This is a genomic window from Corynebacterium sp. LaCa_70 (assembly GCF_058182015.1).
This window is the reverse complement of record NZ_CP190914.1, coordinates 1-230,686: the sequence shown is the minus strand read 5'-3', so window position 1 is coordinate 230,686 and position 230,686 is coordinate 1. Positions and strand designations below refer to the sequence as shown.

The 230,686-nt window shown below is 57.5% G+C and carries 194 protein-coding genes, 8 tRNA genes and 4 pseudogenes (1 of these 206 cut by a window edge); 87 read left to right on the top strand and 119 right to left on the bottom strand.

Annotated elements, in window-relative coordinates:
* The 7 genes from gluQRS to ACP8MI_RS01000 form a co-directional block, all read right to left on the bottom strand.
* Positions 1-568, bottom strand: the 5' portion of a protein-coding gene (gluQRS, locus tag ACP8MI_RS01030; protein ID WP_284589399.1) for a tRNA glutamyl-Q(34) synthetase GluQRS. Its footprint begins 407 nt before the window's first position; 568 of the gene's 975 nt are visible here — the first part of the coding sequence; the start codon lies at positions 566-568; its stop codon lies off the left edge, out of view.
* Positions 552-1,802 (bottom strand): tRNA guanosine(34) transglycosylase Tgt, encoded by a 1,251-nt coding sequence (gene tgt, locus ACP8MI_RS01025; RefSeq protein WP_284589398.1) that lies wholly within the window; start codon positions 1,800-1,802, stop codon positions 552-554. The genes gluQRS and tgt overlap by 17 nt, the downstream gene beginning before the upstream one ends.
* A gap of 5 nt (positions 1,803-1,807) precedes the next feature.
* Entirely contained in the window at positions 1,808-4,285 is a 2,478-nt protein-coding gene (locus ACP8MI_RS01020; protein ID WP_126843919.1) for an MMPL family transporter, read from the bottom strand.
* Positions 4,286-4,388: 103 nt separating this feature from the next.
* Positions 4,389-4,479: transfer RNA gene (locus ACP8MI_RS01015), tRNA-Ser, on the bottom strand.
* Positions 4,480-4,859: 380 nt separating this feature from the next.
* Positions 4,860-5,084 carry a hypothetical protein gene (locus tag ACP8MI_RS01010; RefSeq protein ID WP_049149552.1) on the bottom strand — a complete coding sequence of 75 codons (225 nt, stop codon included), beginning with the start codon at positions 5,082-5,084 and terminating at the stop codon, positions 4,860-4,862.
* A 57-nt stretch (positions 5,085-5,141) separates the two neighbouring features.
* The gene (locus ACP8MI_RS01005; protein ID WP_164497612.1) at positions 5,142-5,573 is read right to left on the bottom strand and encodes a nucleoside deaminase; all 432 of its coding nucleotides are present in this window, start codon (positions 5,571-5,573) and stop codon (positions 5,142-5,144) included.
* Between the two features lie 108 nt (positions 5,574-5,681).
* Positions 5,682-6,176, bottom strand: a complete 495-nt coding sequence (locus tag ACP8MI_RS01000) for a tRNA adenosine deaminase-associated protein (RefSeq protein ID WP_049149555.1) — start codon at positions 6,174-6,176, stop codon at positions 5,682-5,684.
* Between the two features lie 39 nt (positions 6,177-6,215).
* Here ACP8MI_RS01000 and ACP8MI_RS00995 point away from each other — a divergent pair, with 39 nt between their 5' ends.
* Both ACP8MI_RS00995 and ACP8MI_RS00990 read left to right on the top strand, forming a co-directional pair.
* The gene (locus ACP8MI_RS00995; protein WP_049149557.1) at positions 6,216-7,244 is read left to right on the top strand and encodes a prephenate dehydrogenase; all 1,029 of its coding nucleotides are present in this window, start codon (positions 6,216-6,218) and stop codon (positions 7,242-7,244) included.
* Positions 7,245-7,317: 73 nt separating this feature from the next.
* The gene (locus ACP8MI_RS00990) at positions 7,318-7,470 is read left to right on the top strand and encodes a hypothetical protein (RefSeq protein WP_153246877.1); all 153 of its coding nucleotides are present in this window, start codon (positions 7,318-7,320) and stop codon (positions 7,468-7,470) included.
* Between the two features lie 170 nt (positions 7,471-7,640).
* On the opposite strand, the gene ACP8MI_RS00985 is transcribed toward ACP8MI_RS00990, so the two are convergent.
* Together ACP8MI_RS00985 and ACP8MI_RS00980 are read right to left on the bottom strand one after the other, a co-directional pair.
* The gene (locus ACP8MI_RS00985; RefSeq protein ID WP_284607266.1) at positions 7,641-9,755 is read right to left on the bottom strand and encodes an acyl-CoA dehydrogenase family protein; all 2,115 of its coding nucleotides are present in this window, start codon (positions 9,753-9,755) and stop codon (positions 7,641-7,643) included.
* Positions 9,756-9,853: 98 nt separating this feature from the next.
* Positions 9,854-11,149 (bottom strand): acetyl-CoA C-acetyltransferase, encoded by a 1,296-nt coding sequence (locus ACP8MI_RS00980; protein WP_147579076.1) that lies wholly within the window; start codon positions 11,147-11,149, stop codon positions 9,854-9,856.
* 160 nt (positions 11,150-11,309) lie between these two features.
* Here ACP8MI_RS00980 and ACP8MI_RS00975 point away from each other — a divergent pair, with 160 nt between their 5' ends.
* The 5 genes from ACP8MI_RS00975 (at position 11,310) to ACP8MI_RS00955 (ending at position 17,137) form a co-directional block, all read left to right on the top strand.
* On the top strand, positions 11,310-12,626 hold the full coding sequence (locus ACP8MI_RS00975; RefSeq protein ID WP_147579075.1) for a 3-oxoacyl-ACP reductase: 1,317 nt from the start codon (positions 11,310-11,312) through the stop codon (positions 12,624-12,626).
* Between the two features lie 22 nt (positions 12,627-12,648).
* Entirely contained in the window at positions 12,649-13,608 is a 960-nt protein-coding gene (locus ACP8MI_RS00970; protein ID WP_147579074.1) for a MaoC/PaaZ C-terminal domain-containing protein, read from the top strand.
* A gap of 154 nt (positions 13,609-13,762) precedes the next feature.
* A complete protein-coding gene (locus ACP8MI_RS00965) occupies positions 13,763-14,962 on the top strand; it encodes a M24 family metallopeptidase (RefSeq protein ID WP_147579073.1) in 1,200 nt (399 codons plus the stop codon).
* Positions 14,963-15,053: 91 nt separating this feature from the next.
* On the top strand, positions 15,054-16,373 hold the full coding sequence (locus ACP8MI_RS00960) for a DUF2254 domain-containing protein (protein ID WP_187114728.1): 1,320 nt from the start codon (positions 15,054-15,056) through the stop codon (positions 16,371-16,373).
* A gap of 272 nt (positions 16,374-16,645) precedes the next feature.
* On the top strand, positions 16,646-17,137 hold the full coding sequence (locus ACP8MI_RS00955) for a helix-turn-helix domain-containing protein (protein ID WP_147579071.1): 492 nt from the start codon (positions 16,646-16,648) through the stop codon (positions 17,135-17,137).
* Between the two features lie 397 nt (positions 17,138-17,534).
* Here ACP8MI_RS00955 and ACP8MI_RS00950 read toward each other — a convergent pair whose 3' ends face one another.
* Genes ACP8MI_RS00950 through ACP8MI_RS00940 form a run of 3 tightly spaced genes read right to left on the bottom strand, consistent with a single transcriptional unit; the run spans position 17,535 to position 19,335 of the window.
* Positions 17,535-18,173, bottom strand: a complete 639-nt coding sequence (locus ACP8MI_RS00950) for a PIN domain-containing protein (protein ID WP_147579070.1) — start codon at positions 18,171-18,173, stop codon at positions 17,535-17,537.
* Positions 18,173-18,997, bottom strand: coding sequence for an ImmA/IrrE family metallo-endopeptidase (locus tag ACP8MI_RS00945; RefSeq protein ID WP_147579069.1), 825 nt, complete (start codon positions 18,995-18,997; stop codon positions 18,173-18,175). The genes ACP8MI_RS00950 and ACP8MI_RS00945 overlap by 1 nt, the downstream gene beginning before the upstream one ends.
* On the bottom strand, positions 18,994-19,335 hold the full coding sequence (locus ACP8MI_RS00940) for a helix-turn-helix domain-containing protein (RefSeq protein ID WP_147579068.1): 342 nt from the start codon (positions 19,333-19,335) through the stop codon (positions 18,994-18,996). Before ACP8MI_RS00940 ends, ACP8MI_RS00945 begins: the two co-directional genes overlap by 4 nt.
* Positions 19,336-19,356: 21 nt before the next feature.
* On the opposite strand from ACP8MI_RS00940, the gene ACP8MI_RS00935 reads away from it, so the two are divergent.
* From ACP8MI_RS00935 to ACP8MI_RS00925, 3 genes and pseudogenes are all read left to right on the top strand, one after another.
* The gene (locus ACP8MI_RS00935) at positions 19,357-19,533 is read left to right on the top strand and encodes a hypothetical protein (protein WP_187114727.1); all 177 of its coding nucleotides are present in this window, start codon (positions 19,357-19,359) and stop codon (positions 19,531-19,533) included.
* A 47-nt stretch (positions 19,534-19,580) separates the two neighbouring features.
* On the top strand, positions 19,581-22,436 hold the full coding sequence (locus ACP8MI_RS00930) for a DNA methyltransferase (RefSeq protein WP_147579067.1): 2,856 nt from the start codon (positions 19,581-19,583) through the stop codon (positions 22,434-22,436).
* Between the two features lie 18 nt (positions 22,437-22,454).
* Positions 22,455-22,770, top strand: a pseudogene (locus ACP8MI_RS00925) (transposase); the annotation flags it as partial.
* A gap of 331 nt (positions 22,771-23,101) precedes the next feature.
* Here ACP8MI_RS00925 and ACP8MI_RS00920 read toward each other — a convergent pair.
* Positions 23,102-23,428, bottom strand: a complete 327-nt coding sequence (locus tag ACP8MI_RS00920; protein ID WP_147579066.1) for a type II toxin-antitoxin system HicB family antitoxin — start codon at positions 23,426-23,428, stop codon at positions 23,102-23,104.
* Between the two features lie 14 nt (positions 23,429-23,442).
* Positions 23,443-23,643 (bottom strand): toxin HicA, encoded by a 201-nt coding sequence (locus ACP8MI_RS00915; RefSeq protein ID WP_315968753.1) that lies wholly within the window; start codon positions 23,641-23,643, stop codon positions 23,443-23,445.
* Positions 23,644-23,957: 314 nt separating this feature from the next.
* Between ACP8MI_RS00915 and ACP8MI_RS00910 the strand changes: the two genes are divergently transcribed.
* Positions 23,958-26,381: a DUF262 domain-containing protein gene (locus ACP8MI_RS00910; RefSeq protein ID WP_126843937.1), complete on the top strand. Its 2,424-nt coding sequence runs from the start codon at positions 23,958-23,960 to the stop codon at positions 26,379-26,381.
* A gap of 1,052 nt (positions 26,382-27,433) precedes the next feature.
* Here ACP8MI_RS00910 and ACP8MI_RS00905 read toward each other — a convergent pair.
* The gene (locus ACP8MI_RS00905; RefSeq protein WP_049149576.1) at positions 27,434-27,739 is read right to left on the bottom strand and encodes a ribbon-helix-helix domain-containing protein; all 306 of its coding nucleotides are present in this window, start codon (positions 27,737-27,739) and stop codon (positions 27,434-27,436) included.
* A gap of 312 nt (positions 27,740-28,051) precedes the next feature.
* Between ACP8MI_RS00905 and ACP8MI_RS00900 the strand changes: the two genes are divergently transcribed.
* Entirely contained in the window at positions 28,052-28,354 is a 303-nt protein-coding gene (locus ACP8MI_RS00900; protein ID WP_018120192.1) for a PolC-type DNA polymerase III domain-containing protein, read from the top strand.
* Between the two features lie 108 nt (positions 28,355-28,462).
* Positions 28,463-31,720: a DEAD/DEAH box helicase gene (locus ACP8MI_RS00895; protein WP_018120193.1), complete on the top strand. Its 3,258-nt coding sequence runs from the start codon at positions 28,463-28,465 to the stop codon at positions 31,718-31,720.
* A gap of 197 nt (positions 31,721-31,917) precedes the next feature.
* Here ACP8MI_RS00895 and ACP8MI_RS00890 read toward each other — a convergent pair whose 3' ends face one another.
* The 4 genes from ACP8MI_RS00890 to ACP8MI_RS00875 form a co-directional block, all read right to left on the bottom strand.
* Complete coding sequence (locus ACP8MI_RS00890) at positions 31,918-32,949, bottom strand: ATP-binding protein (RefSeq protein WP_284796198.1); 1,032 nt, start codon at positions 32,947-32,949, stop codon at positions 31,918-31,920.
* Positions 32,950-33,044: 95 nt separating this feature from the next.
* Entirely contained in the window at positions 33,045-34,931 is a 1,887-nt protein-coding gene (gene selB, locus ACP8MI_RS00885; protein WP_018120195.1) for a selenocysteine-specific translation elongation factor, read from the bottom strand.
* Positions 34,932-36,347: an L-seryl-tRNA(Sec) selenium transferase gene (gene selA, locus ACP8MI_RS00880; RefSeq protein ID WP_259816285.1), complete on the bottom strand. Its 1,416-nt coding sequence runs from the start codon at positions 36,345-36,347 to the stop codon at positions 34,932-34,934. It lies immediately after the preceding gene.
* Between the two features lie 70 nt (positions 36,348-36,417).
* Positions 36,418-36,513 (bottom strand) — tRNA-Sec (locus ACP8MI_RS00875).
* Positions 36,514-36,559: 46 nt separating this feature from the next.
* On the opposite strand from ACP8MI_RS00875, the gene selD reads away from it, so the two are divergent.
* Entirely contained in the window at positions 36,560-37,609 is a 1,050-nt protein-coding gene (gene selD / locus ACP8MI_RS00870) for a selenide, water dikinase SelD (RefSeq protein ID WP_018120197.1), read from the top strand.
* On the opposite strand, the gene nrfD is transcribed toward selD, so the two are convergent.
* Genes nrfD through fdnG form a run of 3 tightly spaced genes read right to left on the bottom strand, consistent with a single transcriptional unit; the run spans position 37,606 to position 43,122 of the window.
* Positions 37,606-38,724 (bottom strand): NrfD/PsrC family molybdoenzyme membrane anchor subunit, encoded by a 1,119-nt coding sequence (gene nrfD, locus ACP8MI_RS00865; RefSeq protein WP_018120198.1) that lies wholly within the window; start codon positions 38,722-38,724, stop codon positions 37,606-37,608. The two genes, selD and nrfD, sit on opposite strands and share 4 nt — an antisense overlap.
* Positions 38,721-39,851: a 4Fe-4S dicluster domain-containing protein gene (locus tag ACP8MI_RS00860; RefSeq protein ID WP_284589393.1), complete on the bottom strand. Its 1,131-nt coding sequence runs from the start codon at positions 39,849-39,851 to the stop codon at positions 38,721-38,723. Before ACP8MI_RS00860 ends, nrfD begins: the two co-directional genes overlap by 4 nt.
* Before the next feature lie 4 nt (positions 39,852-39,855).
* Positions 39,856-43,122: a formate dehydrogenase-N subunit alpha gene (gene fdnG, locus ACP8MI_RS00855; RefSeq protein ID WP_284589392.1), complete on the bottom strand. Its 3,267-nt coding sequence runs from the start codon at positions 43,120-43,122 to the stop codon at positions 39,856-39,858.
* Between the two features lie 266 nt (positions 43,123-43,388).
* Here fdnG and ACP8MI_RS00850 point away from each other — a divergent pair, with 266 nt between their 5' ends.
* Positions 43,389-44,936: a dicarboxylate/amino acid:cation symporter gene (locus ACP8MI_RS00850; RefSeq protein ID WP_284589391.1), complete on the top strand. Its 1,548-nt coding sequence runs from the start codon at positions 43,389-43,391 to the stop codon at positions 44,934-44,936.
* On the opposite strand, the gene ACP8MI_RS00845 is transcribed toward ACP8MI_RS00850, so the two are convergent.
* Positions 44,882-46,129 carry an ATP-binding protein gene (locus ACP8MI_RS00845; protein WP_284589390.1) on the bottom strand — a complete coding sequence of 416 codons (1,248 nt, stop codon included), beginning with the start codon at positions 46,127-46,129 and terminating at the stop codon, positions 44,882-44,884. The genes ACP8MI_RS00850 and ACP8MI_RS00845 overlap by 55 nt on opposite strands.
* A 432-nt stretch (positions 46,130-46,561) precedes the next feature.
* Here ACP8MI_RS00845 and ACP8MI_RS00840 point away from each other — a divergent pair, with 432 nt between their 5' ends.
* The 3 genes from ACP8MI_RS00840 to ACP8MI_RS00830 all read left to right on the top strand — a co-directional run bounded on the left by ACP8MI_RS00840 (position 46,562) and on the right by ACP8MI_RS00830 (position 48,299).
* The gene (locus tag ACP8MI_RS00840) at positions 46,562-47,065 is read left to right on the top strand and encodes a Panacea domain-containing protein (protein ID WP_337891685.1); all 504 of its coding nucleotides are present in this window, start codon (positions 46,562-46,564) and stop codon (positions 47,063-47,065) included.
* A 21-nt stretch (positions 47,066-47,086) separates the two neighbouring features.
* Positions 47,087-47,467: a Fic family protein gene (locus ACP8MI_RS00835; RefSeq protein WP_126843947.1), complete on the top strand. Its 381-nt coding sequence runs from the start codon at positions 47,087-47,089 to the stop codon at positions 47,465-47,467.
* A 64-nt stretch (positions 47,468-47,531) separates the two neighbouring features.
* Entirely contained in the window at positions 47,532-48,299 is a 768-nt protein-coding gene (locus ACP8MI_RS00830; protein ID WP_249606269.1) for a DUF542 domain-containing protein, read from the top strand.
* Between the two features lie 40 nt (positions 48,300-48,339).
* Here the strand turns inward: ACP8MI_RS00830 and ACP8MI_RS00825 are convergent, their stop codons facing one another.
* From ACP8MI_RS00825 to cynS, 4 genes are all read right to left on the bottom strand, one after another.
* Positions 48,340-49,605: an arginine deiminase gene (locus ACP8MI_RS00825; RefSeq protein ID WP_049167986.1), complete on the bottom strand. Its 1,266-nt coding sequence runs from the start codon at positions 49,603-49,605 to the stop codon at positions 48,340-48,342.
* An 11-nt stretch (positions 49,606-49,616) separates the two neighbouring features.
* Positions 49,617-50,318, bottom strand: coding sequence for a lysoplasmalogenase family protein (locus ACP8MI_RS00820; RefSeq protein WP_284589388.1), 702 nt, complete (start codon positions 50,316-50,318; stop codon positions 49,617-49,619).
* A gap of 27 nt (positions 50,319-50,345) precedes the next feature.
* Entirely contained in the window at positions 50,346-50,972 is a 627-nt protein-coding gene (locus ACP8MI_RS00815; protein ID WP_049167988.1) for a class I SAM-dependent methyltransferase, read from the bottom strand.
* A 111-nt stretch (positions 50,973-51,083) separates the two neighbouring features.
* Positions 51,084-51,542, bottom strand: a complete 459-nt coding sequence (gene cynS / locus ACP8MI_RS00810) for a cyanase (protein WP_018120210.1) — start codon at positions 51,540-51,542, stop codon at positions 51,084-51,086.
* A 140-nt stretch (positions 51,543-51,682) separates the two neighbouring features.
* On the opposite strand from cynS, the gene ACP8MI_RS00805 reads away from it, so the two are divergent.
* Positions 51,683-52,324, top strand: a complete 642-nt coding sequence (locus tag ACP8MI_RS00805; RefSeq protein WP_049168024.1) for a Fic family protein — start codon at positions 51,683-51,685, stop codon at positions 52,322-52,324.
* A gap of 68 nt (positions 52,325-52,392) precedes the next feature.
* On the opposite strand, the gene ACP8MI_RS00800 is transcribed toward ACP8MI_RS00805, so the two are convergent.
* The 6 genes from ACP8MI_RS00800 to ACP8MI_RS00775 form a co-directional block, all read right to left on the bottom strand.
* Positions 52,393-52,468 (bottom strand) — tRNA-Arg (locus ACP8MI_RS00800).
* A 137-nt stretch (positions 52,469-52,605) separates the two neighbouring features.
* Positions 52,606-54,189, bottom strand: a complete 1,584-nt coding sequence (locus ACP8MI_RS00795) for an SLC13 family permease (protein ID WP_049167989.1) — start codon at positions 54,187-54,189, stop codon at positions 52,606-52,608.
* 67 nt (positions 54,190-54,256) lie between these two features.
* On the bottom strand, positions 54,257-55,621 hold the full coding sequence (mgtE, locus tag ACP8MI_RS00790) for a magnesium transporter (RefSeq protein ID WP_018120213.1): 1,365 nt from the start codon (positions 55,619-55,621) through the stop codon (positions 54,257-54,259).
* A 220-nt stretch (positions 55,622-55,841) separates the two neighbouring features.
* On the bottom strand, positions 55,842-56,576 hold the full coding sequence (locus tag ACP8MI_RS00785) for a type 1 periplasmic-binding domain-containing protein (RefSeq protein WP_049167990.1): 735 nt from the start codon (positions 56,574-56,576) through the stop codon (positions 55,842-55,844).
* 29 nt (positions 56,577-56,605) lie between these two features.
* Positions 56,606-57,967: a heparan-alpha-glucosaminide N-acetyltransferase domain-containing protein gene (locus ACP8MI_RS00780; protein ID WP_284589386.1), complete on the bottom strand. Its 1,362-nt coding sequence runs from the start codon at positions 57,965-57,967 to the stop codon at positions 56,606-56,608.
* 141 nt (positions 57,968-58,108) lie between these two features.
* A tRNA-Ser gene (locus ACP8MI_RS00775) sits at positions 58,109-58,197 on the bottom strand.
* A gap of 64 nt (positions 58,198-58,261) precedes the next feature.
* On the opposite strand from ACP8MI_RS00775, the gene hisC reads away from it, so the two are divergent.
* Positions 58,262-59,296, top strand: a complete 1,035-nt coding sequence (gene hisC, locus ACP8MI_RS00770; protein ID WP_284589385.1) for a histidinol-phosphate transaminase — start codon at positions 58,262-58,264, stop codon at positions 59,294-59,296.
* Positions 59,296-59,715, top strand: coding sequence for a phage holin family protein (locus ACP8MI_RS00765; protein WP_049167992.1), 420 nt, complete (start codon positions 59,296-59,298; stop codon positions 59,713-59,715). Before hisC ends, ACP8MI_RS00765 begins: the two co-directional genes overlap by 1 nt.
* A 175-nt stretch (positions 59,716-59,890) precedes the next feature.
* Here ACP8MI_RS00765 and ACP8MI_RS00760 read toward each other — a convergent pair whose 3' ends face one another.
* Complete coding sequence (locus ACP8MI_RS00760; protein WP_049167993.1) at positions 59,891-61,021, bottom strand: LLM class flavin-dependent oxidoreductase; 1,131 nt, start codon at positions 61,019-61,021, stop codon at positions 59,891-59,893.
* Between the two features lie 388 nt (positions 61,022-61,409).
* Between ACP8MI_RS00760 and ACP8MI_RS00755 the strand changes: the two genes are divergently transcribed.
* Positions 61,410-61,586, top strand: coding sequence for a hypothetical protein (locus ACP8MI_RS00755; protein ID WP_490290682.1), 177 nt, complete (start codon positions 61,410-61,412; stop codon positions 61,584-61,586).
* 179 nt (positions 61,587-61,765) lie between these two features.
* Here ACP8MI_RS00755 and ACP8MI_RS00750 read toward each other — a convergent pair.
* Positions 61,766-61,853: transfer RNA gene (locus tag ACP8MI_RS00750), tRNA-Ser, on the bottom strand.
* A 105-nt stretch (positions 61,854-61,958) separates the two neighbouring features.
* Here ACP8MI_RS00750 and ACP8MI_RS00745 point away from each other — a divergent pair.
* Positions 61,959-62,921: an NAD(P)H-quinone oxidoreductase gene (locus tag ACP8MI_RS00745; protein ID WP_049168026.1), complete on the top strand. Its 963-nt coding sequence runs from the start codon at positions 61,959-61,961 to the stop codon at positions 62,919-62,921.
* A 173-nt stretch (positions 62,922-63,094) separates the two neighbouring features.
* Here the strand turns inward: ACP8MI_RS00745 and ACP8MI_RS00740 are convergent, their stop codons facing one another.
* Complete coding sequence (locus tag ACP8MI_RS00740; RefSeq protein WP_018120220.1) at positions 63,095-64,330, bottom strand: aminotransferase class V-fold PLP-dependent enzyme; 1,236 nt, start codon at positions 64,328-64,330, stop codon at positions 63,095-63,097.
* 180 nt (positions 64,331-64,510) lie between these two features.
* Between ACP8MI_RS00740 and wzm the strand changes: the two genes are divergently transcribed.
* From wzm to glfT1, 3 genes are read left to right on the top strand one after another with little or no spacing between them, the layout of a single operon-like run.
* Positions 64,511-65,404 carry a galactan export ABC transporter permease subunit Wzm/RfbD gene (gene wzm / locus ACP8MI_RS00735; protein ID WP_249606267.1) on the top strand — a complete coding sequence of 298 codons (894 nt, stop codon included), beginning with the start codon at positions 64,511-64,513 and terminating at the stop codon, positions 65,402-65,404.
* Between the two features lie 45 nt (positions 65,405-65,449).
* Positions 65,450-66,235 (top strand): galactan export ABC transporter ATP-binding subunit Wzt/RfbE, encoded by a 786-nt coding sequence (gene wzt, locus ACP8MI_RS00730; RefSeq protein WP_021353164.1) that lies wholly within the window; start codon positions 65,450-65,452, stop codon positions 66,233-66,235.
* Positions 66,236-66,279: 44 nt separating this feature from the next.
* The gene (gene glfT1, locus ACP8MI_RS00725; RefSeq protein ID WP_284589384.1) at positions 66,280-67,224 is read left to right on the top strand and encodes a galactofuranosyltransferase GlfT1; all 945 of its coding nucleotides are present in this window, start codon (positions 66,280-66,282) and stop codon (positions 67,222-67,224) included.
* A gap of 98 nt (positions 67,225-67,322) precedes the next feature.
* Here glfT1 and ACP8MI_RS00720 read toward each other — a convergent pair whose 3' ends face one another.
* Positions 67,323-67,790 (bottom strand): GtrA family protein, encoded by a 468-nt coding sequence (locus tag ACP8MI_RS00720; protein WP_023018545.1) that lies wholly within the window; start codon positions 67,788-67,790, stop codon positions 67,323-67,325.
* An 83-nt stretch (positions 67,791-67,873) separates the two neighbouring features.
* A complete protein-coding gene (locus tag ACP8MI_RS00715) occupies positions 67,874-68,752 on the bottom strand; it encodes a hypothetical protein (protein WP_337891660.1) in 879 nt (292 codons plus the stop codon).
* A 45-nt stretch (positions 68,753-68,797) separates the two neighbouring features.
* Between ACP8MI_RS00715 and ACP8MI_RS00710 the strand changes: the two genes are divergently transcribed.
* The 7 genes from ACP8MI_RS00710 to ACP8MI_RS00680 all read left to right on the top strand — a co-directional run bounded on the left by ACP8MI_RS00710 (position 68,798) and on the right by ACP8MI_RS00680 (position 79,609).
* The gene (locus ACP8MI_RS00710) at positions 68,798-69,046 is read left to right on the top strand and encodes a hypothetical protein (RefSeq protein WP_049149605.1); all 249 of its coding nucleotides are present in this window, start codon (positions 68,798-68,800) and stop codon (positions 69,044-69,046) included.
* 8 nt (positions 69,047-69,054) lie between these two features.
* A complete protein-coding gene (gene dprE1 / locus ACP8MI_RS00705; RefSeq protein WP_049167995.1) occupies positions 69,055-70,470 on the top strand; it encodes a decaprenylphosphoryl-beta-D-ribose oxidase in 1,416 nt (471 codons plus the stop codon).
* A 29-nt stretch (positions 70,471-70,499) separates the two neighbouring features.
* The gene (gene dprE2 / locus ACP8MI_RS00700) at positions 70,500-71,261 is read left to right on the top strand and encodes a decaprenylphospho-beta-D-erythro-pentofuranosid-2-ulose 2-reductase (protein ID WP_018120229.1); all 762 of its coding nucleotides are present in this window, start codon (positions 70,500-70,502) and stop codon (positions 71,259-71,261) included.
* A 30-nt stretch (positions 71,262-71,291) separates the two neighbouring features.
* Positions 71,292-73,190, top strand: coding sequence for a galactan 5-O-arabinofuranosyltransferase (locus ACP8MI_RS00695; protein WP_147579046.1), 1,899 nt, complete (start codon positions 71,292-71,294; stop codon positions 73,188-73,190).
* A 113-nt stretch (positions 73,191-73,303) separates the two neighbouring features.
* Entirely contained in the window at positions 73,304-76,639 is a 3,336-nt protein-coding gene (locus tag ACP8MI_RS00690) for an arabinosyltransferase domain-containing protein (RefSeq protein WP_187114724.1), read from the top strand.
* Between the two features lie 3 nt (positions 76,640-76,642).
* A complete protein-coding gene (locus ACP8MI_RS00685) occupies positions 76,643-78,652 on the top strand; it encodes a DUF6541 family protein (RefSeq protein WP_049167997.1) in 2,010 nt (669 codons plus the stop codon).
* 24 nt (positions 78,653-78,676) lie between these two features.
* On the top strand, positions 78,677-79,609 hold the full coding sequence (locus ACP8MI_RS00680) for an NAD-dependent epimerase/dehydratase family protein (RefSeq protein ID WP_249606265.1): 933 nt from the start codon (positions 78,677-78,679) through the stop codon (positions 79,607-79,609).
* Here the strand turns inward: ACP8MI_RS00680 and ACP8MI_RS00675 are convergent.
* From ACP8MI_RS00675 to ACP8MI_RS00655, 5 genes are read right to left on the bottom strand one after another with little or no spacing between them, the layout of a single operon-like run.
* Complete coding sequence (locus ACP8MI_RS00675; RefSeq protein ID WP_249606264.1) at positions 79,581-79,994, bottom strand: DUF2304 domain-containing protein; 414 nt, start codon at positions 79,992-79,994, stop codon at positions 79,581-79,583. The genes ACP8MI_RS00680 and ACP8MI_RS00675 overlap by 29 nt on opposite strands.
* Complete coding sequence (gene ppgS / locus ACP8MI_RS00670) at positions 79,995-80,687, bottom strand: polyprenyl-phospho-N-acetylgalactosaminyl synthase PpgS (protein WP_018120235.1); 693 nt, start codon at positions 80,685-80,687, stop codon at positions 79,995-79,997.
* A 16-nt stretch (positions 80,688-80,703) separates the two neighbouring features.
* On the bottom strand, positions 80,704-82,002 hold the full coding sequence (locus ACP8MI_RS00665; protein ID WP_147579042.1) for a polysaccharide biosynthesis protein: 1,299 nt from the start codon (positions 82,000-82,002) through the stop codon (positions 80,704-80,706).
* A gap of 12 nt (positions 82,003-82,014) precedes the next feature.
* The gene (locus ACP8MI_RS00660) at positions 82,015-82,872 is read right to left on the bottom strand and encodes a glycosyltransferase (RefSeq protein ID WP_147579041.1); all 858 of its coding nucleotides are present in this window, start codon (positions 82,870-82,872) and stop codon (positions 82,015-82,017) included.
* The gene (locus ACP8MI_RS00655) at positions 82,872-83,753 is read right to left on the bottom strand and encodes an alpha/beta hydrolase family protein (RefSeq protein WP_147579040.1); all 882 of its coding nucleotides are present in this window, start codon (positions 83,751-83,753) and stop codon (positions 82,872-82,874) included. The genes ACP8MI_RS00660 and ACP8MI_RS00655 overlap by 1 nt, the downstream gene beginning before the upstream one ends.
* Positions 83,754-83,872: 119 nt before the next feature.
* Between ACP8MI_RS00655 and ACP8MI_RS00650 the strand changes: the two genes are divergently transcribed.
* The gene (locus ACP8MI_RS00650; RefSeq protein WP_147579039.1) at positions 83,873-84,487 is read left to right on the top strand and encodes a CG0192 family protein; all 615 of its coding nucleotides are present in this window, start codon (positions 83,873-83,875) and stop codon (positions 84,485-84,487) included.
* 24 nt (positions 84,488-84,511) lie between these two features.
* On the opposite strand, the gene ACP8MI_RS00645 is transcribed toward ACP8MI_RS00650, so the two are convergent.
* Positions 84,512-86,503: a M13 family metallopeptidase gene (locus tag ACP8MI_RS00645; protein ID WP_284589382.1), complete on the bottom strand. Its 1,992-nt coding sequence runs from the start codon at positions 86,501-86,503 to the stop codon at positions 84,512-84,514.
* Between the two features lie 28 nt (positions 86,504-86,531).
* On the opposite strand from ACP8MI_RS00645, the gene ACP8MI_RS00640 reads away from it, so the two are divergent.
* A complete protein-coding gene (locus ACP8MI_RS00640; protein WP_284589381.1) occupies positions 86,532-87,251 on the top strand; it encodes a hypothetical protein in 720 nt (239 codons plus the stop codon).
* A gap of 2 nt (positions 87,252-87,253) precedes the next feature.
* The gene (locus tag ACP8MI_RS00635; RefSeq protein WP_284589380.1) at positions 87,254-88,117 is read left to right on the top strand and encodes a PrsW family intramembrane metalloprotease; all 864 of its coding nucleotides are present in this window, start codon (positions 87,254-87,256) and stop codon (positions 88,115-88,117) included.
* Here the strand turns inward: ACP8MI_RS00635 and ACP8MI_RS00630 are convergent.
* From ACP8MI_RS00630 to ACP8MI_RS00620, 3 genes are all read right to left on the bottom strand, one after another.
* The gene (locus ACP8MI_RS00630; RefSeq protein WP_018120243.1) at positions 88,086-89,684 is read right to left on the bottom strand and encodes an aldehyde dehydrogenase family protein; all 1,599 of its coding nucleotides are present in this window, start codon (positions 89,682-89,684) and stop codon (positions 88,086-88,088) included. The two genes, ACP8MI_RS00635 and ACP8MI_RS00630, sit on opposite strands and share 32 nt — an antisense overlap.
* Positions 89,685-89,802: 118 nt before the next feature.
* Positions 89,803-90,573 carry a trypsin-like serine protease gene (locus ACP8MI_RS00625; RefSeq protein WP_284589379.1) on the bottom strand — a complete coding sequence of 257 codons (771 nt, stop codon included), beginning with the start codon at positions 90,571-90,573 and terminating at the stop codon, positions 89,803-89,805.
* A gap of 180 nt (positions 90,574-90,753) precedes the next feature.
* Positions 90,754-91,689 carry a trypsin-like serine protease gene (locus ACP8MI_RS00620; protein ID WP_236658147.1) on the bottom strand — a complete coding sequence of 312 codons (936 nt, stop codon included), beginning with the start codon at positions 91,687-91,689 and terminating at the stop codon, positions 90,754-90,756.
* Between the two features lie 238 nt (positions 91,690-91,927).
* Between ACP8MI_RS00620 and ACP8MI_RS00615 the strand changes: the two genes are divergently transcribed.
* Complete coding sequence (locus ACP8MI_RS00615; protein WP_023018560.1) at positions 91,928-92,101, top strand: hypothetical protein; 174 nt, start codon at positions 91,928-91,930, stop codon at positions 92,099-92,101.
* Positions 92,102-92,201: 100 nt separating this feature from the next.
* On the opposite strand, the gene betT is transcribed toward ACP8MI_RS00615, so the two are convergent.
* Positions 92,202-94,391 (bottom strand): choline BCCT transporter BetT, encoded by a 2,190-nt coding sequence (betT, locus tag ACP8MI_RS00610; RefSeq protein WP_144737492.1) that lies wholly within the window; start codon positions 94,389-94,391, stop codon positions 92,202-92,204.
* 213 nt (positions 94,392-94,604) lie between these two features.
* Here betT and betA point away from each other — a divergent pair, with 213 nt between their 5' ends.
* Entirely contained in the window at positions 94,605-96,377 is a 1,773-nt protein-coding gene (betA, locus tag ACP8MI_RS00605; protein ID WP_284589441.1) for a choline dehydrogenase, read from the top strand.
* Between the two features lie 16 nt (positions 96,378-96,393).
* On the opposite strand, the gene ACP8MI_RS00600 is transcribed toward betA, so the two are convergent.
* Positions 96,394-97,977: a PepSY-associated TM helix domain-containing protein gene (locus ACP8MI_RS00600; protein WP_337891659.1), complete on the bottom strand. Its 1,584-nt coding sequence runs from the start codon at positions 97,975-97,977 to the stop codon at positions 96,394-96,396.
* A gap of 298 nt (positions 97,978-98,275) precedes the next feature.
* Here ACP8MI_RS00600 and ACP8MI_RS00595 point away from each other — a divergent pair, with 298 nt between their 5' ends.
* From ACP8MI_RS00595 to galK, 5 genes are all read left to right on the top strand, one after another.
* Entirely contained in the window at positions 98,276-99,220 is a 945-nt protein-coding gene (locus ACP8MI_RS00595) for an aldose epimerase family protein (RefSeq protein ID WP_284589378.1), read from the top strand.
* Positions 99,221-99,419: 199 nt separating this feature from the next.
* On the top strand, positions 99,420-101,075 hold the full coding sequence (locus ACP8MI_RS00590; RefSeq protein WP_284589440.1) for a sodium:solute symporter family protein: 1,656 nt from the start codon (positions 99,420-99,422) through the stop codon (positions 101,073-101,075).
* Positions 101,076-101,094: 19 nt separating this feature from the next.
* Entirely contained in the window at positions 101,095-101,421 is a 327-nt protein-coding gene (locus ACP8MI_RS00585; RefSeq protein WP_284589377.1) for a hypothetical protein, read from the top strand.
* 14 nt (positions 101,422-101,435) lie between these two features.
* Positions 101,436-102,632: a galactose-1-phosphate uridylyltransferase gene (galT, locus tag ACP8MI_RS00580; RefSeq protein WP_284589376.1), complete on the top strand. Its 1,197-nt coding sequence runs from the start codon at positions 101,436-101,438 to the stop codon at positions 102,630-102,632.
* Complete coding sequence (gene galK / locus ACP8MI_RS00575) at positions 102,625-103,851, top strand: galactokinase (RefSeq protein ID WP_284589375.1); 1,227 nt, start codon at positions 102,625-102,627, stop codon at positions 103,849-103,851. The genes galT and galK overlap by 8 nt, the downstream gene beginning before the upstream one ends.
* Before the next feature lie 14 nt (positions 103,852-103,865).
* Here the strand turns inward: galK and ACP8MI_RS00570 are convergent, their stop codons facing one another.
* Complete coding sequence (locus ACP8MI_RS00570; protein ID WP_204369556.1) at positions 103,866-105,191, bottom strand: ATP-binding protein; 1,326 nt, start codon at positions 105,189-105,191, stop codon at positions 103,866-103,868.
* Positions 105,192-105,350: 159 nt separating this feature from the next.
* On the opposite strand from ACP8MI_RS00570, the gene panD reads away from it, so the two are divergent.
* Entirely contained in the window at positions 105,351-105,767 is a 417-nt protein-coding gene (gene panD / locus ACP8MI_RS00565) for an aspartate 1-decarboxylase (RefSeq protein ID WP_018120255.1), read from the top strand.
* 135 nt (positions 105,768-105,902) lie between these two features.
* Positions 105,903-107,396: an anion permease gene (locus ACP8MI_RS00560; RefSeq protein ID WP_144737502.1), complete on the top strand. Its 1,494-nt coding sequence runs from the start codon at positions 105,903-105,905 to the stop codon at positions 107,394-107,396.
* 17 nt (positions 107,397-107,413) lie between these two features.
* Here the strand turns inward: ACP8MI_RS00560 and ACP8MI_RS00555 are convergent, their stop codons facing one another.
* Positions 107,414-108,721, bottom strand: a complete 1,308-nt coding sequence (locus ACP8MI_RS00555; protein WP_284589439.1) for an anaerobic C4-dicarboxylate transporter — start codon at positions 108,719-108,721, stop codon at positions 107,414-107,416.
* Between the two features lie 577 nt (positions 108,722-109,298).
* Here ACP8MI_RS00555 and ACP8MI_RS00550 point away from each other — a divergent pair.
* Positions 109,299-110,903 carry an HNH endonuclease signature motif containing protein gene (locus tag ACP8MI_RS00550; RefSeq protein ID WP_284607305.1) on the top strand — a complete coding sequence of 535 codons (1,605 nt, stop codon included), beginning with the start codon at positions 109,299-109,301 and terminating at the stop codon, positions 110,901-110,903.
* Positions 110,904-110,927: 24 nt separating this feature from the next.
* On the opposite strand, the gene paaZ is transcribed toward ACP8MI_RS00550, so the two are convergent.
* On the bottom strand, positions 110,928-113,042 hold the full coding sequence (gene paaZ / locus ACP8MI_RS00545; RefSeq protein WP_284607306.1) for a phenylacetic acid degradation bifunctional protein PaaZ: 2,115 nt from the start codon (positions 113,040-113,042) through the stop codon (positions 110,928-110,930).
* 94 nt (positions 113,043-113,136) lie between these two features.
* Here paaZ and ACP8MI_RS00540 point away from each other — a divergent pair, with 94 nt between their 5' ends.
* Entirely contained in the window at positions 113,137-113,544 is a 408-nt protein-coding gene (locus ACP8MI_RS00540; RefSeq protein WP_144737509.1) for a PaaI family thioesterase, read from the top strand.
* On the opposite strand, the gene ACP8MI_RS00535 is transcribed toward ACP8MI_RS00540, so the two are convergent.
* From ACP8MI_RS00535 to paaI, 10 genes are all read right to left on the bottom strand, one after another.
* Positions 113,541-114,425: a 3-hydroxyacyl-CoA dehydrogenase family protein gene (locus ACP8MI_RS00535; protein ID WP_144737511.1), complete on the bottom strand. Its 885-nt coding sequence runs from the start codon at positions 114,423-114,425 to the stop codon at positions 113,541-113,543. The genes ACP8MI_RS00540 and ACP8MI_RS00535 overlap by 4 nt on opposite strands.
* A 24-nt stretch (positions 114,426-114,449) precedes the next feature.
* Positions 114,450-115,226 (bottom strand): enoyl-CoA hydratase/isomerase family protein, encoded by a 777-nt coding sequence (locus tag ACP8MI_RS00530; RefSeq protein ID WP_239211459.1) that lies wholly within the window; start codon positions 115,224-115,226, stop codon positions 114,450-114,452.
* Positions 115,227-115,268: 42 nt separating this feature from the next.
* Positions 115,269-116,474, bottom strand: coding sequence for an acetyl-CoA C-acyltransferase (locus ACP8MI_RS00525; RefSeq protein ID WP_490290679.1), 1,206 nt, complete (start codon positions 116,472-116,474; stop codon positions 115,269-115,271).
* Positions 116,475-116,538: 64 nt separating this feature from the next.
* Positions 116,539-117,315 carry an enoyl-CoA hydratase/isomerase family protein gene (locus ACP8MI_RS00520; RefSeq protein ID WP_049168015.1) on the bottom strand — a complete coding sequence of 259 codons (777 nt, stop codon included), beginning with the start codon at positions 117,313-117,315 and terminating at the stop codon, positions 116,539-116,541.
* An 83-nt stretch (positions 117,316-117,398) separates the two neighbouring features.
* On the bottom strand, positions 117,399-118,568 hold the full coding sequence (gene paaE / locus ACP8MI_RS00515) for a 1,2-phenylacetyl-CoA epoxidase subunit PaaE (RefSeq protein ID WP_049168016.1): 1,170 nt from the start codon (positions 118,566-118,568) through the stop codon (positions 117,399-117,401).
* A 2-nt stretch (positions 118,569-118,570) separates the two neighbouring features.
* Positions 118,571-119,110 (bottom strand): 1,2-phenylacetyl-CoA epoxidase subunit PaaD, encoded by a 540-nt coding sequence (gene paaD / locus ACP8MI_RS00510; RefSeq protein ID WP_049149681.1) that lies wholly within the window; start codon positions 119,108-119,110, stop codon positions 118,571-118,573.
* Positions 119,111-119,144: 34 nt separating this feature from the next.
* Positions 119,145-119,978 carry a 1,2-phenylacetyl-CoA epoxidase subunit PaaC gene (gene paaC, locus ACP8MI_RS00505; protein WP_284589371.1) on the bottom strand — a complete coding sequence of 278 codons (834 nt, stop codon included), beginning with the start codon at positions 119,976-119,978 and terminating at the stop codon, positions 119,145-119,147.
* On the bottom strand, positions 119,975-120,274 hold the full coding sequence (gene paaB / locus ACP8MI_RS00500; protein WP_049168018.1) for a 1,2-phenylacetyl-CoA epoxidase subunit PaaB: 300 nt from the start codon (positions 120,272-120,274) through the stop codon (positions 119,975-119,977). The genes paaC and paaB overlap by 4 nt, the downstream gene beginning before the upstream one ends.
* 60 nt (positions 120,275-120,334) lie before the next feature.
* Positions 120,335-121,318, bottom strand: a complete 984-nt coding sequence (gene paaA, locus ACP8MI_RS00495; protein WP_337891658.1) for a 1,2-phenylacetyl-CoA epoxidase subunit PaaA — start codon at positions 121,316-121,318, stop codon at positions 120,335-120,337.
* Between the two features lie 205 nt (positions 121,319-121,523).
* The gene (paaI, locus tag ACP8MI_RS00490; protein ID WP_337891657.1) at positions 121,524-121,970 is read right to left on the bottom strand and encodes a hydroxyphenylacetyl-CoA thioesterase PaaI; all 447 of its coding nucleotides are present in this window, start codon (positions 121,968-121,970) and stop codon (positions 121,524-121,526) included.
* A gap of 190 nt (positions 121,971-122,160) precedes the next feature.
* On the opposite strand from paaI, the gene ACP8MI_RS00485 reads away from it, so the two are divergent.
* The 3 genes from ACP8MI_RS00485 (at position 122,161) to ACP8MI_RS00475 (ending at position 125,706) form a co-directional block, all read left to right on the top strand.
* Complete coding sequence (locus ACP8MI_RS00485) at positions 122,161-122,805, top strand: TetR/AcrR family transcriptional regulator (RefSeq protein WP_201809631.1); 645 nt, start codon at positions 122,161-122,163, stop codon at positions 122,803-122,805.
* A gap of 217 nt (positions 122,806-123,022) precedes the next feature.
* Positions 123,023-124,333 (top strand): AMP-binding protein, encoded by a 1,311-nt coding sequence (locus tag ACP8MI_RS00480; RefSeq protein ID WP_490290676.1) that lies wholly within the window; start codon positions 123,023-123,025, stop codon positions 124,331-124,333.
* Positions 124,334-124,386: 53 nt separating this feature from the next.
* The gene (locus tag ACP8MI_RS00475; protein WP_284589369.1) at positions 124,387-125,706 is read left to right on the top strand and encodes an MFS transporter; all 1,320 of its coding nucleotides are present in this window, start codon (positions 124,387-124,389) and stop codon (positions 125,704-125,706) included.
* A gap of 116 nt (positions 125,707-125,822) precedes the next feature.
* Here the strand turns inward: ACP8MI_RS00475 and ACP8MI_RS00470 are convergent, their stop codons facing one another.
* Entirely contained in the window at positions 125,823-126,527 is a 705-nt protein-coding gene (locus ACP8MI_RS00470) for an ATP-binding protein (RefSeq protein WP_152671660.1), read from the bottom strand.
* Between the two features lie 247 nt (positions 126,528-126,774).
* Between ACP8MI_RS00470 and ACP8MI_RS00465 the strand changes: the two genes are divergently transcribed.
* Both ACP8MI_RS00465 and ACP8MI_RS00460 read left to right on the top strand, forming a co-directional pair.
* On the top strand, positions 126,775-128,166 hold the full coding sequence (locus tag ACP8MI_RS00465) for an aldehyde dehydrogenase family protein (protein WP_490290747.1): 1,392 nt from the start codon (positions 126,775-126,777) through the stop codon (positions 128,164-128,166).
* A 56-nt stretch (positions 128,167-128,222) separates the two neighbouring features.
* Complete coding sequence (locus tag ACP8MI_RS00460; RefSeq protein WP_284589368.1) at positions 128,223-128,888, top strand: MOSC domain-containing protein; 666 nt, start codon at positions 128,223-128,225, stop codon at positions 128,886-128,888.
* A 13-nt stretch (positions 128,889-128,901) separates the two neighbouring features.
* Here the strand turns inward: ACP8MI_RS00460 and ACP8MI_RS00455 are convergent, their stop codons facing one another.
* From ACP8MI_RS00455 to ACP8MI_RS00430, 6 genes are all read right to left on the bottom strand, one after another.
* Positions 128,902-129,681: an HpcH/HpaI aldolase family protein gene (locus ACP8MI_RS00455; protein ID WP_018120277.1), complete on the bottom strand. Its 780-nt coding sequence runs from the start codon at positions 129,679-129,681 to the stop codon at positions 128,902-128,904.
* Positions 129,666-130,451 carry a 2-oxo-hept-4-ene-1,7-dioate hydratase gene (gene hpaH / locus ACP8MI_RS00450; protein WP_027018359.1) on the bottom strand — a complete coding sequence of 262 codons (786 nt, stop codon included), beginning with the start codon at positions 130,449-130,451 and terminating at the stop codon, positions 129,666-129,668. The genes ACP8MI_RS00455 and hpaH overlap by 16 nt, the downstream gene beginning before the upstream one ends.
* Before the next feature lie 35 nt (positions 130,452-130,486).
* The gene (gene hpaD, locus ACP8MI_RS00445) at positions 130,487-131,581 is read right to left on the bottom strand and encodes a 3,4-dihydroxyphenylacetate 2,3-dioxygenase (protein ID WP_018120279.1); all 1,095 of its coding nucleotides are present in this window, start codon (positions 131,579-131,581) and stop codon (positions 130,487-130,489) included.
* A 91-nt stretch (positions 131,582-131,672) separates the two neighbouring features.
* Positions 131,673-133,190, bottom strand: a complete 1,518-nt coding sequence (gene hpaE / locus ACP8MI_RS00440; RefSeq protein ID WP_284589366.1) for a 5-carboxymethyl-2-hydroxymuconate semialdehyde dehydrogenase — start codon at positions 133,188-133,190, stop codon at positions 131,673-131,675.
* A 12-nt stretch (positions 133,191-133,202) separates the two neighbouring features.
* Positions 133,203-133,898 (bottom strand): GntR family transcriptional regulator, encoded by a 696-nt coding sequence (locus ACP8MI_RS00435; protein ID WP_144737530.1) that lies wholly within the window; start codon positions 133,896-133,898, stop codon positions 133,203-133,205.
* On the bottom strand, positions 133,895-135,403 hold the full coding sequence (locus ACP8MI_RS00430; RefSeq protein ID WP_049168073.1) for a fumarylacetoacetate hydrolase family protein: 1,509 nt from the start codon (positions 135,401-135,403) through the stop codon (positions 133,895-133,897). Before ACP8MI_RS00430 ends, ACP8MI_RS00435 begins: the two co-directional genes overlap by 4 nt.
* 222 nt (positions 135,404-135,625) lie before the next feature.
* On the opposite strand from ACP8MI_RS00430, the gene ACP8MI_RS00425 reads away from it, so the two are divergent.
* Together ACP8MI_RS00425 and ACP8MI_RS00420 are read left to right on the top strand one after the other, a co-directional pair.
* Positions 135,626-136,990, top strand: a complete 1,365-nt coding sequence (locus ACP8MI_RS00425; protein WP_049168074.1) for an MFS transporter — start codon at positions 135,626-135,628, stop codon at positions 136,988-136,990.
* A 241-nt stretch (positions 136,991-137,231) separates the two neighbouring features.
* Positions 137,232-139,088, top strand: a complete 1,857-nt coding sequence (locus ACP8MI_RS00420; protein ID WP_147579024.1) for an FAD-dependent monooxygenase — start codon at positions 137,232-137,234, stop codon at positions 139,086-139,088.
* 9 nt (positions 139,089-139,097) lie between these two features.
* On the opposite strand, the gene ACP8MI_RS00415 is transcribed toward ACP8MI_RS00420, so the two are convergent.
* The 4 genes from ACP8MI_RS00415 to ACP8MI_RS00400 all read right to left on the bottom strand — a co-directional run bounded on the left by ACP8MI_RS00415 (position 139,098) and on the right by ACP8MI_RS00400 (position 142,378).
* Positions 139,098-140,348 (bottom strand): ATP-binding protein, encoded by a 1,251-nt coding sequence (locus ACP8MI_RS00415; protein ID WP_284589365.1) that lies wholly within the window; start codon positions 140,346-140,348, stop codon positions 139,098-139,100.
* Between the two features lie 129 nt (positions 140,349-140,477).
* The gene (locus ACP8MI_RS00410; RefSeq protein WP_490290675.1) at positions 140,478-141,308 is read right to left on the bottom strand and encodes a VOC family protein; all 831 of its coding nucleotides are present in this window, start codon (positions 141,306-141,308) and stop codon (positions 140,478-140,480) included.
* Complete coding sequence (locus ACP8MI_RS00405) at positions 141,308-141,616, bottom strand: RNA-binding S4 domain-containing protein (RefSeq protein ID WP_284572186.1); 309 nt, start codon at positions 141,614-141,616, stop codon at positions 141,308-141,310. Before ACP8MI_RS00405 ends, ACP8MI_RS00410 begins: the two co-directional genes overlap by 1 nt.
* A 33-nt stretch (positions 141,617-141,649) precedes the next feature.
* Positions 141,650-142,378: an SDR family oxidoreductase gene (locus tag ACP8MI_RS00400; RefSeq protein WP_284589364.1), complete on the bottom strand. Its 729-nt coding sequence runs from the start codon at positions 142,376-142,378 to the stop codon at positions 141,650-141,652.
* 45 nt (positions 142,379-142,423) lie between these two features.
* Between ACP8MI_RS00400 and ACP8MI_RS00395 the strand changes: the two genes are divergently transcribed.
* Positions 142,424-143,491, top strand: a complete 1,068-nt coding sequence (locus ACP8MI_RS00395; RefSeq protein WP_147579020.1) for an AbrB family transcriptional regulator — start codon at positions 142,424-142,426, stop codon at positions 143,489-143,491.
* A gap of 671 nt (positions 143,492-144,162) precedes the next feature.
* Here ACP8MI_RS00395 and ACP8MI_RS00390 read toward each other — a convergent pair.
* The gene (locus tag ACP8MI_RS00390) at positions 144,163-144,894 is read right to left on the bottom strand and encodes a hypothetical protein (protein WP_249606253.1); all 732 of its coding nucleotides are present in this window, start codon (positions 144,892-144,894) and stop codon (positions 144,163-144,165) included.
* 104 nt (positions 144,895-144,998) lie between these two features.
* Positions 144,999-145,325, bottom strand: coding sequence for a 3'-5' exonuclease (locus ACP8MI_RS00385; protein WP_239211472.1), 327 nt, complete (start codon positions 145,323-145,325; stop codon positions 144,999-145,001).
* On the opposite strand from ACP8MI_RS00385, the gene ACP8MI_RS00380 reads away from it, so the two are divergent.
* Complete coding sequence (locus ACP8MI_RS00380; protein WP_239211473.1) at positions 145,314-145,604, top strand: IS3 family transposase; 291 nt, start codon at positions 145,314-145,316, stop codon at positions 145,602-145,604. The genes ACP8MI_RS00385 and ACP8MI_RS00380 overlap by 12 nt on opposite strands.
* Before the next feature lie 231 nt (positions 145,605-145,835).
* Here the strand turns inward: ACP8MI_RS00380 and ACP8MI_RS00375 are convergent, their stop codons facing one another.
* Positions 145,836-147,551, bottom strand: a complete 1,716-nt coding sequence (locus ACP8MI_RS00375; RefSeq protein WP_187114722.1) for a DUF885 domain-containing protein — start codon at positions 147,549-147,551, stop codon at positions 145,836-145,838.
* 169 nt (positions 147,552-147,720) lie between these two features.
* Here ACP8MI_RS00375 and ACP8MI_RS00370 point away from each other — a divergent pair, with 169 nt between their 5' ends.
* A complete protein-coding gene (locus ACP8MI_RS00370) occupies positions 147,721-148,959 on the top strand; it encodes an ROK family transcriptional regulator (protein WP_284589363.1) in 1,239 nt (412 codons plus the stop codon).
* A gap of 17 nt (positions 148,960-148,976) precedes the next feature.
* On the opposite strand, the gene ACP8MI_RS00365 is transcribed toward ACP8MI_RS00370, so the two are convergent.
* From ACP8MI_RS00365 to ACP8MI_RS00330, 8 genes are all read right to left on the bottom strand, one after another.
* Complete coding sequence (locus ACP8MI_RS00365; RefSeq protein WP_147579017.1) at positions 148,977-149,534, bottom strand: gamma carbonic anhydrase family protein; 558 nt, start codon at positions 149,532-149,534, stop codon at positions 148,977-148,979.
* An 82-nt stretch (positions 149,535-149,616) separates the two neighbouring features.
* Positions 149,617-150,237, bottom strand: a complete 621-nt coding sequence (locus tag ACP8MI_RS00360) for an HAD family hydrolase (RefSeq protein ID WP_147579016.1) — start codon at positions 150,235-150,237, stop codon at positions 149,617-149,619.
* A 107-nt stretch (positions 150,238-150,344) separates the two neighbouring features.
* A complete protein-coding gene (locus tag ACP8MI_RS00355) occupies positions 150,345-152,564 on the bottom strand; it encodes a leucine-rich repeat domain-containing protein (RefSeq protein WP_147579015.1) in 2,220 nt (739 codons plus the stop codon).
* Positions 152,565-152,725: 161 nt separating this feature from the next.
* Positions 152,726-153,040 (bottom strand): hypothetical protein, encoded by a 315-nt coding sequence (locus ACP8MI_RS00350; RefSeq protein ID WP_126843993.1) that lies wholly within the window; start codon positions 153,038-153,040, stop codon positions 152,726-152,728.
* Positions 153,041-153,153: 113 nt separating this feature from the next.
* Positions 153,154-154,011 carry a heme ABC transporter ATP-binding protein gene (locus tag ACP8MI_RS00345; protein WP_147579013.1) on the bottom strand — a complete coding sequence of 286 codons (858 nt, stop codon included), beginning with the start codon at positions 154,009-154,011 and terminating at the stop codon, positions 153,154-153,156.
* Positions 154,008-155,093, bottom strand: a complete 1,086-nt coding sequence (locus ACP8MI_RS00340; protein WP_126843995.1) for a FecCD family ABC transporter permease — start codon at positions 155,091-155,093, stop codon at positions 154,008-154,010. The genes ACP8MI_RS00345 and ACP8MI_RS00340 overlap by 4 nt, the downstream gene beginning before the upstream one ends.
* Positions 155,047-156,141 (bottom strand): ABC transporter substrate-binding protein, encoded by a 1,095-nt coding sequence (locus tag ACP8MI_RS00335; protein ID WP_126843996.1) that lies wholly within the window; start codon positions 156,139-156,141, stop codon positions 155,047-155,049. The genes ACP8MI_RS00340 and ACP8MI_RS00335 overlap by 47 nt, the downstream gene beginning before the upstream one ends.
* Positions 156,142-156,249: 108 nt before the next feature.
* Positions 156,250-158,157, bottom strand: coding sequence for an HtaA domain-containing protein (locus tag ACP8MI_RS00330; RefSeq protein WP_239211475.1), 1,908 nt, complete (start codon positions 158,155-158,157; stop codon positions 156,250-156,252).
* Positions 158,158-158,318: 161 nt separating this feature from the next.
* Here ACP8MI_RS00330 and ACP8MI_RS00325 point away from each other — a divergent pair, with 161 nt between their 5' ends.
* Positions 158,319-158,903 carry a hypothetical protein gene (locus ACP8MI_RS00325; protein ID WP_147579012.1) on the top strand — a complete coding sequence of 195 codons (585 nt, stop codon included), beginning with the start codon at positions 158,319-158,321 and terminating at the stop codon, positions 158,901-158,903.
* Between the two features lie 218 nt (positions 158,904-159,121).
* Here ACP8MI_RS00325 and ACP8MI_RS00320 read toward each other — a convergent pair whose 3' ends face one another.
* The 5 genes from ACP8MI_RS00320 to nrdI all read right to left on the bottom strand — a co-directional run bounded on the left by ACP8MI_RS00320 (position 159,122) and on the right by nrdI (position 167,279).
* The gene (locus ACP8MI_RS00320) at positions 159,122-161,863 is read right to left on the bottom strand and encodes an HtaA domain-containing protein (RefSeq protein ID WP_284589360.1); all 2,742 of its coding nucleotides are present in this window, start codon (positions 161,861-161,863) and stop codon (positions 159,122-159,124) included.
* 129 nt (positions 161,864-161,992) lie between these two features.
* Positions 161,993-162,958, bottom strand: coding sequence for an HtaA domain-containing protein (locus tag ACP8MI_RS00315; protein WP_284589359.1), 966 nt, complete (start codon positions 162,956-162,958; stop codon positions 161,993-161,995).
* Between the two features lie 451 nt (positions 162,959-163,409).
* Entirely contained in the window at positions 163,410-165,617 is a 2,208-nt protein-coding gene (locus tag ACP8MI_RS00310; RefSeq protein ID WP_284589358.1) for an HtaA domain-containing protein, read from the bottom strand.
* A gap of 195 nt (positions 165,618-165,812) precedes the next feature.
* A complete protein-coding gene (nrdF, locus tag ACP8MI_RS00305) occupies positions 165,813-166,817 on the bottom strand; it encodes a class 1b ribonucleoside-diphosphate reductase subunit beta (protein ID WP_284589357.1) in 1,005 nt (334 codons plus the stop codon).
* A gap of 3 nt (positions 166,818-166,820) precedes the next feature.
* Positions 166,821-167,279 (bottom strand): class Ib ribonucleoside-diphosphate reductase assembly flavoprotein NrdI, encoded by a 459-nt coding sequence (gene nrdI / locus ACP8MI_RS00300; protein ID WP_049149826.1) that lies wholly within the window; start codon positions 167,277-167,279, stop codon positions 166,821-166,823.
* Positions 167,280-167,547: 268 nt separating this feature from the next.
* Here nrdI and ACP8MI_RS00295 point away from each other — a divergent pair, with 268 nt between their 5' ends.
* A complete protein-coding gene (locus ACP8MI_RS00295) occupies positions 167,548-168,747 on the top strand; it encodes an IS1249 family transposase (RefSeq protein ID WP_284573195.1) in 1,200 nt (399 codons plus the stop codon).
* 472 nt (positions 168,748-169,219) lie between these two features.
* The gene (locus tag ACP8MI_RS00290) at positions 169,220-170,335 is read left to right on the top strand and encodes an esterase/lipase family protein (protein ID WP_284590051.1); all 1,116 of its coding nucleotides are present in this window, start codon (positions 169,220-169,222) and stop codon (positions 170,333-170,335) included.
* On the opposite strand, the gene ACP8MI_RS00285 is transcribed toward ACP8MI_RS00290, so the two are convergent.
* From ACP8MI_RS00285 to bioB, 3 genes are all read right to left on the bottom strand, one after another.
* Positions 170,332-171,297: a Sir2 family NAD-dependent protein deacetylase gene (locus ACP8MI_RS00285; protein ID WP_284572532.1), complete on the bottom strand. Its 966-nt coding sequence runs from the start codon at positions 171,295-171,297 to the stop codon at positions 170,332-170,334. The two genes, ACP8MI_RS00290 and ACP8MI_RS00285, sit on opposite strands and share 4 nt — an antisense overlap.
* Positions 171,298-171,390: 93 nt before the next feature.
* Positions 171,391-171,639 (bottom strand): biotin synthase auxiliary protein BsaP, encoded by a 249-nt coding sequence (gene bsaP, locus ACP8MI_RS00280; RefSeq protein ID WP_126844033.1) that lies wholly within the window; start codon positions 171,637-171,639, stop codon positions 171,391-171,393.
* A 64-nt stretch (positions 171,640-171,703) separates the two neighbouring features.
* The gene (bioB, locus tag ACP8MI_RS00275) at positions 171,704-172,684 is read right to left on the bottom strand and encodes a biotin synthase BioB (RefSeq protein ID WP_018120313.1); all 981 of its coding nucleotides are present in this window, start codon (positions 172,682-172,684) and stop codon (positions 171,704-171,706) included.
* A 120-nt stretch (positions 172,685-172,804) separates the two neighbouring features.
* Between bioB and ACP8MI_RS00270 the strand changes: the two genes are divergently transcribed.
* Together ACP8MI_RS00270 and ACP8MI_RS00265 are read left to right on the top strand one after the other, a co-directional pair.
* The gene (locus ACP8MI_RS00270; protein ID WP_049168088.1) at positions 172,805-173,584 is read left to right on the top strand and encodes a PaaI family thioesterase; all 780 of its coding nucleotides are present in this window, start codon (positions 172,805-172,807) and stop codon (positions 173,582-173,584) included.
* Between the two features lie 24 nt (positions 173,585-173,608).
* A complete protein-coding gene (locus ACP8MI_RS00265; RefSeq protein ID WP_284572534.1) occupies positions 173,609-174,943 on the top strand; it encodes a M20/M25/M40 family metallo-hydrolase in 1,335 nt (444 codons plus the stop codon).
* 38 nt (positions 174,944-174,981) lie between these two features.
* Here ACP8MI_RS00265 and ACP8MI_RS00260 read toward each other — a convergent pair whose 3' ends face one another.
* From ACP8MI_RS00260 to ACP8MI_RS00250, 3 genes are read right to left on the bottom strand one after another with little or no spacing between them, the layout of a single operon-like run.
* Positions 174,982-176,028 carry a FecCD family ABC transporter permease gene (locus tag ACP8MI_RS00260; protein WP_284590052.1) on the bottom strand — a complete coding sequence of 349 codons (1,047 nt, stop codon included), beginning with the start codon at positions 176,026-176,028 and terminating at the stop codon, positions 174,982-174,984.
* A 2-nt stretch (positions 176,029-176,030) separates the two neighbouring features.
* Entirely contained in the window at positions 176,031-177,176 is a 1,146-nt protein-coding gene (locus tag ACP8MI_RS00255) for a heme/hemin ABC transporter substrate-binding protein (RefSeq protein ID WP_337891839.1), read from the bottom strand.
* 1 nt (position 177,177) lies between these two features.
* Positions 177,178-177,873: a biliverdin-producing heme oxygenase gene (locus ACP8MI_RS00250; protein ID WP_018120318.1), complete on the bottom strand. Its 696-nt coding sequence runs from the start codon at positions 177,871-177,873 to the stop codon at positions 177,178-177,180.
* 667 nt (positions 177,874-178,540) lie between these two features.
* Here ACP8MI_RS00250 and ACP8MI_RS00245 point away from each other — a divergent pair.
* Positions 178,541-179,740, top strand: a complete 1,200-nt coding sequence (locus ACP8MI_RS00245; protein ID WP_284573195.1) for an IS1249 family transposase — start codon at positions 178,541-178,543, stop codon at positions 179,738-179,740.
* Between the two features lie 170 nt (positions 179,741-179,910).
* Here the strand turns inward: ACP8MI_RS00245 and ACP8MI_RS00240 are convergent.
* Positions 179,911-179,995 (bottom strand) — tRNA-Leu (locus tag ACP8MI_RS00240).
* 295 nt (positions 179,996-180,290) lie between these two features.
* Here ACP8MI_RS00240 and ACP8MI_RS00235 point away from each other — a divergent pair.
* The 11 genes from ACP8MI_RS00235 to ACP8MI_RS00185 all read left to right on the top strand — a co-directional run bounded on the left by ACP8MI_RS00235 (position 180,291) and on the right by ACP8MI_RS00185 (position 192,665).
* Complete coding sequence (locus ACP8MI_RS00235) at positions 180,291-181,202, top strand: FHA domain-containing protein (RefSeq protein ID WP_018120319.1); 912 nt, start codon at positions 180,291-180,293, stop codon at positions 181,200-181,202.
* Between the two features lie 28 nt (positions 181,203-181,230).
* Complete coding sequence (locus ACP8MI_RS00230) at positions 181,231-181,698, top strand: FHA domain-containing protein FhaB/FipA (RefSeq protein ID WP_018120320.1); 468 nt, start codon at positions 181,231-181,233, stop codon at positions 181,696-181,698.
* The gene (locus ACP8MI_RS00225) at positions 181,699-183,147 is read left to right on the top strand and encodes a PP2C family protein-serine/threonine phosphatase (RefSeq protein ID WP_126844265.1); all 1,449 of its coding nucleotides are present in this window, start codon (positions 181,699-181,701) and stop codon (positions 183,145-183,147) included. It abuts the gene before it with no gap.
* Complete coding sequence (locus tag ACP8MI_RS00220) at positions 183,148-184,596, top strand: FtsW/RodA/SpoVE family cell cycle protein (RefSeq protein WP_284589729.1); 1,449 nt, start codon at positions 183,148-183,150, stop codon at positions 184,594-184,596.
* On the top strand, positions 184,593-186,020 hold the full coding sequence (locus tag ACP8MI_RS00215) for a penicillin-binding transpeptidase domain-containing protein (protein WP_126844261.1): 1,428 nt from the start codon (positions 184,593-184,595) through the stop codon (positions 186,018-186,020). The genes ACP8MI_RS00220 and ACP8MI_RS00215 overlap by 4 nt, the downstream gene beginning before the upstream one ends.
* Before the next feature lie 3 nt (positions 186,021-186,023).
* Positions 186,024-187,859: a serine/threonine-protein kinase gene (locus tag ACP8MI_RS00210; protein WP_337891835.1), complete on the top strand. Its 1,836-nt coding sequence runs from the start codon at positions 186,024-186,026 to the stop codon at positions 187,857-187,859.
* A gap of 2 nt (positions 187,860-187,861) precedes the next feature.
* Positions 187,862-189,925, top strand: coding sequence for a Stk1 family PASTA domain-containing Ser/Thr kinase (gene pknB, locus ACP8MI_RS00205; protein WP_126844259.1), 2,064 nt, complete (start codon positions 187,862-187,864; stop codon positions 189,923-189,925).
* A gap of 154 nt (positions 189,926-190,079) precedes the next feature.
* On the top strand, positions 190,080-190,352 hold the full coding sequence (crgA, locus tag ACP8MI_RS00200; protein ID WP_027018170.1) for a cell division protein CrgA: 273 nt from the start codon (positions 190,080-190,082) through the stop codon (positions 190,350-190,352).
* A 135-nt stretch (positions 190,353-190,487) separates the two neighbouring features.
* On the top strand, positions 190,488-190,871 hold the full coding sequence (locus ACP8MI_RS00195; protein WP_018120329.1) for a hypothetical protein: 384 nt from the start codon (positions 190,488-190,490) through the stop codon (positions 190,869-190,871).
* A gap of 67 nt (positions 190,872-190,938) precedes the next feature.
* Positions 190,939-191,463: an RNA polymerase sigma factor gene (locus ACP8MI_RS00190; protein WP_284589731.1), complete on the top strand. Its 525-nt coding sequence runs from the start codon at positions 190,939-190,941 to the stop codon at positions 191,461-191,463.
* Complete coding sequence (locus ACP8MI_RS00185) at positions 191,463-192,665, top strand: hypothetical protein (RefSeq protein ID WP_337891834.1); 1,203 nt, start codon at positions 191,463-191,465, stop codon at positions 192,663-192,665. The genes ACP8MI_RS00190 and ACP8MI_RS00185 overlap by 1 nt, the downstream gene beginning before the upstream one ends.
* A gap of 638 nt (positions 192,666-193,303) precedes the next feature.
* Here the strand turns inward: ACP8MI_RS00185 and ACP8MI_RS00180 are convergent.
* Entirely contained in the window at positions 193,304-193,834 is a 531-nt protein-coding gene (locus ACP8MI_RS00180; protein ID WP_049168121.1) for a peptidylprolyl isomerase, read from the bottom strand.
* Positions 193,835-193,963: 129 nt separating this feature from the next.
* Here ACP8MI_RS00180 and ACP8MI_RS00175 point away from each other — a divergent pair, with 129 nt between their 5' ends.
* On the top strand, positions 193,964-195,058 hold the full coding sequence (locus ACP8MI_RS00175; RefSeq protein ID WP_284589733.1) for a YihY/virulence factor BrkB family protein: 1,095 nt from the start codon (positions 193,964-193,966) through the stop codon (positions 195,056-195,058).
* A 54-nt stretch (positions 195,059-195,112) separates the two neighbouring features.
* On the opposite strand, the gene metE is transcribed toward ACP8MI_RS00175, so the two are convergent.
* From metE to ACP8MI_RS00160, 3 genes are all read right to left on the bottom strand, one after another.
* Positions 195,113-197,425: a 5-methyltetrahydropteroyltriglutamate--homocysteine S-methyltransferase gene (gene metE / locus ACP8MI_RS00170; protein ID WP_284589734.1), complete on the bottom strand. Its 2,313-nt coding sequence runs from the start codon at positions 197,423-197,425 to the stop codon at positions 195,113-195,115.
* 77 nt (positions 197,426-197,502) lie between these two features.
* Complete coding sequence (locus ACP8MI_RS00165) at positions 197,503-198,450, bottom strand: methylenetetrahydrofolate reductase (RefSeq protein ID WP_018120335.1); 948 nt, start codon at positions 198,448-198,450, stop codon at positions 197,503-197,505.
* Between the two features lie 124 nt (positions 198,451-198,574).
* Positions 198,575-198,736, bottom strand: coding sequence for a hypothetical protein (locus ACP8MI_RS00160; RefSeq protein WP_018120336.1), 162 nt, complete (start codon positions 198,734-198,736; stop codon positions 198,575-198,577).
* 61 nt (positions 198,737-198,797) lie between these two features.
* On the opposite strand from ACP8MI_RS00160, the gene ACP8MI_RS00155 reads away from it, so the two are divergent.
* The 3 genes from ACP8MI_RS00155 to ACP8MI_RS00145 all read left to right on the top strand — a co-directional run bounded on the left by ACP8MI_RS00155 (position 198,798) and on the right by ACP8MI_RS00145 (position 201,483).
* Positions 198,798-199,922 (top strand): hypothetical protein, encoded by a 1,125-nt coding sequence (locus tag ACP8MI_RS00155; RefSeq protein WP_284589736.1) that lies wholly within the window; start codon positions 198,798-198,800, stop codon positions 199,920-199,922.
* Between the two features lie 196 nt (positions 199,923-200,118).
* Positions 200,119-200,331, top strand: a complete 213-nt coding sequence (locus ACP8MI_RS00150) for a hypothetical protein (protein WP_018120338.1) — start codon at positions 200,119-200,121, stop codon at positions 200,329-200,331.
* A gap of 9 nt (positions 200,332-200,340) precedes the next feature.
* Positions 200,341-201,483, top strand: a complete 1,143-nt coding sequence (locus ACP8MI_RS00145; RefSeq protein WP_049168105.1) for a glycosyltransferase family 4 protein — start codon at positions 200,341-200,343, stop codon at positions 201,481-201,483.
* A 35-nt stretch (positions 201,484-201,518) separates the two neighbouring features.
* Here ACP8MI_RS00145 and ACP8MI_RS00140 read toward each other — a convergent pair whose 3' ends face one another.
* The 8 genes and pseudogenes from ACP8MI_RS00140 to ACP8MI_RS00105 all read right to left on the bottom strand — a co-directional run bounded on the left by ACP8MI_RS00140 (position 201,519) and on the right by ACP8MI_RS00105 (position 209,637).
* Positions 201,519-202,745: an ATP-binding protein gene (locus tag ACP8MI_RS00140; RefSeq protein ID WP_238635830.1), complete on the bottom strand. Its 1,227-nt coding sequence runs from the start codon at positions 202,743-202,745 to the stop codon at positions 201,519-201,521.
* Positions 202,746-203,554: 809 nt separating this feature from the next.
* Positions 203,555-203,860, bottom strand: coding sequence for a hypothetical protein (locus tag ACP8MI_RS00135; RefSeq protein ID WP_049168107.1), 306 nt, complete (start codon positions 203,858-203,860; stop codon positions 203,555-203,557).
* Positions 203,861-204,026: 166 nt separating this feature from the next.
* Positions 204,027-204,179 (bottom strand): annotated as a pseudogene (locus ACP8MI_RS00130) (IS6 family transposase); the annotation flags it as partial.
* 267 nt (positions 204,180-204,446) lie between these two features.
* Positions 204,447-205,061 carry a YdhK family protein gene (locus ACP8MI_RS00125; RefSeq protein WP_049168108.1) on the bottom strand — a complete coding sequence of 205 codons (615 nt, stop codon included), beginning with the start codon at positions 205,059-205,061 and terminating at the stop codon, positions 204,447-204,449.
* Between the two features lie 47 nt (positions 205,062-205,108).
* Positions 205,109-207,298, bottom strand: a complete 2,190-nt coding sequence (locus tag ACP8MI_RS00120) for a copper-translocating P-type ATPase (RefSeq protein WP_284589737.1) — start codon at positions 207,296-207,298, stop codon at positions 205,109-205,111.
* Between the two features lie 51 nt (positions 207,299-207,349).
* Positions 207,350-207,676, bottom strand: coding sequence for a heavy-metal-associated domain-containing protein (locus tag ACP8MI_RS00115; RefSeq protein ID WP_147578992.1), 327 nt, complete (start codon positions 207,674-207,676; stop codon positions 207,350-207,352).
* 114 nt (positions 207,677-207,790) lie between these two features.
* Positions 207,791-208,918 carry a sensor histidine kinase gene (locus tag ACP8MI_RS00110; protein WP_284589738.1) on the bottom strand — a complete coding sequence of 376 codons (1,128 nt, stop codon included), beginning with the start codon at positions 208,916-208,918 and terminating at the stop codon, positions 207,791-207,793.
* A complete protein-coding gene (locus ACP8MI_RS00105; RefSeq protein ID WP_021352496.1) occupies positions 208,915-209,637 on the bottom strand; it encodes a response regulator transcription factor in 723 nt (240 codons plus the stop codon). The genes ACP8MI_RS00110 and ACP8MI_RS00105 overlap by 4 nt, the downstream gene beginning before the upstream one ends.
* A 403-nt stretch (positions 209,638-210,040) precedes the next feature.
* Between ACP8MI_RS00105 and ACP8MI_RS00100 the strand changes: the two genes are divergently transcribed.
* The 8 genes and pseudogenes from ACP8MI_RS00100 (at position 210,041) to ACP8MI_RS00065 (ending at position 215,828) form a co-directional block, all read left to right on the top strand.
* Positions 210,041-210,616 (top strand): CueP family metal-binding protein, encoded by a 576-nt coding sequence (locus tag ACP8MI_RS00100; protein WP_147578990.1) that lies wholly within the window; start codon positions 210,041-210,043, stop codon positions 210,614-210,616.
* A gap of 71 nt (positions 210,617-210,687) precedes the next feature.
* Positions 210,688-212,169 carry a multicopper oxidase family protein gene (locus tag ACP8MI_RS00095; protein ID WP_337891832.1) on the top strand — a complete coding sequence of 494 codons (1,482 nt, stop codon included), beginning with the start codon at positions 210,688-210,690 and terminating at the stop codon, positions 212,167-212,169.
* Positions 212,170-212,233: 64 nt separating this feature from the next.
* Positions 212,234-212,449, top strand: a pseudogene (locus ACP8MI_RS00090) (hypothetical protein).
* Positions 212,391-212,930, top strand: a complete 540-nt coding sequence (locus ACP8MI_RS00085) for a DDE-type integrase/transposase/recombinase (protein ID WP_490290674.1) — start codon at positions 212,391-212,393, stop codon at positions 212,928-212,930. The pseudogene ACP8MI_RS00090 and the gene ACP8MI_RS00085 overlap by 59 nt, the downstream one beginning before the upstream one ends.
* A gap of 54 nt (positions 212,931-212,984) precedes the next feature.
* Complete coding sequence (locus ACP8MI_RS00080) at positions 212,985-214,388, top strand: IS30 family transposase (protein ID WP_049168789.1); 1,404 nt, start codon at positions 212,985-212,987, stop codon at positions 214,386-214,388.
* Between the two features lie 134 nt (positions 214,389-214,522).
* The gene (locus ACP8MI_RS00075; RefSeq protein ID WP_420361722.1) at positions 214,523-214,708 is read left to right on the top strand and encodes an integrase core domain-containing protein; all 186 of its coding nucleotides are present in this window, start codon (positions 214,523-214,525) and stop codon (positions 214,706-214,708) included.
* 163 nt (positions 214,709-214,871) lie between these two features.
* Positions 214,872-215,231 carry a Cd(II)/Pb(II)-sensing metalloregulatory transcriptional regulator CmtR gene (gene cmtR / locus ACP8MI_RS00070; RefSeq protein ID WP_239211762.1) on the top strand — a complete coding sequence of 120 codons (360 nt, stop codon included), beginning with the start codon at positions 214,872-214,874 and terminating at the stop codon, positions 215,229-215,231.
* Positions 215,232-215,828 (top strand): cadmium resistance transporter, encoded by a 597-nt coding sequence (locus ACP8MI_RS00065; protein ID WP_147579140.1) that lies wholly within the window; start codon positions 215,232-215,234, stop codon positions 215,826-215,828.
* A gap of 443 nt (positions 215,829-216,271) precedes the next feature.
* On the opposite strand, the gene ACP8MI_RS00060 is transcribed toward ACP8MI_RS00065, so the two are convergent.
* Positions 216,272-216,418 (bottom strand): hypothetical protein, encoded by a 147-nt coding sequence (locus ACP8MI_RS00060; protein WP_187114739.1) that lies wholly within the window; start codon positions 216,416-216,418, stop codon positions 216,272-216,274.
* A gap of 387 nt (positions 216,419-216,805) precedes the next feature.
* On the opposite strand from ACP8MI_RS00060, the pseudogene ACP8MI_RS00055 reads away from it, so the two are divergent.
* Positions 216,806-217,984, top strand: a pseudogene (locus ACP8MI_RS00055) (IS1249 family transposase).
* A 123-nt stretch (positions 217,985-218,107) separates the two neighbouring features.
* On the opposite strand, the gene ACP8MI_RS00050 reads toward ACP8MI_RS00055, so the two are convergent.
* The 10 genes from ACP8MI_RS00050 to dnaA form a co-directional block, all read right to left on the bottom strand.
* Positions 218,108-218,180, bottom strand: a tRNA-Ala gene (locus ACP8MI_RS00050).
* A gap of 11 nt (positions 218,181-218,191) precedes the next feature.
* Positions 218,192-218,268, bottom strand: a tRNA-Ile gene (locus tag ACP8MI_RS00045).
* A gap of 79 nt (positions 218,269-218,347) precedes the next feature.
* On the bottom strand, positions 218,348-218,698 hold the full coding sequence (locus ACP8MI_RS00040) for a DUF3566 domain-containing protein (RefSeq protein WP_147579141.1): 351 nt from the start codon (positions 218,696-218,698) through the stop codon (positions 218,348-218,350).
* Between the two features lie 8 nt (positions 218,699-218,706).
* Positions 218,707-221,325: a DNA gyrase subunit A gene (gyrA, locus tag ACP8MI_RS00035; protein ID WP_284571965.1), complete on the bottom strand. Its 2,619-nt coding sequence runs from the start codon at positions 221,323-221,325 to the stop codon at positions 218,707-218,709.
* A gap of 451 nt (positions 221,326-221,776) precedes the next feature.
* Complete coding sequence (pdxS, locus tag ACP8MI_RS00030) at positions 221,777-222,667, bottom strand: pyridoxal 5'-phosphate synthase lyase subunit PdxS (protein WP_284589739.1); 891 nt, start codon at positions 222,665-222,667, stop codon at positions 221,777-221,779.
* An 87-nt stretch (positions 222,668-222,754) separates the two neighbouring features.
* Positions 222,755-224,782 (bottom strand): DNA topoisomerase (ATP-hydrolyzing) subunit B, encoded by a 2,028-nt coding sequence (gene gyrB, locus ACP8MI_RS00025; protein WP_018120675.1) that lies wholly within the window; start codon positions 224,780-224,782, stop codon positions 222,755-222,757.
* A gap of 180 nt (positions 224,783-224,962) precedes the next feature.
* Positions 224,963-225,661, bottom strand: a complete 699-nt coding sequence (locus ACP8MI_RS00020) for a DciA family protein (RefSeq protein WP_049149930.1) — start codon at positions 225,659-225,661, stop codon at positions 224,963-224,965.
* Between the two features lie 2 nt (positions 225,662-225,663).
* Positions 225,664-226,947 (bottom strand): DNA replication/repair protein RecF, encoded by a 1,284-nt coding sequence (gene recF, locus ACP8MI_RS00015; RefSeq protein ID WP_018120673.1) that lies wholly within the window; start codon positions 226,945-226,947, stop codon positions 225,664-225,666.
* Positions 226,947-228,134, bottom strand: coding sequence for a DNA polymerase III subunit beta (gene dnaN, locus ACP8MI_RS00010; RefSeq protein WP_018120672.1), 1,188 nt, complete (start codon positions 228,132-228,134; stop codon positions 226,947-226,949). Before dnaN ends, recF begins: the two co-directional genes overlap by 1 nt.
* 770 nt (positions 228,135-228,904) lie before the next feature.
* Positions 228,905-230,542: a chromosomal replication initiator protein DnaA gene (gene dnaA, locus ACP8MI_RS00005; RefSeq protein WP_407927004.1), complete on the bottom strand. Its 1,638-nt coding sequence runs from the start codon at positions 230,540-230,542 to the stop codon at positions 228,905-228,907.
* Positions 230,543-230,686: the final 144 nt, after the last annotated feature.

Genomic DNA, 230,686 nt, shown 5'->3' with positions numbered 1-230,686 from the left:
ACTCGCCGTGCAACCGATCGGTGATGCTGAACTCGCTGCACCCCGCACGCAGCCGCAACGCCGGAACCCGCCCCTGCCCAGCAAGTTCCTCGCGTTTCTTCCCGCGCTGCGCCTCGCTCAAATCCCGGCACGTACCCGGATACTCGCCCGGAAGCTGATGCGGCGCCGACGCCGCCTGCTGGATCTCCTTGCGCGAGCAATAACACTCATACACCAACCCTTGGCCTGCCAGCTTGTCGACGGCTGTGGCATAAGCCGCCTCCCGATCCGACTGTCGCAACTCTGCACCGCGATCATCCCAGTCCAGGCCAATCGCCTGCAGGTCCGTCAACTGACTGTCGATGAAGTGTTCCCGGCACCGCTGCGAATCTAAATCATCGACGCGCACCACAAAGCCCAGCCCGTCGGCACGCGCGAACAACCACGCCGCCACCGCGGTGCGCAGATTGCCAAAGTGCAGGTCCCCAGTCGGCGACGGCGCGTAGCGGCCGACGCCCCCGGTGCCAGCAGCGTTAGCTGTAGCACCAGCAGCAACGCTAGCCCCTGCAGCGCTATTTGGTGTGTGCATAGTACCGGCCCAAGAACTCATCGCGGTACTCGCGGTAATAACCGCCGTCGATCGATTGCCGGATGTTATCAACCAGGCGAATCATGAATTCCAGGTTGTGGATCGTGCACAACGTGCCGGCCAGAAATTCCTTGGCCTTGAGCAAGTGCCGGATATACGCGCGCGAGTAATTCTGCGAAACATAGCCGCCGAATTCCTCATCGACACCAGAAAAGTCCCGCTCGAAGCGCTTGTTCTTCAGGTTCATTCGGCCATCCAGCGTGTAGACACCACCGCGGCGGCCCAGGCGCGTCGGCGAGACGCAATCGAAGGTATCCGCACCGTTTTCAATCGCCCAGAACACGTCGTCCGGTTCGGAAATGCCCAGCAGGTGGCGAGGTTTATCGTCGGGAAGCTCCTCGCACACCCAGCCGACGATCGTGCCCAGCATCCCCTTATCCAACGCGCCACCAATGCCATAGCCACCGAAACCACGCCGACCGGCAGCCTCAGCCTCCTGCGATAACGACACCAGCCCCCGGGTGGCCTGCCTGCGCAGATCCTCATGCTGTGCACCCTGGATCACGCCCCACAGCGACTGCTTCGGCCGGTGCGCACGCTCCCGCGTCAACCGGTCGTGCTCTAGCAGGCAGCGCTCCGCCCACCGATGCGTGCGCGCCACCGATTCTTCCTGGTACGCGCGGGTATCGACCAGCGTGGTCAGCTCGTCGAACGCAAACATGATATCCGCACCCAAACCATGCTGAATCTGCAGCGACTTCTCCGGAGTAAACCGGTGCCGCGAACCGTCCAACACACTGCGGAAATTCACGCCGTCCTCGTCGACAATCGCCAACGAATCCTTGTTCACCTTCCGCGGGGTGTACTCAGCCATCTCCTGCTCATAGTCCATCTTGATGGTCTTTTTATGCCCCACGCCCAGGCTCATCACCTGAAAACCACCAGAATCGGTGTAGGTAGGCCCATGCCAGCTTTCAAACTTGGCGACGCCGCCGGCCTCATCGACAATGTCATGGCCGGGCTGCAAATACAGGTGGTACGCGTTGGACAGGATCGCCTGCGCACCGGTGAGCCGAATTTGTTCCGGGCTCAGCGTTTTCACCGTCGCCTTGGTCGCTACCGGGATAAACGCCGGGGTATTAATCGGGCCATGCGGGGTGGTGATCGTGCCCGTCCGGCCCTGCATTCCCGGCAGATCCAGGTGGGTATTGACGGTGAAACTCAGATCAGTCATAGCGGTCAGTTTATCGTGCGATGCTTGCTGGGTTGCTCATTACGCAGGGCATGCTCGTTTTGCCGTTCTTCCCGATCCAGCGCGGGCACCTCGTCGTCATCTTCCAAGCTGGTGCCTTCCACATCCAGGTGCGGGATCACCTTGTCCAGCCAGCGTGGCCACCACCAGTTGCCGCGCCCCATCAAAAACATCGCGGCGGGCACAAACGTCATGCGGATGAAGAAGGCGTCGAAAAGCACCGCCACACCCAGCGCAAAACCGAAAATACTGATAAACGGCAACGGCTGGCCAATGAAGCCAACGAACACCGCGATCATAATGACAGCTGCGGCCGTGACGACGCGCGCGCCCTGGCTAAACCCAGCAATGGTGGAATAATCGATCCGGTTGTAATCCCGCGCATCCGGGTCATGCCGGGCGAATTTCTGCAGACCATCCCCGTGCGTCGCGGCAAAAGCCTCCCGCATGCGGGTGACCAAAAAGATCTGATAATCCATGGCCAGCCCGAAAGTCAGGCCAATGAGGAAGATCGGCATAAACGAGATCAACGGCCCCGGAGCATCGACGAAGCCGCCCAAGCCTTCCTGCCAAAACAGCACCGTGACGCCGAAAGCCGCGCCCACCGAAAGCAAGAACCCGACCCCGGCGACCAGCGGAACCAGCAGGGAGCGGAAGACCATGATCAACAAGAGCACGGCCACGCCGACGACTACCGCCAGATACAGCGGCATGACCTGGGCCAGGCGCTCAGTGATATCCACCTGCACCGCCGTCAGGCCGGTCAGGCCGACGCTGACACCCGTAGCACGTTCGACCTCCGCGTTGACGCGGTTCAGGTTTTCCACCAGGTCGACGGTGGCGGGATCAGCCGGGCCGGTTTTCGGGGTGACCAGGATCTGGGCGGCGCGGCCGTCGTCGGCAAGATCCACCAACTGGGCATGCTCAACGGCGGACAACGTGTTGATCTGGTTGACGGTGTACAGAAAACTCGCGCGGGCAGCTTTATCCTCGCGGGTGAGATCTTCAGCCTCGCCCTGCAGCTCAATCATCGCCTGCAGCGCGGCGGCGTCCTCATTAACAGTGTGGGCGTCGACAAGCGTCAACAGCGGGCCATTCGTGCCCGGACCAAAACCCTCGGCCTTCAAATCCGCGGCCTTGCGCTGAGTGGTGTCCGGGCTGCCCGTGGTGTCATTCGGCAACGCGAGCTCCAGGCGCGTCAACGGCGTGGCAGCCGCACCCAACCCGAGCACAACCAGCAACAACAGCACAGCCGGGAAACGCTGCACGAGGCCCACCCAGCGCCGACCCAGCGTCGGGCCCTGCTTCACCGTGCCGTTGCGACGCGGGCGGCCTGCGATACCGGGGAGTGCGAAACCGAAGGCGCGATCGCCAAGCAAGCCCAAAATCGCAGGCAGCAGGGTCAGCGGGACGACGGTAGCCAGCGCGACGGTCGCTGCCGCGGCCAGACCCATCGCGGTCAGGAACTCGATCTGCGCAACCCAAAGCATGGCCAGCGCGATGAAGTTGGTAAGCCCTGCGAAAACCACCGACGAGCCCGCCGTACCGCAGGCCAGGGCGATGGCTTTGTCATTCGGCAGGCGCTGCTGCTCGCTGCGGTAACGCGACATCACAAACAGCGCATAGTCAATGCCGACAGCCAGGCCGACCATGAGCGCCAGCACCGGGGTCATGTCGTTTAACTCTGCAAAACCGGTGGCGGTGATGACCCACAATGCACCAATCGCCACGGCCACGATCGCGGTGACGATCGGTAAAATCGCCGCGATCAACGAGCCGAAGGTCACCACCAACACCAGGAACGCGATGGATAGGCCAATCCATTCGTTGGACAGCTCGATCGCGATCGGATCACCGAATCCCTCGCCCGAGGCTTCCACCGTCAACCCCGCAGCGCGACCGATATCCATGGCTTCATGCACTGCCGCGTATTGTTCCGGCTGCACCTCGTAGGCGTTCGGGGCATCGAAACGGAAGGTGGTCCAGCCGATGGTTTCGTCGTCGTTGAGCAGGCGCAGATGCTCCGCGTCCAAGCGGGCGGTTTCTTCCGGAAGTCCCTGCTCGACGCCCATGCGCTCGACGGTGTCCACCAGCTCCGGCGACAGCGTGACCGGGTTACCGAAACGCAGCTCATCCTCGATGACCAGGTCTTCTTCCAGGCTGGCGATGACGTCGTCGATCGCGGCGGTGTTGTCCGGGTCGCTGAGTTTTTCGCCCTCCGGGGCTTGGAAGACCAGGTTCACCGTGGCCGCGGCGGCCGGGTTTCCGCCTTCGGGGAACAGCTCGACGACGCGCTTGGTGGTGTCGATCGTCGGGGTGTCGTCGATTTCGAAGTCGCCGGTGAACGAGCCGGACAGGCTCAACGCCGCGCCGACGGATGCCGCCAGGATGACGACCCAGGCGATGATCACGCTCCAGCTATGGCGAAACGAGAATAATCCCAGCCGGTACAAAAACTTTGCCACGTTGTTCGCCTTACTCTCGCCACTGCTGCTAGCCAGCGCTGTTAGCTAACACTGTTGTCGATATTAAAAAAGCAGACCCTTGGTATAAGGATCTGCTCGAAAATGGCGGTGGCGGCGGGATTCGAACCCGCGGTTGGGGGTTACCCAACAAACGCTTTCGAGGCGTTCACCTTCGGCCGCTCGGACACGCCACCGCCGATAAGAATAGAACAGACCGCGGGCTGTGTCCAAATCCGGGGCGGGTTGGCGGTCGGGTTGCCGGGGCGGTTGGCGGGTTGCAGGTTTGACGGCCGGGGTGTGGGCCGGGGTGCCAGGGTGAGTTGGAATCTTGGTGCATTTTTACAAATAGTGGTCGGTTTGGGGCCTGTTTGGGGCCACTATTTGTAAAAATGCACCAAATAGGCACCAAATCCGGGCATGAGCCGGGCATCCCGCACCGCCAAGTACGGCCCAGCCGCAAAACCACCCCACCCCACACGCAAAACCGCCCGCCGCATGCAGTGCGCAATGCACCCCACGCGAGCGGGCGGAAACCCCGGCCAGCACAGCTAACCGGGTGTTTTAAGCAGACAATTTACTTGTCGTCGGTCAGCTTGCCGAGGGTCTCGGAAGCCTTGTCCTTCAGGTCGTCAGCCTTGTCTTCGACCTTGTCCTTAGCGTCGTTGGCTGCGCCCTTAGCCTCGGCAGCGGCGGCCTCGCCCTTGCCTTCGTTCTTCATCTCGTCGTTGTCGAGAACCTCTCCAACGATCTCTTTGCCTTTAGCCTTAGCCTTGTCCAGGAAGCTTTCTGCATCAGCCATAATCTTTTCCCTCCTAGGAAACGTTTGTGAAGCTAACAGGAACCACTCTACCGGAGATCACCGCCGCAAGTCTGAAAAGAAACTGTGAATTAGCCGCTGACTTTCGTACTCTGCCACCCCACCGCGGACTTCCGGCACGTACAACGCTCCGGGCGCACGCACCGCATCCACGTATGACCCGCACGCGCCGGTTTTCGGTTCCCACGCACCAAACACGATGCTGCCCACCCGCGCAGCCACCGCCGCCCCCGCGCACATCACGCAGGGTTCCAGGGTGACCACGAGCTCGCAGTCCTCCAGCCGCCAACGCCCGAGTTTTTCTGCCGCCGCCCGCAGTGCCAGCACTTCGGCGTGCGCGGTGGGGTCATTGTCCGCTTGCCGACGGTTGGTGGCCGCCGCGACCGGCTCCCCGTCCGGGCCAAACACGACTGCCCCGACGGGGATGTCCCCGGCCGGGGCGGTATGCGCTACTGCGAGGGCGTGGTCCATGCGGGAACGCGCGCGCGTGAGCGCAGATTGCTCTGGGAGCGCTGGGTGCGGTGCTGCGTGGGCGACTCCCCGGCGCGGCGATGCGTCGTCAAGCACGAAACGGCCCCTCTAATCCAGCCCAGTGACGTCCAGGAATTCTTCGTCGAAACCGAGCTCTTCGGCGATGCGCACCAGCTGGTCGCTGGGGGATTCGTCGAGGTTGTCGGCCATCACCTCCAGCATCTGTTCGGAAACGCCCAAGTCTGCGAGAATGTCGAAATCGCCGTCGGCCCAGCCTTCGATCTCGTCGAGTTCGTCGACGTCGATATCCGGAACGTCGATGTCCAGCCGGTCCAGCACGGAGGCGGCAAAGTCGTCGTCAACGGCCATGGTGGCGTCGGAAAGCAGCAGGCGCACCCCGCCGGGAGTGGGGCGGACCAGCACGAAGTAGTCGTCGTCAATGCAAAGCATCGCGAAAGCGGCCGATTCCGAACGCAGGTTGCGCACCTGGGTGATGGACGTGTCGATGTCGTCGAAATCATCCGCGTAGCTGCGCACAGTCCAGGCGCCATCGACGGTGGTGACGACGACGGAGAAGCTCGGGCCAAAATCTTGCTGGTTCATACCTCGTGAGACTAGTCGCATTCTGGCAAAATTGATACCGTGCTATCCTCCAGAATTTCGCGTCCAGTGTGTTTAGTCGGTCTCGGGCTGATCGGAGGTTCTTTGCTGCGCGATTTAGTCGCAGCTGGCGATACCGCCTATGGCTATAACCGCTCGACGTCCGGCGCGCGTAAGGCTGTGTCGGAAGGTTATGACGTTTCCGACGATTTGCCGCGTGTGCTGCGTCGGGCCGAGGAAGACAATGCGCTGATCGTCGTCGCGGTGCCCATGTTTGCGGTGGGTGCGGTGTTGGATCAGATCGCGGAATACGCTCCCAGCTGCGGCATCAGTGATGTCGTGAGTGTGAAGTGGGAGGTGTATGCGGAGATTCGCAAGCGGGGCATGGAGGCGCGCTATGTCGGCGGGCACCCAATGGCGGGAACCTCGGAGTCGGGGTGGAATGCCTCACGCAAGGGTTTGTTTGAGCGCGCCACCTGGGCAATTACTTATGATTATGCTGACCAGCAGCAAGAAAAAGGCCAGCCCATTGATGCGGGCTGGATTGAGCTGTTTACCGACGTCGTGCGCATGGCCAGCGCTACTGGTGCGGAGGCGATCCCGGCGCGGGTGGTCAATCACGATCACGCTGTCGCCCGGGTTTCGCATTTGCCGCATTTGATGGCGTTGGCGTTGTCGGTGACCGGCGATAATGGCGGAATTTTGGCGCAGTCGCTGGCTGCGGGTTCGTTTAAAGACGCCACGCGCGTGGCGGGCACGAACCCGGAGTTGATTCAGGCGATGTGCGAAACGAACTCCGTGGCACTGAGCGAAGCGCTGGAAGAAGCGATCGAGTTATTAGCCGAAGCCCACGACACGCTGTCACAGGATCCGCCATCGATTCGTGAGCTCGCTGTGGCGGGTAACCGGGCGCGGCGGCGGTTGGAGGCACGCACTGGCGCGCGCCGTGAATCGGTTTCACCGGTGAAGATTTCTTCCCGCCCGGTGCTGCGGTTCCACCCGGGTTCGCCGGGCTGGGTGAACCAGCTCCGGCAAACGGAATCGACCGGCGGCCGGATGGAGATTTTTTAGGCCTCGCACTACTAAATGGAGTAACTACGCGTGCATTAATATCACGCCTTAGTACGCTTTAGGATGTGACATCATGAGCATTGCACAAGCACTGTTAGCTGCTATCCCTATCGTTGCGATTCTCGCCGTCGTTTTGTTGCTCATAATTCTGTTCAACAAAATGAACAGAATAGAGAAAAAGCTCGAAAAATTACTCGAAGAGCAATCAAATTCGAGCCTTCAGTAGGTCCAAGCTGTTTGGTTGTGGACCTTCTCGGTTGCAAAGCTTCCCGCCCGGTGCTGCGGTTCCATCCGGGTTCACCGGGCTGGGTGAACCAGCTCCGGCCCGGTCAAGCAGCCCGTTACGGGCGGGAAGAAGGGCCCAAGCTTTTTTAAACCGCGCTGGCCCAAGACTCTTTAAGCCGAAACGCTGTTGTCGCCGCCGTCGACGCCACCGTCGTTCAGCATTGGCACATTCCATGCGCTCTTCGGGGTGGCGAACGCTTCAGCCAGCACCTGTGACCATGGGCCAAGCGAGTCAACCAGGTCGTTGATGGCGGCGCGGGCGGCTTTCACGCGGCCGGATGGCAACATGTTGTGCTCCTGGTACCAACCGGCGTGCTTGATCAGCAGGTCGAAGAAGAACAAGCTGCGGACCTGCTCGAATACCTGACGCTCGGCGGAGCCTTCTGGCAACTCCAGTTCGGCTTCGACCATGGTGCGCATCAGCAGCGAGTCGACGTGCGCCCAGGACACGGCGATCAGGTGATCCTGGGTCTTGTCGATGATCTCGGCGGCCTCGGCGCGGTCTGCCTTGCGGGCTGGGGCGATACGGCGCACCAGCGAACGCAGCACGGCCTGCTCACGGTCTTCGATGAGCTTGACCTGGTAACCGGCGTCGAACAGCGAGTCCTCGTCGCGGTTGGAGACCAAGTCGAAGACAGACTGCACGCCGGAGCGGATACCGGTGCGGCGACGGACGGTATCGGCAGCGGTTTCCACGCCGTATTTGACCATGTCCCATGGGGAAAGGTCCTGCATATCGCGGCCGAAGGCGGTCAGCAGGTGCTTGCCGACCATCTGGATCAGCACCGTGTTATCACCTTCGAAGGTGGAGTAGATGTCGGCGTCGGCACGCAAGGTGGTCAGCAGGTTTTCCGACATGTATCCGGCACCACCGCAGGCTTCGCGCATTTCTTGCAGCGTCTTGTTCGCGTGCTCGGTGGATGCGGCTTTGACGGCGGCAGCCAGCGATTCCATCTCGCGGGAGGCAAACAGCTGCTCTTCGGTGGGGTCGGTGACCGACCACTGGCCGCTGGCTTGCTTGGACAGCATGTCGTCGTAGCGTTCCAGGATGCGGTTTTGCAGCAGCGTCAGCGCGTAGGTGCGCGCCAGCGGGATGAGCAGGCGGCGGCGGTGCTGACGGTAATCAATCAGGCGCTTTTCGACGCCCTTTTCGCCGCCTTCGAACTGGCGACGGCCGTTGGCGTAGCGGATGGCGATGTCGCTGGCGGTGCGGGTGGCTGCCAGACCGGCACCGCCGACGGTGATGCGGCCGCGGATCAGCGTCCCCAGCATGGTGAAGAAACGGCGGTTGCGTGAGTCGATCGGCGAGACGTAGGTGCCGTCTTCTTCGACGTCGCCGAATCGGTTCAGCAGGTTCTCGCGTGGCACGCGCACGTTGTTGAACAACAGGGTGCCGTTGTCGACGCCCAGCAGGCCGCCCTTGCGGCCGTGATCGCCGATTTCAACGCCGTCGAGTGGGTTGCCGTCCTCATCACGGATCGGCACGATCAGGCAGTGCACGCCGTGGGATTCTTTTTCGCCCGGGGTGTAGAGCTGCGCGAATACGGCTGCCATGCGGCCGTCGCGGCCGGCGTTGCCGATATAGACCTTGCGGGCCGAATCAGTTGGGCTGTTGATGATGAATTCGTGGGTGTCTGGATCATAGGTCGCGGTGGTTTCCAGCTCTTGTACGTTGGAGCCGTGGCCGCGTTCGGTCATGGCGTAGCAGCCGAGTAGTTCCGCGTTTTGGATCTTTTCGATGTAGTGGCGGTGGCGCTCACTACCCAGGTTGTCGACAGCACCGCCCCACAGGCCCCACTGCACACCCGATTTGATGGTCAGCGATGGGTTGATCGAACCAATGGTTTCGATACCAGAAACTGCGGCCAGAGCGTTACCGGAACCGCCGTTTTCTTTGGAGAACGAGTGGCGGGATTCTCCGGATTCCACCAGGAACTTGATGTGGTCGTACATGCGGTCGCGTACGGCATCAATGCCGCCGTCCAGGCTCAGCTTGAGGTCTTGTTCTTCCAGGACCTCACGCACGGCCTTGCGGTATGGGGCGGCCTTACCGTCGAGCAGTTTCTGCAGGCCCGCTGCGGCGGAATGGTCTGGTTCTTTCGGCAGGGTGCGTGGCGACGATGGCTCTGGCGTGCCCTTGGCCGAGGTGGTTTCCAGGTCAGTTCCTTGCACGCCGTTGTCCGAATCTTTGCCCAGGTTCTTGGCAAATTCTGCGATGCGGTTCATGGGGGTTCTCCTTCCAGGAGGGTCTTGCTCAGGTTGTTCTCACGCTGGTTTAGCGCTCAGCATTCAACGCTCAGCATTCAGCGTCTAGCGCTCAGCGTCTAGCGCTCAACGATCGCGGTAATGCCCTGTCCACCAGCGGCGCAGACGGATACGAGTGCGCGGCCGCCACCGTTTTCTTCCAGGGTCTTGGCGACGGTTGCCAGGATGCGTGCACCGGTGGCTGCGAATGGGTGTCCGGCTGCCAATGAGGATCCTTTGACGTTGAGTTTGTCGCGATCAATAGCGCCCAGTGGCTGGTCCAAACCGAGTTTTTCGCGGCAGTAGTCTTCGTCTTCCCAAGCTGCCAGGGTGGCCAGGACCTGGGAGGCGAAGGCTTCGTGGATTTCGTAGAAGTCGAAGTCCTTCAGGCTCAAGCCGTTGCGCTCCAGCAGGCGGGGCACGGCGTAGGTCGGTGCCATGAGCAGGCCGTCGTCGCCATGCACGAAGTCCACACCGGCTACTTCGGAGTCCACCAGGTATGCGCGGACGGGGATGTTGTGTTCTTGCGCCCATTCTTCGCTGGAGAGCAGGGCGACGGAGGCACCGTCGGTCAGTGTGGTGGAGTTACCGGCTGTCATCGTGGCCTGGGCGCCGTGGCGCTCGGCGTCTTTTTTGCCGAATACTGGCTTGAGTGTGGACAGCTTGTCGACGGTGGAATCTGGGCGCAGGTTGGTATCGCGGGTGACACCCAAAAATGGGGTGATGAGGTCGTCGAAGAAGCCTTCGTCGTAGGCCTTCGCCAGCTTCTGGTGCGATTCCACGGCCAGCTGGTCTTGTGCCTGGCGGGAAATGCCGAATTTCCGGGCGGTGATTGCAGCGTGCTCACCCATCGACAGCCCGGTGCGTGGCTCGGAGTTCCGTGGGGTTTCTGGTGCCAGGTCTTTCGGACGGATGGAGCCAATTAGCTTCAGGCGCTGGCTGGCGGTCTTGGCGCGGGACAGTTCCAGCAGGGTGCGGCGCAGGCGGTCACCGACGGCCAGTGGTGCGTCGGACGTGGTATCGACACCACCGGCGATGCCGGATTCGATGCGCCCGGCCGCGATGGCGTCGGCCACATGTACAGCTGCTGCGATGCCCGTGCCGCAGGCCATCTGGATATCCGTGCCTGGGGTCTGCGAATCAAGCGGCGAGCCTAATACGCATTCGCGTGTCAGGCTGAAGTCCCGGGAGTGTTTCAGGACGGCGCCTGCGGTGACTTGACCGACCCGCTCATCCTGCAGCCCATAGCGTGCTACCAGGCCATTGAGGGCTGCGGTGAGCATGTCTTGGTTGGATGCGGAGGAGTATTCTTTGTTCGAGCGGGCGAACGGGATGCGGTTGCCGCCCAAGATCGCGACTTTTCGGCGCTGGGTCATAATTTTCTCCCTTGTTTTGTCTCAGAAAACAGTCTGCTTGCTGCAGTTTTTCCGTGACCCTAGGATAGGGTGCCAGGATTCACTTTACACAATTTCGTGTAACCTTAATCACGCATAACCATTCGTACAATTCGTCTCTACCCCCTACAGGAGGCCCATTATGGCGAAAAAATCCATGTTGGAACGCGTCATTAACTCAGACTTTGGCGCAAAACTCGGCATCCCCCAGGGCACCAAGCTCCGCCGCTACACCCCTGGCGAGCCCTTCCTGGATGGCCCCGTGGTGGTAGGTGGCGGCGATCTTGCCGACGACATCCGTTCCCTACTCAAGGTGGACTACCAGCTTCTCGACGCCGAGGCAGATTCCAAGCGCGCCGCCATCGTCTTCGACGCCACCGGCATCACTCGCCCGGAACAGCTGCACGAACTCTACGATTTCTTCCACCCACAGATGCGCAAGCTCGGCGCTTCGGGGCGCGTCGTCGTGATCGGTAATAACCCGGATGACCTGGAAGGTGACGCCCGCATCGTCGCGCGCTCCCTGGAAGGTTTTTCTCGTTCCATTTCTAAGGAGCTGCGCAAAGGCGCTACCGGCCAGCTGGTCTATGTGGAACCTGGCGCACCGATTTCTGCGGTGGAATCCACGCTGCGTTTTTTGCTTTCCGGCAAATCCGCATTCGTGTCCGGCCAGGTTATTCGCGTTTCTGCCACCGAGAACGAGAACGTCGACTGGGAACGCCCGCTGGCTGGCCAGCTGGCCGTGGTGACAGGTGCCGCCCGCGGTATCGGTGCCACCATCGCCGAGGTGCTGGGCCGCGATGGCGCTGATGTCATCTGCATCGACATCCCGCCGGCAGGCGAGGCGTTGGCCGAGGTTGCCAACAAGGTCAAAGGCACTGCCCTGCCACTGGATGTCACCGCTGACAACGCCGCCGAGGCCATCACCGAGCACGCGCAGGAGCGTTACGGCAAGGCCGTGGACATCATCGTGCACAACGCTGGTGTTACCCGCGATAAGCTGCTGGCGAACATGAACGAAGGCCAGTGGCAGATGGTGCAAAACATCAACCTGGTGGCCCCGGTGCGCATCACCGAGCAGATGCTAGAAAACGGCGGCCTGGCAGCAAATGCCAATATCGTCGGAATTTCGTCGATGGCTGGTATTTCTGGTAACCGTGGCCAGACCAACTACGCCACCACCAAGGCCGGCATGATCGGTCTTGTCGACGCCTTGGCCGAGAAAATGGCAGCCGCTGGCGGCACCGTCAACGCCGTGGCCCCGGGCTTTATCGAAACCGCGATGACTGCCGCCATGCCTACCGGCCCACGGGAAATCGGCCGTCGTATCAGCTCGCTGAACCAGGGTGGTCTACCAGTCGATGTTGCAGAAACCGTCGCGTTTTTCGCTAGCTCTGGTTCCCGCGCGGTCAACGGCAATGCCATGCGCGTGTGTGGCCAGAACATGATGGGCGCGTAAAGCGCGTAAAGGAGTTATACGCATGACTGCACAAAATTCCCGCAATTACACCAAGCTGGCGGAAGTCCCGGACATGTCGAAGCTGCTGCGCGGCGTCGTCAAGGACACTCTGCCGGTGTTGGGTACCAAGCGTTCGGCTATTGGCGACCCGCAGGCGGCGTTTGAGGTCGCGAATTTCAGCGTCGACCGCGAGCACCTGGCCGCCTATACCCGCGCGACTGGCCTGCGCTATAGCAACGAGCTGCCGATCACCTACCCGTTCGTGCTGTCGTTCCCGCTGTTTATGCAGGTGATGCTGGCGCCGGACTTCCCGTGCCGCGCGGCAGGTATGGTGCACCTGACCAACGAGATTGAACAGACCCGCCCGCTGCGCATCGACGACGAGCTGACCCTGCGCGTGCACGCAGAAAACCTGCGCCCGCACCGCAAGGGTTTGTTGGTGGATTTCATCAGTGAGATCTGCGTCGACGGCGAGCTGGTGTGGCGCCAGACGTCGGCGTTTTTGGGCATGGGCGCGAAGTTTTCTGCCCAGACGCCGAACGAGGTGCGCACCCGCGGCGAGGATTCCGGCTCCCTGCTGGAGCGGCTGGACGTTGCCGACGAGACCGCCACGGTGAGTTGGAAGGTTGACCGCGACATCATCGACGATTACGCGGACGCCTCCGGTGATAAGAACCCGCTGCACGTGTCCAAGATCGGCGCGAAGGCTTTCGGGTTCCCGGCTCCGATTGCCCACGGCATGTGGACGGCCGCGAAGATGGTCGCTGGTTTGGAAGGCGAGCTGCCCGGCGCGCTGCGCTACACGGTGGAATTCCAGAAGCCAGTGATCTTGCCTGCCCGCATCGCGTATTACACGTTCCGCGGCGAAGGCGCCCAACCAGGGCCCGCTACCAACGCCCCAGCTACCTGGAACACACAGGTAACTAAGGGTTCAGACCCGAAGAAGGTGCACGCCGTCGGCAAGTTCGAAGCTCTCAGCTAGCGCACGACTAGCGCTCAACTGACGCTCGACTGGCACCTGCCGGGAGTTTTATACTCCTCACACACCAAAAACCTAGGCCCGATTCGCTGTTATTCTGGCGGGAAAACCCGTTCATAGATAACGAGAAAACACCACGAATCGAAAGGCCTAGGTTTTGTCGTCTCACAATAATTCCACCGCCGCTGACGCTACTGCCAACGCTGCCGCTAATTCTTCTGCTAACAGCACTTATATCCCCGTCACCGCGGATCATTTCCGCGCCCGCTTAGCCAAAGCGGAAAAAATCGTCGCCGAGCAGAACCTGGCGGGTTTCCTAGTCAGCCCGGGCCCAGAGTTTCAGTACCTGACCGGCTCCACATTTAGTTCGCATGAGCGCGCCACCTTCCTGGTGCTGCGCGCGGGCAAAGATCCGGTAGCTGTGTGCCCGGAGACCGACGTGCTGACGCTAAAGCAAGAAAACCTGGACGAGCTCGGCTTCCTCTTCGAGGCATGGCGCGATGGGCAGTCGCCGTATGAGATCACCCGCAGGCTGTTGGAAGAAAACAGCGAGCACAAGGCCGTAGCGGTGGCTAATGCGATGACGGCTGATCACGTTCTGCGCCTGGATGCTGCGTTGCCGAACCACAGCATCGAATTGGGTTCAGATGCGATGAGCCAGTTGCTATTGGCCAAGGGCGAGGAAGAAATCTCGCAGTTGGCGGCCGCAGCGGCAGCGATTGACCGCGTGCACGAGCAAGTTCCGGCGTTGCTGCGCGATGGCGTCACCGAGCGCGAAGTAGCCAATAAGCTGCATGATCTGATCTTGCAGGAGCACCACAGCATTGATTTCATCATCGTCGGTTGTGGTGAAAACGGCGCGAACCCGCACCATTCGTTCTCGGATCGTGTACTGCACACAGGCGAGCCGGTGGTCGTCGACCTGGGTGGCGCGTTTGGCGATGGCTACCGCTCGGATTCCACCCGCACGTATGTGGTCGATGGTGCCGTCGACAAGGCCCCGCAGGAATTCCGCGATGCCTATGAGGTTGTTACCCGCGCGTTCCATGCTGCCCGCGAGGCTGCGAAGCCGGGTGCGACGGCGGAGTCGATTGATCGTGCTGCCCGGGAGATCATCACGGAGGCCGGTTATGGCGAGAACTTCAGCCACCGCTTAGGCCACGGCATTGGCTTGTCGACGCACGAGGACCCGTTCTATTTGGATGGTAATAAGCAGCAGGTGCAGGAAGGTTTCACGTTTTCGATCGAGCCCGGCATTTATGTTGCGGGCAAGTGGGGCATGCGCTTGGAAGATATTGTGGTGCTGGAAGCGGATGGACCGCGTCACCTGAACCAGCAGCCCCGCGAGCTGCGGTAATCCCCACCCCGCAGCAACACCCCGGTACCCCGCGCGTGTACCCTTCCTCCCCCGAACCCCAGACCACAACCAAAGAAAAGGCCTTTCACGAGTGGGTAAATTACTGGCATTTGCACGCGCGCTACCGGAGCAGTTTTGGTTCGTCCCAGCCTTGTTTGTCACGGCGGCCATTGTTCTGTCGCAGGCGCTCGTCGGCCTGGATCATATCGACTACGAGCTGCCAGCCTTCCTGCATAATCTGCTGTTCGCCACGGGTGCCGACGGCGCGCGTTCGTTGCTGTCGGCGATCTCCGCGTTTCTGGGGGTAGCGGGCACGGCGTTTTCCATCACCATTTCGGTGATTAGCACGGCCTCAACGACGTATGGCCCGCGCCTGGTGCGCAATTTCATGCGCAACCGCAATAACCAGATTGTGCTGGGCGTGCTCACCGCCACCTTCGTCTATACCCTGCTGGTGTTGCGCACGATCAAATCGGGCGACGACGGCGATGGCGAAGCCTTCATCCCGCACCTGGCGGTGAATGCCGCGATTGTTTTCGGCGTCATCGATGTGTTTGTTTTCGTGTGGTTCATCCACCACATCGCCAGTTCGGTGCAGATTGAAACCATCAGTAACCAGGCGTGTAAGGATTTTGAGCGCACGATTAAAAGCACGTGGCATGATCCGGACGACGACGACGGCGTCGAGTGTTTCCCCGCGCCGACGGAGGGCGGCGGGCTGGTTCCGGCGCACCGGAGTGGTTTCCTGACTCGCATCGACTATGACATGTTGCGTCGCGATGCCGAAAGCTGCAATGTCAACGTCAGCCTGTTGGCACGCCCGGGCGATCATGTGGTGGAGGGTGCGCCGCTGGCCCAGGTGTGGCCGGAGCAGCGTGCCGACGCCGTCGCCAAGGCTTTGCGCGATCACCTGCACATTAATGTTTCCCGCACCACGGAGCAGGATTTGCGTTTTGCGCAGCAGCAGTTGGTGGAATTGGCTTTGCGCGCGATGGCGGGTGGCACGGATGATCCTTATACCGCGATTACTGTGGTACAGCAGTTGACGCCCGGCATTGTTACGGCGGTTAGCCGGAGTGAGGATGCGAATGTGCTGCTTGACGACGCCGGCGCGCCGCGCGTGTACCTGCGCCCGGTGCTGATCCGCGAGATCGTGGATATGCCGTTTGACCATGTGCGCCCGCATGCCCTGGGCTTCCGTATTGTGTTGGAGGCTTTTGTGGATCTTGCCCACCACATCCGCGTCAATGCGCAAGACCCGGAGATTGCCAAGCGCGCGGAACGGCACGTCGTCACCATCCTGGACGAAGCCCAAGACCGGCTGAAAGAGCGCGACCAGAAGCTGTTGCGCGACTACGCACAAGCCAATTTTTACGACGCGCTAGGCCCTAACCGTTCACAGCACACCTAACCTGCGCTGAACCTGCGCCACATCCACTACGCAACGCTTGGAACACTCAACCACCCGCCACAATCTTTCGCAGTTTGTGGTGCGCTGGCGAGAACGGATCGCCATCTACAGCTTCGATTGGAAACGCTGGAGCCCGAGCCTTCCAGAAGCTAAGGGGATGGAGTACTACGTGTGTGAAGAGAACATGGACGAACCAAAGATTGGGTTTACAGCCGTCTAAATGCACAGACTAAACTAAAAGGAAAAGACTAAAATAAGGAACCCGAAAAGGCATGAGCATCATAGACCCAGCAACAGTCAGGTACTGCCTTGCACAAGGCATGACCCAAACAGAGCTGGCGCGCGAGTACGGGGTGACCCGGCAGTACATTCACAAGCTAGCCAAGCAGGCTGGTCACGAACCGTTGAGGACGATTGTTACCGAGAATTTTCCGTGGCCGATCAAGCCAGAGTTTTCGCAGAACAACCTTTACCAAGCTCTGAGGGTTGTCGGTCTGTGGAATATGGATCCCAACGCTGTGAAACCCAACACGCTACAGAAATTACGGGGCGTTCTCCGCAAGCTGCAAAACTTCAACACCGTTCTCGACTATGACGCAGGCTATCCAGCCGTGCCGGGTCTAACGAACACACCAGGGTTCGCCTACGTACCACGAACAGAAAGCGATGAAGGGTTTATCGTCAAAATCAAACCCGAAACAAGAATCACGCCTATCGGCAGGAAACTTTGGCGCATGCCAGAGGGAGTGCCGGGAATAGATTAAAGGTTCGGCTGATCGCCCCGAATTTTGTTCCGTCTGAGTCGACGGGAAAATCTTCGAACTTGCCCAAGAAAATTGCCCAGGATGCCAAGGATTAAGTGGTCTGTCTCGTAGAAGACCGTTCTGACAGAGAACCTTTCGATGCACCCGGCGTGCCAAGCTGCGGCACCGAAGCTGGGCGTGTCGGGGCATATTGCTCGACAATGCACCCAGCTCGCCCAGCATGAAGAAGGACTGGTTGCGCAACTCGGAAGGCACGAGTCGAACTCATAGCGTTTCGATTCCACTTGGTGCTGCATTGCGATATTGCGCTGACTGCGTGAGCCGGTCTTGGGGATCAGCGACGGTGGCCCGCTGCAATGTCAACAAACTGCCGGTCACCCCACGAAAGTCTTTACCACTAGCGCTTCGCGTCCGGCGGCCATGGTGGGCTTTTGGTGAGCCCCACCTTCTTCGCAGTAAGCGGCATTGATGAATCCAAGGCAGCCATCGCCTTGTACTTGGTTAGAAATTGCTCGCGGCTGCCGTTGAAGCCGCCGCCCTCGATTGCCCACCACAGCAGCTGGATCGTGTCAGCGTGCTGAATGCTCCCGCCGGGCGAAAACTGACCTCTGCGTTGCGCCTGGGTGAGCACCTTTGCCTGTTTCTTGATGACATTGGTACCGGCTATCTCGTCGCACACGAGGATGACTTGTTCACCCGCACGAGCGCGGAGGACGCCGTGGAGGATCGCCATGTGTTCTCCACGATCCTTGGGTTCAGCGTACATTTCCTCGAACTCCATTCCCAGGACAGCTTGACAGCACTGTCTCAGTTCGTCGGTAGCGTCGTCCGGGATAATCTCCCTGAAGCGATCTGGGATCCGGCGCCAGACCTCGCGTGCACGCTCGAACTGCCTATGCCGGTTAGGAGTGTCCAATATCTCCAGCTCTACTGCCTTAGGCACGTGAATCTTGTTATGGCCCAGAGCGCAAAGCAACTCGGGAACGCAGTCGGTGGTAAGGAACTTGAAAATCGGTCCAGTGTCAAGGATGTGCATTACTCCGCGCCGCCCATAAGCGCTGACAGCTCCTCAGAGGTGAGCCGCTCACCTGTGTCTTTAGGGCGGGGCGCCGACACGGCTAGCGCCTCGACAGGAGCGATTCCCTCCTCAGCCAGGGCTGCCTTCGTGGCTGAGGCACTGGAATCACCACTGAGCTTGGCGATAGTCGAGGAGGCCACGCTCCCCTGGCGGTAACCCTCTATGGCCCGTGTCATGAGGCTCTGCGGACCGCGAGGCTTGCTCGACTGCTCGACTAGCGCTTGGTACTCGGGGCGCCAGCCGAACTGAGCAGCAAGGGCGCCAGCAGTAATCTGGCCCCATTGCTTGCAGGTGTCGGCATCGATCGCACCAGCGTCGCGCATCTGGATGGCAACCATGTGGGGAGAGGCGAGATAAGTCTGCACGATGTCAGAAAGAGTTGCGAGCGTGACTTCCTCACCTTTGACCATGTCCGCCACGCCACCCATTGGAACTAGCAGGTGGCGGGCGAAGGCGTCCGCTTGGATCTCTTCGGGGCTACGCCGAGCCCAGTCGGTACCATCTGTCAGGCTGTCAATAGTGCCGAGCTGATAATGACCAAGCTCATGAGCAAGGGTAGAGCGAAGTCGCATGGGATGCTTCGTGCACCCCACCGCCATGAGGTGCATATCATCCAGAAGCATCGTCATGCCGTGACCAGCAGCCGAAGACCTGACGTAGGCCACACCAATTCCCACCTTGCGCTCAATGAGCCTGACCAGATTCGTAATTGGCTCTGAGCCGAGGGAGTGCTCTTTGCGGAATCTCTCGGCGGCTGCCCGTCCGATGGCCTCGTTACTCATACGAGCTCCGGAATACCCAGCTGGTCGAGTCGACGTGAAACTCCGAATGCGTAGATCAGGTAGTCGGCAAGCTCCTTCGATCCATCCTCGTCGGTGCGCCCGGCACAGCGCACCTCGTCAGCGATGCTGTTCGTGCCAAGCAGGTCGTCGACCAACACACCACAACCGTCTGCGATTAGCACGAGTTCCAGCCTCGATGCAGCCCGCTCACCCTTCTCGATCCGCTGGATCGTCGGCTGCGACAGGCCGGTCTCTTTGGCCAACTCGCGCTGCGACACACCTACAACCTTGCGTGCCTCGACGATCCGTTGGCCGATCTCAATATTCACAACTGACATCTGAATCACTCCCATTCAATTTTGATTCTACACCACGCGGGTTGTCATCCAGACCCCACGCCACCCCGGTGGCACATCACCACCATCCTGGACGAAGCCCAAGACCGGCTGAAAGACCGCGACCAGAAGCTGCTCCGCGAACACGCACAGGCCAATTTTTACGACGCACTAGGCCCTGACGGTTCACAGCGCACCTAACCTGCGCTAAACCTGCGCCACCCCACCGGCTTTGCGATAATGGAGCAATGACTCGCACCACATCCACCACGCAACGCTTGGAACGCTCAACCATCCGCCACAACCTCTCACAATTTGTGGTGCGCTGGCGCGAACGAATCGCCGCCTGGCGCGAGAATAATGAGTCCGGCACGGAGCAGAAATATGCGCAGCAGTATTGGACAGATTTCTTTTCTTGCTTCGGTATTAATGCCACCTACCTCAATGTTTTTGAGCAGACTGCTAAGCGCAGCAGCACCGGCGGGCACGGCCGTATTGATTTCTTTATGCCCAACAAGTTGATTGGTGAGGCAAAGTCGCTGGATGTGGATCTGGATGCCGCCCACCAGCAGGCACTGGATTATCTGCGCGGCGGCACCATCAAGGAGCACCAGTGGCCGCGCTACATCATGTGCACGAATTTTGAGCAGATCCGGCTGAATCGCTTGGGCGAACAAGATGAGCGTTTCGATGTCACCATCAGCTTGGATGAGTTGCTGGATCATGCCGAGAAGTTCATGTTTTTGGCTGGTTATGAGTCTGTCAGCCACCGTGAGCAGGAGCGCGCCTCCATTGCGGCTTCGGAGATCATGGCGAACTTGTTCCGGGCGCTCAACGACGATGATGTGGATGAAGCAGTCGGCGATGCTGCTCCGACGAACCCGGAGGATGAGGACGAGCGCGTCGAACAGACCTCAATGTATCTGACGCGGCTGCTGTTTTTGCTCTTCGGCGATAATGCGGGCTTGTGGCAGCCGGGCTTGTTCGCTGACTTGGTGATTAATGCTAATGGCGTCGGCGAGCTCTCTGGTGATCTGAACACGCTGTTTAATGATGTGTTGAATAAGCCGGAGTCGCAGCGCCCGCGCCGCCTTCCGGAGCATTTGGCAAAGTTCCCGTACGTCAATGGTGGTTTGTTTGCTGGTGATGTGCCGAAGGAATACTTCGATGAGCAGATGCACAAGGTGCTTGTCGACGCTTGCTCGTTCGATTGGTCTCAAATTAGCCCCGCCATCTTCGGTTCTTTGTTCCAGTTGGTGAAGTCGAAGGAAGCGCGTCGGCATTCTGGTGAGCATTACACCAGTGAGAAGAATATTCTGAAGACGATCGAGCCGTTGTTCCTGGATGAGTTGCGCGCGGAGGCTCGCCGTTTGATCAATTCGAAGTCCACGAGCGTGAAGAAGCTGCGCGAGTTCCGCGATAGCCTGGCGAACAACATTTATTGCGACCCTGCTTGTGGTTCCGGAAACTTCCTGATTGTGGCTTACCGCGAGCTGCGCAAGATTGAGACGGAGATGATTGTTGCTATCCGTGAGCGTGAGGGCAGCGCGGGCAGCATGACTTTTGATATTTCATGGGAGCAGAAGCTTTCCATTGACCAGTTCTATGGTTTTGAGATCAACTGGTGGCCGGCGAAGATCGCCGAGACTGCCATGTTCTTGGTGGATCATCAGGCAAACCGGGAGCTTGCCGACGCCATCGGTCTGGCCCCGGAACGCTTGCCGATTAATATCACCGCACATATCCACCACGGCAACGCCCTGCAGTTGGATTGGGCGGAGATCCTGCCAGAAACCAATGGCCAGACTTATATCTTTGGTAACCCGCCGTTCCTGGGCGCACGAACGATGAGCAAAGACCAAAAAGCTGACTTGAATCGAGCCTGGAACGGAGCAAAAGGCACCAATCAGCTCGACTATGTCACCGGCTGGCATGCTAAAGCTATCACGTTATTTGGCAACCGCACTGGCGCTTTCGCATTCGTGACAACTAATTCGGTTACTCAGGGTGACCAACCAGCCCGACTATTTAAAGTAATTTTTGATAATCATTGGCGAATCCGTTTTGCGCATAGAACTTTCGCCTGGGACTCTGAAGCTCCAGGCAAAGCAGCTGTCCACTGCGTAATCGTCGGCTTTGATCGCGATGGAAGAATCCCTCCAAAACTATGGGATTATTCTGATCTTCGCGGAGAAGGAACCGAGGTTGAAGTTAAAAATCAGATCAATGCTTACCTGGTCGATGGCCCGAGGATTCTGGTAGCAACAAAGTCTACTCCAATTTCCGTCATGCTTCCTAAGGCGAATTTTGGAAGCATGGCAAACGATGGAGGAAATCTAGTAGTCGAGGCTAAAGATTACGCCGAATTCTCTACGGATTCTATAGCATCAAAATACTTACGTCCGTACCGTGGCTCACGCGAAATTATCCGTGGACTAGAACGTTGGTGTCTTTGGATGGATCAGCCCAATTTTAACCCATCGGATTTGTCGAAATCCAAGCTTCTCTATAACAGAATATCCAAGGTGCGCGAACACCGTCTATCAAGTTCCCGGAAAACAACGATCGAGCGTGCAGACGTGCCTTACCTATTCGGAGAAATACACCAACCTGATACCGACTACGTCGCTATTCCCCGTGTAGTAAGCGCGAACCGAAATTATTTTACTGTTAAGCAATATTCCCCAGAAATAATCACGAGCGACAGTGCTTTCACGATAGAAGACTCATCAGGACTCCTCTTTGCCTTGTTGTCTTCTTCGATGTTTATCACTTGGCAGCGGACTATCGGCGGGCGTCTGAAATCGGATCTGAGGTTCTCTAGCACTTTGTCATGGAATACGTTTCCAGTTCCAGATATTGACAGCACTAGTAAAGAACGAATCATTGCAGCCGGCCAGAAAGTCCTCGAAGCACGTGAACTCCATCCGAACAGATCACTTGCAGACCACTACAATCCGCTCACCATGGATCCGGCGTTACTTAAGGCCCACGATGCCCTCGACAAGGAAGTCGATAAGGCATTCGGTGCGCCTCGAAAGCTCACCACTGAGCGGCAACGTCAAGAGCTGTTATTCGAAAATTATTCGAAACTGACAAAGTAGTTCAACAAACGCGATGCCGTGGCCCTATATGAAAACAGCGCGGAGCTCTCGCTGGAGACAGCATCAGCAGAGCTCGGTATCAACCAAGCATCGCTACATTCATGGGCCAAAAGTACGGCACCGGCACACTGTCCCGTACGAAAGCTCTACGTGATAAAGCCCAAGCCACCACTGAATCCGAGCGCATCCGCCAGTGAGACAAAGGAAAACGCTAAGCTGCGCGAAGAACGCGATATTCTGCGCAAGGCTGCGAAGTATTTTGCTTAAAGCAGACTCACTGGTGACCTACTTCCGGTTTGTCTATGACCACCGAACCGACTATTCGGTTAAGCAAATGTGCCACGTTGTAAAGCTGAATCGTTCCTCATTTTATAAATGGGTCAGCACCAGCGAAAAACGCAGGTTAAAGATGCATTCTGATGGTCTTACTAGCGCAAAAGTTACAAGAAAGCCGCACGAATCATCAACAGCCATGGGGCTAAAAGGCTTGAGCACACGCCACCGATGCATCACCAGCAGACCTAAGCCTGGCCACCGAATCATGCCAGATTTAGCTGACTATACTAATGAGATCGATATACCTGGAGATAGCGCAAGGACAATGACTAGCAACGCTCCGATTGCACCAAGGCCACGCTAGCTGTCTCTGCCTCGACGCCTTATAACTAGGCCGATGCGAGTTTTTGATTCACCAATGCGTTAAGCGAAATACCTTCAGATATAGCTTCAATTGATAGCCGTCGATGCAATGAGGGCGACGTACGTACATTGAATTTTCCAGAGTAGCGACGATTACCTAACGGTATAGGAGCTAGCTCTCCCGAGGCTTCTATATCCTCAACAACCTCAGCAACGAGGTCAAGCAAGCCCTGCTCTGCCTGCTGCCGATCCACATCCAACCACGACAACGAGGGGAACTCAGCTACGGTAGCCACGTATTCTTGGTCTTCTTCCGACCACGAGACTTGATAGGTGTACTTGTTAACATCCATCTCAATTACTCCGTTTACTTGTTCAGCGTATTAAGTTTCTCGATAGCTTCTAGAACTTGAATGACCTGGTATGGCTTGGCTTTGCCGTTGGCATTTTGAATATTGACACGAGGGTTGCCTGGCCATGGGGTTTTGTAAGTGCGGTGCGACATCTTCTTTGAGTTACGGCATTCAAAGTAGTGATCGCAAATTTTTTCTAAATCGGCAAATTTCACATTCTTTGGTGACCTTTTCATTGCCCGCAAGATACTGTCAATACTCTTCCCGATGCCAAAATAGTACCATATATAGTACTATTCAACCTGGTTCATCTTGGGTCTAATGCAGCATCAACGATTGGAAACGTCCTGGATTTAGTTCCCACCTAAGCTAAGAAAAATTGGGAGCTATGCCTTTCAGGGCAGAGAAATTGGATGTTATTAGCTCGCATCAGGAAACGGGCGAGCATAAAAAGGCGCCGAGCGTAAACAGGCAATGAGATAGAGTGATTGAAAACCTTAACACAGAGCTAAACCCAGAAAGTTAGTCTATGAAGGGCACCGTCCGCGACATCGTCCAACTATTCGGCGGCGTCGATAACGAGCTACATATCCCCGTTTACCAGCGCAATTACGATTGGGGTGAAGCGCAATGTGCCCGTTTATTCGATGATCTGATTGAGGTTATCCGCTTCGACCGCAAAAAGCACTTCTTCGGCGCCGTCGTCGGTAACGCAGAGTTACTCACCTGGGTAGTGATCGACGGTCAGCAGCGCCTGACCACCACGAGCATCCTCATGCTGGCTATCGCAGACAGCCTGGAAGAAGGCGTCGTCAAGAGCTCAGACCCGGAACTCGGCAAGATCATCAAACGCAACTATTTAGTGCGCCCGGGAAGCACGATGTCCGGAGAGAACAAGCTCAAGCTCAAACCAGTGAAAGACGACCTCGATGCCTACCGGCGTCTCCTATCCGGCGAGCAGCCGATCGAAAAGTCCACAGTGACGGCGAATTACCGATACTTCCGGGAGCGCATCGCCAAACAAGAACTCGACGGCGACGAGCTCTGGAATGCAGTCAACCGGCTGGAAGTCATGGCTTTGGATCTGGAATCACACGATGATCCACAACGCATATTCGAATCCCTGAACTCCACGGGTAAAGAGCTCAAGGAATCAGACAAAATCCGCAACCTCGTGCTCATGGGGCTGGACACGAAAACCCAGAACGATCTCTACGAGCGTTACTGGAACCGAATTGAAAAGAACGTCGAATTCGATACCGACACCTTTGTACGCCTGTACCTGGTCTCACGAACACGGAAGACGCCACGCTTCGATGCAGTATATGAGGCATTCCGCAAATACCTGCAGGATCAGAATGCTCCAATCGAATCTGTCCTGCAGGACATGCACCAGTATTCAGGCTATTACTTCGAACTAAACACAGCGGCGACCGGGGTAGCTGCCGCTGACCGTCGACTATGCCGTTTTAACCTGATGCAACGTGACGTCGCCATGCCTACCATGATGCCGCTGGTGGCAGACCTGAAATCCGGGGCTATTACACCGCAAGACTTCACCCGGATTGTCACCATCATTGATTCCTATTTGTTCCGCCGTACCGTCGTCGGTGATGCGTCGAATGCACTGAACAAGATATTCGCGACGCTGTATAACGAAGCCACCCGCATCCGGACGGAAAACACCGACCTGGCAGAAGTGATTAGCTACTTGCTGCTGAAGCGTGCAGAGACCTCCGGGCGATTCCCGGAAGACGATGAATTCCGGCTGGAATTTGCTACACGCAACTTCTATAAATTCCGTAGCCAATATCGCCAATACATTTTCGAATGCCTCGAAAACCGCAACTCTAAAGACCACCTGGACGTTGCCAACGCCCTACAGGACGGCAGCGCCTCCATCGAACACATCATGCCGCGCACACTGACCAAAGAATGGCGCAATGAGCTAGGTGAAGATGCCGAAGAAACGCACGAAAAATGGGTGCACCGCATCGGAAATCTCACCATCACCGGCTACAACTCTGAATACAGCAACTACAGCTTTGCCAAAAAGAAATCCCTTCCCGAAGGATTCGATTCCTCGCCGTATCGGCTGAACAACTACGTGCGGCAAGTAGAATCCTGGGGCCCGGAAGAGATCGCGGAACGAACCAACCGATTAACCGAGCAAGCCTTGGAATACTGGCCCATGTTGCAGACCGAGTTTGTGCCGGTTGTCGAACCGTTGCCCACCGTGCCGCTTGGGGAACACACAGATTTCAAACACCAGAAAATCGTTTCCTATGAGTTCGATGACTCCAAGCACTCCGTCAAAAGCTTCAAAGAAATGGTCCGCGGCGTTTGCTTACAGTTGCTGAGTGAACACCACGAAGGGGTCTATGCCTATGCCGAAGAAGATGGCTTTGGTTTTGCACTGAGCAATGAACCTGTAAAAGATTTTGGCGAACTCACACCTGGACTCTGGGTGCTGCTGGATTGCAATACCAGCAAGAAAATGACTGTGCTGCGGCGCCTGTTCCATTACTTGGACATCGACACTGATTCTTTGGTGATCACGCTGCGCAAAGAATCGAGCGCCCGCGATGAAGGCAACGATGATGAGCCAACCGGGAAGCATGCAGAACTCACGAAATTTATCCCACAATTTGAAGAGCTAGAAGGATCGCGTGCCTCCGATTCCGATATCGCGAGTTTACAGTCCGAATATAACGAGGTACTGGCGGAATTTGCCCGCTCAGACTGGCAGCAGTTTTTGGCAGACGGCAGTTACCCGAACGTGAGTGATCCTGTATTGATTTCTCAACGGAGCATTGAGGAACTGCTGGCATCATTGTCTGCGCTACGGCAAGCCGAAACCTTCGTGCCGGGTCAGTTCCGCACCGCCTGCATCGATGGTACGTTCGCGAAAATCCTACAACGTTTGGAAGACATCGACGTGCCAGCGGAATAGCGAATTCACCATTGACAATGCAGGATTAGGCGCCAAAAGGGGATGCGGTCGTGTTGTCGTTTAGCCCGATTAGTCCGTTCCTTTACGCATAGTATTACATATTTATTTAGGGTTACGAGGGTCATTCTTGAATACTTTTGGCAGGTGATCAGTGGAGGTGTACCACTGGTGAACCGGTGGAGCCACGCTACCGAGTAGCCTAAGCAAGTCGTTCCTGTGGCGGCGGTATTCAACCGCGAAGATGGGTTCATGATGGGCGATCCGATTACGGAAGAGTCTTAGCCGATTAAGATCTGCTGCTAGCGCGTGGGGTTGTACATTGGAAAGAAAAGCTTGCCGAATCACCGCGTTCCAGAGTCGTTCTCGTCGCCGTTGGTTAAGGGGCCGTTTTCGAGGATGTGAACCGATCACCAGGCCGGTACCGGTATCACGGATCTTCTTAGCGTCCTCTGCCCGCCCCCTAAATGTCCGAGCTTTTCCGCCAAACTCGTCTTTGAGGTCAAGGGGAGCCTGATCTATATATAACAGCCAATCACGGTGGCCGCCGTTGTTTTGACACCACTGCCCGAGGCTTTCGTCGACGGCGTTTCGAAGACTGACTTCAGTCACCGAAATAAGTGGCCAGAATGATGAGGATAATTCAGAATTCCAACGGTAAAGATCAAGAGCGCGACCAGGGTGACTCTGCATTTCTACGAGATAGGGATGCATACGGTCGGTGCCAATGCGCTTAAGGATATCCTGGTCGCGCTGAGTCTGTCTCCTTGATTTTTCGCCATAGATCTATACTCTCATTTAGTGAGAGGGCAGATGCCATAAGTGGCATACTGAACCCCATATAGAAGGCACTCTCGTCCGAACACCAGGCCCAGCCTGAAGCATCGCGGCGGGGGTGTTTTCGCATTGAGATGTACCTCCTTGAGTTCAGAGGGTCGTTGCAACACTTGGGTTAAACGCCAGCTGGCCTGGGGTTCTTTGCGTTGCCTCGCCACGCAGTCCTAAGCGCAAGCTTGTGCTTAGATACCGAAAGGCTTAGGGGCTCCTGGAAAGAATTAGTTACCGAGCTGCTCGTGCTCGTTCAGGTAATCACGCAAAGCTTCCGTAATAATCACGCGCTTAGGAACGCGCTCTTGCTTTTTAAAGCGGTCAAGGCGTTGGTTTAATGATTCCGGAATTTGGGCACTAATAGGAATCAGCTTTTCCTTTTGCCCCGCACGGTCACGAGCTTTGTCGCGCTGAGTAGCGACGTCCGTGAGCAACTTCAGGAAGTCACTGCTCGTCATATCTGCAGAGATGCGATCCACAAGATCCGGGTGCTGTTGACGCAATAAATCTATTTCTGACTTCGAAAAATCCATACGTCCAATGTTATATGTGCAACGAAATTACTGCAATGAAAAATCGAAAGTTTTTTAGCTACCGGCAGCGCTACTATGGAGGATATTTTCTGTGAATTTCCCGGACAAAACAGCTTAAGCTGTGCATACTATTCCTATGCCGCTTCCTACCGAATTCACTGTCCTCGATTTCGAAACAGCCAACGAGATGCGTGCGTCGGCAAGAGCCCCATCGTTGCACACAACATGGCCTTTGATTATTCCGTCTGGCGAGCACACACAGAGCTCGGTAACCTGCCCGATTTTAGCAATCCCCGGCTTTGCACGCTGCGCATGGCCCGATACCTTTTGCAACGCCCCACCGGAACGAACGGGCTGGAAAGCCTGATCCACGACTACTGCCCCGGCCTGGCGTTCGCGCACCACGACGCCTCCGAGGACGCGCGGGTTACCGGCGAGCTATTCCTCGCGATGCTGCAACACCTGGAGATGCCGCTGGGGCAGCTCGTGGAGACCTTCGCACTCACGCAAGCACCGCGGCAACGCGGGAGTCTGGGCTCTGGTAGCGGTACCCGGCCAGTTCCGGCCCCTTGCAAATATTTCACTACCCCGGCGAGAATATCTACTCCTGAATAACAGAAACAGATAGCGCTCCACCGGGGCTTCATGGAATATTATAGCGCCTAGCTCCTCAGGCTTCACGAACGCAAAGCGTCACGGCGCTCAACCAACTAACCTGAAGGCATGAATACCGCGCCTTTGCTGCATTATCTGGAGCCTGCCGTCATTGATCGCGGCCACGAGCTTTTCCACAGAAACGCAGCCGAGATTACCGACATCCAACGTACTTTTAATTTGACGGAAGTCAGCGGCAACTGCCTGGGCTCGCAGGGCGATTTATACCACCCGCGTGTGGCTATGCATATATCACCCGACGGTGTGCTCCGAGCATTCATCGGGCATTGTTCCTGCCCCTACGGGATTAATTGCAAGCATACTGCCGCACTGTATTTGACCTACATGGCAGCGCAGCATAAGCAAGCCGATGATCCTGTGCAACCAGGGTGGAAGCATGACTTAGACAATATTTTCTCTCCTACCAGGCCGGGTGGCCTGCGCCAACGGCACCAGAGACAGCCATCCCAACCCCAGACGACGCAGACTGAGCGTTCTACCCGGCTTGCACTCTTGTTTAATTATTCTCCGGCCGGTGTACGCGAAACCCACTGGGGTCCAATCAACGCACCGGCAAGCCTGTCTGTGGAATTGGTTCGCCCTACGAAAAACCAGATCAACAAACGTAGCTGGGCCAAAACCGACGTGAGCTTTCACCGCTTCCTTAACCAGACCTATGCGCCCACAATTTTGCCCGCTCATGAGCAGGCAGCACAGAAATTAACAGATGCGTTTATAGACCACGAAATATATTTCGATAGCCAGCACACGCTGGCACCATTAACGCATATTGACAATGCAGAACCCCTCAAAGCCATCGCCCGTACCGCAGCAGAAGGCATCGAATTGGTCGATGCCACCAGCAATGGCCGCATCATCTTCCACGACGGCCTGGTACGCCCCTACCTGGCACTTCACCAGCGCGACGATGGCGATATTCAGTTAACCGCAACACTGCACCTCCACGCCGCAGGCTATATCGAACCAGAATTAGTGCTCGGATACCCCGGCTTTGGGGCGGTGTGGCGCGATGAAACCGAAACGCTCCACATTGCGCGTTTTACAGAACCAGCCAGCGAGCAATGGCGAAGGCTCCACGAAGTGGAACACACGGTACGCATCCCGGACGAGGATAAAGATGAATTCGAAGCAGATTTTTTAGACCGCCTGGACAACAACACTCCGTGGACCAGCCCAGATAAATCTTTTACCCCAGGCCCACCACCAGCTCCACATCTCCGGGTTGATATTTCGACAGACCGGCAAGCCAACCACCCCTTAGCAGCGGAATTCGCCTGGTATTTCGTATATGGCAGGCGCGCAGTCTCCCTGCCAGATGCCGGGCACCACGCTTCGTCTGATCCACGTCGCAACGCCGATGCCGAACAGGAACTACTCGGAAAACTCTGGTTCACGCCACGCAACGCCACCCTGCACGGTGCAGAATTACTAGATTTCTTCCACACCGGGCTGCCACGGCTGGAACAACTGGGCGTCGACGTGCACATCGCTGATGCCGCCCAACGCACAGCGGCACTGACCCCGGCGTCCGACGTCGATGTCGCAGTTGCTGCCCACCGCGGGGCTAATGACTGGTTTGGCCTGGACGTGCAGGTTGTGGTGGATCAACAGCCGGTTCCTATAGCGCAACTGATCGCAGCGTTGAACGATCCGCACCGGCTGCTCATCCTCGACAACGGCACCTATGCTGATTTGAACAATGCAGAATACGACGCCTTCGCCAGGTTGTTGGAGGAAGCACGAGCCCTGGGCGACACTCGTTCTTCCCGCCCTCAGGTTCCCCGCGTGCGTACGTCCTTTTGGGATGAGTTGGAAGCGCTCGAATCCATCAATTTCACCCCGGATGAGTGGCTGCGCAGCGCCCTCGATGCAGTGCACGAACCAGTGGGGGAACTCGCCGTGCCAGCTGAGCTGCGGGCGGAGTTACGGCCCTACCAAGAAACTGGTTTTCGCTGGTTAGCGGGACTCAATCGGCGTGGTTTTGGCGGTGTGCTTGCCGACGACATGGGCCTCGGCAAAACCCTGCAGGTGTTATCAATGATCGTCGATTCTCCAGAACGCCCATGGCTCGTTGTCGCGCCCACGTCTGTAGTGAGTAACTGGGCACGCGAGGTAGCAAAATTCGCCCCGCACCTGAAAGCGGCTATGGTGAATGCGACCGGCAAGCGTCGTGAACAATCCCTTTCCCAGCTTGCCGACGATAACGACATCGTCATTACCTCATATACCTTGTTGCGCCTCGAAGCTGCCCAGTACCAGGACATCGACTGGGCCGGGGTAATTCTCGACGAAGCACAGCACGCGAAAAACCCTGCCTCGAAGATCTTCAGCACAATCCGCGACCTGCGGGTGGCCAAAAAATTCGCCATCACCGGCACTCCGATCGAAAACTCCCTGTCCGATGCGTGGTCCATGTTTTCCCTGACCACCCCGGGATTGCTCGGCAATGTGAAACAATTCCGCGAGCACTTCGAACGGCCAATTTCGCGTGGCGACGACGAGAAGATGGAGGTGTTGCGTCAACGCACGTCCCCATTTTTGCTGCGACGGCGAAAAGCCGATGTGGCTCTTGACCTTCCGCCAATCCAAACCCAGGTGGTTCCGGTGGAATTAGCTGCTAACCACCGCAAGCTCTATGATCTGCATTTTGCTCGGGAGCGGCAGCGCATTCTGGGGCTGCTTGCCGACGATCCGGATGGCAACCGCATCGAGGTGCTCGCTGCCATTACGCGCCTGCGGCAATTAGCCATTGATCCACAGCTGGCTATCCCCGACTCCACCGCAACCTCATCGAAGTTGCGGGTATTGGATGAGCTGTTAGAAAGCATCGTGCAAGAAGGCCACCGCGTGCTAATTTTCAGCCAATTCACCACCTTTTTGCGCAAAGTACGGGAGCATTTGGAGGCAGCTGATATTCCTACGAGCTATCTCGATGGCCAGACCAAAAACCGGCAGGACGTCATCGACGAATTCAGCAATGGTGACAACCAAATCTTTTTGATTAGCTTGAAAGCAGGCGGAGTGGGACTCAACCTGACTTCTGCTAATTACGTGATTCTGCTTGATCCGTGGTGGAACCCAGCTGCAGAACAACAAGCCATTGACCGCGCTCACCGTATTGGCCAAAAAGTTCCAGTGACTGTATTCCGTCTGGTGTCCACGGATACCATCGAAGATCAGGTTGTCGCGTTGCAAGATTCCAAGCGCGAGCTCATGGAAAACTTCTTAGAACCCGGCCAGTCCGGCCAGACCGGTGGTGTCGAATTAAACGCCGATGTCCTCCGGGAGCTCTTCGACGCCGACTAGGGCAACGGAGATGGCTGGGATGGCCGAGATGGTTCTACTCTAACAATGTTAGAGTAGCTTTAGAGTAGATTTAATAGTAGCCTGTTTGTACTGGTCAAAGGCATTTTATACTCTAAAATCTAGTTTTAGAGTACTTTAGAGTAGCTTTACAGTAGGCCGCGCTTCGCCGACAGCACCAGGTCAAGCTTCTCCATCGGTTATTCGAGTGACCACGTAGCACGGGGATCATTCGGGCTCTGTTTATGCCACACAACCAAGCCACGCGAATGCAACTCTTTCAAATGGCGCAGCACAGTAGGACGCGCAAGGCTTACTAACTCGGTGATTTCCCCAGTCCCTAATTGTTTTTGGGACTGCCGGAGCACCTTGAGAATTTCCAATGCTGCCCGCCCCAAATCTCGGGTTAAATCCGCTGGAATAGCATTGCTCGCATGCAAAGTCAGTTTTACTGACTCGTTGACCTGCTCATACACTGGATCCACTAGGCCCGATGTGCGCATCTCCTGGAATATACGTCGAATACCTTCACCTAATTCCTGAGTAATCCCGAGATCCGCACATACCCTTGCAATGCGAGGGTTACGCGCGTTCCGGCTGATCTGCTCCGGGTTATCAATCCGATTCAGTCCCAAAAACCTGCCAGGATTAGTAATCTCTATACGGTTAGGAAAGATTTCTACCCGAATATGGTCGCCGCCCATGCTGTACGAACGGTGAACCAACGCATTTACCAAGCCTTCAAGCCATGCGTCCTTCGGAACAATTGCATGAGGCACAAACCGCCCGGCATCCCCCAACGCCTGCCGCTTAGGCATGAGCTGCTCAATAGCTTCTATCGCTGCCGAAAGCTGCTCAGGGATCGAGCCTTCAGCGCGTATATCTCCCCCATGTACAAGATTTTGCCGACGCCCGGCACCACGATCATTATCGTCATAGCGCAGAATTCTTACATGCGCATTGGGATAAAAAACCTGAGGTCGCTGCGCAAACAATAGCGCTGCCGCAACTGTGACCTCCCCCTTTCGAGTCAATAAATCCCGTGCTTGCAACGCTAATTGCGGGGTTGATGATGTAAGCAACGCCCGGAATTCTTCTACCTTTTCCGGATCCAAAACCTCCTCGAAACTTCCCCCACCAGGTACTGACGTCGACTCAAACCGTGACGCTCCCCGATCCCATTCAAGTTCTTGCCTCTGAGCAAACGACAACTTCAGGGTGGAATCACCCATACGCTGGTAACAATCCCCGCGATTATCCTGGTGCACATATTCGGACATACCAACCCCGTAACTTTAGAGTAGCTTTACAGTAGATCGACCACACACTACCGCAGCTCCCGCAAACCCCCATCTAGGCGGCGGGTAATCCCCTGCTCATCGAGGTACTCCAGCAGCGGGATGGCCACCCGGCGCGTAGTGCCCAACGCTTTCCGAGCAGCCGACAACGTAAACGGTTGTTCCAACTGCGCAATACGCTGTTTCGCTTGCTGCGGCGCACTCGGCAGCACAATGATCCCCTGGCCAAGCCGCAACAATCGCCCAGCATTTTCCGCCGCCGCCAACTGCTTGGCACCCAACCGGAGTTCCTGCAGCTCATCCGCCTCCGGGGCGGCAAACGGGTCGTCGGCAAGCCAGGCCTCCAGTTTGGCAACAGACGCCTCGGCCTCACCCAAATCCACCTTGTGCCCAGGCAGGCGCACCACACCATCGGCCTGTTCCACCTTGGCTGCAGCCACCGCGATGCCCAACAGGGGATCCTCCTGCAACTCCAGCGCATCCATCGCAGCCTTGCGCGGCATACCGGCCGCCAGCGGATTATCCTGCGCATGCTTTTCCAGCGCGACCAGCAGCTGATTCTTCCAGCGCGTGATCTCCCGGGCGGCAATCCACCACTCACGGAAAACGATAATGCCCTGCGGCGGGGCGGCCGGATCATCCACGGCAAACCCGGCGCGCTGCAGCTTGTCGACGGGCACGTAACCGACGCGCTGGATGTACCCGGTGGGATCGGTGAACGGACTCGGGCTGGCCGCGGGAGTGCTGGCCGCGGCAGTAGTGGTGGCATCGCTGGGGCTGCGGTCATTGCGGTCGCGACCAGCGCTGTTGCCGTCGGCAAGCAGTTCCAATTCCTCTGCACGCCGACGCGCCGCGCCACGACGGTTCAGCTCCGGCGGGTACACATCAATAACCTGCACCCCGGCACTCACATGCCGCCCGCCCGGGCTGCGCACCACGAAGCGATCCAACAACTGCAGCGGCAACGGGTACGCCAAACTCAAGCGCGCATAATCCGCGGACAACGGCCGCACGTGCGCCTCCAGCCCAGCGGTGCCAATGTGAACGACGATATTCTGCGGCAACTCATAAAAATCCTGGCCAAAGGTGCGGCGCACATCGATCTGTTCCACCAGCTCCCACGCACCCGGGCTCAGCAGGCTGTGGCCGCGGTGGATGGCATCGGCACTGATCCCGCGCAGATTCACCGCCACCCGCGAAGTCGGCTCCAGCACCTGGTGGGCCGTATTTTCGCTGTGCAGGCCGCGGACCTCTACCTCGCGGGTCCCTTCCGGGCTGGCCAGCTGCAACTTATCGCCCACCCGCAGCGTGCCCGCCGCCAACGTGCCCGTGACCACGGTGCCAGCACCTTTCACGGAAAACGCGCGATCGATCCACACGCGCACACGCGCCTGCGGGTCCGGGGCAGGCACCCGAGCAAGCACCTGATCCAGCACCTGCCGCATCTGCGCAATGCCCTCGCCGGTATGGGCAGAAACCTCAACCAGGGGTGCGTCGGCAAGCGCGGTGCCAGCTAGCTCATGGCGCACCTGGGCGGTGACCTCGGCGCGACGGGCGGCACCTGCACGATCAGCGCGAGTCACAGCGATCAACCCATACTGGATGTCCAAGGCGCGCAGCGCATCGCGGTGATCCGTCGACTGCGCCTGCCAGCCCTCATCGGCAGCGACCACGAAAATGACCACCGGCGCCGGGCCCACACCGGCGAGCATATTGCCCAAAAACTTCTCGTGCCCCGGCACATCCACGAACGCCACATCCGCGCCCGACGGCAACGTAGTCCAGACAAACCCCAGGTCGATGGTCAGCCCGCGGCGCTTTTCTTCCGCCCAGCGGTCCGGGTCCATATCCGTCAGCGCCCGAACGAGTGCGGATTTCCCGTGGTCAACGTGACCGGCAGTGGCCACCACGTGCATTTAATTCGCCTCCTGGGGTTGCGGGGGTTGCTTGGCCGGGTTGGCTGGATTGGTCTGGGTGGGCCGATTGGCCGGGTTCGCCTGCTGAGCCTGGACGCCCCGGATGGTCTGGGCCAGCAGCTCGTCCTGATTTTCCGGCACGCAACGCACATCCACCAGGCACTGGCCATCATGCACGCGCGCAATCACCGGCGGGCTGGCCTGCCGCAATGGTGCAGCCAACGACTCCGGCAGAGCAACCGCCACACCAGGCAGCGGATACTCCGGGGCTCCCCCACCGCCGACACGCCCATCATGGGTGCGCACGCGGCCATCGACGGCGTCGGCAAGCGCCTGTGTGCGCTCGCGATAACGCTGCGGGTCGATATGCAACGCATCCTGCACGGCATTCGACGGCGTCGCCACCGCTGCGTGCAGAGCATTCAGCCGCAACTTATCAATGCGCACCGCCCGCGCCAGCGGATGCTTTTTCATTTTCGCAATCGCCTCGGCACGCCCCAGCACAATGCCCGCCTGCGGGCCGCCGAGCAGCTTATCGCCACTAGCAATCACTACATCCGCCCCGGCAGCCAGCTGGCTATGAATATCTGGTTCCTCCGGCAACGCGGGATCATGCGTGAGCAGGCCCGAACCGAGGTCCACGAGCAAATACTTGCCGTGCGCGCGCGTGAGCTCCCGTAGCGTGCCGACGCCCACTGCCGCCGTAAAGCCTTCCATGCGGAAATTCGACGGGTGCACTTTCAGAATCGCGCCGGTATCCGCGGTGATGGCGTTGGCATAATCCGCCAGGTGCGTGCGGTTGGTCGCGCCGATCTCGCGCAGGCGCGTCGCGGTGGATTCGATGAGCTCTGGCAGACGGAACCCGGCGCCAATCTCAATCAGCTCGCCGCGGGAGATAATCACTTCCTGGTTTGGCGCTAGCGCGGCCGTGGCCAGCAACAACGCGGAAGCCCCGTTGTTCACGATCAGCGCGTCCTCCGCCGCCGGGCACGCATCCAGCAACGCCTGCGTGGCACCCGCCCCACGGTTGGTGGAACGCTTACCGCTGGCCAGGTCCATTTCCACATCCGTATACGATGCCGCAGCCTGCAGCGCCGCCACAGCAGCCGGTGGCAGCGGGGCGCGGCCCAGGTTCGTGTGAATGATCACCCCGGTGGCATTAATGACCGGGTGCAGGGAAAACGGTTGCTGCGCGCGGAGGTTTTCGGTGATGCGCTCTTCGATGGACTCGACGGTGATGGCCCCGCGGCGGGCGTCGGCAAGAATGTTTTTTATGGTCGCGCGGATGGTGTGTTCCGCCAGGCGCTGCCGCGCGTGTTCGACGGCGGGAAGCTGCAACAGTTGGTCCATCTTCGGGATATTCCGGCGGGGATCGGTGTCAGGAGTTAAAGGATCAGGCGTTAAAGGATCAGGCACCGTGGCGACCTCCTTGCGGGGCGGGAAACTTGCCTGCGCTGTGGCAAAACTAGTGTTGGGGCAAAACTAGTGGCGGAGACGGACAGGAATCGAACCTGCCAGACCGAGATGCTCGGCCTCACCGGTTTTGAAGACCGGGGCGCCCACCAGGAACGCATACGCCTCCACCGCGTCATGGTACAGGCCAATAAAACCCCACGTAGCATGGGCCTATGAGCGAAGCAACCGAATCCGCCAACACTGCAACAACCAATGCCGCACCCATCAACCTCACCTCGTTTGCCGCCGGCGGTGGCTGCGCCTGCAAGATCCCGGCCGGCGAGTTGGAATCAGCCGTCGAAGGGCTCATCGGCACAGCCGACCCCAACGTACTGGTCGGGCTGGACGACGGCGACGATGCCGCAGCCGTGAAAATCCAAGACGGGCTGGCGGTGATCTCCACCGCGGACTTTTTCACCCCCATGCTCAACGACCCCTATGACTGGGGCCGGGTGGCCGCCGCCAATGCGCTTTCCGACGTCTACGCCATGGGCGGCACCCCGGTGACCGCGATCAACCTCGTGGGCTGGCCCAACGACGTACTCGGCCTGGATGTTCTGCGCGAAGTCCTGCGCGGCGGGATGGACGTGGCCACCCAAGCAGGAATTTCTGTCACCGGTGGGCACTCGATCACCGCTCCGGAACCGATGTACGGCATGGCGGCCACCGGCATCGTCGCCCCGGACAAGCTCATGCGCAACGACGCCGCCCAGCCGGGTCTACCCATCACGCTGACCAAGCCGATTGGCGTGGGCATTCTCAATAACAAGCACAAAGCCACCGGGGAGGTGTCCCAAGCGGCTGTTGCTTCCATGACCGCCCTCAACCGGGAAGCGTCGCAGGCCGCGCTGGCCAGTGGCGCGCGGGCGGCCACCGATGTCACCGGCTTCGGTTTGCTGGGCCACTTGTACAAGATGTGCCGGGCCTCCGGGGTGGCCGCTGAGCTGGACTTTTCCGCAGTACCCGCCATCGACGGCGCCAAGGAAGCTCTTGCCGACGGCTTCATCCCCGGTGGTTCGCGCCGCAACCTGGATTGGGTGCGCCCGCACTTGTCGGTGGAATCGGAGGCGATTTCGGAAGAAGACTTGATCTTCCTTGCCGACGCCCAAACCTCCGGCGGTTTGCTGGTAATCGGCGAAGTGCCTGGTTACCCGGTTATCGGCCGCACCGTGGAACGCAGCGTGGAACGAGACGACAACACCGCATATATCTCGGTGCGCTAATCCGGCGTCACCACATCCCCGGCTAATCCCTGCTGCTCACGGCGGCGCTGCGCACGCCGCTTCTGCGGACCAATGGTGGTGGCCGGATCTTTCACTGCCTCCAGCCCGGCATCCAACACCCCGAAGCGCGTGCAGGCAGAACCGGCCAACAGCGACAAGCCCGAAAGCACCGAGACCGCACGGGATTTCGTCACCGCTGACACCGCAGCCCCCACACCACCAGCGGCAATGAGGTATTCCGAGGCCTTCATCAGTTTTCCCGACTTGCCGTGGTGCAAGGCCTCGCGCGGCTCCGGCTCCATGCCGTTTTCCAGCACCTTTGTGGCCACCAGATCACTCACAGCCGCCCCCATGGCTAACGCGCGGGCCGGACCCGCGCTGGCTACCGGCGTGGTCACCAGCGCACACCCAGATGCCGCGGCCGAAGCCGAAGACACAAACACGTACGGCAGGTGGTTTTTCATGTCGTTCCACACCGGGTTTGAGGTATTCGACAACAGCACCGCCGTATAACCAGCCAGCGGGCCGCCCAAAACACCCGTGGCCGCCCCAGCGGGCCCGGCGAGTTTCCGCAGCACAGTGCGCGCGAACTTCGGCAACGGCAGACCAGAACGACCCGCCATCTCATCGACTTCCACCAGCGCCGGAATCGCCGAGGCACTGGCAAAGCTCATCAAAATCCAGGAACCGATCGACATCGGCGAGGTCACCTTAAACACGCGGAACATATTCAACGCGCGCTCCGGCCTGCCCAAATCCAAAATCAAAAACACGGAACCGAGCGAGGCAGCACCAAGCGTCGTCAAGCGAGTTGTGCGCAGCAACGGCTTATTGCCCGTGGCCTGCGCGCCTGCGGCCAACATGCCGGAGCCGCCACTGATGCCGCCGAGGAACAAATAGACACCAATTGGCCATTCCCACGGCGGAGCCTTGACGACGGGTTTGCCGTAGTAGGAAGAAAACTCGAAGTCTTCTGCCATCCGCTCTTCTTTGGAACCATCCTGCGCACCAGCACCAGGCCGCTTGCGTTTCTTCTTCGGCTTTTTCCCGTCGAACTTGCGGTAGCGATTGGGGCGCTCGCCCTGCGGTGGGCGGTATTCATCGAAGTTGCTCACTTCCGACCTCCCAGCACGAACGCACCAGCCACGGCCAACGCCATGCCGCCGATGGCTTTCGCGGCGGTTTTATACATCTGCGGCAAATCGGCCGTCGGCACGCGCGGGTCCGGCGGCAAACCATAGACCTCGGGCGAATCCAGCAGCAAGAAAATCGAACCAGTGCCGCCCACGCCGTCCTGGTTGTTCGCACCGTACAGGCGGGCCTCGGTCAGGCCTTGCTCATGCAACACGCGCACGCGCTGTTTCGCTGCGGCCAGCATCTCCTCATAGGTACCGAACTGGATGGAATCCGTCGGGCAGGTCTTCGAACACGCGGGCTGCTCGCCGACTTTCAGCCGGTCGTAGCACATGGTGCATTTCTGGGCGACGCCAATATTTTTAATCGGCATGGATTTGCCCGGGGTGTGGTCGATCTTGTTCGGCCCTTGCAGGCCGCGTTGTTTCAGCTTCGCCAGCACGTTCACCCCGGCGTGCGAGTTGTCGTGATGCTCCACGGTGGCGGTTTTGTCCTGCTTCAGCGTCACCCCGCCGTCGTCACGACGCTCAATGACACCGAACGGGCACCCGGCCACGCAGGTGCCGCAGCCGTTGCACACATCATCTTGCACAACGACGGTGCCGTATTCCGTGCGAAACAGCGCGCCAGTCGGGCACACGTCCAGGCAGCCGGCGTTGGTGCAGTGCTTGCACACATCCGATGACATCAACCAGCGGAAAGAATCCGTATCCGGCGGGGTGGTCTCTGCTGCAACGCCAGCTGGGCTGCCGGTTCCGGCACCCGCGCTCGAGCCAGCCTGGCCAGCGTTCCCATCCTGCCCACCGATCGTCGGCATGCCCAACGAAATCAGCTTCTTGCCCTCCGCACGGGACTGCTCAATGCGGTCGTTGTTCTGCTCCACAAACGCCACGTGCCGCCAGGTATTCGCCCCCAACGCGCCGGTATTGTCGTACGAATCGCCGGTCACCTCGTAGCCTTCCACGGGGTTGCGGTTCCATTCTTTGCAGGCGACCTCGCAGGCCTTGCAGCCAATGCACACCGACGTATCCGTGAAAAACGCCATGCGCTGGTAATTGTCATAGCCGTGTGTGGCGCCGTGTGCGGAGGCGTTTTCGGTCAGCAGCATGCTTTTACTTCCCTTCTTCGCTCTCATCGGGGCAGTTCTTGCCGACGGCATCCAAGCGTTGTTGCTCCGAAGCAGCATCGGAGACACCGCCGTCCTCGCCGGTGAGCAACTCGTTGCCGCTGTCCACGGTCAACTGCGCACGCCGCTGATATTCCGCCAGCAGATCCCGGCGCGCCTGCCCGCGGGGGCGTCGTCCTGGCTGAATATCGCAGGCACCGATCTTCGAGTTCTGGATGAACACGTTCGGCTCCAGCGTCAGCCCCAGCAGGTCATTAGCGCCGTCACCAGCGACTTCCGTGGTATCAGAATCACCGTAGTGGAACGGCAAGCCAATCTGGTGAAATTCCTCGCCGTTGATCTGCAGCATCTGCATGCGGTCAGTGACCAGCACCTGCGCCTCAATCACGCCACGCGGAGACACAATCGTCGCCCACTCGCCGTTTTCCAGCCCGCGCTTGGCGGCTAAGTCCTTATCCACTTCACAGAACAAACCAGGTTGCAGCTCCGCGAGATACGGCAGGCGCCGCGTCATCGCACCCGAGGTGTACATCTCCGTCAACCGGTACGTGGAGAAGACGAATGGGAAGACCTCAGAGCCTGGCTTGCCCGGCTCCGGACGCGAGAGGTTATCTTCCCGTTTGATCGGCATGCGCGTCGGCGATTGTTGCTGGGTGTAGAGGACATTCCCCACCGGCGATTCGTGCGGTTCGTAGTGCGTCGGCAAGGGCCCATCAGACAGACCACTAGGCGCGAACAACCAACCGCGCCCGTCGGACTGCATGATGAAGGCGTCGGTGCCATCCAGTGCATCCGGGCCCACGGCGTCGGCAGGCGCCTTGTAATCCGGGGATTTGTCCACGGGGAAATCCGGCACGTCGTCGCCGACCCACTTGCCAGCGTCCTTGTCCCACCACACGTACTTCTTGCGCTCTGACCACGGGGTTCCATCCGGGCGCGCCGAGGCACGGTTGTACAAGATGCGGCGGTTGGCAGGCCAGACCCAGCCCCAATCCAGCGCGACCTCGTTTTGCTCGCGGCCCGGAACCTTCTTTTGCGAATGGTTGATGCCGTCTTTGTACACGCCGGTATAAATCCAGCAGCCGCCCGAGGTGGTGCCGTCGGCTTTCATCTCCACGAAGCTCGGCAGCAACTCGCCCTTGTTCGGCCCATCCAGGTAGTAGCCGTTGATCTCTTTGAGCACGTCCTCCGGGTTCGGCTCACCTTCTTCGGTTTCCACATAATCCCAGGTGAGTTTCTGCACCGGCAGATCCCGCGGGTCCGTCGAATCCGCCAGGCGCTGCTTGATCTTCTTGCCCAACTGGTAGAAGAACCACAGATCGCTCTTGGCATCGCCCGGCGACGGTGCGGCCTTAAAGCGCCACTGCAGCATGCGCTGGGTTTGCGTAAACGTACCGGCCTTTTCCGCGTGCGTGGCCGCAGGCAGCAAGAAGACCTCTGTGCCGATCTCCTCGGTTTTCAGCTCGCCAGTTTTGATCTCTGGCGAATCCTTCCAGAACGACGCCGTCTCAATCTCTTGGAAATCGCGCACGACCAGCCACTTCAGCGCAGCCAAACCACGGCGTTGCATACCACCGTTGGATTGCGCCACCGCCGGGTTCTGCCCAAAGACCAAGTAGCCTTCCACAGCACCTTCCAGCATCGCCTCCAGCGTCTGGTAGGTGGAATGCGCACCGGAAATCCGCGGCATCAGATCATAGCCCCAGTTATTCTCCGCCGTCGCCGCATCGCCCCAGTAGGACTTCATCAATGAAACCGCATAGCTTTCGCCGAGCTGCCAGAAGCCCTTCTGCGACTGGTCACGAATCTCGTCGCAGTATTCCTGCCAGCTTTGCTTGTCGACGCTGGGCATCGGCAAGTAGCCCGGCAGGGAATGGAACAGCGTCGGGATGTCCGTCGAACCCTGGATCGAGGCGTGCCCGCGCAACGCCATGATGCCGGAGCCCGGGCGGCCCACGTTGCCCATCAGCAACTGCAAAATCGCGGCCGTGCGGATAAACTGTGCGCCCAGCGTGTGCTGGGTAAAGCCCAACGCGTAGGCAAAACACGTAGTGCGATCCGGCTTGGAGTTATCCGCGATCGAATTAGCCAGGTAGTAGAAATCTTCCTGCGAGATGCCGCAGGTTTCTTCCACCAGCTCCGGAGTGTAGCGCGCGAAGTGGCGTTTCAGAATCTGGAACACGCTGCGCGGATGCTGCAGGGTGTCGTCGCGTTCCACGTTCCAGGACGAGCCGTCGCCCTTCTGCTCGTACTGCCACGTATCGGTGAGGTATTTCCCGGTTTCTGGGTCGAAACCAGAAAACAGTCCGTCGAGATCCTCCGTATCCTGGTAGCCTTCCGAGACCAACATCGGCGCATTGGTATATGCCACCACGTAATCGTGGAAGTACAGGTCATTGTCCAGCATGTACTTGATCAATGCACCCAAGAGCACAACGTCAGTGCCGCCGCGAATACCGATGTGGCGGTTCGCAAACGCCGAGGTACGCGTGTAGCGCGGGTCGACGTGGATGATGCGAGCACCCCGCTTTTTCGCTTCTACTACCCACTGGAAACCCACCGGGTGGCATTCCGCCATGTTCGAACCCTCGATGACAATGCAGTCGGCGTTCGCCATATCCTGCAGCGGTTGCGTGGCACCGCCGCGGCCAAAGGAAGTTCCTAAACTAGGAACTGTGGCGGAGTGTCATATGCGCGCCTGGTTTTCTACCTGGATCGCGCCCGTGGCGGTAAAGAGCTTTTTGATCAGGTAATTTTCTTCATTATCCAGCGTCGCACCGCCCAGCCCGGCGATGCCCATGGTGCGGTTGAGCCGGCGACCTTCGTCGTCGATATCCTGCCAGCCGTTACGGCGGGCCGCTAGGTAGCGGTCCGCGATCATGTCCATCGCGGTGTCCTCGTCCAATTCCTGCCATTCGGTGGAATAAGGCGCGCGGTATTTGATCGTGGTTAACCGCGACGCAGAGTTAATCAGCTGCTCAGAAGCCGAGCCTTTCGGGCACAACCGGCCACGGGAAATCGGCGAGTCTGGGTCGCCTTCCACCTGGATAACACGATCGTCTTTGACGTATATGCGCTGCGAGCACCCCACCGCGCAATACGGGCAGACGGACTGCACCACCCGGCCTGCCTCCTCGATGCGGCCACGCTTGTCTTTGCTTTTTTGCGACTGCGTGTTGACGTCCCTACCGAAAGGGTCTCCGCCGCGGATCTGGCGCACAACAGGCCAGTTGAGGGGGCTAAAACGAGACATGTTTTTAATGTATTCCGGAGCCGAATAAAAATCCAGCAAGGCAAGGCTAGGTATCGGCAGGATGACACAGCACACCGTGCGGTGCGATGCATAGCACAAAAACACGGTTTTATATAAGAATATATTTTCGCGTGGTGTTGCGCCCCGAAAACTAGGGGGAGTACAGTCAAGGAAACACTGTTGAACAGAATGGTTCACCAAAGATAGACCGATCTGTTCACAATGAACGAAATTAGCCCCCTAAACTCACGCGATAAGGAACACTTATGGCACACAAAAACTCCGCGCAGGCGTCGACAAGCGCGCCCGAGCACGCAGAAACCAAGCACAAGCTCCCCAGCTGGGCCACTGGCTTCGGCGCACAAGTAATCGCCGGTTTGATCATCGGCGTGATCTTAGGATTAGTTGCCTCCTCCATGGACACCGACCCGGAAAACCCGGGCTGGCTGACCAGCATTCTTAGCAACGTCGGCAGCGCGTACGTGCAGCTGCTGAAAGTCATGGTGCCACCGCTGATCTTCGCCGCAGTGGTCACCTCCGTAGCGAACCTGCGCAAGGTCACCAACGCTGCGTCCCTGGCGTTTTCCACGCTGCTGTGGTTCGCGATCACCGCGTTTTTCTCCGTTATCGTCGGCATCGTCGTTGCCCTGGCACTGAAGCCGGGCGTCGGGACCAGCGTGGATGCCTCGCAGGCCCAAGACCCATCCAGCATGGGTTCGTGGACTGCATTTTTCGAGCAACTGCTGCCGCAGAACTTCTTCGGGCTGAACGCGTCGGTCAGCGACGGCGAAGTTTCACTGAGCTTCGGAGCCCTGCAGCTGCTGGTCATTTCCCTGGCCATCGGCATCGCCGCGGTGAAAGCAGGCAAGGCCGCGGACCCATTCCTGCGGTTTACCGAATCCTTCTTGAAGGTCATCCAGGTCGTGCTGTGGTGGATCATCCGCCTGGCGCCCATCGGCACCGCCGCGCTGATTGGTAAAGCTGTCGCCACCTACGGCTGGGACGCAATGGGCTCGCTCGGCAAATTCGTGCTCGCAGTCTACATCGGCCTGGCCCTGGTTTTCCTGGTGGTCTACCCGGCCGTCATGAAGGCACACAACATCCCGGTCTTTGGTTTTTACAAGCGCATCTGGCCAGTTATTTCCCTGGGCTTTGTCACCCGCTCGTCGATGGGCGTTATGCCAGCAACGCAGCGTTTCAGCGAACGCGCCATCGGCGTTCCCCGCGAGTACGCCTCCTTCGCTATTCCGCTGGGTGCGACCACCAAGATGGACGGCTGCGCCTCGGTCTACCCAGCCGTCGCCGCGATCTTCGTCGCCCAGTTCTACGGCATTGACCTGGACTTCACCCAGTACCTGTTGATCATCTTCGTTTCCGTCATTGGTTCTGCCGCCACCGCAGGCACTACCGGCGCCACCGTCATGCTGACGCTGACCTTGTCGACGCTGGGTCTGCCACTGGCTGGCGTGGGCTTGCTGCTGGCCGTCGAACCGATCGTCGACATGGGCCGTACCGCGCTGAACGTCACCGGTCAGATCCTGGCTGCGACGGTCGTCGCCAAGCGCGCCGGCATCCAAGACATGGACGTGTGGGATGCCGCCGAAAGCGGTGTCAACGACCTGCTGAATGACGACACGCAGGATGACGAGGCGCTGGATGATGACGCTCGGAACTACGATGCCGCCGCACCGGCTGCGGCCCGTGCTGAGGCCCGTGCTGAGGCCGGTGCTGCGGCCCGTACTGAGGCTAGCGAGGATTTTTATGCACCAAACAGATCTAATGGGATGACAGCGACCCCATCGTCACGTCGATAAGCATGCTCACCGGTGTTTACTACGACCATATCCACCAGGTCTTCACCTAGTTTCTCCTTGAGCCAGTGCAGGTGCTCCACATCATCGTCATTGATATGCGCAGCTAGTTTCACCTCAATGGCGATGACATCACCATCCTGGTTTTGCACGATCAGGTCTACTTCGTGATCACCTTTTGCCGTACGACAGTGCGCAATGCTTCCAAATAGCGATTCGGCAGCAACCCGAACGGATAACGTGGCCAAGGATTCAAACAAAGGCCCCAAGAAATGCGCAAACCGCGAAGTATTCAGCTTCGCGCGCGGTATCCGCAACAACCGCATCGCCAAGGCTGGGTCTGCAAGCTGATGTTTTGGCGCTCGTGCCAATCCTGCAAAAGCCCCACGCTGCGGCGACCAGGCTTTGACTGGATCAAGCATCCAGATCTCCGAGAGCTTTTCCCGGTAAGTCATGGTCGTGGACTTAGCCGGTTTCTTCCCTTCACCCGGCGTAGCTGCATCGAGAATTTCTGAATACCCAGTGGTAGTAGAACTCGCAGCGGCATACGCCGTCAACCACCGCAACAAACCATCGCGGTTTCGCGCTGTATAACCTTGATCGGGAAGATCGCGGTCAACAATTCGCTCAATATAAGAATCCAAGTATTCATTACGCACGATTTCTGGCGCACGATAAATTCCGGGAAACCCGCTGCAGGCGATGTGTTCGATGTAATCGTTCAGCGAAAGCGTACTTTTTCCCGATATTTTCGCGCGAGATTCGAAGAGTTCGGATAATTTCACAGAAGGGTTTATTCCCTCCCGTTCGAAGAGTGCAAGCGGGCGCATGCGTACGCTCAGAATCCGCCCTGCCCCGCTGTGCGTATCAACTCCTACTTGGGACGTCGCCGACCCCGTCAATAAAAACCTTCCGGACCCAGCCCCATCATCGACTGCGCGGCGAACATAATCCCAGCTTTCGGGATGCTTTTGCCATTCATCAAGCAAAATCGTGCCTTCCTCGAATGAGTGGAACCTTGGATCTGCTCTGAGGCGCTCGCGGCCAGTCGTCGTATCTAATCGAATTTCTGTTTCTGCACGACGACGTGCAGTCTCCGTTTTCCCCACACCCTTCGGGCCATCAATCGCCACCGCCGACGCAAATCGCAATAAGGTATCTAATTGCTGGTCAATCGCTCGAAATAAATAATCCATTACTTAATCCTACTTATTTTCCGCATTCTATCGGTCGAATTTTCCGCGACTTACGCTACTTATTTTACCCGTCCTACGCTACTTATTTTCCGCATTGCTCCATAATGACCATTAGACGACCATGAAAGTTAAACGAATGAATTTTCGACATTAAGCACATTCCAGCACTCCCATTCTGGATCTTTGCTAGCGTTTGACCTAAGCAACGGTTAGCAATGGTTAGTAGTGGTTCCGCAACGCCCATGCCGAAACGACACGCGAGGGCACAAGAGCCAACAACCACAGAAGGTTCAGAAGGCGCGGAACGCGTGGAAGGTTCATAAGGCACAGAAGCCGCATGAACGGTAGACAAGGAGGCGGCGATGGCGACAATCCTCGATGTAGGTCAATACATCACCGAACTGCTTCCTAGCGTCGACAAGATGAAGCTATATAAGCTGTGCTATTTCTCCCAAGGCTGGCATTTGGCATGGACTGGCAAGCCCCCTGTTTTCCGATGAATTCGAAGGCTGGCGCCATGGCCCTGTCTCTCAGAAGCTGCGTCACCACACCGAGGAAGTGGCCAAGGGTTACACGGTAGCTGAGGTTCCGGGCGGGGAATCGGCGTGCCTTTCTGCATACGAAGCTGCCGTCGTCGGGCGCATCGTGGAGTTTTACGGCAACCAGAAATCCACCGACTTATCAGAGTTGAGCCACGGCGCAGCTTGGCAGGCGACTCGTTCCGGGCTAGCACCAGATACCCCAGGAACAAACGTGCTTAGTCTGGCGAATATTCGTGACGAATTCAGCGAGCTATTACATGCTGAGACCCCACGCCCCTCTGCTCCAGCAATAAACCAGATATCCCCGGATACAACTACTGACGACATGATCTCTCAGGCTATTGCGCTAGAAAAAGAATGGGACCCAGTGTTTGATTTACTCGCTACCCGCTAGTCTGTGCAGCAAAAAATCGATATGACCGATTGCCGCGACCAATCAGCAGAGGAAGCGCTCGCAGAAAAACTGGTGGAGGTAGCTTGCGCGCTCAACAAACGTTGCGGAATGCGAGCATCTCACAGTCGTGCTGGCCTCCAAGAATACTCAGGTTTTTCGGTCCGTCTCGAAGGCCTTCGGTCCGCAATTTATGCCCCCTTGCAGGTATTCTTCGGCCAAGCTGCTTACGACTCACCATTTGAACGCGCGGCCGCACTAATCGTGAATATCGCACAAGGGCACCACTTTGGTGACGGTAACAAGCGCACAGCCTTGCATCTTGGATTGTTTTATCTATCGATGCTCGGAATCAACGCTGGCCGGCAACTACGGCAGTGGTCAGACCCGACAGCAGCCCCTTAGCCACAGCCGCTAGGCGCATAAAATCACAGCGACGCCCCCGGGCCACCAGAGTAAAATTGAAACCATGAACACGCTGGAATTTCGTCCCGAGACCACCCTGCGCGAGATCGTCAACACCGACTATGGCTACTCGCAGATTTTCGAAAAATTCCACATCGATTTCTGCTGCAACGGCCACCGCACGCTACACCAGGCAGCCGCAGACGCGGAAATCCCCGTCGAACACCTCATCAGCACACTGCACGACGCCGAGCTACCAAGCAACCAAGGCACTCTTGCCGACGCCAGTCCGGCCAATCCGGGAAGCGTCGACAAGCACAGCGACCAGGCTACCCAGCACGCCAACGCCCGGGTTTTGTCTGCGCAAGCGCACGACATCGTCGACATCCACCACTCCTATTGCTGGCTCGAAATGCCAGAATTGCAGGAACTCGTGCACAAAGTCGCCCGCGTGCACGGCGACGCACACCCGGAATTGGCGAAAGTAAAAGAATTCTTCGACACCGTCGTCGAGGAAATGTCCGAGCACCTCAGCCGCGAAGAACGCTTCGTCTTCCCCGCGATTTCCGCCATGGAGCGCACCGGCACCGCGGCAACCAACCTGGACCACGAGCTACGCGCCCTTATGGCCGAACACGACGCCGCCGGGATGCTCATGCGCACCATCGCGGAGCTCACCGACGGTTTCACCTCACCCGACGACGCCTGCCCGTCGTATCAGATGATGAATGAACGCCTGGCGAAATTCCGCAGCGACCTGCACCTACACGTGCACAAGGAGAATAACCAGCTATTCCCGCAGGCCCTGGAATACAGCAAAGCACTGGGTTAGGCTGCGGTGGCGGCTTGCGCGGGAATAGCTTTCGCAGAACCTAATACCCCACCGGGTCGCGCGTGATCGGGCACGTCATGCAGTGCCCACCACCGCGGCCCCGTCCCAGTTCCGCCGAACCAATCTCGAGCAGTTCCACACCGGCCGCCCGAATCAACTTGTTGGTATAGGTATTTCGGTCATAGCCAACCACCACTCCAGGCTCTAGCGCGACCACATTATTGGCATCATCCCACTGCTCGCGGGCCGCCCCATAAAAATCCCCGCCAGTTTCTACTACCAGCAGCTCGGAAAGCCCCAGTGCATCACGTACTACGTCGATAAAATTCTTGTCGACGACTTCCACATCCAGCCCCGTCGGCGCATCACCCGGGCGCAGCACAATCGGGCGAATCTTGTCGACGACCGGCGGATACGCCGTTACCTTATCTACATCCAAAAAAGTAAAAACCGTATCCAGGTGCATCGAGGCGCGCTCGGACGGCATCGCCGCCACAATCACTTTCTCGGCTTCCTGCGCGGCAAACAAATTCGCCGCCAATTCACTGACTGCCTGCCACGAAGTCCGCTCACCCATTCCGATCAGCACCACACCAGCACCAACCGGCATGATGTCGCCGCCTTCCAACGATGCCAGCCCCGGATCCATATCGGTATCGCCGTACCAAAAATGAAAATCTGCGTGCGCAAACCGCGGATGAAACCGATAAATTGCCCGCGTCAGTGCAGTTTCCTGGTGCCGGACCGGCGAATACATCGGGTTCAACGACACCCCGCCAAAGATCCACGCTGAATTGTCCCGGCTAAACAACGTATTCGGCAGTGGAGAAAGCACAAATTCTTCCGGGCGATGCGCCAAGCGTAGAGCATCAATTTCACCGTGTCCTAGCCCAGCCGGGATTTCCGAAAACGGCAGACCACCAATCAGATATTCCGCCAACTGCTGTGAGCTAAGCTCAGCGAACCAGTCCTGCAGATCCAGCGCGATACCCGCACCAACCATCTTCCCGGCTAACTTAAAATCCACGATGAACTCGCGCCCAGCAGCAGTATCCAGCGTTTCGGCCAATAGCTGGTGCATTTCCAACACTGCGATTCCACGTTCCCGCATCAGATCGCAAAATTCCTGGTGATGCTCGCGAGCTTTATCCACCCACATGACGTCATCGAAAAGCAGCTCTTGGCAATTCTTCGGAGTCAACCGGCGGTGTGCCAGCCCTGGCGCGCACACCATGACCTCGCGCAAGGTACCAACCTCCGAGAACGCACCAATCTCGGAAGTCGGGGTGCTGTGTGGCAACGGCATGGCAGTCTCCTTTAGCTAAGCGGTTTTTTGTGGCTCGAATCGAGGCCGTCGACAAGCAAGCGCTGGGCAAGCGTGTAAGTCGACATCACGCCAATCTCCGCGACCGCACGAGGGAAACGGCGTTGCAGGTACATCCGCCGCAGCAGAATCAGCGCATCACTGACTAAAAACAGCATGGAACCAGCGGCAAAGCGTGTATTTTTATCTTGCCCGCCAAGCAACCCGGACGTGCCCAACACAGAAGTCAACGCCACCAGGCCCCCGTACCCGGCAGCTGCGGGCAGCACACGCGGATCATGCCGGGCAGCCTGGCTCGCCAACCCCACCAGCCCTGCGCCGTGCACGGCCAGCAGCCCCGGATGCATTCGAGCTCCCTGCCGCCACGCACACACCTGATAACACACATGCGCCACACCGAAAGCCAACGCCGCGGCATTCAGACTATTCCCGGAAGCCTTCGCATCATGGCCCAAGGCCTGAGGACTCTGCAGAATTACGTCACCACAGGTAGACCCGGCTACAGCCCCCAACAAAAGCACATTATCCGTTGCTTGCCGACGCCTCCAGCCGCGCGCCACGGTACCCGCCAGCGATACCCCGATTAGCGGTTTAAACACCCGCAACAACCGGTGCCGCTCGGTAGCCGCGGCAGCAGTGGCAATCGTCGAGCTGGCAGCAAACAGCAGCCGTTCAGGTTGGGAAAATACTCGCATGCTCTGCAGTGTATCCTGCTTCACGTTTTAGCGCCGTCGGGCACGCAACACCAGATCGCGGTGGTGGTGCGCCCCGCCGCCACGTTCGAGGTTCTTGTCAAACACGTAGTCGTCGACAAGTTCCAACTCCGTCAGCTGCTCTTTCAGGCGCGCCGGCATTAGATACTTCTCCGATTCCATATCGTGATGCACGAAAATCAGCCAACCACTCGGCGCAACCAGCGATTCCAGCTTCGGCACATCGTCGTCGCTAAGCTGCCCGAAAAAGCAGATGACCAGATCAAACATGGCCCGTTCAAAATCCTGGAAGCTCACCGCTCGTGCGTCGATCTGCACGCCGTTTTCAGCCGCCAATTCCTGGGCGCGGCGCACGGCGGTTGGGGCATGATCAATGGCCGTGACCTGCCAACCTTGCTGCGCCAACCACACGGCATCCGCGCCTTCACCGCAGCCAATATCCAACGCGGTGCGCGGGCTCGCAACATCCAGCCCCATGCTCGCAACCGCGTTCAGCAGCGCCGCATTCGGATCCCCAGACCACACGCGCTCATTTCTGGCATAACGATCCTCCATCGCGGCCGCCGACGACGCATGATACTCAGAATTGTGGTGGCCGGGAGCGTTACTATCAGAGTGTGTGCTGTCGGTGTGCATTGCGGAGTCCTTTCGCACGAATACTTTGAGGAGAATTTTACCGATGCTCCGGGACTCCGGGACCGCGTGCGGGCTTGCTACAGACTCCAGCCCGCCGCAGAAAACTAAAACTTACTGCTTATCGGACTGTACCCAGTCATAGGGCAGGTACTTGCCGTCAATGGTGATGTGCACGCGGTCGCCACCTGGGTGTTCCACACGCTTGAAATCCAGGCTGCAGTTGATCGCGCTCATGATGCCGTCGCCGAATTCATCGTGGATCAGCGCCTTCAGTGCAGGGCCATAGACATCGATGAGTTCGTGAAAACGATAAATCGTCGGGTCAGTGGCGATTTCACGCTCCGGAACGCGAGTTGGTTGGCGGCGCAAAGCCTTCACCAGCTCGTCGTCAAGATCCAGTTCGTTTTGTAAAAACTCAGCAACGTCTTCTGGCACTGGGTGCATGCCCAGCACCGCAGAAACCAGCCACACATTCGGGCGCTGGGCGCGCTCGGCGAGCTCTGACCAGCTCAGGCCTTTCTCTTGGCGCTTTTCATCAATAATGATGCCTGCGTCTTGCTTGGATAACATGCGAGCTCCTCACAGCCGGTATTGCTTCAGTATTGCTCATGAATCAGGGCCTTGTGCCTGCACCGGCGGGCTTTCGGGGACCAGGCCCACCGCCCATTTTAGTTGTTGGTACCGGAATTTTGGCCGTAGGATTTTGCTTTGTGGTTAACGCAATAAACCTCGTCGACGTGATTCACTCTGCGGGCACAGTTTTTGAAAATCTACAGTGCAGCAGAGCCGCCACCCAATCATTTATCGCAGGCGGCGATACCAGTGGTATTACCAGCCGGGCAGATCTAGAGCTACTCAAAGATCTCAGCGACGCCGCGCAAATCATCACCCGTGCTCACAATAGCCACGAACAATTGACCCCACAGACAATCATTGCAATCAATCAAGCGATGACTCGTTCTGCAGCGCTACAGCCCGGTGTTTTCCGTAGCGATAGTGACAATATCGGGGTTGCGACCCGCTACGGCGACCACCGCCCGAAAGCCGCGACCGAGGCAGATTTACATAGCATCATTACCGAAGCTCGCAACCAGCCCGCAGATAAAGCAGCCGCCACCCTATTCGTGCTGCTCGCCAAAGCACAGCCTTTTGGTGATGGAAATAAACGTACCGCGCTCTTAGCGGCTAATCTCTTGTTACTGCCGGAGCGAAAGATCCTAACGGTTCCGTACAGTGATCAGGACTTAAGTGTGTCCGAAACTTTTAATGATCTATTAGCGCGAGCCTATATCTATGACGACGTTGCTGCGTGCGTCGAGTATCTCGTCCGCGAAGGTGTCAGTACCCTGTAACTGGCACCACCCCAGGCAACGAAAAATCTCGAGCGGCCATTCTTAGAACGACAACTCGAGATTTGTTATGGTGCGCCCGGAGGGATTCGAACCCCCAACCTTCTGATCCGTAGTCAGATGCTCTATCCGTTGAGCTACGGGCGCTTCCCGCTACACTGTCATGCAACCTTGCGGCTGCCGTCCTGTGCAACGAGAATTCACTATACTGGCCATCGATATTTTTGCCAAATCGCCAGTACAGAGTACATAAAAAAGAACAGCTACAGCCAACTACACCACAGCTACAGAACGATGTCGAAGACCGGGATGGCAACGAAATAGACCACCAGCGTCGTCAAGATCACAGCCACGACGTTGAGCCACACGCCGCCCTTGATCATGTCGCCGATGCGCACATAGCCGGAACCAAAGGCAATGGCGTTGGGCGGGGTGGCCACCGGCAGCATGAACGCACAGGTAGCAGCCAGCGCGACCGGAATCGCCAGCACCAGGACGTTGTGATCGGCGTTCTCGGTCAAGCCAATGCCGACGGCGACACCGCCCATGATTGGCAAGAACGTCGCCGCAGTTGCCGTATTCGAGGTAAATTCCGTCAAAATCAACACCAGGCCAGCGACCGCGAAAATCAACAGGAACAGCGGCAACGAGCCCAGCCCCTTAGCGATCTCACCGATCCACAGCGACAGCCCCGTCTTGGTAAACATCGACGACAGCGCCAGGCCACCGCCGAACAGCAACAGCACGTCCCACGGCAGCTCATTGGCGGTTTTCCAGTCCATCAGGCGGGTGCCCTTTTTGTCCGCCGGGATAGCGAACATCAGCAGGCCTGCTGCGATACCGACGATGGCATCCTGGTAGCCGGTTTCGATCTCTAGCCACTGGTCCAAAATTAGTGGCACGAAAATCCACGACACCGCGGCCAACACGAAGATGATGCTCACGCCAATCTGCGGACCGGTCCACTTGCCCATCTCGTGCAATTCTTTTTTGATCAGCTCGCGTCCACCGGGGATCTCCGTCATCTCCGGCTTGAACACCGTGACCAGCACCGCCCAGGCGATGAACACGAAAACCACCGCGATGGGCATACCCACCATCATCCACTGCGCAAAACCGATGGTGTAGCCGTGCGCCTCGCTCATATAACCAGCCAGCAGCGCATTCGGCGGGGTACCGATCAAAGTACCCAGCGAACCAATCGAGGCCGAATACGCAATGGCCAGCATCAAACCAGTGGCGAATTTCGCCTGCTTGCGCATACCACCAACAACATCGGCGGTCAGCTGCAGCACCGACATACCAATCGGAAGCATGACGACGGCCGTGGCGGTATTCGACACCCACATGGATAAAAAGCCAGTCGCGATCATGAAGCCCAAAATCAGCCGCTTCGGCGAAGTGCCCACCACCAGCACCACCAACAACGCGATCCTGCGGTGCACGTTCCAGCGTTGCAGGCCAAGCGCGATCAAGAAGCCGCCCAAGAACAGGAAGATCGTCGCCGAGGCATACGGCGTGGCGACATCAGAAAACTCGCCAACTTGGAATAGCGGGAAGACCACCAACGGAACCATCGCCGTGGCGGCCAGCGGAATAGCTTCTGTCATCCACCAGGTGCCCATCAGCACCGTTATCGCAGCGACAATCCGCAGCGATTGCAGGCTGTAATCAGCTTCCGGGTCCGCACCGGCGGACTGGCTCAGCGTATCCACTGCATTCGACGGAAAAATCAGATACACCACAACCGCCAGCGCAATGCCGACGAGCAAGCCGGTGTACTGGCGGGTGGTTTCACGACGTTCACGGACCTCGGAGTCCTGGCCTTCGGCCTTCGAGGTGTTCTCGTGTACTTGCGGGGTGCTCATAACGAGTCCATTTCTTGCTCTATGTCATATGGGCTAGGGTGCCTAAATCCTAACCCATGGGCACCGCCTAAATCCCCAAAATGGTTTTGGCAATCAAGAAATAGATAATCAAGCCCGTCGCATCGCAGAACGTCGAAATGAACGGGTTGGAAAATACGGCCGGATCTGCACCGACAGTCTTGGCGACGATCGGCATCGCACCACCGACGGTCGCCGACATCGCACACACGCTCAGCAGCGTCAGGCCAATCACGAATCCAATATCAGAGCCATACACCAGCGTCGCCAAGACCAACCCCAGCGTGCCCAAGGTAATACCCAGCATCAGGCCCACGCGCAGCTCGCGCCACATCACCTGCGCGATATCGCGTTTTCGCACGTCGCCCAGCGCCAACGCACGAGTCACCGTCGTCGCGGCCTGGTTACCCGTGTTACCGCCGGTACCGGTCAGCAGCGGAATAAACAGCGAGAGCACCACGGCTTTTTCCAGGGTGCCTTCAAAAGCGTCCAGCACCTGCACCGTCAACAGCGCAGAAACCGCTAGCACCAGCAGCCACACGATACGCGAGCGCATGATCTTGACCAGTGGAGTCGACATGTACGGCTGTTGCAGCGGCTCGGCACCACCGGCACGGGCGGAGTCCTCGCTGTCTTCTTCCTCCACGATGTCTTGCGCATCGTCGAAGGTCAGAATGCCCACCAGGCGTTCTGTGTGATCCACGATCGGCATCGCCAGCAAGTCCAGCGGCAAGAACCAACGCGCGGTTTCCTCGGCGTCGTCATTAGCGCACGCAAAAATCGGATCCGCCATCACGGATTTCACTTTGCGGTCGCCGTGCGCCAAAAACAGCTCACGCAGCGAGGTCACGCCCACCAGGCGGCGATCCCGGCGCGTCACCGGGATGGAATACAGCGTTTCCAGGTCATCGGCTTCCTTGCGCAGCAGGGTCATGGCCTCGTTGACCGTCATATCCTCGTGGATTTCCGGCACCTCCGGCGACATGCGGCGGCCAATCGAACCTTTCGGGTAACCCAGGATGACGCCGGTGACATCACGCTCGGTTTTATCCAGGTTCTTCAGCAGCCGGTCGGCAATTTCCGCCGGCAGCTCGTCGATCAGCGACACCCTGTCGTCCGGGTCCAACTCATCGAAGAAGGAATAGACGTCTTTATTGCCCAGCGCACCGATCACGTCGGCCTGGTGGGCAGCGTCCAAAGCGTCGAACACCGCAATCGAGCGTTCCCGCGACAGCAGCCGCAGCACCACCGCGGCACGGGTGGCGTTGGAGCGTTCTACCAGCGAGACGATGTCTTTAATGGGGGGTTCATCCAGCAGTTTACGTAATCGCAGCGCCTCTTTCGGAGGTACGTCGTCGTGACTCCTCAGCAGACCTTCTAGTTCGTCAATTGCTTCTACTGCTGCATCGTGCATAACGCACCTCCCTTACAGGATCATCGAACGCCTCTACCGGCCGGACAAACCCCTGGGCAGATAGGAAACCCAGTAAGCTCCGGCTAGAATATACCCGTTAGGCAGTTATAAAAAATTCCGCCAGGACGCTCGAGGGCACACGTGGGCGCGCTCCAGAATCCACCGCTCATCACTGCTCACCATTGCTCACGGCTACTCCCCGCTACTCAACAGATGAGAGCTACCGCGCCAGAGCCTTGACCGCGCTTTCAAAATTCACCAGGGACTCTGCCGGGCTGGCAAACCCGACCATGGTCACGCTCATGCGGTCCGCGCCTGCGGCGATCAGCATAAACCCGCATTCGTTGACATCCGCGACCCAGACTTGCCCGTTCCAGTGCGGGCACATCGGTTGCGTGCGGTCACTGAGCACCAGTCCATCGGTCACCCCGGCCATCACTTCCTCATGCAAGGTGGCCAAACGTCGTTTGCCGACGCCATCGAGCACTTCACGCGCGGCAAATTCGTCGATGCGCTCGGTGGTGTGCTGTGCATTGCCTTCGTGTAATTCCGCCATCCGCACCAAGCTTGCCCCACACGGCCAGTGCAGGTGCGCGTGGTCCAAAGTCACGATGCCGAAGCGCAAAAACGGGGTGGGTTCTTCCACCAGGTCTTGCGCTGCGTACCAACCGGCCTGCCATTCGACTTCTGCCACGGCATGCAGGCTGGCGATGGTGATATCGGTGCTCAATTCCAAGGCCTTCTTTATGCCATCCAAGCGCACGCGCCCGTCAGTCAGGCACGCGACGTCGTCGACGTGGCAGGCGATAATCATCTGGCCGTGGTGGTCAAAGCCGTGCGCGGCCACCGCGATGGACACGGTGGCGTCGATATCGAGCGGGACCAGCGATAACGTGCCAGCGCCGCCCAGAATGCGCCGGGTCAGGTTTTGTGCACAGGTTTCCGGGGTGAGCATACAACCTCCATCTTTAAGGTATGGCTACCCTATTGCATGCTGGGTTCTTTGCGCAACACTGCCCTGTTAATAAGCTTCGCCACCACCCATTCCAGCGGCCCGCGCCGGAAAAACGCTTTCCACACCGCAGCGAACACGATCAGCCCCAGGGCATTCCACGCAGCAGTAGCCCAATCATTGCGATGACCGGCGCTTTTCGCATCCAGCTCACCTGGATCGAACTCGTCGTCGCCCAGAATCCAGCCTTTGGACTTATCATCCCAAAATTCCGCGGTCAGCTCGTCATATTCCTGCCAGGTATCCGCTTCTTGAATGATTTCTTGGTAGCGCTGAAAGCTCGGGTCAGGTAAGGCAGGTTCATCAGGTTTGTCAGTTTCGGCTGCACTTTCGGATTCCGTACTTTCATGCACGCTACCTTTAGCGGGCTCAAGCCTCGAATACTGGGTCGGGCCAGTACCACCCATAGTGTAAGTCTTGCCAACATCCAACGGAATGCCACCGAGCATGAAAAAGCCCGCGATAAACACGTGTGCGACGTACGTCGTCAAGGCCATCGCCCCCACCGCACGCAGCGGATAGGCAAGAATATTCGCCCAACGCACCTGGCACAACAGGCAGCACAGGCAGATCACCGCGATGGCGCAGGTGATGCTCGCCAACAGATCACCGAACATTCCGGTGTGCGGCTCAAAGCTCTGCGTCAACAGCAATTGCACAAGCGGGGCGCTATCAAACTGCGGCTCGGCGGCGTCGACAAGCAGCTCATCCGGCACAACCGCGGCACTGTTCACACGAATAACAAAACCCACAGCCGCAAGCAGCAACGCAGGTACCACCGCAATGGCCTGGGCCTTCGTGTTGCCCACCAGGAAGCGGTGCACCAGAACGCCCACGGCACCGTAGGTCAGCCACGCCAGCACCGGGTACGGCGGCATGAACAGCTCAAAACCGAATGGCACGAGATCAACCAGCACAAAGCCCACTGAGGAGACCGCCGCAAGCACCGCGATGATGACGGCGATCACCCAGGTTTTACAACGCGGCAACCAGAACAACAGCAGGTAAATCACGGCAATGGTGCTGAGCACGATCGCGATGGTGGACTGCACCATCGACATCAACGTGCCCGCGACCAAAAGAATCACACCACGCACCAGCGTCGCCAGGCGCGTGCGCACGGGATCATCGGCCCCGCGCTCGTGAAAAAGGCCTAAAGAAACGCCCGCCAGCACCGCGAACAGTGCCGAAGGGTAACCGGCAAAAGCGGTGGTCGTGTAGTCCGCAATAACCCCGCCATCAAAACCGGTGGGGCCCAAATGCGCAAACACCATGCCGACGATGGCAAGACCGCGGGCTAAATCAATGCCGTCAAAGCGAAAAGCTGCTTTCATGCGCTAAGCATAGACCAGGCAGCCAGCATTGCAACCCCCGCAACCTTGCACCCCTGTAGCCTGCGGCCCGCGCCCGGGCATCTCGCAACCCGTGCCAATGCGAAAGCCCCAGCAAGAAAAATCCTTGCCGGGGCTAGCCTGCGGAGATGAGAGGATTCGAACCTCCGGCCCGCCGTTAAGCAGGCAACTCATTAGCAGTGAGTCCCATTCGGCCGCTCTGGCACATCTCCAACGCGATCTAGCATAACCGTTAGCATGCCCTCGCGCCAATCAGATGCGACTACACTTGCGCACATGTTGCGAGAAGATCTGAATTCACTGCCCGCCTACGTCCCCGGCAAGCGCATGCCGGATGCAGTCAAGCTTTCTTCTAACGAATCCGCCCACGCGCCGCTGCCGAGTGTTTCCGAGGCGATTGCCGAATCCGCCGCGCAATCCCACCGCTACCCGGACATGGGAGCCGTGGAGCTGCGCCGCCAGCTTGCCACCAAGTTGGGTCTAGCCGACGAAAACAGCGTCACCGTCGGTACGGGTTCGTCCGCGCTGTGCCAACAATTGGTAACCATCACCTGCCAACCGGGCGACGAAGTCATCTTTCCGTGGCGCAGCTTTGAGGCCTATCCGATTTTCACCCAGGTCACTGGCGCTACCGCCGTACCGGTCCCCCTGCGCGAGCTGCGCAATGACCTTCCCGCCATGGCCGATGCCATTACCGAGCGCACCCGCCTGATTTTCGTGTGCAACCCGAATAACCCCACCGGCACCACCGTCAGCACCGAGGAATTCCGTGAGTTCATGGACCGGGTGCCTGCCGACGTCGTCGTCGCCTTGGATGAGGCTTATGTGGAATACAACACCGCCGACGACACCCCGCTGGCCACCGAGGCCGTGCAGCAGTACCCGAACGTGATCGGTTTGCGCACGTTTTCCAAGGCTTACGGGCTGGCCGGCCTGCGCGTCGGTTATGCCTTCGGCAACCCGGACATCATTACGGTTTTAGCGAAGGTCGCCATTCCGTTTAGCGTGTCTGCGGTGGCGCAGGCGGCGGCAGTGGCGTCGTTGGAGGCTGGCGACGAGCTTAATGAACGGATTTCCGAGACCATCCAGCACCGCGACCGGCTTGCCGACGAGCTGGGGCTCACGCAATCTTTCGCTAATTTTGTGTGGATCCCGGCGGAATCTTTGCAGGATAAGCCGCAAGACGTCGCCGCACAGCTGGCAGAATCCGGCGTGTTGGTGCGCGCGTTCGACGAAGGTCTGCGCATTACCGCCACCACCGCAGAAGAAACTGCTGCCCTGCTTGCCGCGTGGGAGAAGGTGACTGCCTAATGCGTGCCCTGGCGCTGCTGCTGAATATCGTGACCATCGCCGCGGCCTTGGCGGTGACTGTGTGGCTGGTGCCAGGCGTGAATTACACCGGTCCGAATAAGCTGCTGGTCGACGAATCTTTCGACCCCGCTATCGCGTTGGGAATCATCGCTGCCGCATTCATGGTGGTCAACTCCACCGTCGGCCCGATCGTGCGCACAGTGGGCGCGCCGATTAACTGCCTGACGCTCGGTTTGTTTTCTTTCATCGTCAATATCGCGATCCTGTGGCTGGCTTCGGTGATTACCAACGCCATCAACATTTGGGGTATCACTTTCACCATCGACGGTTTCTGGTCCGCCGCCTTTGGCGCCGGCATTTTCGCTTTCGCGCGCAGCATCGTTGCGATGATCACCAACCCGGTACGCGCCCGAGGCTAGAATGGCGTAGTCATCGTCGGCAACTGGACCTAGTCCTAGCAGCAGCTTTTTCTGGTCAAAATTATGTCGATGTTGCCGTTGAAAAATCAATAACCCCGGCGATTTACTCCTACTTTCGTAGTGCAGGGATCGTTCCGGGGCTTTCGAGATAAAGAATAGCATTTCTATAACGCCCTTAGCGGTTGGTCACCGGATACCCCAGCTTTTGCAGCTGCGGAACGACGCCTTCACCCACGGTCCAGGTTTCTTCCAAATGTGGGTAGCCCGACACAATGAAATGCTTGATTCCAGCATCACGATATTCCGCCAGCCGCTGCGCAACTTCTTGGTAGCTGCCTACCAGCGCGGTGCCCGCGCCACCGCGCAGCAGTCCGACGCCCGCCCACAGGTTGGGAGCGATTTCCAGCTCACGGGCGTCGGCACCCGAAACAAAATCCTTACCTTGCCCGTGCAGTTCGCTTTGCAAGCGCTGCCCTTCCGATTGCGAACGGGCAAGATCTTTTTGAATTTTCTGCACTTCTTCCGGGTCCACACTATCGAGCAGCCGCTGCGCTTCCGCCCAGGCCTGCTGCGAAGTATCCCGGGCAATGATGTGCAGCCGGATACCGTACTCAATTTCCCGACCAGCTGCGGCAGCAGATTGCCGGACCCGTTCCAGTTTTTCTTCCACCTTGTCTGGGGTTTCTCCCCAGGTTAAATACACATCGGCCCGTCGCCCGGCGACCTCGATGCCGGGCTGCGAGGAACCGCCGAAAAAGATGCGCGGGGTGGTCTCTGGACGTTTTGCTAATTGTGCGTTTTCTACCGTTTCGTAGGTTCCCTGCCGCGTGATTGGTTCCTGGCTAGTCCACAAATCCTGCGCCAAGGCCAGCGCTTCATCGGCTCGGGCATAACGCTGCTCTTTAGTGGTGTAATCGCCATAGGCTCTTTGCTCAATGTCCTCGCCGCCCACGACGACGTTGAGTAGCACACGACCGCCGGATAATTCCTGCAGGGTTTGTGTTTGCTGCGCGATCAAGGGTGTGCTGACTAGCCCTGGGCGAAAAGCAATGAGGAATTTGATGCGAGAAGTTCGCGCCAGCAACGCCGCGTCGGTGACCCACGAATCCGCGCACCACTGACCGGTCGGTGTGAGTAGGGATTCAAAGCCGTTCGCCTCTGCCGCTAGTGCGATTTGCGTGAGGTAATACAGCGTGGGTTCGCGCTCCCCGTGATAGATGCCGCCGCCGTGCCCGCCGCCAATAATTAGTCGGGAATCGCCGTAGGTGGGTAGGTACCAGTGCAATGTGATCTCTGTATCAGCCATGACAGACAGTAGACCACACTGTCTGTCATGAATGCGATAATTTCATTCATTCAGCGCTATTTAATAGACAGAACGGTCTCCACAATACATATTGAAGTGCAAGTTTACCGGAAATCCAACCATCGAACTACAGCACATAATGCAGACAGATCAGTCTACATTTACCGAATTTCCGCCGTATTTCGCAAGGCATTATGCCTATCCAGAAACTTCCCTACCCCAACACTTCTTGCCACAACCCGTTCTGCTTTGTTTCACCCCCTACGGCTTATCGTTAGCACAGGCGGCACACTAGGGCACCGGAGCCAATATCAGCATTGACTTCATCAAGGTTTGCGGACAATATTGACTTCATCAAGGTTTGCTGAGGATCAAGAGGAGAGCATCAATGTCTAGCTCCACTGCGCCCAAGAGAATCGTTCGCTCATTTGCTGCGGTCATCGCCGGTATCTGGGTCTACTGCCTAGTCATCGCGCCAGCTTTTTCGGAGCAAAATTATGCCGATGTCGCGGCGGAAAAGCAAAAGAAATCGGTATCGGATTCACAGTCGTGGCACTGCTCGTAGGAGCAGTCTGGTTCTTTATCGCCAATAAAAAATCAAAATCCTAACGCTCCGTCCCCTAGTGTTATGCCAGGCGAATTCTTGCCCTTCTTGCCCAGGGTATTGCACATAAAAACAATCGCTAGCACCTGAGATAAAAACCGGTGGCGCCTAAAATACAAAAGGCACCACCGGTAGTCCACTGGCGGAGGCGGCGGGATTTGAACCCGCGGTGAGTTTCCCCACGCTGGTTTTCAAGACCAGTGCATTCGGCCGCTCTGCCACACCTCCAGCGACATTAACCTACCATGGAATTCCATGACTCCGAAAAAGTCCCAGAAAAATGTAACCGCAGACACTGCACAAGCCACCGCAGACACGGCTATCCCGGCCACCATGCACGCCATCGTGCAAACCGATGCCGACGATCCGCAGTCTTTAGAGCTCACCCAGGTAGATATACCCCAGCTGCGCGCAGGCGAGGTGCTCGTCAAAGTGGCGGCATCAGGCGTGAACCGGGCGGATTTACTCCAGGCCAAAGGAGCGTACCCACCGCCACCGGGCGCTTCTGAGCTGATCGGCCTCGAAGCCGCCGGCACCATCGTCGACGCTGGTGATACCAATCGCGAGGTGGGCGAAGAGGTCGGCGCGCTGCTCGCCGGTGGCGGTTATGCGGAATACGTCGCTGTGCCCGAAGGTCAACTCACCCCCATCCCCGAGGGCTATTCCCTGGAAGATACTGCTTCTGTCGTCGAAGTGGCCTGCACCGTCTGGTCCAACCTGGTGATGACGGCTGGCCTACACTCCGGCCAAACCATCCTGATTCACGGGGGCGGTGGCGGCATCGGCACCTTCGCCATTCAGGTCGCGAAGAAACTCGGAGCGAAAGTCGCCGTCACCGCGGGCTCGAAGGAAAAGCTCGAGACCTGCAAAAAATACGGCGCCGATATTCTGATCAACTACCAGGAAGAAGATTTCGTCGACAAGCTGAAAGGCTCCTGCGATGTCATCCTGGACATCATCGGCGCGAAATACCTGAAGCAGAACCTGAAATCGCTGGCCAAGGACGGCAAGCTGGTAATCATCGGCATGCAGGGCGGCACGAAAGAAGAGATCAACCTGGGCGCGGTGCTGGCCAACCGGCTGAGCATTTTCGGCACCACGCTGCGTTCCCGCGACACCGAGGCCAAAGCCGAGATCGTCCGCGACACCGTTGCCCACGTGTGGCCTTGGCTGGCCGACGGCTCCATCACCCACCACCGGCACGCTAGCTACCCGCTTGCCGACGCCGCGGCCGCGCACAAAGCGCTCGACTCTGGCGAAGTCACCGGCACGCTGGTGCTCACGCAGAGCAGCTAGGCCCCAAGCGCTACCCGCGCAGATTCGCCGAATTTTCGTCTCTTAAACAACGCCCCTCGGTAAGTACATAATTGCTGATCATAGCGCCGAAGGGGTGGTTTGTCGACAGTTTAGGGGGTGGTTTGTCGACGTTTCAGAGGGTGATTTGTCGTCCATTTACGGGGCGAAAAGTTTTAAGCCAACGAAGCCACCACGCGCGTGAGGTGCGCGATATCAGCTTCCGTATTGAATGGTGCGGCGGAAATCGTCACCGCGCCACCGATCTCACCGACCCCCATGTTTTCCAACAGCGGGGTATTTGGCGCGATGGTGGTCACCAGCCCGTTATCGAATAGCCGCTGGTGCACCGTCGCCGCCGGTACTCCGTGCACAGCAAACGACAAACGCGGTAGCCGGTCCGCCGTGGACCCAGCCGCGGCTTCACCAGTCACGCCAATGATGTGCGCGGCAGGCAGCGTGCCCAAAAACGTATACATCTGGTTCGTTAACCGCGCCATGTACACATCCAGCTCCGCCATGGACTGCTGCACACGTTTGCGCCGCGAACCGGCCGGGGCCGAACCCAGCCGCGCCACGTGATCCACTGCCGGGCCGACGCCACCGGCCAGGCCAGCAGAAAACGGAGATTCCAGCTTCGCGTAGGTATCACAGTCTTGTGTCGGTGAAATCGGCGCAATGCGTTTAAACATCGCAGTATCGCGGAAGACCAGCGCGGCCAACTGCGGACCACCAATCTGCGCCAGGTCGATGGCCAGGATGTTGCAGTCCCAGTCATCGGCCACGATCGGCCGGTACATCGCGATGCTGGAGACGTCGACAAGCGTCCAGGCCCGCGAACGCGAACGCACGTGTTCCACGATCTCACTGACCGGCGCGACGGTACCCAGCAAATCATGCGCGGCGGACAATGCGACAAAGCGCGTGTGGCCGTCGACAAGATCTTTATACTGAAACGCCGGCAACTCGCCCGTGGCCAAATCCGGCAAGGCCCAGCGGGTATCGTCGACAAGCCCAGAAAACGGGGCAGAAACCTCCGGGGCATCCAAGCCCGACAGCACCACCGAGGTGCCCGGGCGCGAGAGCATCGGCTCCATCGCGCGCGCCAAAGACTGATACAGCACCGGCAGGCTCGACCCCAGCACGACGCGATCGGCGCGCACCCCCAACAAATCCGCCACGGCGCCACGGGCATTTTCGATATACACATCGCCTTCTAACCGTCCGGCGTGTTGGCGCTGCGAATGGCTCCCCGTCGGGCCGGTGCTAACAGAAGTGGCATTACGGAAAGCGCGGGCAACACCCACCGCCACGCGTTCCGGGACCTGCGGAGTGGCATGCGCATTCAGATACGTCCAGCCCTCAGATAGCGTGGTGTACAAACCACGCACGCTGTAGACGTCATAAGCCATGCCTGTCTCAGCTCCCTTCTGCCTTGCCCGCTAATACTGTATACCGAAAATTGCGGCGCACTCAATCCTCCTGGCCGACGCCTGCCACCCAAGAAATTCCCAGCTCACACAAAGAATCACGGCAGGCTGGTGCGCGTTGTAGCCTCGCCAGGTAGAGCGCAACTGCTAAGGTTTGCCCTTGTGCAGGAGAACAATACGCAGCTTGACCAAGATATTGCCCGGATGACCTCTGGCGCCGACGGCGATGCACCCCAGTCTAAGTCAATGACCTTCGGGGCTGCCTGGCGCGATCTGTCACATGGCCTGAAGCAGCACGAATTGTGGCTGCTGCTGGGTTTGCAAGACATGAAGCAGCGCTACCGACGCTCGGTGCTGGGGCCGTTCTGGATCACCATCGCCACCGGCGCCATGGCAACTGCACTGGGCTTTTTGTACTCCATGCTGTTTGATATCCCCACCGCGGAATTCCTGCCGCACGTGACTGTGGGCTTGATCATGTGGACGTTCATTTCGGGTTGTTTGAAAGACGGCTCGATGATCTTCATCGACAACGAGGGCCTGATCAAACAGCTACCCGCCGCAATTTCTGTGCACGTCTACCGGTTAGTGTGGCGCCAATTGTTGTTCTTGGCGCACAACATGATCATCTGGGTCGCGCTGATCATCATCTTCCCCCGCCACTTGGGCTGGGAAGTGCTGCTGGCCATTCCCGGGCTGGTGTTGTTGGTGCTCAACGGCGCGTGGGTATCGATGTTCTTCGGCATCATCGCCACCCGTTTCCGTGACGTCGCCCCGCTGCTGGAGGCACTGACTCAGCTGCTGTTTTATGTCACCCCCATCGTGTGGACGGTGCGCACGTTAGAAGAACAAGGCGGCGACGGCGTCGAAGGCCCAGCCCGTCTGGTGGAGCTGAATCCACTGTTCCATTACCTCGAAATCGTCCGCGGCCCGCTGATCGGCCAGCCTGTCGACGCCTACCACTGGTGGGTCGTTGTCGGCTGCACCGTCGTCGGTTTCGGTCTGGCGCTGCTGGCGATGAAGCGCTGGCGTTTCCGTGTCAGCTACTGGGTTTAATTTAGCTGGGTTTAATCCTGCGGGATTGTTTAAGGAGTTTCCATCATGGTCTCAATCGATACCTATAACGCCTGCGTCGATTTCCCGATCTTCGATGCCAAGTCGCGCTCACTGAAAAAGGCAATGCTATCCACCGCCGGCGGCGCGTTGGGCAAAAACGCCAGCAACACTGTCGTCGTCGAAGCACTGCGTGACGTCAATTTGCACCTACGCGAAGGCGACCGCGTCGGGCTCGTCGGCCACAACGGCGCCGGTAAATCCACCCTGCTGCGCCTGCTGTCGGGCATCTACGAGCCCACTCGTGGCAGCGCCGATGTTCGTGGCCGCGTCGCACCTGTTTTTGACCTGGGCGTGGGCATGGACCCGGAGATTTCGGGTTACGACAACATCATCATCCGCGGGTTGTTTTTGGGCCAGTCGCGCAAGCAGATGGAAAAGAAAATGGACGAGATCGCGGAGTTCTCCGAGCTGGGCGACTACCTGCGCATGCCGCTGCGTACCTATTCCACGGGTATGCGGGTGCGCTTGGCGCTCGGCGTCGTCACGTCCATTGAGCCGGAAATTTTGCTTCTCGACGAAGGCATCGGCGCCGTGGATGCCGCCTTCATGGCCAAAGCCCGCGTGCGCCTGCAAGAGCTGGTCAAACGCGCCGGTATTTTGGTGTTTGCTTCGCACTCCAACGATTTCTTAGCGCAGTTGTGCAACACCGCGCTGTGGGTGGATAAGGGCGAGATCCGTTCCGTGGGCCGCGTGGAAGACGTCGTCGAGGATTACGAAGGCGTCGAGGCCGGTAATTACGTGCGCGATCTGGTGCGACGCTTCCAGAGTTAAGCGTTTCCAGAGTTACCCCCAACCTCAGCAATAGAATGGATTCCATGACAGCTTCTTCTGCTTCGCCAGAGCCGACCTCTACGCCGTCGCTACACCGTACAGGCACCACCGCCGCGGTGATCGTAACCCACCGCCGCGCCGAATTATTGCGCGCCTCGCTCGAGCAGGTAGTTGCGCAAACACACCCGGTTGACTGGATCATCGTCGTCGACAATGGCGCGGAAGCTGCGGTGGAAACGCTTGTCGACGAATTAGCTGGCGAGCGTGGCCGCTATTTGCCGAGCCACACGAACCTAGGTGGTGCCGGCGGTTTCGCTTATGGTTTTCTCACGGCCCTCGCGCTGGGCGCAGATGCCATTTGGTGTGCCGACGACGACGGCCGCCCCGCCGATAAGCACGTGCTGGACAAGCTGTATTCCGTGGCCGAATCCCACGGGCTGCACCAGGTCAGCCCAGTCGTGTGTAATATCAACGATCCACAGCGCCTGGCCTTTCCGCTGCGGCAGGGCCTGGTTTGGCGTCGGCGCGTGAACGAGTTAGACGGCGAGTTTTTGCCGGGCATCGCCTCGCTGTTTAACGGCGCGCTGATTTCGGCTGCCGCCATGGAACAGATCGGAGTGCCGGATTATCGTCTGTTTATCCGTGGAGATGAGGTGGAATACCACCGCCGCCTGGTCAATTCCGGTTTACATTTTGGCACGTGCCTGACCGCGGCGTATTTACACCCGGATGGTGCCGACGAGTTCAAGCCGATTCTCGGTGGCAAGATGCACACGCAATTTCCCGATAATCCAGGCAAGCGCTTTTTCACCTACCGCAACCGTGGTTATATCTTGTGGCAGCGTGGAATGAAGAAGCTGTTGCCGCAGGAATTCGCCCGCTTTGGGTGGTTCTTCTTAGTGCAGCGTCGTGATTTCGCTGGTTTTAAAACCTGGTTGCGCCTGCATAATCGGGGACGCACGGAAGATTTCCGTCGACCTCAGGGCTAAGAAAACTGTTACCTGGGCTTTACAGGTGGTGCTATGACACCGCTGTCGGCTGTCCAGGCCGGGAGCGTGATTAATTTAGACTGTCCAAGGTTTGCGCGCTAAATCGGCTCAGCGTTTTTAAAAATGAACAGGCGCTGCACGAAGAAGTTGATGACCGTGGCAGTACCCTGCGCGATCACGAACGAAACCGCCAGCGCAATCGAGTCTGCCCAGCCAAAAACTTCCGAAAACAACTCGAAAAGCAGGCGCGAACCACCGACGTTAATCAGATACGTCATCGTGTACAGCAACGCTACCGCCGCGAAGCGTCGGAAAGATTTCTGCGCCCGGAACGTCCACGCGCGGTTCAACAAATACGCCGTCAGCGTGCCAAAAATAAAACCAACGGTACGAGCCCAAAACGGAGCCAACGCTTCCAAGCCGATCTGCAAAATCCACGTCAACGAAAAGTCCACGATCGCGGCAACGATGCCCGTGAGCAAGAATTTCAGCGACTGCGTCTGCAGCTTCTTCGAATCATCCACCGACGACGAACGCAACGCCTGCACCGCGGAAAACTTAGGCATGAAACTCACTCGACTTTCTCGGCAAACAATCTGCCAGCAACGGCAAAACCAGCAACGGCAAACAACAACTGCACAGATCCTACCTAACCGGCAGCATCGGCACCGCGCAACACAACCCGATACACATCCAACCGGTCCACCGGCGCCACCGCCGCAACACACTGCGCCAACACGGAAAGCGAATCTGCGCACAACTGGCGTGGCTTAGCGCTCTGGCTTGTTTGGCCAGATTGCCCAGAATCTCCCAGAGCAGCAAACAACACCCCGGCGATCTCGTCGGTCATTTCCGGCCCACCCATGCACGAAAGGCCCAGCACACAAGCCCAAAACGCTTCCCGACGCCGCGGCTCGGTTTCCAGCGGCAACTGTTCCAACCGCGCGCGCACCTGCGCATCGACCGTGCACTCTCGGCGCACGTCAATCGCTTGCAACAACGGCACCAGATCCGTCACGCCGGAGCGGCGAATCAACGCCCCCACTTCCGGGTTTACCTCCGCCAACACCTGATCAATGGCATCCGGCCCGGTCAACTGAGCGTTAATCGCGGTGAGATCAAACTTACTGCCCAAAAACGAACCCGAGCCACCAACGCACAACGCCACCGGGGTTTCCTTATCGCGCGGGTAAGTCTCCACGGTCTGTAGCTGAAAGACCCACAGGCCCCAGTGAAAATTCAACCACGCGTGCTCGCGGCCCAGGTATTCACCAACCAGGTGCTGCGGGTCGACGCGGGAGGTTTTCGCAGGCGAGGCCGTCGGCAAGCGGCCCGTCGTCGTGAAATGCCACGGGGTTTGCTCGTCGTGCAGGTCAAAACAGGTAGCCAACACGTCGGCAAGCTCCGCCAAATCCAGGGATTCAGAAACCCCGATATGCCGGTGAATTTCATAATCGTCGAGCACCAGGGAAGCCCGCACGATGACAGTCCGCTCCCGCATATACACGACGTTGCTGTGCCTGAGCATGCGCCCCAGGGTAGACGAGCAGGCCAGAACACGTAGGCTTAAAGCATGTTCGGAAAACGGAAAAAAGACTCCTATGACGCCGAAAATGACCGCCTGAACGGCTCATATATCGCCTCGCAGGAAACCAACCTGCCGCTGGATGAGTTCATGACGCGCCTGTTCGCCGAGGAGCTTCCCATGCTGGATAGCACCTCCCGGCGCGAGGTCTACCGTCTGTTGCGCGAATACGACGGAGACACGATCACCTCACAGGACGAGTTGCCTGCCCCCATCCGCGAATTGATGGACTTATAGTAATAGTTATGGAATTACACACCAGCGAAGCAACCCTGCACGGCTGGGGCCGCACTGCCCCAACCCGCGCGCAAGTTCTGAGCACGGAAGACCTCGACACCATCGTCGACGCCGTCAAGCAGGTTGCCGACGACAACGCTGACAAGCCCGACCACCTCAAGCGCGGCGTCATCGCCCGCGGCATGGGCCGCTCCTACGGCGACCCGGCGCAAAACGCTGGTGGTTTGGTCATCGATATGCAGCGCTTCAACAAGATCCACTCCATCGACCCGGACACCGCCTTGGTGGTCGTCGATGGTGGCGTGACCCTGGATCAGTTGATGAAGGCCGCCCTGCCGTATGGCCTGTGGGTTCCGGTGCTTCCTGGCACCCGCCAGGTGACCATCGGTGGTGCGATCGGGCCGGATATTCACGGCAAAAACCACCACTCCGCGGGGTCGTTCGGCAACCACGTGGAATCGATGGAGCTGCTGGTCGCCAGCGGCAAAATCCTAACGCTGAAGCCAGAAGGCTCAGCGGATGACCCGGATGGTGAGCTGTTCTGGGCGACGGTCGGCGGCATGGGATTGACCGGCATCATCGTGCAGGCGACGATCCGCATGACCAAGACCGAAACCGCGTTTTTCATTGCCGACGGCGATTTGACCAGCAACTTCGATGAAACCATCGAGTTTCATGCCGACGGCTCCGAACACAACTACACCTATTCCTCGGCGTGGTTCGACGCCATCAGCCCAGAACCGAAGCTGGGCCGTGCCGCGATTTCGCGCGGCAGCTTGGCGACGTTGGATCAGCTGAAAGAGCTTTCCCCGAAGCTGGCGAAGGACCCGTTGAAGTTCAGCGCGCCGCAGCTTGTGACCGTGCCGGATATTTTCCCGAACTTCACCATGAACAAACTGACGATGAAAGCCGTCGGCCAGGCGTGGTGGCTGAAATCCGGTGAATACCGTGACCAGGTGCAGAACCTGACGCAGTTTTATCAGCCGCTGGATTTGATCGGCGAGTGGAACCGCGGCTACGGTTCGCGCGGCTTTTTGCAGTACCAGTTCGTGGTGCCGCGCGAAGCCACGAGCGAATTGAAGTCCATCGTGCGCTCTATCCAGGCCTCCGGCCACTACAGTGCCCTGAACGTCTTCAAGCTGTTCGGCGAAGGCAACCGCGCGCCGCTGTCGTTCCCGATGCCGGGCTGGAATATCTGCGTGGACTTTCCCATCAAACCAGGCCTGGGCCATTTCTTGGATGAGCTGGACAAGCGCGTGCTGGATTTCGGTGGCCGGTTGTACCTGGCGAAGGAATCACGCACCTCTGCAGAGAAATTCCACCAGATGTACCCACAGATGCAGTCGTGGTTGGATACCCGCAATGAGATCGACCCGACCGGCGTATTCGCCTCCGATATGTCGCGTCGTCTAGAACTGCACTAATCCCGAGAAATTTTAAGGATCCCATTTTTATGTTGAATGCTGTAGGCCAAGCCCAGCACATTTTGTTGCTCGGCGGAACCAGTGAAATTGGCGTTGGCATCGCCCGCGAGCTGCTCTCAGCTGGGCCAGCCAAGATCACCCTGGCGGCGCGCAAGGATTCGCCGCGCGTGGCTGATTCCAAGCGCACCCTGGAAAATGCCGGTGCCAGCGAGGTGAACGTCATTGATTTCGACGCCACCGATTACGATTCTCACCCTGGCGTGTTGGACGAAGCCTTTGCTGCCGGCGATGTGGATATCGCGGTGGTTGCCTTCGGCACCTTGGGCGACCAGGAAGAATTGTGGCAGTCCCACGAAGCCGCGGTGGCTTCGGCCCAGGTGAATTACACCGGCCCGGTGTCGGTGGGCGTGGCACTCGGCCAGAAGATGCGTCAGCAGGGCCACGGCACCATCGTCGCGTTGTCCTCGGTGGCGGGTATGCGTGTGCGCCGTTCCAACTTCGTCTACGGTGCCGCCAAGGCAGGCATGGACGGGTTCTACGTCAACTTGGGTGAAGCCCTGCGCGATTCCGGCGTGAACGTGCTGGTCGTGCGCCCGGGCCAGGTGCGCACCAAGATGTCGGCGGAAGCCGGCGAGGCGCCACTGACCGTCAACGTCGACGACGTCGCCAAGGCCACCGTCGAGGCGATCAAAGGCGGCAAGGATAATATCTTTGTCCACCCGCTGTTCCGCTACGTCTCGCTGGCGTTCCAGTTCATCCCACAGGCGATTTTCCGTCGCCTGCCGTTCTAAGCTTCCTGCCTGCCCGACAAGAAACCCTGAATGAACAAACCAGACCAACTTACCCGGCCCCAGATTTTCACGGCCCTAGCCTGCACGGGGCTGGGCAGTTTTGTTGCAGCGCTTATCGCCTGGGCCATCCTGGACCGGACGAATCTCCCGGCATTTAATACCTCCATGGTCACCCGCGGGTTGGCCACCGCCGTATCGGTGGGCTTGCTCGTGCTGGTGGCCGTGTTGCTGTGGCAGTGGCGCACAGCTGACCACCACCCCCGGTGGCGCGGCGCGCTGACCTACCTGGTCAGCTACCTCTCGCCTGCCGGGCTGACCATCGCGACGCTGGGCATTCCGCTTTCGGCAACCCGCCTGTGGCTCGACGGCTTGCAGGTGGATCAGCTGTTTCGCACGCAGTTCCTCACCCGCACCGCCACCAACTTCGGCTACCAGGACATGAATTACCTGGATATGCCCACCTACTACCCACTGGGTTGGTTCTGGGGCGGCGGGCGTTTGGCGAACCTGCTGGATATGCCCGGTTGGGAGGTCTACCAACCGTGGGCGTTGGTGTCCTTGGCGACGGCTGCTGCGTTGTTGGTTCCGGTGTGGCAGGCCTTAACCGGCTCGCTGCCCTTGGCGACGACGCTCGCACTGGCAAACACCGCGGTCACCCTGTCCATGGCGGCAGATGAGCCGTATGCTGCCATCGTCGGCATGGGTATCGCCCCGGCTGTGGTGATGGCGGCACGTGCGGTGCGTGGATCCTGGCTGGCCGTCGCAGGCGTGGCGGTATACCTGGGCGTTTCGGCCACGATGTACACACTGTTCGTCGGCGTGACTGCGCTAATCGCCATCGTGTTGACAATCCACTATTTCTGGACCGCAGAACGCAGCATCGGCCCGTTCCTCCGCCTGGTGGTCATGGGGCTGGGATCAATGGCGATCGCCGCCATCTCTTGGGGGCCGTACCTGTACCTGGTGGCCACCGCGGACTATAAGCCATCCTCGGTAGCCCAGCACTTCCTGCCTTCGGAAGGCACGCAAGTTCCGCTGCCGTTTTTCGAATTTTCTGCCCTGGGCTTTTTCAGCCTGCTGGGTCTGCTGTACTTGGTGCTGCGCAGCACGCGTCGTCCGTTGTTAATCGCCACGGTCGTGCTCTACGGCTGGGTGCTGGCGTCCATGCTGATGACGCTGCTTGGTTCCACCCTGCTGGGCTTCCGCATTGAGTTGCCGATCGCGCTGATCCTCTCGACCGCCGGCTTTTTCGCCCTCGCCGATACGGACCGCGCAAAAGTGGTGCACTTTTTCGAATCTCGCAAGATCAACCTGTCCGCCCGCCAGCTTTCCGGCGCTTTCACTGTGCTGTTGGTGGCGGCCAGCATCGGCTACGCGCAGCAGATCTCCGTGGCCAACGAAGACGAAATCGACCACGCGTATACCGATACCGACGGTTATGGCGAGCGCGCCGACCAATACGCCCCGGGTTCGGCGAAGTACTTCCCAGAGATCGTCGCCACGCTGGGTAGCGCTGGCCACTCGCCGCAGCAAACGGTGCTGCTGACCGACGAGAACTCGCTGCTGTCCTACTACCCGTATTACGGTTTCAACGGCTTCACCTCGCATTACGCGAACCCAATGGGCCAGTACACCGAGCGCAACGACACCATCAAGCACTGGGCGGAAGCATCGTTCGACGAGCTCGCGGACCCGCAGGATTTCGCCGCTGCGTTGGAAGATACCGAGTGGAAAGGCCCGGATGCGTTTGTCTTCCGGGGTGATGAGGACGACGAGGAATTCAAGACCCACATCGCGGTGGATCTGTTCCCCAATAACCCGAACGTGGCCTACGAAAGCGTATTTTTCAATTCCGAGGTATTCGCGGATGACGCACTGTGGGATATCGAACAAGTCGGCCCTTATGTGGTGATTAGCCGCACCAAGTAAGGGCACCCAATGGTGCGCTGTCACTAGGGCCAGAACACGGGTCAGAACATGGGCCCAAACCAGGGCCCAGTCAAGACCAGTTTTCGGCCGCGGCTGGGCTAAACTGACACGTTGTGTCACCTCAACCTCTCAACCCCCAAGCAGTCGGAACCGAGGAATCTGCACAGCGAGCAGCCAGTGCACAAAGCGCCTCGAACCCCACCGCAGCTGCGCGCGCACACAAGCTGCAACTCACGGCGATCATCACCGGCGTCGTGGGCTTTTTGCTGTTTATTGCCACCCCGCTGCTGCCGGTTAACCAGACGCAGTCGTCGTTCGCGTGGCCGCAGAATGGCTCACTGAATTCCATCAACGCGCCGCTGATTTCCGTGGCGCCGGAATCCTTCGAGGCCACGGTTCCAGTCGCTGCGCTGGATATGCTGCGCGACGAGCAGACGTTGGTGCTGGGCACTGTTCCGGAGGATTCCACTGAGGCCTCCAACCGTGGGTTGTTCGTGCGCTCTGCCGACGGCGGTTTGGATGTGTTCGCCTTGGACGAGGTTCTGCTGAGCTTGCAGGAATCCGAGGTCGCAGCGCTTGCCGACGACACGCTGATCCAGATTTCGGTGACCGCGGATGGCACGAAGGTAGCCGTCGGCAAGCATTCGGAAAAAACCGAGGACGATCTGCGCCCGCAGGTCACCGGCATTTATTCCGAGCTGGAGGACACGCCGGAGAACGTGGCTGCGCTGACCGCTGCCGGCCTGGATGTGGATGTGGAGATCAACTCGCGGTTTACCTCCACCCCGACGCTGGCGAAATCGCTGGCTATGGGCCTGGGCGTGTTTTTCATGGTGATCGCGCTGATCGCGTTGGCGCGGATGGATCTGTTGGATGGCCGCAAGGATCTCAAGGTCCTGCCAGCGCGCTGGTTTAAGCTCCGCCCGCTGGATGGCCTGGTGGTGGCTGTGCTGGCATTCTGGCACGTATTTGGCGCGAATACCTCGGACGACGGCTATATCCTGACCATGGCGCGGGTGACCGAGCACGCGGAGTATATGGCAAATTATTATCGCTGGTATGGCGTGCCGGAATCGCCGTTTGGTACCCCGTATTACGATCTGTTGGCGCTGTTTGCCGCGGTATCCACGAACTCTCTGTGGATGCGCCTGCCCGCGCTGTTGTGCGGCATTGCAATCTGGTGGGTGCTTTCGCGCGAAATCCTGCCGCGCCTGGGCGAGATGGTCAACGACCGCCGCGTGGCGCATTGGACCGCCGCGCTGGTGTTTTTGGCTTTCTGGCTGCCGTTCAACAACGGTATCCGCCCGGAACCATTCGTCGCCCTGGGCGTGGTGCTCACCTGGGTTTCTTTCGAACGCGCCATTGCCACCCAGCGTCTGCTGCCAGCGGCAATCGGTACGTTCATCGCGACGGTCACCCTGGCCGCGGGCCCGACGGGTCTGTTCGCGGTCGGTTCCTTCTTGATCGCGCTGCCGTACCTAATCCGCATTCTGCGCTACCGCCTGCAACTGCTGGAAGGCGGCACGCTGGCGGCCGCGGCGATGATCGCGCCGTTTATGGCGGCCGGAACGATGATCATGGTGATGATCTTCAACAACCAGACCATCGCGACGGTGCTGGAATCCACCCGCGTGCGCGGTGAGGTCGGCCCGTCGCTGGAGTGGTTCTTCGAGTTCGTCCGCTACCAGACCCTGTTTGAGCAGACCGTCGACGGCTCGTTTACTCGCCGCTTCGGCCCCGTGGTGATGTTCGCCTGCATCGCGCTGATCCTGTACGCGTTCGTGCGCGACCGGAAAATGGCGAATGGCCCAGCATTGCGTTTGGTGCTGATCGTGTTCGTCTCGCTGTTCTTCTTGATGTTCACCCCGACGAAGTGGACCCACCACTTCGGCATCTATGCCGGTATCGCCGCCGCGATTGCCGCCTTGGGCGCGGTGGTGCTCTCGCAGGTGGCGGTGCGTTCCCGGCGCGCCCGCGTGTTCTCGATCGCGGGTGTGTTGTTCCTGTTGGCGTTTACTCTGGCCGGTTGGAATGCCTGGTGGTATGTGTCGTCGTTTGGTATTCCGTGGTGGGATCGCACGATCCAGTTGCGCGGAATCGAGGCCACCAACGTCGTGTTGCTGCTGGCCCTGTTGGTGCTGCTGGTCGGCGTGATCTATTCTTTCCGCACCCCGAAACCGGAGCGTAATACGCGCTGGGCCGGTGTGATGGCCGCCCCCATCGCGGTGGTGTCGGCGCTGGCGGTGGCATTGTCGCTGGCGTCGTTCGCGAAGGCCTTTGCGGATCAATACCCTTCGTATTCCGTGGGCAAGGGCAACCTGCAGGCTCTCACCGGTGACCACTGTGCGCTTGCCGACGACGCCTTGCTGGAAACCAACACCAATGACGCGTTTTTGACTCCGGTCGACGGCGAGCTCGGCGAATCGCTGGCGGCGGGGCAATCGCGTGGTTTTGATCCGAATGGTGTGCCGTCTGAGATCGAACCGGATGGTGGTGATTCCGCTGCTGTCGGCGTGATCGGTGATGCTGATTCTCCCACCAGCGCTGGTGCGGGCTCGGAATCGACTGAGGAAACCGAGGACGGCAACCGCGCGGATGCTGGCGTGAATGATTCCACGATCCGCCTGCCGTTCAACTTGGACTACAACCGCGTTCCGGTGCTGGGGTCGTGGGCGGATGAATCCGAGCCACAATCCGCTGCCGAACTGACCACCGGTTGGTACCAGATGCCGGAGCGCCGCGAATCTGCCCCACTGCTGGTGGTCTCTGCTGCCGGGCGTATCGCCCACCATGACATCAACGGCATTGAGCAAGAAGGCGAAGAGCTGTTGCTGGAATACGGCACCCGCGGTGCAGATGGCAAGGTCACCAACACCAAGAAAGTGGAGATGATGGACGTCGGCCAGCGCCCCGACTGGCGCAACCTGCGCTTCCCGCTGGATGAAATCCCGGACGACGCCAATGTGGTGCGCCTGGTGGCCGAGGATTATTCGCTGGACCCAGAAGACTGGATTGCCGTGACCCCGCCACGCAACCCGGAGTTGGAGCCGGTCAGCCAGCGCTTCGACAGCGACACCCCGGCGCTGCTGGATTGGTCGACGGCCTTCCAATTCCCGTGCCAACGCCCATTTGATCACTACGCTGGCGTCACGGAGATCCCGGAGTTCCGCGTGCTGCCGGATTCCGATGCCCAATCCCAGCTGGGTGGTTTCCAGGACTACTACGGCGGTGGCGCGATGGCCACGGCAGAGGCAGTGAACTGGTCGTATGAGATCCCGGGCTACCTGGATGGTGACTGGAACCGCGACTGGGGCGCGGTGCACAAATACGAGCTGCGCCGCGATTCTGCAGGCAATGCCCCGGATGAAGCTACGATCGACTACACCGAACACACCCGCAGTGGTTTGTGGCACAGTTCGGATATGAAAATCCGCGACGAACGGAGTTAAGTAATGGCAGCAGCGATTTTTGCCGTCAGCTTGCTTGCCGTGGTGATCCTGCCCGGCTTGTTGGTTGGTTGGCGGGCGCGCCTGTCGATGCCCGTCGCATTAATGGCGGCACCGGCGGTCACGTTCGGCATCGTCGCTGCTGGCGTACAGATTTCTCACGTCTTTGGCGCCGGTTGGCGCGTGCCGACGGCCGCAGTGACGCTCCTGGTTGCCGTCGTGCTGGCGGAGCTGTGGGGACGGTTGGTGCCGAAGCCTGCGACCCAGACGCGCCGCTGGGAAGCCAAGGACTGGCTCCCGGTCGCCGGTGTGTCCGCGGGAACGCTGACTATCGGCGGGATGTACTGGAACTACCTGGCGGCTATGCCGCACGGGATCAACAACATCTTCCAGGGCTGGGATGCGCACTGGCACGCGAATGTGCTGGCATTCATCAGTGAAGAAGGCATCGCTGCCCCGGGCGCGATGGGTGCGCTGCATCACCAGTTCACCGATGCGCCCATGTATTACCCCACTGCGTGGCATTCCGTGGTCTCTATTCCTGCCCATTGGGTGGATCTCACGACGATGGCCGAGTACAACCTGGGCTCAGGCATCATGCTGGCGCTTGTTACCCCGTGGGCGGTGGCCGCGTTGGCGAGTATGTTGGGCGGACGTGCCGTGGCCGGTATCGCTGGTGCGGGCACCGCTTTTTTCCCGGCTTTGCCGTGGATTGAAATCCGCGTTGCGGCCATCCCTGCTGCCACCTCGATGATGCTGGGCGCGATGGCAGCGGTGCTTACCATTCATTGCCTGCGCGATCGCCGGGCCATCCCGTTCGCAATTTTGGCGTTATTTGGCGCATTGAGCAGCCAGCCGCAAGGGTTGTTGGTCGCGGTATTCCTGGTGCTTTTCTACTGGGTATTCCACGCCTTGTTCACTCCGACGCGCTCGCGGTTGGGGGATTTCCTGACTTTGGCCGCGGTGGGCCTGGGCGCGGTGGCTACGGCGATTCCGGCTGCTGTGTTCTTGTTTGGCAACGAGGATGCAGAAGATTTCGGTGATTTCGCCCGGACCTTCGAAGTCCCGGGAATTGACCGCGCAGAAAGTTGGCGCTTGGCTGCCGGGTTATTGACCCGCCACACGAACGAATTTGGGCACACGTGGCACCTGTTGCTCATTGGTGGAATCGGCGCGCTGGTTTTACTTGCCCGCAAAACGGTCTGGCCCATCCTGCTCTGGGGCTTTGGCGTGGCACTTTCTGCCCACGCCATGAAGTATTTTGAGACTCCAGTGGGTGATTTCCTGCAAAACCTCGTCGGCCCGTTTTATTCGGATGCCCGGCGCATCAACGTCTGGGTGTCCCTGTTGGTGGCTGCCACGAGTGCGCTGGCGCTCGGGTGGATCATCCACACCGTGGCGGCGGCCATCAATAAAGACCGCATCCGTAAACTACCCGTCACAGTCGGGGTCACCAGCGTCGTCATCGCCATCGTGGCCGGTACCGCCCTGGTCACGCTGCAAGAACCAGCGCGGCGCTTGTCGCAAGATTCGCGTTCTGGCCGTCTGGTCAGCGAGCGCGACCAACGCGCCTATGACTGGTTAGCGCAGCAACCGAAGGCCTACGACGGGCATGTGTTCGTCAACCCTGATGAAGGCAACGGCTGGATGTATGCCTACAACCGGTTGCCGTCGACATCCCGGCATTATTACTTCACCGGCGCTGTGGAACCAGAACTGACCACGCTCTTCCATCATCTGGACGAGGCCGGATCGGGCACCGCCACAGGCGAGGATGTCGACAGAATCCTAGAGCGGATGGACATTAATTACGTGTTCATTAGTCCGCCGAATTTCTGGGGCCCGCACTTGCAACCGCCGAATGATGTCTTGTTGAACCTGCGAGATACCGCACCCGGGTTGACTGAGGTCTACCGCAACCATGAAGTCAGCATCTATGCCGTCGATGAGATGTTTAGTGACGCGGAATTGGACAAGATCCTCAGCGATAGCCCGTACCCGCCGCAGACACAATAGAACGCAGGGCGTAACCTTAAGGCCATGAAGGCTTTGGTTACCGGCGGCGCCGGATTCATCGGTTCTACATTGGTCGATCAGCTTTTGGCGCGTGGCGACGACGTCGTCGTCCTCGATAACCTCAGTCGGGGTAGCCGCGCCAACCTGGAGCAAGCCCGCAATTACGACGGGTTCAGTTTTGTGGAAGCCGACATCATCACCGGTGATCTGGAAGCCCTCTGCGCCGAGCACGAGCCGGAGGTGATTTTCCACTTGGCGGCGCAAATCGACGTGCGCCATTCTGTGGCGGACCCGTTGCATGATGCGCAAGCGAATATCATTGGCACGATTCGCCTCGCCGAAGCCGCGCGTAAAACCGGGGTGCGCAAAATCGTCGGCACGCCATCCGGCGGTTCTATTTATGGGGTGCCGGAAGAATACCCGGTCGATGAATCCACACCGATTGATCCGCACTCGCCGTACGCGGCCAGCAAGGCAGCCGGCGAGATTTATTTGAACACTTACCGGCACCTGTATGGTCTGGAATGCTCGCATATTGCCCCGGCTAATGTGTATGGCCCGCGGCAGGATCCGCACGGGGAAGCCGGTGTGGTCGCGATTTTCGCGCAGCGTTTATTGTCTGGTGAGCCCACCAAAGTCTTTGGCAACGGCAGCAATACGCGGGATTATATTTTCGTCGATGACGTAGTCGCGGCCTACCTGGCGGCTTCCGGCGCCGCGGGTGGTGGAGAGCGCTTCAACATCGGTACGGGTGTGGAAACCTCCGACCGACAGCTGCACACCCTGGTTGCAAACGCCGCCGGTGCCCCCGACACCCCGGAATATGCACCGGCTCGGCTCGGCGATGTTCCGCGTAGCTGCCTAAGCCCTGCCAAAGCAGAGCAATTGCTGGGCTGGCGCCCGCAGGTTGATATCGCGGAAGGTGTGGCTAAGACCGTGGAATATTTCCGCCGTTAGCCTCGGTATTTTCCGGCCGCGCGGTTTCTTCCGGCTGTGCGGCTTCCTCCGGCCCTGGTGCCTGCGCATTACTCAGCGCCACCGCACGCGCCAAGCGGGCAAAGCGCAATTCCTGCTCGCGGAAGCGCAAATACGAGCTGATCGTGACAAACACGAAAGCCACGATCAACCCATACAGCATCAAATCAGTGCCGCGCTGCACGCCAACCAGCTGGGCAACCCAGGTGGTGGCATCCGGAAATAGCACCGCAAAAATGGCGATGACCAAAAACACCACGAAACCGATTTTCACGCCGGCTTTCGCGCGTGCTTTGCGGCGGTTGCTCAGGAAATACAGCGTCAACGCGGCCACGGCGATGACCAGCAGAATTTGAATCAATAGCATTTAATCGAGTCTCTTTCCCAGTAGCCCGTCGGCAAGAATATTGACACCATTGAACAGCGACTGGCCCTTCGACATCGAATATTCGGTATACAGCACGTCGACGGGTTCTTCGCCCACGGTCCACTCACCGCTGCCCATGATGTCGACGAACTCACTGGCGTGGCTCATGCCGTTCATGCGCAGCTGCAGCTCATTGCCAAAACGGTGCCCCATCACACGCAAACCATTGTGGGCATCGCTAAGACCCAGGCGCTTCAGCTTGGGCGACAGGGCCACCACGATGCGCAGCACAATGCGTTTGATCAGCGGAACCTGGGAAGATTCTCGCTCATAGGCGCCAAATCGCGTGCCGACGACAATGTCCAAGTCATCTTTGCGCAACCGGGCGATCATATTCTCCACATCGTGCACCTGGTGCTGGCCGTCAGCGTCAAAGGTGACAAAGATCCGCGCACCGGGTTGCGCCCGGGCATATTCCACGCCGGTTTGGATCGCCGCGCCCTGCCCCAGGTTCACCGGATGTTGCACCAGGTGCGCGCCGCCAGCCAGGATTTGCTCTGGAGAGCCGTCCTTGGATCCATCATCAACCGCAACGATATTCGGAAAAGTCTTCCGCGCGTTTGCGATCACGTCACGGATTACCGTCGCTTCGTTGAAGCACGGGATCACCAGCCACACATCGGAATATTTCATTAAGCGTTACTATATCCTAATCAGACACGTAATTTGCGCGAAGGCGCGCCAATGTGGCCACATGCCAGGCCACACCGGCCAATGGGCCCACCGCCAGGGCGAGCGCGGATCGGGTCACCAGGTCCAACGGCAACAGCAGCAACAAGATATACGCGATGGCTGCCGCCCACCAGCCCAGGGTGTATGAGCGGTGGCGCTGATGCGCAAGCACTGCCGAACCCGTCAGCATCAGCAGTGCCGTGCCCACCGATGCCGCCGTCAGTACCGCGAGCACCGGGCCAGACAGAATGAAATCCTCGGCCAGGAACAAGCCAAACAACCACGGCCCAATCGCCCAGGCCAGGCCCGCACCAACGATTCCGAGTACCACCAACCCGGCCACCGGCGCGCGTAAAGCACCGAGCGGTTGTTCACGACGGCGCAGAAAAAACATGACGACGGCCGATTGGAATGCCGTGAGCGGCACCAGCAGCGGGGCTCGGGTGAGCATCACGCAGTACAGCAACGCGGCGATGGGCACAGCGGTGCTCGTCGGGGACAGTGCCAGGCTGAGGTCCACGAGTGCGGGAAAGCCGGTGACCATGAGCGCGGTCGCGGCGGTCGCGGCCATAGCAGCCAGGCTGTTGCGCCAGAACTGCCGGCCGGTGACATCGACTTCCGCGTGCACGAAGCTGTGCCGGTCGCGGGAGGCTGCGATAACCAGGATCCAGGAAACAGCACCACACACCGTGGCCACCATAAAGCCCACCTGGTAGCCAGCCTGCGGGATCATCTGCACAGTCAGGTAATCCAAGGACAGCACCGCAGCGACGAGCAAGCGAAATGCGGCGTCCATGCCCAACAGCGTGGCATAGCGATTCCAGCGTTCAGTGCCCGATAACAACCCCGCCACGGTTTGTTGCACGAAGATGCTCGCGACTCCGACGGCCATGAGAATGCCCGCCCACCACGGGTGTTCTGGTGCCACCGACGGTGCCCACCACAGTGCAGTCAGCGCCGCCAATATTCCCAAGGCCAGGCCGATGACACTACCGGTGCGCAGCGGCCTCGCCTGTTCAGCTGGCGCAATCAGGGCTGCTGGCTCGCCGTCTTGCTGCTGGTGCTGACGCTGGCCCTGATCTTGCTGCTGTGCCGCCCCCACGGCGCGAGTGGTTTCTTGCAGCATGCCGTTGGCCACAGCAGCAACCGCAAAAAACGACGACCAGAACACCAGCCAGCGATCTGCACCATCGGTGCCCAACACGGCAGCAGCCAAGACCATGACCACATAACCGCTGGCGGCGGCAAAAACCATCGCCACTGTCATCCAACGCACAAATACGCTCCTTTAGTTTTTCCCTATTCCGGCCTCTGATCGGAATAACACCCCATACGCAAACCGCAACAGCGGCGGTGGCAACACACGAAACGTATTACGCGCCAGGTAATTACACACCGCCCGCGGCCACGAGATCAGCCCATAGCTCACCAGGTTGCGTTGCAGCTGCCATTCGGACACAAACGATTTTCTGTGCAAGCGCCGCTGCAGCATTGCATCGTTAACCCGGAAGTACACCAAAGGTTCCGCTAAATTCGCCACCTTCGCACCGTGTGCCACCATGCGGGCGATGAAATCATAATCTTCTAATAATGCCACCGGCCGGTAGCCACCCACCGCGCGTGCGAGTTGTGTGCGCATCATGATGGTCGGATGATTAAACGGGGTTACTGTTTTCACCTTCGCTGCAATATCTTCGGTACGCACGCCCGGGCGCCGCGCCACGATGAGATCTTCCGGCGCACCGACAGCATCGCCATCGAATTCGTACATCGCCGCGCCCACCAGGTCCAGGTCGTCGTCGACAAGCGCGGCTAGCTGGGCTTCGAAGCGGTGCAGCACGCACACATCGTCGGCATCCATCACCGCGGTAAAGGTAGTGGACACCTCAGCTAGACTGCGCTGGCGCGCGATCGCCGCACCGCAATTTTCCGGAAGGCGAAACAGCGTGATGCGCTCGGCATACTCCGTTAACACTGCATCCAGTTCCTGTGGCACCGGACCATCGACGGTGACCAGGATTTCGTCCGCCGGGCGGGTCTGGTGCAACAAAGAATCCAGGCACGCGCGCAGAGCATCCGGCTGGTCCTTGTAATAGACCGACATGATGACGCTCAGGTCGGTGGGCGCTAGCGGCTCGTTTGGCATCAGTGCGCGCCCCAAAAATCGGAAATTTCGCGGATGGCCGCACGGGCGGTAGTCGGCGTGGCGACGTGGCGGTGTGCGGTAAGTTCCTGCAGCATAACGCGCGTACCGACGCCTCCGGCTGCCGAAATATCCGTGGTGTTTATGGTATTCGCGCTAGGGAAAGTCAGTGCTAAGGCGTCGACAAGATCGGCGTGCTGCAGCAACAGATCCGCCCCGGCCCACTTACCCCAGGCGGCTAGCTGGTCAGTGTCTGTGGTGGTGGTAAATTCCGTGGTTCGCACCGATTCCAGAGCGCGGCGCACGAAGGCACTGGCGTGTTCTGCGGTGGCCTCGGGTTGCAGCGGAAAGTGCACGCTCAACACCGCACGCTGGGAATAACCGGCCAGTGCCGCGATCTCCGGCTCCCACGACATCTCCCGTGCGGCACCGGCATACCACCAACCGCCGACCACCGCGACTGCCACGCCCCGTGGGTTTTCCGGAAGATACCAGCGGCCGAATTCGTCGTCACGCGTGTCGATGCCCTGGGCGTAGGCAGTCACCGGCAGGGAATGATCCACCGCGCTGCCCAGCATGATCATCGCGGCATGCGTGATGCGATCCGGCAGGCGTGCCAGGTAGTTTTCGATCGCGGCGCGCTCGTCGGCACGCTGGCTACTGGGTTGGCCTGCCTCGACCTGCTTAGCTTCCGCTTCCCAGCCCGCGGGTTTGTCGTAGTGCGCATCAATAAACGACGCCAGCTGCTCCAAGCGTTCGCTTTCCGGCATCTCGCGCTCGTGTCCGCCGATCTGAAAATCGTCGTACATGCGGGCTTCTTCCGCACTCAAGCCTTCCGGGCGCTTTTTGCTGACGTTTTTATTGATCGCACTATTTTCCGTCATGGGTTGTAGTTTACGTGGCTGCTCCAGATGGCTGATTCGGGCGTCTTGGTACCGGCCCCTCGGTACCGGCCCCTCGGTACTATGGGGCCCAACAGCGATCCATGTGAAAGGAGTCTCTGATGACCGCAGTCGCAGAAATTTTTGATGCGAAATTGCAGCCAGGCAAAGAAGAAATCGCCGCACAATACGGCAACATCACCGATTTGCACGGCTTTTACCGCCTGGTGGACCCAGCCGGGGAAGTCGGCATCGAAGTCTATGTCGGCACCGACGATTCCGAGCAGCTACGCCAGCTGCCCCTGAGCTACCGCGCGGCCGACAACCTGGACCCGCACGCAGCGGATAACCCGATCGTGTCCATGCAACACTCCGTACTGGGGCAGCGTTCCGTGGCCTACGGGCTGTGTGATTCCGTCGCCGTGGAACAGTGGGTGCGCGCCATGATGACCGGGCAACGGGGTGCCGCATTTTCCAATGGCATCACCCCGATTTTCGCCATCCGCGGCACCGGAAAATCCCCCGATACGCACATCAGTGCGGTGAACCTGGACAAGGGCACTCCTGATTACGCGGAAGGCACCGTCAACGTCGACGGCGAGGTAAAACACTTCGAGCTGCACTTCCGCACAGAATTATCGCCCAGCGAGCAAGATGAAAAAGACACCTATGGCTTGCTGGGCGTGCACCGCGACAATGGCGAAGAATATGTCCTCGCCAGCCTCACGGTGAAATAACGCAGGCAGCTGCGCGCGAAGTAACTACCAGATGCTTACGCGCTGCTCCGGCGGCAAATACATCGGCGAATCCGGGCCGACTTCTTCGAAGGCCTCGTAGAATTCGTCGATGTTTGCTGCGATCTGGTTGCAGCGGAATTCCGCCGGCGAGTGCGGGTCAATGGCCAAGTACTGCTTCGCCATTTCTGGGCGAATCGCAGTGCGCCACACCCGGCCCCAGGCCAAAAACAGGCGCTGCAGGCCGTTGAATTTCCGCTCATAAAGCTCCGGCTGTGCGTCCTCCACATCAAAGGCTTCCACCGCGGTGTCGTCGTAGCTCATGCCTCGATCCTGCAGGTAGAGCTGGTATGCCACCACAGCGATGCCCAAACCGCCCAGGTCGCCAATGTTTTCCCCCAGGGTGAATTCGCCGTTCACGCCCGGCTTCTCGGCACTCTCAGCGCTGTCAGAGCCGTCTGCGCTCTCTGCATCGCCTGTACCGGTTTCTGCATCCCGCAGCACCGACGGCACCAAACCATCAAACTGCTGCACGAGTTTTTCGGTCAGCTCATCGAAGGCTTCGCGGTCTTCATCCGACCACCACTGGTTCAGGTTGCCCTGGCCGTCGTAATTCGAACCCTGATCATCAAAACCGTGGCCAATCTCGTGGCCGATGACGGAGCCGATTGCGCCGAAGTTTTCCGCGGCATCGGCTTCTGGGTTATAAAACGGTGCGCGCAAAATTGCGGCCGGGAAGGTGATGTCGTTGACCACCGGGTTATAAAACGCATTGACCGTCTGCGGGTTGGCCACCCATTCGTCGCGACGCGCAGGCTTACCCACTTTATCCAGCTCATAGTCGTGGCTAAACGCGGCCCCGGCGCGCACATTCGCCACCAGATCGGCGCCTGCCGGGGAAAACTCCAACCCGGAGTAGTCACGCCAGGTATCCGGGTAGCCGATTTTCGCTTTGAACTGCTCCAATTTTTCCAGCGCCCGCTCGCGGGTGGCGTGCGTCATCCACTCCAGATCAGAGATGCGCTGGCGGTAGGCGCGGATCAGGTAGTCCACAAGCTCCAGCATGTCTTCCTTGGACGAGGCCGGGAAGTGCTTGTCGACGTAGAGTTTGCCGATCTCCTGGCCCACCAAAGATTCCACGATGCCGACGCCGCGCTTCCAGCGGTCACGCTGCTCGGTGGAACCGGTCAGCTGGCGGCCGTAGAAATTGAAATTCGCCTCGCTGATCTCTTCGGTCAAAATGCCAGCGCGGGAAAGCAGAATGTGCCAGGTGGCCCACAGCTGCCAGTCGGCCAAGCGGTCGTCGGTCAGCAACCCCAGCAGGTGCTCGACGTAGCTCGGCATCATGTTCACCAGGCGATGCTCCGGCAGTTTGCCGCCGCGCAACAATCGCTGGATCAACTCTGGCAGCTCGTCGAAATCCGTCGGGTTATAGGTTTTCAGAGCATCACGGCTGGCCACGACATCCCAGTGGCCGGAAGCGATCTCGGTTTCCAGGGCGACGATGCGCTCTGCTGCCACATCGGCATCCAGCCCGAACAGCTTCGCGGAATCGACAAACCCCAGCATCTTTGCGACGTGCTCGCGGTAGGCAGCCAACGTATCCGCATGGGTTTCACTGCGATAGTAGGCCTCATCCGGCAGACCAAGCCCGGATTGCACCAGGTAGGCCACCGCATCTTCACTGCCAGAGTCTTTTTCTACCCAGAATGTCAGCGGGCTGCCCACACCAACGCGTTCCAGCGCGCCCAAGTTTTCGACGAATTCTCCAATATCGCCGACGGAAAGCTTGGCGAAGTCGTCGGCAAGCGGTTCCAGCCCGGCGGCATTAACGCCCTCAGTGTCCATGAAGGAAGCAAACAAGTTGCCGGCGCGGCCGGTGTCCTCATTGACGATCTCTCGGACGTCATCTTCGGATTGATCACGCAGCTTGTGAAAGGTGCCATCCACTGCGCGATCATCCGGGATCACATGGTTTTCCAACCACGGGCCGTTGACATAGGTATATAGGTCATTCATGTTTGCTTAGTTTACTAGGCTGGCTAGCATGCCCGCTCCCGTTTCCCCACCCGATCTAAGCCCAACCCAACTTCGCTTATACCGCAGCCAACCGCAACGCACGACGCTGCTGTGGGTGGTGCTTGTCGTTGTGGTCGCCATCGCTATGCTCGCGCCCGTGGTGCTCAGCAAAGCGACCCCGTCGACACGCCAAGCTACTGCCCCACTGGTGGTGTCCGACCCACTGGCGGGGTCGGAATTGCACCTGGCGGACCGGGAATGCCCCGTCGACGCATTGGCGCTGACCGGCCAGGGGTGGAATTGCCCGGGGCTCCATATTGAGGCGATAACCACCCCACACGCAGGCGACCCGGACCTGGCGCTGCGCCGCATGTTCCGGTTTATCACGCGCACTGACCTCCCCGAAGGCGATATTTTGCGTGAGGGTGATCAGCGCCTGCTCATCGAACCGAATGGCCGAGGTATTGCCATGTCGACGAGCGCAATGGGTGCTTCCCAGGTCATCGTTTTCCGTGGGCTCATCAGCGAAAACTTAGACATTATTACCAGCTCCTGGCGCGAAATTTCCGGGAACGAACTGCCAGAAATTGTCCATGAGCTGCTGCAAGGCTATTCCGGCACTGGCAGCGATGGGGCAGAAAACCCGCTGCCGCAATCCGTTCATAATGCTTCCGTCCACAACGCGTCCGTCCGTAACGCGCCCGGACACACAAATGCATCCGCACAAACAGTCAGGCGGCACGTATAACCATGAGCAAATTATTCCGCTATTCACTGTTCTTATTCATCCTGGTGGGGCTGCCATTCATGGCGCTTCCTGTGCTGCCGAATGCCCTCGCTTTGCCCACCCCGGCTGCGATCAGCGCCGTGTTTACCGCGCTGTATTTGGCCGTGCTCATCGCGGTGGTTCGTCGCACCCGCCTGTGGCCGTATCAAGGTTGGGCGCCCGCGGTTCTGGCGGTGCTGTGGGGTGCGGGCACCAGTTATGCATTGGTATCGGTGAGCGCACCGTCGATTATTGACCTTGCCGCGTATACCGGTGCGACCACGACGGCCGCGTCCTGGGGTGGGGCCTACCCAGAGGAGATCGCGAAAGCCACCGGCGTGGTTTTCATTTTATTGGCGTTTAAGCAGCTCAACCGGCCGTGGCATGGTTTTGTCATCGGCATGCTCGTCGGCCTGGGCTTTGAATCTTTTGAAAATCTGCTGTACGGCATCGTGATGGCGCCGATCCACCCGTCGTCGGATGTCATGGGTGTGCTGCAGATTTGGGGCGCCCGGGTGTTCCTCGGCCCGTTATTACATATCGCGTTTACCGGGCTTGCCGGCTGGGGAATCGGCTGGGCATTGTTCGCCGTCGGCCGGGGCTTGGCCTGGCGGCTGGCCCACGCGCTGGGCTGGTTCGCTGTGGCATTCGCCTGCCATTTCGGCTGGAATATTCTTGGCGACGACCTCGTGCTGCTGATCGGCAGCAAGATCGTCACCGGAATCGTGTTGTATGCGTCATTTATCTACGTCTGGGTGGCCGCCTTCAAGGCAGCCAAGCCCCAGAACGAGTTGTATACGGCGGTCAGCCAGTTACCTACTGCTGGCCAAACTGTCCGTGCACGGTAGGCGTCAGGTTGTGGTACACGTGCTTGTGCTCCTGGTATTCGGCCAAGCCGACCTCGCCTAGCTCACGGCCATTACCGGATTGCTTGTAGCCGCCCCACTCTGCCTGTGGCAGGTATGGGTGGTAGTCGTTGATCCAGATGGTGCAGTGACGCAGCCCGCGCACGATGCGCTCGGCTTTGCCGGCATCGGTGGTAAAGACTGCGCCAGTCAGGCCGTAGATCGTATCGTTGGCGATCTCCAGGGCCTCGTCTTCATCGCGGAAAGTCTCGATGGTCACGACCGGACCGAAGGCTTCGTCATAGACGAAATCCATGTCGGCATTGCGGTCGACGCCGTCGATGACCGTCGGCAAGTAATAAAAGCCTGCGCCCAAATCCGACTGCCCAGTGCCGTGCTGGCCGTTGGTGTCCTCGCTGGTGGCAGCGCGTCCGCCGGAGAGGATCTTCGCTCCGTGCTCGCGGGCTTCATCCACGTAACCCGCGACTTTTTCGCGGTGCTCGGCGGAAATCAGCGGGCCGGTCTCTGCCTTGTCGTCGGTGGGGCCGCCCAGTTTGATGTTGTTGGCGCGCTTGGCAAATTCTTCCACGAATTTATCGTGCAGTGATTCCTCCACCAAGATGCGCGAACCCGCTGAGCAGACCTGTCCGGAGTGGAAGAACGCACCGTTCAACGCGTTGTCGACGGCAACGTCGAAGTCGGCGTCGGCAAAGATGATGTTCGGGTTTTTTCCGCCCAGTTCCAGGGCCACGCGCTTGACGGTTTCTGCCGCGTTGCGGGCGATGAGCTTGCCTGTCTGCAGGCCGCCGGTGAACGAGACCATGTCTACATCCGGGTGGGTAGACAGCGGATTACCGCAAGCCGCACCCGCACCGGTAATCAGGTTGGCCACGCCGTCTGGCAGGCCGAGTTCCTTGGTCACGGCCATCAGCAGCATGGCGGTGTGCGGGGTCAGCTCTGCTTGCTTCAGCACGAAGGTGTTGCCAGCAGCGATGGCCGGTGCCACCTTATACGCGACCTGCAACAGCGGGTAGTTCCACGGGGTGACCATGCCGACGACGCCGACTGGTTCGTGGTCAATGCGCGAGCGCACATTGTCCATGCCTGGGTCCACCACGCGACCAGCCTGGTGTCCGATCAGAGTGCCGAAATGATCGAAGGCCGCGGCGATATCGTCCATATCCACCAGGGAGTCTTCGAAGCGCTTGCCGGTATCGGCGGATTCTGCGGCAGCGAAGAGTTCTTTATTTTCGCGGATCTTATCCGCAATGCCGATGACCAGGCGGCCGCGTTCCCGGGCTGGCACCGACGACCACACGCCGGAATCAAAAGTTTCGCGGGCGACCTTGATGGCCGCGATGGTGTCGTCATCCGTGGCTTCCGAGACCGTACCCACCGTGGTGCCGTCAGCGGGGCAGCTGATGGTGCGAGTGCCGCCTTCTTGTGCCTGGCGCCACTGCCCACCGATGAACAAGCTGGCCGGTGCGTCGTTTCCGGCGCGGTAGACGTCGGCAAGCAAGTCCGTGGTGGTGGGGTCAAACAGCGTGCTGCGGTTGTTCGCGTTGGTCAAAATGACACCTTTCGCTTGGGGTCGAATTGTTTCTCGAATATCCCAATTTTACTGCGAAAGGTGGCCACGCGCTGTGCAAGTTTGCTCACGCTGTGGGCTGAGCTTGCCGACGCGAGTTTTATTTCGCCGCGACAGCTCGAGCTCGTGGCAAGAAACCTTTCAACCGCAACAGTTTATCCATCCCGTTGACCGCGCCATTGCCCAGATTTGGTTCATCGCCATTGCGCGCCATAGTCTGCTTGATCCAGTTGATCTCACCTGAAATATCGGCCAAGTTCATCGGTGTTCCGTTACCAGAAATCGCCGAAGCTACGCCGGATAGCTTACCGTCGATGAACAATGGTCCGCCGGAATCACCAGGCTGTGCATACGCTCCGTCTTTGTGGTGCACGGTGTACATTTTGCCGTTGTTGTAGCTGCCGTTTTGATATAGGTTTTTCACTTCTGCCTGGGAGTGCGGCAGCCGCTTGTGCGCGGTGCTATCCCAGCCGTAGAAGGTTCCTACCTGGCCTGGCTTGGGCGCTTCAGTAGCCAGCTCTGGGTAGCTGTCGAACTTGAATGCGGAGTGTGTGGACATACGCACCAAGGCAATATCGCCGGTTGGTGCGTGGTAGGCCTCTTCAGTGCCATCCACTCCGGTCTTTTCAACCCCGGTGTGCAACAGGTGCGCCGTGGTGTGATTGCCGAAGCAGTGTTTTGCTGCCAGGATCCAGTGCGGGCTGATGGCAGTTCCGGTACATCCACCGACGATGACGACGTTTTTCGCCAGCGCATCGTCATCAGACACTGGGGTTCCGCCCTGCACGGCGTGAGCAGCAGGGGCGGCAATGATGCTTGCTGCCATTGTTGTGGCAGCAGCTAAGGATAGCGCAATCTTCTTTATACTCATGCGCACTACTCTACTTTATTTGGAGAACACTTATTTCTAATTAAAAACCAAATGAGAGTAATTTAACAAACCTAGTAACCTCCGAATGACTCCTGTGCACAATCGTGCATCATTGCCGCATCAGGCGATAATTCCGCAGCTCATTCGGGGTTTCCAGACAGGAAATTCCCAGGCAGGAAATTACAGGCTAGATGACGACAGCAAGGGGCTGCCCTGGTTTGGCCGCGCAGGTTTCGCTGGCTGCTGCTTGCCAGGTTTTGGTTGAGCTGGTTTTGGCGCCTGCTCCTTTTCTTTATTATGCTCAGCGTCGTTGTGCTCAGCGCCCTCTTTTTCAGCGCCGTTTTCTTCAGGGTTGCCTTTTCCAGCATCCGGCTTCGGCAAATTTTTATTTTGCATAAGCTTTTCCACGCCATTAACCGCGCCGTTGCCCAGGTTTGGCTCGTCACCATTTTTCGCCATGGTCTGTTTGATCCAGTCCAGCTGCGCAGAGATATCGGCCAAATTCAGTGGCACGCCGTCACCGGAAATTGCGGAAGCCACACCTGAGAGCTTGCCATTGATGAAGAACGGCCCGCCGGAATCACCTGGCTGCGAGTACGCACCGTCTTTGTGGTGCACGGTATACATCTTGCCGTTGTCGTAGCTACCGTCCTGGTACATACCCTGCACCTCAGCCTGGGAGTGCGGCAGCCGCTTGTGCGAGGTGTTATCCCAGCCGTAGAAGGTTCCTACCTGGCCTGGCTTCGGTTCTTCAGTAGCCAGCTCCGGGTAGCTGTCAAAGTTGAACGAAGAATGCGTGGACATGCGCACCAAGGAAATATCGCCACTCGGTGCGTGGTAGACCTCTTCAGAGCCTTTCGTGCCGGTCTTTTCAATCCCGGTACGTACCAGCTTTGCGGTGGTGCCATCGCCGAAGCAATGCCGTGCTGCCAGCACCCAGTGCGGACTGATGGCAGTTCCGGTACATCCGGAGACGATGACGACGTTTTTGGCCAGCGCATCATCATCCGAGACCGGGGTTCCACCCTGCACGGCGTGAGCGGACGGGGTGGCAATGACGCTTGCTGCCATGGTCGCGGCAGCAGCTAAAGATAGCGCAATCTTTCTTGTACTCATGCGCATTACAATACTTCATTCGGAGAAGTCTTGTAATAAGCTGGATATGGGTCGCAAGTTATTTAATAAAAACAATAACCCCCATGATGCAACGACACCTTCAGGGCAGACGGTCCACTCTTCAATATTCGAGCAACATTTTATATTCTGTTAGCCTTACTTCTGAGCATAACCTCATGCCACGCATCCCCTCACGGAGCTGCTGCTTTTTGCTGTTGCTTTTTGCTAAGGAACCCTCATGAGCTATTCAAAACTAGCACAATCGTGCATCATTGCCGCATGGGCAGCATTAATCATCCCTATACTGTTGATGATTTTTGTTGACTCCACCGGCGGACTGTGGCTTTTGGTTCCAACTTTCCTGACAGCTGCTGCTGTTACTTCTTTTTGGACAATAAAAGCCACACAATAGCTTCATCCGAACAACAAGAAACCCCCGGAATCACAGCAGACTGTTGCCTACACGGTGACCTGGGGGCTTCGCTATAGCTGTACTGTCAATAGCACCGGTTTTATTCGGAGAAGTCTTCCTTCCAGCTGCGAACCGGATTCGAGTTATCCGACAGATCCGAAGAACCGCGCAGTGGCGCCTGCATGTGCAGGTACTCCAAGTGGCGATCGTAGAGGTCCAGCACGTTATTAATCAGCTGATCCTCGTCGTAGCCATAAACATCAAAGCCCATGGAACCGTTGTTGTCGAAGACCTCCAGGCGATAATAATCGCTGCTGCCGTCCACAAAATCCGGACTCTCGGTCTGGATTGGGTACAGCTGATAACGGAACTCACGCTCGTCACCCAGCTGAATTTCCAGGTCCAGCTGCGGCAGCTGGCATTCTTCTACCAGGCTGGTGAGCAAGCGGGCATCCAGGCCTTCGCTACGCAGCTCGGTGCAAAGTTTCTCCAGCGCCGGGGTGGCGGTGTTCTCGAAGTATTCGGTGATTTCCTTGCCACTTGGCCAACGGTTGGCACGGCCAATGCGGGATTTCCACCGCGCCCCGCCGACGCGACCGGCAATCGCCGAGTGCAGTGCCACCGCGCGGGAATCACGCTGGATGTTTTCTTGCCGCAGCGACTTCCACAGCGAGAACATGACCATCCACATCACGAAGGCGAACGGCAAGCCCATGATCACCGTGGCAGCCTGCACTGCAGCAACACCACCAATGCCCAGCATGCCCAGGGTAAGCACACCGACGGTCAGCGACCAGAACACGCGCAACCACGGCGCACCATCCTGGCGGTGATCCACGATGTGCGAAGTGAAGTTCGCCATCACCAGCGCACCGGAGTCCGCCGAGGTGATGTACAACAGCAAACCACACAGGGTGGCCAGCAAAATCAGGGCCGACGCGCCTGGGTAGGTGCCCAGCAGTTCATAGAAACCGGACTCTGGCTGCGCCATTGCGGTTTCGGCGAATTCTTCATTATTGCCGCCCATGACCAAATCCAGTGCCGAGTTACCGAAAAACGACATCCACAGCACGATGAAGAGGAATGGGAACATCAAGGTACCGATAACGAACTGACGCAGGGTGCGGCCGCGGGAAATACGCGCCAAGAACAGGCCGACGAAGGTTGCCCAGGCAATCCACCACGCCCAGAAGAACAGCGTCCACGCTTCCATCCACGCACCGACGGCTTCCTGATCATCCGCGTAGGCGTAGGTGTCCATGACCCACGATGGGAAGCTGGCCAGCATCGTGCCGACGTTATCGATCAGAGCGTTGAGCAACCAGGCGGTCTTACCGGCGATCAGCACGTACAGACCCAAGAAGATGGCGACGGCCACGTTGAGCTCGGAAAGCCGACGAATACCCTTGTCGACGCCCGAGATCGCGGAAATCGTCGCCACGATCACGCCGACGGCCACCAAGGTCGCCTGCAAGCCCATGGACAGTTCCACATCGAAGATGATGTGCAGGCCGTAGCTGAGCTGGACGACGCCGATACCCAGCGAAGCAGCAATACCGAAGACGGTACCCAGCATCGCCGCGATTTCCACGGTGTGCCCAGCCGCACCGTGAATGCGCTTGCCGATAATCGGATACAACGCCGAGCGAATCGCCAACGGCATATTCAGGCGGTAGGCGAAGTAGCCGAAGGCCATGCCCATCAGTGCATACATGGCCCAACCGACGATGCCATAGTGGAACATCGCCCAGGCCACAGCTTCTTTCGCCGCGGCGTAGGTTTCTGGGTCCGTTGTTGGCGGCTCAAAGTATTGTGTGAGTGGTTCGGCAACACCGAAGAACATCAAGTCGACGCCGATTCCCGCGGCAAACAGCATCGAAGCCCAGGTGTACAGGCTGTACTTCGGGCGCGAGTGATCCGGCCCCAAGCGGATATTACCGGTGCGGGAAAAGGCCACTACCAGCACGAAGATCACCACTGCGGCGGCGGTCAAAATATAAAACCAGCCGAAGTTGCTGGCGATCCAGCTCGTGATCGCGTTCAGGTTGTCTTCCGCGGATTCCGTCGCCAGGAACGTATACAGTGCGATGGCCAAAATGATCGCACTGGAAAAACCAAACACGACCCAGTTCGGCTTCGCTACCGGCACGGCATCGCCGTGATCATAGCCGGTTTCGGTACGGAAGGTTCCCACCAGTGCCCGAGGAATAAACCGCGAGGCCTTATTAGTACTCGCCTTATTATCTGTACTGTCTGTCGATTGCGGTTCAGCTGAATCAGCCACCACCATCTCCTTACATTCTGCTGTTGTACGGATTTTTTGATTCCATTTTGAACCAATTCTCAGTTTTTCAAGCTTTTTGACTGTATACCATCACACAGTTATTGGCTAGGGCTATTTTTCGCAGCTAGGCTGGTTGGTCGTTCCGCACGCGGCTACCGCCGTGGGCACAAGCAGTAGAAAGGACGCAGCGTGAGCATTTTTTCGCGACTGTTTAACACCATGAATGCCGCGACCTCGGCAAAGAAGGCGTCGACAAGCTCGGCGCCAGTAACCGATGAAGTCAGCGACGTCGTTGTCGTCGGCGGCGGATCTGCAGGATCGGTTGTTGCCAACCGTTTGACCGAAGACCCAGACACCCGCGTCGTCGTGTTGGAGGCTGGCCGCCCCGACAGCATCTGGGACCTTTTCATCCACATGCCATCCGGGTTTTCCTTCCCCATCGGCGACAAGGACTACGACTGGGTGTATGAAACCGAGCCAGAACCAGAAATGAACGGCCGCCGCGTGCCACACGCACGCGGTAAGGTGCTGGGCGGTTCCGGTTCCATCAACGGCATGATCTTCCAGCGCGGCAACCCGCTCGATTATGAAAAGTGGGCAGAAAACCCAGGCCTGGAGCACTGGGACTACGCGCACTGCCTGCCGTACTTCAACAAAATGGAAACCGCGAAGGGCGCCGACGCCAACGATCCGCGCCGTGGCCACAACGGCCCGCTGTACTTGTCCCGCGGCCCGGCCACCAGCCCACTGTTCCAGGCACTGTTCAAATCCGTGCAGGAATCCGGCTACGAGCTGACCAACGACGTCAACGGCTACCGGCAGGAAGGCTTCGCGCCTTTCGACCGCAATATTAAAAAAGGCCGCCGCCACTCGTCAGCACGCGCCTACCTGCACCCGATCTTGCAGCGGGAGAACCTGGAAGTACGCACCCAGGCTTTCACCCGTCGCGTAATTTTCGACGGCACCACCGCCAAGGGCGTGGAATACGAATGGCAGGGTGCTACCCGCCGCATCTACGCGGACAAGGTCATCCTGGCTTCCGGCGCTATCAACACGCCACAGCTGCTGCAGCTTTCCGGCGTGGGCCCACGCGAGTTGCTGGAAGAACACGGCATTGACGTCGTCAAGGAACTGCCCGGCGTGGGTGAAAACCTGCAGGATCACCTCGAGGTTTACATCCAGTATGAGGTGGATACGCCGCACTCCTCGCAGCCGTACCTGCGCAAATGGCGTTGGCCGTTCATGGGCCTGCAGTGGTTGCTGACCCACAAGGGACCAGTGGCAACCTCCCACTTTGAGGCCGGTGGCTTCGTGCGTTCCAATGACGACGAAGAATACCCGAACTTGATGTTCCACTTCCTGCCGATGGCCGTGCGTTACGACGGCACCCCAGCCAAGGTCAAGCACGGTTTCCAATGGCACGTCGGCCCTATGTTCTCCGATACCAAGGGCTGGGTGCGCATCCAATCGGCAGACCCACACGTCAAGCCAAAGATGCTGTTTAATTACCTGCGCACCGAGCAAGACCGCCGCGAATGGGTCGAGGCCGTGCACAAGGCACGTGAGCTGATGGCCACCGACGCGATGGCAGAACACGGCACCCGCGAATTCTCCCCAGGCCCGGACGTGCAGACCGACGAGGAGATCCTGGAGTGGGTACGCAACGACGGCGAAACCGCTTTGCACCCATCCTGTACTGCAAAAATGGGTGCCGAGGACGATCCGATGGCCGTCGTGGATCCCGACACCATGCAGGTGTGGGGCACCGAAGGCTTGTACGTCGTCGACGCTTCGGTCTTCCCATCAATCACCAACGGCAATATTTATGCGCCGACGATGATGGTCGCCGAGAAGGCAGCCGATTTGATCAAGGGCAAGAACCCTCTGCCTGCGAATAATGCGCCGTTCTACCGTGCCGGTCAAGACATGCCGCTGTATGCCGAAGGTGAGAAGCGCCGCGACCACGTCGAGGCGCCTAGCTCCTGGGAGTAATGAAAACCGATCCTAATTAAGCACGTGCGCCGTCGACAGCTGCGCGCCTGGTTTCGTGCCCGGCGTGCGCAGCGTGCCCGGTGTGCCCGGCGCGCTTGCTCAGCAACACGTCGGCAAGCAGCATCGCTGCCAAGCTAATTCCGAATAGCGGCAAGAAACCGCCCACGGCAACCAGGAATACGGCGACGATGATCCACTGCTTGGTGCTCAGCTTCGTGCGTGGCCCCGGGATACCCGCGGTTGCACCTGGGGTTGGGCGGCGCTTCCACCAGATCAGGTAGCCCAGCACCACCAGCCCGGCGATGGCCAGGGCGGTGACCAGCAGCAGGATCTGCAGCGGCAGGCCAAACATGATTCCCATGTGCAGGTAAATGCCCCACGAGGTCAGCTTAGAAAACAGCGGCAGCTCGGAAAATGGCAGACGGTCGATGACTTCGCCGGTTTCACCGTCGACAGAAATCGCATCCGAGGTGGTGCGCCATTCAGTCCAGCGCTCGCTGGCCTGCCAGCCGTGCTCCACTGATTCTCCTGGGGACATGCGCAAAGAACCAGTCAGGCCTTCTTCGCGCGCCGTCGCCAAGACCTGGTCGGACTGCTCCGCGATTTCTTCGGGAGTCCAGGCGCGAGCTTCTGCCTCGGACGCCGCGCCACCGCCGTGAACAGCGTGTTCTGCGTGCGGGTCTGCGGCTTCTGCTGATTCACCGCTGAGTTCCGTGGTGATCGGATCCGCGCGCCACTGCAACGCTTCCACGGTGCGGTTCACGTTGCCGCCAGCATAAGTTGACCACGTAATTCCGGTAACCGACAGCGCCAGCATGCCGATAAGCATCCAGGTGCCCGTCACGCCGTGCAGGTTGACCAGGCGACGACGTCCGGAGCCTTTGTTTTTGGCGTCCTTGGCGCCACCATTTTTCGCTTCTTTGCCGGTACGCGCGTTACCGAACCCGAATAGCTGCTGCACCTTTTTATTGCGGGAAGCCCATAACACCAGCCCACCCAAGGCAAAGAACCACAGCCAGCTGGCAGCCAGCTCCGAGTACAGCTCGCCTACTGGTCCCAGATGCATGCTCTCATGCAGGTGTGAAATCCACCGGCGCAGCGGCAACTCGCCCAGACCGGAATAGGATGGCTCATCACCAACGACGGCTCCGGTGTACGGGTTGACGAACACGCTGCGCAGTTCTGCCTCGTCAATGGTTTCGTCGATAAGCAGCACGCGGGTGGTCTCACCTGGTTCCGACGATGGCCACACCTGGGCAATATCCAAATCCGGGAAGGCTTCGTGGGCCTGCGTCACCTGCTCTTCCAACGAAATCGTGTTGGTAACACCTTCCGAACCAGGTGGCGGTGTGACGGTCAAAACGTCCTGGTACACCAGCTTTTCGGCGGTGGGTGCGACTGCATACAACGCGCCACTGATGGCTGCGATGAGCAGAAACGGCCCGATGAACATGCCAGCATAGAAATGCAGGCGTCGGAGCAGCGCCACAAGAGCATTGGGTTTGCGTGCGCCACGTTTATTGCGCGCAGAGGTCTCGTCGACGGCGCCAGCAGGCATCGTGGTAGATGCTTGCGCTGGGCGATCTTGGCGTAGAGTCATAGACATGAGCCTTCGGGTTCGGGGACTAAAACTTGTCTGGTGAAGTTCTCGTCTGCAGCCGCGAACTACACAAAGTAGTCGCACCCCGAGTGGGAAAAGTTCCCAAGCAATTTTTAACGTTTCGGGTTGGTGATCTTTTCAAGTCAACCGGTTGAAAATTCCCAGCAAAATACGCATGCGACGCAAAATTGTTAGATTAGCACCCCCTCTAAATTAACAATTTTCGCCAATTCTCCGAATAATGCACAATTAGCCAACAACTGCCAACAACGATTGCCCACCTTCTACACTGCACATCATGACTTCTCACACTGCAGTGCAGATCTCCGCCGGCGCCTACACCGCCACAATCGACCCGCATGGCGCTGGCCTAGCCACACTCGATTACCACGAAAAACCCCTGGTTGCAGGCTATACGAGCACCCGACCGATGACCGCCGGCGCACTTTTGGCCCCCTGGCCGAACCGAACTGGCGACGGCATCTTTTCCCACCACGGCACCATCCACCAACTGCCCTGCACTGAACCCGACCGCAACAATGCCTTGCACGGCTACGCCGCCGATGCCACCTGGGAAATCATCGACCGCTCCCCTGATTCCGTCATTATGCAGTGGCAGGGCCCGGCGCGCACCGAATGGCCCTGGCCGCTGGTGTATTCCATAACGTGGGCGCTTGCCGACGATGGCCTGTCCGCAGAACTCACCGTCACCAATAGCGGCGCCGACGCCAGCGCTGGCACCAGCACCGAAACTGCCCACCCCAGCACAGCATCCAGCCCTTTCGGCGTGGGCTGGCACCCGTACCTCAGTGCGCAGGGAGCACCACTGGATGAATGCACGCTAGTTATGCCAGCAGCCACGAACCTGCCGTTGGACCCGGAGCGTTTGCTGCCTGCGGGGCCGGAAATTCCGGCCACGGAGATCGTCGGCAAGCACCAACACATGGCGGGAATCACGCTGGATCATTGCTTCCGGTTAGATGCGCCACCGGCCAGCAGTAACCACGCAGCCCACCACATCGAGCTGCGCAACGCCGCAGGTAGTGGCGCCAGGCTCTGGGCGGATGAACGTTTCGGCTGGTGCCAGGTTTATACGTCCTCGGAATCCGCCCCAACTATCGGGCGTGCCATTGCCGTGGAACCGATGACCTGCCCACCGAATGCGCTGCGCAGTGGCGAGAGCTTACTGCAGTTGGCGTCGGCAAGCAGCACGAGGTTCCGCTTCGGAATTTCCGCGATTTAGGCCCCATCTCACCCTAAACTTGCCCTTTAGGGTTATGATGAATGCGCCGCATCGCACCTAACATGTGATGGTTACCTAACTTGGGTAGTTTTCGCTGCTAGGCGCACATCCATTTTCCTTCGCACAGGGACCGAGCAGGCCAGCAATGCAGGTTATCCTCGGCCGTGGGGAAGGCCTATTTTTCCGGGAGGTTCCCGCTATGCAGGAAGACGGCCTGCTTTTGAATGCGTCCTGGGTGGACTACACCCTGGTGGCGATTTATTTCTTGTTCGTGCTCGGCATCGGCTGGGCCGCAAAATCGAAGGTGTCGAGTTCCATCGACTTCTTCCTATCCGGACGCTCGCTACCAGCGTGGGTGACGGGCCTGGCCTTTATTTCCGCCAACCTGGGTGCTGTCGAAATCGTCGGCATGTCCGCCAACGGTGTGCAGTACGGCTTCGAAACCATGCACTACTTCTGGATCGGCGCCATCCCGGCGATGGTGTTCCTGGGTATTGTCATGATGCCGTTCTACTACGGTTCGAAAGTGCGCTCGGTGCCAGAGTTCATGCGCCGTCGTTTCGGTAGCGGCGCGCACCTGGTCAACGCCCTGTCTTTTGCCCTGGCACAGCTGCTGATCGCCGGTATTAACCTGTTACTGCTGGCCAAAGTTGTGAACTCGCTGCTGGGGTGGCCGCTGTGGGTCACGCTGGTGATCGCCGCGGTCATCGTGCTGTCCTATATCACCTTAGGTGGCCTGTCGGCTGCCATTTACAACGAGGTGCTGCAGTTCTTCGTCATCATCGCTGCCTTGCTGCCGCTGACCTTGATTGGTCTGCACAGCGTCGGCGGCTGGTCTGGCTTGAAGGAAAAAGTCGCTGATCCGAGCCACTTCAGCGCCTGGCCGGGTACGGAAATCTCCGGTTTCGACCACCCAATCGTTTCCGCCATTGGCCTGGTCTTCGGCCTCGGCTTCGTGCTTTCCTTCGGTTACTGGACCACCAACTTCGTCGAGGTGCAGCGCTCCATGGCAGCGGATTCGCTGTCGTCGGCACGCAAAACCCCGATCATTGGCGCGTTCCCGAAGATGTTCGTGCCGTTCATCGTCGTCATCCCGGGCATGATCGCCGGCGCCACCGTCACCCCGCTGATGGATGGTTCCGCGGAACCGAACGACGCCATGCTATACCTCATGCGCGATCTGCTGCCGAACGGCCTGCTGGGTGTCGCTTTGGCTGGTCTGCTGGCTGCTTTCATGGCTGGTATGGCCGCGAATATTTCTGCGTTCAACACCGTGTTCTCCTATGACCTGTGGCAAACCTACGTGGTCAAAGACCGGGAAGACGACTACTACACCCGCGTCGGCCGCTTGGCGACGATCGGCGCCACCGTCATTGCCGTATTCACCGCGCTGCTGGCGTCGAACTTCGGCAACGTCATGGACTACCTGCAAACCTTGTTCGGCTTCTTCAACGCGCCGCTGTTCGCCACCTTCATCCTGGGTATGTTCTGGAAGCGCATGACCCCGACCGCTGGTTGGGCTGGCCTGGTCGCCGGTACTGGCTCCGCGATTGTTTATTGGGCGATTGCTACCTTCTCCGCCGCGGAATCCGGCCTGTTCAACCTGCCGGGCCAGGGCACCGCGTTCGTCGCAGCATCGCTGGCCTTCGTCGTGGACATCCTGGTTTCCATCATCGTGTCCCTGGTGACCAAGCCAAAGCCGGACGAGGAGCTGGTGGGCTTCGTCAAGTCCGTCACCCCGAAGGAAAACCTGACCGACGCCACCGAAAATGGCTTGCCGTGGTACCGCCGCACCGTCCCATTGGGTGTGCTGTGCCTGGTGTTGGTCGTTATCCTCAACATCATCTTCGTTTAATTAAGGAGCCCGCATAATCATGAGTACACAAGGATCGCAGCGCTCCCACACCGCCGGAGCATTCGACATCCGCAACGTCATCGGCGCACTGCTGGGCCTGTACGGGCTGATCTTGCTGCTGAGCTTCTTCTTCCTGGACCCAGGCGTCGATGCCGCGACCGGTGCGGCGAAAGATTCCTCATACAACCTGTGGACCGGCGTGGCCATGCTGGTTGCCGCCGGTGTGTTCTTCTGGTGGACGAAGGCCAACCCGATCAAAATCGACGAGGCTGGCACTGAGGCTGACGCTGGCATTGCGGCTGACGCTGCAGCTGAGCCGCAATCCGGCGATTCCACCACCCGCTAAGTCTGGAGTTTTCCATGCAGCATCCGATGCGCATTACCCGCACGCAGCTTGCCGACGGCCGCGAGCTGCTCTACTTCGATGACACGCCTGAGTTTGTCTCCGGCGAACGCACCCGCACGCTTGTCGACGAACGCGAGTTGCCCGCCGCCACCAGTGCTTCAGAGCTGCGCCAGGACCCGTTGACCGGCGCCTGGTACACCTACGCCGCGCACCGGATGAACCGCACGTTTTTGCCGCCGGCGAATGAAAACCCGCTGGCACCAACGCGCCCGGGTCAGCTGCCCACCGAGATTCCTGCCGACGACTACGACGTCGTGGTTTTTCAGAACCGCTTCCCGTCGCTGGCGCAGTCGGAATCGCAACCAGGAGCTGGGGCTGGCTCTGCAGCAGGCACCGACGCACCCGTTTTCGTGCCCAGCAAACCCGGGCACGGCCGCTGCGAAGTGGTCTGTTTTACCCCGGATTCGCAGGTGTCTTTCCGCGATTTGCCGTATACCCGGGCGCGCACCATCGTCGAGGCCTGGGCGCACCGAACCAAAGAACTTTCCGCGCTGCCCGGCATCGAGTACGTCTACCCGTTTGAAAACCGGGGCGAGGAAATCGGTGTCACCCTACAGCACCCGCACGGCCAGATTTATGCTTATCCGTTCGTGCCGGAGCGCGCCGCGCAGATCGCTGCCCGTGCGCAGGAATTTCGGGAGGCGCAAGGCGGTGCTGGCACTGGCGCTGCTGGCGCTGACACCGGCGCAGATCTGTTCGATCACATTCTGGATTCCGAGCATGCCGACGGCCAGCGCGTCGTCGTCCAGGGCGAGTATTTCACCGCTTTCGTGCCCGCCGCGGCGAAGTGGCCTGTCGAAATCATGCTGGTCCCGCACCGCGCGGTGCCGAATTTCGCGGAACTACATGATGCCGAAAAAGACGAGCTGACCCGGATGTATCTGGATATTCTCGCGCGCATGGATCGCTTTTTCGACGGCGTCGAACGCACCCCGTATATCGCGTCGTGGAACCAGGCGCCGGTGAATGCGCCAGAGGATGGGCGGTTGCACCTGCAGCTGTTTTCGCTGATGCGTTCGCCGGGTCGCATGAAGTTCTTGGCTGGTAGTGAGTCGGGCCAGGGTGCCTGGATTTCCGATACCACCCCGGAGCGCATCGCCGCACGGTTCCGAGAAGTCGCTGAAGAAGAGGTCGCCGATCACGATGGTTAATTGGTTTTCCACCCGCAGCAACGAGCAGGCAATCGCCGATGTCACCGCGCTGTTTCGCGAGTATTTTGCGGAACCCGCTGGTGTGTGGTCGGCGCCGGGACGGGTGAACCTGATCGGTGAGCACGTCGACTATGCCGGTGGTATCTGCTTGCCGTTCGCCTTGTCGCAGCGCACCTATGTGGCGGCGGCGCTCAATCAGGATGGCGTCTACCGCGTGGTCTCGCAGTTCGGATCTGAAACCATGCACGCAGAGATCGCCATGGACCAGGTATGCCCTGGTTATCCGGATGATTGGGCAGGCTATGTTGTGGGCACCATCTGGGCCGCGGGCTTAGACCTACCGGGCCTGGATATCGCGATCGTCTCTGACGTTCCGGTGGGCGCTGGGTTGTCGAGTTCGGCGGCGCTGGAATGTTCGGTGGCGTTGGCGGCGGCGGATCTGGCAGAAACCAGCACTAACGGCAAAACTCAGCCAGACCGCACTGCGTTGATGCAGGCCGCGATCCGCGCGGAAAACGAGGTCGTCGGGGCTTCCACTGGCGGTTTGGACCAGCGCATTGCCCTGTTTGCCGAACCCGGCCACGCCCTGGCGATTGATTTCGCCACCGATTCCACCCAGCAGGTGCCATTCCAGATCGCTGACCGTGGTTTGGCCGTGCTGATCACCAACACGAACGCACCGCATTCGCTTGCCGACGGCCAGTACGCCTCACGTCGCGCCGTCGTCGATGGCGTGACCGCGGACTTGCGGGTGACGAGCCTGCGATATGCCACTGATGCCGAGGCCGCATCTGCGCGCTGGGCGGAGGCCAACACCCCGGACGGGGTGGATGCTGGTGCGTGGCAGGACGTCGTCGGCAAGCGGGTCCGGCATATCGTCAGCGAGATTGCCCGTACTGCCACTGCAATCGAGCAATTGCAGGGTGGTGATCTGGCCGGTTTCGGCGAATCCATGCAGGCCAGCCACGCTTCGCTACGTGATGATTACGAGGTCAGCGTGGCGCAGTTGGATGTTTCGGTCGACGTCGCGATGGAGCACGGTGCACTTGGTGCGCGCATGACCGGCGGCGGTTTTGGTGGCTCATCGATTGCGTTGTTGCCTTCCGAGAAGGTGGAACAGGCCGCAGAGGCAATCGCGCTGGCTTTTGCCGCGGCCGGTTTTGCCGAACCCGAATTTGCGGTGGCACTTCCGGGTGCGGGTGCGCGTCGGGAAGCGTAGCGTGAGCTGCGGCACTAGCCCAATAATGCGAGAGGAACAACTGCGCATCCGTCGGCACGCCGATACGCATGACTTCCCGTGGTGACCACGATTTTGTCGACAAGCCGGGAACCAAGTTGTTCCCCCAACCAATTCAGGTGCCGCACGTCGCGGTCTGTGGGGACCGGGTTGAGTTTAACCTCAAAAGCAATGACTTTGCCGTCGTAACGCTCCAGAATCAGATCGACTTCTCTGCTTCCACCTTGCAACCGCAGGTGTGCTGTTTCTGCCTCGGCTGCCTGGCCGGCTGCGCGAACCGTCAGGGTAACCAAAGATTCAAACAGCTGACCGAACAGCTCCCAGCTGCCCGGATCGCGCGCAACCAACATTTCTGCTGTGACGCCCAGCAAGGCTGCTGCGATTCCCGGATCAAAAATCTGATGTTTGGGCCCGGTGGTCAGGCGTTTCAACGGCGTGCGGTTCGGGTGCCACGCCGGAACGGGATCAAGCAACCAAAGTTTCTGGAGCATATCGCGGTAGCCCTGGGCGGTTTCTTTGGAAGTTTTGTTGCTGTCTCCTGCCGTCGCCGCATCCAGTATTTTGTTGTATGCCGTCGGCGTCGACGATGCTGCAGCGTAGGCGCGCCACCAGGCCCGCAAGGATTCCGGTTTGCGCACCAATAGTCCTTGCTCCGGAATATCGCGGTCAATCACCCGGTGGATATAAGACGCTACGTGCTGCCTGCGGGCGCGCGGCGGCAGCGTGCGGATGCCTGGCAGCCCGGTCGAACAAATAGCTTCGGCATAATCGGCCAGCTGCCAATCGATTGCACCACTAATTTCTACGCGGGAATCATTGTTCTGTTCGAAAAGTTCCGCTATCCGGACGCTAGGCTGCGTGTTGTCGCGTTCTGCCACCGATAGCGGGCGCATGCGCAATGACAGAATCCGACCTGCACCGGAGTGCGTGTCGACGCCACTTGTGGGGGTAGCGCTGCCAGTCAGCAAATATCTGGTAGCCACGTGCTTATCGACGTTGCGCCGCACCGCGTCCCACACCTGCGGGACATGTTGCCACTCATCTAGACAAATTGTGCCCGGGCCCTGCAAAATTTTATCCATCTGGGCGTAGAGCAATTCGCGCTCGTTATCCCGGTCTAGATGCCAGGTTTCATCTGCACGACGGATGCTGGTTTCGGACTTGCCGACGCCTTTTGCCCCATCGATCGCAATCGCTGTCAGACCATCCAGCGCTTCCAGTTCGTCATCGATGTAACGCCAAAGGTAGTTCTGTGCGGTGCTTGATTTGGCGCTGCTACTTGAATTTTCGTGGCCGTCTGATTGATACCCGCTAAGAGCCATGACCTCGATATTAGCACTGAACCTGACCGTTTATCGCTTTCCTACCTGACTCTTTATTACTGCCCTACTACGCTATTTATCACCCTTCTACCCGACCGTTTATCACGCCTTTATCCGACCGTTTATCACCACACCACCACGACGACTAAGGTATGTGCCGTGTTGCGTACCATGCTGAAATCCAAGATCCACCGAGCCACGGTCACCCAGGCTGACCTGCATTATGTCGGTTCCTGCACCATCGACGCCGCGCTGATGGAGGCCGCGGATATTCTCGAAGGCGAGCAGATCGACATCGTCGACATCAACAACGGCAACCGCCTGACCACCTACGCGATCACCGGCGACCGGGGCACCGGCGTCATCGGCATCAATGGTGCGGCCGCGCGGCTGATCAACCCGGGCGATCTGGTGATCATCATCGCGTATGCGCAGTACAGCGACGAGGAACTACGCGACTACCGTTCTCGCGTGATCTTCGTCGACGAGCAGAACAGGCAGCTGGAGGCCGGCGCCGATCCCGCGCATGCACCGGAGGGCTCGGATCTACTGAACCCGCGGCACCCGGAGGGCTAAGGAAGCGGGCCCATTTACGGCGTCGGCAAGCCGCTGATGGTGAGCTAACTCCCAGCCGAAACCCCTTCCCGACGCCTGCCCACCCGCGTAGCATGACCCGTGTCCAAAGCTTGAATAATTGCGAAACGAACGGGCATGAGCACCACTCCAGAAACAACACACGCGGATTCGTCGAGAAGCGCGAAGCAGTCTGACCAGGAACAAGCACCCAAACGGTCCGCGAAAACCGCCATCCACGTCGCGATCATCGTCGCCGTAACCGCCATCATCTATTTTCTGCCCGCACCCGAGGGCGTCGACCCGCGCGGCATGCACATGGCGGGGATTTTCGTCGGCACGATTTTGGGCTTGATTTTACAACCCTTGCCGACGGCTTCTGTTGCGTTGATTGGCCTGGCTGTGGCCATGATTACCGGCACGATGGATGCCAAGGAAGAAGCGCTGCAAGGCTTCGGCAACTCCACGATTTGGCTGATCGTCGCCGCGTTTTTCATCGCTGATGGTTTTTTGATCACCGGGTTTGGTCGGCGCATCGCGTTGTTGTTTGTGTCGGCGTTGGGGCGGAGTTCGCTCGGGCTGTCTTATGGCATGGCGCTGACGGATTTGGTGTTGGCTCCGGCGACGCCGTCGAATACCGCGCGCGCTGGTGGTGTGGTCTACCCGATTATTAAGTCGCTGGCGCACGTGAATGATTCCCGGCCGGATACGGATGAATCGCGTAGTCGGCTGGGGTCTTATCTCTCGTTGACTGCGCTGCAGGTCAACACGATTACTTCCGCGATGTTTATTACCGCTATGGCGGGTAACCCGGTGGCGGTGAATCTGGCTGCTGACCAGGGAATTGATATCAGCTGGGGCACGTGGGCACTGGCTGGTTTGGCGCCTGGCTTGGTCGCGCTGATTGTGATGCCGTGGGCCATGTCGAAGGTGTATCCGCCGACGCTGAAGAAAACCCCGAATGCTCCGGGCCACGCCCGCGATGAGCTGCGCGATCTTGGACCAATGACCGCCACCGAGTGGATCATGCTGGCGACGTTCGTGCTGTTGCTGGGGCTGTGGATGTTTGGTTCACAATTGGGTGTTTCGGCGACTTCAGCGGCGTTTTTGGGTATCGCCATTTTGTTGGTGACGAAGGTGCTGACCTGGAAGACGATGGCTGCGAATAATGGCGCGTGGTCGACGCTGATTTTCTTTTCCGTGCTGGTGGGCATGGCTAGCCAGCTCAACGAGTTGGGCGTCGTCGACTGGATCGGGGAAGGTGTCGCTGGTGTGATCGGCGGAATGCACTGGATTGCGGCCTTCGTGGTGTTGGCGCTGGTGTATTTCTACGTGCATTATCTTTTTGCTTCGAATACCGCGCAGATCATCGCGTTGTATTCGGTGTTTTTGGGTGCGGCTGTTGCTGCGGGTGCGCCGCCGCTGTTTGCCGCGCTCATGTTGGGTTTTGCCAGCAACTTGATCGGTGCGTTGACGCACTATGCTTCCGGCCCGGCTGGTTTGATTTACGGTTCCGGCTTCGTGAAAACCGCGGAGTGGTTCCGCGTATCGTTTATCGCTTCGGTGATCAACATTGTCATCTTCGGCGTCGTCGGAACCGCCTGGCTCGCGTTGCTGGGCATGATGGGCTAGCAGCGGCCACCGAATAGCTAAATAATCACAGAACCGAAGAGGTAACCCAGCAGCACAGAGCTGGCAATGCTGACCACGCCGGGAATCAGGAATGGGTGGTTGAACACTGCTTTGCCGATGCGCGTGGTGCCGGTGTCGTCCATTTCGACGGCTGCCAGCAGCGTTGGGTACGTCGGCAAGATAAACAGTGCCGATACTGCGGGGAAGGCTGCGACGGCTGTGACCGGGTTGACGCCGAGTGCAAGGGCCGCTGGCATGAGTGCTTTGGTCGTCGCTGCCTGCGAGTACAGCAGTGCCGCACCGAAGAAGAGGACCACCGCGAGCAACCATGGCGAGGATTCCAGGACGCCGCCGGCGAGGTTTTGAATGTCGTCGAGGTAGTGGTTGATCAGTGTGGTTCCGAGCCAAGCAACACCCAACACGCACACGCAAGCGGACATGCCGGATTTGAACACTGGCGTATTGAGAACGTCACCGGCCGGGATTTTCGTGAGCATGACGATGATTGTCGCGGCCGTCAGCATCACAGTCATGATGGCTTCATTGCGCGGCAGAGTTGGCTCGGAGATGAGTCCAACCTGGTCGGAAGTGATGGTTGCCCAGGCCATGACGATAACGATGGCAGCGAGGAAGATCAGAACGGACGCTTTAGCACCGGAGCTAGGTTGGTAGTTTTTCGCGCCAAGTGGTTCTGCCACCAAGCCTTGCGCTTTACGTTCGAGGTAAACCGGGTCGTCGACAAGTTCTTTGCCAAATTTATTGGCAATCCAGGCAGCTGGGAAGATGGAAATGAAGGTAGCCGGGATGACGACCGCGAGCACCTGCAAGTAACCGACGCCCATCGGTTCCAGCAGGCCAGCCAGCAAAACGACGGCGGCGGAAATCGGGGATGCACAGATAGCCATTTGCGAAGCGACGACGGCCACCGACAGGGGGCGTGATGGGCGGACTTTGCCTTCTTTTGCGACTTCCACGATGACCGGAAGCGTCGAAAAGGCGGTGTGCCCAGTACCTGCGAGGACCGTCATCAGCCAGGTAACGACCGGCGCATAAAACGTAATACGCTTGGGGTGTTTGCGCAGGAAGCGTTCGGCGATATACACGAGGTAGTCCATGCCGCCAGCGCGTTGCATCGCTGCAATAGCGGCGATGACCGTCATAATGATGGCGATGACGTCGAAAGGAATATCTTCCCGGGTGACGGGAATTCCAGAAAGGCCCAGCAGAACGACGCCTAAACCACCGGCCATACCAATACCGATGGAACCGATTCGTGCGCCAAGGAAGATGGCGCCGAGCACGATAGCAATGTGAACGATAACCATGCCCATGCTCCCTTTCACTCATTTGTAGTTTATTTGTAGCTAAAGTGGCCCTTCCATTGTCTCGCACGCAGTTGCTTTCGTTTTCACAATTAGTGCATTTGTGGTGCGACCCATATGTGTTTTATCCCTCCCGCCGCTGGTTAGTTTTTTGACTAGGCGCTTATCGCCCGATGACCAGGCGGTTGCAGCTGATTGCAGGTGATAGTGCAGACGATTCGGCAGTGACACCCTGATTCCCCGACGAAAGGCCATGCGGAATCGGTTCGAACATATATAATTTTTCACAAGCTTCATCTTAACTGGAATACTCCCATAATGCGAACACCTCTTCCATACCTTTGGGCTTACTGTAGCGTAAGCCAATTCCCGCACCATACAGAACCAGGACACAAAATCCCATCATTATTACAAGTGGTTATATTGCACTTATATCCGACTGCTCTCGACGCCATGAGGTTCCATAACGCGCTGCCCCAAATTTTTAGGTCATTACATCATTCGAACATTGTTGCTTTTTGACACTTATCCATCTAGACTGAAATCATCTTAATTAGCAATAACGTTCGGGGAGGGCGTCATGACGCAGAACAACAACCACAGAAACCGTCACGGCGTCGAGCATTCTTCGGGCTCCCCGGAGGCATATTTCACCCACTGCAATCCACACAATAAAAATGCCATGGCAATGCTGGAACTGCGTCGTCACGCGTACTTTGCGTGGAAACGAATTACTGATCTCGCCAGTGATGATTTCGATCTCATGCTGCGCGATATCACTGCAACCAGTGGCATCAGCAATTACAAGGCCGGTGACATCGCCGCCGCGTTTTACCGCATGTCGGATCTTCCGAAGTTGCGCAAACTTGCAACCTCCATGTGGCAACTGGATATCGACCATTGGATTACCATTGACCGCGCACTGGACAAAGCAGGTGCCGTCAATGCCCACCTGTTTGCCGCCGTCGATGAGCTGCTCGTAGATCTTCTCACTCCAACGAAACCGAACCAGCAGATGGCGTCGAGAAGAACCATCAGAAACCGGATCACCCGCGAGATTGATGCCCTTGATTCTTCGGTGCGCAAAGATAAAAAGAAGGAATCGCCCAGGAAAACCTACGGTGTCAACGATATTCCCGATTTTGAGCGCAACGATACCGATACGCATGAAATTCGCTTCGATACCGACGCCGCCACCGCCGTGACCATTGATGCGCACATCCGCGAACATGCACAACAAACCGGCCTTTCGCTTCGCGACGCCACCATCGACCTACTTTTGGGAAATGCACAAACGTCCGTGACCCTGAATTGCTACCGTGCGAACGACGTCGACGACGCCCCGCTGTTCGTATCGAGGACTACGGGCGCTGGCGAACAAACACTGTTCGGTGCGGCCGCCGACGCCCTTGCCGGTGAGGCAGCCAAGCACCACGACATGGACGCCGTAGCCAACCACGAAGTCGCAGGCTATACCACCACACCAACCATGCGCGCCGCAGTCACCGGCCGCGATGGACACTGCCGCTACCCAGGTTGTGAAGAACCAGCGACCACCTGCCAAATGGACCACGTCATCGAATATGACAACGGCGGCGCAACCACCCCGGCAAACCTCATCGCACTGTGCCAGCACCACCACAACATCAAAACTGATCGCCGCGCCCGCCCCATTTTCGAACCAGCCAGCGGAACCACTGTGTGGTTATTCGCCGACGGCACCTGGCAATCCACCGAAGCAGAAGGCCCACTGGCCAAACCGAACCGGCGCTGGGTACAAACTGTGGCACAGAAAATGGCGTGCTACCGCAATGCCCAGCGCGAAGAAGCGCAGAAGATGCAGCGTTTGACCGCAGAGAGCAACCAAGCATCTACGCCGGGGATGCCAACACCGTCGGAGACACCAAGTACATCGCGAACTATGTCGGAAGGCCAACAGCTCTGGTATAGCGATGTCTTAAAGCTGCAGAGCATGCTGAATCACGATAGTTTCCGCGTGATCAAGATTGCCGCCTGCCGGAAATACATCGACAGAATCCAAGAAGCAATTACTGCAATTCGGCACCTCGAACCAGTAGTTACCGGGGAGCGCGCGGACCGGAGCTCAGCCGCTAACCACACGGTTGAAGGCGACCCCTGGGTGGCGGCTGCCCAGCAAAAGTCTTATGCCGAGCCGCCGTTTTAAATAACCAGGCGCAAAATCACGGAACTAGTCGGACCAATTCACAAAAGTAGTGTGTTCCTTTTCCACACCAGTAAGCACATCATAGGAAGCACACAACTCACCATCCTGGTTCAACAACTGCGCATCCCAATAAACATCGCCATAAATTTCGGTCTCACGGGGCTTAATCTGTTTACAAGTCAGCACCACCTGGATGGAATCACCAGCAGGAACCGGGGTCAAAAACTTCAGGTTTTCCAAGCCAATATTAGCCAGCACCGGGCCCGGCGCGGGTTCCACGAACAATCCAGCTGCCCAAGAAACCAGCAAGTAGCCATGCGCTACTTGGCTCGGGAAAAACGGGTTCGCTGCAGCCGCTTTCGCATCCGTGTGAGCATAGAACTGATCACCAGTAGAATCTGCAAACGCGATAATGTCTTCCAACCGCACCTCACGGAAATCGGAAACAAACTGGTCACCAATTTCTAACTCCGCAATCGATTTCCGGAATGGATGCACCCCGCGGCCGGACTCTACGTCTTCCCGTGACACACTGTTCACCTTCGCTCCCCGATGCCAAATCCCGGTAATGGCAGTCAGGTGATCAGGCGTTCCTTGGATCGCAACCCGCTGCATGTGGTGCTTGATGGAACGCACGCCACCTAATTCTTCGCCGCCGCCAGCACGACCGGGCCCTCCGTGAATCAAATTCGGCAGAGGAGAACCATGTCCAGTCGAGGTTTTCGCGTCGTCCCGGTCAAGGAAATGCAATCGACCATGGTGCGCCCCGATCCCACGAGCAAACTCAGCAGCAATTTCTGGGTCGTGAGTGACCACAGAGGCAACCAAAGATCCTCGACCAAGCGCAGCCAATTCAATCGCTTCCACGGTGTCCGAATATCCAACAATAGAAACCACGGGACCAAAAGCCTCAACTTCATGAACGGCCGGTGCATAAGCGTCATTGAAGGTGAGCACCGTAGGAGCAAAATATGCACCGTCTAATTCATCCGGTCCACCGCAGACCAACTGTCCACCGGCATCTACCAAGCGAGTCACTGCCGTCGCGACATCAGCGCGCTGGTCCACAGAAACCAACGGCCCCATCGTCGCATTCTCGTCACGTGGGTCTCCGGCAATCACTTTCGCCACTAAACGCTCGCGCAATGCCTGTGCAACAGCACCCTTCAAGTGGTTTGGCACCAATACACGACGGATGGCGGTACATTTCTGCCCAGCTTTTGCAGTCATTTCGGCGAAGACCGCCTTGATAAAGATCTCGAACTCAGGATCTTCCGGAGCTACATCCGCGCCCAAAATAGCCGCGTTCAACGAGTCAGCCTCAGAACTAAACTGCACACCGTTTTCGGAAACATTGCGATGCGCACGTAATTTCTGCGCTGTCGCTGCAGACCCTGTGAATGCCACTTGGTCCCGGTAATCCAAATAATCCAGCAAATCCCGCGCCGAACCCGAAATCAATTGAAGCGCACCATCTGGCAAAATGCCGGACTCAACCATGAGCTTCACACAAGCCTGGGTGACGTACCCAGAAGGAGTACCCGGCTTGACGATAGTGGGAACTCCCGCGATAAAAGCAGGAGCAAATTTTTCCAACATCCCCCATACCGGAAAGTTAAACGCGTTGATCTGAACGGCAATTCCCTGCTGCGGAACGAAAATATGGGTGCCCAAAAATGAGCCGTCGGCCGAAAGCACTTCCGGTTCTGCCGCATCAACGATGACCTGAGAATTGGGTAATTCTTTCCGTGCTTTGGATGAAATAACCAGCGCGGTGGTAATCCCACCATCAACATCAACAAAATTGTCCCGCTTATTCGCACCGGTTTTATGCGCGAGCGCGTTTAACTCATCCCGGTGCTTTTTCAGGTAAAGCCCCATCTCTTTAATCATCATCGCACGCTCATGCAACGTGTATTTTTGCAGGTTACTTGCGCCTACTTCGCATGCATAATCCACCGCGGAAGCAATATCCAAGCCTTTGGCGCTAAACCGGCAGACCACCTCACTGGTCGCGGCATCTCGCACTTGCGTTGCATCAGAAACGTCTTCTGGTGTTACCCACTGGCCGCGGAGATAGCTTGGTACGACCTGAGCCGTTTCTTCCGGCGTGGAGGTATCTGCTGTTGTCGTAGTCATTTTGTAGTCCTTTCTATTCTGGGAAACGATCTCTAGTGAGACCCCTATAGTGGTTGTGACGATCCACCGTTGTTATGAATTTTTGAAGGAGCCTATGATGGCTGAAGATTCCACATGGAAAATTGTTCTTGGCGAATTAGATGAAAAGATGGGCGTAGAAGTTCTGGAAGAATCCCCAGAAACCGTCGTTGCGCGGATGCCGATTGACGGCAACCGCCAGTCTTTAGGCCTGTTACACGGCGGAGCCATGGTGTGTTTAGCAGAAGCGGTCGGTTCTTGGGCCGCAGTTATCCACGCCTCGCGGTTTGGCAAAGTCGCCGTTGGAGTAGATATCAACGCAACTCACCATTCATCTGGAAAGAATGGTTGGGTAACGGCAACGGCAACGGCAATCAAACTGGGCAAAACAATGTGCAGCCACGAAGTCATCATCACGGACGACGTCGGCAAGCGATTGTGCACTGCGCGCATCAGCAATGCCATCGTTGACCCCCGAAATTAGCATTGGGAATCACTGCTGTAATCGTAGAACCCCTTGCCTGCTTTTCGACCGAGCTCACCACGTTCCACCATTTCCCGCATGAGTTTCGGTGGAGCGAACCGCTCGCCCAGGGTTTCTTCCAAATATTCCGCAATCCCCAATCGGACATCCAAACCGACGATGTCAGTCAATTCTAGTGGGCCTACTGGGAATTTGTAGCCGAGCACCATCGCGTTGTCGATGTGTTTCGGGCTCGCAACACCCTGTTCCACCATGCGGATAGCTTCCAACGCGATAGCAACACCAAGCCGCGAGGACGCAAACCCCGGTGCATCTTTGACCACCACTGGCGTTTTACCGAGGGCTTCTACCCATTCTTGAGCATCACTCACCAGTTTCTCTGGGGTGCTCTTGGCGACGACGACCTCTACCAGTTTTGACGCTGGTACCGGATTGAAAAAATGTAGTCCGATCACATCGTTCGTGACCACGTCGGCAAGTTCTGTGACTGACAGCGACGACGTGTTAGTAGCAATCACAGCTTCGGGCGCTGCTTGTGAAATCGCGTTAAAGGCTTTAGTTTTCAGCTCCATCGACTCGGGCACTGCTTCAACAACGAGACGACAGTCAGCAAAATCGCCAGCATCCGTACTGAGCTGTACACGCTGCATCCATTCCTCAGCGGTTCCGGGAGCACCACGGTCGATCGATCCAGTAACAGATTTGGTGATGCGATTGCGTGCAGCTTCTAAAGCATCATCATTAATGTCGACGACTATGACGGTTGCGCCCGCGGACAAAAATGCATGCGCAATCCCTGCACCCATTCGTCCGCCTCCCATGACACCGACCCGATCTGGGAAGCTCTTCGCTGTGGTTGGTGACTCTGCGGTTTCACTCATTGTATTTTCTCCTGACTCCAGTTTTTATCGCTTATTCTTGCGGTCTAAAAATTCCTGCATACGTTCAAATTTGGCATCGGATTCAAATAAAATTGCTTGTGCCAAGTTATCGACCTGCGGATGAGCGGCCTCAGGCATGTCCAATACTCGCTTCGTGATGCGTACTGCTAAAGGATCCTGCTTCGCGATTCGTGCCGCGAGATCGTGCGCTCCTGCCACTAATTCGTCTGCTGAATACAATTCATTGACCAGATGGGTCTCTTTTGCTTCGGTCCCATCCAGAATTCGCCCGGCGAGCAGGATCTCCTTTGCGACGGCTTCACCCACCAAATTTTTCAATCGGTACGTCCCACCAGCAGCAGCGATGATTCCGAGCTGGGCTTCTGGCTGACCAAATTTTGCTTCCGGGGTCGCAATCCGGAAATCAGCAGCTAATGCCAATTCCAGGCCGCCACCCAGTGCAACACCATCAACGGCAGCAATGACGGGAGCAGGTAGCTGCGCGATCCGTTGGAAAATCGTGGAATTGATACCGCGCAGCGCGTCGTCACGGCGTCGTTCACGCAATTGAGCGATATCTGCACCTGAGGCAAAAACGGCTTTTTCCCCACGGGAAGTCTCCACGGTACAACCAGTGATGACCAAAGTCTGCGGGTCTTTTTCCACAATCCCGCATAACTCATGCAACTCGTCGACCATGATCTGGTCTATGGCATTACGCACCTGTGGCCGGTCAAGCTGCGCAACTACGCAGTCGTCATGCTTCTGGATTCGGAGGGTCCGGAATTCTGGAAAAGTCATATCGCTTCTTTCCTTATTTGTACTGGTCAGAACTTTGACTGATCAGACTCGTTCAATAGCTATCGCACAGCCCTGCCCAACACCGACGCACAACGTGGCAATACCTCGTTGTTCCTGGGCATCTTCCAACCTGTGCAGCAAAGTAGTGACAAGCCGTGACCCAGAGGATCCAAGTGGGTGTCCAAGAGCAATTGCCCCGCCCCAGGCATTGACTTTCGCCTCAGCAAGGCCCAACTCTCGGATACAGGCAAGGGATTGCGTGGCAAAGGCCTCATTGAGTTCGATTGCATCAACCGAAGATAATTCCCACCCGGTGACATTCAAGAGTTTCTTTGTTGCTGGCACCGGTCCAATCCCCATAATTTCCGGTGCTACGCCAACAGCGGTGGAGCCTGCTATACGAGCGCGCGGGTGCAAACCATATTTATCAATTGCTGCTTGTGAAGCCACAACCACCGCTGATGCGCCATCATTCAAGGACGATGCATTACCTGCCGTTGTGACTTCTCCGCCTGCCACAACCGGAGATAACCGGGATAAGACTTCGGCCGACGTACCCGGCCGTGGTCCTTCGTCTGTATCAACGACCGTCACCGCACCTTTGCGTCCAACAACGCTAACTGGCACTATTTCCCGATCGAATTTTCCAGCAGCAATCGCTTGCAAAGCACGTTCGTGCGACTGTACAGCGAATTCATCAGCATCTTCCCGGGAAATATTTCGCTGCCGCGCGACTTCCTCAGCCGTTTCCGGCATGGAATAAGTCATTTTGTCCTTCGCAGCGAATTTTTCGTTGACAAATCGCCATCCAATCGCAGTATCAAATACTTGACCTGGTTTGGCGAAACCTTTGGTCGGCTTTTCCATCACCCAAGGCGCACGGGACATCGATTCCACTCCGCCTGCAATAACAACGTCGGCTTGTCCTGATTGCACCATGGCGCTGGCAACCGAAATTGCGGACATGCCTGATGCGCACAGCCGATTGATCGTCATGCCTGGAACAGATTCATCACCACCGGCAAGTAACCACGCTATTCGGGCCACGTTCCGGTTTTCTTCTCCTGCACCGTTGGCATTGCCGTAGACCACTTCATCCACCGCCGTGGTTTCAAGCCCGGTGTCTTCAAGTACTGCTTTGATAGTCAATGCGGCGAGATCATCCGGGCGCACCGCAGATAATGCCCCGCCGTAGCGCCCAACCGGGGTGCGTTTCGCAGATACCAAGAAAGCGTCGTTAGTAGCCATGTTTATTGCTCCTTTATTCGTGTATTCATCTATTCATGCGTCCATTGACTGCCTACGCAGGGTTTTACTGACCGGTAAATTTCGGTTCACGTTTTTCGTTGAAGGCCGCAAATCCTTCCTTATAGTCCGCTGATGCACACAATTGAGCCTGCAGCTTGTTTTCTTTATGCAGACTGTCCCACAAACCCGTTCGTCGGTCACGGATATCAGACACAAGCTCACGCGATGTCATAAAAGCTTGGGTAGCCCCTTGTGCTGCGGTTTTCGCTTGCCGACGTGTAAACTCCAACAATTCTTCTTCTGGCAGCGCCCGTGAGAACAAACCAAGTTTGACCGCTTCTTCCCCGCTTATGAGATCACCGGAAATAATCAAGTCCATCGTTCGGTGCGCGCCCAATCTCTCGACAAAAAGTGCGTGACCACCGGAATCGAGGGTCGCGCCAAGTTTGGCAAACGGAGAGCCGATTTTGGCATTCTCTGCGACATAAACCACGTCTGTCGCAATAGCGAGTCCCAGCCCCACGCCCAGGCATGGGCCGTGCACCGCCGCGAATGTGGGGGCAGGAAATTCACTCATTTGTTTCAAGACCGGTGTTAGCTGGCGTTCCAAATATTCATAGGCATCATCATTTTCCGGTTCAATGCCCTTGATGTTTCGTCCTGCGCAAAATCCTTTGCCTTCGCCCCGGAGAATTAGCGCTCGCACTCCTGCATCCGCTGCATCTGAGTACGCGTGGCTTAATTCAGCAATGTCAGCTTCTTGTAAAGAATTCATTGCTTTGGGAATGTTGAGAACAACCTCGGCCAAATTGGCATCGTGATCGAGATGGAGATCAATCATACTGGGTCCTTAGTTTCTGTAAATGGGCGGTTCGCTATCTAGGGTTTCTGTATTTGAGGTGGTTCTATATTTGAGGTGGCTAGTTATGCGTCGTAGTCAACAGTGATGGAATTTCCGGTGGGCCGGGTTTGGCAAGTAAGGACATAGCCCTGCTCAACTTCATCTTTTTCCAAAGCAAAATTTTCTTCCATCTCGTATTCACCCTCAAGAACCTTCGCTCGACAGGTACCGCAAACGCCTCCCGCGCATGCAAATGGCACATCGGAGCGCTGCCGCAACGCCGCATTAAGAACGGTTTCTTTTGCCGATTCAGGTGACTGAACAGAATCCGAAGATCCATCAAGAGTGAATTTCACCGTGATGTTGTTTCCTTCTGGGGCTTCTTTCACAGAAGCACCAGCATCAGGCCGCGGACCATCTGTAGGCTTACCGGTACTGAAAAGCTCGTAGCGAATAGCTTTGTCTGCCACCTCACGCTCTTCGAGTTCACGGCGCACCAACTGCACCAGCTCATACGGGCCACACAGGAACCATTCGGACACATCTTCTGTCTGGACGACGTGATCAAGGAGATCGTTGAGCTTCTCCTCATCAATGCGCCCGGAAAACATGGGGTTCGGTCGTTGCTGGCGCGACAGGATGTGGTGAACTGAGAAACGAGTGGGGTACTTATCTTTCAGGTCGCCGATTTCTTCAGCGAACATGACGCTGTCGCCGCCTTTATTGCCGTAAATCAATTCAAAGGTAGCGTCGCTTGATTGCTGCAGTACCGACTGTGCAATAGCCATGATGGGAGTGATACCTGATCCTGCAGCCACTGCCACGAGATGGGGGCTCGTGATCTGTTCAATTTCGTCGCTAATTTGTTGCGGATTGTTTAGCCCCGTGACATGCACTTGCGATGTAAAAGCCCCCTGTGGGTTCATTACATCAATCTCGTCACCGACTTGTAGCGCGGTATTTGCCCACGTCGAAAACACACCACCGAAATCACGCTTAATTCCGACCCTGATTACTCCGCCGCCTGGGGAATCACAGATGGAATACGAGCGGCGCACTTCTTTTCCATCAATCGTTGCACGCAGTGCCACATATTGGCCGGGCACATAATCGTAGTCATCGCGTAAATCTTCGGGGACGGCAAAACTTACCTCGACCGAGTCGTCGGTCAGCGGCCGCACCTGGGATACCTGCAACGTATTGAACGTGGCCTTTTTCTTTTTGCTTGACTTGTTTGTTGGCGTGGAACTCATTGCTAGTGCACCTTGAAATAATCGAATGGTTCAAAACATGCTTGGCAGTTATACAGCGCTTTGCAAGATGTTGAACCAAAATGGCTGATTTTTTGTGTCTTGGTAGAGCCGCAATGTGGACACACCACAGGAGAGGGCATACCAATTTGCAGAGGAATTGGACCACTGTTTACCGTGGCTGATTTACCGGTCGGAGGAGCGATCCCGTAGTCGCGCAAGTCTTTGCGACCCTGCTCAGTGATCCAATCGGTGGTCCAGGCTGGTTGCAGCACGACGTTGACTTCTGCCTGGTCATACCCTGCATTATGCAACGCGGCTACGACATCATCTGTAATTGTTTCCATTGCCGGACAGCCGGAATACGTGGGAGTGATTGTGGCGACAGCTGTACCGTTGGACAATTGTGCGTCTCGCAAAATTCCCAGATCAGCAATGGAAATGACGGGAATCTCCGGGTCAGTCACTTGCGCTGCCGCGTCCCATATTTTCGCGTCCGCCTGATCCTGCGGCCGTAATGGATGTGCAGTTTTCTTTCTAGACATAGACTTCAACTCCTTGCCCGCACCGCAGTACTATTTACCAAGTTGCACCCGGATGTTGCCGGGCAAGTGATTGCATTTCGGCCAAGATATAACCGCGTTGCTCAGAAAAACGACCAGTCCGCTGCCCGCTCATCGCTGGTTTCGAAGTCGGAACTTCCAGTCCAGCTTCACGCAGCACATACTGCACGCGCTCATCCCATTCTTCTCGCAAACTGGAGGGCAAGACTGCAACCCCTGATGGCGAGAGCTCTTCGTGAATTGGAAGATTTTCAAACAGCTCATCAACGTACGGCCACATATAATAAAGACCGTCTTCAATGCGCTGCTTAGATTCTTCTGTGCCAAGACCAAGCCGAAGAACCCACTGATTCGCATGATCCACGTGATATTGCGCTTCCTTCAAAGCTTTCGCAGCGATAGCAGCAATAGTCGTGTCACTGCTATTAACTAAACGCGCATATAAGCCCAATTGGTAATAGCTAAACAAGAATTGTCGCGCAATGGTTTGCCCAAAGTCCCCATTTTCCTGTTCTATGAGCCGGGCCGAACGGAATTGTTCTTCATTACGAAAATATGCGAGGTCATCTTCGGTTTTATCCCAAGCAGTACCTGCGTAGCTCAGAAAAAAACGCGCATGCCCGATCAAATCCAACGCGATGTTCGCCAAAGCGACATCTTCTTCCATTTCAGGCGCCCGAGAAATCCACCACCCAAGCCGTTGTCCGAGCATCAGCGCATCGTCGCCAAGCATGAGTGCATATCGTGCGGTGGTCTCGTCGGCACGCGCATCGGATTGTTGAATGAACTCGGCCGTAATCCCTTCGCCTTGATTTTGCTTCGTAGCGGATTCAGTATTAGCGAAACTCATAGGTGGGCCACTCCTTCAGATTTTTCGTAGTACGTCGCATGGCGGTAGTTCTTGCCAGAGGCTGATTCGAAAAATCCACCTTTGGAATCTGGGTCAGAAGAGGTAATTGCTTCTGAGGGCACCACCCAGACAGAGGTTCCTTCATTCCGTCGCGTATACAGGTCACGTCCATTACGCAGGGCCATCGTGGCATCGGGGGCATGTAAAGACCCGGCATGCACATGGGATAGTCCACGGCCGGAACGAACAAACACTTCCCACAGCGGCCATTGGTTCTTCGTATTACTTTCAGTCATGAGTTTTGCGTTCTCCTTAGAATTCATGCAACGGCGTTAGTAGCTCATCGCTACGCCCGATTACGCACTCAAAGCCATATCGACGTGTTGATATTTTTCGGCATAAGCAGCGGCTGCTTCTCGGACCCACGCTCCGTCACGGTGAGCTTGCCGACGACGCTGCATGCGCTGCGTGTTGCACGGACCAGAACCATTGATCGTCGTGAAGAATTCGTCCCAGTCCAACTCTCCGAAGTCGTAATGACCACGTTCTTCATTCCATTTCAGGTCTGGATCTTCAAAGTGCAGCCCCAGTGCTTCAGCTTGGGGCACAATCATGTCGACGAAGCGCTGGCGCAATTCATCATTCGAGTGCCGCTTGATCTTCCACGCCATGGACTGTTGCGAATTTGGCGAGTTATCGTCGGTAGGACCAAACATCTGCAACGCAGGCCCGTACAACCGGTTAATTGCTTCTTGCGCCATCTGCTTTTGCTCTGGAGTGCCGTGCGACAGCTCATACAAAATTTCCCAGCCTTGGCGTTGGTGGAAGGATTCTTCTTTACAGATTCGCACCATCGCACGCCCATACGGTGCATACGATGCACGGCAAAGCGGAACTTGATTGCAGATCGCTGCACCGTCGACAAGCCAGCCAATTGCTCCAATATCTGCCCAGGTGCGTGCTGGATAATTGAAGATTGAAGAGTATTTTGCCCTGCCGTCGAGTAGTGCCTCGACCATGTCGTCCCGGGAAGTTCCAAGGGTTTCGGCTGCCGAATACAAATACAGCCCATGACCTGCTTCGTCCTGTACTTTCGCCATCAGAATTGCCTTGCGCTTCAACGACGGCGCCCGGGTGATCCAGTTGGCCTCCGGCTGCATGCCGATGATTTCTGAGTGTGCATGCTGCGACATTTGCCGCACCAAGGTCTTGCGGTATTTCTCCGGCATCCAGTCCGTCGGCTCAATGCGTGAATCGTCAGCGATGATCTGCTCGAAACGCTCTTGCCCCTGTTGATCCAACGTGGATGAGGTAGCCGTGTTGATGTCAGTTGCAGTCATGGTTTCGCTCCTAAACCGATGGGATATTAACTGATCGTTCGGTCAGTATATGCGATAGGTGTGATCTGCGTCAAGTGATTTGCTTCTACTTTGAAAACAAACTCTTGACCAGCCATTTCTGGAGCAAAATTAAACAGGCAGCTGCTATCCCACGACCTGTGGCACCCCTAGAAAGTGCCGTTATCGTAGCTCAACATTGCGCGAGCTATCGGGAATCGATCTGCCGGAAAGTTCCCCGGAACTCCGCCACTGTTTTGCCTGCAGGGTTTTTCACCGTCACATCAACGATTCCATTTTTGCCATACGCTTCCTGCAGCTTCGCCGTCGCCGTAACGATCTCACCTTGAAATGCAGGCCGCGCATAATGGATCGAGCAAAAAGCAGCCACCGCGGTTTTTCCCGCCGCGTTTGCCATGGCCGCAAAAATGGAATCCGCAAAAGTAAAAAGCATCCCACCCTGCGCAGATCCAAATCCATTACACATGTCCGGTCGGATCAGCATCTCCCCCGAAGCCGTCTCAGCTGTAATCCCCGTCAATTTCATCCCCATCATCGCACTGCATGCGTCTTTCGCAAACATTTCCCTCACGCGGCGAAATTCTTCAGTTTCTGCAACTCCCTGCACGATAATTCCAGATGTCATGAGGTCCATTCCATTCTTTTTGCTAGCTAAGCTTTTTATAGAATGGAACCTACCATAATTTGCGATCTACATCACTATTTCACTACAGTACCCCGCCGCCGGGCCTCATGACAGAAAACCCAATCCTGCACAGAACCGCCTCGTGGTCTAACCTAAATGATTGGATTACATACATTACATTGCTTCCGGAGTAGCCCCGATGACCGATCATTCAACCGCCGCCACGCCATCTTCACGGAACTCCCAACCAACTCGCGGCCGCCCCGGAAATTCCAAAGACGACATCCTCAAAGCTGGAGTTCGGGAATTTAATCAGCACGGCTATGAAGCAACCAGCATGGGCAAGCTCGCTAAAGCGTTAGGCCTAACCAAGTCAGCGATTTATCATCACGTGAATTCCAAGGAAGAGATCTTGGAATACGCAATCGATGTCGCACTGAACGGATTAGACGGCGCATTTCAAGCAGGCACAGAAAGTGCCGACCCCGTCGAAAATTTACGGCAAATCATCCGACATTCCACAGAGGTACTGTGCGCCAACCCCGAGGAAGTAACTCTCCTACTCCGACTACGCGGCAATTCACCGGTAGAAAATCAGGCCCTGCAACGCCGAAGAAATTATACCCAGACATTAGTGACAATGCTCCGCGAAGCGCAGGACAACGGAGATGTCGCACCGTCATTAGAACCCGCAACAGTAGGACGCCTGATCTTCGGCATGATCAACTCAATAACCGAATGGTATGCCCCAAACGGATCCCTCTCGGCAAATGAATTAGCGAAGACCATTGAGTCAGTGGTCTTTTCAGGAATTTCCGCCAATAACCCCCATCCACAGACATAAGTCTCCGTCTTGTCCCGCATGACGGGCACTGCCAGCAGTTTTCCTTCACTAAGCAATTTTTTCCTGACAGTGTTTGTAATCACAAACAAAATGTGTAAGCTGACTCACAGGCCAATTTACTGATTGATAGGTCAGTTAATGCAGTTGGCGGCTTGCTCCCGCTGTTCACTCGGCGTATGGAGCACATCGCACTATTCCCCAGCGTGAAGGAAATCTCATGACAGTTGCTACACCAAGTGACATCTATTCAGATCATCACGGTCCGCAGATGGGCATCGAATATGCCTCGCGTGACGAAATCATCGCGCTACAAACTGCGCGCGCAAAAAATACCTTGCGCCATGCGTACTACAACGTGCCTCATTATCGCCAAGCTTTCAACGAGCAAGGTGTTCACCCGGATGATTTTAAAGAACTATCAGATCTCGCCGCATTCCCTTTCACCGAAAAGGAAACACTGCGCAGTAACTATCCCTTCGGCATGTTCGCTGTAGAGCAAAGAAATGTCGCGCGTATCCACGCATCTTCCGGCACCACCGGCCGTCCCACCGTCGTTGGCTACACCGAAAATGACATCCGCGTGTGGGCCTCATTGGTAGCGCGTTCTCTCCGAGCCGGCGGGATCTCCGCACGAGATAAAGTGCAGATCACTTTTGGCTACGGTCTTTTTACCGGTGGTTTAGGAGCTCATTACGGCGTAGAAGAGCTGGGATGCACAGCCATTCCAACCTCTGGAGGCCAGACCGACCGTCAAATCCAAATCATGCAAGATTTTCAACCGGACGCCATCTTAGGCACGCCGTCATACCTCCTCAACGTTCTCGACCAGATGCGCGCAAAAGGCTTGGACCCGCGCGAATCCAGCCTGCGGGTTGCAATCTGCGGTGCCGAGCCTTGGAGCGAAGGAATGCGTCGTGACCTGGAAGAAGGTTTTGGCATCGACGCCACAGATATCTACGGATTATCCGAGGTGATGGGGCCAGGCGTCGCACAAGAATGTGTAGAGACCAAGGACGGTTTAACTGTGTGGGAAGATCATTTCTACCCAGAAATTGTCGATCCAAAAACTTTACAGCCAGTACCTGACGGTGAAGTGGGAGAACTCGTGATCACCCCGCTCACCAAAGAAGCATTCCCTATTATTCGTTACCGGACGCGCGACCTAACCCGGCTTCTTCCTGGCACTGCACGCTCGATGCGCAGGATCGACCGCATTTCCGCACGGAACGACGATATGATCATTTTACGCGGCGTGAACTGCTTCCCTTCACAATTCGAAGAACTCATCGTCGAAGATAAAACACTGCGCCCTCGCTATCAATGCGTACTCGAAAAGCAGGACCGAATGGATGCACTCACCCTGCTCATCGAACATGCGCCCAACGTTTCTGAATCCGAGATCACCGCAGCACGAGACCAGCTTGGCAAAAAGATCAAGGACCGCATCGGAGTTTCCGTCAAGATCGACATTCGTGACCACGTTGATTGCGGCGAAGGAAAAGCTAAACGCATCGTCGACAATCGCTAAGTCAAAAGTCCAGTTTTACCGCGCCTAGCGCCCGAACCCCATGAGGCACCATCATGACAACACAAGCCCCAGCTTCATCAAAGAAGCTCACGAAAGAGCATAAGAAAGTGCTCGCCGGTTCCGTAGCTGGTACCACTATCGAATGGTTCGACTTCTTTATCTACGCACAAGCGGCAGGACTGGTTTTTGCCACCTTGTACTTCGATCCAGTCGGTAACAACAACCCATCTTTGGCTCAGATTATTTCCTGGGCCTCACTCGGAATCTCATTCCTCTTTCGTCCATTAGGCGCGGTTTTGGCTGGGTACCTCGGCGATCGATTCGGCAGAAAGATTGTCTTGGTCCTTACCCTCGCAGGAATGGGAGGAGCAACTGTTGCCATTGGCTTCCTACCGACATACAGCTCAATAGGAATGGCTGCCCCGATCATCCTGGTTCTGCTGCGCATCCTCCAAGGATTATCCGCTGGCGGTGAATGGGGAGGCGCAGCAATGCTCGCTGTTGAACACGCACCTCAAGGCCGACGAGGATATTTTGGATCGTTCCCCCAATTCGGTGTACCTGCAGGAATGCTCTTGGCGACGATCTTTATGTTAATCCTTTCGTCTATCCTCAGCCAAGAACAGTTTCTTGAATGGGGATGGCGTATCCCATTCATTTCTTCGATCGTCCTTATCGTAATTGCGTTTTGGATTCGCGCATTGGTTGCGGAGTCCCCAGTATTCGCTGAAATGCAAAAGCTGAAGCAACGTTCCTCAGCCCCTGTCCGCGTACTTTTCAAGAATCACTCGCCAACCGTCATCAAAGCGGCCTTGATTTTCGCCGGTAACAACGCCGCTGGTTACTTGATCATCGCTTATTTCACCTCGTATGCAACTGGAGTTGTTGGACACAGCCGCACCTCCGCACTATTCGTTGCATTGCTCGGTGCTATTGCATGGCTCGTCGGCATGTATATCTCAGGTGGTCTGTCTGACCAAGTGGGCCGGAAAAAGCTTTTCACCATCGGTTATATCCTGCTGGCTTTATGGGCGGTTCCTACGTTCATGCTCATTGACACAGGATCACTATTCCTCTACGCCTTCGCGATCATTGTCATGGGTCTTCTGCTCGGGCCATCGTATGCTCCACAATCCGCGATGTATGCAGAGATGTTCCCCGTCAGCGTTCGTCTTTCAGGCGTATCCATCGGCTACGCACTCGGGTCAATCATCGGTGGCGCATTCGCTCCAATGATTTCGGAAATGGTCTTTAACGCTACCGGAACCTCGATTTCTATCGGCGTCTATATCGCGGTGGTTTGTGTAATCTCCTTGATCGCCGTTCGCACAGTGCCAAACGGAATCCAGGATCGCGATCTCCACGCACACTAATGCCGCCCAGCTATTCAAGCACTCCGGTGAATAGCTAAATGGCACAAATTTTCACGCTGCACTAGAAGGAAGCTCTAGTGCAGCTTCTTGTTTTTCGCAAGCATGACAAAATTCGATTAATTTCCCAAGTAGGTATATTCAAAGCGTTCCCCAATACTCACAGCATCAGTAATGATGTCCTGCGCATTGGCGGATCCCGCGCATATTGTCATCAACGGTAAATCAGGCGACTCCGACTGCATCTGTTGCCAGGCATAGCTTAAAGCACGTAGAGTTTCTGCATCGGCATCCTGCACGTCATCAATTAGCAGAATAGCTCCGCTGTTAACTACTCGCTCTTGTTCGCCAACGAACGACATCACTTCTTGTAGCTGTCGAGACAGGCTAACTCGAAAACGAGGCGCCGGGGATTCGGCGATACCGGCAGCTTCCACGTCGCGATCACAGAAACTTTTAGAAGTTCGTTCCAGCAAATCCGAGAATTTCTGACGCGCCGATTCTGCCCAAGTGCCACTAATACGTCCACATTCCCGCAATAAGAAATCTAAAAATACCCCATCACCAGCAGATGCCCAGATTGTTGAGAAGTTTCGTTCCTCCGCCAATTTTTGCACAGCCCGAAGAAACATAGTCTTGTCTGCGTCTCGAGCCCCTTCGAAAACTTTAATACGGCCCTCTAACCCCGGATCATCAGACATGAAGACGAGCGTGCGTTCTATATTTTCTAATTCACGTTCTCGGCTCGTTAGATGGTCAGCGTCATGCCTCGGCGCATGAGGGCGACGCTGCGTCATCTTTCTCTCCGTTTTCTGGTTTGTCATTCAAGGAATACCAATTCCACCAAATTAAACTTGAAGGCTCAAGTCTTAAGCAGGTCGTTGCCATTTCTGCACGCCCTGCTTACGCACCATTCACCTTGTTGATAAACAAGGTAATCGAAACCGTTGAGCTCTGGTGATAATGAACATAATCGGATATGATTGACCTCACATAAATCATGCTTCTTTTCTGGAAACTAAGGAGTTCCCCGTGTCCGAAACCCCCACCCTCACCACCTACGACGCCATTATGAACGCCATCACCACTGACGTTGGTAGCGACGGCAGTACTGAGATTCACAACCCCGCTACCGGCGAAGTGGTTGGCAGCTACCAGATCCAAGACGAAAACGATCTCAACGATGCTGTGGCTGCCGCACGTGCTGCGCAACCAAACTGGGAAGCGAAAGGCGATAAAGCTCGCTGCGAGCTGCTGAACAAGTTCGCTGATGCCATCGAGCAAGCCGCAGAACCACTGGCCAAGTTGCTTTCGCAAGAGCAAGGCAAACCACTCAACGGACCCAACGCCCGTTTCGAGGTCGACGCATGTGCGGCTTGGTTGCGTGCAACCGCATCGTTTGACTCCCCGGATTACACCGCCGTTGATGATGACATCACCGCTACCGTGCACTACCGCGCGCTTGGGGTTGTTGGTGCCATTGGTCCATGGAACTGGCCGATGATGATCACCATCTGGCAAATCGCACCAGCACTACGCATGGGCAATACCGTCGTGGTGAAACCATCTGGGTATACCCCACTATCGGTTTCTGCATTGGTCGCTATTGCCAATACTGTACTGCCGAAAGATGTGTTGCATATTGTTACCGGTGATGGTGGGGTTGGTGCAGCACTGACCACCCACCCAGGAATCGACAAGATCATGTTTACTGGTTCAACTGAAACCGGAAAGAAAATCATTGAGGCTTCTGCCGGTAATATCACCCGCCTAACCCTGGAACTTGGTGGTAACGATGCTGCCGTGGTGCTGGATGATGTCGACCCACAAGCAATTGCTGAAGATTTGTTCTGGGGTGCGTTTATTAACACCGGGCAAACCTGTGCTGCAGCCAAGCGTATCTACGTTCCGGATGCGATCTATGATGAACTAGCCCAGGCGCTGGTAGCTGTTGCCAAACGCATGCCGATGGGGCAAGGCCTTGATGAAAACAACGTGCTGGGGCCGCTGCAGAACAAAGCGCAGTTCGACATTGTTGATGGTTTGGTCAAAGCCGCTAAAGATGGTGGCGGGCGTGTGCTTGTTGGTGGTGACCCGGATTATGATGCGCCAGGATTTTTCTACCCGGTAACGATTGTCGCTGATATTGATCCGGATAATCCATTGGTTGCTCAAGAGCAGTTCGGCCCTGCTGTGCCGCTGATTCGGTATTCTGAATTGGATCAGGCGATTGCGTGGGCGAATAGTTTGGATGTGGGTTTGGGTGCGTCGGTGTGGTCGGCGGATGCGCAGAAAGCCCGCGAGGTGGCTGGTCGTTTGCAGGCCGGTACTGTCTGGATTAATAAGCATGGTGCGGTGGATCCGCGGGTGCCGTTTGGTGGTATTAAATCCTCCGGTTACGGCGTGGAGTTTGGTACTGAGGGGTTGAAAGGCCTGGCGTATCCACAAGCAATCAACACTTAGCACGAACCGCTACAGAGCTGAGAAACTAACCAGAAAACCAGCCATAATTGGTTGGCATGAAAGTACTTTCCACCAACGTCGCCGTCCGTCGTGCCGATCCGAGTGGGCGCCATGAATACACGGGCATCGACAAACAGCCGCAGCCCGCGATCGAACTCAAAATTCCCGGCCCACACTACGGCGATGGGTCCGGGATCATCGGTGATTCCATCGGCGACCACCAACACCACGGTGGCGCCGAGAAAGCCGTTTACGCCTTCGCGCGCGAAGAACTCGATTACTGGGAAACCGAACTGCACCGTGAATTCCGTGACGGATTCTTCGGCGAAAACCTCACCACCAGCGGAATCAACCTGGCGGAACTGCTGATCAACCAACAAATAAAAATTGGCGATGCACTTTTAGAAGTTTCTATCCCCCGCAGCCCCTGCGCCACGTTCGCCGGCTGGATCAACGAACAAGGTTTTCTGAAATCCTTCACCGACCACGGAGACTGCGGCGCATACTTCCGCATCATCACGCCCGGAACAATCACCGCAGGTGACAGCATGGAATTCGTCGGCAAGCCAGACCACGACGTGACCATGGGGATGGCCTTCCGCGCGAAAATGGGCGATATGGAACTAGCCCGCCACGTCGTCAAGATCGGCTGCCTGGCGCCAGTGCATCACGAACAGCTGCGCACAAAAGTTGCCAAATACGACGCGCGGCAGCAGCGCTAAGGCAACCGCTTGCCTATTTCACGAACTTATCCGCTAAGCCCCGGGCCGCACCAGCAAGCAGCTGCACGTCGGCGCCAACCAGGACGAATGACGCGCCGGCGTCCAAATAAGCTTGCGCCTGCTCCAAATTAAAAGCATTCACGCCAACCGGTTTGCCCGCATCCTGGCATGCCTTCATCGCGCGGGAGACGGCATCCAGCACATCTGGGTGAGTCTGCTGGCCCAGCACGCCCATCGAGGCAGCCAGGTCAGAAGGCCCAATGAACAACTGATCCACGCCATCAACGGCGGCGATCTCTGCCGCGTTGTCCACGGCAGTCGCCGATTCCAGCTGGATAGTCAGGCTCACCAGGTCGGATGCATTTTGCAGGTAATCTTCCACGGCATTCCACCGCGACGAACGTGCCAACGCGGCACCGACCCCGCGCACGCCTCGCGGCGGGTAGTGCATAGCGGCCACCGCATCGCGGGCTTGCTCAGCGGTATCCACCATCGGCACCATGAGATTCTGCGCACCGAGATCCAGGTACTGCTTAATCAAAGCGGTATCGCCCACCGGCACGCGCACCACGCGGGTCGCACCATACGCATCAGTGGCACGCAGCAGATCAGTGACGGTTTCCAAACTATACGGCGAGTGCTCGCCGTCGACAAGCAGCCAATCAAAGCCTGCGGAAGCAACGATTTCTGCCGCGACCGGCGAGCCCGAAGAAATCCACGCACCGACCTGCGGGCCGGATTCTTGTTGCAGCTGCTGGGCAAACGTGCGGGGCAGTTTTACTGGAATCGGCATGTGATGGTTCCTAGCTTTCCATAATCGGCGTGGACGGTATCTCCTGGATGCACCCACATTGGTTTGGTGAATGATCCTGCCAAAATAATATCCCCGGCGCGCAAGTGCTCATCGTGCGCATGCAGTTTATTAGCCAGCCACGCCACACCCATGGCCGGGTGATTCAGCACTGCCGCCGCAACCCCAGTATCTTCAATCGCTTCGTTGCGGTACAACAACGCGGACACCCACCGCAGGTCCACAGCATCCGGTGCCACGGGGTTTCCCCCATAAATCATCGCGCCCAGGGCAGCATTATCCGAGATCGTGTCGACGATAGTGCGGCCCTGCATTTCAATCCGGGAATCCAAAATTTCCAGAGCAGGAACGACGTATTCGGTAGCGCGCAAAACATCAAAAATGCTTGCCGACGGGCCGTGCAGATCGTCTTTCAGAACAAATGCCAGCTCGACCTCGATACGCACGCTGGAGAAACGGTCATGGTCGATCACGGAACCGTTTTCAAAAATCTGGTCTGCGAAAATCGCCCCGTAGTCTGGCTCGGTGATGCCGGTTGCCTCTTGCATCACCTTCGAGGTCAGCCCGATTTTCCTGCCGACGAGCTTACGGCCGTCGGCGATCCCGCGACGAACCCATTCTGCCTGCACCGCGTAGGAATCCTCCACGGTCATCTCCGGAAAGCGCTTGGTCAAAAGCTCCACTGGTTTGTGGTCTTTTTCCGCCTGCGCAAGTTCGTCGGCAATGGCTATCTGCTGCTGTTTGCTCAACATGACGTTCCTCCTTGTAGCCTGATCCCCGCCTAGGTTTACAGTTGGTTGCCCAGCTTGTATTCGCCCTTCTTCCAATCGGGAAGCTTGTCTTTATCGTCGTCCGGGCGGGTGTACGAGAAGCCGTCGGCACCAATGGTCTGCTCCATCTCGGAGGCGTCGGTACGCGAGGTCAGCGGAACCGGGTTGCCGTCTAAATCCAGAACGAGTGATCCCTCGCTATACCAGGACGGGACGACTGGCGTGCCCCACCAGTCGCGGCGCTGGTTATCATGAACGTCCCAGGTCACGGCCGGGTTGTCTGGGTCTCCGGTGTAGTAATCCTGGGTGTAGATCTCGACGCGGTGTCCATCTGGGTCGCGCAGGTACAGGTAGTACGCGTTGGAAACGCCGTGTCGACCTGGGCCTCGTTCAATGCGGTCCGATTCACGCAATGCACCCAACTTGTCGCAGATAGCGATGATGTTGTGCTTTTCGTGTGTCGCAAATGCGATGTGGTGCATACGCGGGCCATCGCCACCGGTCATAGCGGTATCGTGCACGGTGGGCTTCCGGCGCATCCAGGCTGCATATACCGTGCCCTCAGAGTCTCGGATGTCTTCTGTGATGCGGAACCCGAGATCTTCCATGTAGCCCACTGCGCTCGGGACATCCGGGGTGATCTGGTTGAAGTGGTCCAGACGCACGATTGCACCTGGGATGTGTGCATCGTAGCTCCAGGCAAGACGCTCACGGTGTTCTACTTCGTAGAAGAATTCATAGGGAAAGCCCAGCGGATCCTGTACGCGCACGGAATCACCAATGCCTTTGACGAATCCATCTTTGTTTCGTCGCACCTCACAGCCACGCGCTTTATAGAATTCCTCCGCCAGGTCAAGATCTTCCGGGCTGCGCACACGGTAGGCAAACGCCGCCACCGCAGCCTGCTCACCTTTCCGCAGCACCAAGTTGTGGTGGATGAATTCCTCGTAGGTACGCAGGTAGATCGCATCATCATCCTCGTCGGTCACAACAAGACCGAGCGTGTCGACGTAGAACTTACGGGAAGCTTCCAAATCCGTAACGACGATTTCCATGTAGGCACAGCGCAGGATATCTGGTGCTTGAACTTTTGGAGATTGGGTATCAGTCATGATGACTCCTTAAAACAGAGGGCTAGCGCCAGATCAGGAGCTGACCTGGCACCGAGGCGGCATGAGGGGTGGGCGGCGCAGCTAAATGGGCTTAGTCCTGCTTGCCGAACACAGGGTTGTGGACTTTGTCCAGGTTGATGTGAACTGCTTGCTGGTCGGTGTAGAAGTCAATCGAGCGGTAGCCGCCTTCGTGACCGAGCCCGGAAGCTTTCACACCGCCGAATGGGGTGCGCAGGTCACGGACATTGTTCGAATTCAGCCACACCATGCCCGCTTCCACGTTTTGCGCGAAGTTGTGGGCGCGCTTCAGGTCGGAAGTCCACACGTAGGCTGCCAGGCCGTACTTGGTGTTGTTCGCCAGTTCCAGGGCTTCTTCTTCGGTATCGAATGGGGTAATGGCGACGACTGGGCCGAAGATTTCTTCTTGGAAAATCTTCGCATCCGGTTTCACATCGATGAATACGGTTGGCTGCACGAAGTTACCCTCCGGGAATTCCTCCGGGCGCTCACCACCAGCGGCTAGGGTGGCTTCCTTCTTGCCGATTTCGATGTACGAGGTCACCTTTTCATAATGTTCTGGGTGTACCAGCGCACCGACTTCTGTCTTCGGATCCGACGGCAGGCCAACCTTGACGCGCTTGGCCTGCGTAGCATAGCGTTCGACGAACTCGTCGTAGATATCACGCTGCACCAGGATGCGCGAGCCTGCGGTGCACCGCTCACCGTTCAACGAGAACACGCCGAAAATGCAGGCATCGATCGCGGTTTCCATATCCGCATCATTGAAAACGATGGCTGGAGACTTACCGCCCAGCTCCATCGACAAGCCCTTCAGGTGTGGTGCGGCATTGGCGAAAATTGCCTGGCCGGTGCGGGATTCACCGGTAAAGGAAATCAGTGGTACATCTGGGTGCTTGACCAGTGGATCACCGGCATAGCCTTCTTCACCGTAGCCATTGACCAGGTTGAATACGCCCTTCGGCAAGCCTGCTTCCTCAAAGATTCCTGCCCACAGCTGCGCTGAAAGCGGGGTGAACTCGGCAGGTTTCAGCACCACGGAGTTACCCGTCGCAATAGCTGGAGCCAGCTTCCAGGATTCCAGCATGAACGGGGTGTTCCACGGGGTGATCAAACCAGCGACGCCGATGGGTTTGCGGTTAACATAGTTGATCTGGCGGCCCGGCACCTTATACGCATCATCTGCCTGCGCGACGATGAGATCCGCGAAAAAGCGGAAGTTTTCCGCGGCACGCTTGGCTTGGCCGGTGGCTTGCGTGATGGGCAGGCCGGAGTCAAAAGATTCCCAGGCAGCAAGTTTTTCCGCACGCGTTTCGACGACGTCGGCAATGTTGTTCAGCACGCGAGCCCGCTCACGCGGAAGTGCGTTGGACCACGTGCCATTGTCAAAAGCTTCCTTCGCGGCAGCGACTGCTCTATCGATATCCTGCGGTTTACCCGATGCTGCAGTGATATAGGTTTGGTTGGTCACTGGGTCGACAACATCGAATTCTTCGCCATCAATGGATTCTACGAATTCACCATTGATGTAGTGCAGGATCTTTTCTGGAAGATCACTAGGTTTAGCTGCATCATTATTAATTGCGTTCATTGTTGGCTCCTTTTACTGGTAGCTATCCGTAGCTGTGTTGTTTGGTTCTGTAGTTTCGCGGTAACTGCGTGCTGTCGCCATGCGGTGTTCCAGTGCTTTACGGCTGAGATAATCCGCATCCGCCCCCGCTTCCATGAGGTCGACAAGCTGCGCATGCTCGGCAACGGATTTGCTGGCGCGCTGCGGAACATAACGAAATGTGGAAACCCGGTGATAATTCAACTGTTGCCACTGTTCACGCAGTAACTTCATCAGGCGGCTATTCGGGCATTTATTGAATAACACCTCATGAAATTGTTGGTTGAGCCGCGTGAATTCCTCTGGTTCTGTGGCAATGTCGAGCTGCTGCATCTGGCGATTAAGCTCGCGGGCTGCAGCAAAATCTTCAGCGCCCAGGTGCGGTGCCGACAGCGCGGTGGCCGCGGCTTCCAACGTGGCGACGATTTCCATGGTTTCGAAATAGGCGTTGCGGTTATGCATCGTCACTTTTGCGCCCACATTGCGCTCGTAGGTGACCATGCCTTCTGCTTCCAGCTGACGAATTGCCTCGCGGACAGGTACGACGCTGACCTGGAGTTCGTCGGCAAGAGCAGACAAGACTAAACGGTGACCTGGTTCAAATTCGCGCGTGCGGATCTTTTCGCTGATCCATGCATAAGCGTGCTGCGATTTGGACTGGACCGCCGAGTCCCTCAAAGAAGTTGTCATGCCCCCTCACTATCACGGAATTGCTGATAGGCCTTTTTGTTTTCCCCAGTCGGAGGGAACAAACCGTCAAGGCTGGCGCCTTCAGCAACCCGGCCTGCGACCCATTCATCTTCATGCTCTTTCGCCAGCGCGCCGTCGGCGATTTCTTCGGCTAGTTCGCGTGGAATCACGATCACCCCATCATCGTCACCGACGATGACGTCGCCAGGAACAACAGTGGCGTTACCACAGGAAATAGCGATATCGCTGTCCCACGGCACATGTTTGCGGCCAAGCACGCACGGGTGTGCACCTTGCGTAAAGACGGGCAGCCCGATTTCACGTACTGCTTCATAGTCGCGGACTCCGCCATCGGTGACCACGCCTGCAGCACCGCGGGTTTGTGCCCGCAGCGCCAAAATATCGCCGAGCGTGCCCGAACCTGGTTCTTGGCGGCCTTCGATGACGATGACTTCGCCTTCGCGAACGGTATCGAAAACTTTCTTTTGCTCGTTCAGGCCGCCGCCGTGCTTTGTAAACAGGTCTTCGCGGCCTGCCACAAAGCGCAGCGTACGCGCACGGCCAACCAGCTTGGTGCCTTTTGTCTGTGGGTATACGCCCTCAATCACGGACTGGTTGATGCCATGTTTACGCAATTGCGCAGACAGCCCGGCGGTTGGGGTTTTCTTGAGCTTGTCGACGAGTTCTGCGGGCAGAGCCTGCTCGGATTCTGCAGTGTTGTCGCTGTCTTCTTGGCCGACAGGTGGTAATCCTGCTGATTCACGGTCGCCGAATGCATCTTCCCGGAGTTTGTCGTCTGTGTGCGGCAGGCTGCCAACCTCTGCGTTGAATTCGCCTGGGCCTTCGACAACGGTGGTGCGCAAACGACCACTGCTCATTGTCGTCTCGGCGCCAGGAACATCAACTTCTACTTCCACGACGTCGCCAGGCACAATCACGCTCGATCCACGCGGGGTGCCAGTCAAGATGATGTCGCCAGGCTCTAGCGTCATGTGCTGCGATAAATCAGCGACAAACTGTGCAAGTGGGAAAATCAGGTCTTTTTCTGTGGTGCCATCTTCCTGCACAACGTCACCATTCACCCAGGTGCGCAAGCGCAGCGTGGCTGGGTCAATAGCGGAAGCATCCAGTAGCTCCGGACCGATCGGGGTGTATCCATCGCGCGATTTAGAACGGGTATTAGACCCTTTATCCTGCGATTTATAGTCATACAAACCAAGGTCATTCGATGCGGTGACATAACCGACGTAATCCCAAGCGTCGGCAAGCGAAACGTTGCGGGCTGACTTTCCGATGATCAGCGCGATTTCACCTTCAAAAGCCAACAGTTCAGTACCCGCAGGGCGCTCCACCTCCGAGCCAGAAGCCGCAAGAGTGCTCGTGGCTTTCAGAAAATAGCTGGGCTGTTTCGGACGACGACCGCGCTGAGCCGCACGGGACTCGAAAGCGACGTGGACGGCAATGACTTTGCCCGGTTTCTCCGGAAGGATGTCAGGAATAGCCATGAAGAATCCTTTTCTGTGAAGAGCATTTTCGACGAGCTTTCGGACAAGCACTTGCCCAAATCGTATATCATCCCTAACATCACTGCAAGTGGTTCAATTCACACCCTAGTGGTATATATAAGTCTCCACACACCACCGCGTTGGTGCCCACGCAGGCAGCAAGGCAGGATCAACTAATCCCACACTCCGCCTACCTCCCACAACACCCCCGAAAGGACGTTTATGTCGATAACGCCCACCTCTGCCACGATCTCGGCGAAAGAACGTCGCCGCGTCGTTGCGGCGACCACCATCGGTACCGCGATCGAATGGTACGACTACTTCCTCTACGCCGCCGTCGCTGGCCTGGTGTTCAACCAGCTCATGTTCGGCCCACTCGAAGGCGGTTTGGCGACGATCGTCTCCTTCGCCTCAGTTGGCCTATCGTTCCTCTTCCGCCCGTTGGGCGCATTCTTGGCTGGCCACTTCGGAGACAAAGTGGGGCGACGCACCGTTTTGATGGTCACGCTATTCGCCATGGGTGGCGCCACCACGCTGATTGGCTTGCTGCCGACGTATGACACCTGGGGAATCTGGGCCCCGATTTTGCTGATCACCTTGCGCATAATCCAGGGAATTTCCGCAGGAGGCGAATGGGGATCAGCAGTGCTGCTGGCCGTTGAACACGCCCCGAACGATAAGCGCGGCTTGTACGGCGCCGGTCCGCAGATCGGTGTACCTATCGGCCTGCTGATGTCTTCTGGCGTGCTGTCCATCATGAACACCGTCGCGCCCGGCGATGCCTTCCTGGAATGGGGCTGGCGCATACCGTTCTTGTTCAGCATCGTGCTGGTCATTGTCGGTTACGTCATCCGCATGGGGGTTGACGAATCCCCGGTTTTCCAGGAAATCTCCGAACGCAAAGACGCGGAAGCTTCCAACCCCATCGGCATTTTGTTCAAGCGCTACCTGCCGCTGGTACTGACCGCGGCACTCGTTTTCGCTGGTAACGGCACCGTTGGATACATGACTACGGGCGGTTATATCCAGAACTACACCACTAACCCTGACGGCCCCATTGGCCTAGCACGCGGCGATGTCTTGAACGCCGTGACGCTGTCGGCGGTGACCTGGATGCTCTCAACCCTGCTCGCTGGCTGGGTCTCCGACTATATCGGTCGCCGAATGACCTACCTGATCGGATTCATCCTCCAGGGCATCGGTGCCGCCGCGCTGTTCCCACTGGTCAATACCGGATCATTGGGCATGCTGTACCTGGCATTGATTGGCCTCACCGTAGGCTTGGGCCTGACCTACGGTCCACAGTCCGCGCTATACGCGGAGCTATTCCCGGCCTCGATTCGCGCCTCCGGCGTATCCATCACCTATGCCATCGGATCCGTGCTTGGTGGCGCATTCGCACCCATGATCGCCGCAGCGTTGTTAGAAGCAACCGGTACGACTTTCGCCATCTCTGGTTACCTGGTCAGCGCTTGTATCGTCGGTTTCATCTGCGTATTCCTTTTGCGCGAACGCAAGGGAATCCCGCTGGGGCCCGAGCATGAGCACGAGCAAATGACTGGGCATTTCACGTTCAGCGCAAAGTAAGTAGCCAGCAGCCAGTAACCGGCAATCAGTAATCAGCAATCAAGAGACGTGCATATAACACTTCCAAAAAACTGTTGTACAGATCGCAATAATCATATATGATCCTTGGATAAGACCCAGTTCACAGATCAAAGGATTATTTGATCTAGCTCATAAATTCTCCCACCGCTATCTCATGCGATCACCTTCCCGGAACCGATTACGCACACGCGGTGTCGAATAAGCAGCAAGGAGCAAAACAGTGCAGTTTCACCACAATGGCTACGTCTCTCAGGATCCACGCGTTCTTCCTGCCGCAGGATATGGCATTAATCGTGCAGAAGAACTCCCGGAGACCATGGACGTGCTCATCGTCGGCTCCGGCCCAGCCGGCATGATTGCTGCTGCCCAGCTGTCAAGGTTCCCGAATATCAATACCCGCATTATCGAACGCCGCCCACACCGTCTTGAGCTCGGTCAAGCCGATGGTATTCAGGCACGTTCCGTAGAAACCTTCCAGGCTTTCGGTTTTGCTGCTGAAATCACCGAAGAAGCCTATACGATCACCGAGATGTCATTCTGGAACCAGGACCCAGAAAATCCAGATGCCATCACACGCGGTGCGCGCCCCATTGACGACGAACATGGCATTTCCGAGTTCCCACACCTGATTGTGAACCAAGCCCGCGTCTTGGATTATTTCGCCCGGGAGGCTCAGCGCGGGCCAGCGCGGATTACACCGGATTACGGTTGGGATTTTGTTTCCTTGGAAGTCGGCGACCTGTCCGAAGAGTACCCAGTAACCGCCGTGGTTGAAAATGCTGCGGGCGAGCAGCGTACCGTCCGCGCCAAGTACGTCGTGGGTTGTGATGGTGCCCGTTCCAAGGTGCGCAAATCTATCGGCCGCAGCTTCCAAGGCAACCAGGCAAACCATGCTTGGGGCGTGATGGACGTCGTCGTCGATACGAACTTCCCGGACTGGCGGACAAAATGTGCAATTCATTCCAAAGCCGGCTCCATCCTGCACATCCCGCGCGAGGGCGGGTACCTCTGCCGAATCTATGTGGACCTCGGTGAAGTGCCAGAAAATGACAATCACAAGATCCGGGAAACCCCGATTGAGAAGATCATTGAGAAGGCAAACGAGATCTACTCGCCATATTTCATCGATGTGAAAATGGTTGCCTGGCACTCCGTCTACGAAGTAGCACACCGGCTTGTCGACGGCTTCGACAATGAAAACACCACCCCGCGCGTATTTTTGACCGGCGATGCCTGCCACACGCACTCCGCAAAAGCAGGCCAGGGCATGAACGTGTCCATGCAGGATGGTTTCAATATCGCCTGGAAACTCGGGCATGTTCTCGACGGACGCGCCCCGGAAGAACTGCTGTGCACCTACCACGGCGAACGCCAACCAGCCGCGGAAAATTTGATTAACTTTGACCGCGAATGGTCTACCTTGATGGCTACCCCACCAGAGCAGCTGGAGTGCCCTGACGCGGTGGAAAAATACTATGTTGAAGCCGAGGAGTTTGCAGCCGGTTTCCGGACCCAGTACGAGCCCAACATGATCGTCGGCGACGCTACCCATCAGGATTTGGCGACCGGCTTCGACGTCGGCAAGCGTTTTAAATCCTATGAAGTACTACGCCGCTCCGATGCCCTGCGCACGCATTTGGGTCACCAACACACAGCAGATGGCCGCTACCGTATTTACGCGTTCGCGGATCGGCCACAGCCCGGCGCAGAATCACAGATGACTGCCTGGGCGGACGCAGTCGAGGCGATCGTCGCCAAGTTCACCCCGACTGACCAGGATGAAAACGCCTATTTTGATATCAAGGCGATCTACCAGCAAACAAACCACTGGGATTGGGAAATCCTGGATGCGCCGCGGCTGTTCCGTCCGCGCAACGGCAAGTTCCAGGTCCCAAACTGGGACAACGTCTTCGGGGTGGTTTCCGAGGAGCATGACATCTTCGAAGCCCGCGGAATCTCGCGTGATGGCGCGGTAGTCATCGTGCGCCCGGACCAGTACGTCGGTGCGGTGTTGCCGCTGGATAAGCCCGAGGCCGTGGAGGAATATTTCGCCCAGGCTTTGCGCCCGCAACGGTAAATACCTGAATTATTCCCCCAGCACAGTCAGCGGGACGACGATGACGCCGTCGTCTCGGCGGTACGCCAGGCCGCTCGGGACCACCACGACGAGTGCTTCCGGCGGCCGGATAATTTTTGCGCTGACGCGTAACAAGTTTTCCGCCGCTGCATCGATGGCGTGCTGGCCAAGTTTCACCTCACACCCGATCCACGCACCATCGGCTGCTTCCACAACCGCGTCGATTTCATCCCGGCCTTTCGCATCACGGTAATGAAAAACCCCGCGCGCTTTATTTTTTTGCGCATACACTCGCAAGTCATGGACCACCTGGCTTTCAAATAAAAATCCGAGCGACTCGGGCTCTGCCAATAATCGATCGGTATTCGCCCCGAGTAGTGCGGCTGCCAGCGAAGGATCGCACAAGTGCCGCTTCGGTGTTTGTAATACGGCAGTCCGTGAACGCAGTTTTGGTGCCCAGGCTGGTTGATCCTCGGTTAAAAACATACGCTCCGCGAAATCATGTAGCGCCGATGGCGCGGTTTCTCCGATGGGCAGTGCCGCAGCATCATTCATCCTGCGGCCAATCGCACTAAAAGTAGCAGGTTGCGCCGATAAACCAGCGATCGCCTCCAGAAACGCGCGGATCCGACGTGGATCCCGGCGCGGACCAGCAACAGAAGGAAAATCGTGCTCACACGTGTCGTCAAGATATGAGTGGTTCATCTCTACTGCGGCCTCGTGCGACATATTCAAAGCGCCCGGCCAGCCACCTCGGACAACACGCGCGATGAGTTCGGAAAAATCACGTTCCGATTCCGCGATCGCAGGTGATTCCCCGCGCAATAACGCCCCCAAAGAAACCTCCCCGGTGGAATCGCCAGTTTCCTGCAGCGTCATCGTCCGCATGCGCAAGCGACGAAACCGCCCCGCCCCAGAATGGCGCATTGGATGCTCATCGGGAGTAGCGGAACCAGTCAATAAAAATTGCCCTGCTTGCCGACGACGGTCCACCTCGTGGCGCACTTCATTCCACACTTCCGGCACTACTTGCCACTCGTCCAGCAAACGCGGAGTTTCGCCGTGCAGCGCGGTGGCGGGTTGTTCGCGCGCAAGCACTGCCCGCTTATCTGCAGAATCGAGATAAATTTGGGAAGCCGAAAACTGCGAGGCGCTTTCGGTTTTCCCGCAAGCACGTGGACCTGCGATCACTACGGCCGGCGCAGACTCCAGCGCCGTCGAAATCGACTGGTCAAGATGGCGTTTTTGATAATCATGCACACCCTCAGCCTAGCAGCCTGCGGCATTTCTCCACTCATGACTGCCGGATTTCTCCGGTAGAAGCTACCGGATTTCTCCACCTGAAGGTGCGGCATTTTTCCAGCCGGGGTGCAGTAGGCGCCGCACCCTCTACGGCAGGTCGATGCCGTCCAACGGGTCTTCTTCGCGGCCGTCTTCTGGGGCTTCTTCTACCTCGCATAAGGTGACGGTGGCACCGGTCGGGTCCGCGATCAAGCACAGGCGCCCAAACGGCGAATCCCACGGCTCACGGATAACTTCCCCACCCAACTCGGCACAACGACGCGCGGCCGCATCGGCATCGGCAACCCCCAAATACGTCTGCCAAAATCCCTTGACCTGCGGCGGGAACTGCCCTTCAGCCTTCCACAAGCCCGCGAACGGCGCACCGTCGGCCATCGCCGCGGCATAGGTCCCATTCGGATACACACCATCGGCATCGGGTTCCTCGTCGGTCAGCGTGCGGATGCCCCAGTCAAACAGCTCGTGGTAAAACTCCACCGCATCCTCAAAACCGGCATTGCAGGTCAACTCATGCCACACCGGGGTTGACGGCTCACCAGCGGCGATGAACTTATCCTCGCCCGCGGGCTGCAGCAGCCCAAACAGGCCACCGGCGGCGTCGGCAAGCACGGTCATGGTGCCTAACTCCACCTCACGCGGGTCCGCCAACACACTACCGCCGAGCTTTTCCACCTTCGCGATGTCACCGGCGATATCGGCGCTCAAGAAATACGTCACCCACGTATCCGGCGCATTCGTGCCCTCCGGCTGCGGAATCAGCCCAGCAACCGGCAAACCCTGCAGGCGTGCGATGCGGTAATCATCACCGCTGATCTCCCAACCCAACAGCTCGGAATAAAACTCGGCCGCGGCCTGCGGGTTCGAGGTGGTCAGGTCCGCCCAATACGGCATGCCAACTTCAGCAATAAACGTGGGCATTACAGGTTCCTCCACTTCTCGGGATCAAAATCGTCGTCGGCGGTGGCCTCGTCGAAGTAATCGTCGTCGGCAAGATCATCTGCCGCAGCCACCAGCACGCATTCGTCGTCAATGCAGACCACATCGCCGGGATGCAGCGCGGCGCCACGCTTGTCGACGGGCGCGCCGTTGACAGTCACCGCACCGGCGGCGATCAGCTCTTTCGCCTCCCCGCCGGTGGCGACCAGGCTGGCCAGTTTGATGAATTGGCCGAGCTTGATCGACGCACCACTGATGGGGATCGAGGGGTAATTATCCGCAGTCGTCATAGCGGCCAGGTTACCGAACCGCGGCGGTGTTCCTTACACCTGGTCGCGCGGGGTGATCTGCATGGTGTCGATATTCATGTGCGCCGGTAGTGCCGCGACCCAGCGCACGGCCTCGGCGATGTCCTCGGCGCTCAGGTTCAGCTTGTCGGCATAGACCTCGGCGGCCTTCTCGGCATCACCGCGGAAACGATTCAGCGAGAACTCCTCGGTGGCCACCCGGCCGGGATCGATCTCGGTCACCCGCAGCGTACCCGGGTGTTCCAAGCGCAGCACCCGGTTGAATGCGCGCACCCCGTGCTTGGCGGCGTTATAGCCCGCACCACCGGCATACGGGGTCCAGCCAGCGACCGAACCAATATTGACCACCAGGCCAGCGCTACCTTCCACCGCCAGCAGCGACGGCAAAAACGCCTTGGTCACGCGCACCATACCGGCGACGTTGATCTCATACATGCGGTCCCAATCTTCCAGCGAGGATTCCGCGATCGATTCCAGACCAATCGCCCCGCCGGCATTGTTCACCAGCAGGTCGATGCGCCCAACGCTGGCGGCCAGCTTGTCGACGCTGTCCTGGCTGGTCACATCCAGCTGGTGCGCGGTAGCACCGATTTGTTCTGCGAGTTTCTCCAGCCGGTCCATGCGGCGGGCGGCGATGACCACGCGCCAGCCGTCGTCGGCAAGAGCTTTCGCGGTGGCGGCGCCAATCCCCGAGGACGCGCCGGTGACCAGGGCGGTTTTCTGCTGAGTAGTCATGGCACACATGGTAGTGGACGCGCGGGGGCTGTGCGGCGGGCTACAGTGGAAGCGATGACTCTGTTTTCCTGGACACCGCATTCGTGGCGTTGGTTCCTGCTCGCACCGGCGTCCGTGGCGCTCGGTTGGGCGCTGGATGCGGTGGGGTTGCCTGCGGCGTGGATCATTGGCGCGATTGTGGTGGCTGGCACGTGGAGCTTGTCGACGGGCGAGCAGCTGAATGTGCACCCGCTGTTTTATCGGTTTGGGCGCGGGATCATCATGACGCTGGCGGCGGTGCCGTTGACGCAGATTCCGGCGGCTGACCTGCTGCATTTCCTGCTTCCCGGGTTGTTTGTGACCGCGTTTACCGTGACCGTCGGCGTGGCTGGTGGCGTGTTGTTATCGCGTGCGCAGCCGCGGCATATCAGCCCGGAAACGGGTGTGCTGTCCATGTTGCCGGGTGGCGCGTCAGTGGTATCCACGCTGGCGATCGACTTCGGGGCGAATTTCCGCTACGTCATGCTCACGCAGTATTTGCGGGTGCTGGTGTTATCGCTGACATTGCCGGTGATCGTGCATCTGTTTATGAGTGGGCAGCTGCACGAGAAGGGTTTGAGCAACGATAGCCCCTGGTGGATGCTGCTGGTTTTCGCCGCGATTGCCCTGGGCGCTGAGCCGGTAGCGCGGAAGTTACATGTGCCTGCGGCGACGGCGTTGGGGCCACTGTTGGCGACGGTGTTGGCGGCCGCGCTGCTTCCCGACGACGTCGAGGTGGCTCCGCCGGCGTATTTGGCGATTGTCGCGTTTTTGTCCATCGGCTGGGTCTGCGGTGGTTCTTTGCAGCGCGATACGCTGGCGTTTTTCGCGAAGCAGTTGCCCGCGACTTTCGCGTTCTTGGGTGCACTGATGGCGGTGTGCGCGCTGAGTGCGTGGCCGCTGACGGGGTGGCTGGATATTTCGTATTTCGAGGCCTACCTGGCCACCAGCCCTGGTGCGCTGGAGACGGTGCTGGCGTTGTCCGCGGAAGGTAGCGCGGGCGCCGAGGTGGTGGCGATCCAGATCATCCGCCTGTTGGCCGTGTTATTGCTGGCCAGCTGGTTGCCGCAGGTGTTGCATGGGGTGCGGAAACTGCGGCGGTAGGTGCGTTTTGACCGGTGGACGCAGTATGAACTGAGGCCAGACTTAACAAAAGATGATAAGCGCTGAAGTCTCGTGAAAGCTGCTATCGTTCACTCAAGACACGTAAAGTAAGGAGCGGCTAATTATCTATAAGGCGTTACTCAATGGGCTACTTGGTATAGCCATTGGCGGAATTGCGATCCTTATAGTGTGGGTCACGCTTCCCTCCCCTGAATCTCCTTGGTTCTTCTTTGCCGCTTTTCTAGCAATAACCGCTATCAGTGCTGTAGCTGAGATCATCCAAGGTTTAATAAAAAGAAAGAGAAGCAAGCCGGACTCAGACCCAACCTGAACATAACACTCAACATAACACCGGTGTTATGTTATGTGGGAGGTTAAGGTGTTATGTTCGCTCACTATACTCTTTTTTGGCAACATGCTAACCCTTTGACCAGTAGCTTTAGCTCACCCGGCGCAACATAACACTACTTAACACAGGGTGTTATGTTGAGTGGGAAGTTAAGGTGTTATGTTGCGCTAGGCTTGACGGTTTCACCATTAAAAGCACCTCTTAATTTTCGATTACACCGATGGCATTCGGAATATCACAGCAGTCCCCACTCGGTGTTATATTTAATCAACGACGAAAAACCATTGGAGGTATTTTACAAACCGGTAAAGATCGAGAGAGCCTACTTTTTAACGCCATCGATAAATTGAAAATAATAATGAACATAATTTCTTATATGGTCACGTTTTTCATCTTCGCTAACCAAATTAATTTGGAAGAAAGTCATGATTTTGCGAAAGATGGATTCCGTAGTCGCAACGTGTCGGACAGTTTTTTTAAATTCCCGCTTCACGGGTGAAGACGCCCCCACCTTATCCAGTACGGAAAGCAAAAATATCAGAATACCAAAAAGTGCGAGAAAGACGGCCATAAAACTTGGCACTTTATCCAAAGATGGTTCTCCAGAACCAGTGAATACACGAACACCAATCAAAATAGTTCCAATAATATAAAGTAAAACTACAAACACACCTAATAGCAATAAGATTGTTATAATAATTGCAATAATTGGATTTCTGATCGTAAATTTTTTACTCGAAAATTTCAATTCAAGTGCCAGGCTGTTTTTAAGATACCTTTCAAACAAGCGGTCCATTGGCGAACGATGAGACCTTCTAGAAATCATATATGGCTTATATCTATCAAACTCGCTGTTTCTAAATTTTGCTGCAATATATAGTAATACCTTTCGCTCTTCCTCTAGCTTACGCACATTGGATCGATCATTTATATGTCGGAAAAATTCATAAATTGTATAAAATAAGGTTACTGTTGCTCCTATAATTAATATTTGTTCGTCTTCACCAAAAACCCGCTCAGTAGCGCTCTCTAGCCACTCACTCACAATTTCCATGCATGGGTTATATCACAATGAAGGATCAGTAGAAACTTCCACCTGTTTCGTAGTTAATTCTTTTATTTAACCTATTTTTCGTTTTCCAATTGTAAATAATATCACTACCCCGCGATATGCTCCGCGGCCTGCGAATCCTCCGGCAGCAGGGCACTCGCCTCACCATGGGTGGTGATCACCAGCGCATCACGCGCACGCGAGGACGCCACATACAACAACGAACGCTCTTGCTGCAGCGCGGCCGCGCGGTCTTCCTCGGAAAGCCCCTGGATACGGAACCGCTGCGGCAAAATATTCTTGCCGACGCCCATCAGCAGCACGTGCGTGAACTCGAGGCCTTTCGCCCCGTGCATCGTCATCACGGACACCTGCTGGTGCGAGGCCAACTCCGCATTCCGGGTCTGCACCGCATCAATTCCATGATCGGCCAAACCGCTAACGATGCTGCTGAGCTGCCCGCGCGTCCGGCACATCACGCCGACACGCGCATCCGGGTTTTCCGCCATCCACTCGTCAATAAACAACGACGCCGCAACAAACTCGTCTGCAGCAGATTAAAAAACGAGATGTATTGCGGCAAGAGGTGGCAGAAAACCGAAGAGTTTGGCGCTGCCATTGCTGCTTATATCGAGTTTTATAACAATCATCGAATTAAAGTCAGTCTCAATGGTATGAGTATCGCGCGTTATAGCATGGCTGCGGTAGTGTGAGGTTGAAAGTGTCTAACATAACGTCCGCATCCCCTTTTAGCGTTTAACCTCCCATTCCGGGGTAACGTTTCGACAGTTAAAAAGGCCCGTACCTGCCAGTAGATACAGTGCGGGCCGAGCCGAAATTCATCGAATAATGAAGATCAGCTCCACAGATTTTATTTTACCGCGAGGCTTTGGAATCAACCATCCGGCGTTCTAGATGCCACAGCTGCCACAACCCCGCAGAACCTAGTCCAGGATCTGCTCCCGCAGAATCGACATCGGGATCGAGCCATAGCTCAACGCCTCCGCGTGGAACTGCGGCACACTCATGCCCTGCTTAACAGCAGCATCGCGCAGATCCGACCACATACGCTGGCCCAACGCGTACGACGGCGCCTGGCCTGGCCAACCCAGGTAGCGGTCCAGCTCAAACGAGAGCGTGGCCTCATCCAACGCGCAGTTATCGCGCAAGAAATTCTTGGCGTAGCACACATCCCAATGGCCCGGACCATCCGGAACCTTCTTGCCCAGGTGCATACCAATATCCAGCACCACGCGAGCCGCACGCAGACGCTGCGCATCCAGCATGCCCAGGCGGAAGCCCGGATCATCCATATAGCCCAGGTTCGCCATCAACTGCTCGGCATACAACGCCCAGCCCTCACCATGGCCGGAATTCCAACAAGCCACACGACGCCACAGGTTCAGGTTGTCCCGCTCCATCAGCGTCTGCCCCAACTGCAGGTGATGCCCCGGAACGCCTTCGTGGTACACCGTCGTCAATTCCTGCCAGGTGTGGAAGGTGGTGGTTTCCTTCGGCACCGACCACCACATGCGGCCTGGGCGCGCGAAATCATCCGACGGCGGGGTGTAGAAAATACCGCCGGTGCCAGCCGGATCAATCTTGCACTCGATGGTGCGCACCGGCTCCGGAATATCAAACTCCGTGCCATGCAACGCGGTAATCGCGGCATCGGCCTTCTCCTGCATCCACTCGACCAACGCGTCGGTGCCACGCAGCAGGTACTTCGGATCCTGATTCAGCCGACGGAAAACCTCGCGGCAATCCGTCTCGTCGTCGTAAATCTGCGCTGCGGTCTTGCTCTGCGCCTCGCTGATCTCCCGCAGCTGCTCCAGGCCCCACTGATAGGCCTCATCCAAATCGACACTATCGCCAACGAACAACCGGGAAAAACGCTCGTAGCGCTCACGGCCCACCCCATCACGGGAGCTGGACTGCGGCACCACCTCCAGCGTCAACCAATCCGCAAATTCACCAAACGCGGCTTTGGCTTCCTGCACCTCTTTACTGTGCGAATCCAGCCCCAGATCCTCCAACAGCGAACCTGGCTGCGCCAGATCCTCACACTGGTTCACCACGGCATCCACCTGGCGATACTTCGGCGCATGCCCATGCGCGCAGGCATCCTTCAGCGATTCGCGGTACCCATCCAAACTGTTGCGCACCAAGCTCAACCGGGAACGCAGATTATCCAGATCCTCGGTGGACTCATTAGGCATAAGCACCAAGGTGTCGCGGATGGTTTGGACCGGCGAGGCAATATTGTTCAGCGCCGCCTCAGTTTCACCGGCATGGTGCAGGTCCAACTCCAACAGCAGCCGATCGCGCAGCACATTCGCGGTGACATAATCGACTTCGTCGAAATCGTCGTCGTCATCCGACTCATCGGTGGCTTCGTCGAGCGCGTTGACGTCCTCGATCATCTCGCGGGTGCGGTCAGCGACAGCCTCGTAATACTCCGGGGAGAAATCCTCCAGCTTGTCGTCGTATCCCGCGATGCCCCACGCGGTGGCGTCGGTGGGGGAAAGTTCTGCTAAGTCATAGACAAAATTCTCGCAGGAAGCATCCAGCAACGACGGCGGACGCGGCTGGGTGCGGTCCTGGGTCCACTGCTGCCCGGCGCGGTTTTCGCGCACGTCTGCGGTCGGTTCGCTACTCATAGCAGGTGAGTCTAAACCTAGTAGCCTGTAAGTTTCCACCCAGGTTGGTGTTAGTCATCCCACCGTATGACCTAGCAGCTCACCCATCGATCAACCCAGCCGGGGTTTTGTGGTGTTTTCCCCTGGTCAGTAGGCGCTTGGCAGGGTGTTCATAGTATCCTGTAATGCCATGGACGCACCCGGACAAGCTACTGGCAAAGCGACTGGTAAAGCTACTGGCAACGCGGGCAACGCAGCTGAATCTTTCCCGCAACCCCAAGCATTCGGCCAACCTACCACCCCGGCTGCGAAATGCCTGTACGTAATCCGGCAGAACTCGGTGATCAGCCGCGCGGACCTGATCACCGCCACTGGTTTGTCCCAACCGACGATCACCCGGGCCATTACTACCTTGTTGGCCGAAGGCTACGTCGTCGCGCGGGAGGATCTCGCGCGCTCGCATGGCCGCGGTCGGCCCACCACGCCGGTGGAACTCGCTAAGCCGCAGTGGATGCTCGCGGGCATCGCGGTGGGCACGAAAGAGACGTTCCTGTCGGTTTTCGATATCCGTGGCCGCACGATCCGCGAGTCCACCATCGACACGCCCGTCGCACAGTTAAGTGAAAGCGACTTCATTCAGCACATCATGGCTGGGCTGCACCGCCTGGTCACGGGCTTGGAGCACACGTTGTTGTCCGTAGGCGTGACAACATCCGGTCAGGTCAGCCGCGACGGTGTGGTCAGTGCCCCGAACCTGGGTTGGGAACAGGTCGACGTCGCCGCTGCGTTGCGTTATCAGTTCTCGGTGCCGGTGTCAGTGTCGTCGGCGGTGCCAGCGATCCTGGGTTCTGAGATGCAGGCGGGTGACCTATTAGTTACGGACGACGCCAACCGCACCCTGGTGCTGTTTGCCGACGACTCCCTCGGGGCCGCATTCACCAATACCTCGGGCGTGCACCCCATCGAAACCTTGCCGACGGTCAGCGATGCCACGCTCGGGTTCGCGCAAGCCGCTCCGGAAAAATCACTGATTACCAGCTCCATCTTGGCGCGCATCACGGAGAAATTCCCGGAGTTAGATCCTGCACCGACCACCCTGGCGCAGGCCGTCGCAATGGCGGCGGACGACGAAGGTGTGCGGGATATCCTGGATGCCCGCGCTAGTGCTTTGGCGCGGCTGACGGTAAATTTGGTGGAAGAGTACAGAATTTCCACGGTGGTGGTGGCTGGTTCGGCTTTTGTGGATGATTCACGTGCGCCGAAGCTCTTTGCCGCCACCGTGCGCGCGATCATGACCACCGCCAAAGCCCCGAAGATGCGCATGATCCCCACCCACGAAGAGGTGGTGCGTTCGATTACGCGGGCGGCCGCGCTGGACCAGATGCTGCGCGAGCCGCTGGATCTGGTGCCGGAGGACAACGCGAACTAACACAGCCGTCAGGCTAATTAGCTGTAGCGGACTTCCTCGAGTGAGAGCCCAGCGCCCTCACCGTTGATTTCCTTGTGCGCCGCGGCGGTCTCGACATATTTCGCGGCGTGCGGGATAAACGCCTGGGATTCGTCGTCGGCAAGCTCCCGGCGCACCTTCGCGGGAACCCCGGCGGCCAGGACTTTGTCACCGATCTCGGCACCTTCCAGCACCACCGCACCAGCGGCGATGAGCGAACCGGCACCGATCACGGACCGCGACAACAGCGCGGATTTCATGCCGATCAGCGTGCCGTTACCCACGCGCGAGCCGTGCACCAGCGCCATGTGACCAATGGTGACGTCGTCGCCAAGCACGCAATCAGCGTCGGCGTCGACATGCAGCACCGAGTTGTCCTGGATATTAGTGCGCGCCCCGACCTTGATGCGGTTGACATCCGCGCGCAACACACACCCGTAAAACACGGACGCATCCGGGCCGATCTCCACATCACCGATCAGGGTGGCATTCGGCGCGATGAACGCAGACTCATGCACGCGCGGAGTTTTGCCGTTAAAAGGAAGAATAAGTGCCATGCCACCATGCTAGTGGGGCTGGGCTTGCCGACGCCGGGTCGCCGCACACCTGCCAACGGCCTCCCGCTTGCCGACGGCATGTTTAACGTGAAACATTATCCACGAGCTCGCAGAACTGCCCCACCCCCAGATACACCCGCGCGCGCATCCCGAGACCCGAGGCAGCCGCCAGGTGACCCTCGTTGGAGCTGATAAACATGGTTTCGCGGGCATTGGCGCCCATCGCATCGACGGCGACTTCCAGCATGCGTTCGTCGGGAAGCGCCACCCCGATATCGCCAGAAAGCACCAGTGCATGCAGCTCTTCCAGCTGCGGGTACTGGCGACGCAGGTTCTGCGACTGGCTCAAAGAACAATTTGCGGTACCACCGACGGAAATGCCGGCGTCCAGCAGGCTATCGATGCAGCCCCACACTTCCGCGTCCAGCTGGCTGCGCGGGTGGGTATCAGCGGCGATAGCCTCTGCAATATCGCAGTCCTCCAAGCCCACGCGGGCGATCATCTGCTGCCAAAACCGCTGGTCGCCAAGGTCGCCGCTGAAATATGCGGAGCGGAGCTCGCTGAAAACCTGCCAGAATTTTTGTGCCTGCGGGGCGGCTGGATCGTAAATACCGGCAGCGCGCAGCAACGCCTGGTCGCGGGGCTCACGCGGAGTGCGCACCAGCGTGCCTGGCAAATCCACCAGCAGTTTCATCTGTGCCATGCCCGCCCAGTATAGAGCGTTTAGAACATACTCTGCTGGGCGCACAGCATGAATAAACGCTCAATAGGTGGTCGCGGTAGCGTCTGACGCAAGCAGGATGATTGTATCTAGAAACGGACTCCGAAATTGTTTAAGAAATCACGGATTCGCGCACTCACCTGATCGATCCCCAGCAAATGGCCAAACTGGCTGAAGATGACTCCAAATACCGAGAGGGCTATTCCAACTGCCGCCAAGCCACCCAGCTTTGAAGTGCTAGATGATCCTAGGTTCGATGGCGCACTTGGTTCCGTCGGCTGCGTCTCATGGGTTGGCTCTGTTGGCTCCACTGGCTGCGTTTCATCGGTTGGGCCGACAGACTCTTTTTCCTCGGTGGATTCTGTTGGCTCAGCAGGTGAAGATGGCTCGGTCGTCTCGGTCTTATCCGAGGCCGATTCCGGCTCTTTTTCGACACTCAGCGTGACAGGGGTACTCTCCGCCTCACCGTGTTCATTGTGCACATGAGCCCTAATTTGCGCGGCGCTATCGTCTGCAGTTGCCACGAACTCATATTTCGCCTCGGTTGCACCGTCGATAGGCTCCCAAGCTGCAGAATCTGACTGCCGACGCTGCCACTGGATACTTGGTGCTGGATCTCCGGTGACCACGACGTGCAAGGAAATCTTTTCACCTGCCTTCACGGTAGTTTCTCCCTGCACAGGGCTAGCTTCCGGCGCGAACCCTGGAGCTGGGCGTGACTCGTCATTAGCGCGTGCACGAATCTTCCCATCTTGAATTCCAACGACCACGCTACGCAGGTCCTCATCAAAGTGTTGTGGGTCAGAAACGTAGTTTCCGTCCACTTCCAACTTCTTCAACGGGGCCCACCGGTTGTTCATAAGTGGTTCTAGCGGCGTGAAATCCTTGACGTAGTTATCGCGAAGGTTAATCGTTTGAATGCCGCGGATATTCAACGGAGCCACATCCTCGATGAAGTTGTTGCTCAGATCAACCTCTTTAAGGTATCGGTGCTGCTTGAGTGGAGCGACTTCACGGATGCGGTTATTCGCGGCGTAAAGTTTTTGCAATTCTTCATTTTCCAGCGGTAAGCCTTCCAAGGAAGTAACCCGGTTGTTGTTGACCTTCAGCGTAGACAACTCGGTCAACCCAAACAGCGGTGCCAACGAGGTGATTTGGTTGCCTTCCACATCGAGACGTTGCAGGTTCGGTTGGTAACCAATATCTGCGAGAGACCGCAGTTTCGAGTTCGTGATCGTCAGTTCTTTGATCGACTCCAGGTTCTTCAGCGGGGCAATATCGGAGATATTGCTATCGTCCAAAGTCATCCGCTCAAGTTTTGATGCGAACTCCAGCCCTTGCAGGGAATTCACCTTACCGTTGCCCTTAATCCCCTCTCCTACGCAACTGAAGCTATACAGCCGAGCCATATCCTTGCGCGTAATATCATTCCCATCCGGAATGTCGAGTTCGAAGCGGATACACTCAGCCAGGCGCGGGTCTAGCTCAACAGGGATTGCCTCGATGGAAGGGTCATCCACATGATAGTTCGGCGGACGCAAAGTCTCATATTGCTTTGGGAACAATTGCCACAGAACCGGTGCCGCTACCTTTTTATCCTGCGTGCTTGGCGTCATGCCCGCAATCTGGAAAGTCGCCACAAAGGGCTCGGCGGATTCCCCCGAATAAAATCCGACCAAGTCACGAGCAAATTCGGTGATGATCGGCTTATGCGAATAGACAAGCAGATAGCCGTCCCGGATTTCTGCCTGCAGATCCGGCATCGTCAACAAGACGTCGTCACGCTCAACGGCCTTTCCAGGATTAGCCATGGTTCCCGCGGTTTTTCCATGAACCTTGAGTTGCTTGTTAGCGAGATCCAACACTGGGTTCGCGAGAGAAACATCGAGAATTCCGCCATACTTGTTCCAGGAAACGGAACCGTCAAACTGCAATTCGGTGAGGTTCGCTAAATCGACCTCCTGCTTGCCTTTAGCTGGCCAGAACAGTGACCGGTTATGTTGATCAAGTTCAACACCACCAGCACGTGTTTCGTTTTCCTCACCGACATACTGACGGAAGCTACGGCGCCAATCGAAATTCGCTGTACCCGTTTCCAAGGTCACCGAAGTTTCAGCATCCTTTGGAAGATTTGCCGCGGCAATACCCTTGCCACTAGTTAGCGTCGAAGGCGCTTGGTTAGCTTGCTGGTCTTGTGCATTATTCTGGTGCTGTACAGTGGCCGGTTGAGCTACGGCATTGACACCGGCAGTGCTGATCAGCCCGACACAAAGCATTAGACCCAGGCTGCGTTTACTGAATTTATTCATTTTTCTCTCTTCTTTTCAATTATTATTTTCAGAGCAAACCGATTAGCCATTAGGCCTACTCAAGGCATTAACGGCAGGCAAAACCACCCGAAGGCCTCGCCCCCGTAGAGCTTTCGGCAAATAGTTCTGCAGTGAGATGTGCGTCATTTACGGGGCCGCAATTAACGTTTCAGGAAATCTAAAACTCCCGCTTTTTCCAGAATTGTGGTGATTATTGCACCCAAACTTCCCAGGGTGAATACCCCGAGCAGCACGTTCCAAACAGTAAAAAACGAAGAACCTGGAAGGTTTTCACCCTTGCCAGCAGCAGTATCGTTCATGTCCTTACTGTTTTCCGCTGCATTTTGCGCAAGCATAACAGTAGATGCCTCAGAGGAGATCGCAACAGCCTCACCGTTGGTGTCAGCACTTGCGACGTGGCTCGATCCTAGAGCCAAACTAGCTGCTACGACCGCAGCAGCGATGGTTTTCTTCATTTCATTCTCACTTCAATTGCTTAGAAACGGCTGGGTTGGCCGCCAACACGCACGAATAACCTTAGCATTAGTTAATTTAGCTTAGCAACACTTTAAATTCATAATTTTGACTGTCAACGATCCAGCAAACTGATCAAAGCCGCACTACCCTCGCTTACCTGCTGGCGGGCAGGATGCACTGTGACCAACCCATCAGACGTCGAAACGCTGATAGGCCAGCCATAAACCTCAGAGAGTGTTTCGGAGGTGTAAACCTGCTGCACAGACCCCTGTGCCGCCACGGAACCATTGGCTAAGCAGACGATGTGATCGCAATATGCCGCAGCAGCATTGAGGTCATGCAACACCATCAAGACTGCCTTGCCCGCTACTTGCGCTAACACACGAACCAGCCCCAGCACCCGTTCTTGATGTTTAATGTCTAGTGCCGCGGTCGGTTCATCCAGCATGATTACCACAGTGTCCTGGGCCAACACGCGTGCCAATGCAACTCGCGCTCGTTCACCACCAGAAAGAGTTACGATGTCGCGGCCAGCCAAGTGATGGGTTTCAGTCGCATCCAAAGCCGCATCGATTATTTTTTCGTCATCAATCGAACGTTCGCTGTCTTTCCAGGGCCGCCGTCCCATGGCCACCACATCACGTACTAAAAATTCAAAGGAAACCGAAACATCCTGCAGCATCACTGCACGCTGTCGTGCCAGTTCAGCCGGTTTAGAATTCTCTGGGTCATAGCCACAAATCCGTATGGTGCCGGATGTTAATTCAACATCCCCACAAATAGCGGCCAACAGACTGGATTTACCCGCACCATTTGGGCCAATAAGACCAGTTACTTTACCGGCTTCAGCTGCAAAAGAAACTCCGTCGAGGATGCGCTTCTGCCCGATATCCAGTACCAGGTCATTCACTTTGATCACGGGCTCGCCGGAAAATTCCGCGTCGTGACCGGGCGTTATTTGAGAATTCATCGGTGCAACCCCTTCCGCAACATGCGACGCAACAGGACAAAGAAAGTCGGTCCCCCGACTAGTGCAGTGAATATTCCAATTGGAAGATCAGCAAACGGGATCATAGTACGAGCCGCTAAATCTGCTACCCCAATCAGCACTGCTCCAGCTAAGGCAGACATTGGCAACAATACTTTGTTTTCTGGGCCAACCAATGCGCGCAATAAATGCGGAACAATCAATCCCACGAATCCAATTAGTCCAGCAAAGGCTACTGCCCCAGCTGTCAGCACCGCAGAACCTGTAATAGCGATGACCCGTAATGCCTTGACATTGATTCCAGTATGTCCGGCTGCGCGTTCGCCGAGTGCAAGAATGTCCAGCTGCGAGCCTAACCGTAATGCGATGACAATGCCCAGCAGCACGATCGGCAAAACTACCCACACGTGTTTCCACTGCGAGCCATTGAGCGAACCCATTTGCCAGAAAATAATTTGCTCACGGTTGCTGGTTGGAGCGAGGTAGACCAAGAACGAGATGATGGCACCGCACACAGCATTCACCGCGATACCGGTGAGCACCAGGTTAATTACGGCTACACGCCCGCGATTACGTGCCATTTGATAAATGATCAACGTGACCAGCACGGCACTCAAGAACGCAGCCGCAGGCACGGTGAACGTCCCGAGAATGCTGATATTAAAAACAATCACCAAGGCTGCACCGACACCAGCACCGCTCGTCACACCAATGATAGAAGGCTCCGCCAACGGATTAGCGAATACGGCTTGCATCAACGTACCAGCCACTCCAAGTGCAGCACCGACTAAAAAGCCAAGCAAAATTCGCGGAAGCCGGATTTCCCAGACCACCGATGCCGAAAGACCATCATAATTTGGGTCGCGGAAGAGGATCGCCCAAAAATCGGATAGTGGCACATAATACTGGCCGAGGATGATCGAAACCGCCGCCGTCCCCAGTAATAACGCCACTAAAACAATGCTGAGGGTGATACGTAGCTTGGTGCGTTGACGGAAAATCCCGGCCGCATGTTGCTTATTCTGATTCGGACTGGGAGCCGTCAATGCTGTTTTCTGGGTCATATGTTGCCTGCGCGAGTTTGAGAAGGGTTTGTCCTGCCAGCGGGCCGAATGCCAACGATTGACCGTCGGGAAGCGTCACAATACGGCGGTTTTGCCCCGCGATTGTTTGTGCTACCCCGGGACGTTCTAATAAGCCGTCGATTCCGCCGGTGGATTCCAAGCCTTTATTCATCATGATGATGACTTCGGGGTTAATCTGCGCCAGGGATTCTGCGTTGGCGGGAGCGGCATAGCTCAAATTGTGCTCGGTGGCCATGTCAACACCACCGATGCCCTCAATCAAATCTTTGGCACCAGTTCCTTCACCTAAGATGAAAAAGACTCCACCGTTTCCACGCGCATAGAGGAATGCCATACGCAACGGTTGCTCGGGAACAAGTTCTTCGATAGCCGCACGGTCTTTTTCCAATTCTTCAGTCGATCGCTGAGCAAGCTTGTCGCCTTCCTCTGGCAATCCCACTACCTGCGCAACAGTTTTAATGTCTTCATCAACAGAATCGATAGTGCGCGTAGGTTCCATAACAACTGTTGTTACCCCAGCGGCTCGAATTTGATCAATGGCGTCGTTGGGGCCAATGGAATGATCCACCATCACCAAAGTTGGCTGTAGATCTAGCACAGCCTCGACGTTGATGTTGTGTCCGCCCTGAGTAACCACGGGGAGATCCGACAAGATGTCTTCTGTAGAAGATACGGTGCGGCCGACGATGTTATCCGCTAATCCGAGACCGGTAAGCGTTTTTGTGTATGTGCCATAAAGATCTAGTGCCAAAATGCGTGAGACATCATCCACCACTACGTCGTGCCCATCAGCATCGGTGAGTTCCACCGGCAACATCGGAGAGACGTTATTGCTTACCGGTTCGACATCCGCAAAGCCGTCCACCCGTGATACTCCGGTAAATGAACGAGGATCCGCTAGAGAACTCGCTTCAGGCAGCTGTTCGCGCAATTGCGCGTCGGCAGATTCGTATCCACCCTGCACCCCACACGCGGCGACAGGAAATATGCAAAGCAACGCAACAAGCGCACTAAGCAGGCGTTTCATTTTAATCACACTTTCTGCAACTTTTAGTCGCATGGTCGAGCGGCTATTAATAAACCGCTCCCTCACGAGGCAAAGGAATTTCTGGGGTTCGGGGTCGGTGCTCAGAAATTACGATGGGTTAGACATCACCAGGCGTCCCATGGACCCGCCGGCAATAACCAAACCAGCGATGAAGATCAGCAGATAAGCCATCGGATCGCCATTCAGCAAGCTGGATTCACCTGCTGCCTGGGACTTCACTTTGAACTTGCCTGAGCCATCTTCATAGCCTTGCGACGAGCTTTCTCCGCTAGCATCGCTTCCCAAGGCTGAGCCCATTCCACCTGCCCCGCCTGCAAGTTTTTCTGCAGCGGCATTGCGTGCTTTTTGGGCATTCTGGCCAGAGTTTCCACCGTTCGTACCGCCTGAAGCATTGCTGCCTCCAACTGCGTTACAGTCGCCAGTACCTCCCAGCTGAGCACTAAAGCTCAGTGGCGCCAATTCCAAACCAACCTCATAGAAATCCGCAAACGCTTTTGCACCAGTGGCTGTCAAAAATACTCGTGCTTCACCGTTTACTGCCGAATCATTCACATCCAAAGAAGTGAAGGTTAAATCGCCGAGTGCAACGCGACCATAATCGGTTTTGTTACCTTCCATATCAGAGGACCGGACGTTAGCGATGAGCTTGCCCGAATTACCATTGAAGCTAATCTCTAGGTTTGAGATATTGAGATCCAGAATGCCCTTGTGGCCAGTAAACTGCATCGCACCGCCATAGTTTATGGAACCGCGCCCAGCGCCCGTGTCCACATTTCCGGAGTTACCGCTAAATTGGTAGCGCTGATTTTGGTATCCCACACCATCAAGGTCCCAACGCCCTTTCGCGATAGAACCAGTGATATAGGACTGGAATGATTCTTTCAGACCCCAGGCAGCGGAAGCTGAAGTAACTGACTTCGCATCGACGCACTGTTCACCAGCGCCTGCTCCGCCTTCAGCCAAATTGGCACCGCCAGTGGCTCCAGCCCCGCCGCCAGCTACACCGCTACGGGACGTTCCACCCGCACCACCAGCAGCACCTGCTCCACCGGATGCGCCGCCAGAAGCTCCGCCGCGGCCAGCAGCTCCGCCTGCACCGTTACCACCAGAGTTAGCGCCTGCTCCACCGGAAGCAGCTCCTCCAGCACCGCCAGTGGATCCACCATTGCCAGAAGTGGAGTTACCGCCTTTCGACGCACTCTTTCCGTAATTACGGAAAGACTCTAATTCGTCGAGAAATGCCTGGCTGTTACCCATGAACGTCGTAACACCGTTCAACGTATCATTGGTCTCTTTGAGTACATCTACGGCTTTCTTATTAAAGCCAGTAAAAGTGCCAGTGATCGTCGTCAAGGTGCGCTTGTTGCCGCCAGATTTGTCGTTGCTGCCAGAACTTGAAGAACAGCTTCCATCAGTCTTGACGACGCCACGGGTAGGATCCAGCTGAGTACCTGCTTTATATGCCAAGAATAGGTCGGCTCCACCCGGCGTAATAGTGGTAGAACCGGAGAGGTCGACCGAACCCGCTTGTGGGTCTACGGGGTTATTGAGAGCAATAGTCGCAATTGGCACATTGTCACCGGTTATTTGCGCACCGCGTTTCGAGGTGTCAACCATGTCCGACTCGTAAGAAACGTAGTCCACGATGATCTCAGCAGTGTTTCCTTGAGCACGAACTTTCCAGTCGGACATTGTCATATCTAACAAGTCGTCGCCACCGTAGTTGTGGCCATTAAACCGAAGCGTGCCGTCAAAAGGAATTGTTACCGAGTCGCCATCCACGACAGCTTTTTGTGGTGTGAAAACAAAGGCACCATCTACTCCAGTTTCCGGCCCGTCGAAGCCAATACCATCGGCTCCCCAGCCACCATGAGCAGCACCTTCTTTAATGTATTGGCGATAACTGTGCTTTACCCCCCAGTAAAAACCGCATTGGCCCTGTGCATGAGCTGTGGGCGGATTCCATAGGATGATTGCAAATGCTGTTAATAGCATCAATGCTCCGGTGCTTATCACCACTGTTAGTTTCCGCGCTACAGTTTCCACCCTTGCTCGCTCCTTATACTGCTCGAATTGATGTTGACGAGCAACTTCATACTAAATTAGGCTTACTTTAATCAATAAAGGCTAGCGTAGCAATATGAAGCGAGGGAATCATGACTACCACCGAAGATTTCAGCCGTCTATATCCAGATATTGACCCCAACACAGGATTTCCGCTATCTGTGATGGAAAGGACGGCGTTAAGTCTTTCCACAGGAATTATTGCGTTTGGCGTCGTAACAGCGGAGATAATCGTCGCAGCCGTTGGCCTAGTACTCATCGTCGTGACTGCTCTTATCGTCGCACAAAAGACTGCACGACGTGTGCGCAATGAGGCTCGGACCCGGTTTCCAGGAGTGGATTGGGTAGAATTCCGCAAAGCACGTGATCTTAACTTGGGGCTTTACATCCCCATGACTTGGGCAGTGATCATCGCCGTGTCCTTAGCTGGTTTTTGGTGGATCCCGGCGAACTATGCCGTTGTTGGGGGGATCATCATCGGAATTTTTTCTGCGGCATTGCTCTGGTTCATGCCTGGACTCAGCCCGCTGTGGGGGAATTCTAAACGTGCAGATGATGATAATGCGCGACACCAGAAGTCTTCTTTTTTCCGCAAAAACAAGAAGGTAACAGCTCTGCAGGATGCTGGACAACCAGCTGTTAATCACCACACAGAACAATTTCCAGCCGTCAACTAACACGACGAATCATTATTGCTCAGTCGTGTGCGTGGCAGCTGTCGTCTGCACGACAAGTAGATTCAGCTATCCGGGATCCGCGACCGACATTCTCTTTCGGCAACATCTTGGCGGGCGATAATTTTATTTGTCGCCTGCTGAAAACACCATCGCTGCAGTAATTGACCTAGCAAGCGATGGTGTTAACTTTTGCCGTAGGCCAAAGCCAAACGACAATGCTATTTAATCCATGGCAATGGCGGAAATACCTGGCGCAGCTGAGGATATACGTTTAAAACCAGGTTAAAGACTGTCGCTATTGCGGCAATAATGGCACCAATAGAAGTGGTGGCTCCAAAAAGGATGGTCCACCAAGGAATCTTCGTCGTGTTTTCGTTCCCGCTTTCAGCCCCTGCCCCATCGTCAGGTTGTTTTTCGTTTTCCAAATCAGTTCCAGCGGCTGGAGCCGTCGTCTCGTCTGTTCCTTCTCCTACAACGCCATCTTCTTGCTGAGCGCCAACCGTCAAAGTAGCAGCATTTGTGTAGTTGTCACCTGATGGATTTATGGCTTTGGCGCGAATGCGCAGACCATCAATCTCCGGGGTTGCAGAAAGGAAATCCAAGGTAGAAACATTTTGTTCGGTACTGATAATGACATCATCGTCAGCGTTAATATCCAGCCAAACGCCATTGTGCTGCAGCTGCCAAATTACTGTCTCAATCGCTGGCGCATTCGCAAATTCGGCACGGAAACTGGCTTTCTGTCCAGCCTCTACCTTTACAGGACTAGGATGCTCGCTGATCTGAGGCGCCCCGGATACCGAAATGGTTGCAGGTTGTGACGCGATATCCCCTTGCTCTGTCCTCTCGACGGCACGAATGCGCGCACCATCATCTGCAACGGTCACACCTAAGTCGACCTCATCCCCCTCGTGACCAGAAATGTCTGTGAATGAGTCCTCACCAGCACGTTGAATCTGCCAAACTCGAGAGGTTTCTAAGTCGGTGGCGGTAGCGGTGGCACTAAGTGATGCAGTTCCATTGGACTCTCGCCCTAAGTTAACACTGACATCTGCCGGGTGGGTCTGAAAACTTGGTGTAACACCTGCGAGCTCAAACTTCCGTAGCGATGGCTTATTAGTCCCGGGTTCTACCCCTTGGAAAACCACAGATCCATCAGCAAGCAATGACAAAGGGAAAGGTGCCAACGGTGTGAAGTTTTGATGAGCAGTATCCGGGAAACGATACTGGTGGATCAACTTCTCATTGCGTAATACACTCAGTGCCTTATCCCGGCCCAAAAGATACTGGAAGTTACGTTCAGAATCTTCCACGGCACCAAATACCGCAGTGTTTTGCCAATCTGGCAACGTAAAAGCAGGACCTGCTTCTGCCTCTTCATCTTCTTCAGTGACTACCTGTAAATCTCCGTAAAATAGCTCACCAGTAGACAACAGAATTTTATTACTTGTAAGTGGCATCGCCAAGGAGTAGCTCGTTCCGGTTGGAGCTTGATTTACCGGTACCGTGTTATCAATCGCTTTCGGCCAGACTTTCTTACCAAATCGTTCGAGCAGAAACGCAGGCATACCCTTGCGAGAATTATTGTTCGCAGTAATATAAGTGCCGCCAAATGCCGCTATATACGTGCCATCCGGCATTGGGATTAAGTTTTGATCTGGTACTTCCTCAAAACCGAACATGCTAGGGCTGATCGTGAAGTCCGACGTTTCTCCTAGGTTGCGGCCGCGTAATTCCATTTGTTCTTCCGAAATTGAGCCATCCACCGCGGAGACAAACACAAAATCGACGCGACGTGGACTGTTAGTCGCGGTATCAAATGCAAGCACCACTTCTTGTTGGTAAGAATCCCACACCATGGAACCAATCCGACGCCGATCCGGATTGTCCGGAATCTCGGCAGCAGTTGCAATCTCAAAGCTCTGCGATTCCGGGCGGAATTGTGCCTTCTTGATGGTCACATTGCGGATTTCTGTGCGATCTTCGCCGATAGAAAAGTCAGTGAAATAAAACGCTTTATTCTCGCCATCATAAGCAAAACGCGCAGAGGATTGGTGATCAATGGGTAATCGGACGGAAGCAACTTCATTCAATTCAGAATCGAGTCGACGCAACATTACCGCAGGATTTTGCGATGAAATATTGTCCATTTCCGCAACCATCAGAGCATTTTTATCTGCATCACTGTAGACCGCAAAGGGTTGATCCGATGTCGAGCCACTGGCCCAAGATGTACCTGGGCGTAATAGTGGAATTCCCGCAGCGAGCTCAGGCCGTGAAGTATTGGGCTTACCACCAGGACCTTGATAGTTAATCGTTACCGGGTCGATTGGGGTTCCAATTTTGTACAACGAAACGAGGTCAGATTGCACCGCGGGGATGCGATCCCAAGTAGTGGTTCCGTCCACCTGTTGTGGATTCGTATCGGCGATATTTAGACTGGCGTAGGTTCCGCTAGCCTCCTCTCGTTCACCATCAGAGCGTTTATTGCCAGAATAGCTCAGCTCGATGCTTTGCTTTTCCGGTGAAATGACAATACTCACGTCCTTAAACGTAGAGTCCAGCAAGGTGCTCGCATCTTCTTGCTCGTATTTCCGGAAGCGGACCTCACCCGAAGTGTGCAATCGCAACGAATTTGTTTTCGGATCAAACGTGCCACTAGTGATTGGCCAAGAAAATTCACCAGACGGCAAGACCTCCACACCACCACTGGTAGTTATGTGATCTGTGCCGACATATTCTCGCCAGCTTTTGAGGATTCCCCAAGTAATCGAACCCCCAGATACGTCTATTAGATTTTCGGCAGGTTTGTTTTCATTAATATTTTGAGTCTCTTGCGCTATTGCATTAGGGGCTACAGCACTCGAGGCAATCGTGACAGCAAACAAGCTCAATAAAGCACAGCTGATCAGCATGATGGTACTACTGGCGTCACGTAACCAACGATAAGCTTTGAACACTATTGTTATCTCACTTTTGGAATAGTAAGTTCACATGGAAAAAGCCCGCTAGAACTAAATAAGCGGGCTTGAGGTTTCGACCACAATGGCCGAATTATTCATTCTCAGGAATCGATTGAGAATTATTCCTTAGAACGGGAATTTAATCCCCAGCTGCTTGAACACATCAGCGTGTTGCAGTAGCCCCAGGATGGCAGCGCCGATTCCACCGATTACAGCGAGCGAAGGAATGATCTTCGTAAAAAGGTCGCTGTTGAGGTCAACATTGGAGCTAGAGCTGGAAAGATTAGGTTTTGGATTCTCCTTGGAAGGATCAGCTGGCTTTGGCTGTTCTTTCGACGGTACAGACGGCTTCGATTCTTCCTTGGAAGGGGCGGCTGGCTTTGACTGCTCCTTCGACGGGGCAGCTGGCTGTGACTCTTCCTTGGAAGGCTCGGCTGGCTGTGAGGCTGGTTTATCCTCAAAATTCACCACGAAATCAACCGGCGCCGCTTCGTTTCCTGCTGCATACTTCGGAGAGAACTTACCAAAAACGTCAGTAGAGCCCTTACCGTGGATGGTCTTAACATCCTGGAGATTAATATTTTCAGCGGTGGTTAGCGGGCCAGAAAGAGTGAAGGTTGCCAGGACGGCGTCATCAAACTTTTCGTCAAGAGGACCTTGCGCCTCTTTATTAGGGTTCAACCCCTTAACGTGCATGTCAGCTAGAATCTGGCCTGCAGTTCCCTGGGTCTTAATTGTGACATCATTCATCGTCACATCAAGACCCGGCGGGTTGAAACTCTTATGACCGACCATTTGTGCAGTGCCGTCAAATTTCAACGTTGCTTGATCATTTGCAATTGTAGATTCGCCAGCATTTAGAAGGAACTGCAACTCCTCGTTATTCTCAGGTCCAATTAGTTTCGCACCTTCGCTAGTCTTAACTTCTCCTTGCGCAAAACCATGAAGGAGATACGACATCCAGCTATCCCTGATTCCCCAGGTCATTGAGCCATCTTTAATGCTCTTTTCTGCAGCAAACGCCTGAGGGGCAGCAATCCCCGTACCCGCAACCGCAAAAACGGTTAGCGCTGCTAATGTTTGAACCTTCACGATCCAACTTCCTCCCTTAAAACTGTAGCATAACCTTCTGTTATACACCTTAGGCTAACTTGATAATAGATAGTCAAGTTAAATTTAGCAATACCTTAAACAATGGTTGTTGAGACGCTTAGATGAACTTCACATTTTGCTGATAATCCTGCTGAAGCAGTGCAGTTTCTCTGGCTTATCTTTTAGTGGAGCGCGCAGGCCGGGGCTCTCAAACCTCATCAACTATGTCCAACCCTGGAGCTGTGCGAACCGTCTAACGCAATTGTGTGCATTATCGACAGAATCCACCCGACAAAAGCCTAGGTAGGCGTAGGAGTATCGCCTTCACAAATCGCACGGCCTGCAGCATCTCCAAGGTTATTTAGCCGAGTCAGTTAGGTAATATCGGCATTCGTCTCCAACGAAGGCCTCTGCGGCTAGGGCTTGTGCGCTGTCTAGCCGGGAGATCTTATTAGGATGACAATCCGTTACCCAGCTTGAAGAGCCAATTGAACAACTGGCTAAACAACTGGCCAAGCTTCTCAAATCCGCTCGAGAAGAAGCCAGTGATGCGCTCCCAGATGCTTGGCAACTTCTTGGAATCCTTGTCCTTCTTGTCGCCCTGCTCTTTGTTGTCATCAGCAGATGGCTTCTGCTCATCGACGGACTCTTGCTCGGTTGGCTCGGTTTGTTCGGTCGATGGCTTAGACTCTTCACCGGCTGGTTTCTCAGGCTTCGCTTCGCCGGCTGGTTTCTCAGCCTCGCCGTTACCTGCTGGGTCTGCTGGCTCTACTGGGCTCTCCGGCTCTACCTGCTGGGTGTGGTCGCCGACGTCTGGGTTGTTCGGATCCAAACGCAGGATGACAGCGTGCTCAAGGTACGTCTCATTGTCCGTCTCGATGGAATAGGCCAGCAGCTTATTCTTCCATTGCAGAAGGTTCGTGTGCTCTTTCTTCGACGTATCCTTTTGATTCGGCAAGCTAATGCTATCGGTAATTTCTTTGTCCACTGGGTTCACCCAACTCAACATAGAATTCGACTCATTTGCCACCAATGCCTGGCCATTAACAAATGTAACTTCAGATACCGACTTCAAATCACCAATCGGACCACGCACCGACTGTGGCTTCAGTGCACCCTCTTCATAACGGAAGAACTGCATACCGGGATTGCCATGGTCGTGGCTGTAAAACGCTACGTTCGAGCCATCAGTAGCCATCTTTGTAGCGTAGGTAGCGCCATCTGCCTTGGTTCCCAAGTGGGTGCCACCCTCAGCGAGCTTGGCTGTACCATCCGGTTGAATCAACACAGGAGGCACGCGGTAGCTGCCATTATTTTCCAGGGATACCGCAGACGCAGGTAGATACAAGATATTTCCATCTGGCATGACGTTCATACTCGTTGGCAAACCGACGATTCCAGTTTCACCATAGAAATCTTTGTTGAACCCTTTGCCATACAAGAAGATTTCTTCATCGTGGGCTTTTACTACTTCTTGCGGTGCGGTTAACGGCGCAACGGTTTTCTCACCAGATGCGGTAACCCAAGTTAACGTGGAGTCGGTGTCATTGGTACCGCGTGCGATTATTCCCACACGATCCTTGGCAGCGTCATAAGCGATACCAGCAGGTTCAATTCCAATACCTTCTGCAATGATCTGCGGCTCGGACCAGCCTTCTGGAGTCGCCGTTGCAGCCTTCAAAGTCTGGCTCTCGACCCAATAAATGCGGTTTTCCGCACCTTTTGTGAACAAAAGTGCTTGGTTATGCGCCAGTGGAGTTTCCAGAGGTGTACTAATTGCTTGCATGGTCGCAGGATCAATAAGTTCTACCGCTGCTTTAGATTCGGCTCCCACACGGGTAGCCAGCGCGACGTAATCCTTCAGCCCGAGCATGGTGTCGGCGTCAACTTCTTGGCTAGACCGGAAGCTCCCACCGATGGTCAGTGGCGCCGAGTCATTGCCCGGACGTGCGCCTGCACCATCATATTCAAAGCTCAGAGGAGCCAGCGGGCCACCCAAATCATAGAAGTTCGAGAAGGTTCGCACGCCATCTTCAGTCAGCGAGGTGTTGATACCACTCCAGGAAACCTTGCCGTCATTCTCTTCAAACTTTGCAGTCTTGGTCCAGGCCTGAGCGATCTTGGCATCGTCTTTTTGGAAAATTTCCCCGCTTGGGTACTGCTTGGAACGCACGTCCGCTTCCACGTAGGAGCCTTCTGGGCTCAACACGATCGTGGGATCTTTGATGGTCAGCTCCAGCGCACAGTTTCCGCGCTTAGCTTCGCGACCCTCGCAGTACTTGAAATACTCGATGCTGCCTTCAAATTCCGCCCGGGTGATCTTTGTCGCGTCCTCGAAGCTCGCATTTTTCAAGTTGAACTTGTAGTACTGCTCAACGGTGTCGCTTTGCGACGATGGCGTCGTGGTGCCGTTGGAGTAGATCTTGGTGGCACCACCAGTGACATTGGTTGCACCCAAGGAATAGCGCAGGAAGGAGTCGCGCAATGCCCAGTTTAAGCTGCCTTTTCCACTCTCGGCAGCGACACCTTGAGCTTGTTCGGCACCAACGGGCGCTAGTTCCGTTTGCGCTGCAGCGATTGGCGAAAACGCAGGGACCAAGCTGAACAGCCCCAACGCGATACCCACCGAGCTGATTCGGCGGGATTTTTTAGCTGCCACAATCATCTCCTCGAAATACAATAGTGCGAACTTACATAACCGAAGAAAGGTTAACCTATAGCTGTAAATTAAGTAAGGATTAACTATAAAGAATACCCCCAGGTACCCCCACAAAATAGGGGCATCTGAGGGTGTAATTGCTGTTCAAAGTGAGCAACAGGAACTTGTGAAAACGAATTCTATTTCCAGGGAAATTTAAAAATCCCAGTCATCATCTTCAGTTTCCTCGGCCTTGCCGATGACATAGGAGGAGCCAGAGCCAGAAAAGAAATCGTGGTTTTCATCCGACCCCGGGGTGAGCGCAGCCAAAATCTCCGGCTTCACAGTAGATTCTTCATCACTGAAACGTTGAGGCAACCCCAAATTCATCAGCGCCTTATTCGCGTTGTAGCAAATAAACTTCACGACGTCGTCGTAAAGATCCAAAGGACAGTAAAGCTCCTCGGAATAGCGCAACTCCAGCTCATAGAGTTCGTCGAGAAGCTCGTAGACAAACCCTGTAACCTGCGCTTGCGTTGCAGCATCGTAGGTTTCTAAACCGCGCTGGAATTTATAGCCCGAATAATAGCCATGCACCGCCTTATCGCGCAGAATGAGCCGAACCATGTCCGCGGTATTTGTCAGCCTGCCACGAGAGGCGAAAAACAGCGGAAGATAGAACCCGGCATACAACGAAAACGACGACAACAGGGTGGCAGCCGCCTTGCGCTTGAGGGAGTTATCGCCATAGTAGTGCTTGAGCACGGCTTTCGACCGAGCCTGCAACACGTCGTTGTCCACGGCCCACTTATACGCCGCATCAATTTCTGCAGTGTTCGAAAGCGTGGAAAACACAGAAGAATAGGACTTCGCGTGCACCGCCTGCATGAACGCAATATTCGTATACACAGCCTCTTCGTGTTCGGTGCGCGCATCCTGAATCTGGCTGACCTCACCGACCGAAGCCTGCACGGTATCCAACATGGTCAAACCAGTAAATACCTTCATTGTCAGTTCGCGCTCCAGCTCGCTGAGATTGCGCCAATCAGAATGGTCATTGGACAGCGGCACCTTTTCTGGCAGCCAAAAATTGGAGGTCAGACGGTTCCAGACTTCCAGGTCCTTCTCGTCCTGGGTCCGGTTCCAGTTCACCGGCCGTAGGCGCACCGTGGGGTCGTCGCGAAACGCCGTTGGGGTGGCGGAATAGTCATAGATGGTCATTAACTACTGTTCCTTCCAGAATTTATCCAGGCCTTCGCGCACGACTACAGCGTCGCGGTCTGTTCCCAACAGCTCATAGTGGTAGAGCTCGGGGACCTGGCATTTAGATGAAATGATTGCTCCGGCAATGCAAAAATCAGAGCCGAAATTGGTGTTTCCCGACGTGATGACACCGCGGATGAAGCCACGGTTGGTTTCGTCGTTAAGAAACGCAATAACCTGCTTGGGTACGGCGCGACGACGATCGCCGCCGCCGTAGGTCGGGGTGACCAGAATATATGGACGCGAAACCCTAATCATGCCCTCTTTTCGTGGGTGCACGGGGATGCGTACTGCAGGACGGCCTAGTTTTTGGATGAACCGGTGCGTGTTTTCAGAAACACTGGAGAAATACACCAGGTCTGGCGATTCCTCCGGGGCAAGTTCGGCGAAAGTGAGGGGTACTTTCGCTGTGGAAGCCACGAGAAAACCTCCTCGAGATAGACATATAAGGATTTACTTACTAGGCTTTTGGTTTACGAAAGAAGTATGACAGACGACGCTTGCATGCCACAAAAGCCCAGGTTTGCGGCCTAAACGACAGGATGTGTTGGTGAGGTTGTATGGTTAACCGCTCTGGCGGGTTGTTATTAGGATTATTTCACTTATCTGGAGGGATAAACCGGCCTCGGGCCGGAAATACCGCCAGGGGCGTGCTGGTGTGCTAGTTGCCTAGATTCACGATGGGAGGATGAGTAAGAATCATCCTCGATGTCCCGTCTGTAGCGGGGCGTGTACCAAATACGGAACAACGAGTACCGGTCGCCAACGATGGCGATGCCGCACCTGCAAGGCCACCTTCACCCGCGCTAATGACGACGCAGTACAAGCTAAATGGTTTCGCCTTTTCATCTTGTGGCTTATCTCTGGCCGCAGCCTGGCACAGACAGCTAAAAGTTGTGGAGTTTCACCACGAACTCTGCAACGCCGCTTTAAAACGTTCTGGTTTATCCAACCTCCCCGAAATGTTGATAAGCAGCGAATCTACGATCAAATCTTCATCGACGGCACCTATTTCAACACCAAGTGCCTTGTCGTGGCTGCTGACTCCAGCCATGTCATCAATTGGTTCTGGTGCACGAAGGAATCTTCCTGGTCCTACATGCGCCTGCTGGACGAACTAGCCCCACCACAACTGGTGACCTGTGATGGGGATTCCGGAGGGCTTAAAGCACTACACCGCTTATGGCCTAATACCCCGGTGCAACGTTGCATTGTCCACGTAAAACGCAATATCCAACGCGCCACAGGCCTTCACCCCACCTCGCCGATGGGCAAAGCACTACAACGGCTTTCCTTTGAACTGCTCGCCGCTGACAATCTGGATAAAGCAGCTAAATGGACAGTCAAGCTACACCAATTCGGCACCGTATTTAGCTCCCAGCTCAAAGCCAGGACTTACGTCAAAGACGTGCCCTTCGAGCAGATTCCGAAATCCAAACGCGGCAACAAAAAATGGTGGTACACCCACGATGTTCACCGCGGAATCTACCTACAACTAAAGAAAATGAGCCAACAAGGACACCTCTTTGCCTACCTCACCCAAGCTAAAGAAGGCCAACGTTTAGAACGCACAACCAACAGCCTGGAAGGCGGGGTGAACTCGCAGATCAAGCAATTAATGCACGCCCACCGCGGACTGCGCGACGAGCACCAACGCATCGCCTGCGACTGGTGGCTGTACCTACACACGCAGCTGCCTGACGACCCTGTAGAGATCGCCAGGCAGCAAAACTGGGGCCAAAACGCACTCACCAAAGCACAAACCTTAGCCAGCCAGGAAACACAAGCTACCAGCGGCCATGAGGACGGCCGACCAGCAACCTACGACAGCGCCATTGACACTGCCTACAACCACTCTATCGGAATACGCAAAGGCCACCTACGCTAAAACCCCAACTCCACCAACGCAATCTGTCGTTTAACTCGACACGCCGTAAAACAACACATTTTGTCGTTTAGGCCAGGTTTGCCTACCCTGAAGATTTGGCAGCCACGGTGAGGTAGAAGACAAAAAAAGAAACAACCGCCGACTCTCGCCGACGGTTGTTCCTATTCCCATGACTGATTATTTTAGATGGTTGAGCCGGAGCCTGCCCCTCCATCACCCCTTGAGGTAATCCTTACTTTAAGCTCATAACTTAGGGTTGTCAACCCCTAGTACTAAAACTTTCGTACTTTTTATTCAGCGGCAGACTACGCAAGGTAGATTTGGCACGTTTTCCCAGGCCAGAGCCATGACAAATAACAGCTGCCTATTTTCCCGCACTCCGCACTGCGCCCGGCACCTCAGCCCCCCAAGCCTCACCGCGTCTGAATCTACAATGGAGCCATCTGCAATCCCCGGAAGATGGATATTCGATATGGCACACGCGGAACGCAACACGGAATCCTTCACCGAATCCGTCAGCAACTCACTCACCCGCCTGAAAAACTCGCTGCGCAGGCACCTTAGCCAACAGTGGACGGAACTGACCTCCCCGTCGTTCAGCGTGCCCACCTCGAAACTGCCCGAACCACTAGCGCATCACGCCACGGAAGTCAGCGCCAGCAAGATCCCGGAAAGCGTCGTCACGGAGATCGCGGAATCACTCAACCTGCGCGGTAAACACGCCGACCACGATGCCACCGACCACAAATCGGATGACGCCGCACAGCATGCAGAAGAATCCGATTACAACTTCGATGCCTCCCGCCACCTGCCACTGGGTGCGCGCTTCAAACCACGCGGCGTTTTCGAAGACGATTGGTCCGACCGCCCCACCACAAACAAACCCTGGCCGGTGATCCTGATCCACGGCACCGTCGACACGAAAGGCGTGTGGCAAGAACTCGGCACCGAACTGCGTGCCGACGGCTGGTGTGTGTTCGCCCCGGACTACGGAAAGCGCGGCACCGCCGCCATGGAAGAATCCGCGGTGCAGCTCGGGGCCTATATCGAAGCCGTACGCACAATCACCGGCGCGGAACAAGTCATCCTCATCGGACACTCCCAAGGCGGCCTGCTCGCCCGCTACTGGATGCGCACCAGCGGCCACGCGCACTACGTCAAACATCTCGTGAGTCTCGGCGCACCAAACCACGGCACCACCATGGGCGGAATCTTGAGCCCGCTGGTGTCCAACAATCTGACAGAAAACATCATGCGCTCACTGATTCAGCACTGGTTCGGGCCAGTTGGGTTTCAGCAGATCACCGGATCGGAAATCTTTGCGGTCTTCAACGACAGCGGCGGCGAGCTCGAAGACGGCGTCGACTACACCTGCATCGCCAGCCGGCAAGACACCGTCGTCCAGCCACCTGAAACCTGCTTTCTCAACGGTCCGGCACACCAAGTTCGCAACGTGTGGGTGCAAGACATCATCCCGCGCGCGAATGTGCAGCACCAGGACCTGCCCACGAACAAACACGTGCGGGCAATCATCCGCACCGGGCTGAAAAAGGGCGCCAGCGAGGCAACCCGAAAGCGCAGAACCTAAAGCGCAAGAGCATCCAATAAATCATCAAACGCCGGGCCCACCTGCGTGCGCCACAAAACATTCACGCGCGCATCAGCCCGGCCCGGCCCACCGTTGATCACCGCCACCGGCCGCCCCGATGCCAGCATGTCCAACACAAACCGGTAACCGCTCATCACCGCCAACGACGAGCCCACCACCAGCAACGACGCCGCTTCCGCCGCCATCGCCCGCGCCTGCTGCTTGCGCGCCTCCGGAACGGCCTCACCGAAATACACCACATCCGGTTTCAGACGCACCGAACCACAACGCAGGCAACCCACCATCTGAAACTGCTGCACCGCAGACTGCGGCAGATCAACGTCACCATCGGGGTTTACCTGCTTAACCTGCGATAACAACGCCTCCAAATACCCGGGATTTGCCGCTTCCAAGCGCGCATCCAACCCGTCACGGTGCTCGCTATAACCGCAATCCAAACACGACACCGTATCCAAATTCCCGTGCAACGCCACCACATTGCTTTGGCCTGCTTCCGCGTGCAGCCCGTCGACGTTTTGCGTCAGCACGCCACGGACAAACCCGGCGCGTTCCAATTCCACCAGCGCGTAATGCGTGCGGTTGGGTACGGCCCGGTCCAGCTGCCGCCAACCAATGAAGCTGCGCGCCCAATACCTGTGCGAGGCCGCCGGATCGTGGCAAAACTCCTGGTACGTCATCGGCCGGTGTGTGTTCATCTTGCCCTTGGGCCCGCGATAATCCGGGATCCCAGAATCAGTAGACACCCCTGCCCCGGTCAACACCATGGCTGGGCCAAGGTGTAGTTGGTCGACGATCTTGTCGACGACGTCCGGGTAGGGGTGTGGGGTGCCGGTTTCTTCCACCACCCGCTCCATCGAGCGAACCGCGCCACGGTGGGCGCGGTTGATGGCTTCGGAAACGAAGGCTGGTTGCGGGCGGAAATCGTGCGGTAGTGAACTCACGCCCGCCAGTCTAAAGGCTGTAGCGCGCGCACATAATTAGCGACTAATTTATCTACGGCTAAGATCAGCTGCCGCTAGCGTGCACCCAAGCCGCTAGCCTGCACCTAGTTTGCGGCGCAGTTGGGCTTCGAAGATCCACTCGGAATCGACCAGCCCGTGCCGGGAGCATTCGGCGTGCCAACCGTCGGGACGAATCTGGACTTTCATCCGCCGCCCGCACAGCTGGCAAAAACGGGGAGCATCGTAGCCGGCTTGCTGTGAGGGGCTCAGCCGGATTTCTTCGCCGCTGGCGATCTCCGTGCCGGTATTCGGGTGGAAGATCGGCTCATCCTCGCCGCACATCGCCACCGCGAGCGGCGAGTTTTTCGTGTGCAGCGCGGGATCTTTTGCTCGTGCCATTGCTGTACTACAGGGCCTTGATCGGCAGGTCGATGCGGTTCAAGGTTTCCAGGTCGGTTTCGATGCGCTCACCAAGCGTCGTCAAGTAGTTACCGGCGATGATCGCGTTGATGCCGCCAAGCAGACCCTTCTCGAAACCCTCGGTGCCCAGCGAAAGCTCACGGCCACCGGCGAAACGGATGACGGTGCGTGGCATGGCCAGACGGAACATGGCGACGGCGCGCAGGGCTTCGCCGAGTGGAACCAGTGGGTAATCAGCAAACGGAGTGCCTGGGCGTGGGTCCAGGAAGTTCATGGGAACTTCGCGTGGTTCGATTTCAGCTAGTTGAGCAGCGAACTCGGCGCGCTGTTCCAGGCTTTCGCCCATGCCGATGATGCCGCCGGAACAGACCTCCAGGCCAGCATCGCGCACGTTTTGCAGAGTCTCGCGGCGCTCCTCCCAGGTGTGGGTGGTCACGACATTCGGGAAGTGCGAACGCGCGGTTTCCAGGTTGTGGTTATACCGGGTCGCACCCGCGGCTTTGAAGCGTTCCACCTGCTCACGGGTGACGGTGCCCAGCGAACAAGAGATTTCGATATCGACTTCTTCTTTAATGCGTGGGATGGCGCGTTCCACCTGGCGCACCAGGTTCTCATCCGGGCCTTTCACGGCGGCGACGATGCAGAATTCCGTGGCGCCCACCTTTTGGTTGCGCTTGGCGGCTTCAATGAGCTCATTAATATTCAGCAGCACCGCACGCACGGGCGATTCAAACAGGCCAGACTGCGAACAGAAGTGGCAATCTTCTGGGCAGCCGCCGGTTTTCAGCGAGATAATACCTTCGACTTCGACGTCGGGGCCGCACCATTTCAGGCGGGTTTGGTGGGCGATGTCGGCGATTTCCTTCAGAGTCTCATCATCAACCTGCAGAACCTGCAGTAGCTCGTCTTGGCTCAGGCCGACGCCTTGCTCCAGTGCTTTCTCCCGGGCGATATCAACAATGCTCATGCCGTTATCCTAATCACATCCCTTAAACACCGTTCAATTAACACGCCCACTAGCCGTCGTAAAGCACCCCCAATTGTGTCCTAGGACAACTCCGGCACATCTTACGTAAGCTAAATACTCATGAAATTAAAGAACGTCATCAGCCCCGAAAACCGCACCACAAAACCACTTTCGTTACAAAAACGATTGGTCAAGCGCATGATGTCCAGCCCCGACAGCCTGCGTCGCATTCTCAACCTCTGGCCACCCCTCCGCGCCTCCGGAATCCGCATCGAAGAAATCACCGCCGATGCCTCCTACGCCAAGATCGTCTGGAACCGCACCTGGAAAAACGTCAACATGCACGGCGTTGCCTTCGGCGGCACCCTCTTTTCCATGGCCGACGTGATGGTCGGAACCCTGCTGCAACGTCGCATCGGCAACGGCTTCGAGGTCTGGACTCGCTCCGCATCCTTCCAATACCTCAAGCCGGGGCGCAACGGCGTGCGCATCGACGTCGAATTCCCCCAAGAATTAGTCGACTGGGTTTCCGAAACCATCGAGCAAGACGGCTACTGCAACCTGCCATTTAGCTGCATGCTGCAAAACCCCGACGGTGAGATCGCCGCCATTAGCCACCAAGAACTACACGTGCGCCCGAAAGGTGGCGGCAAGCGCGCAGCCCGGCCGCAACACGCCGAAACCCCACGCGGCTACATCCTGGAGCACATGGCCACCGCCATCGCCTGGGCCGCCTTCCACGACACGCCAGAAACCTTGACGACGCTACTGAGCCGCATGCGCCGGATGCCCAGCCAGGAAGAACAGCTCACCCACGTCTGCGCCAAGGCGAAAGCCGAGGCCGGGTGGACCGCTGAGCAGCTGCAGAAATTCGGCGTACCAAACAAATACCTGGATTAGCCCGCACCCACTACCCTGGCCCTTATGAGCCTGTACGACGACACTTTCACCCTGCTGCAAGAACTGATCCGCAACGGCTGCGTCAATGATCTCACCGCCGATTCCGGCACCGAGGAACGCAACGTCGCCACCCTGGAGAAGTTCTTCGCCGACACCCCCGGCATTTCCACCGAGAAATTCGAACCACACCCGCACCGGACGTCCCTGGCGGTGACGGTGGAAGGTTCCGATCCCGCTGCCGAGCCGCTCACCCTGCTCGGCCACATCGATGTCGTGCCCGTCGACGAGCCGAAATGGACCACCAACCCGTTCGGTGCAGAGGTCATCGACGGTTTTATCTACGGCCGCGGCGCGATGGACATGCTGTTTATCACTGCCACCATGGCGGCAGTTACCCGCGAGATCGCCCGGCGCGGTCAACCCACCGGCACCCTGACGTTTGTGGCGCTTGCCGACGAGGAAGCCCGCGGCGGTTTGGGCGCCAAGTGGATTTCCGAACACCAGCCGGAGGCTTTTTCCTGGAAAAACTGCTTGTCGGAAACCGGCGGTTCGCACCTGCCAGTGCGTGATGGCTCAGATGCCATTGTCATCAACGTCGGCGAGAAGGGCGCCGGCCAGCGTCGCGTGCGCATCAGTGGCGATGCCGGTCACGGTTCCACGCCGTATGGCAAGGACTTCGCCGTCGTCAAGATCGCCGAGGTTGCTCGCCGCATCGCCGCCATTACCCCGCCGATGCTCGATAGCGAGACCTGGCAGGGTTTTGTGCGTGCGTTCCGCTTTGATCCGGACACAGAAAAAGCGCTGCTTGCAGGCGCTTCCGAGGAAGCATACGAAGCATTCGGTGAGCTCGCCGGTTATGCGCACGCGTTTTCGCACACCACCATATCACAGACCGTGCTGCGCGCCGGTGGTGCCATCAACGTTTTGCCATCCGATGCCTACCTGGAAATGGATATCCGCCCGCTACCTGGGCAAACCCAAGAAGATATCGACGAGCTGCTGCGGGAAGGTTTGGGTGATCTTGCCGACGACGTCGAGATCGAACACCTGATCGTCGAACCGGCCTCAGAATCGCCCGCCGAGGGCCCGCTGTGGGAGGCCATCGTGGAGACCATCGGCGAGTTTTTCCCGGACGTTCCGGTGATCCCGGTGTTGGCCACCGGCGGTTCCGACCTGCGCTTTGCCCGCCGGTTGGGCGGGGTGGGTTACGGCTTTGCGCTGCACGGGCGCGAGCGCACCCTGTTCGAGGCGAACCGGCAGCTGCACTCGCACGACGAATGCTTGGCAGTCGAGGACCTGGACCTGACGGTGCGCGCGTACTGGTCGCTGGTGACGAAGTTTATTGGTTCTGCTGCTTAAGCCTTCGGCCGCGACATTGCCATGCTGGCCACCAAACATTACGCGAGCCCCCTCCGCATCATCGCGCGCAGCAAAATGAAAAACGTCGGCCCGCCCACCAACGCGGTGAAAATACCGATCGGCAGGTCCGCGAAAGCAATGATGCTGCGCGCAGCGGTATCGGCCAACACGATCAACACCGCACCACCGAGTGCCGAAGCCGGAAGCACAATCCGATTCGATGGACCAGCCACCGTGCGAATGATGTGCGGCACCACCAGCCCAACAAACCCAATCAGCCCAGCATAGGCAACCGCACCAGCTGTCAGCAGCGTCGCCAGCACCAGCGCACAAAACCGCAACCGGGTGACATCAATTCCGATGTGCCCAGCCGCGCGATCCCCCAACGCGAGCACATCAAGCTTGCCGACGAGCACCAACGCCAAGGCAATACCCGCGGCGGTCAGCACCGCGACGACGGAGAGATGCGCCCACTTGGCCCCGGACAACGAACCCATCTGCCAAAAGACCACCTGCTCACGCGAACTCGTCGGCGCGATAAAAATAAAAAACGAGATCAGCGCCCCGGCCACCGCGTTGACCGCGATGCCCACCAGCACGAGGTTCACCACCCGTATGCGTCCGCCCATTCGGGCTAGCTGGTACACCAACCAGGTGGTCAGCAACCCGGTCACAAACGCGAACGCCGGAACCGTCGTCGCACCAAACCACGTAATGCCCAGCACGATCGCCACGGAAGCACCCACGCCGGCACCTGCGGTCACACCAATCACGGACGGTTCCGCCAGCGGGTTCGCGAACACGGCCTGCATCAGCGCGCCACCCACCCCCAGGGCGGCACCCACCAGCACACCCAGCAACAAGCGCGGCAGGCGGATCTGCCAGATCACGGATTCATCCATCGCCTGCACACCCAACGGGCCCACCGACAGAATGCGCGGCAGTTCAGCAAGCGGCACCCGGTATTGGCCTATCACCAACGAGGCCAGCATGCTGCCGACGAGGGCAACCGCGAGCACGACAAACAACAGCACCCGGTTACGGTGCCGGGTGCGCAAAACTTGGTGCGCGTGCTGACTATCCATCACTATTCGTCATGATAGATCGCCTTTGCCGTTGCCAACAGTAACTGCCCTGATTGTGGACCAAAAGCCAACGCCTGCCCGTCGGGAAGCACAATCACTCGCTGTTTTTGCCCCGCGATGGTGTGTGCCACGCCCGGGCGATCCAGCAAGCCCTCAATATCGCCGATGGAACGCAAACTGCCAGACATCATGATGTAGACCTCCGGGTTTAACTCCGCGAGGGCTTCCGGGCTGGCCGGAGACTGCGAACCAATACCATTCGCCGTGGCCGCATCAATACCGCCGATACCTTCAATCAGATCATCAGTGCCGGAATCGCGACCCAAGATATAAAACACGCCGCTTTCCCCGCGGGCATACAAAAACGCCATGCGCAACGGATCCTTCGGAGCGATCTGCGCGATCGCGGCCTTGGCGTCGTCCAGTTCTTCCTCACTGCGCTGGGCGAGCGCCTCGCCTTCGTCGGCAACACCCAAAACCTCACCCATCCGGCGGATCTGCGCGCCCATGGTTTCCAGGCTGCGATCTTCCTCCAGCACAACGGTGGTCACTCCGGCCGCGCGCACCTGGTCAATGACCTCGCTCGGGCCGATCGAGTGGTTAATCACCAGCACGCTCGGGTTCAACTCTAGGATCGCCTCCGCATTCAACGCGTGCGCACCATGGGTGACCACCGGCAGGTCAGCCAGAGACTTTTCCTGCGACGCAACGGTGCGCCCGACGAGGTTATCCGCCAAGCCCAGCCCGCGAACAGTTTTGGTAAACGTGCCATAAAAATCAATCGCCAAAATGCGGGAAACATCCTCGACGACGACGTCATAACCATCAGCGTCGGTGACCGACACCGGAAGCTGTGGTGCCGGAGAATTAGTCACCGGGACTACTTCATCGAGGTCCGAGACGATAGTGCCGCCCTGAAAACTGCGCGGGTCGGCCGCACTGCCATTGTCGACGACGTCTTTTGTGAGATTCTGGTGCGCCGAAGGCTCATCCCACGACGCGCATGCCGAAACCCCCAACCCGGCTACCGCACAGGCGGCAACGAAGGCGGGGGCGTGAAGCCAGCGGCGGCGAATATTCTGCGGCCGGCTGTGGGCTGAATTCTGGGAGCTGTGATTGGGGTTAATCTTGGAGTTAATCCAGGCCATACTAGCTTTCTACCGGAGCCTCACCGGGAAACCGAGCCGACAGGGCAGCAAAAAGGTCAAAGTTGCACTGGAAAGCAGCGACGGCCTCGTCGAGAAGCTCTGTGCGCTGGGAGTCTGTCAGCACCAGGGAGTCAAGCATCGAGCGATAGGAATCGCGGTACGGCTTGGGTTTTCCGAGCGCGGAAAAGTCGTAGAAGCTGAGCTCCTGCTCACCCATGCCGTAGTGGCGCTGCAACATGCGCGCGATGACCTGGCCACCAGACACGTCGCCAAGATAACGCACGTAGTGGTGTGCAAGGATGCGGACTTCGTTGCCGGGCACGTCCATCTTTTCGATGCGCTCGACATACGCTGCGGTCGCTGGCATGACGCGCACCTGTTCACCCCAGTTACGCCCAGCCATGCTGACCAGGTCAGAATCCAGCGCCATGCGGCGTTCCAGGCGCGGGTCTGCAAAATTGGCACCGATTGGGCTGTCTGCCACGGTACGCACGGCGTGCTCAAGAGCATCGTAGATGAACCACATTTGCGCGTGGTATTCAGCGATGGCGTCTCGTCCGAGCTGGCCTTTCAGCAGCCGGTGCATGAAATCCGAGGTCTCTGCATCTTCGTGGGCCGCAAGGGTGTGTTCGCGCAGCTGCTTGGAGAGTGGCTGCTGCGTGGTGTGCTCAAAGAGCGTGGTAGTCGCGGTAGGCATTGGTGTTTCCCTTCGTCGTCAGACTCTGGCTACGTGGCTTACGTGGCTACGTGGCTACGTGGCTACGCCGATCAGCATGATCTGTTGTCAACATGATCTACTGTGATCTGCGCGCCGACGCCTGAGTCTCACCTTATTAAGTTAGCCTTAGCCTAACCGGAATGACGTGGGTAAAACAAGGCTTGCCACACCAAAATCGGAAATTTCGACCGAAAGTATGATTACCGTGACGCCCTCCTTGAACTCAAGGGGATGGCAAGCAAACAAAAGCCCCCCCCTCGAAGCCCAATTCGGGGTTTGGTTTACAAGTAATCCGCGAATCGGTCGGGGTAAGCCACCGCTAGTTGGTTGATGGTGCATTTTTACAAATAGTGCGCCTTAAACCCGCCTTTTTTAGTCCCTATTTGCAAAAATGCACCATCTGCCAACGCAAGGCACCAAAAAGTCGGGTTAAACGCCAAAAAGTCGGCAAAAAGAGGTCGCCCAGGGCTAAACCCAGGGTTCAAGGCCTAAACGACAGGATGTGTTGGTGAGGTTGTATGGTTAACCGCTCTGGCGGGTTGTTATTAGGATTATTTCACTTATCTGGAGGGATAAACCGGCCTCGGGCCGGAAATACCGCCAGGGGCGTGCTGGTGTGCTAGTTGCCTAGATTCACGATGGGAGGATGAGTAAGAATCATCCTCGATGTCCCGTCTGTAGCGGGGCGTGTACCAAATACGGAACAACGAGTACCGGTCGCCAACGATGGCGATGCCGCACCTGCAAGGCCACCTTCACCCGCGCTAATGACGACGCAGTACAAGCTAAATGGTTTCGCCTTTTCATCTTGTGGCTTATCTCTGGCCGCAGCCTGGCACAGACAGCTAAAAGTTGTGGAGTTTCACCACGAACTCTGCAACGCCGCTTTAAAACGTTCTGGTTTATCCAACCTCCCCGAAATGTTGATAAGCAGCGAATCTACGATCAAATCTTCATCGACGGCACCTATTTCAACACCAAGTGCCTTGTCGTGGCTGCTGACTCCAGCCATGTCATCAATTGGTTCTGGTGCACGAAGGAATCTTCCTGGTCCTACATGCGCCTGCTGGACGAACTAGCCCCACCACAACTGGTGACCTGTGATGGGGATTCCGGAGGGCTTAAAGCACTACACCGCTTATGGCCTAATACCCCGGTGCAACGTTGCATTGTCCACGTAAAACGCAATATCCAACGCGCCACAGGCCTTCACCCCACCTCGCCGATGGGCAAAGCACTACAACGGCTTTCCTTTGAACTGCTCGCCGCTGACAATCTGGATAAAGCAGCTAAATGGACAGTCAAGCTACACCAATTCGGCACCGTATTTAGCTCCCAGCTCAAAGCCAGGACTTACGTCAAAGACGTGCCCTTCGAGCAGATTCCGAAATCCAAACGCGGCAACAAAAAATGGTGGTACACCCACGATGTTCACCGCGGAATCTACCTACAACTAAAGAAAATGAGCCAACAAGGACACCTCTTTGCCTACCTCACCCAAGCTAAAGAAGGCCAACGTTTAGAACGCACAACCAACAGCCTGGAAGGCGGGGTGAACTCGCAGATCAAGCAATTAATGCACGCCCACCGCGGACTGCGCGACGAGCACCAACGCATCGCCTGCGACTGGTGGCTGTACCTACACACGCAGCTGCCTGACGACCCTGTAGAGATCGCCAGGCAGCAAAACTGGGGCCAAAACGCACTCACCAAAGCACAAACCTTAGCCAGCCAGGAAACACAAGCTACCAGCGGCCATGAGGACGGCCGACCAGCAACCTACGACAGCGCCATTGACACTGCCTACAACCACTCTATCGGAATACGCAAAGGCCACCTACGCTAAAACCCCAACTCCACCAACGCAATCTGTCGTTTAACTCGACACGCCGTAAAACAACACATTTTGTCGTTTAGGCCGGGTTCAACGGCTTAAACCCCTACTCCACTTGCCTGGCAACAGAAAAACGAGGCCACCAGATTGCGAGTGCAACCCTGTGACCTGGTAAAATACTGTGCCCGGGGCGGGACTTGAACCCGCACGTCCTATAAGGACACTGGCACCTGAAGCCAGCGCGTCTGCCAATTCCGCCACCCGGGCTGGGTGTCAATAGTGCCAAACACGCAGTGTCTGACTTGGCGACTTAATGAAGATAACACGATTCCCGCACTAATTAGCAAATCAGCAGCTCAATCCCGGTATTTTCCAGGAAGAAATTCCGGAAAAATCCTGCAAAAACCCGCTGACCACACCGGGCTGACTTACGTTTTTTGACCTAGGACACTTTATACTGGGACACACTTGGTTTTCAGCCAGCTTCCATCAATCGCGGATACCCGCAAGGTTGACTGAAAGAAACACCCAGTATTCGGATCCAGAAAGGAGGGCTCGCGCAGTGGCATTAATGTCCCGGTTTGCCAAGCTCGACAGCGCCATGCAGCGCGGCCTCGACAACGGCATTGCCCTGATTTTCGGCGGCAAGGTCGTGCCAGCGGAAATTGAGGAGCTTCTCAAACAAGAAGCCCAAGATAATCTTTCCGCAACCGCCCGCGGCTACGTTCCCAATGTGTACGCCGTGGGAGTTTCCTCGAAGGATCTGGAGAATCTTTCCCGAGACAGGCAACTGCCCATCAGCCTGGCGGACCAGCTGGCGCGTTTCTTACGCAATGAGGGCATGGAAACCTTTGGCCCCGTGATCGTGCGCATCGCCGAAGAATCCGGCCTGCGCACCGGTCAGCTACGGGTCTCATCTTTTGCTGATGCGCAGCCGGTAGACCACTCCGGCTTCGACGCCATCATCACCCATGACGATAACGATAATCCCGAAAACGATGGCACTGGTCACCGCACCAGCAGCCAACAGGAGGAATCCCCTGCCATGACTAGCTCCCCGTATTCCGCCGGATCGAACCAACCGGCCGCACAAGACGCCACGACGACGATGTTCCGGAGCGAAGACGTCGACAAGCAAAACCGGGAAAGCCAGAATCGGCAGCCAGAAGAAGAAACCACCCGCGTCTCCCTGATGCTGCAAGATGGTTCTTCGCGCAGCTACTTGGTAGAAGAAGGCTCCAACGTCATCGGACGCAGCAACGACGCTGACCTGCGCATCCCAGACACCGGCGTGTCCCGGCAGCACGCAGAGATCACCTGGGACGGCCGCGATGCCATCCTGGTGGACCTGCAGTCGACCAACGGCACAACTGTGAATGACACACCAATCGAAAATTGGCTCCTAGCTGACGGAGACGTCATTACTGTGGGACACTCTCATATTGAAGTCCGTATTACTTACCCTAATTCTTAATCCCGACTCCTAGCGAAGGAAGGCCACCATGGATTCAGTCCTCGTGTTTGGGCTACGCATCGGCCTACTAGTGCTGTTGTGGCTGTTCATTCTGGTGGCGCTTAATGCCATGCGCCGCGACGCCAAGTTCGCTGCGGCGGGCACCGCACCAAAAGCCGCAAGCAACACTGGTTTTGTGGCACCGGCTCCGCGTTCCCGCAAGCCAGCCGCCCAAATCACGGTGATTGAAGGGCCTTTGCGTGGCTCGCACATGCAAATTAGTTCGCTAGAGGAGTTCACCGTCGGCCGGGCACCAGATTGTGATTTCGTCGTCGGTGATGATTACGCCTCGTCGCGCCACGCCCGGCTGTTCCGCCGTGGCAGCGAATGGTTCGTCGAGGATTTGGACTCCCGAAACGGCACCTTCGTCTCTGGCGCCCGCATTGACCAGCCAGAACGCATCGCCGTGGGAACTGATATTAAACTGGGGCGTTCACTACTGAGGCTGGTGCCATAGATGTCTCCATCGACAAATTCACTGAAACTGAACTACACCGCGGCTTCGGACCGCGGTCTTGTTCGTACTAACAACGAAGATTCCGCCTTCGCCGGCCGGAATCTTTTGGTGCTTGCCGACGGCATGGGTGGCCACGCCGCCGGAGAAGTTGCCTCCCAGCTGCTGGTCACCACCATGCAGCGCCTGGACCGCGACCCAGGTGACAATGACATGCTTGCCCTATTGGGCACAGCTGCCGATGATGCCAACGCAGCCATCGCGGATACCGTGCGGCAACGCCCCGAAACCGAGGGCATGGGTACCACCTGTACCGCGCTGATGTTTAACGGCACCACGTTTGGCATGTGCCATGTGGGCGATTCGCGCGGCTACCGCCTTCGCGACGGCAAGCTGGAACAAATCACCATCGACGACACTTATGTGCAGTCCTTGGTGGATTCCGGCAGCTTGAAGCCGGAAGATGTGTCCACGCACCCGCAAAAATCATTGATCTTGAAGGCCTATACCGGTCGCCCGGTGGATCCGACGTTGCGGATTCTCGACGCCAAACCTGGCGATCGTTTATTGCTGTGCTCGGACGGATTGTCTGATCCCGTCACCTCCGACACCATCGAAACCACGTTGCAGGAAGGCACCCCGGAACAGGCCGCCACGCGTCTGATTGATCTGGCGCTGCGTTCTGGTGGCCCGGATAACGTCACAGTCGTGGTGGCTGATGTTGTCGCTGGTGATGACGATACTGCCACGTTGCCGGACGCCCCAGTAAGCGCCGGTGCGCTGGCGTTGCCGGAGGCTGAACGCGCCCACCCAGATACCGCCGCAGGCCGGGCGGCCGCATTGAGCCGTCGCCCGCAGGTGGTTGAGCCACAAGCGCAGGACGTGAGCAATAACGACGCCCACGACGCGGGTAAAGGCAGCGCGGAAGCCACCGGCTCTGGTGCTGACGAATCCGCCGATCATCCCAGTAAACGCGGGCGTAATTGGGCGCTAGCCGTCGTGGTGTTAATCCTGCTCGCCGGCGTAGTCGGCGGCGGTTGGTGGGCATATTCGTCATCGCAAAACAAGTACTACATCGCCACCACCGATTCTGATGAGTTGATCATCGAACGCGGCGTAGATTTTTCCCTGTTCGGGCAAGACTTGCATGAGCCCTACCAGCGCGTGTGCTTGACCGAAAAAGACGAAGTACGTACCACCGATTTTGGCGAGAAACCCGCCGGCGATTGCCATCCATTTTCGCTGACAGACCTGCCGGGTTCCGTGCGCGGTTCGATCGATCACCTGGATTCCGGCTCCTATTCCGAGGTCACAGACCAGCTGCAGCGGTTATCCGATAAGGCGTTGCCGGTGTGCGTGAACCGCGCCGACAAAGCCGAGCACGCAGGCGCAGATTCTGCCGACGACGGTGGGCTTTCCACCCCCGGCGTGAACTGCAGGGAGGTGTCCTAAATGTCCCGAGTATTCATTCGCTCGACAGAACTAGGCTTGCTCATCGTCGCAGCCATCGCGTTTGCCGCCACTTTGGCCAGCTTCGAGTTGTCTCAGGGCGCGACGCTATCGGTACAGTTTCTGTATTACGTCGGCGGGTTCATCGGCGTGTTTGCCGTGGCGCATATCGCGCTGACAATCTGGGCGCCGTACGCCGATCAGGTCATGTTGCCGGTGGTCAGCCTGCTCAACGGGCTGGGTTTGATCATGGTGTACCGCATCGACGCGGCAAAAGATTTGGGCCTGGCCAACCGCCAAATCATGTGGTCGGTGGTTGGCGTCGCACTGTTGATCACGGTGCTGATCATCGTGCGGGATCACAAGGTGCTCACCCGTTATTCCTATCTGCTGGGTGCACTGGGGTTGGTGTTGTTGGCGCTGCCGCTGGTGTGGCCGACGTCCATCAACGCTGATGCCCGCATCTGGATCCAGATTGGTAGCTTCACGCTGCAGCCGGGTGAATTCTCTAAAATCCTGTTGTTGATGTTTTTCGCCCAGTTGCTGGTGCAAAAACGTGCGCTGTTTACCGTCGCGGGCTACCGAGTTTTCGGTATTTCTTTCCCGCGTCTGCGGGACCTTGCCCCGATTTTGCTGGTCTGGGCGATCGCGATTTTGATCATGGCGGTATCCAACGACTTCGGCCCCGTGCTGCTGCTGTTTAGCACCGTGCTGGGCATGCTGTTTATGGCCACCGGTCGCTGGTCCTGGCTGATCATCGGCTTGGGCTTGACCGCCGTCGGTGGCGCTTTTGTGTACTCGCTGTCGGCGAAAATCCAAGATCGTTTTTCCGCTTTCCGGAATCCGCTTGACGACGTCGACGGCACCGGTTTTCAGCTGTCCCAGTCCCTATTCGGCTTGTCCTGGGGCGGGGTCACCGGCACCGGTTTGGGCGAAGGGCACCCCGATATCATCCCGGTGGTGTGGACGGACTTCATCCTCGCCGCCATCGGTGAAGAACTCGGCTTGATTGGCCTGGCAGGCGTGTTGATCTTATTCGCGCTGCTGGTCTCACGTGGTTTCCACACCTCGCTGAAGGTCCGCGATTCCTACGGCAAGCTGCTAGCCGCCGGCCTTTCGCTGACGATGGCCATCCAGATTTTCGTCGTCGTCGGCGGCATCACTGCCCTGCTGCCGATGACCGGTCTGACCACCCCGTTTATGTCCGCCGGTGGTTCCTCGCTGATGGCAAACTACGTGTTGCTGGCACTTCTGCTGCGCATTTCGAATGCCGCGCGTCGTCCAGCGGATGAAGCCACCGGAAATGCGGCCAACGCTGGTGGGCCTGCTGCAGCACAGCCGGGCGCAGCACAGTCGGGCGCAGGCAACGCACCGGGAATGGAACACACCGGTGTCTTCCACATGCAGCAATCCGCACAGTCATCGCACTACTCGCAGGAGGCGAAACGATGAACCGATCTATTCGCCTAGTCGCCGTATTCGCGATCATTTTGACCATCATTTTGCTGATCAATCTGACCGTCGTGCAGGCATTCCAGGAAGACAAATACGCCAACCACCCCGCCAACCAGCGTGGTTTCTACGATTCACAAACCATCGCGCGTGGACAAATCTCTGCCGGTGGCCAGGTGTTGGCGGAATCGCTGCCGAACGCGGACGAGACCTATACGCGCAACTATCCCACCAACCCACCGGCTTTTAGCACCACGGTTGGTTATCTCTCGGACCTGTTCGGCGCTTCCCATCTGGAGCAATCGCACAACGACATCCTGAATGGCACGGATCCTTCGCTGTTAAGCACCAATTGGCGCGATGTGATCACCGGTAAGCAACCCAACGGTGCCAACCTGGAATTGACCATCGACCCGAATATGCAGCAGTTCGCGTACCAGCAACTGGCAGAGATGGGCTACCAGGGAGCGTCGGTGGCCATCCAGCCGTCGACCGGCGCAATCAAATCCATGGCGTCGACCCCAAGCTTCGACCAAAACGCCCTGGTGGGCGAAGGCGCAGAGGAAGCCTGGGCGGAGCTGACCAGCACCGAGGGTAACCCGTTGCTAAACCACGCCACCCAGGAAACGCTGCCTCCGGGTTCGATCTTCAAGATCATCACCGCCGCCGCTGGTATTGAGGCTGGCTATGGGCCGGAATCCACCCTGACCGGTGCCCCGGCGATCACGCTGCCGAATACCACCACCGAGTTGACCAACTACGCCGGTCAAGCGTGCGCCGGTTCAGATGCGGTGAGTTTGCTGACTGCATTCCAGTATTCGTGCAACACTGCCTTCGTCGAAATGGGCATCGATATCGGCACCGACGCGCTGCGCGATACCGCGCACGCCTTCGGCATCGGAGAAACCTATGACCTGGGCATTCCGACCTCACCAGGCGCACTCGGCGACCTGCCGGATGAAGCCGCCCTGGGTCAGTCCTCGATCGGACAGCGCGACGTCACCATGTCCGCGCTGCAGGCAGCCGTGATGGCAGCAACCATCGCCAACGACGGTGAACGCATGAAACCGTACGTCGTCGACAAGATCACCAGTTCCAACCTGCGCGATATCAAGACCATCAAGCCGCAGTCGCTCAACCGCGCGATCCCGGAAGAAACCGCAGCAACCATCGAGGAAATGATGCGGGCCTCGGAACAACACACCGCCGGTGCGTCCGCTCCCGATGTGGCGTCCAAGACGGGTACCGCAGAACACGCAGAAGGCTCCGCCCCGCACACCTGGTACGTGGCATACCTGCCGGATGCAGACTTGGCGGTTGCTGTCGTCGTCAAGAACGGTGGCGGCCAAGGCGAAGGTGCTACCGGCGGCTCTGTTGCCGCACCACTGGGCCGGGCTCTGCTCGACTTTGGTAGGGGGCAGTAATTTATGGCTGATGTGAACAACCGCGAAAGCATTCAGGCGCTGGTCGGCGATGAGTATGAGCTGCAATGGGTGATTGGCCACGGCGGCATGTCCACGGTGTGGCTTGCCGACGATCACGCCAACGACCGCGAAGTAGCCATCAAGATTCTGCGGCCGGAGTTTTCCGATAACAACGAGTTTTTGGATCGCTTCCGCAACGAGGCCGATGCCGCGCGTTCCATCGAGTCGGACAATGTGGTCGCCACCTACGATTACGGTGAGGTCACAGAAGATAATGGCCACACGTTCTGCTTCATCGTCATGGAATACGTCCGCGGTGAATCGTTGGCGGATCTGCTGCAGCGCGAGGGCAACTTGGATGAATCGCTCGCACTCGACGTGCTGGAGCAGGCCGCACATGGTTTGTCCATCATCCACCGCATGGGTTTGGTGCACCGCGATATCAAGCCGGGCAACCTGCTGGTCACGCAAAACGGGCAGGTGAAAATCGCCGATTTCGGTATCGCGAAAGCCGCCGAGGCCGTCCCGCTGACCCGCACCGGCATGGTGGTCGGTACCGCGCAATACGTCTCGCCGGAACAGGCACAAGGCCACTCGGTGACCCCGGCATCGGATGTGTATTCGCTGGGCGTTGTGGGTTACGAGATGCTGGCGGGTAAACGCCCCTTCCACGGTGATTCTTCGGTCTCCGTGGCGCTCGCGCACATTAACCAGGCACCTGAGGCCTTGTCGACGCAGGTCAGCGCCCCGGCGCGCGAATTGATTGGGATTGCGCTGCGCAAGGATGCGCACACGCGGTTTGCCGATGGCAATGAATTTGCCGTGGCCGCTTCCAAGGTGCGATTGGGCCAGCGCCCACCAGCACCGAAATCGGCAGCCTTGGCGACGGTGGCACAAGAACCAGCACCATCGGCGTCGACCCAACAATTAAGCCAGGTGACAAACGCGCGCACTGCCAGCCCGTCGACTGCGCGTCCGCGTACCCCGCAGCCGGTTCCGGCTCCGGCCGCCCACGTTGCGCAGGTGCAACAACCGGCCGTCGGCCAGCCATACACGGGTACTGGGCAGGCGGTTCCGGTACAGCCGGTGCACCAGAAGAAGAGCTCGGGTGCCGGGGCTGGTTTTGGTTGCGGAATGTTTGTCGCCGTCGTTATCGCTGGTATTGCCGCTATTGCCTTGTGGTTCATGGCAACCTATAGCAATGCCCTGGATGGAATTTTGGATCGCGACCCGCGACCGGCATCGTCGACACCACCTACCGAGACTGATCCGGTGATCGTGACCGAATGGGTGGATCCACCCGCCAACCAGGGTGGTACCGGCGGTTCTGGTAATTCGGGCGGCTCCGGGCAAGGTTCGGGTGCTGGCCAAGGATCCGGTGGCCAAGGTACCGGTGGCGGGTCTGGCCACGGCCGTGGCAACGGAACCGGCGCTGGTGATGGCACTGGTAGTGGCGCAGGCACCGGCGGCGGCAACACGCCGCAGGGACCGAATCAACAACCGGGCCAGCAAGGCGGCCAGGGCGGTTACGGTGGTCAAGGTGGCCAGGGTGGCCAAGGTGGCGGCAATGCCGGTAACGAATCCGGTGGTAATGCGGGCACCGGTGGCGGCCAAGACACCTCCGATGCCACCTCGGGCGTGGGCCAGCGTGGCGGGCAATCCGGCCACGGTTCAAACCAGGGTGCAAACCAGGGTGCAAACCGCGGCACTAGCCAGGGTGCAAACCAGGGTGCAGGCAACGGCGCCGGATACGGTCAGACTGGGCAGGGTAACGCCGGAAATGGCCAGCAATCTGGTGGATCCCGCCCACAGGGCGCGGCTGAGCAGGAGACGGAATAATAATGAATTACAGCTTGGCGCAGCGCTATGAATTAGGCGAGATCATCGGCAGCGGCGGCATGTCCGACGTGTACGCGGCGCAAGATACGTTGTTGGGCCGCGATGTAGCGGTGAAGATGCTGCGTTCCGAAATGGCGCGGGATATGAACTTCCGTGAGCGCTTCCGTCGCGAAGCCCGCAACTCGTCGAAGTTGAACCACCCAAATATCGTGGCGGTCTACGACACCGGCGAGGAAACCATTGATGGTATCGGCATTCCGTACATTGTCATGGAGCGTATTCACGGTTCTACGCTGCGGGATTTGTTGCGTAACGACGGGCCGATGAGCCCGCACGAAGCCGCCGAGATTCTGCAACCTGTGTGTTCTGCTCTGCAGGCCAGCCACGATGCTGGGATCATCCACCGCGATATCAAACCGGCGAATATTATGCTCACCAACACCGGAATGGTGAAGGTGATGGACTTCGGCATCGCCCGCGCGTTGGATGATTCCACCTCGGCGATGACGCAGACTTCTGCCGTGATTGGTACCGCGCAGTACCTGTCGCCGGAGCAAGCCCGCGGCAAGAATGCGGACGCACGTTCTGATGTGTATGCGCTGGGTTGTGTCCTCTACGAGACCATTACTGGCAATACTCCTTTCCAGGGCGAAACCCCGTTTGCCGTGGCGTATCAGCACGTACAAGAAGACGTCACCCCGCCGTCGGAACGCATGGCAGATGTGGATCTGTCGCCGACCTCATTGCTCAATGTCGATGCCGTGGTCATGACGTCCATGGCGAAACACCCGGGGGATCGCTACCAATCCGCTGCCGAGATGGGCCAGGATCTCGAGCTATTGTCCCGTGGTTCCGTGACTCAGGCGGCCCGCGCGCATGTGGCACCGTCGCAGGAGCAATTCCCTACCCAAACCGTGGGTTATCCAGAAACTCGTGCTGCACAACCGCAGCAGGCGTACCCAGAAACCGCGATGGCCGGTGCGGCAGGCCCAGCTAGTACAGCTGGTATGGCGACCGGTGCAGCGGGAACAGTACCGGCCAATGCCCCGGGCGCGCACGCGGCACCCCCAACGGCGACAACGGCGAAACCGTCAAGCCATGTTCGCTGGTTAGTCGCATTTATCGTGATTGCGCTGCTGGTGATTGGCGCTGGCTATGCCTGGAGTGTGCTCAACGACCGGGACTCGCGCAGGCAGTCAGATAACGTCGCGCAATCCGAGACCGTGTCATTGCCGAATATCATTGGCCTGGAACGCAACGAGGCCATCGCCAAGCTGGAAGAGGTTGGCCTGCGTCCAGAAATCGTCGACGCGCCCGATCCAGAGATTCCAGAACACCACGTCGTGCGCACCAATCCGAGTGTGGGTTCGCAGTTGCAGCGCAACACCACGGTGACCGTGACGGTGTCGACAGGTAAAGAAGATACCCAGGTTCCACGATTGGTGAACATGACCCCACAAGAGGCCTCAGCTGCGCTTGCCGACGCCGGGTTGGAACTGGAACCGGATGTTGACGAGGAGTTTTCAGATTCCGTGGAGCAGGGCCGGATTACCCGCCACGAACCAGCCGCTGGCGCAAGCTTGCCGAAGGGTTCCAAGGTGCGGGTGACGATCTCGCGGGGCCCAGAAATCGTGGATGTGCGCGTGCCTAGCCTGACCGGTATGAACTGGAATCAGGCACGAGAAACCCTGGAATCGTTGGGCTTTGTGCCGAAGCCGCAATTCGTCGATTCTTTGGAACCAGCCGACCGCGTACTCAGCGTGGATGGTGCGGGAACTAAGCGTCCGGAAGGTTCGGATGTGCGGGTAGAAGTTTCCAATGGCGCGCTGATGCACATGCCGGATATCACACATAAAAACCATGGCCAAGCGCTATCTGCGCTGCGTGATGCTGGTTGGGAAGGCGGCGAATCGAAGCTGATCACTGGGGAACCGGTTGATACCGCAGTGGTGACCGATCAAGGCTTGGTTTCGGTCACGGACCCGGCGCCAGGCGATACGATCCGCAAGGACCAAGAGATCCGGGTGCGCTATTACGAGTTCAACCTGCGCGCCCTGGTTCGATAAGCGAGCAAGGCTAATTCCGTAACCGAGCACAGCCAACAGCGTAGAGTCAACGGCTTAGAGAATGGCGTCGTCCTGCTGATCAGGTGGCGGCGCTGTTACACTAAACAGCATTAAACTATCCCTAACCCAACGACGATTTTGATGAAGGTGCATCATGCCTAAGGCAAAGGTCTCACAGTCTAGTAACCAGTTTTCCGGCCAGTCGTCCAGCGCCAGCCGCACCCCGGTCAAGATCAACACCGGCGGCACCCCAAAGTGGTACAAGGGCCTGATGTTTTTCTTCATCCTGGCTGGGCTGCTGTACCTCGTGATCAACTACCTGGCTGGCCCGTCGATTCCGTTCATGCGGGATTTGCAGGCCTGGAACTACGGCATTGGCTTTGGCCTGTTCATCATTGGTTTGTTGATGACAATGGGTTGGCGCTAGCCCCTGCTAGCAAAAAACCGGGCTACCAGCAAAAACCGGCCCAAGAAAACTTTTTTCTCCGCATGTAATAACTCCGGGTGCAGCGACACAAACAAGACGTAAGCACTTTCCGCCCGTGAGTTAAGGAGAAACAACATGAAAACTCGTGGCACTGCTATCACCGCCGGAATCATCGGAGCCGTAGCTATTGCCGGTGGCGGCATCGCACTGGCAACCTCCGCTCAGGAGCCATTCAGCGAAAATGCTTTTGAGGTCACCGGCCAGAACGAAAACTTGGATGTCACCGTCGACGGCGTCGTACAGCCGGGCGAAGAACTTCTGATCGCAGCCACCTGCCCAGGCCAGGACGTCCGCGCAGATCTGGACACCAGCTTCGGCGAGTCCACCACCATGTCTCCGGGTGCAGACGTCGGCAAGCTGATCGGCTATGTCACCCTGCCGGCTGATTTCACTGACGAAGGCGCCACCGCCACCATCACCTGCTCGTCGGGCGTGACTGATACCGTTACTATCAACTAGGCAACGGACCTAACGGTAACCCCCTGCATTAGTACCCGCAAAGCACCCCGCGCAGTAGGAATTATTTGTGACCAGCGATTCCAGGTCGTCGCACGATCAGGCGGCCTTCACCACGATCTACCGGGAACATTACCCACAGATTTTGGCTTACCTTCGTCGGCGCGTCGCGGCTGCGGCCGCAGAAGAATACTGCGCGGATGTGTTCGGGCGCGCATGGGCGAATTTTTCTTCGTTGCACAACCCGCAGCGCCCCTTGCCGTGGCTGTATGGCATCGCAGGCAATGTGGTCAAGGAATATTACCGCGGAAAATCCTCCCGCCAGGATCACGTGGAAGAAGAAGCAGAGCTTGACCAGATTGCTGCCGACGACTTCAGCCAAGTCGCGGATTTGTCGCTTGATATCAACCGCGCATTGAACACACTGCCGTTTGCGGATCGCGACATCATCACCCTGCACGCGTGGGAGCAGTTGAGCATTCCGGATATCGCTGCCGGTTTAGGCATCACCGAAAATAATGCCCGCGTGAAACTGCACCGTGCGCGCACCAGACTCAAAGAAGCGTTGGAACCAGAAAATTTAGGTCGGCCATAATGACACACTTTGATGACGAGCTCACCCGGCAACTTGCCGACGCCAACCCGGTACGCAACCCCGAGCTGACCGAGCTGGAACGACGCCGCAGCGAAAAACACCTGCAGGCGATTCTGGGCGACGCCCACGCTGGTCTTGGGTCGGACGCTGGCTCTGGCGCTGGCGCTGGTGCTGGAGCTGGAGCTGGAGCTGGCCGGGGCCACCGCGGCCGCTGGTTACTGGGTGCTGCCGCTGCCGTCAGCGCGATCGCTCTGGGTACCGGCCTGTTGCCGAGCCTATTCAATGGCCACGAAACGACGGCCACGGCAGAAGAAATCTTGCACACCGCTGGTGAATCTTCCCTGCACGCCGCCGATGCCACGGATATTGCCGTCACCGCGCAGGAATACCTGGAGCGCACCGACCGCTTGGGCGAGGAGTTCGTTTCTACCGCGTACGAAGTCTCCGCCGATGGGCAGGTGCGTACCACCACGACGCAGAGCAATAATGCACCCGTCGAATTACAAAACGTAGACCGGGGCTTGGCCGTGGATCCAGGGCAGCTGCAGGCCACCGGCGCGGATGTTGGCAGCCTGCGGGCGCTGGCAGATTCTGTGGATGATTCCACCGCACGTGGTGTGCTGAAGCTGCTGTTGCACCCAGCGTTGTCGAGCGAGCAACAAAAAGCGTTGTATGAGCTGATGGCCTCGCTCGACGGAAATGACTTGGCTGGTGTGGAACAATCTGCGACCGACGGCGACGATGAAATCGTGACCGTGATCCGTGACGTGGATCAGCTGAGTTTTTCGGTCATTCCGGCAACCGGTCAGTTAGTACGCGTCCACGGTTTGGTGGGGCCGGAAATCACTACGGACGTTGCTGCCACGGCGATTGTGGATTGTGTCCACGTCACCGGCTTAGAAGGCCCGGAGATGATTTCCACTGCATGCGCGGATAACAACTACTACGTGGAAGATCTCGAGTGGGAGAACTGGGGCGCTGATACGGCTACTGCCACCGGCACCGCGTGGATCAATGATTGCGATCCGCTGTGCGCCGATGGCGAATTCGAGACGTTCCCGGTTCGGCTGACGCTGGATAAACGCGAAGAATGTGGTTATAACGCCCGAATTTACTCCCGGATGGTGCTGGACTACCCAGAAAACCCGGAGCGCAACGAGGAATTTTCTATCGGCTGCGCCCAGCCAGATGAGTCGGCGTAGACCCCAGTCCATCGACAACACCAGATAAACCTCAAAAGCAGCCGACCGGCCAGGTTAGCTACGCCCGGAACGCAAAGCCGCGCCCTTTCTTGGCGTATCATCCAGGATTCTCATAATCCCCGTGGTGTCCACAATGTGTGAATTGTTGTGGATAACTATGGGGATTTTTCTGTTGAATAACCACAAGTTGTCGACAAAGTTATCCACAAGTTGTGGACTAATTTGTGAACAACGTGGATTGTGGACAAACCACAGACGATTATTTCACCGCCTGTGAACAAAGCTGCGGAACAAAATCTGGGAATCTGTGCCTCTAGCTGCCTAAATAACATTCAAGTGAAACTTGAGGTTCTAAATTACAACAATGGTTTTCCACATTATCCACAAGTCTTGTGGATAACTTTCCGGGTTTTGTCCACAGTACATTTCGGTGGATAACCCCGTGAATTAACGGTGAATAAGCGATCAATAGGCAGCCAATACTGTCCATAAGCCCCAATGTCGTGCCAAAGCGAGGTACACACCGCACAGAAAAACCCAGAGCCAGCACACCATGTGTGCCAACTCCGGGTAACGAAGTACAAGCAGTAAAAGCTAGAACTTATGCAAGCTCCCGCAGCTTCTGAAGCTTCAGCGGCTTATGCTTCCTCGGAAATCTCCACGGACTCGATGACGACGTCGTCATGCGGACGGTCCATGCGGTCAGTGGAAACCTTAGCGATCTTGTCGACGACCTTCTGCGAATCCTTATCAGTGACCTCACCAAAGATGGTGTGCGCACCGGTCAGGTGTGGGGTCTTGCCGACGGTGATGAAAAACTGCGAACCGTTGGTGCCTGGGCCGGCATTCGCCATGGCCAACAGGTATGGGCGGTCGAAGAAGAGCTCCGGGTGGAACTCATCGCGGAACTGGTAGCCCGGGCCACCACGGCCGGTGCCGGTAGGGTCACCACCCTGGATCATGAAACCGTCGATGATGCGGTGGAAGATCGCGCCGTCATAGAACGGGCCTTCCTGGCCACCCTGTGCATTCTGGGTGGAGTATTCCTGGGTTCCCTTGGCCAGACCGACGAAGTTCTCGACGGTTACTGGTGCGTGATTGCCGAACAGCTCAATCACGATATCGCCATGATTAGTGTGCAAAGTTGCCTTGGCAGTGGATTTACTCATGCCCACCACTATAGACGACACCACGCTCCCGCTCATTTCCTTTCCCGCCCCGCTGCCACCACTCACAGTGGCTTTTCAGTACACTACGGTGGTCCCCTAAGCCCCCGAGATCGTAAGGACGCTACCACCATGGCCGGCGCCCACCGCGCAGAACCCGTCACTCCCCCGCCACGGCCGCAACTAACCCGTGTCGGCTGGTGGTATACGATCCGCCGCATCGTGGTGCAATCACTCCGGCTACAAATCCCGGACATGGGCGCAGGGCTCACCTATTTCACGCTGCTGGCACTAGCCCCAACGCTGCTGGTGTTTTACGGCATCGGTGTGCTCATCATGGCCAATAACCGCGAGCTGCTAGAAAACTTGCTGTGGGATTTCCTGGGCGGAATTTTGCCGGTCAACCAAACCGAAACCGTGCTCAACACCGTCGATACGGTTTTATCCAGCACGTCGACAAACCTGCTCGGCCTGCTCGCCGGTGTGGTCTTAGCCGCGATCTCCTCATCCGCCTACGTGCGCGCCTTCGCCAGGTTTTCTACCCGCGTGTACGGCGATATCGACGGCCGCCCACTCCTGCACGTCTGGTCATCCATGGCGTTATTATCCGTAGCCATGATTTTGGGCGTGTGCCTGATCTTCTTGGCACTCGTCGTCAATGTCACCGTCGTGGAAACACTGATCCAACCCATCGCGGGGCCACTGGGCATCTATGAAGAAATTGAATTTCTCACCACCGCCATCCTGCCCATCTGGGCGTGGGTGCGCTGGCCAGTCATCGTGATCATGGCCGCAGGACTTATTTCCGTGCTGTATTACTATGCACCGAACGTGCGGCCATACCGGTCCAAGTGGCGGATCTTCACGCTTGGGGCATTCGTCGCGCTGGTGCTGATCTTCCTCACCGGTGGCGGCTTATACGTGTATTTCGTGTACCTATCGTCGTTGAATTCTTATGGTGCGCTGGGCTCAATCGTGACGTTTTTCTTTGGCTGCTGGATCGCCAATACCAGCCTGGTCTTCGGCGTCGTCATCGATGCTGAGGTCGAACGCACCCGCCAATTGCGCGAAGGCATCCTGGACAATGACCCGACTGGCACCACTCGACTGGCGGAACAAGCACCGCATTTAGAGCACCGTTCGACAAAACAGCAAGAAAAAATGGAGCGCATCCTCGGCTCGCTGGAAAATGATGCCAAGCAGCTCAAGGACGCGCCCCAGAATTAAAGCCCGGTAAAAGCTCAGACTTAGACGCTAGCGCCTAGTTCCGGCTAGTTCCGCCTACTTCAGTGATTCCACCACATTGTTGCGGGCAGTAACCATGTTGCGCAGCGACTCCTCGGTCTCTTCGTAACCGCGGGTCTTCAAACCACAGTCCGGGTTAATCCACAGGCGCTTCTCGTCGACGTTCTTCAACGCCGCGCGGATCAGCTCTTCCATCTCCTCGACCGACGGGATGCGTGGCGAGTGGATGTCGTAGATGCCTGGTCCGATTTCGCTGGTGAAGGAATCGTTGAGATCCTCCAGCAGCTCCATGCGGGAACGAGCAGCCTCGATGGAGGTGACGTCAGCATCCAGTGCGGCAACCGCATCGATGATCTGACCAAACTCGGAGTAGCACAGGTGGGTGTGGATCTGCGTCTTTGGCTTCGCCTCCAGCGAGACCAAACGGAAGGCGCGCACGGCCCAATCCAGGTAGGAAGCGCGGTCGGATTCGCGCAGTGGCAACAGCTCGCGCAGGGCTGGCTCGTCGATCTGGATGATGTCGATGCCAGATTCTTCCAGGTCAGCGACTTCGTCGGCAAGCGCGACACCGATCTGGTCAGCGGAGACGGACTGGTGGACGTCGTCACGAATGAACGACCACGCCAGGATGGTCACCGGGCCAGTCAGCATGCCCTTGACGTGCTTGTCGGACAGCGACTGTGCGTACTTCGCCCACTCGGTGGTCATGGCCTCCGGGCGGGAGACATCGCCGACCACGATTGGAGGACGGGTGCAGCGGGAACCGTAGGACTGTACCCAGCCGTTTTCGGTGACCACGAAGCCGTCGAGAAGCTCCGCGAAGTATTGCACCATGTCGTTGCGCTCTGGCTCGCCGTGTACCAGCACGTCGATGCCCAGGTCTTCCTGCAGCTTGATCACCGAAGCGATCTCGCCGCGCAGCTCTTCCACGTACTGCTCGTCGGTGAGCTTGCCGGCGCGGTGGTCGGCACGCGCACCACGGATCTGCTTGGTCTGTGGGAAGGAACCGATGGTGGTGGTCGGCAACTTCGGCAGGCCCAGTTCCTCTTGGATTTCGGTGCGCTCAGCAAACTTCGGCTCACGAGCGACCTGGCCTTCTGGCAGCGTGGCGACGCGCTTGGCGACGGCTTCGTTGTGCGTGCGCTCGGATTCCTTGCGGGTGCGCAGGGCGCGCTCGGAGCGGGCGAAGGTCTGCTCAACCTCATCGCGCTTGCCGTCCAGGGCTGCGGCGACGGCGACGACCTCGGAGATCTTCTCGTCAGCGAAGGAGAACCAGCCAGCAACGTCGACAGGCAGGTTCTTTTCTGCCTCGACGGTGTGCGGCACGTGCTGCAGCGATACGGAGGTGGTGACGTGCTTGACGCCGAGTTCCTCACCGGTTTGAACCAGCGCGTTCAGGTCGCCAGCCCACACGTTGCGGCCGTCGACCAGACCTGCCACCAGGGTGGTCTGTGGCGACTTGGCGACGGCTTCTTTGATGCGGCCCAGGTAGTTCGAATCCAGCGCCTGGGTTGGGCGGGAAACATCCACCTGGAAAGCCTCTGGGGCAGCGGCCAGCAACTTATCCAGGCCAGCCTGCAGCGAACCATATGGGGTGGTCAGGTATACCTGCGGGCGGTCTTCGCTGCTCAGCAGCTCAGTCCAGATGGCACCGGCGCGGTCGGCGAGTTCGGCATCGGAAATTCCAGTGTGGTCGGCAACCAAGGCAGGTTCTGCAACCTGCACCCATTCCACGCCAGCTTCCTTCAGCGCGGCGAAAACCTGTGCGTAGGATTTCGCGAGGTCATCCAGGCGATCCAGCGGGTTGGTGGTGCCATCAGCGGCGGTGGATTCAGCGGCCTTGGATAGAGCCAAAACGGTGACTGGTCCCACCAGGTATGGGCGGATGGTGTGTCCGGCTTCGCGGGCCTCGTCGACCAGCTTCAGCAGGCGCTGCGGGCGGGCGGTAAAGGACTGGTCAGCGCTGATTTCTGGGACGATGTAGTGGTAGTTGGTGTCGAACCACTTGGTCATTTCCAGCGGCGCGGTATCAGCATTACCGCGGGCAAGGGTGAATTCTTCGTCCAGGCTGACGTCTTCGGCGTCGCCGCCGAGAGCACCGACGGTCAAAGCGGTTTCCAGTACCTGGTCGTAATACGCGACGTCAGCTGGGATGGCGTAATCGTCGTCAAGACCCAAATCTTTCAGGCGGGCATAAGTATCTACGCGCAGCGAGTGTGCGGCGGATTCGAAGGTGGGGCGGTCGATGCGGCCAGCCCAGTAAGACTCAAGAGCGCGCTTGAGCTCGCGGTTAGCACCAACGCGAGGATAGCCCTCGATGGTTTTGGTTGGGAATGGTGTTTGCGACATGTTTGTCGTGTCCTTCCTCAAGACAAGTGATGTGTTCGTTGTGGGTTTTGTAGGGTGCGGCGGGCGTAGCCAGAGAATCAACCGGGCGCGGTTGGCGGGCGAATCCCGACCGCGTCCAGGAGCTCTTGGGTGACCTCCGCGTTGTTGTGGGTGTAGATGTGCAAGCTGCCGACATCGTTGTCCACCATCGCTTGCACGAGTTCGGCGGTGATCGCAATGCCCTCGGCGCGCTCGTCCCGGGCGTTTTCTAGCCGACGCACCAGGTGCTCCGGTACCGGCAGGCTTGAAAATTCCGCCATACGGCGCAGGCGGCGCACGCTGGTGATCGGCATGATGCCCGGGATTTGCGGGATGCGCACGCCAGCCAGTTCTGCACGACGGCGGAACTGCAAGAAATCTTCGGCTTCGAAAAACAGCTGGCTAATGGCCAGATCGGCGCCGCTGCGTTGTTTGGATAGCAGCACGTCGAAGTTTTCGTCGTCGGTGCGCGCCTGATAGTGGCCATTCGGGTAGCTGGCGACGGCGACGGCCAAGCGTCCGGCGGCAAAGCGGGCTGCCTGCTGGCTTTCTACTTGGCGGATCAGGCGCACGAGTTCGTCGGCATACTGCAGGTGATCGGCTGGCAGTGAAACCTCGCCTTCTGGCAGGTCGCCGCGCAGGGCCAGCAAGCCGCGCACGCCGGAATCGATCAGACGGTTGATCCACGCGATCATTTCTTGCTTGGTGCCCGCCGTGCACGCGAGGTGCGCCAGGGTGCGCATAGTGGTCTCGCGGTCGATGCGGGAGATGAATTTCGCGGTGCCATCCAACCAGCCGGAACGGCGTGAGCTGGTGACCGAGATATAGTCCGGCCGGTAGGATTCCAGCGTTTCCAGCAAGTGGGAAATCTTCTTCTCGTCGGCGTCGTGGCGCGGCGGGATGACCTCGAAAGACAGTGCTGTGCGCTCGGATGCGGTACGTGGCTGTGGCTGCGCGTTATCGCTGGAATCATCCAACGGTGCAGAGGCAGATACTCGTGGGGCCATTGTTGGTCACCTCCTTCCGGCTGATTGTTTCTTGATTGTTTGCGTCTTGATTGTGTACCAAGCTGTCTAGTGTTGGCATCAATCTAATGCTTGCGCAGTTAACAAGGAAGAATGCAGAAAGGTATTACCATTCGGTGGGGCGTTCATGCTGGAAAAATAGCACTTGGGCGAACTGAATATAATTCGTCGGCAAGCGGAAAAACTGAACCAAGCTGTCTATGGTATTACCATTAAGATGTGCTGGAAACACTTTATTTTCGCTGTTATCGCCCACATCGGCTTTCACAGCAACTATCCTTAGAACTAATAACTAGTGACAACCGTGTGATTAACGAGGTGAACACACCATGAGTTCTGCAAACGTCAACCTGCGCATCGCGCGGGACCTCAGCTCAACTGGCTGGGAAAAATTCAAAGATTACCGCGACAAGAAGTCCCAAGAAGCATTCGAATTCCTGGAAAGCGCGGCGAAAACCGTCGACAAGAGTGCAGAAAAGCACTTCCCGGAAGCACGCAAAGAAGCTGGCAAACTGACCAAAGCTGCGCACGCGCGTCTAGAAAAAAGCATTGAAAGCCTGCAGGATGTCGGCCGGGAACTTGCCGACGGCGACGTCTCCGAAACGGTAGAAAACGGCCGCGAGGCCGCCAGCGAGAACTTCTCCAAGGCCACCAAAAAAGCCCAGAAGCAAGCCAAGAAATTGCGCAAGAAAGCTATTAAAAAGCTGGGCCGGAAAAACCGCAAGCGCCTGTCCCGCGCAGAGAAAAAAGCCAACGCTGCTGCACAGAAAGTCAAGGACAAAGCAACCCAGAAGCTAGATAAGAAGAACGCGAAAAAGACTGCGAAGAAGGCTTCGAAGACACTGCAGAAGCAGGCCGACAAGCTGGCAGATAACGCACCAAAGAAACTGAAGAAAGCCCAGAAACAAGCCGAAAAAACGGCTAAGCAGCAGGCCAAGAAGGCGCAGAAGCAGTTCAACAAGAAGACAAAATCGAACTCGCGCGGCGTCGGTTTCTACGCCCTGTGGGCCGCTGTTCTCGCCGCAATCGTTGGTGTCATCGCCTATGTGCTGAACAAGCGCAACTCCGGTGCACAGGAGCAGCCACCAAAGGCCAGCGATTACAGTTCGAATACCACCAGCACTCTGGTGTACTCCTCAACCAGCGATGATGACCTGGAAGCACCAAACGCAGACGCTTCCGAGGAGAACAAGAAGGCGGAAAAGAAAGCCGGCGAGTTGGCTGAGGACCCAGCCGAGCGTGACGAGGAACTGCTAGCAGATATCGACGAACAGCTGGCCAAGAACCTCTCCCAGGGTGCTGCGGAAAACCTGGCGGCTTCCGAGGCCACCCGTGCCGTTGCTCACGGTGATGCCGACGCCGCAGAAAAGGCAGCGCAGATCGACGAGCAGCTGCAGGACAAGCTGGAATCGGATGCTGATTCGGATTCTGCGGCTGAAGGCGACGACAAGTAATCGTCGGCAAGAGGCGTCGTAAAGAGACATATGCCATAAAGTCGTTACGTGAGCCAAGCCATCTGCTTCGATAGGGTTTGTGGTGCAAGGGAATTAGCAACACCATAGGCCCTATTTCTATGGCCAAATTTTGTTTGGCCACGGCCCATCGTCGGTCGGTTATAGGACAGCGGTGTGAAGGACGAGGAGGAAAGCTTTGGGCGTTCAAGAACTGTCAGTAAAACTCGACAATGGCGCAACCTACTATTTCCCCGCCGGAATTGCCCCAGGTGAACAAGGTAACCGCATCGAAATGCTGCGCGAGGCTATCGAAAACGATTCCGTATTCCAGAGCGTGGATATCGACGGCAACGAGCGCACCATTCACGGCCACGAAGTGAAAAACTATCACCTCAGCGACGCGCTATAACCACCGACCATGCCAAAAACACTGCTGGTCACCAATGATTTCCCTCCGGTAATCGGGGGGATTGAATCATATCTGCGGGATTTCGTTTCCCTGCTGGACCCCAACGAGATCATCGTTTTTGCGCCCACGCGGGATCAAGCCGCCTGCCAAAGCTACGACGCGCAGCTGGATTATCCCGTGATTCGCTGGCCACACCGCCTGTTACTGCCGACGCCGAGGGCGGCGAAGAAACTCCGCGACATTATCCGCACCCACGACATCGACACCGTGTGGTTTGGTGCGGCCGCTCCCCTGGCTTTGTTGGCAAAGACCGCGAAACAGGCCGGCGCCAAGAAGGTTATTTCCACCACGCACGGCCATGAGGTCGGCTGGTCCATGATCCCGGGGGCGCGCCAGGCGCTGCGCGTGATCGGAAATAACTCTGACGTGCTGACGTATATCTCGTCCTACACGCGCCGTCGCCTGGAAAAACCCTTCGGTAACCGCCCGCGGTGGGTGCATCTTCCTTCCGGGGTCAACGCGGATAATTTCGGGGTGGCGAGCCCACAGCGGCAAGTGGAGGCGAAGCAAGCCTTTGGCATTGCCGCGTCCGCGCCGACGATCGTGTGCATTTCGCGTTTTGTCCCGCGCAAGGGCCAGGACAAGCTGTTGCGGGCGTTTCCGGTGCTGCGTCGGCAGTTCCCGGACGTGCAATTGGTTTTGGTGGGCCGCGGGCGTTCGTACCGGCGCCTGGAACGGCTGCGGAAGAAATACGCTCCCGATGCTCTGTTGCTGAACAACACGGATTATCAGCAGAACCGGGTGCGCGTTAATGATGCGTTGGCTGCCGCGGATGTGTTCGCGATGCCCGCTCGCACGCGCGCGGGAGGACTGTCCGTGGAAGGTCTCGGCATCGTGTATTTGGAAGCGCAGGCGTGCGGCATTCCGGTGGTCGCAGGCAGCTCCGGGGGTGCGCCGGAAACCATCACCGACGAGACCGGCGTGGTAGTCAACGGGCACCGAGTAGGCAGCATTGTGCGCGGTATCCAAGGTTTGCTTGCCGACGCGCAGCTGCGCTCAGAGATGGGTGCTGCGGGCAGGGAGCACGTCGTCAAGAATTGGAACTGGGATCTGATGGGTGCGCGGCTACAGAAGGAACTGCGCGAGATTTAGGCACTGCGGGAGCTTTAAGCCGTCCGTTTAACTGCCTAGCGCCCGAGTGCACCAATGGCGATGACGTTGACGCCATCAGGCCGACGGTATGACATTCCACCGCCGGTCACGACCAGCAATTCAGCGGGCTCAGGCATCACCGCGGCGAATTTCTGCAGACTCGCTGCTGCACCGTCGACTACATTGGGATGGTGCCCGAGTTTGATCTCCACGAGCACTGTTCGCCCAGCGAGCGTCGTAATCGCATCAACTTCGGTGCCATCCCCGAGGCGAGCATGATAGACCGGCTCGTTCGTCAGCGCGCGTAATTCATGAACCACCAGCGATTCAAAAAGCTGACCGAAAAATTCGAAGTCGTGTAAAAGATCGTCCGGCTGTTTTTGTAGCGCAGCAACTGCTAACGCTGGGTCTGCAAAGTGCCGTTTGGCTGCTTTGCGTAGTGGGGTACGTGAGCGCAGGGATTGTGACCACGCCGGTTGGTCTTGGCTGATGAAAATACGCTCGAGAGAATCCAAGTAGTCAATCGCAGTTTCTCTGTGCAATTCAGCATCTGTGGCGATTGCAGTCGTCGACATTTCAGTTCCGATCCCACGAGCCAGAGATCGCATTACCCGCAGAACCCGAGCTGGGTTACGCTTCACCTTGTCCGGTGTGGAAATGTCGAGCTCCACGATGGTCCGTACATAATCACGCAGGTTTGCTTGTGCATCCGCAACACTGAGACGCAAAAAGCCTGGCCACCCTCCTCGGCAAATCCTTTCCGCAAGATCGTGGATAGTTAGCTCCGTCTTGCCGACGCGCGGTGCTTCGCCCTTCACCATGTTGAGCAGTGAAGCTTGTCCAGTGGATTCTCCCGATTCTGCCAGTGTCATGGTGTGCATTGTTAAGCGAGAGAATCTTCCGGCTCCAGAATGGCCTTGCACCGCTTCGGCTGGGGCGGTTGATCCTGTCAAAATAAATTGTCCAGGCTGCCCACGCCCATCAATTTCGTGGCGTACTACGTCCCATAATTTTGGTTGTGCCTGCCATTCGTCCAAAACTCTCGGCGTCGGCCCTTGTAATACAAGAGCCGGATCTACCCCCATTGAAATCTCCACATCAGGATCGATGTCTACTTTGATTTCGCTCTCGGCATGGTGACGGGCGGTCGCAGTCTTGCCACAACCCTTCGGTCCCTCAATCAACAAGGCTCCAGTGCGCCGCAACGACTGCTCCACAAAAACATCCGCTATCCGCGGAATATAGCCCTGAGACAACACCACTATTTCACCATCCGACAGTTTGAGGCGATTCTAACCGACACTTTGAGGTCATTTTATCCGACAGTTTGAGCCGATTCTAACCGACACTTTGAGGAACTCGTGTCTGAATTCGCGCGTGATTGAGTCCATGTTTCACGTGAAACATTTTTTACCGCGATACCGGTGGATTGGCGGAACGACACCATGCTTCATCAGAACCTTGACTACCGCACGCCAACAGAGGTTGAAGCAGAGTTTTGCAGCCGACAACCGGCTCGAGAAATAATGGAAATTAAGGCAAATGCCTAGGAAGAAAACCCAGGACACTTCAAGTTTCAAGCACAAAAATTGATGCTACTTTTTATTCCCCTTATCTTTCCGCACAAGCATCAAAGATACAGTTACCGAATAGATAAAGAGAAAAATGATAATAGCTGTGTGCATACTTACCCCTTAGCCTCAGACTTTCTTAATCGCAGCAGCCTGCGGAACCAAACCCAAACCGCCAACAAATGCCAGAAAAATGGAGAGTAAAGACTTTCCGCGTATTTCAGCTTGCACATCTCTTCCAAAAATGCATTCGTAAGATGCGAGCTCCTTCTTTAAGGAAGCAACCTCATCGTACAACAGTAGAGTGTAAGCTACAACACAATGTTTCGACTTTTTACTTATTCCCCTTATATGGGGTGAGTATGACCGCCATCTAACCTAAGTAAGGGCGTTTTGCGTTAGTTTTCGCATCCCCAGCGGTGGCTTACCCCGACCGATTCTCGGATTACTTATAAACCAAACCCCGCACACAAACTAACAGACACTCTCTAGGATGAAGATCATGAGTCTTCTTCATCCTGAAACAACAAGAATGTTAGCTTCATGAATACCACATGACTAATCGCTAATGGTGTAGCTACCCTGGCGGCTATCCACATCTCAGCTACACGGAAATCAGCAACGACCATCACGATACTGAAATAAGCCAGAAAAGCAATCACAAAAACACAGAAATATTTTCTTATTCGAAAAGTTATATTATGTTTACTGTAGTAATTTACATAAATAACAACCAGAGCAGAGGGAACCCCAAAAAAGATCCCCATAACAGTGGCAAATAAAAGCAATCCAGGCAGGGATACCATCTAATTGTCCTCTTCGAGATCATTTACGGCTTCACTGGGAATTTCCGAAGGATCAACATAAATCGTATCAGGAGAAGGCTCATAGTTCTCTTCGTTATCCCCCTTCAGGTGAACGATTTTGAGCCGACCCCACTGCTTTATCCACAGTTATATAATCAGTTTTCTAGACCCAGCGGTAGATCGTGGTGTGATCAACCGACACACCCCGCTGAAGTCATCATTTCCTCCAGAGCGCGGTAGCTCACCCCGTAGCGGCAGTACCACCCACTGCCCACAGAATAATGTCACGGGGGAAATGACGACCCGAGAAAATACCCATGGCTGTGATTAGTTCACGTCGCTCTTCCTACTGCCCCAACTTTGCAACAGCACCCAAAGCCCTGGAATGAACTCCTATCACCAGGGTCATTCCAGGGCATATTTCCCTGACTAAGAGAAGCAGTGACACAGAAGGTCTACCTCAGCGTGGGCCCTGTGGGCGTGCAGGTTCCGTGTGTGGCTGGTGTGCTGCGGCATGGTCGGCAGCGATTGATGACCGACTCTGGAGCGGGTGCCTTGTCTGGTCTCGCGGTTCAGGGTGGGTGGACTATTCGGCGGGTTGGATCTCGCTCTCGGTGACCCACTTGTGGTTGGTCATCGTCATCCCGTCGACGGTGAGATCAACCATGTAGACCGTCTCCTCGGTGGAGTAATCGATGGTGGCCTCAGCACCCTTCATGCCGGACATGTGCTCGGCATCCAGGACAACGCTCGCCCCGTCGGGCAGGGGGGCCTGACCCGGATCGACGAGCTCCTCATGGACGACCCAGCGGTGGTCGGTAACCGGGGCCCCACCCTCGGCGGGAGTGTAGCTGACCGAATAGGTCGTGGTGTCAAACGCCCCGGAAATGGTGGCGGTGGCCCCGTCCATGCCGGGCATGTGGTCAGCGGTGAGGATGACCTCGGTGCCCACCGGGTACGTGGGATCCTCGGCCTCTTCAATGCCTGCCGGCGGTGTCCCACCGTCGGCAGGGTGGTCGTGCCCGCCGTGCTCTTCGTCGGCAGTGGTGGTGTCTTCCTGGTGGGTCTCGTTGGTCTCTGCGGTTGCCGTCGTGGTGCTGGTGGTGTCGGCATCGTCGGAGTTGTCGGTGGCGTCGCTGCAGGCGGTCAGCGCCAGGGTGGAGGTCAGTACCAAGGCGGCGAGGGTAATGCTGCGTTTCATGAGCGTTCCTTTCAAAAGTGGTGTGAGTTAGGGGTCGAGAGACAAGGTCAGTCAGTAACGGTTACGGGGGATATCGACCCACTGTGTTCCTCCTTCCCGTCGGTCGGAGCCAGGTGAGCCGGCTCCAGATCAATGCGGCGCAACAGCTGGGCGTTCAGGGCCACCACGATGGTCGAGGCAGACATCAAGATCGCGCCCACGGCCGGGGACAGCACGAACCCGATCGAGGCGAGCACTCCGGCGGCCAACGGCACGGCGAGGATGTTGTAGCCAGAGGCCCAGATCAGGTTCTGGATCATCTTGCGGTAGCTGGCCTGGGACAGCTCAATCATCGACAGCACTGCCCGCGGGTCATCACTGGCTAGGACCACCCCGGCAGATTCCATGGCCACATCCGTGCCGGCACCGATGGCGATACCGACGTCCGCGCGGGTCAGAGCGGGGGCGTCATTGACACCGTCACCGACCATGGCCACGCTCAAACCCCGGTCCTGCAGCTGCGTGACCTTGGTGTCTTTGTCCTGGGGCAGGACCTCGGCGAAGACCTCATCAATGCCTAGGTCCTGACCAACCGCCTGGGCCACCTGCTGGGCGTCGCCGGTAATCATCGCGACCTTCACCCCGCGGTCCTGCACGGCTTTCACGGCGGCACGGGATTCGGGGCGGATCTTGTCCTCGACGGCTACCGCACCGATGATCTGACCGTCGCGGACAATATGGAGCACACCGGCCCCACGCCCGGTCCAGGCGCTGGTGGTGTCGGTGAGCTCGGCCGGGGTGGTGAGGTTGAACTCGCGCAGCATGTTCGGCCCGCCCACGAGGATCTCAGCGCCATCGACAGTGGCCCGGACTCCCCGGCCGGAGGCGGCGCTGAAACCAATTGCACGGATTTGCCGACGGGAGGCCTCGGGATGGGCGGCCGCGGCCGCCACGATGGCGCGGGCCACGGGGTGCTCGCTGTCGGCCTCCGCGACGGCGGCCAGGGCCAGTAGCTCGCCCTCGGTGACGCCGACAACTGCCGCGACACCGGTGACCGCGTGCGCACCCTCGGTCAGGGTGCCGGTTTTGTCGAAGAGCACCACGTCGATGGTGCGCATCCGCTCGAGCGCCATCCGGTCCTTGATGAGCACCCCGGATTTCGCGGCCCGCTCGCTGGAGATCGCAATGACCAGCGGAATCGCCAGGCCCAGGGCGTGCGGACAGGCGATGACCAGCACCGTGACCGTGCGCACCACGGCATCGTCCGGGCTGCCGATGATGGTCCACACCACCGCGGTGATCAGAGCGGAGATCAGCGCGAACCAGAACAACAACGCCGCTGCCCGATCCGCCAGGGCCTGGGCCCGGGAGGAGGACTCCTGGGCGTCGGCAACCATGCGTTGGATCCCAGCCAGGGCGGTGTCCCCGCCGGTAGCCTCCACCCGGATGCGGACGGTGTTGTCGGTGGCCACGGTACCGGCGACCACCTTGTCACCGGTGTCGCGGAAGACGGGACGGGATTCGCCGGTGATCATCGCCTCATCGAATTCGGCGGCTCCGTCGAGGATGGTTCCGTCGGCCGGCACCCGGGCACCGGCCCTCACCAGCACGACGTCGTCGACGACCAGCTCGGAGATGGCCACGGTGCGGGTGGTCCCGTCGATGACTTTCTCGGCCTCATCCGGCAGCAGGGCAGCCAGCGCGTCAAGCGCGGAGGACGCGGCCCCGAGAGCGCGCATCTCCAGCCAGTGGCCCAGCAGCATGATGGTCACCAGCAGGGCCAGCTCCCACCAGAAGTCCAGGTCAAAACCGCCCAGCCCCAGAGTGGTGACCCAGGAGGCGACAAACGCCACGGTGATGGCCATGGCGATCAGGAGCATCATCCCGGGTTGGCGGGATTTCAGTTCTTTCCATCCGCCCTTGAGGAAAGGCGTTCCGCCGTAGACGAAGATGATCGTGCCCAGCACCGGGGGGATCCAGGTGGATCCGGGGAATGCCGGGAGGTGGTAGCCGAGCAGGTGAGCGACCATGGGGCTGAAAATAATGACGGGAATGGACAGAATCAGCGACCACCAGAAGCGGTCCCGAAACATTGCGGTGCTGTGTCCGGCGTGTTCGCCGTGACCATGAACGTGGTGGTCTTCGTCCAGGGCGGAGTGCGGGTGATCGTGGCTGGCATAATCCGGGTGGTGGGTGTGGTCTGTTTCCGGAGCGGGGTGATCACCATGGTGATCGCCGGAATGGTGGGGAGTGCTCATGACGTTCCTTTCGCTCAACCCGGTCGGGGTCGAGATGATGGGTAAAACTGATCAGGATAAAACGGTGTAGCCGGCCTCCTCGATGGCCCGGCGAACCATCTCCGGAGGTACGACACCGGTGACCGTGACGGTGAAAACACCATCAGCAGCGAGATCAATCTGGACGTCGTCGACCTGAGGGAAGACCTGAAGGGCCTGGGTCACGCTTTTCGCGCAGTGCCCGCAGGTCAGGCCGGTGACCTGGTAGCTAGGGGAGGACCCTCTTGCTGACGAGTCGCTGGCGGCAGGGATGGAGGCGGTGTCGGCACGTGAGGCAGGTCCGCAACAGCTGCAGCCGTGGGAGGCCATCGGCAAGAGGCTGGGCGGGGAGGTGATCATGGGAAAGCTCCTCCGGGTCGGTGGGATGCGGCGATGCTATTCCCTAGCGTATACCCCCATGGGGTATATTTTCAATGGGTGGAGGGCACGGCCCTCACGCGGGGCAGGGTGTGATCACCGAGCAGCCTCCTCACTGTCGGGAGGGGACAGCGGGAGGCGGAGGGCAAACACCGCTCCGCGACCGGGTCCGGGGGAGGTGGCGGTGAGAGTGCCGCCGTGGGCCTCGATCAATGCCTTGGAGATGGTCAGACCGATACCGGCCCCGCCGTTGTCCCGGCTGCGGGCGGCATCCCCCCGGTAGAAGCGTTCGAAGATGTGTCCGAGCTGGTCAGGTGGGATGCCCTCGCCGTCATCGGCGATGTGGATGAGCGCGGTGGACGCCCCCTGCCGGTGGACGCTGATCCGGACCTGCCCGCCGGCCGGGGTGTGCCGTAGCGCGTTCGACAGGAGATTGCTCATCACCTGGCCGAAGCGTTGCCGGTCCACGAGCACCCGGGCGGTGTCTGTAATGGTCCCGACCTGTAAATCGATGCCTTTGTCAGCATAAGCTTCCCCCGCGGCAGCAGCCGCGGTATGGAGCAGATCCCCGAGCCCTTCCTCCACCAGGTCCAAATCGATCCGGTGTTCCTGGGCCCGGGAGACATCGTCGATGTCTTCCATCAACCGGGTCAGGCGGGTGAGTTGGTCAGCCATGATCGTGTGGGTGGCATTATTCCAGTCCACGACCCCGTCCTGGAGACCATCGAGGTAGACCGTGAGCACCGATAAGGGGGTGCCCATTTCGTGGGCCAGATCAGAGAGCATCTGGCGGCGGACCTGTTCGGTGCGTTCCAGCCGGTCGGCCATGGTATTGAAGGCATGCGCCAGGGTGGTGACCTCGGGGCCTGCTTTTCCGGCGGGCACGCGGATACGGGAGTTGCCGGCCGTCAGGCTGGTAGCGGCGCGGGTGAGATCCTGCAGGGGGGTGCGCAGACGACGTGATAACCACAGGCTGGCCAGCAGTGCGCTGGTCAAGGCGGTGGGCAGGGCGACGGCCAGGGTGATCAGGTTGGCGCCCCGGTAGGCCTGCTCGGCATGGAACAGCTCCAGCGAGGGGTCCTCCCGGCCGGTCATCAACATATGATCATGGAACAGGGTCGGGCCCACCATCGTGGCCACGGCCGCGGCCACCAGCAGGCTAATCACCACGACCAACACCTGGGCGGCCAGGAAGCGGAAGGTCAGGCCGGGTCCGTGATTCATGGCTGCTCCACCCGGTAACCCACGCCACGCACGGTGTCGATAAACCCCCGGCCCTGGGTGTCGGTGCCGAGCTTGCGACGCAAGTTGCCGATGTGGACATCGACGATGCGTTCATCACCGACCCAGGTGGTGTCCCAGACCTCGGTGACCAGGTCGTGGCGGGTCAGCACCTGGCCGGGGCGCAGGGCCAGGGCAACCAGCAGCTCGAACTCCGTGCGGGTGAGCTCCACGGTCGTCTCCCCCACCCGCACCTGATGGGCGACGGGGTCAAGGATGAGGTCACCAACGATCAAGGGGGTGGTCACCTGCGGTGGGGTGGTGCTGGTGCGCGGGCGGCGCAGCACCGCATGCACCCGGGTCACCAGTTCCCGGATGCTAAAAGGTTTGGTGATGTAGTCATCCGCCCCCAGGGTCAAACCGCTGATCTTGTCGTCCTCGCTGCCACGCGCGGTGAGCATGAGGATGTAGCAGTCCGAGAAGGCGCGGATCCGTCGGCACACCTCCAGGCCGTCGAGTTCGGGCAGCCCCAGATCCAGCACCACAACATCGGGGGAAAAGCGACGGGCCTCGTCCACCGCCTGGGTGCCGGTGTGCGCCTGGCGGGTATCGAAGCCGGCCCGAATGAGGTAGGAGGCCACCATCTGAGCCAGGGGTTGTTCATCATCGACGACCAGCACCCGCCCCGGGGGCGTGGCGGTGGTCGGTGTGCGGTCAGCCATAGACCCCAGTATCGCTCCGGACAGGGGGGAATACCACCCTCGCTCAGTGCCCGGCGGGGAATCTTCATCAAATCTTCAAACATCACCCTTCGACCGCCGTCACCCCTGTGCCCCACCCCGGGCCGGCGGCATCGCCTCCCCTGGTCGGTTCAGCAGGCACCACCAGGGATTTCACTGCCTGCACCGCATACCCGGGGCGGGTAGAAGGACATCGCCCACGGCTGTGGGGTGGTGTCCCGGTGGTGACCCAGCCCACCGAATTCACCCCATTTTCGCCCTGTTGTAAGGCTGTGAGCAGGGTTTTTGATTGCTAGTCCGTCAGGCACCCGTGCTAGATAAAGGTATGGCACCGACCTTGAGGCGGTGTCTTCTCACGGTATTACCACGATCCAAGGAGATTGACGTGAAACGAGCAGCGATCGCAGCCGCCGCCCTTGCCCTCGCCCTCACGGGGTGTTCGGCCGCCGACCCGGAACCCACCGCCGACGGGACGGTGTCCCAGGATACATTCCTGACTACCCATGGCCTGGCCGCCATGGACGCGGTGGAGATCATTGATCACCTCGACCGGCAGAAGGTCACTGAGCGTCCCACGGATCTGATCGCCTCAGTGCGTGCCGATGAACTGCTGCTCTCGAGCGATGACCAGGAAGTCGTGGTCGATCTTCCCGACAATCAGACGTATGTCTCGATCGCACCCTATCTCGCCTCCACCCACGACTGCTTCTACCACAGCCTCACGACCTGCCTAGGGGAACTCGACAATGAGGATATCCAGGTCACGATCACCGATGAGGCGACCGGTGAGGTGCTGGTGGACGAGGCGACAACCACCTTCGACAACGGGTTTATTGGCTTCTGGCTTCCCGATGATGTCACCGGCCTGATTGAGGTCAGCTACCAGGGGCGTACCGGCACCACGGAGTTTTCCACCACCGACGACGGTGCCACCTGCGTCACAGACCTGCGCCTAACGTGATGGCTCAACAGGGTCCTCACCTGCGCCTGTCTCCCGTGTCACTGAAATCTTGCACCAAGGAAGGTTAAATCATGACGAACGCGTTTTCCCGACGACAGTTTCTGCTCGGCGGGCTTGTCCTCGCCGGCACCGGGGCCGTGGCCGCCTGCACCAGCGACCCTGGACCCGCTGCCTCGGCACCAGGTCCCTCCCTTCGCCCCACTCCCACCCCCACTGCGCTCGGTGAGCCGACGGTGCGCCGGACACTGACCGCCCGGCCCCTCTCTCTGGATATCGGCGGCATCGAAGCCAAGACGTGGGGATACGTCTCTGACACCGGGGATGCGGCCATTGAGGCCACCGCCGGCGACGTACTCCAGGTCGATATCACCAATGAACTGCCTGAGAGCACCTCCATCCACTGGCATGGCATCGCACTCCACAACGCAGCCGACGGTGTGCCCGGTATGACCCAGGACCCCATTGAACCTGGCGAGTCTTTCTCCTATGCTTTTGAAGTCCCCCACGGTGGCACCTACTTCTACCATTCCCACACCGGCCTGCAGCTTGATCGCGGCCTCCACGCCCCACTGATCATCCGTGACCCGCAAGACGCTGAGGATCAGGACGTCGAGTGGACCATCGTGCTCGACGACTGGGTCGATGGCATTCAGGGCACTCCCGACGATGAGCTCGACAAGCTCACCCGAATGGGTTCGGGCGACCATAACGGGAGGATGGGAATGGGAGGTCACGGCCAGATGATGCACGGCACCCCGGACCGGGTACTGGGCGGGGATGTCGGCGATGTGATGTATCCGCACTACCTCATCAACGGACGTATCCCCCGTGCTCACCGGACCTTCGAGGCTCGCCCGGGCGACAAGGCCCGCCTGCGGTTTATCAACTCCGGCGGTGACACCATCTTCAAGGTGGCCCTCGGTGGTCACCGCCTGACCGTCACCCACACCGACGGCTTCCCTGTCCAGCCCTGGGAGACCGAATCGATCTACCTGTCGATGGGCGAGCGTGTCGACGTCGAGGTCATCCTCGGCGACGGTATCTTCCCTCTCACGGCTTTGGCGGTGGGTAAGGACGACCGCGCCTTCGCCGTCATCCGCACCGCCGGCGGCCAGGCCCCCCACCCCGATGTCGACTTCCCCGAGTTGTCGTCCACCGGACTGCTTCTGTCCTCCCTGAAGCCAGCAGACCGTGCACTCCTGCCCGAGGGCACACCAGACCGAGAAGTCAGTATCGACCTGGGCGGGCAGATGATGCCGTATGAATGGAGCATTCTCACCGACGGCCAATCCTCCTCCGCGACCGTGCAGGAGGGCCAGCGCCTGCGGATGGTCATGCGCAACAGGACCATGATGCCCCATCCCATGCACATCCACGGCCACACGTGGGCGCTGCCCGGCAGCGGCGGGCTACGCAAGGACACCGTCCTTCTCCGCCACGGTGAAACCATGATCGCCGACCTGATCGCTGACAACCCCGGTGAATGGGCATTTCACTGCCATAACGCCTATCACATGGAAGCCGGGATGGTCAGCTCGCTTCGCTACGAGTAACCCCCACAGCAGGGTTGAGTGCCGAGGTGGGCGGGGGTGTGAAGTGTCCCAGGTTTTGTTCCGTTTGAGTAGATGGGAAAATCTGGAAGATGCCGAGAAAATTTGGCAAGGATGCCCAGGATCGTGTGGTCCGTCTCGTGGAAGGCCGCATCTTGGCAGAAAAAACATGTCGATGCAGGAAGCGTGTAAGATCGCGGCACCAAAACTAGGTGTCTCGTGGCATGCTGCCCGGCAAGGGGCGCAGACGGCTCGTCGCCTTCGTGATGGCGTGCTGGTTTAACGCATTAGTGCTGTTCATCAAGCTAATTATGGTCTCTACGGTGTGCGAAAAATGTGGCATGCTCTACGCCGTGAAGGAATCAATATCGGTCGTGAACACACCGCCCGGCCGATGCGCCTGGCCGGTGTTTCTGGCAAAGGCAAAGGCCGGTCACCTACCACAACCCGTTCACCTCAACATGCCTGATGTGCGCCCGGATTTAGTGCCACACGAATTCAGTGCCACAGCACCAAACAAGTTATGGGTGGCTGACATTACGTATGTGCGCACGAAGAAAGGCTTTGTGTATGCCGCATTTGTCACCGACGTTTACTCCAGGCGGATCGTTGGGTGGGCGTTATCAGATTCCATGCGCACTTCAGGCTTTACCGCTGCACGCTCTCAACCAGGCGACCCAAGTGTGCTGAAGAAACGACAAGTTTGTGCACCATTCGGATCACGGGTCGCAAGGTGGATTCAATTGGTTGTCGCAACACCCTGAGCATGGAGGTATGAGAAGGTGGCTACCAAGGACTGGAGTAAGAAGACCAGTGATATGCCGGTGGGGGTGCGGCGTCAGTGGCGTGCGGATCGGGCGTTGCGGCCTGCGATGCGTTCCCCGGGTAGGCCGGTTCCGTCACGGGCAGTGCAACGCCAGTTCTGGGGTCTGATCGCGACGGGAATCACCACTGCGCAGGCCGCCCTTCAGGTGGGGGTGTCCGTACCGGTGGGAACGAGGTGGTTCCGTCATGCTGGTGGAATGAGACCGTTAGCTTTGGACGAGCCCTCGGGGCGGTATCTATCGTTTGCTGAACGAGAGGAAATCGCGATCCTGTGGGAGAAACAGACGGGTGTGCGTGAGATCGCTCGACGGATTGGCCGCAATCCGGCGACGATTTCTCGTGAGCTACGGCGTAATGCTGCCACCCGTGGTGGCAAGCAGGTTTATCGGGCAGGGGTGGCCCAGTGGAAAGCTCAGGAAGCCGCTAAGCGTCCCAAACAAGCAAAACTCGTGGATAATCCGCGCCTGCGGGACTATGTTCAGGAGCGTCTTGCTGGGACGGTCCGAGATGAAAACGGGGTCGTCATGGCGGGGCCTGATACGCCTGCGTGGAAGGGCCGGAGCAAACCTCACAGGGCAGACCGACGGTGGTTGACCGCGTGGAGCCCGGAGCAGATATCGCAGCGGTTAAGGATCGACTTCCCTGATGATGAGAGTATGAGAATCTCCCATGAAGCGATCTACCAGGCGCTCTATATCGAGGGGCGCGGGGCGCTGAAGCGTGAACTCGTGGCCGCACTGCGGACTGGGCGGGCCCTGCGTAAACCCCGCGCCCGGTCCAAGAGCAAGCCTGAAGGTCATGTCACCGCCGATGTTGTCATCTCTAACCGGCCCCCGGAAGCCTCGGATCGGGCGGTGCCCGGGCATTGGGAAGGAGACTTGATCATCGGTACCGGCAGGTCAGCGATCGGGACCGTGGTCGAACGCTACAGCCGGTCGATCCTGCTGGTGCACCTGCCCCGGTTGGACGGCTGGGGTGAACAACCAAGGACGAAGAACGGACCTGCCTTGGGTGGGTACGGTGCTGAAGCGATGAACACCGCCCTACAAACCGTGATGAAAGATCTACCGTTACAACTGCGTCAAACGTTGACCTGGGACCGCGGAACCGAGCTCGCTGACCATGCCGCTTTCACTCTAGCCACGGGCACGAAAGTGTTCTTCGCGGACCCACACTCGCCATGGCAACGTCCCACGAATGAGAACAGCAACGGACTCCTACGCCAGTACTTTCCCAAGGGTACCGACCTGTCTCGATGGACAGCCCAAGACCTCGCCGCCATCGCCTACACGCTCAACAACAGACCAAGAAAAGTCCTTGGATTTCGAACCCCAGTCGAAGTCTTCAATGAACAACTACAATCAATTCAAAACAACAGTGTTGCAACCACCGATTGAATCCAAGCAATACGTCAGCGTGGTCTACAACGAGCGAGGTGCCCAGCACAGGATTACCGCTTACACCGGAACTGTCAGTGACTGATATGACAATGCTTTGGCTGAAAACGTGAACGGCCCCTCACAAGAACGAACTGATCCATACTCACAGGTGGGATGACGTTGTCGAGGTAGAAATCGCGACATTCGAGTGGGTGTCATGGCGGAACGAGACAAGATTGCATCAAAGCTTGGGATACCGCACCCCGGTCGAGGTTGAAGACGCGTTGTGGGAACAAGATGAGTCTCGGGAAACAATAGAAAATAGGGTAAATGCCTAGGAACAAAACCTAGGACACTTCACAGGCACAGGTTCAACAACCGCACAAACACGAAAAGGGAAGACACTAAAGCCGCGCGGAAACAGGCTCAGAAACACAACACCGTCGGGCCGACGTTCGCCCCTCGTGACAACAGTTCAGCAACAGCTGTATAGTTCAGTGCATGCTGACTATTTCTTCGCGCTTGGACGTGATGAACCGATTGGGTCGGGCGATGGCAGATCCCACCCGATCCCGTATTCTCCTGACCCTGCTGGGCGGCCCGACCTATCCGGCCGCTCTCGCCCGGGAGCTGGAACTGACGCGGTCAAATGTGTCGAACCACCTCACTTGCCTACGGGACTGCGGAATTGTGGTCGCCGAATCGCAGGGGCGGAAGACCCGCTACGAGATCGTCGACGCCCATCTTGTCCAGGCGCTGAACTCACTGCTGGATACCACTCTGGCTGCCGACGAGAATGCCCCATGTATTGACTCGGCATGTGACGTGCCCGGGTGCGCCACCGGAGAGGGGAACAGGTAAGTGGTAACTAGTCTCCTGGGGGCGGTTGGTCTGTTTATCGCCACCAATATCGACGACATCATCGTGCTCTCGCTGTTCTTCGCCCGTGGGGCCGGCCAAGCAGGGACCACACTTCGGATCCTGGCCGGGCAGTACCTTGGTTTCGCGGGCATCCTCGCAGCCACGATCCTGGTCACCCTGGGAGCGGATGCCTTCCTGCCCACCGAGGCGATCCCCTACTTCGGGCTGATCCCCCTGGCCCTGGGGCTGCGGGCGGCCTGGCAAGCCTGGCAGGGAAACGATGACGACGACGATGACGCGAAAATCAGCGGAAAGAACGTAAGCGCCTTGATCGTCGCCGGGGTTACCTTTGCCAACGGTGGCGACAATATCGGCGTCTATGTCCCGGTTTTTCTCAACGTGGATACCGCCACCGTTATCATCTACTGCGTCGTCTTTCTGATCCTGGTGGCGGGCCTGGTCCTGTTGGCGAAGTTCGTGGCCACCCGTCCACCGATCGCGGAGGTTCTCGAACGCTGGGAGCATGTGCTGTTCCCGATCGTTTTGATTGGCCTGGGTATCTTCATCCTCGTCAGCGGCGGTACCTTCGGCCTTTAATAAGCTCATCCCCCGTGCCCCCAGGGCCTCTCCAGGTTTCCTCACCGACGTCAACTGAACCGTCCATGAGGTTGTAAAAAACCGTTGTCACAGGGGCTCGACCACGCTAGGGCGACAGAAATTCCAGTGGATGCTGAGATGGGCGAACGGATTGCGGACATCCTGGGGGATACGTCATTAAGTCGAGCACACGTTGAGGCGGTCGCCGGGTCGTATCGTGCCTTGTCGATCATGGCGTCGAGACTGTCATATGCTTTTGTATTCATTCGGCGGCCGAAGGCTTCTGCTTCACCGGGGCCATCTGTGCCAACGCCTTCTGACTCTGACAGTAATTTTAAACCTGCCCTATTGGGGTGTACCTCGTCGAGGATCGTGCGGGTTGTCGGAACGGAAGGCCTGCACGCGGTTCCTAACCCCACGGCCAGGTGTAGCGAAGTCTCGTACTACTGGGCCCGGATCGAGAACACAACATCGATAAAAGCTGTACTGATCTCTTGAGGACAGCCGCCGCGGTAGGCGGTGAAGTTTGCTTCGGGGATGTGGCGGGTTGCGGCAATGACAGCGTCAAACTGAGCCGAGGTCGTTGTCATGCCGGCGTTATCCCCGTATCAGTGGTATTCGGTACACCACAGGGTTTGGCCAGCGCGAGGTCTGCCAGGTGTTTCTGCAAGCGCTTGGCCATGGGCGGGAAGGTCGCGAACGTCAGTCCTCCCGAGATGACTGCACCGACTACAGGAATGGTTTATGCTGCTCCCTTAGCGAAACTCTGTTTCGTCATGCGGAAGTCGAGGTTGGCGGCGACCTTTTAGGGTTAAAGGGCTATACGACAAAAAGTGTGTCCGTATAGGTGGGATTGACGCAGATAAAGAGATAAAAACAACACATTTATAATCCCCACAACGATATAAACGCCCCGAAAACGCTCAATCCACGATCCAATGCAAAATCTGTGCTAAGCATGCGTGTTGTCTTAACGCATGAAGAAAAACAGACCACGATGCCCCGTATGCGCTGGGACAATGAAGAAAAACGGAACAACAACCAAAGGCACAACCCGATGGCGTTGCACCTCACCAACCTGCGGGGCATCCACAACGAAAACACGTCCAGACCGCCAACTATCCGCAGACTTCAACACCTTCATTGGCTGCATCTGCGGCAATACCTCAATAACCGAAACCGCTGCTCACCACAACATAAGCCGACGCAGCCTGGAACGACGCTTCAACACCTTCTGGTTCATCGATATCCCCCACCACATCGACACAGCCCGCATCTACGACCAGATCTTCATTGACGAAAACCTACACCGGTGCCGGGTGCCTTCTTATCGCCGCCACACGCAACCACGTCGTCAATTGGGTGTGGGCACACCACGAAACAACCGCGGCCTACCAGCAACTTCTCGAACCCCTACAAGCCCCTGTCATAGTGGTACTCGATGGTGGCCACGGTGCCTATTACGCCATCAAACAAACCTGGCCGACAACCCGCATCCAACGATGCCTAGTCCATGCCCAACGCGTCGTGCGCAGACATCTCACCTCTCGACCACGCACCGATGCCGGCAAAGCACTCTACAAACTAGCCCTCGACCTCACACGCATAACCACAATTGACCAGGCCGCACAATGGACCGCCCACCTGCAAGAATTCGACACCGTCTACCGCAAATGGATGGATGAAAAACACTCAGCATCACAACCGGCAAGCGGGAATACACACATCTATCCGTGCGCAAAGCCTATAACAGCCTGAAACATCTCTACCAGCAACAATGGCTATTTAACTTTCTCCAGCCGCCACAGACACCAACAACCAACGAATACCAATGGGCATCGACTACCAACACCCTTGAAGGGTCAATCAACGCACAACTGAAACTACTGACCAGACTCCACCGCGGCAGATCAGGCGAGCGACAACGACGAATGCTCGAATGGTGGCTCTACCTGCACACCGAAAACCCCACACCACCTATCGACATAGCCAAACAACAAAACTGGGGGCGCGATGCACTCGCCAAAGTCAACACCACGCCCCACAACGAGAACAAAGCCGACCAGCAAACAGGACGACCAGCCCTCTACGACAACGCTATCCCAACCGACTACAACCACAACCTAGGCGTACAGAAAGGATGGATAGGAACCTAACCCCGACACGGGGGTAACAACCCCAGACACACTTTTTGTCGTTTAGGCCTTAAACGCCACCCAGTAGGCCTTGAACGCAAAACATCCCCCGATCCGATGGACCGGGGGATGCAGGCTATGCTGTGGAGCATAGGAGAATCGAACTCCTGACCTTCTGCTTGCAAAGCAGATGCTCTACCAATTGAGCTAATGCCCCATGTTTCCGCCTGGTGGGTCTAGCAGGAATCGAACCTGCGACCTCATCGTTATCAGCGATGCGCTCTAACCGACTGAGCTATAGACCCTGTGTGCGGAACGATTATGTACTTTAATACGTATCTTATATCCACACAAATCGCCAGGCCAGATGGTGTTTTTCGCAGTTTATTCGTCGACTTCCACGATCTGTTCCAGATCCACATGAATGCCGCCAAACAACGCCACCACAGCGTTGTAGATGATCGCGAACAGCGGAGCCAGGATCGTCGCCAGGATAGCCGTCACAGCGCCAAACAGAGCCGACAGAGACAGCACCAGGCCGTAGTCGATGAGCATGCCAGCCCCCAGGCCGTCCACGAAGCCGTTGATGTATTCCCAGACGCCGAATGCATCCATCACGAAGTACACCACCGTCACGGCAATCAGCCAGGCCACCAGACCCACCAGAGACACCGCTAAGCCCACCCGGAAGGCGGATAGCGGCGAGATTCGAGTAATCGCGATGTTTCTTCCCATAGTGCTTGTTACTCCTCTTCAGCCTTTACCTGGTCAGCCTTCGCGTCTTCAGCCTTCGATTGAGCGTCCTGGCCGTTCGCATCCTGGCCGTTCGCTTCCTGAACCTGCGCCTCTTGGACTTCGTCGATGGTCTTCTCGCCCTTGGCAACAGCCTGGGCTTCTTCCACGCCTTCGCTCTCGACGTTCTTGTCGATAGCCAACAGCTCGACGTCGTCGGCAAGATTCACCAGCCGCACACCCATCGTGGCGCGCGAAGACGGACGAATCTGCCCGGCCTCAGTACGCACGACGCCGCCGGCAGAGGTGATAGCGAAGATCTCGTCATCCTCATTCACGGCAATCGCGCCAATCAGCTTGCCGCGCTTCGGGGTGTACTTGAACGTCATCACGCCCATGCCACCACGGCCCTGGGTGCTGTATTCCTCAATCGCGGTGCGCTTGCCGTAACCGCCGCTGGTAGCCACCAACAGGTACTCGCCATCGTGCACCACGGACATCGCCAGCAGCTGGTCATCACCCTTAAAGCGCATGCCCTTCACACCGGCGGTCGCACGACCCATCGGGCGCAGCTGATCATCATTGGCGGTAAAGCGGATGGACTGGCCCTGCTCGGAAGTCAGCAACAGATCATCGTCGTCACCGGCGAGGCAGGCACCAATCAGCGCATCCCCCTCATTGAGGTTGATAGCGATCAGGCCAGCCGAACGCGCCGACTCATAATCCGTCAAGTGCGACTTCTTCACCCGGCCTTGCTTGGTAGCCAGCACCAGGTACGGCGCATCGGTGTAGGACTGCAGCTGGATCACCTGAGCAATGCGCTCTTCCGGCTGGAACTCCAGCAGGTTCGCCACGTGCTGGCCCCGCGCGGTACGGCCTGCCTCCGGCAGCTCGTAGGCCTTGAGACGGTAAACGCGACCAAAGTTGGTGAAGAACAAAATCCAGTCGTGCGTCGAACACACAAAGAAGTTCTTGACGACGTCGTCCTGCTTCAACTCCGCACCACGCACGCCCTTGCCGCCGCGCTTTTGCGACTTGTAGGTATCGACCTTCGTGCGCTTGGCATAACCGGTGGCGGTGATAGTCACAACCACGTTTTCGCGGACGATCAGATCTTCATCAGAAACCTCACCATGCGCGGCCACGATCTCCGTACGACGCTCGTCGCCATGCTTGTCGACGATTTCCTTCAGCTCGGTCGCGACGATCTCACGCTGCCGCTCCTCGCGATCCAAGATGTCTTTCAGGTCATCGATCACGGTTTGGATTTCTTCCAATTCGTCGATGATCTTCTGGCGCTCCAGGGCGGCCAGGCGGCGCAGCTGCATCGCCAGAATGGCCTCGGCCTGCTCGTCGTCGACGCCCAGCAAATCCTTCAGACCCTCACGGGAAGCTTCCACCGAACGGCTCCGGCGGATCAACGCAATGACCTCGTCGAGCATGTTCAAAGCTTTCACCAGGCCACGCAAGATGTGCGCGCGCTTTTCGGCTTCCGCCAGGCGGTATTGCGTACGCCGAACAATAACCTCGATCTGGTGGGTGACGTAGTAGCGCAACATCTGATCCAGACGCAGCGTACGCGGCACACCATCGACGATGGAAAGCATGTTGGCACCGAAAGAAGTCTGCAACTGCGAGTGCTTATACAGGTTGTTCAGCACCACGCGTGCGACGGCATCACGCTTCAGAGTGACCACGATGCGCATGCCGACGCGGTCAGAAGACTCATCGTCAATATTCGAAATGCCAGCCAGCTTGCCGTTGGCCACCTGCTCGGCGATATTAGCCACCATGGTGTCCGGGTTGACCTGATACGGCAACTCGGTAATCACGATGGTTTGCCGGCTGCCGTTTTCCTCAATGCTGGAGACACCACGCATACGGATAGAACCACGGCCGGTGGTATACGCATCCTTGATGCCGCTGGTGCCGACGATCATGCCGCCAGTAGGGAAATCCGGCCCGGACACCCGCTCCATGCAGGCTTCCAGGGTTTCTTCCTCGCCCGCATCCGGGTTATCCAGCAACCAGTAAATGGCTTCCGCCAACTCATTAAGGTTGTGCGGCGGAATATTAGTGGCCATACCGACGGCAATACCGCCGGAACCATTCATCAACAGGTTCGGCACACGCGACGGCAGCACCGTCGGCTCCGTAGTCTTGCCGTCATAGTTCGGCTGATAATCGACGGTGTTTTCCCGGATATCCCGGGTCATCTCCATCGCCAATGGCATCAGCTTCGACTCGGTATAACGCATCGCCGCCGGGCCGTCATTACCCGGCGAGCCGAAGTTACCCTGGCCGTCGACAAGCGGATAACGCATCGACCACGGCTGGGCCATACGCACCAACGTGTCATAAATAGCGCTGTCGCCGTGTGGGTGATAATCACCCATCGTGTCCGAGACCGGCTTCGAGGATTTCACATAGCTGCGCTCCGGCCGGTAACCGTTGTCGTACATCGCGTACAACACACGCCGGTGCACAGGCTTCAGCCCGTCACGCACATCTGGCAACGCACGGCCCACGATCACGGACATGGCGTAGTCGATATAACTCGACTCCATCTCCGCGGAGATATCTATCGGCTCAATGCGATCTAACAAACCGCCTTGGTTATCGTCACTCATAACCTCCCAGTCTAGCGCCTAACACCCCCTGATCATTCAGGACCGTAACGAAAGTTCTAGCTAAACTTGCACTCAGACTTGCACTGAGACTGGGAATTTTTCACAGTCTACGATTGAATTTACAAGTTACACTTGGAAAAATTGTTAGTCTAAGAGTCATACGCCGCAGAATTACCTGAGAAAAGCGCTGTGAACACTGGTTTTCCCACACTCACAGAATTACAAGTCTGGCTAGATACTTTTCGCACTTACGGCGGCGACACTACGAATGTAGAAGTCAAGGCTGCCCAAGGCGGGCTGCCCGAAAATTTGGCCTTAACTACTGCCGCCTTCGCCACTATGCCTGAAGGCGGGGCCAGTATCAGCAACTGACCCCGCCTTCGTCGTCAAGCGAGCTAGTGGTTAAACAAATTAGTGTTGAACAACCGCTAACAGTGTTGAGCAGCCGTGTTTACCAGCCGCGCTCTGCCATGCGGTGCGAAACTGGCAGCTCGTCGACGTTGATGCCGACCATGGCCTCGCCCAAACCACGCGAAACCTCAGCGATAACCTTGGCGTCGTCGTAGTTCTTGACCGCACGCACAATTGCCTTCGCGCGAGCCTCTGGGTTACCGGACTTGAAAATGCCGGAGCCGACGAACACGCCATCGGCGCCGAGCTGCATCATCATCGCAGCATCAGCCGGGGTGGACACGCCGCCGGCAACCAGCAAGCCAACCGGCAGGTTACCGGTCTCAGCAACCTCAACCACCAGCTCATACGGTGCCTGCAGCTCCTTGGCGGCAACGAACAACTCGTCTTTCGACATGGAAGACAAACGGTTGATCTCCGCGCGGATGCCACGGATGTGGGTCACGGCGTTGGACACGTCACCAGTACCGGCCTCACCCTTCGAACGCACCATGGCAGCACCCTCATTGATACGACGCAACGCCTCACCCAAATTGGTGGCACCGCAGACGAACGGCACGTCGAAAGCGAACTTATCGATGTGGTGAGCGTAGTCAGCCGGGGTCAAAACCTCAGACTCATCGACGTAATCAATACCCAGCGACTGCAGTACCTGCGCCTCAACGAAGTGGCCAATGCGGGCCTTGGCCATAACTGGGATGTCGACGGCTTCGATGATCTCGGTGATCATATCCGGATCCGACATCCGAGCCACCCCGCCCTGGGCGCGAATATCAGCAGGCACGCGCTCCAGAGCCATCACAGCGGAAGCACCAGCAGCTTCTGCGATTCGCGCTTGTTCTGGAGTAACGACATCCATGATGACGCCGCCGAAGAATTGCTCAGACAAACCGCGCTTCACGCGGGCTGCAGAACCGTTGGCATTACTCACAACGAGTTTTCCTTTCGATATCACTGATATGAGCTATGACGCACATAATATTGGCCGCGTCCAATCCTAGCCGTCTGCGTCGAGCGATTAGACGTCGAGGAAGCGAACGTCCTTGGCACGACGCGTAATAAAGCTACGACGTGCAGAAACGTCGTCGCCCATAAGAATAGAAAACAGCTCATCGGCTTTTTGCGCATCTTCCAAGTCCACGCGGCGCAGGATACGGGTTGTCGGATCAAGCGTGGTTTCCCACAACTCTTTCGCGTTCATCTCACCCAGACCCTTGTAGCGCTGGATACCATCGTCCATGTTGATCTTGCGTTTTTGCTCAAAGCCTTCTTTCAGCTGCGCGTCACGTTCACGGTCGCTGAAGGCATAGCCCGGCTCGCCCTTCGACCATTTCAGCTTGTACAACGGCGGATTCGCCAGGTACACGTGGCCGTTTTCGACAAGCTCCGGCATGAAGCGGAACAACAGTGTCAACAGCAACGTGGCGATGTGTTGCCCGTCGACGTCCGCGTCGGCCATCAACACGATCTTGTTGTAACGCAGCTTCGAAATATCGAATTCTTCGTGGATGCCGGTACCCAACGCGGTGATGATCGCCTGCACCTCGTTGTTTTTCAGCACCTTATCCATGCGGGACTTTTCGACGTTCAAGATCTTTCCGCGCAACGGCAAAATCGCCTGGAACAGCGACTCACGGCCGGCCTTCGCGGAACCACCCGCGGAGTCACCCTCCACGATGAACAGCTCGGAAACCTTCGGGTCCTTCGAACGGCAATCCGCCAACTTGCCCGGCAAACCACCCAAGTCGGTAGCAGATTTCCGACGCACGAGCTCACGCGCGCGACGAGCCGCCACGCGCGCCTGCGCAGAAGCCACGGCCTTGTTCATAATCGCCTTGGCCTCTGCCGGGTTGGCATCAAACCAATCCGCCAAGTGCTCATTGACGGAACGCTGCACGAAAGAACGAATCTCCGTATTACCCAGCTTCGTCTTCGTCTGGCCCTCGAACTGTGGATCGCCGACCTTCGCGGAAATAATCGCCGACAAGCCCTCACGGCAATCATCGCCAGTAAGCTTGCCGTCTTTTTCCTTCATCAACTTATGCGTTTTCGCATAGTTGTTCATCTGTGTGGTCAGCGCAGCGCGGAAGCCTTCTTCGTGCGTACCTCCCTCGTGCGTATTTATCGTGTTGGCGAAAGTATGCACGGATTGGTTATAACCACTGTTCCACTGCAGCGCGATTTCCACCTCGTGGTCCTCGCCCTTGGCTTCGAAACTGATGATCGTCGGGTGAATCGAGCTCTTCGTCCGATTCAGGTATTCAACGTAATCGACCAGGCCGTTCGGGTAGCAGAATTCCACCTTCTTGACGGCTTCTTGATCGCTAATCGCGGCCTTATCTTCCGGGTCCGGATCATCGAAAGAGCTAGCAGTCTCGCCTTCTTCCGCGAGTGCCTCCAACTTGAGATCCTCCGCCGTCACGCGCTCGTCGACAAGCGTGATGGACAAGCCCTTGTTCAAGAAAGCCATTTCCTGCAGGCGACGCTTGATGGTGTCGAAATCGAAATTGACGGTCTCGAAAATCTCCGGATCCGGCCAAAAACGCACCGTCGTACCAGTGCCGCGGGCATTTCCGCCCTCAACGAGTTCTTCCGGCACCGCGCGCTCAAAGTTCTGATACCAGTGCTTGCCATCGCGCTTAATCGCGGCTTCCACGCGCGTCGACAAAGCATTGACGACGGAAATACCCACACCGTGCAGACCACCCGAGACCGCATAAGAATCGGAATCAAACTTACCGCCGGCGTGCAGCTGCGTCATCACAACCTGCACCGTGGGCGCGCCCGAGGCATGCATCGAGACCGGAATACCACGGCCATCGTCAGTAACCTGCACGCCGCCGTCGGCAAGCAAGCGGACCTCCACCTTGGAGGCATAACCCGCCATGGCCTCGTCGACCGAGTTATCAACAACCTCCCAAATCAGGTGGTGCAGGCCGCGCACGCCGGTAGAACCGATATACATACCGGGGCGCTTACGGACCGCTTCCAGGCCCTCCAGGATGGTAATTGATGAAGCGTCATAATTCGGTTGCGCGTTAGCCACGTGAAACTAGCACTCCTTAAAGAGGAAATCTTCGACATTCCAATCTTACACCCAGACACCCCGCCCGGGTGGAGCTAAGCCGCAGGCACACCCTGCCATAAACCGGGAGTAAGCCGGTAGTAAGCCAGTACCGCCGCTGCAACTGATCAGCGGTGTAACCGTAAGTTTTAGCCGTAAGTTTTAACCATAAGTATCGCGCGGTCCGCGGCCTTTCACGTGCAGCTTGCCCTTGCGCCAATTCGGAGCCTGCGGGCCGAAAATCTTCAGCTCCGTGATCACGTCTGGGCCAGCTTTCTCGCGGATCGAACGCAGAATCTCCCGCTGCATATACCGCAGGTTCGTCGCCCATGCGGTGGAATCACAGGTGATGAACAACGCCGTATCTTTCACCATCTCTACCTTGGTGTGCTGCGCGATCTTCTCGCCCACCAGCTGCTCCCAGTGCCCAGTCACCCACCCAGAGGCCAGGTTTTTCTCCCAACCGCGGGAGGTGATCTCCTTGTTCAGCACCGCGCCAGCCGACGGCAGGTTGAGTTGCCTGCGCGGACGCCTGCCATCGGGGCCGGACTGCCGGTATTTTCCCCAGTTCAATGTGCCGGGGGCGTGAGAAGTGCCGGGAGTATTAGTGCTGGGGCCGAATGGCGCAGTGGCTGCCGACAGACGTGAATTCCGAGCCCGGTGAGCTCGCGCTTGCCGACGACTACGCAAAAAACTTTGCGCCTCGGTCTGCGAGGTACCCAGTGGTGGCGCGGATCCGCGTTGTGCCGCGGCCTCGCGGAGTGCGGCGAAGGTGGCGTCGACAAGATCGCGCGGCTGAGAATCGGGCTGGTTTTTCTGGCTTTGCTGGTTTGGGGCTGGGCTCTCTTCCGGGATGCTCATCGTCATGCCCCACCAGCAGCATCGATGAACGACACTCGGGAATACTCACCGGATTCGGTGGTGGAATCGTGGACGCCGATGTGCACCACGGAATTGGGCTCCAACTCGTCGGGAATGTCTTCTTCTACCGCCGCGGTGATCAACACCTGCTCGACTGAACTCGCAAGCTGCACCAGGTGCCGACGGCGCTTCACATCGAGTTCAGCAAAGACATCATCCAAGATCAGAATCGGATCAGTGCCGGATTGCCGCAGAATCTCAAACTCCGCCCAGCGCAACGCGATGGCATAAGACCAGGTCTCGCCATGCGAAGCAAAACCCTTTGCCGGGCTGGCCCCCAGCAGTGCCTCCATATCATCGCGATGCGGGCCGACGAGGCTAACGCCGCGTTCAATCTCCTTCTCGCGCACGTGCCCTAATGCCCCCAGCATTGCGGCTTCCACGAGTTCCACCTGCACGCGGCCCTGGTCATCGCGGTAATACGCGTCGGTGATGCGGCGGGGTGGCGTCGCTGCTGAGGTTCCAGAATCTGCGGAACTGCCGGAATAATTGGCCTCAGCCACGGTATCCAGCGTGGAGATATAGGCGACGTCCGCCGGGCGGGATTCCGGAGCAATAGCTGCATAGGCCGTGCGTACCTGCGTTTTCAGCTCGTCGACCAGCTCAATACGGGCAGCAATCAGCTGCGCGCCCACACCAGCCAAGCGATTATCCCAAGCATCAAGGGTGGACAACGCAGCAGCGGAATCGTCGTCACGATAGCCCCGCCGTAATGCAGCACTGGCGGATTTCAACAAGGCGTTGCGCTGGCGTAAGACTTTGTCATAATCGGCTTTCACGCCCGCGATCCGCGGGGTGCGGCTAGCGAGGATGCTGTCGAGATAACGACGCCGCTCCCCCGGTTCGCCGCGCAACAAAGCCAGGTCTTCCGGTGAAAACAGCACGGTTTTTGCCACGCCAAGCAGTTCGCGAGGCGATTTCAACCGAGTGCGGTTGATTTGCGCGCTATTACTTCCGCTGGCTTTAACCAGCAAATGCGCTGTGAGCTCACGGCCCTGGTTGATGATACTCGCCGAAATCCGGGCATTATCCTGGCCGATACGGATCAGCGGTGCATCGGTGGCCACCCGGTGAGATCCCAGGTGCGCAAGATAGCCGACGGCTTCGACGATATTGGTTTTGCCATACCCGTTCCGGCCGACGAAAACGCTGATGCCCGGCGCAAACCGCAGGGAGAATTCCGGCCAGGAGCGGAAATCACGAAGCTGCAGGTTCTGGAGATACATTACCCAGGCAAACGAACCGGCATCAGCAGGTAAGTGAACTCAGACTCTGGGCTTGGGAACTGCCCGTCCTCGTTAGCCTCCGGCATCTGCTCTGGCTGCGGCAACAAGATCGCCGGACGCGACGATTCCGTGAACCCGAAAAAGACTTTTTCGGTGCGCACGACGGACAAGCCGTCTTTCAGATAACCCGGGTTGAACGCGATGATGAGTTCGTCGCGGCCGGAGAACTCGCAGGGCACGGCTTCTTCCGCGTGGCCGGATTCTGCACCGCCGGCGGACAAAATCACTTGGTCTTCAGAAAATTCCATGCGCACCTGAGCATTGCGTTCGGTCAGCAACGACACACGGCGAATGGCTTCTTGCAGTGGTGCGATATCAACACTAGCGACACAGCTGTGGGTTTTTGGCAACAGCGGTTCGATATTCGGGAATTCTGCATCCAACATGCGCGTGGTGGTCTCGCGGTTGTGCGAGTGCAAACCAAACAGGCCTTCGGCACCGACGTTGTCGCCAGCACCCACCGCGATCTGTACCGGCTGGTCCAGGCTGGTATCCAAACTCCGCGCATTTTCCTGCAGTGTCTTTGCTGGCACCAACAGTTTTGCCGAGACGTTCTCGCTAGCTGGATCCCAAGTCAACTGACGGATTGCCAAGCGGAAGCGGTCGGTGGCGGCAAGCTTGATATTCGAGCCATTAATTGCGAAATTTACGCCAGTGAGCATCGGCAAAGTGTCATCACGACCAGCGGCGGAAGCAACCTGCGTGACGGCGTCGGTAAACAGCGCGGGGTTCAAACTACCGGTTACCTGTGGCAACTCCGGCAACTGTGGGTAATCATCGAGCGGGATCAGCGGTAGTTCAAAGCGGGAAGAACCACAGCGCACTAAAGCGGTGGAATTGTCCACCTTTAGTTCAACCGGCTTATTAGCCAAGCTGGCCACGATATCTGCCAGCAATTTACCTGCCACCGCGATGGTGCCTTCGATTTCTACCTCTGCTGGAAGCTTGATCTTGGTCGATACTTCGTAATCAAAACCTGATAATTCCAAGCCGGATTCGTCGGCAGTAATCAGCATCGCGCGCAGGACAGGTTGGGTTGCCTTCGACGGCAGGTTTTTTGCTACCCAAGCGACAGCGTCTGCCAAGTCTTCTTTGGCAACACGGAACGATACTGCGGAGGAATCCATGGTGGTATCAAGCTCTCTTTACCGGTTGTCTTCGTACGACCCCAAGCTTAAAGCTGGGAATTGGTGTAGTTCACCCACGTCTCTACCAAACTACCCGAATATGGCAGCTAGCTAGTGATCGTAGCCCATGAATTTCGTGACCACCCAAACGAGTGTGTTTGAGCGAGGGAAGCTAGTCGACCCAAGAAATTCTTGTTATTTAGCGTTGCCTAATATCGGCGGGTGAATCACACGACTGTTACTTAGGGTCTACTAAATCAGTGGGTGGAATTACAGTGCTGTCATTTACGATCTCTGCTCAATGTCATTTGCCTGAGTTTTGGGGTGAGGTTTGGGTGGGAAACTAAAAATCCTCGTTCTTCCACACCCTCCTTTTCTTAATAGAAATCCAAGTTAAAAAGATAGTAATAGCAATAAGCTTTGTGAGATCTGTGAATAACAGGGAATCTAGTCTGCTCAGCGCTATTTTTTGGAGTGTGTGAATGGGTGTGCAGAATCTGTGGATAAATCGGTGTAATTGTGGATAACTCTCATGTAATTCCGGTTCTCCACAAGTTCATTGTATTTGTCCACAAGTCTTCCACTGCAACATTCACACTGGTCAGATTTTGTGCACACCTTGTTTTTGTGTAGCAGGTTACAAAAACACAGTGAATTACAACAGTGTAATTACACAGATGTGGAGAAACTTGTGGATAAAGAAAACCAGACACTCGAACTCGTTACTAACGTGTCAGTGCCTGGTTACTGGTGTGGTAGTTGCGGCTGGTTTAGGACACTCGGCCGCGGGTCTTAATGATCTGCGTCAGCTGTTGGATTTCGTCGTAAGTATTACGGTTTTCCGTCATTTCCTTGCGGATTTTCCGGTCGGCATACATCACCGTCGTGTGGTCCTTGCCGCCAAATGCTTCGCCGATTTTGGGCAGCGAGTTATCGGTAAGTTCACGGCACAGATACATCGCCAACTGCCGGGCATGAGCAACCGCACGAGTCTTGCCCGCACCCGTCAATGCCTTGAACTCAATATGGAAATACTCTGCAGTGACCTCCATGATCGTGGACATGGTGATCTCCAAGCTGGCCGAATCCGGCAGGATATCGTGCAGCGCGATCTCCGCCAGCTCCATGTTGATCGGCTCATTAATCAACGACGAATATGCCGAGACGCGGATGAGCGCGCCCTCTAACTCGCGAATCGAGGACTCAAACTGCGAGGCAATGAATTCCAAGACCTGCCTGTCGACGCGCGTGCCATCTGCTGAGGCTTTTTTCATCAAAATCGCGATACGTGTTTCCAGGTCCGGTGGCTGCACGTCGGTGATCAGCCCACCTTCGAAACGCGTGCGCAAGCGATCTTCCAGCGTCGTCAATTGTTTCGGTGGTCGGTCGGAAGACAGGATGATCTGTTTATTCGCCTGGTGCAACGCATTGAAGGTATGGAAAAACTCCTCCTGGGTGGATTCTTTACCCTCCAAAAACTGGATGTCGTCGACCATCAATACATCCAAGTTTCGGTAACGGCGCTTGAACGATTCCTGGCGGTCATCGCGCAAAGAATTGATGTAGTCGTTGGTGAATTCCTCCGAAGACACATACTTCACCCGGAGATCGGACCGCAGTTCCTGCGAATAATTACCGGCAGCGTGTAACAAGTGTGTCTTGCCCAGACCGGAACCGCCCCAAATAAACAACGGGTTATAAGCGCGCGCTGGATTTTCTGCCACCGCGACGGCCGCACCATGGGCGAAGCGGTTCGAAGAACCAATCACAAAATTTTCGAATGTGTATTTGGGATTGAGGGATTCTTCCCGGTTCGGATCATGTGCTGGAGTCTCTCGGTGCAATCGTCGAGAAGCATCGGCTTCGGAAGTTTCCCCGGCGCCGACCTGTTGTGCTTGCTGTTGCTTATATGCCTCGGCAAGTTCGTCGAGACTTGCCGAACCCGGAGTTGCAGCCGCATCACGTGCTGAATTGTTTCGTGTTGCATCGCTAGCCGGGTAGCTAAACCCGAATCCCATTTGTGAGTCCTGCTGATCCCAGGCGGGACGAGAACCGCGGCGAGAATGTGGAGACGGTGGCGTTTCCGGTTGCTGGTCAGGCTGAGTGGAACCAGATTGTGGGGAACCAGACTGCGCAGATCCGTGCTGGGTGCGCTCAGATTGGGCAGGCGAATCGCCGCGTGGATCATACCGAGAGGTGTATCGCGGATCGTAGTTACGGCTGGCCTGCGCCGGAGAATGCGACGTCTGCCAGTCGTCGTCCTGAGGGGCAGCAATAGATACCGCCAAGGAGCACGACTTTCCTAAATAATGGTTAAGGATGCGCACGATGTGTGGGCCGAGATCATTTTCGATCGTGGCTTTGACGCTCTCGTTCGGGACTGTCAACAGCGCATAGTTGTTGACCATAGTGATCGGACGAGCCCGCTGTAGATGAGCGCGTTGTTGATGGCTAAACGATGGCACGTCAGAATCTGGTTGGTCAGAAATAAACAGGAGGTCATCAACCATCTTCTGCCAATTTTCTGCCAGCATGGACGCGTCGTCTGCCAC

Coding starts and splice junctions, on each gene's coding strand:
- paaC (WP_284589371.1), bottom strand. CDS start 119,978: ATGAGTTTCGCTAATACTGAATCCGCTACGAAGCAAAATCAAGGCGAA.
- ACP8MI_RS00210 (WP_337891835.1), top strand. CDS start 186,024: ATGGCTGATGTGAACAACCGCGAAAGCATTCAGGCGCTGGTCGGCGAT.
- ACP8MI_RS00060 (WP_187114739.1), bottom strand. CDS start 216,418: ATGACAACGACCTCGGCTCAGTTTGACGCTGTCATTGCCGCAACCCGC.
- ACP8MI_RS00185 (WP_337891834.1), top strand. CDS start 191,463: ATGACACACTTTGATGACGAGCTCACCCGGCAACTTGCCGACGCCAAC.
- hpaD (WP_018120279.1), bottom strand. CDS start 131,581: ATGACTGATACCCAATCTCCAAAAGTTCAAGCACCAGATATCCTGCGC.
- pknB (WP_126844259.1), top strand. CDS start 187,862: ATGAATTACAGCTTGGCGCAGCGCTATGAATTAGGCGAGATCATCGGC.
- ACP8MI_RS00585 (WP_284589377.1), top strand. CDS start 101,095: ATGAGTACACAAGGATCGCAGCGCTCCCACACCGCCGGAGCATTCGAC.
- ACP8MI_RS00560 (WP_144737502.1), top strand. CDS start 105,903: ATGAGCACCACTCCAGAAACAACACACGCGGATTCGTCGAGAAGCGCG.
- ACP8MI_RS00780 (WP_284589386.1), bottom strand. CDS start 57,967: ATGAAAGCAGCTTTTCGCTTTGACGGCATTGATTTAGCCCGCGGTCTT.
- ACP8MI_RS00290 (WP_284590051.1), top strand. CDS start 169,220: ATGGCACACGCGGAACGCAACACGGAATCCTTCACCGAATCCGTCAGC.
- hpaH (WP_027018359.1), bottom strand. CDS start 130,451: ATGTTGAGCAAACAGCAGCAGATAGCCATTGCCGACGAACTTGCGCAG.
- ACP8MI_RS00410 (WP_490290675.1), bottom strand. CDS start 141,308: ATGCCCACGTTTATTGCTGAAGTTGGCATGCCGTATTGGGCGGACCTG.
- ACP8MI_RS00355 (WP_147579015.1), bottom strand. CDS start 152,564: ATGAATAAATTCAGTAAACGCAGCCTGGGTCTAATGCTTTGTGTCGGG.
- ACP8MI_RS00250 (WP_018120318.1), bottom strand. CDS start 177,873: ATGCCTACCGCGACTACCACGCTCTTTGAGCACACCACGCAGCAGCCA.
- ACP8MI_RS00640 (WP_284589381.1), top strand. CDS start 86,532: ATGCCCGCTCCCGTTTCCCCACCCGATCTAAGCCCAACCCAACTTCGC.
- recF (WP_018120673.1), bottom strand. CDS start 226,947: ATGTATCTCCAGAACCTGCAGCTTCGTGATTTCCGCTCCTGGCCGGAA.
- dnaA (WP_407927004.1), bottom strand. CDS start 230,542: ATGGTCAACAACTATGCGCTGTTGACAGTCCCGAACGAGAGCGTCAAA.
- ACP8MI_RS00785 (WP_049167990.1), bottom strand. CDS start 56,576: ATGCTCACCCCGGAAACCTGTGCACAAAACCTGACCCGGCGCATTCTG.
- ACP8MI_RS00535 (WP_144737511.1), bottom strand. CDS start 114,425: ATGAGTGAAACCGCAGAGTCACCAACCACAGCGAAGAGCTTCCCAGAT.
- ACP8MI_RS00430 (WP_049168073.1), bottom strand. CDS start 135,403: ATGGCTATTCCTGACATCCTTCCGGAGAAACCGGGCAAAGTCATTGCC.
- ACP8MI_RS00325 (WP_147579012.1), top strand. CDS start 158,319: ATGACTACCACCGAAGATTTCAGCCGTCTATATCCAGATATTGACCCC.
- dnaN (WP_018120672.1), bottom strand. CDS start 228,134: ATGGATTCCTCCGCAGTATCGTTCCGTGTTGCCAAAGAAGACTTGGCA.
- ACP8MI_RS01000 (WP_049149555.1), bottom strand. CDS start 6,176: ATGAACCAGCAAGATTTTGGCCCGAGCTTCTCCGTCGTCGTCACCACC.
- ACP8MI_RS00425 (WP_049168074.1), top strand. CDS start 135,626: ATGTCGATAACGCCCACCTCTGCCACGATCTCGGCGAAAGAACGTCGC.
- wzt (WP_021353164.1), top strand. CDS start 65,450: ATGGTCTCAATCGATACCTATAACGCCTGCGTCGATTTCCCGATCTTC.
- metE (WP_284589734.1), bottom strand. CDS start 197,425: ATGTCGCAAACACCATTCCCAACCAAAACCATCGAGGGCTATCCTCGC.
- ACP8MI_RS00765 (WP_049167992.1), top strand. CDS start 59,296: ATGCGTGCCCTGGCGCTGCTGCTGAATATCGTGACCATCGCCGCGGCC.
- ACP8MI_RS00295 (WP_284573195.1), top strand. CDS start 167,548: ATGAGTAAGAATCATCCTCGATGTCCCGTCTGTAGCGGGGCGTGTACC.
- paaB (WP_049168018.1), bottom strand. CDS start 120,274: ATGACTGAAAGTAATACGAAGAACCAATGGCCGCTGTGGGAAGTGTTT.
- ACP8MI_RS00125 (WP_049168108.1), bottom strand. CDS start 205,061: ATGAAACGCAGCATTACCCTCGCCGCCTTGGTACTGACCTCCACCCTG.
- ACP8MI_RS00905 (WP_049149576.1), bottom strand. CDS start 27,739: ATGGATTTTTCGAAGTCAGAAATAGATTTATTGCGTCAACAGCACCCG.
- ACP8MI_RS00095 (WP_337891832.1), top strand. CDS start 210,688: ATGACGAACGCGTTTTCCCGACGACAGTTTCTGCTCGGCGGGCTTGTC.
- ACP8MI_RS00940 (WP_147579068.1), bottom strand. CDS start 19,335: ATGTCAGTTGTGAATATTGAGATCGGCCAACGGATCGTCGAGGCACGC.
- ACP8MI_RS00675 (WP_249606264.1), bottom strand. CDS start 79,994: ATGCTATTGATTCAAATTCTGCTGGTCATCGCCGTGGCCGCGTTGACG.
- paaE (WP_049168016.1), bottom strand. CDS start 118,568: ATGAGTTCCACGCCAACAAACAAGTCAAGCAAAAAGAAAAAGGCCACG.
- dprE1 (WP_049167995.1), top strand. CDS start 69,055: ATGGAATTACACACCAGCGAAGCAACCCTGCACGGCTGGGGCCGCACT.
- ACP8MI_RS00375 (WP_187114722.1), bottom strand. CDS start 147,551: ATGAGTAGCGAACCGACCGCAGACGTGCGCGAAAACCGCGCCGGGCAG.
- ACP8MI_RS00105 (WP_021352496.1), bottom strand. CDS start 209,637: ATGGCTGACCGCACACCGACCACCGCCACGCCCCCGGGGCGGGTGCTG.
- ACP8MI_RS00825 (WP_049167986.1), bottom strand. CDS start 49,605: ATGCCGTTGCCACACAGCACCCCGACTTCCGAGATTGGTGCGTTCTCG.
- ACP8MI_RS01010 (WP_049149552.1), bottom strand. CDS start 5,084: ATGGCTGATGCAGAAAGCTTCCTGGACAAGGCTAAGGCTAAAGGCAAA.
- ACP8MI_RS00625 (WP_284589379.1), bottom strand. CDS start 90,573: ATGAGTATAAAGAAGATTGCGCTATCCTTAGCTGCTGCCACAACAATG.
- crgA (WP_027018170.1), top strand. CDS start 190,080: ATGCCTAAGGCAAAGGTCTCACAGTCTAGTAACCAGTTTTCCGGCCAG.
- ACP8MI_RS00650 (WP_147579039.1), top strand. CDS start 83,873: ATGACCGCAGTCGCAGAAATTTTTGATGCGAAATTGCAGCCAGGCAAA.
- ACP8MI_RS00470 (WP_152671660.1), bottom strand. CDS start 126,527: ATGACAAACCAGAAAACGGAGAGAAAGATGACGCAGCGTCGCCCTCAT.
- ACP8MI_RS00245 (WP_284573195.1), top strand. CDS start 178,541: ATGAGTAAGAATCATCCTCGATGTCCCGTCTGTAGCGGGGCGTGTACC.
- ACP8MI_RS00040 (WP_147579141.1), bottom strand. CDS start 218,698: ATGGGAAGAAACATCGCGATTACTCGAATCTCGCCGCTATCCGCCTTC.
- ACP8MI_RS00795 (WP_049167989.1), bottom strand. CDS start 54,189: ATGAGCACCCCGCAAGTACACGAGAACACCTCGAAGGCCGAAGGCCAG.
- ACP8MI_RS00270 (WP_049168088.1), top strand. CDS start 172,805: ATGAAATTAAAGAACGTCATCAGCCCCGAAAACCGCACCACAAAACCA.
- ACP8MI_RS00950 (WP_147579070.1), bottom strand. CDS start 18,173: ATGCACATCCTTGACACTGGACCGATTTTCAAGTTCCTTACCACCGAC.
- ACP8MI_RS00845 (WP_284589390.1), bottom strand. CDS start 46,129: ATGGATTATTTATTTCGAGCGATTGACCAGCAATTAGATACCTTATTG.
- ACP8MI_RS00555 (WP_284589439.1), bottom strand. CDS start 108,721: ATGGTTATCGTTCACATTGCTATCGTGCTCGGCGCCATCTTCCTTGGC.
- ACP8MI_RS00715 (WP_337891660.1), bottom strand. CDS start 68,752: ATGCTCAGGCACAGCAACGTCGTGTATATGCGGGAGCGGACTGTCATC.
- ACP8MI_RS00435 (WP_144737530.1), bottom strand. CDS start 133,898: ATGACAACTTCTTTGAGGGACTCGGCGGTCCAGTCCAAATCGCAGCAC.
- ACP8MI_RS00590 (WP_284589440.1), top strand. CDS start 99,420: ATGCAGGAAGACGGCCTGCTTTTGAATGCGTCCTGGGTGGACTACACC.
- ACP8MI_RS00760 (WP_049167993.1), bottom strand. CDS start 61,021: ATGGCTGATACAGAGATCACATTGCACTGGTACCTACCCACCTACGGC.
- ACP8MI_RS00910 (WP_126843937.1), top strand. CDS start 23,958: ATGAAGGGCACCGTCCGCGACATCGTCCAACTATTCGGCGGCGTCGAT.
- ACP8MI_RS00635 (WP_284589380.1), top strand. CDS start 87,254: ATGAGCAAATTATTCCGCTATTCACTGTTCTTATTCATCCTGGTGGGG.
- galK (WP_284589375.1), top strand. CDS start 102,625: ATGGTTAATTGGTTTTCCACCCGCAGCAACGAGCAGGCAATCGCCGAT.
- hpaE (WP_284589366.1), bottom strand. CDS start 133,190: ATGAACGCAATTAATAATGATGCAGCTAAACCTAGTGATCTTCCAGAA.
- ACP8MI_RS00540 (WP_144737509.1), top strand. CDS start 113,137: ATGATGGCTGAAGATTCCACATGGAAAATTGTTCTTGGCGAATTAGAT.
- ACP8MI_RS00195 (WP_018120329.1), top strand. CDS start 190,488: ATGAAAACTCGTGGCACTGCTATCACCGCCGGAATCATCGGAGCCGTA.
- ACP8MI_RS00135 (WP_049168107.1), bottom strand. CDS start 203,860: ATGGTATCCCTGCCTGGATTGCTTTTATTTGCCACTGTTATGGGGATC.
- ACP8MI_RS00830 (WP_249606269.1), top strand. CDS start 47,532: ATGAACACGCTGGAATTTCGTCCCGAGACCACCCTGCGCGAGATCGTC.
- ACP8MI_RS00120 (WP_284589737.1), bottom strand. CDS start 207,298: ATGAGCACTCCCCACCATTCCGGCGATCACCATGGTGATCACCCCGCT.
- ACP8MI_RS00370 (WP_284589363.1), top strand. CDS start 147,721: ATGGACGCACCCGGACAAGCTACTGGCAAAGCGACTGGTAAAGCTACT.
- ACP8MI_RS00620 (WP_236658147.1), bottom strand. CDS start 91,689: ATGAGTACAAGAAAGATTGCGCTATCTTTAGCTGCTGCCGCGACCATG.
- ACP8MI_RS00850 (WP_284589391.1), top strand. CDS start 43,389: ATGGCACACAAAAACTCCGCGCAGGCGTCGACAAGCGCGCCCGAGCAC.
- ACP8MI_RS00390 (WP_249606253.1), bottom strand. CDS start 144,894: ATGGAAATTGTGAGTGAGTGGCTAGAGAGCGCTACTGAGCGGGTTTTT.
- bsaP (WP_126844033.1), bottom strand. CDS start 171,639: ATGTGCGGCGAGGATGAGCCGATCTTCCACCCGAATACCGGCACGGAG.
- ACP8MI_RS00815 (WP_049167988.1), bottom strand. CDS start 50,972: ATGCACACCGACAGCACACACTCTGATAGTAACGCTCCCGGCCACCAC.
- ACP8MI_RS00085 (WP_490290674.1), top strand. CDS start 212,391: ATGCTGCCCGGCAAGGGGCGCAGACGGCTCGTCGCCTTCGTGATGGCG.
- selD (WP_018120197.1), top strand. CDS start 36,560: ATGAGCGAAGCAACCGAATCCGCCAACACTGCAACAACCAATGCCGCA.
- ACP8MI_RS00745 (WP_049168026.1), top strand. CDS start 61,959: ATGCACGCCATCGTGCAAACCGATGCCGACGATCCGCAGTCTTTAGAG.
- ACP8MI_RS00890 (WP_284796198.1), bottom strand. CDS start 32,949: ATGGGTGATTCCACCCTGAAGTTGTCGTTTGCTCAGAGGCAAGAACTT.
- ACP8MI_RS00255 (WP_337891839.1), bottom strand. CDS start 177,176: ATGGCCTGGATTAACTCCAAGATTAACCCCAATCACAGCTCCCAGAAT.
- ACP8MI_RS00340 (WP_126843995.1), bottom strand. CDS start 155,093: ATGACCCAGAAAACAGCATTGACGGCTCCCAGTCCGAATCAGAATAAG.
- ACP8MI_RS00900 (WP_018120192.1), top strand. CDS start 28,052: ATGGCCCGATACCTTTTGCAACGCCCCACCGGAACGAACGGGCTGGAA.
- bioB (WP_018120313.1), bottom strand. CDS start 172,684: ATGAGCATTGTTGATATCGCCCGGGAGAAAGCACTGGAGCAAGGCGTC.
- glfT1 (WP_284589384.1), top strand. CDS start 66,280: ATGACAGCTTCTTCTGCTTCGCCAGAGCCGACCTCTACGCCGTCGCTA.
- ACP8MI_RS00710 (WP_049149605.1), top strand. CDS start 68,798: ATGTTCGGAAAACGGAAAAAAGACTCCTATGACGCCGAAAATGACCGC.
- ACP8MI_RS00740 (WP_018120220.1), bottom strand. CDS start 64,330: ATGGCTTATGACGTCTACAGCGTGCGTGGTTTGTACACCACGCTATCT.
- ACP8MI_RS00455 (WP_018120277.1), bottom strand. CDS start 129,681: ATGCCGATTCCAGTAAAACTGCCCCGCACGTTTGCCCAGCAGCTGCAA.
- ACP8MI_RS00380 (WP_239211473.1), top strand. CDS start 145,314: ATGATCGGCCAAACCGCTAACGATGCTGCTGAGCTGCCCGCGCGTCCG.
- ACP8MI_RS00080 (WP_049168789.1), top strand. CDS start 212,985: ATGCCGGTGGGGGTGCGGCGTCAGTGGCGTGCGGATCGGGCGTTGCGG.
- ACP8MI_RS00175 (WP_284589733.1), top strand. CDS start 193,964: ATGGCCGGCGCCCACCGCGCAGAACCCGTCACTCCCCCGCCACGGCCG.
- ACP8MI_RS00570 (WP_204369556.1), bottom strand. CDS start 105,191: ATGGCTCTTAGCGGGTATCAATCAGACGGCCACGAAAATTCAAGTAGC.
- ACP8MI_RS00530 (WP_239211459.1), bottom strand. CDS start 115,226: ATGACTTTTCCAGAATTCCGGACCCTCCGAATCCAGAAGCATGACGAC.
- ACP8MI_RS00695 (WP_147579046.1), top strand. CDS start 71,292: ATGAACAAACCAGACCAACTTACCCGGCCCCAGATTTTCACGGCCCTA.
- ACP8MI_RS00660 (WP_147579041.1), bottom strand. CDS start 82,872: ATGCCAAACGAGCCGCTAGCGCCCACCGACCTGAGCGTCATCATGTCG.
- ACP8MI_RS00655 (WP_147579040.1), bottom strand. CDS start 83,753: ATGACGGAAAATAGTGCGATCAATAAAAACGTCAGCAAAAAGCGCCCG.
- betA (WP_284589441.1), top strand. CDS start 94,605: ATGAATGCCGCGACCTCGGCAAAGAAGGCGTCGACAAGCTCGGCGCCA.
- paaZ (WP_284607306.1), bottom strand. CDS start 113,042: ATGACTACGACAACAGCAGATACCTCCACGCCGGAAGAAACGGCTCAG.
- ACP8MI_RS00475 (WP_284589369.1), top strand. CDS start 124,387: ATGACAACACAAGCCCCAGCTTCATCAAAGAAGCTCACGAAAGAGCAT.
- selB (WP_018120195.1), bottom strand. CDS start 34,931: ATGCACGTGGTGGCCACTGCCGGTCACGTTGACCACGGGAAATCCGCA.
- ACP8MI_RS00260 (WP_284590052.1), bottom strand. CDS start 176,028: ATGGATAGTCAGCACGCGCACCAAGTTTTGCGCACCCGGCACCGTAAC.
- ACP8MI_RS00145 (WP_049168105.1), top strand. CDS start 200,341: ATGCCAAAAACACTGCTGGTCACCAATGATTTCCCTCCGGTAATCGGG.
- ACP8MI_RS00945 (WP_147579069.1), bottom strand. CDS start 18,997: ATGAGTAACGAGGCCATCGGACGGGCAGCCGCCGAGAGATTCCGCAAA.
- ACP8MI_RS00230 (WP_018120320.1), top strand. CDS start 181,231: ATGGATTCAGTCCTCGTGTTTGGGCTACGCATCGGCCTACTAGTGCTG.
- ACP8MI_RS00980 (WP_147579076.1), bottom strand. CDS start 11,149: ATGACCCAGCGCCGAAAAGTCGCGATCTTGGGCGGCAACCGCATCCCG.
- ACP8MI_RS00595 (WP_284589378.1), top strand. CDS start 98,276: ATGACTTCTCACACTGCAGTGCAGATCTCCGCCGGCGCCTACACCGCC.
- ACP8MI_RS00680 (WP_249606265.1), top strand. CDS start 78,677: ATGAAGGCTTTGGTTACCGGCGGCGCCGGATTCATCGGTTCTACATTG.
- ACP8MI_RS00165 (WP_018120335.1), bottom strand. CDS start 198,450: ATGGCCCCACGAGTATCTGCCTCTGCACCGTTGGATGATTCCAGCGAT.
- paaI (WP_337891657.1), bottom strand. CDS start 121,970: ATGGACCTCATGACATCTGGAATTATCGTGCAGGGAGTTGCAGAAACT.
- ACP8MI_RS00525 (WP_490290679.1), bottom strand. CDS start 116,474: ATGGCTACTAACGACGCTTTCTTGGTATCTGCGAAACGCACCCCGGTT.
- ACP8MI_RS00820 (WP_284589388.1), bottom strand. CDS start 50,318: ATGCGAGTATTTTCCCAACCTGAACGGCTGCTGTTTGCTGCCAGCTCG.
- ACP8MI_RS00360 (WP_147579016.1), bottom strand. CDS start 150,237: ATGGCACAGATGAAACTGCTGGTGGATTTGCCAGGCACGCTGGTGCGC.
- hisC (WP_284589385.1), top strand. CDS start 58,262: ATGTTGCGAGAAGATCTGAATTCACTGCCCGCCTACGTCCCCGGCAAG.
- ACP8MI_RS00215 (WP_126844261.1), top strand. CDS start 184,593: ATGAACCGATCTATTCGCCTAGTCGCCGTATTCGCGATCATTTTGACC.
- ACP8MI_RS00400 (WP_284589364.1), bottom strand. CDS start 142,378: ATGTGTGCCATGACTACTCAGCAGAAAACCGCCCTGGTCACCGGCGCG.
- paaA (WP_337891658.1), bottom strand. CDS start 121,318: ATGACTGCAACTGACATCAACACGGCTACCTCATCCACGTTGGATCAA.
- ACP8MI_RS00930 (WP_147579067.1), top strand. CDS start 19,581: ATGACTCGCACCACATCCACCACGCAACGCTTGGAACGCTCAACCATC.
- ACP8MI_RS00755 (WP_490290682.1), top strand. CDS start 61,410: ATGTCTAGCTCCACTGCGCCCAAGAGAATCGTTCGCTCATTTGCTGCG.
- ACP8MI_RS00405 (WP_284572186.1), bottom strand. CDS start 141,616: ATGACGACTGCGGATAATTACCCCTCGATCCCCATCAGTGGTGCGTCG.
- ACP8MI_RS00975 (WP_147579075.1), top strand. CDS start 11,310: ATGGCGAAAAAATCCATGTTGGAACGCGTCATTAACTCAGACTTTGGC.
- cmtR (WP_239211762.1), top strand. CDS start 214,872: ATGCTGACTATTTCTTCGCGCTTGGACGTGATGAACCGATTGGGTCGG.
- ACP8MI_RS00180 (WP_049168121.1), bottom strand. CDS start 193,834: ATGAGTAAATCCACTGCCAAGGCAACTTTGCACACTAATCATGGCGAT.
- mgtE (WP_018120213.1), bottom strand. CDS start 55,621: ATGCACGATGCAGCAGTAGAAGCAATTGACGAACTAGAAGGTCTGCTG.
- ACP8MI_RS00895 (WP_018120193.1), top strand. CDS start 28,463: ATGAATACCGCGCCTTTGCTGCATTATCTGGAGCCTGCCGTCATTGAT.
- ACP8MI_RS00345 (WP_147579013.1), bottom strand. CDS start 154,011: ATGAATTCTCAAATAACGCCCGGTCACGACGCGGAATTTTCCGGCGAG.
- ACP8MI_RS00365 (WP_147579017.1), bottom strand. CDS start 149,534: ATGGCACTTATTCTTCCTTTTAACGGCAAAACTCCGCGCGTGCATGAG.
- nrdF (WP_284589357.1), bottom strand. CDS start 166,817: ATGACCATCTATGACTATTCCGCCACCCCAACGGCGTTTCGCGACGAC.
- ACP8MI_RS00330 (WP_239211475.1), bottom strand. CDS start 158,157: ATGCTATTAACAGCATTTGCAATCATCCTATGGAATCCGCCCACAGCT.
- ACP8MI_RS00220 (WP_284589729.1), top strand. CDS start 183,148: ATGTCCCGAGTATTCATTCGCTCGACAGAACTAGGCTTGCTCATCGTC.
- tgt (WP_284589398.1), bottom strand. CDS start 1,802: ATGACTGATCTGAGTTTCACCGTCAATACCCACCTGGATCTGCCGGGA.
- gyrA (WP_284571965.1), bottom strand. CDS start 221,325: ATGAGTGACGATAACCAAGGCGGTTTGTTAGATCGCATTGAGCCGATA.
- ACP8MI_RS00020 (WP_049149930.1), bottom strand. CDS start 225,661: ATGAGCATCCCGGAAGAGAGCCCAGCCCCAAACCAGCAAAGCCAGAAA.
- ACP8MI_RS00550 (WP_284607305.1), top strand. CDS start 109,299: ATGACGCAGAACAACAACCACAGAAACCGTCACGGCGTCGAGCATTCT.
- ACP8MI_RS00520 (WP_049168015.1), bottom strand. CDS start 117,315: ATGATTGATCTCCATCTCGATCACGATGCCAATTTGGCCGAGGTTGTT.
- ACP8MI_RS00485 (WP_201809631.1), top strand. CDS start 122,161: ATGACCGATCATTCAACCGCCGCCACGCCATCTTCACGGAACTCCCAA.
- betT (WP_144737492.1), bottom strand. CDS start 94,391: ATGGTGGTGGCTGATTCAGCTGAACCGCAATCGACAGACAGTACAGAT.
- ACP8MI_RS00920 (WP_147579066.1), bottom strand. CDS start 23,428: ATGGATGTTAACAAGTACACCTATCAAGTCTCGTGGTCGGAAGAAGAC.
- ACP8MI_RS00225 (WP_126844265.1), top strand. CDS start 181,699: ATGTCTCCATCGACAAATTCACTGAAACTGAACTACACCGCGGCTTCG.
- ACP8MI_RS00645 (WP_284589382.1), bottom strand. CDS start 86,503: ATGAATGACCTATATACCTATGTCAACGGCCCGTGGTTGGAAAACCAT.
- ACP8MI_RS01005 (WP_164497612.1), bottom strand. CDS start 5,573: ATGGACCACGCCCTCGCAGTAGCGCATACCGCCCCGGCCGGGGACATC.
- ACP8MI_RS00335 (WP_126843996.1), bottom strand. CDS start 156,141: ATGAAACGCCTGCTTAGTGCGCTTGTTGCGTTGCTTTGCATATTTCCT.
- ACP8MI_RS00155 (WP_284589736.1), top strand. CDS start 198,798: ATGAGTTCTGCAAACGTCAACCTGCGCATCGCGCGGGACCTCAGCTCA.
- galT (WP_284589376.1), top strand. CDS start 101,436: ATGCAGCATCCGATGCGCATTACCCGCACGCAGCTTGCCGACGGCCGC.
- ACP8MI_RS00955 (WP_147579071.1), top strand. CDS start 16,646: ATGAGCATCATAGACCCAGCAACAGTCAGGTACTGCCTTGCACAAGGC.
- ppgS (WP_018120235.1), bottom strand. CDS start 80,687: ATGAAATATTCCGATGTGTGGCTGGTGATCCCGTGCTTCAACGAAGCG.
- ACP8MI_RS00985 (WP_284607266.1), bottom strand. CDS start 9,755: ATGAACCGCATCGCAGAATTTGCCAAGAACCTGGGCAAAGATTCGGAC.
- ACP8MI_RS00970 (WP_147579074.1), top strand. CDS start 12,649: ATGACTGCACAAAATTCCCGCAATTACACCAAGCTGGCGGAAGTCCCG.
- ACP8MI_RS00720 (WP_023018545.1), bottom strand. CDS start 67,790: ATGCCTAAGTTTTCCGCGGTGCAGGCGTTGCGTTCGTCGTCGGTGGAT.
- ACP8MI_RS00460 (WP_284589368.1), top strand. CDS start 128,223: ATGAAAGTACTTTCCACCAACGTCGCCGTCCGTCGTGCCGATCCGAGT.
- ACP8MI_RS00350 (WP_126843993.1), bottom strand. CDS start 153,040: ATGAAGAAAACCATCGCTGCTGCGGTCGTAGCAGCTAGTTTGGCTCTA.
- paaD (WP_049149681.1), bottom strand. CDS start 119,110: ATGTCTAGAAAGAAAACTGCACATCCATTACGGCCGCAGGATCAGGCG.
- ACP8MI_RS00685 (WP_049167997.1), top strand. CDS start 76,643: ATGGCAGCAGCGATTTTTGCCGTCAGCTTGCTTGCCGTGGTGATCCTG.
- ACP8MI_RS00265 (WP_284572534.1), top strand. CDS start 173,609: ATGAGCCTGTACGACGACACTTTCACCCTGCTGCAAGAACTGATCCGC.
- ACP8MI_RS00465 (WP_490290747.1), top strand. CDS start 126,775: ATGAACGCCATCACCACTGACGTTGGTAGCGACGGCAGTACTGAGATT.
- ACP8MI_RS00600 (WP_337891659.1), bottom strand. CDS start 97,977: ATGACTCTACGCCAAGATCGCCCAGCGCAAGCATCTACCACGATGCCT.
- ACP8MI_RS00395 (WP_147579020.1), top strand. CDS start 142,424: ATGACTCTGTTTTCCTGGACACCGCATTCGTGGCGTTGGTTCCTGCTC.
- ACP8MI_RS00480 (WP_490290676.1), top strand. CDS start 123,023: ATGACAGTTGCTACACCAAGTGACATCTATTCAGATCATCACGGTCCG.
- dprE2 (WP_018120229.1), top strand. CDS start 70,500: ATGTTGAATGCTGTAGGCCAAGCCCAGCACATTTTGTTGCTCGGCGGA.
- ACP8MI_RS00110 (WP_284589738.1), bottom strand. CDS start 208,918: ATGAATCACGGACCCGGCCTGACCTTCCGCTTCCTGGCCGCCCAGGTG.
- ACP8MI_RS00115 (WP_147578992.1), bottom strand. CDS start 207,676: ATGATCACCTCCCCGCCCAGCCTCTTGCCGATGGCCTCCCACGGCTGC.
- ACP8MI_RS00860 (WP_284589393.1), bottom strand. CDS start 39,851: ATGCTGCTGACCGAAAACGCCTCCGCACACGGCGCCACACACGGCTAT.
- ACP8MI_RS00615 (WP_023018560.1), top strand. CDS start 91,928: ATGAGCTATTCAAAACTAGCACAATCGTGCATCATTGCCGCATGGGCA.
- ACP8MI_RS00835 (WP_126843947.1), top strand. CDS start 47,087: ATGACCGATTGCCGCGACCAATCAGCAGAGGAAGCGCTCGCAGAAAAA.
- cynS (WP_018120210.1), bottom strand. CDS start 51,542: ATGTTATCCAAGCAAGACGCAGGCATCATTATTGATGAAAAGCGCCAA.
- ACP8MI_RS00990 (WP_153246877.1), top strand. CDS start 7,318: ATGAGCATTGCACAAGCACTGTTAGCTGCTATCCCTATCGTTGCGATT.